We start from the raw sequence: 229,584 nt of genomic DNA on the forward strand, positions 1-229,584 counted from the left end.
GGTCGCGGCGTCGCGGGCGGCGCGCGCGCCCGCCGCCGACCCGCAGGCCATGCCCCGGCCGTGATCGCCGTCGCCGGCCTGGGCGTCGATGCGGCCCAGTTCGGCCTCGGCCCCGTCCAGCGTCGCGGCCAGCAGGCTCAGCGCCTCGGCCACCGCCTGCCCGGCGGCGCGCGATGCGGCGGTGGATGGTGCCCAGATGGCGGCCTGGTCGGCGGCTTCCTCGATTTTCGGGGCCGGCGTGGTCGGGATGATGGTCCCGCGCGTCAGGGCGGCACTGTCGCATGGGGCGGTCCACAGGGGTTCCAGCGTGTCGTCCAGCCAGGTCAGCGACAGCGAGCACCCTTCCATGTCCAGGCTGGTGATGAATTCGCCTACCTCGGGGCGGATCGCGTCCAGGCCGGCGTTGCGCAGTCCGGCCGCGACGGACGTCCACAGCACGAACAGTTCCTCCTGCTTGGTGCCGCCCAGCCCGTTCAGCACCGCCGCGACATGCGTGCCCGCGCCGGCCGGCATGTCGTCCAGCAGACGGCCGACCAGCAGGGTCGCCAGGTCGCCGGCCCGCAGGATCGCGACCTCGTCGATGCCGGGCTCGCCATGAATGCCCAGGCCCAGCGCCATATGCCCCGCCGGGACCGAGAACAGGGGCGCCTCGGCGCCCGGCAGGGTGCAGCCGCCGAACGCCACGCCGAACGAGCGCGTACGGTCGTTGGCGTGGCGGGCGATCCGCGCGACCTCGTCCAGCGGCCGGCCGCCTTCGGCCGCGGCCGCCGCCAGCTTCAGCACCAGCAGGTCGCCCGCGATGCCGCGCCGCCTGGCCGGTTCGCGCGCACTGGCGATGTCGTCGGTGATCGCCACGATGCGCGTGTCGATCCCTTCGCGGCGCAGCCGTTCGGCGGCGATGTTGAAATTCAGCACGTCGCCGGCATAATTGCCGAACATCAGCACCACGCCGCCGCCGCGATCCGCCCGCTTGCAGACATCGTAGACCGCCTTGGCTGACGGCGAGGCGAAGATGTCGCCGGCCACGGCGGCGTCGGCCAGGCCCGGCCCGACATAGCCGGCGAAGGCCGGGTAATGGCCGCTGCCGCCGCCGATGACCACGGCGACCTTGCCGGGGGGCGTGGCGGTGGCCCGCATCACCCCGCTGCGGATGCGCTGCACAAGGTGGGCGTGAACGTCGCAGAACCCGTCCAGCGCCGTCGCCGCGAAGCCGTCCGCCCCGTTATGGATATGCGTCATGTCGAGTGTACTCCTGGCGTTTGCCGTGATGCGTCTTCAGCGCGGCAGGATGCGGCGCAGGTATTCGCGGTTGGTGGCGCTGACGCTCAGCCCGTCGCCGCCGTAATGTTCGACCAGGAAGGCGCTGCGAAACCCGTGTTCCAGCGCCTTGCGGATCGCCGCGCGATAGCTGATGATGCCGAATTCCAGCGGCGCGGGCGCGGTGACGACCAGCCCGGTGGTCGCGTCCTCGGTGCGGAAGTAGTTCTTCACGTGCCAGTAGCGGGCAAAGGGCGCGACCTTCTCCATCATCGTCTGCCAGTGTTCGACCGGGCGGTGCAGCCGCACCAGATTGCCCAGGTCGGCGTTCAGCCCCACGTTCGGCAGGTCGATGTCGGTGACGAAGCGGACCGCGCTGTCGGCGGTGCCCAGATAGGTATCCTCGTACATCTCCAGCGACAGTTCGATGCCGGCGTCGGCGGCATGCCGCCCCAGTTCGCGCAGGCGATCGACCGCCAGGGCCCAGGTCGCGCGGTCGTCTGGGTCGCGGTAGCCATCGACCGTCCAGAACCACAGCGCGCGCTTCTGTTCCGGCGTCAGGGCCTGGAACAGCCCGAAGGACACCGCCCCCGCGCCGATTTCCGCCGCCACGTCGATCAGGCGGTGGGAATATTCCAGGTATTCCTCGCCATGTTGCGCGTCGATCACGCTGCGCCGCGCGGTCGAGATGGCGGGGATCGTCAGCCCGGCGTCGCGCACCACGCCCATGAATTCGTTCAGGCGGCTGCGGCCCAGATCGGCGATCCGCAACCAGGAATCGGTGGGATCGAGGTCCGTGAAGCCGGCGTCCGCGACATCGGCCAGGGTCGCGGCCCAGTGCTCGGCCGGCACATCCTGCACGCACCGCCCGTCGGGCAGGATGTTCGGATACTGGATCATCGCGGCCGCGATGGGCCAGTTATGGCGGTTCCAGGGTGCGGTTGCAGGCATCGGATGAGTCTCCTGTATGGGAAAGACGATTTCGGAAGCGGTCAGGGTGTGGCGATACGCGGGCCGACGGGCAGGGGCCGGGCATCGGCCGGGGCGCCGTCGGCGGGCGGAAGATCGGCCGCCGCGATCACCCGGCGCCCCCGGGCGGGCAGCAGCATCGCCAGCCCGATTCCCAGCAGGGCCGCGATGCCCAGCGCATGCAGGCCGGCGCTGGGGGAGAGGAAGATGCGGTCGGCCGCCGCCCGCAGGTTCGGGGCGACGAAACCGCCGAGATTGCCAAGCGAATTGATCACCGCGATCGAACCCGCGGCCGCGGTTCCGCCGAAGCGGTCGGTCGGAAAGGTCCAGAAGATGGCCTGGGCCGAGATGATGCCGGCGGCGGCGATGCACAGCATGACGATGGCGACCTGCGGCGGCGCATGGGCCGACACCACGATCCCGCCCGAAATGCACAGCAGGGTGACGATGAAGAAGGCGCGCGGCCGGTTGACGCGCGAGGCCAGGGGCGGCCAGAACGCGGTGAAGAACACGGCGCACAGCCACGGCAGGGCGGACACCAGGCTGACCTTCAGCCCGATCGCCACGCCCAGAAGCTGGCTGACCTGGTCGGGTAGGTAGAACGCGACGCCGTAGCTGCCGATCTGCATCAGGAAATAGATGGTGGTGAACAGCAGCAGCCACGGATCGCGCAGCGCATGCAGGAAGCTTGAAGCCCCCTCGGCCTCTTTCTGCCGGGTCTCGCGGGCCAGCACCGTCGACAGGGCCAGCTTTTCCTCGTCGTCCAGCCACGTGACATCGGCCGGCCGGTCGGGCAGCACGAACAGCGTGACGACGCCCACCGCCGAGGCCATCAGCCCTTCGATCAGGAACATCCATTGCCAGCCGGCCAGGCCGCCGATCCGGTCCATCCCCAGCAGCAGGCCCGACAGCGGCGTGCCCAGCACCAGCGCCAGCGCATAGCCGAAATAGAAACGGCCGATGACGCGCCCGCGCTCTTCCGGCGGGAACCAGTAGGTCAGATACAGGATCACGCCCGGAAAGAATCCGGCCTCGGCGATGCCCAGCACGAAGCGCAGCGCGACGAACGACGTGCCGCCCTGGACGAACATGGTGCAGGCGGCGACCAGCCCCCAGGTGACCATGATGCGCGCCATCCAGCGCCGCGCGCCGACGCGGTGAAGGATCAGGTTGCTGGGGACCTCGCACAGCGCATAGCCGACGAAGAAGATGCCAGCCCCCAGCGCGAAGGCGGCGGGCGACAGGCCGATGGCGCCGGCCAGCGCCTGCTTGGCCATGCCGACATTGGCGCGGTCCAGGAACGCCAGCATGTACATCAGGATCAGGAAGGGGACGAGGCGGCCACGCGCCTTGCGGATGGCGTTCTGCAACGGTGTCGGGGTCGGCGCGGCGGGCCGCGACGCGACGCCCGGCGTCCGGCCGGCCCCGAGGCCGGCCCTGGAGAGGGTGATGCTCATGTCGGACTGTCTCCGGCCCCGTGTGGGGCAAGACGGGTTGACCCCGTTCTGTGGTCGGAAAGCGTCAGGAGGCGCGGCGCAGGCCCGGTTGTTCGCCGCCCAGTTCGTCGTCGATATGGGCCTGGATGATGTCCTCGAACGCCGCCTCGGCGACGAAGCCCAGGGCCCGCGCGCGCGCCGGGTCGAAGGCCCGCGCCCAGCCGGTGACGATGCGCTGGATCAGCGGGTCGGGTTCGCGGCGGATCAGCGCCACTGCCCGTGGGCCGGCGATCTTGCGGAGGGCCTCGATCTGCTCGCCGACGGTGACCGACAGGCCGGGCATCGTCAGGTTCGGGCGGCCGCCCAGCGTGGCGGGGTCCAGCGTCGCCGCATGCAGGAAAAAGGACACGGCCGAACGCGGGCTGGTCATCCAGTGGCGCACGTCCTCGCCCACCGGCAGGATCGCCTCCTGCCCCACCAGCGGTTCGCGAATGATGTTCGAGAAGAAGCCGGACGCCGCCAGGTTGGGCTTGCCCGGCCGCACGCAGATGGTCGGCAGGCGCAGGCCGATCCCGTCCAGCAGGCCCCGGCGGGTGTAGTCCGCCAGCAGCAGTTCGCACATCGCCTTCTGCGTGCCGTAGCTGGTCTGCGGGGTCAGAAGATAATCGTCGCCGATCACATCGGGCATGTCGCCGCCGAACACCGCGTTCGTGGACGCGAAGATCACCCGTGGCCGGGCCCCGTCCGCCGCGTTCGGCCGCAGCGCGTCGAACAGCGCGCGCGTGCCGTCCAGATTGATGCGGTATCCCTTTTCCAGATTGGCCTCGGCATCGCCCGAGACGATGGCCGCCAGATGGAAGACCAGGTCGGGCCGCAATGCCGCCATGCGTGCGGCCTCGCCGGGCTGGCCCAGGTCGGCGACCAGGCAGTCGGTCCGGTCCTCCAGCCCCGGCGGGGTGGCGGGCAGGACGACGTCGGCCAGGGTCAGGCGGGTGATGCCGTGCGATCCGACGACGGGCGCCCGGCCGAGGGCTTCGGCCAGCTTGCGCCCGATCATGCCGGCCGCGCCAAGAATCAGCACATGCATAGGATACTTCCCCTGCCTGTCGGATCGTCGGGCCGCCGAAAGTCGGCTGTCGTATCCGCAGGCTTTGTTGTTGCTGTTGGGGGCATCCTTTCGTGGGGCGCGGGCAATTACAAATCGAGTTTTGGGAAGGCCCGATTACGAAATCCGATCACACGGGCTCTTCAGCCGCCCGTCCCCGCCGCGCCGGCACGCAGCAGGGCCATCATCCGGGTCAGTGCATTGCCTGCGGGGCGATTTCGCAAGGTCACCATCGCATAGGGGCGCAGGATGCGCGGCAGCCGCACCGGCAATTCGGCGATGGCGCCATGGCGGACGAAGAAGGCGCTGATCCTGTGCGGCAGAACCGCGATCAGCGACGTTTCCGCCAGCATGCAGATGGTGGCGGTTACCGACGCGGATTCCACCGGATGCGGCGGAAAGGACAGGCGTTCGACGGTGAATGCCGCGTCGATCGCTCGCCGCATCGGGCTGGTGCCCGGTTGCAGCAGCCAGCGTTCGCCCACCAGGTCCCGCAGGGCCAGATCATGGCGCGCCAGCAGCGGATGGTTCGGGCCCACGACGATCCGCAGGTCCTCGTCTTCCAGCGTTTCGACGTTCAAATCCTCGTTCTCGACAAGGCTGATCGGCCGCCCGACCATCAGGTCGATCCGGCCGTTCTGCAATTCCACCAGCAGCACGTCGCTGTTGTCCGTCGTCAGTGAAATCGACACCCGTGGGTTTTCGCCGATGATACGGCCGACCGCCGGGGCGACCAGATCGGGCATGGCCGCGACGACGGTGCCGATGCGCACCACGCCCGAGATTCCGGTCCGTAATTCGTCAATATCCTGCTGAAGCCGTCCGATGTCGCTCAGCATCAGGCGGGCGTGACGCGCCACCAGCGAACCGAAGGGAGTCGGCACCATTCCCTTGGGCCGGCGCTCGAACAGGGGCACGCCCAGCGTGTGCTCGATTTCCTGCAACAATTTCGTCGCCGTCGGCTGCGACATGTTCAGAAGTTCCGAGGTGCGGTGCAGGTTGCAGCTTTCCTCCAGGCTGAGAACAAGCGTCAGGTGGCGGAATTTCAGTCGCGTAAGCAGATGCCGCATCTGTCTTCTGTACCTCGCGGTCGGTAACCCACATTGTGAAACGCAACGACAGGACACAAAGAATCGTCATGCCCTGCCTAAGATCGAACGCCTCTTATGCATCTGTTCCGGTAGCGCGGCGTTGCGATCCGGGATGTGACATCATCCGCACCGTAACGCGAACGGGCGGTGTCGGATCCCCCGTAAGCCGGCGACACGTCCGGCAGGCAAGGAAGAACGGTCATGAAAAACCGCCCGCCTCCCGCCGCATATGCGCGGGATATTCACGATATTGTTTCGGACGATGCCGCGCCCCCGCCACCGGGAATGGGGGGCCGCACGCCCCGCGTCGCCCGGACCGGGCGCCTGGCGCTGGCCCTGCTGGTGGCCGGCGGCGCGCTGAATTACGTGGACCGGGCCACCCTGGCCGTGGCGAATCCGCTGATCCGTCACGATCTGGGCATTTCGGTCGCGGCGATGGGGGCGTTGCTGTCGGCCTTTCTGTGGGCCTATGCCCTGGCACAATTGCCCGCCGGCCTGCTGGTGGACCGACTGGGGCCGCGCCGGGTGCTGTCGGCGGGGCTGGCTGTGTGGTCTCTGGCGCAATGCCTGGGTGGGCTGGTGACCGGGTTCGGGGCGATGTTCGCCACGCGTCTGCTGCTGGGGGTGGGGGAATCGCCGCAATCCCCCGCCAGCGCACGGGTGGTGCGGGACTGGTTCGCCGTTCCGGCGCGCGGCACCGCGACGGGGATCTGGAATTCGGCCTCGACGCTGGGTTCGGCAATTTCGGTGCCGCTTCTGACGGTGCTGATGCTGTCGTTTGGTTGGCGCTGGATGTTCGGGATCATGGGGGTGGTGGGGCTGGTCTTCGCCGGACTGTTCTGGCTGCTGCATCGCGACCCGGCGGACATCGCCCTCACGGCAGACGAACGCGACTATCTGCGCGACGACAGGCATGGGGTCGGGCGCGGCCCGGTCAGCCTGCGCGAATGGCGCCGCCTGTTTGCGTTCCGGACCACCTGGGGCATGATGGCGGGGTATTTCGGCTGTATCTATGTGCTGTGGATCTATAACGCATGGCTGCCGGGTTACTTGGAGATGGACCGGCACATGAGCGTGGCGCGCACCGGATGGATCGCGGCCATTCCCTTCCTGTTCGGGATCGCGGGCAGCCTGTGCGGCGGCCGCCTGGTCGATGTGCTGGTCCGGCATGGCGTCTCGCCGGTCGGCAGCCGGAAATATCCGATGATTCTGGCCTTGCTGGGCACCGCCGGCGCCACCCTCCTGGCGGCCGAGGTCGCCAGCAACGCGATCGCCATCGGCTGCATCAGCGTGGCGATGTTCCTGCTGTATGTCTGCACCGCGACGGGCTGGGCGATGGCGCCCGTCGCGGCGCCCGGGCGGTGCACGGCGTCGATCGGGGCGATGCAGAATTGCGGCGGCTATATCGGGGGTGCCTTCGCCCCGGTCGTGACCGGCCTGCTGGGACAGGCCACCGGATCGTTCCGGACGGCGCTGTGGGCCGGGGCCGGCGTCGCCATCCTGGCCGCGCTGGCCTATGGCGTGCTGATCGGCGACCCGATCGACGAAGCCGCGCTGGCCAGCGAAACGCCAACCAGCGCCCCGTCTTCGCGTACGGGGGAGGACGGGACGGCATGGAACCCTGGGGTGCCCGCGCGTGAACCGTCGTGAGCCTGCATGGCAGGAAAGGAAGGATTTATCCGAACGACGCGGTGCATCCTTCGGGTTTCAGGATACGCATTGTCGATGCGGGGGATTTTTCGAGGAAGTGATCGGCCCGGGTCGGTCTCGCGACCAGGTTTCCCCCGCAGTTGGGGCATCGTCCACCCAACCTGTCCTCCCCACAGCTTGCGCAAAAAGTGCATTCGAAGGAGCAGATCAGCGCAGCCGTGTCCGAAGGGGGCAGGTCCCTGTCGCAACATTCGCAGTTCGGCCGCATCTCAAGCATCTCATCCCCCGCCATTTGCCGAGACTGACATTGACAGTTATCCAGATGTTCGTAAATGCTGGCGCGTGCCCGCTGGATGATATGGGAACGCCATGCTGGAGAAGGGACAAAAAAATGTCTCGCTACGCCCGGCGCTCGTCCAGGAAGCGAAGAGCCTGACGGAACTGTGTCTCCGTTCCAAAGCCGTGTGGGGATATGACGCGGCATTCCTGGATGCGTGCCGGAACGAGCTCGAGATTTCTCCTGACGATATTCTGTCCTCTCTGGTCTACGTGGCGGAAAATGACGGATCCGTCGTCGGTGTTGCGCGAGTGACGTTTCATGGAGAAACGGCGGAACTCGAAAAACTTTTTGTTGATCCCGCTTTTCGGAATCTGGGTGCGGGGCATGTCCTGTTCGCGTGGGCGGTCGTAACCGCGCGTGCGCACGGCGCACTGACCATGCACATTGAATCCGATCCGGGCGCGGCGGAGTTTTATCGGCGGATGGGGGCGCAGGACGCTGGCAAAGTCGCATCGGGGTCGATCCCGGGACGATTCATTCCATGCCTGAAGGTCGATTTGCGGAAGGAAATGACGCAAACGGCATGCCTCAGGGCGCGGTCCTGAAACCTGCCAAGGCATTCTTTGGAGTCCGGTCATGGATCGGGGTCCAGGGCCTCAGGGCCTGGTAGCTTCGGGCAACGCCCGGCGGTGTCGTGCTACGGCGACGGGGCGCTGCGTCCACGCCAGGGTTCGATCCAGCCCAGCCCCGCGCGCATCGTCCCACGGGGGCGGTATTCGCATCCGATCCAGCCCGCATAGCCGAGCGTATCCAGCAGGCGGAACAGGTACGGGTAGGCCAGTTCGCCGTCGTCGGGTTCGTGGCGATCGGGCACGCCGGCCGCCTGGATATGGCCGATGACCGGCATCAGTGCGCGGAGGCGGGTGGCGACGTCGCCCTGCATGATCTGGGCGTGATAGAGGTCGAACTGGACCTGGACATTCTCCGCGCCGATGGCGGTGCAGACCGCCGCGGCGTCTTCCTGGCGGGTCAGGAAATATCCTGGCATATCGCGGGTATTGATCGCTTCCAGCACGATCGTCACGCCGGCGTCGCGCGCCTGGCGGGCGGCGTGGGCGATGTTGTCCACATAGACGTCGCGATACCGGTCGCGCGTGTTCTCGTCGGGGCACAGGCCGGCCATCACATGCAGGCGCCGGTTGCCCAGCACGGCGGCATAGGCCAGTGCGGTCTCGATACTGCGGCGGAACGCGTCCTGCCGGCCCGGCAGGGCGGCCAGACCGCGTTCGCCTGCCGCCCAATCTCCCGGCGGGGCATTGAACAGCGCCATCACCAGATCGTTGTCGCGCAGGCGCGCCCGGATCTCGGACGCGGAATGGGCGTAAGGAAACAGGAACTCGACACCGCGAAACCCGTCCGCCGCCGCGGCAGCGAAACGGTCCAGAAAATCGCATTCGACGTAATTCATCGTCAGGTTGGCGGCAAAGGCGGGCATGGCGGGGGATATCCTTGCTGTCGGCACACGAAACGATCAGGGCCAGGTCACGCCGAAGGTCCGGCACAGATCCTCAACCTGCTCCGGCCCCAACGGGGCAGGGCGGGGAAGGGTCATCAGCCACAGGCGCGCGGTTTCCTCCAACTCCTCCAGCGCGTCCGCCGCCTGGGTGACGGTGGCCCCCCACATGACGGGACCCAGGCGTTCCAGCATCACGCCCCGGACATGGCGCGCGAGCGCGCCCACCTGCTCGGCCACCGTCGGCGCCCCCGGACGGTCGTAGGCGATCAGCGGAATCCGCCCGACCTTCATCACCTGGTAGGGCGTGATCGGCGGCAGGATCGCATCGGGCGTATGCACACCCGCCAGCGTCAGCGCCACCAGATGGGTGGAATGGGTGTGGACCACGCCATGGCAGTCGGGGCGGTTTTCATAGATCCGCCGGTGCAGCGACAGAGTCTTGGATGGGCGGTCGCCGGATATCCAGTCGCCATCGGACGAAATCCGCGCGATAGCGGCGGGATCGAGCCGCCCGAGGCAGGCGTCTGTCGGCGTGACCAGCCAGCCGTCTTCAAGGCGGACGCTGATATTGCCCGAACTGCCGACCGTATAGCCGCGCCGGTGCAGGTTCCACCCGATCAGGCAGATCTCCTCGCGCCGCATGCTCTCCACGCTCATCATTCCACTCCCGTCGCGCGTGCCGCGTCCGATCCTGCCAGTGCCGCCACGGCCTGGGCAAAGAAATCCGGCCCGCCGAAATTGCCCGATTTCAGCGCAAAGCCCATCTGGTCCCGCCCCAGGCTGACAGTGGCCGGCACCCCCGGCGCGATCGGCGCCCCGATCCGCAGCATTTCCATCCCCAGGGCCAGGACCACCGCGCCCGAGGTCTCGCCGCCCGCCACCACGAAATGCCGCACGCCCTGTTCGCGCAACCCCCGGGCCAGGTCGCCCATCGCGTGCTCGATCATCGTGCCGGCGGCCTGCACCCCCAGGCGGCGCTGCACCGCCGCGACCTCGTCGGCCGGGCCGGTGGCGTAGATCAGCGGCGTGCCGATGCTGCGGCGGGCGAAGGCCAGCGCGCGGGCCACCACCGGCTCGCCCGCCGCCAGCAGCATCGGGTCGATCCGGAAGGCCGGCCGTCCGTCCTCGATCCACTGGGCGACCTGCCGGTTGGTCATGTCGGACGCGCTGCCGGCCAGCACCGCGCAGCGGCCCGCGATGCGGGGCAGCGTGGTCGCGTCCTGCGCCGGCAGCAGGCCCTGCCGGCGGAAATTGGCGGGCAGGCCCATCGCCATGCCCGACCCGCCGGTCACCAGCGGGTGGTCGGCGCAGGCCTCGCCCAGCACCAGCAGGTCCTTTTCGTCCAGCGCGTCGGCGATGGCCATGCCGGCGCCCTCGGCCCGCAATTGCGCGAGGCGCGCACGCACGGCCCCGGCCCCTCGCGCCACCACCTGATGTGCGACCAGCCCCACCGTCGCATCGGTCTGGGCCTGCAATACCCGCACCAGGCTGGGGTCGCGCATCGGCGTCAGGGGGTGGTTGCGCATCCCGCTCTCGCTCAGCAGCACGTCCCCCACGAACAGATAGCCCTGGTAGACCGTGCGCTGATTGGCGGGAAAAGCCGGGCAGGCGATGGCCAGCGGCGTCCCGGTGGCCGCCATCAGGGCCTGGGTCACCGGGCCGATATTCCCCGCCGGCGTCGAATCGAAGGTCGAGCAGTATTTGAAGAAGGTCTGCCGGCATCCCCGGGCGTGCAGCCACGCCAGGGCGGCCAGCGACTGTTCGACGGCCTCCTGCGCCGGAACGGTCCGGGTCTTGAGCGCGACGACGATCGCATCGGTCGCGATGTCGGCCAGCTTCGCATCGTCCTGCACTCCAATGGTCTGCACCGTGCGCATTCCGCCCGCCACCAGCGTGCTGGCCAGGTCGGTCGCGCCGGTGAAATCGTCGGCGATGCAGCCCAGAAGAGGACGGTGAGCCTGCGTCATGACGCCATTCCCCCATTGTCGTTTCCGGCCGGGGGATGCGGGTCCGGCAGGGTGATTCCGGGAAAGATCTTGATGACGGCGGAATCGTCCTCGCGCCCCAGCCCGGCGGCGGCGGCCTGAAGGAACATCTGATGCGCGGCCGAGGCCAGAGGCAGGGGAAAGCACGCGGCCCGGGCGGTATCCAGCACCAGGCCCAGGTCCTTGACGAAGATATCGACCGCCGACAGCGGCGTGTAATCCCCGGCCAGAACATGGGCCATGCGGTTCTCGAACATCCAGGAATTGCCGGCGCTGTGGGTGATGATGTCGTACACCGTCTTCGGGTCGGCCCCTTCGCGCAGGCCCAGCGCCATGGCCTCGGCGGCGGCGGCGATATGCACCCCGGCCAGCAACTGGTTGATGACCTTGATCCGCGTGCCCAGCCCCACCCGGTCGCCCACGCGATAGACCCGGCCGGCGATCGCCGGCAGCACATCCTGCGCCCGGTCGTAGGCCTCGGGCGGGCCGGAGGTCATCAGCGTCATTTCGCCCGTCGCGGCCTTTGCCGCCCCGCCCGACATAGGGGCGTCCAGCAGCCAGACGCCCCCCGCGCGCAGCCGGGTTTCCAGCGCCTCGATCGCGGCGGGGGCGACGGTCGCGCAGGCGATGACCAGCCCGCCCGGCCGCATCGCCGCGAATGCGCCGTCGGGGCCGAACAGCACGGTGTCGGTCTGGGCCGCGTTCACCACCAGGACGATGATGATATTGCACGCCTCGGCCACGCCGGCGGGGGTGGTGCCGGCCACACCACCCTGGGTGGCGAAGGCCGCCAGCACCTCGGGCCGGATGTCGTAGGCATGCACGGCGTATCCGGCCCGCAACAGCGATTGCGCGACGCCCAGCCCCATGGCGCCCAGGCCGATGACCCCTATGGAGGGTTTCATGATGTGCTGTCCTTCCTGTTTCGCGATGGGCCTGTTTTGGCGACCGGCGTCTACATCGCGGCCTTGCTGCGATCCGTCATCAGGCTCAACGCCACCGCCGCGACGACCCCGCCGAAGACCAGGTACGCCGCCACCGCGTAGCCGCTGCCCGACCAGGCCAGCAGGGCGGCGGCGACCAGCGGTGCCGGGCCGCCGGCCACCAGCGAGGACATCTGGTAGCCCAGCCCCGCGCCCGAATATCGGATATTCACTGGAAATTGCTCGGAAATCAGGGACGCCTGTGCCCCGTACTGCAACGCATGCGGCAGCAGCGACAGCGCGATGGCGACGAAGATCAGCGTGGTGTTGCCGGAATTCAGGACCCGGAAATAGGGAAAGGCCATCAGCACCAGCACGGCGCAGCCGATATAATACATCCGGCGCCGGCCGATGCGATCGGCAGCCACGGCGCAGACCGGTAGCAGGATCATGTCGATCACCGCCGCGACCAGCGTCGCCGACAGCACGAAGGTGCGGGTGACATGGGCGGTGGTGGTCGCATAATCGAAGATGAAGGCAGTGAAGATATAAAACGGCATCTGCTCGGACATGCGCAGGAACGCGATCATGATGATTTCGCGCCAGTACCCGCGCAGCACCGTGCCCACCGGGCTGGCCTCGATCCGTTTTTCCTGCAAGGCCCGGGCGAATGACGGTGTTTCGCGGATCGACAACCGCACCAGCAGGCCGATGACGACCAGGACCCCGGACAGCAGGAACGGAATGCGCCATCCGCCCACCAGGAAATCGGGGCCAGTCAGCAGGCTGGCGCCCATCACCGCCGACGTGGATAGGATCAGCCCGATCGAGGTGCCGACCTGCGGCCATGCCCCGGCGGCTCCCCGCCGGTTCTGCTCGCCCCATTCCAGCGACATCAGCGCGGCCCCGCCCCATTCCCCGCCGACGCCGAAGCCCTGCACGACGCGCAGCGTCACCAGCAGCGCCGGCGCCCACAGGCCGATCCGGTCGTAGGACGGCAGGACGCCGATCAGGAAGGTCGCCAGGCCGCTGAGGGTCAGGGTGACGATCAGCGTCGTCTTGCGGCCCACCCGGTCGCCGAAATGCCCGAAGACCGCCGCCCCGATGGGACGGATGAGGAATGCGACGCCGAACGAGGCGAAGGACAGCATCAGCGATACCAGCCGGTTGTGACTGGGGAAGAACAGATGCGGAAACACCAGGGCCGCCGTGGCGCCGTAGATGTAATATTCGTACCATTCGATGGTGGTGCCGATCAGGCTGCCGATCGACGCCCGGCGGCGTTGCTGCCGGGCATCGGGTGCCTGCGCCATGCGCTGGGCCTCCGCGCCGGCATCGGAAAGGGGTGGGGCGCCGATGCCGGCGCCGCGTGACATCGTCAGATCGTTCATGTCCAGAGTCCTTCGACAATTTCTTGTACCGCGGAAGGCGGCTTGTTTTTTGTCTGTCGTCGGCGCAGGCAGTTCTATCGAATGGGGTCCAGGGTCTCAGGCCCTGGCGGGTTCGGGCAAAGCCCGGATCACTCCTGATCCTGGACAATCTCCCTCTTGGTGCGCACCAGCCGCGCCAGGCACCGGTCGCGCCACGCCTTGCGCGCGTCCAGGTCCGCGGCCGGCGTTCTGCCGCGCCGTGCCGCCTCGACGCGGGCGACCAGCGCTTCGCTCCAGGGGCGCGGATCGGCCTGTTCGCGCGCCAAATCGTAGTACATCGGGCCCAGCTTGCGGCAATAATCGGCGATTCCGCCCTGGGCGTTCAGGTCGATGGTCTCGAACGGACCCATGAAGAACCAGCGCAGCCCCAGCCCGTTCGACATCGCGGCATCCACGTCGTCGGGCGAGCAGATTCCGTCCTCGACCAGGCGAAACCCCTCGGCCAGCACGGCGCTTTGCAGGCGGTTGACCACGAAGCCGGGGATTTCGCGGCTGAGCTGGATGGGGACCTGGCCCACCGCCTGCATCAGGGCGTGGGTGCGCGCCACGACCGATGGATCGGTCCAGGGGGCGGGAATGATCTCGACCAGCGGGATCAGGTGCGGCGGGTTGATCGGGTGCGCCACGACGCAGCGCGCCCGGCCCGGGATCCCGGCCGTGAAGGCGGAGGCCGGCAGGCCCGAGGTGGAACTGGCGATCACCGCGTCGGGTCCGGCCGCCACGGCCAGGTCGCGATAGAGTTCCTGCTTCACCGCCAGGCGTTCGGGCGCGCTTTCCTGGATATAGTCGGCGTTGCGTACCGCCTCGGCCAGCGAGGGGGCGGGGCGCAGGCGCGCCAGAACGTCCTCGACACGTTCGGCATGCAGCAGATCCTGCCGGGCCAGCGTTTCCGCGGCATTGCGCGCCACATCCAGCGCGGTCTGCACGGCAGTGGGCGAGGGATCATACAGCGTGACGTCGAAGCCTGCCCGGCTGAAGACCAGGGCCCACGAGCCCCCGACCAGGCCGCAGCCGACAAGTGCGATGTTCTTCATGTGGTGCTTCCCCGAATCTGATGACCCGATAATGGCGCGACCATTCTTTTTGTTTTCGCAGATCCGATCCGATCGGATATACGATATGGAGAACGTTGCTGAGTTCAGAGGGGCCTGTCAAGAAATGTTTGCGAGACCGCCGCGACCCGATCCGTCTTCCTCGTTGGCCCCGCAGGGTGGACAGGATGCCGCGATCCTGCCGGCCGGCCCTGTGGCACGGCCCGTCCGCCTGGCCGGCGAGGTGTACGAAATTCTACTGAAACGGCTGATGGCTTTGGAAATCGAGCCGGGGGACCGCATCAGCGTCGATGCCCTGGTCCGCGAACTGGAGGTGTCGCAGACGCCGATCCGCGAGGCGCTGGGCCGGCTGGAAAGCCAGGGGCTGGTCGTCAAGGTGCATCTGTCGGGATACCGGGCGGCCCCGCAACTGACGCGCAAGCAGTTCGGCGACCTGGCGGAACTGCGCCTGCTGATCGAACCCGCCGCCGCCGCCAAGGCCGCCGTGCTGATGTCCGACGAGGAACGCGACGCGATCGCCACCATCGCCGACAGCATGGGCCAGCGCTTCAGCATGGATACACAGGTGGCCTACAACCGCTTCGCCGAGGAAGACACCCGTTTCCATGCCGCGATCGCGAAGGCCAGCCAGAACGAATTGTACCACGACATCCTGGTGCGGCAGGCCGTCCATGTGCGCCTGTTCCGTCTGCGGCTGTCGGCGCGGGTCACGACGGACGCGCTGGTGGAACACGCCCGCATCATCGACGCCTTCCACGCCCGCGACCCCGATGCCGTGGCGGCAGCGATGCGCACGCATCTGGAAAACGCCTACGCCCGCTTCGTGGGGATCTACGATTCCTGACAGGCCGGTGAAGGTACGGGCGCCGGTGGAGGTTTGCGGCGGGCGGTCAAGCCCAACCGGCGCCAAGGGTCTTCATGGACCGGATCCCGTTGTCAGGCGGGTGTCGGGCGGCGGCAGGTTCCGTCGGGCAGGGCACGGACGAAGCGCGTGAGTCGATCCAGGCCGGCGTCCCATGCACCGAGGCCCGAGGTGCCGCCGATATGACCGGAGGCGCCGGCATCGACCAGGGACGCCTGCCAGGCTGCCGCCAGATCCTCGGCCCGCGCGAACGCAAGCCAGTTGTCGTTCCGGCTTGCGACCAGGGTGGCCGGAAACGGCAGCGGCGTACGGGGCAGGGGATGGAAACCGTGAATCCGGTTGCGCTCGGGGGCCGTGGAGGTCTCGACATCCGCCGGGGCGACGAGGAAGGCCCCGGCGATGCCTCTTCCGCCTTGGCCCTGCGCCCAGCGCGCGACCAGGACGGCGCCCAGGCTGTGGGCGATGAACAGCACCGGACGCCGGCAGGTGCGTAGCGTCTTTTCCAGGCCCGTGACCCATGACTCATAGATGGGTTCCGCCCAGTCCTTCTGGATGACGCGGCGACTGGCCAGGGCAATCTGCCAGCGTGTCTGCCAATGGTCCGGGCCGGACCCGTGCAGGCCGGGAACGATGACGGTGTCATAGGGCGACAGCAGGTTGCGCAGGCGTTGTACCTTGGCGGGCGACAGGCGCGGGCTGTGTCCCACTGCCGTGGTGCCGGCATGGAGCTGTGCGGGCGGCATCCGGCGGTCGTATCGTGTGAAGCCGGGGGTGGACGCGCGTTCAGTCGGCATGCAGCAGTTCCTCCAGCTTCGCGAGTTGGATGCGCAGCCTCTCGATCTTCTGCGCGCGGCGATGGTCGGCATCGGCGGCGGCATCCTGCCGCGACGGGAAACAATCCCTGCCGATACGCAGGGCCTGGCTGCTGCCCTCGGGCGTGAACCATCCGTCCGTGCGCGGGTATCCCCTGATGCGCGTGATCCTGCGGGTCAGGGCGGTCTTCGACACCCACATATGGACCGGCTTGTCCGATATTTCGGACTGCGAGGCCCGTGTCGGCGTTTTGACCGTGGCGTCTCGCCATGTCCCTCGGGACAGGGGCCTGACGCTCCGGGGGGATGATACCGGATTGTCCATGTTCAGGGTCATGCGGCAGACCTTACATCATGGTCCTCGGCCCTTTCGGCGTCGGACAGCGCCTGCCATATCCGCAGGATGTCGCCGAAATCCTGCAGCCCGGAGGACGGGTAGGAGATGGTCATGCGGATCGTCCTGTCGGGGGCGATGACGAACACGCTCCGCGCGTTCAGGTGCGCGCCGGCGCGATATATCTCCGGATCGACCCCGGCATAGAGCGCACGCACATGGTCCGAGGGGGCGAGGACCAGCGGGATGATGGCGTCCACCCGAGGGGGCATGACGCCCGTGCCCTCGGTGTCCTGTCCATGGCCGCGCGACAGGCCCAGCAGGCGCGGCGTGCGGAACGCGCCGCCGCCCGGGGCCATCTCGGTCGCCGCGCGCAGCGTCGAGGGCCTGAAATCATCGGGGTGACTGATAAGCAGCCCCCATGACGCACCGAGCCACGCATGGAACACGATCGGCCCGGCGGTAGTCTCGGCCCGGAAATCCGGGGCTTTCTGTCCTGGAAAAAGTGGCATCGTCCTGGTGCCCTCTGCGCTGGGACGGTTGTGCGGTTCGCTGGGCTCAGTGCGGGCGACCGGGTTGCCGCACCAGGCGCAGATAGGGGCGCAGCGTCTTCCAGCCTTCGGGGAACAGCGTGCGGGCCTGCTCGTCGCTGACCGAAGGGGCGATGATGACGTCGTCGCCGTTGCGCCAGTTGGCCGGTGTCGTGACCTTGTGCCGGTCGGTCAGTTGCAGGCTGTCCAGAACCCGCAGGACCTCATCAAAATTGCGTCCGGCCGAAGGCGGGTAGGTCAGGGTCAGGCGAATTCTCTTGTCCGGATCGATGATGAACACCGTCCGCACGGTGACTTTCGCGTCGGCGGCCGGATGGATCATGTCATAGAGCGCAGCCACCCGCCCGTCGGCATCGGCGATCAGCGGAAAGTTGACTTGCGCGCCTTGCGTTTCCGCGATGTCCTGTTCCCATTCGCGATGGCTGCCGACAGGATCGACCGACAGGCCGATGACCTTGGTGTTCCGCTTCTCCCATTCGGGGGCCAGGCGCGCGACCGCGCCCAGTTCGGTGGTGCAGACCGGTGTGAAATCCTTGGGATGGCTGAACAGGATGCCCCATGACGATCCCAGCCATTCATGAAAGCGGATCGGCCCGGCGGTCGTCTCCTGCTCGAAATCCGGTGCCGTTTCCCCAAGATGGATCGACATCTGGGATCTCCTTGTATGGTGCGCCGCGATCATCCGTGGCTGGTGCATTAAATGCGACTTAAAATTGTGAGTCAATTAAACCACGTCAAAAAATAGGAAACACATGGCGCAGGAAGCGAGCGTGGCTTCAATCAGGGAGCGGAAGGGATGGGAAGTTCCCCTGCGTGATGCTATGGGCTGGCTGGGCTCCGGCAAAGGAACATCATTATAAGTTACTGATAATATTCATTAATATAGTACATTTTCCTCCTTCGGGTTGATTAATAACCGAAATATAAAATAAATAATTTTCACACGATAATTTATCGTTTTTTACGTTGACCCGTAGCGCCCGTGACGTATGATCGCCGCCACACCGCCGATTGTGGCAGGTGCCAAGGGAGGGGGACGGTGGCGATGCGAATGTGCAGCTTGCAGCGATGTAGCGCGACGCGTCAGTGCGTCCCCGACGCGCCGGAAGGCGCCCCCTGACATGCCGGCAGGCCGACTGCCGGCGGAAGCCGCCTGCGGGCGGGCTTTTCAAGGCAGAAGACCATGCTGAATTCAACGATCATCGAAATTGACGGAATCTTCCTCGGCGCCGCCATCCTTTTGGATGGTGTATCCGCCAGGCGATTCTATGCCACGCATGACAGCGTGCGCTCCCTCCACAATGAAACCCTGCCCGACCTGGCGTCACTGACGCGGCGGGTCGCGCAGCATTTTCGCCGCAGCCGCGCGTAATCGGCCGATGCCGTCGCGGCGTCCGGGCGCCGGGCGCATGCGATGTGGCCCAGACTTCTGATGAAAGTTCCAAAATGAGCATTTTTCGTCCGTTGTACGACCGCGTGGTCCTGCGGCGTATCTCGCCTGCCGAAAAGACGGCTGGTGGCATCATCATTCCCGACACCGCGCAGGAAAAGCCGGTCGAGGCCGTCGTTGTCGCCGTCGGTCCCGGCGCGCGTGACGCGCAGGGGCAGATTGTGCCGCTGGCCGTCCGGGAGGGCGATCGGGTCCTGTTCGGCAAATGGTCGGGTACCGAGGTCAGGGTCGCGGGGGAAGATCTTCTGATCGTCCGTGAATCGGACCTGTTCGGCGTCGTCGCCGCGGCCGCCTAAGCTTACCTCAATTCAGGGAATTCGGATCATGGCTGCCAAGGACGTAAAATTTTCCGGTGACGCGCGTGCGCGCCTTCTGCAGGGCATCGATATTCTGGCCGATGCCGTCAAGGTGACGCTTGGCCCCAAGGGGCGCAACGTCGTCATCGACAAGAGTTTCGGTGCGCCCCGCATCACGAAGGACGGTGTGACCGTCGCCAGGGAAATCGAACTGTCCGACAAGTTCGAGAATCTGGGCGCGCAGCTGCTGCGCGAGGTCGCGACGAAGACCAACGATCTGGCGGGCGACGGCACCACGACGGCCACCGTGCTGGGCCAGGCGATCGTGCGCGAGGGGCTGAAGGCCGTGGCCGCCGGGTTCAATCCGCTGGACGTCAAGCGCGGCATCGATCAGGCGACGGCGGCGGTCATCGCGGAATTGCAGGCCCGCACCCGGCCCATCGCGACGCAGGCGGAAACCGCGCAGGTCGCCACCATTTCGGCCAATGGCGAGGAGGAAATCGGGCGCATCATTTCCGAAGCGGTGCAGAGGGTCGGCAAGGACGGCGTGATCACCGTCGAGGAAGCGAAAGGGGTCGAGACGGAACTGGACGTCGTCGAAGGTCTGCAGTTCGACCGCGGATATATCTCGCCCTATTTCGTGACGAATACCGAAAAGCTGATCGCGGATCTGGAAAACCCTTATATCCTGATCCATGAAAAGAAGCTGTCGTCGTTGCAGCCACTGCTTCCGCTTCTGGAAAATGTCGTCAAATCGGGGCGTCCGCTGCTGATCATCGCCGAGGATGTCGATGGCGAGGCTCTGGCGACGCTGGTGGTCAACAAGCTGCGCGGCGGGCTGAAGATCGCCGCCGTCAAGGCGCCGGGCTTCGGCGACCGGCGCAAGGCCATCCTGGAAGACATCGCGATCCTGACCGGGGGCGAGGTGGTCAGCGAGGATCTGGGCACCAAGCTGGAAAACGTGACGCTGGCCCAGCTGGGCCAGGCGCGGCGGGTGGTGATCGACAAGGACAATACGACGGTGGTGGACGGCGAAGGCGGGGCGGAGGCCATCCAGGGCCGCATCGGCCAGATCCGCGCCCAGATCGCCGAAACGACATCGGACTACGACCGCGAAAAGCTGCAGGAGCGCCTTGCCAAGCTGGCGGGTGGCGTTGCGATCATCCGTGTCGGCGGGTCGACCGAGGTCGAGGTAAAGGAACGCAAGGACCGGGTGGACGACGCGCTGAACGCCACCCGGGCAGCGGTGGAGGAAGGCATCGTGCCCGGAGGCGGAACGGCGCTGGCCCGTGCAACCGCCGTCGTGGCGGGGCTGCATTTCCTCAATGACGACCAGCGTGTCGGTGGCGAGATCGTGCGCAAGGCCCTGCAGGCGCCGCTGCGGCAGATTGCGGTCAATGCCGGCGAGGACGGGGCGGTGATCGCCGGCAAGGTCCTGGACAATCCGGATTACAATCATGGGTTCGACGCGCAACTGGGTGAATACAAGGACCTGGTCGCGGCGGGCATCATCGACCCGACCAAGGTGGTCCGTACCGCATTGCAGGATGCGGCATCGGTTGCCAGCCTGCTGATCACGACCGAGGCGCTTGTCACGGAAAGGGCGGAGCCCAAGGCCCCCGCGCCGTCGGCCTCCGGGGGCGATCTGGGATATTGATGCCTGCAGGGTGCCACCCTTCGGGGTGGCATCGCCGCCTTTCAGGCAGCGTCCTGAGACTTGCCGCGAAAGAGCCGTTCGTCATGCTACCTTCGCGCATCCGGGGCGGTGTCCTTGCCTGATCGGGCAGAACCGGGCTGCCGCCGGCGGGCGTCAGTCCGCACCCGTCAGGGCGGCCAGGCGGGCGGCTTCGGCCAGATCGGCCGGGCTGTTGACGTTGAAGAACGGATCGACCGTCTGTTCGGGAAACGCCACGTCCCGCATGCCGATCGTCTCGGCGAAGGCCCGCACGCCGAATGCCGCGCGCGGGGCGTTCCCCCCCGTTGCCGCCAGCCGGTCACGCAGCGCCGTGCGCGCCGCGACCGGCCACAACGCGACCAGATGATGACGGCGCCCCCCCGACACCGCGACGGCGGGGGCAGGGGCCAGAGCCATCGGAAGGTCGCGGGGGATGAACGGCGTGTCGCCCGGCACGGTCAGCACCGCGTCGCAGTCCAGGCCGGCGGCCCAGTCCATGGCCGCCAGCACACCGGCCAGAGGCCCCGCACCCAGTGGACCGTCCGGCAGGACAGACAGGCCGAACGATTCGAACCGCACCGCATCGCCCCGGGTATTGATGGCCAGCGGCCGGCCATGCCCCCCCAGCCGGTCCAGCACACGACCCAGCAGGCTGCGCCCTGCGACCCGCAGCAGGGGCTTGTCCCCACCGCCCATCCGCCTTGCCTCGCCCCCGGCGAGAACCACGCCGGCCCATCGCATCGCCATTCCTCCCGCCAGATTGCGATGACACCGACCTTGCCATCATCACCGATCGAAGGCACCTGTACGCCCTGGTGACAAAAACGGGAAAGAGGCATGCACAGGCCCGCCATCATGGGAATCGCCGGGCGCAGCGGCGCGGGCAAGACGACGCTGATCGTCCGCCTGCTGCCCGAACTGCGGCGACGGGGCCTGCGGGTCTCGACGATCAAACACGCCCATCATGGGTTCGACATCGACCGCCCGGGCAAGGATTCCCATCGCCATCGGGCCGCCGGCGCGCACGAGGTCATGCTGGCGTCGGGCAATCGCTGGGCCTTGCTGCATGAACGCGAGGACGAACCGGAAGCCGCACTGCCCGACCTGATCGCGCGGATGGCCCCGGCCGACCTGATCCTGGTGGAAGGCTTTCGCGGCAGTCTGCCCGTCGCCCTCGAAATCCACCGGCTGGCGGCGGGTCAGGACCCGCTCTGGCCCGACAATCCGGCGATCGTCGCGGTCGCCACCGACGCGCGGCCCGATCAGCCGCCCCATCTGCCTACCAGCCTGACCGGGCTGGACCTGGCCGACATCCCCGCCATCGCCGATTTCGTCACGGCCCGTGCGCGGCCCTGCCCGACAGGTGTCTCATGACCGTCCCCGGCGATCCCGGCTGGTTTCCACTGGCCCTGCGGCTGCATGACGCGCGGGTGCTGGTCGTCGGCGGCGGCGGCATCGCGCTGAACAAGGTGCGGCTGCTGCTGGCGCACGGCGCGCGGATCGAAATCGTCGCAACCCATCTGGACGACACGCTGGAGCAGTGGCTGGCCGAGGGGCGGGTGGCACTGGCCGGCGCCGACGCGACCCCGGACCTGCTGCGCGCGCTGCTGCCCGGCTGTCGCCTGGTCTACGCGGCGACCGACGACCGCGCCCTGAACCGCGTCGTGGCGGCCCTGGCGCGCGGCATGAACATCCCGGTCTGCGCCGTCGACGACCCCGCGCCCTCGACCTTCATCACGCCGGCGCAGATCCATCGCGGGCCGGTGCGCATCGCCATTTCCACCGGCGGATCAGCCCCCGTGCTGGCCCGCCGCCTGCGCGAGCGGATCGAGGCCGTGATCCCCGCCGGACTGGACGGGTTGGCCCGCTTCCTGGAGGCCGAACGCGCGCGGGTCGTGGCGCGCTGCCCGGACATCGCCCGGCGGCGGCGAGTCTGGGAGGATTTCCTGGATGGCCCCGGTGCCACCGCCGCCGGATCCGGCGACACGGCCACCGCCCGGCAGGTCCTGGACCGGCTGCTGGACGGCGGAAAGACGGGCGGCGAGGTCTGGCTGGTGGGGGCCGGGCCGGGCGATCCGGATCTGCTGACCCTGCGGGCGCTGCATCTGATGCAGAACGCCGATTCGGTGTTGTACGACCAGTTGCTGCCGCCCGATGTGCTGGACCGGGTACGGCGCGACGCCGAACGGGTGTTCGTCGGCAAGCAGCGCAACCGCCACACCATGCCGCAGGCCGATATCAACGCCGAGATGATCCGTCGCGCCCGCGCGGGCGAGCGCGTGCTGCGCCTGAAGGGCGGCGATCCGTTCATCTTCGGCCGCGGCGGCGAGGAAATCGAGGCCCTGATGGGCGCCGGCATTCCTTTTCAGGTCGTGCCCGGCATCACCGCCGCCAGCGGCTGCGCCGCCTATGCCGGCATTCCGCTGACGCACCGGGATTGCGCGCAATCCTGCCTGTTCGTCACCGGCCATGCCCGGGCCGACGGCACGCTGGACCTGCCGTGGGACAGCATGGCGCGACGCGGGCAGACCGTTGCGATCTATATGGGTGTCACGGCGCTGCCGGCCTTGTGCGAGACGCTGATCCGGCACGGGCTGCCCGCCGGCTGGCCGGCGGCCGTGGTCGAACGCGGCACGCAGCCCGACCAGCGGGTGCTGACCGGCACCTTGGGCGACCTGTCCGACCTGGCACGCCGCAACGCTGTCACCAGCCCCGCGCTGGTCCTGGTGGGCGAGGTGGTGAACCATCGCGTCATTACCCCGCCACCGATGCTGGAGGACTGAGAGCTTGTTTGAAAATGCGCGCTGGCGGCGATCCGACGCGCGTTTTCTGCGCTCCGCTCTCGCTCGCCAACCCATATTTTCAAACAGGCTCCGAGCCCCCACTTCGCCATCGGTCGCGTCAATCCGGCAGGCTATCAGGCTTGAACGATACGTAAAATGCTATCAACGTTGAAATCAACGCGCTTATTTAGCATGTCGGGTGACATGAAATCACATTTGAAAATAATGTTTCCCGTGTATCTATTTGTTATGTAGTAATATCCAATCGCGGCAATGGAAATATGCAACTGCATTGCATCAATTCCCGGGCGGAAATCGCCTTCTCTTTCGCCGCGTTTCAGAAGATTTTCCAGGATACGCAAGCGATTTTGGCTGACACTCCGCAAAGTGGCCGATTTCTCCAAGTGTACACCACGATGCAGATTCTCACTGTTAACAAGAGTTATAAAATCCGGATTATTTAAATAATAATTCCACGTAAATTTGACAAAATGAACCAGGGCAGATTTGGGGGTAAGGTGGTCGAGAGCAAGTTTCTGCTCGGCCTCATAAAGGTCGCTGTAAGCGTCTTCCAGAATTCTGGTAAAAAGAGATTCTTTGTTTCCAAAATAATGATAAATCATTCTTTTGTTGGCATCGGCTTTCTCGGCAATAACATCGACACGCGCGCCGGCAAGGCCACTTGTCGCGAATTCGCGCTTGGCGGATGACAAAATGCGCTTCTGGGTCGCCTCGGCGTCTCGTTTGCGAGGAACATTTACCGGGTCGGTTTTGTCACCCGGATTTTCTTCCCGCTCTTTTTGTTCTTTCAGCACTCTGCATTCCTTTCGGGAATAAAATTCCGGCCACACTATCGTGGGATATCCCGCAATGAGTACCAAGGCTGATCGTTCCTTATAAAGTAATAAGATATTTACATAAACCCCCACTGCATCCCATCAGTTGCCCATCGCAAATGAACGGCTTCTTCCCGGCGCGCCTGCCCCATCAGGCGGCAACCTGCCTCGCGGGCTTGAGCAACGGCATCCTGCCCTCGGGCCGAAACAGGGCCGCGTCCATCACGCGCAGATCGGGCGCGACAAGAAGCCTCGTCTCGGCCCGGTCGAGAATCTGCGTCTGCAGGTCGATGCCGGGTGCGATTTCGGTGACCATAAGCCCGTCGGGCGTCAGCTTCATCACGCAGCGCTCGGTGACATACATCACCTGCTGGCCCTGTTCGACGGCGCGCCTGCCGGAAAACGAAACCTGTTCCAGTTGATCGACGATCTTCGCCACCTTTCCTTCCCGGTCGATGGACACCTTTCCGTCGATGACGCTCAGCTTGGCGCCGGCATTGAAATAGCCCGTGAAAATGATACGGCGCGCGCGCGACGTGATGTCGACAAAACCGCCCGATCCCGCGGTCACATGCGGCCGGGCCGAGAGTTTCGACACATTGACCGAGCCATTGCGATCGATCTGCAGGAACGACAGCAACGAGACATCGAACCCCCCTGCCTGAAAATAGGTGAACTGATGCGGTGAGGCGACGAATGCCTCGGCATTGGACGAACATCCGAACTTGAAGTCGAGCAGGGGAACACCGCCGACAGCGCCCTGTTCGATCACCCACGTCACGTCGCCGTGGCGCCCTTCTTCCAGCAGCACGCGCGGGACGGTCGCGCAGATGCCGAAGCCGATGTTGACCGCCCAGCCGGTCTGCAGTTCACAGGCGACGCGGCGCGCCATGACTTTTGCGATGTCGAACGGCGGCAGGTCGAAACTGTCGAGCGGCCGGAAGATCTCGCCGGAAATCGCCGGATCATGGGGGGTTGCCGTGGTCTGCAACTGGTCCGGCGCCTCGACCACGTAATCGACCAGGATGCCCGGCACCCGCACGTCATGCGGCTTGAGCGTGCCGGACTGGGCGACGCGCTTGACCTGCGCGATCACCATGCCGCCATTGTTGTGCGCCGCAAGAGCCAGTTCCATCGCACCCAGATAGGCGCCCTCATTTTCGAAACTCAGGTTGCCGCGTTCGTCGGCGGTGCTCGCACGGATGAGCGCGACGTCCGGGCGCAGCGCGCTGAAATACAGCCAGTCCTGGCCTTCGAACGCGATGCGGCGCACGATGGGTTTCTCGCGCGCCGCATCGTTCATCGCGCAGCCTTCCTGGTCCGGATCGACAAACGTGTCCACACCGACCTGTGTCATCACGCCGGGACGTTTGGCCGCGCCCTCGCGCAGAAGGTCGAAAATGATGCCGCTGGGCACGTTATAGGCCGCGACCTCGTTCCGCGCGATCATCTGGCGGATCACCGGCGGTTCGGCGCCCGATGGGCCGGACGGATAGGACCCCCCGATGATGGTCGAAATCAGGCCGGGTTGCGCCAGATGATCCACGCCCTTGGTGCCGAACATGTCGCCCGCCGCGATGGGGTGGATCATGGTGACGCCTTTCGGCGCGCCATGGGCCCGATACTGCTCGCCGATTGCCGCGAGCATGGCGTCGGGGCAACACAGTCCGCTGGACGAATTGACCGCGATGACGGCGCCATCCTTGATCAGCATTGCAACGTCGGCGGCGGGCTTGACTTTCGACATGGTGCTTCTCTCAATAAACCATCTGGTTAGATACATATCGGCCCGGGTTGACCGTCCGGGGCGCATCTGAAATCCGGTCTTTCCTATGCGTTGCCCCGGATCAGGTCGGCCGCGCGCTCGGCAATCATGATGGTCGGCGCGTTGGTATTGGAACCGATGAGCGAGGGCATGACCGAACTGTCGCAGATGCGTATGCCGTCCAGCCCGTGGATCCGCAGCTGCGAATCAACAACGGCCATGGGGTCCTTGCCCATCTTGCAGGTGCAGGTCGGGTGATAGGATGTCCGGCCGTATTGCCGGGCGTAATCCTCATAGGTCTTCATCGTCGGCTTGATCTCGTCAAAGAGATTGATCGACTTGATGTATTTCCGCAACGACGGCTGCCGGAAGATCTCTTCGCTGATCTTCACGCCCTCGGCCGAGACGCGGAGATCGTCGGGATCGGCCAGGAAATTGGGATCGACGATCGGCGCATCCCGGGGATCGGACGAACGCAACGTCACCGTGCCGCGCGACTTCGGCCGCAACGTGTAGCTGTTGAGCGTAATGCCCGACGTGCCCTTGGGCACCGAGACGACCCCCGCCTCCGCGCCGGCGCCGGCAAGGAAATGGAATTGCAGATCGGGACAGGGCGCATTGCGGTCGGCATACCAGAACGCGCCGGCTTCCACGACATTGGATGTCAACGGACCCGAGCCAAACAGGGCATATTGCAGCCCGGCCCACATCATCCACGGGTACCTGCTGTATCGGTTGTAGCTCTCGTGGCCTTTCAGTTCGGCCACGATGTCGACCCCGAAATGGTCCTGCAAATTCTGCCCGACACCCGGCAGGTCCTGCACCACGGGAACATTGTGGGCCTTCAGATGCGCGGCCGGCCCGATGCCCGACAGCATCAGCAGTTTCGGCGTGCCGATGGCGCCGGATGTGACGATGACCTCCTTGTCCGCGCGCGCCACCTGAATCTGGCCTTTCACCGCATAGACGACGCCCGCCGCGCGCCTGCCGTCGAACAGGATGCGCAGGACCTGCGCGCCGGTGATGACGTGCAGATTGGCGCGATGCAGCGCCGGACGCAGATACGCCACCGCCGCCGAGCAGCGCCGGTTGTTGCGGATCGTCAACTGGTAGATGCCCGCCCCTTCCTGTTTTGCGCCATTGAAGTCGGGATTATACGGGATGCCGTACTCCTGGCAGCTCCGCACGAAGGCGCGACTGAGGGGATTGGGCGAGGACAGGTTTGAAACGCCAAGCGGGCCGGTCGTTCCATGCCACTCGCCGGCCAGCATCATATTGCCTTCCGAGCGAATGAGATATTTCTGGATGTCCTTGAATGCCCAGCCGTCGGCGCCTTCTTCCACCCATCGGTCGTAGTCCGAAGGGTGGCCGCGGGTGAAGACCTCGGCATTGATCGACGACCCGCCGCCCAGAACCTTGGCCTGCACGTATGGAATTTCGCGATTGTTGGCATGCTTCTGCGGTGCGGTCACCAGCCCCCAGGTCAGGGGGCCGGTGGTCATTTTCGCAAAACCGATCGGGATATGGATCAAAGGGTTGGTGTCGCGTTTCCCCGCTTCGATCATGCATACGCGCGCAGAGGGATTTTCCGACAGAAGGGCTGCCAGGACGCAGCCGGCCGACCCTCCGCCGATGACGATATAGTCATAACTTTCGGTCATGATTCGATCCAGTGCGCGCGGGCGCCGATTTCCACATGGACGGCTTTGACCTGGGTATATTCCTCCACACCCATGATACCGGCCTCGCGCCCCCAGCCCGACTGCTTGAAGCCCCCGGCCGGCGTTTCCGGCCCGCCCGCCATGATGGTATTGACCCAGAACCGGCCGGCCCGCACACGCCGCGTGACGGTCAGGGCCTTGTTCAGGCTGCTGGTCCAGACCGAAGCGGCAAGCCCGTAGATCGTGTCATTGGCCAGCGCGATCGCCTCCTCGGTCGTGTCGAAATGGAAAGAGGACAGCACGGGGCCGAAGATTTCGTCGCGGGCGATCGCCATGGAGGGTGTCACGCCCGAGAACAGCGTCGGCTGGATGAACCGGCCGCGGCCGAGATCGAGCGCGCCCCCGCCTTGGACGACTTTCGCGCCCTCCTGCTTGCCCTTTTCGATATAGCCAAGAATTGTCTCGTTCTGCGCACTGGTCGTGACGGCGCCGATCTGCGTGCGCGGATCGAGCGGATCGCCCACGCGGATACGCGCCATTTTCTCGGCCAGGATCCTCTCGAATTCCGGAGCGACCGAGCGTTCGACGATCAGGCGGCTCGAAGAAACACAGCATTGCCCGGTATTGAAGTTGATGCCGAAGGCCGCCCCGTCGGCCGCATCATCCAGATTGGAATCGGCAAAGACGATGATGGGGTTCTTGCCCCCCAGTTCCAGCCCCAGCTTCTTCAGGTTGCTGGCCGCCGAAGCCTGCACGCAGGTGCGACCAACCGCGGTCGAGCCCGTGAACGACAGCATGTCGACGTCGGGATGTTCGGCCAACGCCTGCCCGATTACGCGGCCCACGCCGGTCACGACATTGTAAGCCCCGGCCGGCAGGCCTGCTTTTTCCAGAATATCCGCCAGAATCAGCGTGGTTGCGCTGGTCACCTCGGCCGGTTTGACCACCAGCGTGCAGCCCGACGCCAGGATGAACGGCACACGCTCGCACAGGATCAGGAAAGGGAAATTCCAGGGCGTGATCAGTCCCACGACGCCGATCGGCTCCCGCAGCACCATGCCGAACAGGCTGTCGCCCATGTTGTTGAAGCTGTCGCCGCGCAGCAGCCGCGCCGCGCCGGCCGCGACCTCGAAACAGGCGATGCAGTGATCGATTTCGCCCTTCGCCTGGCTGATGGGCTTGCCGTTTTCAAGAACCTCCCACAGGGCGATTTCGTCGCGGCGCTCGCGCAGCCCCTGGGCGGTGCGCAGCAACACGGCCGCGCGCTCGGCGCCGGGAATGCGGCTCCAGCGGCCATTCTCGAACGTGCGGCGGGCGGCGGCCACGGCGTCGTCCAGATCCTGCTTCGAGCAGCGTGCGGTGCGCGTCACCAGCCGGTCGTGGGCGGGCGACAGCCGTTCCTGCTGGTCGCCGGCCTGGCGCCACTGCCCGTCGACGTAAAAACCGAAATCGCGTGGGGTTTCGGGAAATGCGGTGCTTTGATCCAGTTCGGCCATAGATGGCTTCTCCAGTTTTGACGCCGTCGGTGTCCCGATGGCTGATGTGGACATCGACCGCTGGGCTGATGCGTCGGGCCGGGTATCCGGCCTGACCGAATAAGCGAATGATCGACCTTGCCGTTTCGGCAATTTCAAATGCTGTTGGCGCTACGGAAGAAATCGCGGTCCGCGCTGTGGAGCGAAAATGCGCGCATGACGTCCATATTCGCGAAGAACATGAAGGGCGTCGGCCTGCCCGTTGCCTGGGCCAGAACGCGGCAACAGCGTGTTCACATGAATCATAGGGTGACGTTCCGCTTGTTTATTGGTGATCCCGTCATTTTTCCGCAGGATCACATTTTATTTTTGAACGACCGTCTCCGGATGCACCAACCGGTTACTCAGTGATAGGCTCGACATCGACCACCTTAAAACTCACATTTCCGTGAGTTGTATCGGCCATGCCGCGCCGCCTTGGCGCGCCTGCCGTACGCCCGGTCACTGGACACCGATCTGTGATAATTGGCGAAAATACGGGAGATGTTGGAAATCGGCATTGCCTTTTTCCTTGATCGGGAGACGGAAGTTATATATGTAACCAGTTAGTGCATAAAAGAGCTGGAATGCCGGGATGTATTTGAACGAAATGCAGGCGCAGGTGCGCGAAACCGCGCAGGCTTTTGCCGATGAGGTTATCCGCCCCGCGGCCGAGGCGCTGGACCGGGAAGAGCGCTTTCCCTCCGAAATATATGACGAAATGGCCAAGGTCGGCCTGTTCGGTGTCGGCGTGCCGGAATCCCTGGGTGGGCCGGGCTTCGACACTCTCACCTATGCTGTCGTGATGGAGGAACTGTCGCGCGGCTATGCCAGTATCGCGGATCAGTGCGGACTGGTGGAACTGATCTCGACGCTTCTGGTGCGGCACGGCACCGAACGCCAGACCGGGATGCTGCCGGAAATCCTGGCGATGAAACGCAAGGTTGCCTACTGCATCACCGAGCCCGAGGCGGGCACCGACGTATCGGGCATCCGCACCACCGCCGAGAAGGATGGTGACGGCTGGGTGCTGAACGGCGGCAAGATCTGGATTCACAACGCGCCCGTGGCGGACACCGGCTTCGTCCTGGCGCGGACGGACAAGGCCGCCGGCAACCGCGGCATGTCCATCTTCATCGTGGACCTGCACGCGCAGGGTGTCGAACGTGGCCCCAAGGAACACAAGATGGGGCAGCGTGCCAGCCAGGTCGGCGGCCTGTCGTTCTCCGATGTCCGGCTTGGCCCTGATGCGTTGCTGGGCGAGGCCGGGCGCGGGTTTCACATGATGATGAGTGTGCTGGACAAGGGCCGTGTCGGTATCGCGGCGCTTGCGACCGGCATCGCGCAGGCGGGGCTGGAAGCCGCGGTGGAATATGCCGGCGTGCGCAAGCAGTTCGACAAGAAAATTTCCGAATTCCAAGGCGTGCAGTGGCTTCTGGCCGACATGGCGAAAGACATCGAGGCCGCGCGCCTGCTGGTGCATTCGGCGGCGGTCAAGATCGATCAGGGGCTGGATGCGACGAAGGCATGTTCCATGGCGAAATGCTTCGCCGGTGATATGGCGGTGGCGCGGACGTCCGATGCGGTGCAGGTGTTCGGTGGCTCGGGCTATATCCGTGGCTTCGAGGTCGAACGCCTCTATCGTGACGCCAAGATCACGCAGATCTATGAGGGCACCAATCAGATCCAGCGCATGATCATCGCGCGCGAGCTGATGAAGAAAGGTGCCCGCGCATGAGACAGGTTGCGCTGGTCACCGGCGCCTCGCGCGGGATCGGCCTGGCGGCGGCCGAGGCGCTGGCGCAGGACGGCTTTGCGATTGCCCTGAACGGTCTGTTTGACGACGCCGAGCTGCACGAAGCGGTTCGGCGCGTGAAGGCACACGGCGTGCCGGTCATGGCCGCACCATTCGATGTCAGCGACACAACCCTGGCCGCCGGATGGCTGGCGCGTATCGAGGAGACGCTTGGTCCGCTCACCACGCTGGTCAACAATGCCGGTGTGGGGGTGTTGCAGCGTGGCGACCTGCTGGACGTGACCGAAGAGAGCTGGGACCGCTGCCTGACGGTCAATGCCAAGGCCCTGTTCTTTCTCTCCCAGGCCTTTACCCGGCGTCTGCTGTCGCGCACGCGGCCCGAGACGCTTTTCCATTCCATCGTGAACGTCACCTCGTCGAACGCCCGGGCCGTGGCTGTCCAGCGTTCCGAATATTGTGCGTCCAAGGCGGCGGCGGCCATGGTGTCCATGGCGTTCGCCGTGCGGCTGGGGCCGGAAAATATCGCGGTCTACGACGTGCAGCCCGGGCTGATCGCCACCGACATGACCGCGCCTGTGATCGAGATGTATCGCAAGCGCGCGGCGGACGGGCTGACGCTCATGCCCCGTGTGGGCGAACCCGCGGACATGGGCGGCATCATCGCGACGCTTGCATCGGGGAAGCTTCCCTACACCACGGGCCAGGTGATCTCGGCGGATGCCGGACTGCTTGTCCCCCGATTCTGAGAATGACCATGAAAATCGCCCTTCCTGACGAAACGGGCCGGAAAAGTGATTACCGGCTTACCGGAAAGCCGTTGGTCCTGGCGAGCTTGCCGCCTCATCCGGCGCGCATCGTCTATTCCGCCGCCCATGTCGTTGCCGATCCTTTTTCGGCCGCGGCGCCCTCCGGCCAGCCGGCGATCGACTGGGAAAAGACCATGGCGTTCCGGCACTATCTCGCCGGCATGGGCCTGGGGATTGCCGAAGCGATGGATACCGCGCAGCGCGGCATGGGCCTCGACTGGTCCCGTTCGCTGGAACTGATCCGCCGCACCCGTTCGGAACTGCCGGACGCGCTGGTGGGCAACGGTTGCGGCACGGACCACCTCGACCTGTACCAGGTGTCCACCGTGGACGAGGTCATCCGGGGTTACATGCTGCAGGCCGAAGCGATCCAGGCCCTGGGCGGCCGGCTGATCCTGATGGCCAGCCGCGCGCTGGCCCGCGTGGCCAACGGTCCCGCCGACTACAAACGCGTCTACCGCGAGGTGCTGACGAACTGCGATCAGCCGGTCATCCTGCACTGGCTGGGCGAGATGTTCGATCCGATGCTGGAAGGCTACTGGGGTAGCCAGGATTTTGACGCGGCGCTGGAGACGGTCCTGTCCATCATCGGGGAAAACCGCAATCGCGTGGATGGGATCAAGATTTCCCTTCTCGACAAGGACAAGGAAATTCGCTTGCGGCGGCGCCTGCCCGCGGGCGTCCACATGTATACCGGCGACGACTTCAACTATCCCGAACTGATCCAGGGCGACGACCAGGGCTTCAGCCATGCGCTTCTGGGTATATTCGACCCGATCGCGGTGGCGGCGGTGACGGCGGTCAGGCAACTGGGCGAAGGCAATGTGGCGGGTTTCCGCGCAACGCTGGACCCGACCGTGCCCCTGGCGCGCCGCATTTTCCGGGCCCCGACCCAGTATTACAAGACCGGCGTCGTGTTCCTGGCGTGGCTGAACGGGTTTCAGGACCATTTTATTATGCTGAACGGCGCGCAATCGATGCGTCCGCTCCCCGATTTCGTCGAGATCTTCCGCCTTGCCGACGGGTGCGGCCTGCTGCGGGACCCGGAACTTGCCGTGACGCGTATGAAAACGCTTCTGGCGCTGTATGGCGCAAGTGATGCGTGATTTCCGCCATGACCACTCCGCGCTGGCGCTGAACACCGCCACGCTGGGGCACAATGTCGAGGGTGCGGGCGCCGGCTGGTCGCCGGAACGCGTCATCGACGCCTGTGCCGAACGCGGTATTGGCGGCATCGTCTTCTGGCGCCGGGAACTGGCGGGACGGGCCGCCGCCATCGGCGACCACGCCCGTCGATCCGGGGTGGAGGTCATCGGCCTGTGCCGTACCCCCTTCCTGGTCGGGCCGCTGGCCGAGCGGGACGCCACGGCCATCGCCGACGATTTCCGCCGTGCGATCGATCTGGCGGCCGAGGTCGGCGCGCCCGTGCTGACGATCGTCACCGGCGGCGTCGCCGCCGGGACCAAGGGCATGGGCGAGAGCCTGAAAATCGTCGCCGAGCGCGTTGCCCAGGCGGTGCCCTGGGCCCGCGAGGCCGGCGTGAAACTGGCCCTTGAGCCCCTGCACCCGGTTTACGGCGGAAACCGGTCCTGCCTCGTGACGACGCGGGAGGCGCTCGACCTGTGCGACGGGATCGATGACGAGGCGCTGGGCGTCGCCATCGACATCTACCACGTGTGGTGGGACGGCGATCTGTCGAGGCAGATCAGCCGTGCCGGGAGACGTATCCTTGGCTTTCATCTGTGCGACTGGCTGGCCGAAACCACCGACGTGCTTCTCGATCGCGGCATGATGGGGGACGGCGTCGCCGATATCAGGGCGATCCGTGCCGCCGTGGAAGCCGCAGGGTACCAGAGCTTCTGCGAAGTCGAGATTTTTTCCGCCAACACCTGGTGGAAGCGCGATCCGGCCGACGTCCTGGACGTGATGGTCGAACGGTTTCGCACTGTCTGCTGAACAATCAGGATCAGTCATGAAACTTCTTGTTCCTGTCAAACGTGTCGTTGATTACAACGTGAAAATACGGGTCAATCCCGACGGTAGCGGCGTTGAAACGTCCAATGTCAAGATGTCCATGAATCCGTTCGACGAAATCGCGCTCGAAGAAGCCGTGCGGATGAAGGAGAAGGGCGTGGCCAGCGAGATCGTCGCGGTCTCCATCGGTACGCAGCAGGCGAAGGAGACGCTGCGAACGGCGCTGGCCCTGGGCGCGGATCGCGCGATCCTGGTGGACGCCACGTCCGATCCGAAACAGGATATCGAGCCGCTGTCGGTGGCGAAGATCCTGGCGAAAATCGTAGCGGAGGAAAAGCCCGATCTTGTCATTGCCGGCAAGCAGGCCATCGACAACGACATGAACGCCACCGGGCAGATGCTTGCGGGCCTTCTGGGTTGGGGGCAGGCGACCTTTGCCTCGGCGATCGAGATATCGGGCGGCAGTGCGACGGTCACGCGCGAAATCGACGGTGGCCTGCAGATCCTCAAAGTGGCCCTGCCGGCCGTCATCACAACAGATCTGCGTCTGAACGAACCGCGCTATATCTCGCTTCCCAGCATCATGAAGGCGAAGAAAAAGCCGCTGGAAGAAAAGACCCTTGCCGATCTTGGCGTCGATCTGACACCGCGCCTGCGCATCGTCCATACCGACGAGCCGAAGCAGAGGAGTGCTGGTATGCGTGTCGGCTCGGTCGATGAACTGATCGACAAATTGAAGAATGAAGCGGGAGTTCTGTCATGACCGTCCTGTTGCTTGCCGAAATCAGCCAGGGCCACCTGGTGACCGATCATGTGGCGCGCGCGCTCTCCGCCGTATCGGCGCTGGGTGAGGTGGATGTACTGATTGCGACGGACCAAGGTGGCGCGGACGCGGCCGCGCAGGCGGCAAAGTTGCGGGGGGTCAGGAAGGTTCTGCTGTGCGAAGCGCCTTGTCTTGCGCACGGCCTGGCCGAACCGGTCGCGGCCCTGGTCAAGTCGGTTGCCGAAGGTTATTCGCACATCGTGGCCGCGGCCGCGACCTACGGCAAGAATATCCTGCCGCGCGTCGCCGCCCTTCTGGACGCGATGGTCATTTCCGACGTGACTGCCATAAAGGACGGCGAAACGTTCGAGCGTCCGGTCTATGCCGGGAATGCCGTGCAGCAGGTTGTTTCCAGCGACCCGCTCAAGATCTTCACCGTGCGGACCGCATCCTTCCAGCCGGCGCCCGAAGGCGGCAGCGCGCCCGTCGAACTGGTTTCGGCCCCTGCCGATCCGAACCTCTCGACCTGGGTGGAAGATCGTATCGTCGTGACGGAGCGGCCCGAGCTGACCTCGGCGAAGCGGGTGGTGTCCGGCGGCCGCGGGCTGGGGTCGAAGGAGAACTTCGATGCCATCGTCCGTCTGGCCGACAAGATCGGCGCCGCCGTCGGGGCAAGCCGCGCGGCCGTCGACCTGGGATACGCGCCGAACGACTGGCAGGTCGGTCAGACCGGTAAGATCGTGGCGCCCGAACTTTATGTGGCTGTCGGCATCTCGGGGGCGATCCAGCATCTGGCCGGCATGAAGGATTCGAAGATCATCGTCGCGATCAACAAGGACGAGGACGCACCCATCCTCAAGGTGGCCGACTACGCACTGGTGGGCGACCTGTTTGCGATCGTTCCAGAATTATCAAAAAAGCTTTAAAGTCCCGCCGTTGCGGTCGATGCCAGGTTCGGAGGGCTTGATTGGCACGCTGAATGACGGATACAAATCCGGCCCCACCGGATAAAGCGGTGTGACCGATATAATCGCTATGCTTGTCTAAAAAAAGAACGCCGGTCGGGTCTCCTGATCGGTCATAAAAGGATGACAAGTCATGAATCCCTGGGAAAAGCGCCGCTTCGGCCGGTGCGGGTTCGACGTTACCGCATTTGCATTCGGTACCGCACCCATCGGAAATTTTCTGCGCGAAATGGACGAACAGGTCGCGGCCGACATGATCGCGCGCGCCTGGAGCGCCGGTGTGCGTTTCTACGACACGGCGCCGATGTATGGCCATGGCCTTGCGGAACTTCGTCTTGGACAGGCCCTGCGATGGAAAAAGCGGGACGAGTTTGTGGTGGCTTCGAAGGTCGGTCGTGTATTGCATGCCGGACGACGGTCCGAGGTGGAGTTCGCACCGTGGTGCAATGCCGCGCCGAACCACATGACATTCGACTACAGCTATGACGGAACGATGCGGTCGTTCGAGGATTCGCTTCAGCGTCTGGCGCTGGAATATCTCGATATTGTCCTGATTCATGACATCGACCGTTTCACCCATGGCGACGCCCAGCCTGTCATGTTCGAAAACGCAATGGACGGCGCCTGGCGGGCGCTGGAGCGCCTTCGTTCGGAAGGTCTGGTCAAGGCCATCGGCGTGGGTGTCAACGAATGGGAGGTCTGCCACGAAGCGCTGAAACGCCGCGATTTCGACTGCTTCCTTCTGGCGGGCCGATATACCCTGCTGGAGCAGGATGCGTTGGATGAATTCCTGCCGTTGTGCGAGGAACGTGACACGGCGGTGATTGTCGGGGGCGGCTTCAATTCGGGCATTCTGGCAACCGGGGCGGTCGCAGGCGCCAAATATAATTATTCGCCGGCACCTGAAGAGATTTTACAAAAGGTCGCCCGGATCGACCAGGTCTGTCGCAAGCACGACGTGCCGCTGCCGGCGGCCGCACTGCAATTCGTCGTTGCCCATCCCGCCATTCCCGCGTTCTGCGCGGGAACAAGAACGGCGCAGCAACTGGAACAGAACCTCGACTGGTTCAGCCTGCCCATTCCTGCCGCCTTCTGGCAGGAGCTCAAGGCACGCGGTCTGCTGCGCGAAAGCGCCCCCACTCCGGATTGATCGCGTCCCGGGATGTCTGAGGACGTGTCTGGATACTCCGTGATTGGAGCGTGCAACAGGCGCATTCACGCGGGTGTGTGACCAAGACAATTGACCAGCCAGTGAGGCGTATGTAACCATCTGGAGAAATAAAAAGAGCGCCGGGTAGCGCGGACCACATGGGTCCCTCCACCCACAAAGAAGCGCCCTGGAGACAGACATGTCGTTCATAAAAAATTATATCGAGCAACAGATGCTCAACCGCCGCAAGCTGCTGCTTCTTTCGGCCTATGGGCTGTGCGGCGCGGCTTTCGGGGCCTCGGTGCGGCCGGGGCGCGCGGCACCGGCGTCGCGTGACATCAAGGTGGCGTGGAGTTACCGCGACCGGACGAACCCTTACTGGAACGGTATCGTCTCGGGCGGGGAGGCTTTTGTTGAAAGCCTTGGATGGTCCAGTGGCGACCTGATCAATCTGATCAATGGAGGATCCAGCGAGAAGTCGCTTTCGGACGTCAAGTCGCTTCTCTCACGCTATGGAAACAAGACTGCCCTGGCGATCGATCCCAATGACATGCCGAATTGCCGCCCGGTGGTCGAAGCGGTGAGTCAGGCGGGGGCCTATGTTTCGACCATCTGGAACAAGACCGACGACCTGCACCCATGGGATTTCGGCGATAATTACGTGTCGCATATGACATGGTCCGACGTCCAGCCGTCCGAGCAGACCGCCCGGGTCCTGTTCGACGCCATGGGGGGGAAAGGCGGAGTCGTTCACCTTGGTGGTATCGCCTCCAACAATCCGGCCATCGAACGTCTGAAGGGCCTTAAGAACGCGCTGAAGTCCTATCCGAATATCGAACTTCTGGCGGTGCAGGCGGCGGATTGGGATACGCAGAAGGCGAACCAGGTGATGTCCGGGTTCCTGACGCGCTACGGCGACGCGATCAAGGGCGTGCACTGCGCGAGCGACACCATGGCGTATGGTGTGATCGAGGCGCTGCGGGCGGAGGGCACCGAGAATATTCCGGTCGTATCCTACGACGGAAATGCCCAGGCGGTACAGATGGTGGCGCAGGGAAAGCTTTTGGCGACCGTTTTCACGAATCCGCATTGGGCTGGAGGTATTACGGCGTCGCTGGCCTATCACGCGGCGATTGGCAGTTTCAAGCCGTCGAAGGAACCGAAGGAACATCGGGAATTTTACGGGCCGGCCATGGTGGTCACCACCAAGGACGCGAAGGATTTCAAGGCCAAATACATTGATTCCAATCCGCAATATAATTGGAACGATTTCTGGGCCCTGGCGAAGGGTCCGATCCAATACGATACATAATTCTATTTTTGACGATTTATATTTAAAATTTTCCGCCGGAAGTTTTTTCACGTCCTTTGATGACGTGTGGAAAACGAGGAAAGACATGGTTCCTCATATTTCAGCCGAGACCATCAGGCGATGGGTCCCGTTGTTTGTTCTTCTTGGGCTCGTCTTGTTCTTTACCGCGCTGAACCCCCACTTCTTTTCGGTGCGCAACTTCGCACGCATCGCGATCTCGGCGACGCCGGCCTTGATGGTGGCGGTCGGGGTGACGTTCGTCATCCTGATGGGGTCCATCGATCTTTCGATGGAAGGCACGATCGCGGTCGCGGCCGTGATGTTCGCGCTGATCCTGAACAGGCTGGGCGGTTCGGTCGTGGGGGTGGGGGGCCTTGCCATTCCAGGCGCCCTGGTGGTGGGTGCGGCACTCGGCGCAATCAACGGACTGATCCACGTCAAGCTGAAGATTCCATCGTTCATGGCCAGCCTGTCGCTGGGATTCGTCGGCGTCGGCCTTTCGCTGCTGATCACGGGTGGTGATCGCATCCTCATCGATGATCCGGTGTTCCGTTCGCTGCTGACCGTGCGATTTGGCGGCTTTCCGCTGATGACCTACGTCGCGCTGTTCTGCCTTGTGGTGGCGTGGTTCATCCAGGCCAATACGACGATCGGCCGCAATTTCTATGCCATTGGGGGAGGGGAGGAACTGGCCCGCGGGTCGGGGTTGAATGTCGGGCGGCTTCGCATCATTGCGTTCGTCATCGCGGGGGTTTTCTATGCCCTGGGCGCGATTCTGGCCGTGGCGCGCCTGGGCATCGCCGAGACCGAGACGGGGCGGAACTTCATGTTCGTCTCCATCACTTCGGTCGTGGTGGGCGGCACGGCCCTGGCCGGCGGCTCGGGCGGCGTGTGGAACACGCTGATCGGCGTGCTGATCGTGAATGTCATCGGCAATGGAATGGTCGTGATCGGCCTGCCCGATTATTTCCAGGACGGCATGCTCGGGCTGCTGGTGATCTCCGCCGTCTATCTGTCGATGGACCGTCGTGCGTTCTCTTTCGTGAAGTAGGGCGTCATGTTTGAGCTGAAGAACGTCGAAAAGCGTTACCCGGGCGTACATGTCCTCAAAGGCGTCGATTTTCATATCAACGATGGTGAAATCGTCGGTTTGGTCGGCGAGAACGGCGCCGGCAAATCGACGCTCATGAAAATCATCTATGGCGCGGTCCAGCCCGATGCCGGCACCGTCCTGATCGACGGCAAACCGGTACATTTCCGTCATCCCCGCGACGCCATGCGGGCGGGGATCGGGATGGTGTATCAGGAGCAGTCCCTGATCCCGAACCTGACCGTCATGGAAAACATCTTCCTGGGGTTCGAGGCACCGTTCGTTCGCATGGGTGCCATCAACTGGCGGAAGATGGCAAAGGCCGCGCGCCACCAGTTGGGCAAGGTGAAGCTGGATATCGATCCCGCGACCATCACATCGCGACTGACGTTCGCGCAGCGCCAGCTGGTGGAACTGGCCAAGGTGCTGGCCCTGGAAGAGCGCGTGGAGGGCAAGCTGGTCATTCTGCTGGACGAGCCGACATCCGTCCTGTCGCGAAAGGAGATCGATCTTCTGTTCGATGTGGTCAGGGAATTGCGCCGGCGCGCGTCGTTTATCTTCGTTTCGCATCGGCTGGACGAGATCCTGACGCTGTCCGACCGCGTTTATGTTCTGAAGGATGGCGTCATCGTCGACGTCGTCAACGGCAAGGAGGCACGGGTCGAATCCATCCAGAAGAAGATGGTCGGGCGCGATATCAACGAAGAATATTATCGCGAAGATCGTCAGCTCGACTACCGGGACGACAAAATTCTGCTGGAACTCGATCGCGTCGTCTGCAAGGGGCGGCCGCACGAGATTTCGTTCAAGCTGCATGCGGGCGAGGTGCTGGCGCTGGTCGGTGTCGAAGGCGCCGGACGCGAAAAGATCCTGCGGTCTATTTTCGGGATGACCAGGCCCGAAAAAGGCAGCATCCGCGTCGAGGGCGAGCCGATGCGCGCATTCAGCGTATCGAACAGCGTCGCCCACGGCGTCGGCTATATTCCGCGCGAGCGCAAGATCGAAGGCATCGCCGGCGGGATGAACGTCTACGAAAACATGACCCTGTCGCAGCTGAAGGATTATTCGACGGGCGGCGTTCTCAAGCTGGGCGCGGAGCATGAACTTGCCCGCGACTGGATCAGAAAACTGTCCATCAAGGTGCCATCCGAGAACGCCGATTGCGGAAACCTTTCCGGCGGCAATCAGCAGAAAGTCGTCCTGGCCAAATGGCGAAGTAGTGGCTCCAGGATCATCATGCTCGACCATCCGACACGGGGCCTCGATATCGGCGCGAAGGAAGACGTCTACGACATGGTGCGCGAGATGTCGGAGAAGGGGGTGGGCGTCATTCTGATCGCGGATACTCTGGAAGAGGCGATTGGCCTCAGTCACACGATCGCTGTCGTCAAGGACGGGGAAATCAAACAATGGTTCAATTGTCAGCCCGGCTCAAAACCTTCTCCTTACGACCTCATTCGCTACATGGTCTGACAGGAAACGTAACGTTCACGGAGCGGATGCGCCGCCATTTTCCATGGATGACATTGCTGGCCGCCCTGCTTGTGGTCGGGATTACGGACATACGTTTCCTTCTGCCGGAAAACCTTGTCGGTCTGGCGTCGGATATCGTGCCCCTGTTCATCATGGCCGAGGGCATGACGCTGGTGATCTATATCGGCGGCATCGACCTGTCTTCCCAGTCGGTTGCCAATATGGCGACCGTTCTGACGACGCTGGAACTCCCGGTTCTGGGTGCCGGTTCGGGCGCGGTGGTGGCGCTTGCGGGGCTTGCGTTCGGCGCGGCTTCGGGGACGGTGACCACGCGCTGGAAGGTGCCCTCCTTCATCTCGACGCTGGCGGTTGGCGGTATTGCGCTGTCCGTGGCCCAGTTTGCGTCCGGCCAGCAGGCGCTGCACATGGATGCCGAGATGCGCCGTCATGCCTTCGGCTGGATGCTGGGCCGTACCGCGGGCGTGCCGCACGAACTGCTGATCGCGCTGGCCCTGGGTGCTATTGCCTGGTTCGTCCAGACGCGGATGACGGCGGGGCGGATTTTCAAGGCGATCGGAACGGCCGAGCCTGTGGCTGTCGCGTCGGGCGTCAGCGTGGGCCGCTACAAGATTCTGGCCTTCGCCCTGTCCGGCATGTTCGCGGCGATCGCCGGCGTGATGTTCTCGGTCAGGCTTTCCGGTGGATCGCCGACCCTGGCGGAGGGGTTCCTCCTGCCGGCGATCGTCGCCGTCCTGGTGGGCGGCACGCCGCTGACAGGGGGTGTTGGCGGGGTTCTGAACACGCTGATCGGCGCGTTGATCGTGGCGGTGGTGCGGGCTAGCATGCTCTACCTGAACATCCCGGCAACGGGTCAGCAGATTTTCTTCGGCTTTGTGCTGATCACCGCCATCGCGACTACGATCGACCGGTCGAAAATGCGCGTCGTCAAATAAAGGATGACGGAGGAAAAAATGGAAACGATGCGTGCCGCCGTTCTGGTCGCCCCCCATACGTTCGAACTCAGGGATGTACCGCTTCCTCAGGTCGGTGTCGACGATGTGCTTGTGAAAGTGGACCGGTGCGGCATCTGCGGCACCGACCTGCATATTTTCGAGGGAAATTACGCCGCCGACCGACTGCCGCTGATCCCCGGTCACGAGTTCACCGGGACGATCGCGCGCATGGGCGAGCATGTCGGCGGCTTGCGGGTGAGGCAACGGGTGGTCGCGGACATCAATGTCGGATGTGGTCACTGCTTTTATTGCCGCCGCAATGAGGTTCTCAATTGCAGCGCGGCATCGCAGATCGGCATTCACCGCAATGGCGCGTTCGCCGAATATGTTTCGGTCCCGGCCCGACAGATCGTCGAGGCACCGACCGACGTAGCCGCCGAGGTCCTGGCCCTTACCGAACCCGTGTCGTGTGTCGTGCGCGCCGCCCGCAAGATGCGGGCGAGTTTCGGGCAGTCCGTCGTGGTGCTCGGGGCCGGGCCGATCGGCAATCTGCACGTCCAGATGATGCGGTTGATCGGAGCCGCGCCGATCATTGTCGTCGAACTGTCGCCCGAGCGTGCGAAACTGGCGGCGGAGGTCGGGGCCGATGTGGTGGTGACCGATCCGGATCGGGCGCAGAAGATCGTGCGGGCACACACCGGTGGACGCGGCGCGGATATCGTCATCGAGAGTGTCGGCGTGCCCGCGCTGTACGCCAGGGCGTTCGAACTGATCCGGCCGGGCGGTCATGTGGCGGCGTTCGGCATTACCGGTCCGGGGGCCACCGTGTCCGTGGGGATCTGCGACATGATTCTGAAGGAAACGTCGATGGGCGGATCTGTGGCCGGCATGGGAGAGGACGTCCACGACGCGCTGACGCTGCTTGTGCATGATCGGTTTCATGTCACGCCATTCGTCAGCAACGTCGTGCCCCTGACGGACATCCAAAATGCATTCGCCACGATCAAGGCGCGTCCGGACGTACTCAAGGTCCAGGTCGCACCGGGGTAGCAACGCAGCAGAGTCCGCGCCCCAGGGCCACCGGCCTGGGAAACCGATCTGTTGATTTACGATCGGGGTCCAGGGCCTCAGGCCCTGGTGGGTTCGGGCAAGGCCCGATCTGTCCTTGCCAAATGTGTCATTGATTTCCCCGCTATCGGGGCGCCGGAAAACCGGCGCGGCTCAGAATTGCCGCGCCGTCTGTCCTTACGTCCTCGCCGGGCTTTTAATCCATGGGCACCCGGCTGCCGGCTCCTGCCCACGTTTTTGAAAAGAATTCTTTCCCGTTCCCGCCGAAACAGTTTTCGCAACCGGGGGGTCACGGGTCAGAATCTGTATGATGCACCAGGCCGTCAGATAAGCACTGCCACACACGACGAACAGGATATTGTAACCTGCGGTGATCCGGTCCAGATGTCGGTAATGGTCGAGCAGAACACCGACCCCAAGCGGAAACAGCATTCCGCCAATAGATCCCGCCATGCCGCCAATGCCCTGAACCGAGGCAATGATCTCCTTCGGAAAATGATCGGCCGGCAGGGAATAAATATTCACCGACCAACCCTGATGCGCCGCCGCTGCCAGACTTAACAGCGCGATCATCAGCCACATGGCATCGACATGTGCGGAAAATGCCAGAGGAACCACCAGCGCTGCCATCAGCAGCATGACCGCCCGCCGGGCATGTGCCACCTTCCAGCCTTTGCTGACCAGAAAGGACGACAACCAGCCCCCGCCGACGCTGCCCACTGAGGTCGACAGATAAACGGCCATCAGCGGCAGCCCGAGATGCTGCAGATTGAGGTGGTACCGATCGGAAAAATAGGACGGCAGCCAGAACAGAATGAAGAACCAGATCGGGTCCGTCATGAACTTTCCGATCGCAAACGCCCACGTCACCTTCATCTTGAGAAGATCGATCCAGCGCCCCTCAAACTCCGGCGTCGTGTCCGACTGCGTATCCTGGCGAATATAACGCAGTTCGTCAGCCGAAAGAGACGCCTTCTCTTCGGGAATGCGATAGCTGTAAAGCCAGACCGCCAGCCAGATGAACCCGGACAGGCCGGTGATGATGAACGTCGCCTGCCAGCCCCAGGTCACCGCCAGCCAGGGCACGGTCGCCGGCGCCATGATCGCCCCGATGCTGGTCCCGGCCGTTACGATGCCCACCGCCAGAGCCCGTTCCCGCGATGGAAACCATTCCGAAACGGCCTTCAGCGCCGAAGGAAAGTTGCCGGATTCACCAAACCCCAGAAGTCCGCGCATAGCCGCGAAGCTGACCGTCCCGCTCACGAAGGCATGCCCAATCGACGCGATGCTCCACACGGTCATGCATACGGCATAGCCGAGACGCGTCCCGACCTTGTCAATCAGCTTGCCAAAGGAAACGAACCCGACCACGTAACAGGCCTGAAAGACAATCACCAGGTAGCTGTAATCCCTTTCGGTCCAGCTGAATTTTGCTTCCAGAAGCGGCTTCAGAAGGCTGAGAACCTGACGATCCACATAGTTGATGGTCGTGGCGGCAAAAAGAAGACTGCAGATAAGCCAGCGTTGCTTTGCAACCATAACGTCCTCCGATTTTTTTTGTTTTCTGGAGACGCAACGACAATAAAAATGGACACAATCAGACATTCACCCCCATGTCACCTCGAAAGCGCGTCATGGGCATGGAAATATTTTTCATTCTTTGTTTTTGAATATGAAACTTTTTGAAAGTGGTCTGCGTGTAGGACAGCCCTGCCGGGAAGGTTCAGAACGACGGCAGTCGGTTGCCGGACCGGCTATCCTTCAATTCCCACAGCCGACCGATGGGGTGGCGGTCGGACGCGAAGACGAAGCGTGCCTGAATCGAGAGGTTCCGGCTGACATCCCCTGGACCCGCGCCGGATCCAGGGGAGCGCGATCGGGCCTTCTATCCGCCGTGACCGGCAAGGTTGATATACGGGATGCGGGACCTCTCGATTTCCTCGACGGCTTCCCCATAGCCGGCGTCGGCATAACGCATCACGCCAAGGCTGGTATCGTTCGTCAACGTCAGGCGCAGGCGTTCATCCGCTTCCGACGAGCCGTCGGCGATCGTCGTGACCCCGGCGCTGGTCATATAGCCGGCATAGCCGCCGCCGCCCGAGTGGATGGCGACCAGATCGGCCTGGGACGAACAGGCCAGCATGGCGTTGAGCAGCGGCCAGTCGGCGATGGCGTCCGACCCGTCCTTCAGATTCTCGGTCATGATGTTGGGGTGGGCCATGGCGCCGGCATCCAGATGGTCGCGGGTGAAGGCGACGGGGCCGGACAGAATCCCCTCGCGCACCATCCGGTTGACGTCCAGCCCTACCTTCGTCCGATCGCCATGCCCCAGCCAGGCGATGCGGGCGGGCATGCCCTCGATCGGGATATGTTGGCGTGCCAGCGTGATCCAGTTCACGACCGATGGATTGTCGGCGAACGTCTTCAGCAGGTATTCGTCGATCCGGCGCAGGTCGCGTTCGTCGTTGGACAGCGCGATCCAGCGGAATGGGCCGATACCGCGCGCGAACAGCGGGCGCAGATAGGCCTCGGTGAAGATCGGGATATCGAACGCATGCTCGATACCGGCCGTCTTGGCCTGGGTACGGATCAGGTTGCCGTTGTCGAATACGACCGATCCAGCGGCCCGGAAATCGAGCATCGCCTGCACATGGCGCGCGATCGAGGCCAGCGAGAGCCGGGACAGGGCCTCGGGGTCGCTCTGGCGCAGCGCCTTCACCTCGCCCAGGGACAGGCCAGTCGGCACGTAGCCATAGATCAGGTCATGGGCCGAGGTCTGGTCGGTGACGATGTCAGGGACGATACCCCGCGCCAGAATCTCGGGGAAGATGTCGGCCGCGTTGCCGCACAGGCCGATGGAGCTGGCGTTGCCGGCCGCGCGTGCGGCCTCGACCAGGCGCATGGCATCGTCCAGTGACGTGGCGTGATGCTGCAGGTAGCCGCTGTCGATGCGCCGGGCGATGCGGGCTTCATCCACTTCGACGCACAGGATGATGGCGCCGGCCAGCCGCCCGGCCAGGGGCTGGGCGCCACCCATGCCGCCCAGCCCGGAAGTCAGGATCAGACGACCGGTCAGGTCCCCGTCGAAATGCCGTTCAGCGATGCGGCGGAAGATCTCGTACGTGCCCTGGATGACGCCTTGCGAGCCGATATACTGCCAGTCGCCCGCCGTCAGCCCGCCCCAGCAGATCAGCCCCTTCTTTTCCAGCCGATAGAATTCCTCGGCCTTCGCCCACTGTCCGACCATGTTGCAATTGGCCATGATGACGACGGGCGCGCGTTCGTGCGTCTTCACCACGCCGATCGGCTTGCCCGACTGGACGATCAGCGTCTCGTCATCACCCATGGTGGTCAGGGCGTGGACGATGGCGTCATGGGACGGCCAGTCCCGGGCGGCCTTGCCCAGCGCGGCATAGACCACGAGATTGGCGGGATCCTCGCCGACCGAGAGGACGTTTTCCAGCAGGCGCAGCAGCCCTTCCTGCCGCCAGCCGCGACATCGCAGGTTGCTGCCCGAGGTGACGCCGAACCGTTGCTTCGTCATGGCTTAGCCTTTGTCGTTGATGCCGGCGAGGGCGTAGCTGGTCAGGTCAATGCCCAGGGCCCGTTCGACCGGCGGATAGACCGCCGGGTCGAGCACGCTGGAGGACAGCGGGAATTTGGTCTTCTCCACGTGCAGGACAAGGATTTCCATGCCCTCGACGATCTCGCCGACGCTGAGCGGATGGCCTTCGGTCGACAGCGTCGTGATGATGTCCGGGAACGAGGCGATCCGCGTCCCGCCCGCATCATCCACGGCCATGTATTCGTTCATCACATGCAGGGTCACGGCCCTGTCGCCGGTATCGACGGTGATGGTGCCGACATCGAAGGCTTCCGGCGTGTAGACCACCGATTTCCGCGAGACCTTTCCTTGCGCGATGATGGCGCCGTCCAATTCGCGGGCGATGGTGTCGATGACGGCGCTGCCCCCTTTCGGCCCGGCGGCGAGGACGGCCTCGCCCAGCGCAAGGGCCCGCGAGATCCCGCCCCAGGCGGCGTGCCGCTTGACGTAGGCGGCAGGCAGGGGATTGCGGCAGGAGGCGATGAACCCCCCGGACATGTCGGACGCGGTGCGCAGGATCGGCGAGACGCGCGCGGTCGCCCCCTTGGCGACGACTTCGAGATAGGCGCCTTTCGCGCGGTTGCCGCCCACGACGGCCTGGATCATGGTCTCGGGCGAGCCCGCCATGCCGATCGAACCCATGTCGCCTGTGGGGTGCGCGCGCATGTCGCCGACCGCGTCGATCACCTTGGTGCCCAGGATGGCGCCCGGCAGCCAGGCATTCAGCGTGCTCGACTTGCCGTTCTGGCCGATCATCAGCCCATGGATCGGGCGGCCCAGTTCCTTTTCCACCAGGCGGACGGCATTGACGTAATCGACGCCCAGCATCTGCCAGTCGGTCGTGCTGGCGGGCGCGCCGATCGCGGCGGCGGTGGCGATAATCGCGTCGTCGGCGATCTCCTCGGCGCCGACAAGCTCGGGCTGGCCCGCATTGACCGCCGCCGTGCCCAGCATGCGGCCATGCTCGACCCATCCCCCGCCGCCGCAGGCGAAGATGGAGCCGCCCGCGATGGCGGCCTCGACATCCTTTTCAATCAGTATCCGGCCCATGACTATTCTTCTTTCCTGTGCGGTTCGAGGTTCAGTCCGTGCGGTCGCGCATCAGCATCGCCTCGGCCAGGACCATGGTCCCGCGGGCGGCGTCTTCCGGCGCGCACCATTCTTCGGGGTCGTGGCTGCGCCCGTCGCGGCAGGGGACGAAGATCATCGCCATCGGCGCCAGACGCGCGACGAAGGCAGCGTCATGTCCCGCGCCGGAGACCATGTGGCGGGCGGTGAAACCCTGTTCCCGCGCCGCCACCGCGACCAGCGCGACCAATGCCGGGTCGCAGGGCGTCGGGTGCGTGTCGGACTGGATGGCGAAGCGGGCAAGCGCCGTATGGCTGGATCGGGCAGCATCCGCGCAGGCGGCGCGGATCGCAGCGATCAGGCCTTCGGCGACAGGGCGTTCGGAGACGCGGATATCGACGACCAGCCGGGCCGAACGCGGGACCACGTTGGAGGCACCGGGGGACAGGTCCAGCACGCCGCAGGTGGCGGTGACATGGCCCGCGCCGCACCGCGCGAGCGCGCTGGCCCGCTCGTGAACGAAACCGACGATCGCGGCGGCGGGAACGGCGGCGTCGCACCGGCGATCCATCGGCGTGGTGCCCGCATGGTCGGCGCGGCCCGAGAAGACGATTTCCAGCCGCGTCACGCCCGCGATGGCGTCCACCACGCCGATCTGCACCTGTTCCTGTTCCAGGACGATGCCCTGCTCGATATGCAGTTCGAAGAAGGCGCGGATATCGGCGCGGCGCGGGGTGTCCAGCCGGGCGGGCACGCCCCCCATACGGGCAATGGCATCGGCCAGACTCTCGCCCCAGGGCGCGCGCAGGGCGCGATGGTCCGCCGACAGCGCGCCGGTCATGGCGCGGCTGCCGATGCAGGACAGGCCGAAATCGCTGGGTTCCTCGGCCAGGAAATCAACGATCTCCAGGTCATGGCGCAGGTCGATCCCCGCATCACGAAAGGCCCGCGCGGCCTCGAGCGCGGCAAGGACACCCAGGATGCCGTCGAAGCGGCCCCCATCGGGCACGGTATCGGAATGCGAACCGCTCATCAGCGTGCCAAGGCCCGGAGATGTGCCCACGCGGCGGCCGATCAGGTTGCCGGCGTCGTCGATGCGGGGCGCCAGTCCGGCCGCGTGAAAACGCGCGGCAAGCCAGTCCCGGCCTTCGAGAAAGCGGGGCGAGAAGGACCGCCGTGTATAGGGACGACCGGGATCGGTCAGGGCGGCCAGGGAATCGATATCGGCCTGAAGCCGCTCGGTCCGGATATGAGTCCCGACGCTCATTGCCGGCCCGAGGGCCGGTCCGGGCAGATGAAGCGGCCTGTTCCAGGTTCGGCCGAAACGCTCTGTCCGTCGAAAATCTGTTGCCCCCGCAGCCAGGTCGCGGCGATGCGCCAGTCGAGCTCACGCCCGGCATAGGGGCTCCAGTCGGCGAAGGCGTGCCCGCTGGCGGTGGGATCGTACTGCCGGCTCTCCCGCCGGGCGATGGTGATGTCCGCGTCCCGTCCGGGAGAAAGACCCCCCTTGCCGGCGGTCAGGCGGAAGAGGCGGGCCGGGTTTTCCGCCAGCAGCCGGGCGGCATTGCTCAGGCACAGGTCGCGGCGCGACAGTTCGGTCAGCAGAAGGGGGTAAAGCACCTCCAGCCCCGGGGCACCGGACGCGTTCTTCAGCATCACCGGGTCGGACTTGCGGGACTGGGACCAGGACACGTGATCGGTCGAGACGATCGTGACGTTGCCGGCGGCCAGGTGCGCCCAGATCCCTTCGACCTCGGCCCGGGGACGGATCGGCGGGTTGATCTTGGCCCGGCCGCCCAGCCGCGCGACATCGTGTTCCTCGTCCAGCACCAGGTAATGGATGCAGGCCTCGACGGTCGTATCGAAGCCCTGGCGGCGGTAGGATTCGCACAGGGCATAGCCGCGCGCGACCGAGCAATGGACGACATGGGCCGAACAGCCGGTTCCGGCCGCGGTCTCGTAGATCTGCGCCATGGCCAGCGTTTCGGCCAGGGCCGGACGCGACAGGCCATGAGCGCGCCAGTCGGTGATGCCCGACCGGATGACGGCGTTGATCCGCGCACGGACCAGCTCGTCATCCTCGTTATGGACGCCCGCGATCAGTCCGGTGCGGGCGACGGCCTCGAAACAGGCGGCCAGCAGGTCGGGCGGAATGCGTGGGAAGCGGACGGGATCCGTGCCGAAGGTCGAGAATTTGAAGCCGCAGGCCCCGGCCCGGGCCATGTCGGGGATGTGAAGGGGACCGTCATCCGGCGCGATCGTGCCCCACAGCGCGAAATCGACGCGAGCCTGTTCGCCGGCCTCGCGCGCCTTCTGCCGCAGTTTGTCCGCCGTGCTGACGAGGAATCCGTCGTCATAGGGCATGTCGGCGATGGTGGTGACCCCGCCCGCGGCGGCGGCGCGCGTGCTCCAGAGGAAATCCTCCTGCCCCTTCTGCGAGCGGGAATGCACCTGCGCGTCGATGGCGCCGGGCAGGATCAGCGCGTCACCGTGATCCTCGACGCGGCGGGCGGCGGGGGCGGTTCCCTGGCCCAGGCGGCTGATGCGGCCGTCATCGACCGCGACCCAGCCCTCCTCCAGCACCGCGCTGGTGGTGACGACGCGTCCCTGGAACAGCAGGTCATGCATGGGCGCTCTCCTGAAACGATGGCGGCGGGGGAAAACGGAATTCGGCCGGCGGGTCGGCGGTGAAACGGGCGGCGAAGCGGTCCAGGACGGCTTCCGTCCGGTGCACGGCATCCGAAACCGCGCCGCTGTCATCCAGAAGCGGCACGTCGCATTGCAGTTCGGTCAGCAGGGTTCCGGGACCGTCCGTGGGCCTGGCGCCGGACAGATGAATGGCCTGGCGGCCGGCCATGGCTTCCAGCGCGATCAGGGGCGAGAGCAACGTCGTCTGCAGGCCCAGCGCCCGGGCGACAGACGGCAGGTAGCTGGCTTCGTCCTCGAAACCGTTGGCGACGGGGATCTGGTAGAGCGAGGCCGGGGTGGATTCACGCAGGATGGCGGTCGTCAGGTCGGCGGCCAGCTTGGTGGCGGCGCCGAAGGCGACCTGCCGCCCGGGATCGAGGGTCAGGTTGCGCGGCAGGCCCGACAGATCCTCGCGGCACAGGGCGAGGATGCGGCCCAGCGCGCTGCGGGCGTAATGGCACAGCGCAATCACCAGCGCCTGGGCGTCCACGGCAAGGGCCAGCGGCAGCGAGGCGCCCGACGTCATCGCCCGCCCGTCCAGCAGGACCGGATTGTCATCCGCATGCGCCAGGCTGTGGGCGAGCGTGGCCTCGACACGATCCAGCGCCACGACCAGCGCGCCCGCGATCTGCGGCATGCAGCGGAAACTCAGCGGATCCTGCAGATTGCGGCGCGGCGTCCAGTCGCCGGGGCGCGTCAGGCCCTGCAGGAAGCGGGCCACGCGGGATTCCGCCTCCATGCCGGTCTGGCGGGCGGTTTCCCACGGAATGCCGAAGGCGCCGAAGCCGGCGGCGCCCAGGACGAACACATGCAGCAGCAGCGGCAGGCGGGCGCGCAGGTCGGCCGTCACCAGCGCCACCCCCGCGACACCCAGCGCGTTGCTGGACAGCACGGACATGACGTCCTTGGGGCCGGGCACCATGGGCCGCAGCCCGGACCGGGCGAGAAGAGTGGCGGCGGGCAGCGGTGTGCCCCCGTCAGGACCGAAGGCCACGCCTTCGCCCAGCAACGACGCGCCGATATGGCTCATCAACCCGACATCCGCGCAGCCGATCGACCCGTATTCGGGGACGGCGGGCGTGATCCCGGCATTGAGCAGGGCCGCCAGCGATTCGGCCAGATGGATGCCGGCACCGGTATGGCCGGTCAGCAGCGTATTAAGACGAGTCGCCATGGCGGCGCGAACCAGTCGCCGCGGCAGCCAGGCACCTGTGCCAAGCAGGTGGGAGCGCAGCAGGCGCAGCGCGTATTTCGGCCGGTCGTCATCCGCGACACCGCTGTCCTTGAAGGCGCCGACCATGCTGGTGGTGCCGTAAATGCCGTCTCCCCGGCCCAACGCCTCGGAAAGTGCGTGTTCGCCCGCACGCATCCGCGCGATGCCGGCCCGTCCCAGCATGACCGGCGCGCCGTCGGCGATGGCGGTCAGACCGGTCAGCGGCAGTGTCGTGCCGGTAAGGGTGATGGGAGTCACGACAGCGTTCCGCCCCTGGTTGCTGGCGCCAGTGTTTCATCCCCGGGCATCCGTACCGATATGCTTTCTGGTGCAGGCGATATAGATTTTTCTGCACGCGACAGCGCATGGCCATGACGGAACGGGGGCGACAGCAATGCCGCCAGGGCGGGAAGGGCTGCCAGCGCCACATACAGCGCGGCGCTGGGCACGCCATGCCAGGCGGTTCCGAGGCTGGCGAGCAGCGCCGGGGCGAAACCACCGAAGACCGACACGGCGGCGTTGTACGAAAGGGCAATGCCCGTCGCCCGGACCGCGGCGGGAAACAGGCCGGCGATGCCGAGGGGCGCCGCACCGACGAACAGGGCCACCAGGCCGCACAGGCCTGCCGCGACCGCGATCATGGCGGCTGTGCCGGGATCGGATTTCAGCACGCCGAGGATCGGCCCGGGCAGGACGATCAGCAGCAGGGTCGCGGCGATGAGCAGACGCCGCACGCCGATCCGGTCCGCCACGGCGCCCGCCGTCAACGAGCCGGCGACGAGGGCGATGTTGCCGGCAAGAGAGGCGACATAACTGGCATGGACGGTGACGCCGCTGAAGCGCTGGGCATAGAGCGGCAGGTAGATGACCAGCGCGTAGGGCGCCGCCCCCCACAGCAGGGACAATCCCAGCGCCGCGGCGAGGCTGCCCCGATGATGGCGGGCCAGGGTGCGCAGGATAGGGGGGCGGGCGGCAGCGGGCGGCTTCGGCGCCGCGTCGTTGCGGCGCAGAACGATGCCGAGCGGGATGATGGCCAGGCCGATGGCGAACGGCACCCGCCAGCCCCAGTGCGCCAGTTGCGCATCGGTCAGCAGGGCGGTCAGGCTGGCCGCGACGGCCGCGCCGAGCATATTGGACAGCCCCATGGTCGCCTGAAGGAACGAGGCGGCGAAACCATGGCGCCCACGGCCGGCACGTTCGACCAGGAAGGCTGCGGCCCCCCCGATCTCGCCGCCCGCCGAGATCCCCTGCAGCAGCCTTGCGAGGCACAGGACGAGAATGGAGACGCGACCCGCCACGGCGTAGGGCGGGTCGAACAGGATCAGGGCGGTGCCGGCCCCCATCAGCAGGCAGGTCAGCATCAGCGCGGTGCCGCGCCCCCGCCGGTCGGCGAACTGCCCCAGAAGCAGGGCGCCGACGGGCCGGGCGACGGCGCCCAGGGCGAAGACCAGCAGGCTCTGGGCCAACTGCGACAGAGGGTCGCCCGGCGGCAGAAGCGCGCGGGCGATATAGGGCGCGAACAGGGCGTAGACCGAAAAATCGTACCATTCGAGCAGATTGCCGATACAGGCGGCAGCCACCTGCGTCTTTCCGGTCCGCTCCCCGGGCGCGCGCGATGTCATGACAGCCCGACGATCAGAAATCGGCGCTGACGGTGCCGAAGAACTGACGCGGCGCGCCCATCAGGAAGTAATTGAAGTCATTATTGACGAAATTGTTCCCCAGTTCGTTCGTCGTGGCGATGTAGGTCTTGTTGGTCAGATTGTAGATGTTGAAGCTGGCGGTCAGTCCCTTGAACGGGCCAACCTGCCCGAAATGATACCGCATGCCGAAATTCATCAGGAAATAGCCGGGCACATGCAGATCGTTGGTATAGGTCAGCTCGCGATGGGACAGGTAGGTCCCGTCCACATGCGTGTCGAAATTGCCGATACGGTAGGTGATGTTCCCCTTGTACATGAATTGCGGATAATTCGGCACCAGCTTGCCACGCGTCGGCTGGATGCCCGTCGCGGTCGCGACATTCTGGTCGTAGGTCGAATGGGCGTAGGAGAACGAGTTGTAGATCGACAATCCGTTGACCGGGCGCAGCGTCACGCTGGCTTCGGCGCCATTGGTCGTCACCCCGCCGACATTCTGCACGGCGGTGATCGGGTTGATGCCGGCACTGCTGGTGATGAGCTGCAGGCGGTTCGAGAAATTGATGCGGTACAGCGACGCCAGCGCGCTGATGAACGGCGAGGTGTAGCGATAGCCCCCTTCATAAACCCAGTCCGTCTCCGGCTTCAGCGTGTCCCGGGTCGCCTGGAAGTTGGCTTGCGAGGCCGTCCAGGGCGTGGCCGACACATTGGTGCCGTACCCGTCCAGCGGGAACGAACGCATATTGTGCGACACATCGAAGAACAGTTCATGATGCGGCAGGAAGCGCCAGTTGGCCGACACCTGCGGCAGGAACGCGTTCGAGGCCTCCAGGTGCCCCTGCGCGATCCCCGTACCGTTGATGGCAAGATCCTGCGTCGGAACAGAGTTGCCCGAATTCACGATCATGGATTTGAACCCCGCGTTGACGGTCAGGTTCTTCGTGATTTTGTAGGTGTCCTGAAGGTGGAAGACGAATGTCCTGGACGAGAAGGCTTCCTGCCAGGCCGTCGCGAAGACCTTGTCCGCCGGGAAGCCTGTCGTGGGGTTGCCCAGCGTGCCCTGGCCCAGCAGCGGCGCTTCCGAGAAATAGCGCCCTTCGGTGAAATTGCCGTATTCGTACCAGACGCCGGCATTGATCGCATGACGCGCGACCTTCCAGGTCAGGGCGGTCTGGAACCCGCCGCGCGCGATGCCGGGTGTCTGTATGCGCTGGGACAGCGGCGCGCCGTTGGGCGAGGGCATGTACGGCGTCGTCCAGGTGCTGTAGCCGTTGTCGCCGTGGGCGTAGAGCGTCGTCTTCCAGTTCAGGGACGAAGTCAGGTTTTCATCGAGTGTAAGCCCGCCCAGATAATCGACGCGGTTGGCGGTCCCGGCATAATAGGCGGCGTCGAACGGATCGTTCGTCTTCTGCAGGGCCGCCGGATAGGTCCCCCCCGCCGCGTTGTAGGCCGCCGTGTAATCCGGATAGTAGTTCGCCAGGTTGGGACCGACCGTATGCAGCCAGTTGCTGGTCATGTCCTGGTAGTCGAATTGCTGGATCGAACTCCAGTCAAAGAAGAGTTTCAGGGACGAGCCCCGCGCCAGCGGCTGGACGAACTTGGCGTTCACCTGGTCCGAATGGTCATAGCCGCCGCCTTTCCACAGATTGCCGTTCAGGCGGGCATAGGCGACGTAGAAGCGCGTGCCGCTGGCATTCAGATCGCCGCTTTCGAAACGTGCGTAGGTGCGCATGGTCGAATTGCTGCCGAAGGTCTGGCCGACCGTCCCGCCGCGCACATGGGACGGATCGAGGGACCGGATCTGGATGGCGCCGCCGAGATTGCTGGTCGAGGCAACGTCGATCGCGCCCGCGCCCTGCGAGACATCGACCCCGCCGACATCGTCCGAGATGATGGCGCGGGTGACGGCCAGGCCGTTGTAGTTGTTGAACTGCTGGTCGCCGAGGGGAATGTCGTCAAGTGTAAAGCCAAGCTGGGACTGGCTGAAACCACGCATGAACATCTGGCTGGAATATTCATAGGCGCCAAAGGGGTCGGCGGACTGATAGAACACGCCCGGAAGCTGGCTCAGAACCCTCAGCGGCGAGGTTCCCGGGACACTCTGCTGCATCATGGCGCGGGTGATGCCGGTCATCTGGCGGGTGGAGCCATGGCCGAAGACGGTGATCGCCTCATTGCCCTCGCCCGACGCCCGGGGGCGCGGCTTCGTCGTCTTCGCCGCCGCCGGGGCGGGAGACGCGGCGGTGGAGCCGGCGGCGGCGGGGCTGGCAGAAGCGGCATGAAGCTGGGGCGCGACCGCGAGGCTGCCGAACATGGTCGAAAGCGCGAGAATCCGTCGTGATGTCATCAGATTATTCCTTGTTGCGTCCCGTGCCGCCGGGGGCTGGGCGCGGGGAATGGTCGATTGGGGTGGCGGCATGCGGGGCAGCGTCTGCGGGACGCAGGCCGAACTGATAAATCGCGACGGTGCCGAGCCCGATGGCGCCGGCGACGAGCATGGACGGCGTAAAGCTGCCGAACCGGTCGGCCAGCAGCCCGGTGACCGCGGGGGCCAGCGCGCCGCCGAACGAGCCACCGGTATTCTGGATCGCCTGCAGGGTGGCGACGCGGTGTTCGGCCGCGATCACTGTGCCGAGCATCCAGCCGCAGCTCATGGCCAGCCCGCCGGCGAACAGGGCGACGGCCATGAAGACGATCGTGACGGCCAACCCCGTATGCAGCGTGGTCAGGGCCGTCGCGACGGCGGCCACCAGCATGGCGAGGACGAGCGGCGTGCGGCAGGCATTGAGCGGGGTCACGCCCCGGGCGGCAAGGTGGTCCGCGACGAAGCCGCCCAGCACGCTTCCCGCGAAGCCGCAGAACTGGGGCAGGGCCGAGAGCAGACCGGCCTGATCGATCGTCAGATGGCGCGACGCCTGAAGCCAGGCGGGCATCCATGTGGCATAGAGCCAGGTCAGATAGATCACCCCGGCGAATCCCGCCGTGACGATCCAGCTTGAACGTTGGCGAAGCAGATAGCCGAGATCTTGGCGCAGGGCCCGCGCGGTAACCGCCGCGACCGGCGCATCATATCCGGGCAGCGCGTCCCGGGCTTCGGCGGCAAGGGGCAGGTCCGTGGGGTCGCGGTAGAAACGGATCCAGACGAACGCCAGCACCAGACTGGCCGCGCCGATCGCGACCGACATGCCCCGCCAGCCCCACAGCATCATGATCGAGAGCAGCAGCGGCGGGGCAATGGCCGGGCCGAGCGCGGCCGAGCCGTTGAACAGGCCGATGGGCCGCCCCCGCTCCCGGGGCCGGAACCACCGCACGAGCGCGCGCGTGCCGGAGAGGAAGAGAGGCGTTTCGCCCAGGCCCAGCCCGATGCGCGCCAGGAACAGGCCCGGGATGCCATGCACCAGGCCGAAGGCCATCTGCGCGCAGGACCAGACGATCAGTCCTGCCCCCAGCAGGTGACGGCTGTCGAACCTGTCGGCCAGGAGGCCCATCGGGATCTGGCCGGCCAGATAGGCCCAGGCGAAGACCGACAGCAGCATGCCCATCTGCGTGTAGGACATGTGCATGTCGGCCATGACCGCCGTGCTGCTGATGGAAAGGGCGGCGCGATCGATATAGCTGACGCAGCCCGCCGCTATGAGCAGCAGGACCGTGATCCGGCGCCGGCGGCGCAGCGCGGCGGAAAGACCAGACACAAGGATGCTCATGCGACGGACTTCCGCCCCACGGAGGCACTTTCGACCTGGATTTCCGCCAGGCCGGCGCGCAGACGGTCGATGATGGCGAGATTGCGATGGTCCTCCTTCCAGATCAGCCGGGTCGTCATCCGGTAGCGATCCGGCAGCGGGACGGCATGGACGGCGTGGGACCGGAACGAACCGGCGGGCAGGATGGCACAGCACGTGCCGTCCTCGACCAGGCGCAGAATGAGGGACAGGGATTGCGTCTCGAAAATCGCGCTCGGGGCGATGCCTTCCTGATCGAGATAGCGGTCCGTAATCCGCCGCAGTCCGGTGCCCAGGGCGGGCACTGCCAGCAGGCACGAAGCAAGCACCATCTGCGGCGTCTGGTTTGCCCGCAGGCCATGCGAACGGCTGGAAACGAGGAAGATCGCGGATTTTTCCAGTTCGGCGCAATCGAGCCCGAGCGGAATGTCGATCAGGTCCGAAAGGCCGGCATCGAACCGCCCGTCCAGAAGCCCTTCCACCATCTGCGGCGCGGCGATGGTCGAAATCGTCAGCGGCGGCTGGTAACGGCGATGGCGCCAGAGCCGGACGAGATTGGCCAGCAGGACGGTGAGCGAACTGTCGCTGCTGGTCGGCATCATCGAGGCGAGTTTCAGGGTCCTGAATTCGCGGAAATAGCTGAAATTCTCATCACGCATGATCTGCCGGTAGGTCCGGTCCACCTGCTGGCAGCCCTGGCGCAGGGACTCGGCCTCGGCGGTCAGCGTGACGCCATGGGGACTGCGCAGGAAGAGCGTCCGGCCGAGAATCGTCTCCAGCTTGCGGATCTGGCGCGAGAGCGTGGGCTGGGTAAGGGAAAGACGCTGCGCAGCGGCGGCGATCCGCCCGGTTTCGCAGACGGACAGGAAATAGCCGATCATCCGCAGCGTCAGGCCCGAATCCAGCAGCGCGCGCAGCCGACGGGTCGGCAGCGGATGTGGCGTAGCCTCTTCCGGCGGGACGATGCTGGCCCGGCTGTCCTCCCCGATCAGCGCGAGGCTCCAGCCGAGGAGATGCAGGGCGGAACGGTAGAGACTCTCTCCATGCGCGGTCGTGATGGTCTTGCTGCCCCGACGAAGCGCCGAGCGTGACAGCAGCGAGGTCGCCATCGCCTGCTCCAGGGCGGAGACGCTGTGATTGAGGGTGGACGCGCTGACGCCAAGCGCCGAGGCCGCCGACGCCGCAGAGCCCTCGTTGATAAGGCTCGTAAAATAGATCAGAGCCGGAAGTTCCATTTCTACGGGGCCTCGGGAGAATACGGGAGAGCGATACGGTGCGATTCAGGGAAGAGGTGCGTGGAAATGTCTAAATGACCATCATGGTAGTTGATAACAAAAATAGCGACCTTCGATCGTATCGAAGCATCATCGCAATGATGCCGCAATTTTAAATATCCATCAGGCATACCCTATGCACAATAAAGCATAGCGCACGGGAGGGCAGTCCGTTTCCGGCCTGTGGCGGAACAGGGGCGACCGGCCACCGGTACCATCAGGAAGAAGTCGATCGGGACTTGAATTTTTCTCGCTCAGGCTTTCCGGGCGAAGGCCTGGAGTGCCGGCTGCGCCCGTCTGGCGTTCGGGAAAACCATCGGGCCTCGACCGGTCAGCACACGAACGGCTTCCAGGATTTCGACCGCCTGCCAAGACAGCGGAACGGCATGGGGTTTGCGCATCTTCACGCGCTCTTTCGGGATGCGCCAGATCGCACCGTCCAGTTCGTGCCACGACATTCCGTGAACCTCTCCCGGCCGTACGGCCGTCAGTGCGAGGAAGCGCATTGCCAGAGCGGTTATCGGGTGTGACGGGATGTCCTCGGCGGCCCTCAGCATGTCGCGCAGGGCGTCGATCTCGATTATTGCCGGCCGCCGACCCTTCTGCAGTGGGGCGAGCGCGCCCTTAATCACTTCGGCCGGATCGGATGTCGCCAAGCCGCTGGCGATCGCGTGGATAAATATTGCCGACAGGCGTTTCCTTGCCACCGAAGCGGTAATTCAAGCGCCATAGGCGCGAGCCATTCGGTTGAATTAAAAGGAAAAGTCCACAGAGTCAGGCAGCTTATAGGGCGTGTTCTGCGGCTTGGCGCGTCGTATCGCGGCGTCGCTTGGCACCGATACCCCCCAAAGTCCGGGCGCTACCCCCACCATATGCGTTACTGCCCGTATCTCGCTGTCATTTGGTGTCGTAACATATGACAGGAAAACCGCAGACTTCCGTGGAGGTGTGTCAATATTTGACGCTGGCGGTCATGAGTAATGGCGGAGAGAGTGGGATTCGAACCCACGGTACGCTATTAACGTACACACGCTTTCCAAGCGTGCGCCTTAAGCCGCTCGGCCATCTCTCCGGCGCAGGGGACGGGGCGGAGCCCGTCGTCTGGGCGCGGAACATAGCAACATTTGCCGCCCGCGCAAGGGGAGAATGCCGCGCTCGTTCCCGGCCGTCCCCGGCGGGTCAGTGGTCCATTTTCAGGGCGGCCAGGAAGGCGCTCTGCGGGATTTCCACCTTGCCGAACTGGCGCATGCGCTTCTTGCCTTCCTTCTGCTTTTCCAGAAGCTTGCGCTTGCGCGAGATGTCGCCACCATAGCATTTGGCGGTCACATCCTTGGACATGGCGCCGATCGTCTCACGCGCGATGACGCGGCTGCCGATCGCGGCCTGGATCGCGATCTTGAACAACTGCCGGGGGATCAGCTCCTTCAGCTTGGCGCAGATGGAACGTCCCCGGCTTTCGGCGGCGGCGCGATGGACGATGAAGGACAGGGCGTCGACCGGCTCCTGGTTCACCAGGATCGAGATCCGGACCAGGTCGCTCTCCTCATACCCGTCCATCTGGTAGTCGAAGCTGGCATAGCCCCGGGACACCGATTTCAGCCGGTCGTAGAAATCGAACACGACCTCGTTCAGCGGCAGGCGATAGACCGCCATCGCCCGGTTGCCGACGTAGGTCAGGTCTTTCTGGATGCCGCGCCGTTCGGTGCACAGGGTCAGGACCGCACCCAGGTAATCGTCCGGGACCATGATGGTCGCGGTGATCCAGGGTTCCTCGATCTTCTCGATCACCGATCCGTCGGGCATGTCGGCGGGGTTGTGCAGCTCCTCCATCCCGCCATTGGTGCGGTAGAGGCGATAGACCACCGACGGCGCGGTGGCGATCAGGTCCAGGTTGAATTCGCGGCTCAGCCGTTCCTGGATGATTTCCAGATGCAGCAGGCCCAGAAAGCCGCAGCGGAAGCCGAACCCCAGCGCGGCCGAGGTCTCGGCCTCATAGTGGAACGAGGCGTCGTTCAGCCGCAGCTTCGCCAGGCTGTCGCGCAATTTCTCGAAATCGTCGGCGTCGATCGGGTACAGGCCGCACCAGACGACCGGGATCGACGGCTTGAAGCCGGCCAGCGCCGTATCGGCAGGGTGGCGGTCGTCGGTGATCGTGTCGCCCACATTGCAGTCGGCGACCGTCTTGATCGCCGCGTTGATATAGCCCATCTCGCCCGGGCCCAGATCGTCCACCGGCACCATGCGCGGCGCGAAGACGCCGACCTGGTCGACGTGATAGACCGCGCCGTTCGACATCATGCGGATGCGCGAGCCCTTCTTCAGGCGGCCTTCCTTGACGCGGACCAGGATGATGACGCCCAGGTACGGGTCGTACCAGCTATCGACCAGCAGGGCCTGCAGCGGCTTGGTCTCGTCGCCCACCGGCGGCGGCAGGCGGGTGACCAGGGCCTCCAGCACGCCTTCGATGTTCAGGCCGGTCTTGGCCGAAATCTCGACCGCGTCGTCGGCGGGGATGCCGATCACTTCCTCGATCTGCGCCTTGACGCGCTCGGGCTCGGCGGCGGGCAGGTCGACCTTGTTCAGCACCGGCACGATTTCGTGGTTCGCATCGATGGCCTGGTAGACATTGGCCAGCGTCTGCGCCTCCACCCCCTGCGAGGCATCGACGACCAGCAGCGATCCCTCGCACGCGGCCAGAGACCGGCTGACCTCGTAGGCGAAATCGACATGGCCCGGCGTGTCCATCAGGTTCAGCACGTACGTCTTGCCGTCCTTGGCCGGGTAGGTCAGGCGGACCGTCTGGGCCTTGATGGTGATGCCGCGCTCGCGCTCCAGTTCCATATTGTCCAGGACCTGGTTCGTCATCTCGCGCGCCGTCAGCGCGCCGCAGGCCTGGATCAGCCGGTCGGCCAGCGTCGACTTGCCATGGTCGATATGGGCGATGATCGAGAAATTGCGGATCAGCGAAAGGGGCGTGTCGGTCATGGCGGAGACATAGGCCAAATTGCCGCGCAAGTCAGCGGGGATGATGCGAATTTCTCCGGCCCGGCCCGGCGGGGGGCGGGGCCGGTCTAGCTTCGGATGGCGAACAGATGGCCGATCGCGGCGGTGACCGCCATGGCCGTCACGCCCCAGAACGTCACGCGGATCGCGGCCGGGACGGGGCGCGCACCGCCTGCCCGCGCGCCCACGATGCCCAGGCCGCCCAGGGCGCACAGCGAGACGAGCGGAATGCTCCAGGCCACGGCCTGCGCCGGTGAGAACACCGCCGCCGCCACCGGCATGATAGCCCCCGAAGCGAACGCCCCTGCCGAGGCCAGGGCCGCCTGGATCGGACGTGCGGCTGTCGCGTCTGACAGGCCCAACTCGTCGCGGGAGTGAGCTTGCAAGGCGTCATGACGCATCAGGCTTTCAGCCACCTGACGGGCCAGGGGCGGCTCCAGCCCGCGTTCGACGTAGATCGCCGCCAGTTCTCCGACCTCGCTGGGCCAGTCGGTCGCCAGTTCCCGCTGCTCGCGCGACAGATCGGCGGCCTCGGAATCGGCCTGTGAACTGACCGAGACATATTCGCCGGCCGCCATCGACATCGCCCCGGCCACCAGGCCCGACAGGCCGGCGACCAGAACGCCGGCGGGGCCGCCCCGCGCGCTGGCGACGCCGATCATCAGGCTGGCGGTCGAGAGGATCCCGTCATTGGCGCCCAGGACGGCGGCCCGCAGCCATCCCAGCCGCTGGGTCGCGTGCTGTTCGCGATGTTTCGCCCCGCGATATTTCGGCAGGCCCGCCATGATCCAGTCCCCTCCACATTGCGTCACGCCGGTCAGGCTAGCGGGGTGGCGCGGGCCTGTCCGCCCCGCCTCGTGCATGGCAGCCGGGAGGCGGAAAGCGCGCGGTGCATGGGCGTCGTTCAGGCTCCTGTCAGGTTCCTGTGCCAGATCGCCTGCCCCGCATGGGCGGCGACGGATCTACAGGACGGCCATCGTGATCCGGTGCAGATGGTCTGTCCATCGGGCCGGGATGTCCATCCCGTCCTGCGCGCCGATCCCGCGCAGGGTCGGCCCGTCGTCGCCCCCGTCCCCCACGATGGCGCACAGGATCGCGTCCGGCCGGCGCAGGATGACCCGGTCGTGATGCCGGACCGCCGCGCCGGGCGAGACGACAAGGACCGCACCGGCGCGGAACACCGGGTCGAAGGCGTCGGTATCCACCATGACGGCATAGCAGTCGGAGTCGGCGGGGCCGGGACTGTCCCAGGCGTCCCAGTGCCGCCCGGCGGGCAGGCCGGCGGCATCGAACATCCCGTCCTGTTCCAGGTGCGACAGAGGGGACATCCGCAGACGCATCCGGGCGACGGGACGGCCGGCGCGATGCGGGGCGTGGCCTTCTTCGAGCAGGCGGCTGAAGGCCTCCAGCGTCGTGCCGGTGGCGTCCAGCGCCCGCGCCAGGCTTTCGGTGCCGGGCCAGCGCGGCCGGCCGGACGGCGTCATGCGCTTGGACGGGTTGAAGGCGGTGACGTCCAGCCCCGCCGCACGCGCCAGGCCCGACGGTGTCAGCCCCCGTTCCGCCGCCAGGGTGTCCAGCGCCTGCCACAGATCGTGGTGCCGGATCATCGGGGGTTCAGGATCTCGTCATCGTGGCGCGCCACGCCGGCGGCGGTGGCGTGATAGCGGCCCGCCTGGTCCCGTTCCACCAGCCCCATGCGTTCCAGCCGTTCCAGGCAGGGTTGGTCCTTCAGGCCGGGCGGGCGCCCCGCCGGGCCGCACAAGGTCAGGCGATGCAGCGCCGACCGGCAGCAGGTTTCCAGATAGGGTTGTGTCCACATCGGCCGAGGATCGACAATTCGGCGGCCGGTTGCAACGGGCGTATGTCCGGCGAGGCCCTAGGCCCCGACTCTTACGATTGGTTTCCAAAGGCGACCGCCTTTGGCGGGTGCGGGGCAGCGTCCTGCCGCTACGGGAAGGGCCTTATACGGTCTCGGTCCGGGTAGCCGCCGCGCGATTGGCCTTCTTCAGTTCGGCGGCGGCGTCGTCATAGACGAACGGCAGGCAGGCGAAGCGGCGCCCCCGCGTCACCGGGGCAACGGCGTGCAGCAGCCCGCAGGAGAAGATCAGCGCGCCGCCCGCCGGGGGGCAGAAGCCGGGGCCGCCGAATTCCGGAAAGGACAATTCGCCGCCCTCGAAATCGTCATTGAGGGTGATGGACACGGCGAAGCGCCGATGCGCCGCCGCCGCCACGGTGTTGTCGCGATGCGCGCCGAAGCAGCCGCGATCCGATGAATCGTAGCACGCCAGGATCAGCCGTTCCATCTGCGTGGCGTTGAACTGGAACACCTTATGGATCTCGGGGGCGACGCGGCGGATGATGCGGGCCTGCACCTGTCCGACCAGTGTGCGGTCCGCCAGCGTGCAGTCGCGCCGGCGCTTGAACCCCAGATCGGTCACCGGCACCGACTGGCCGGGCTGGCGTTCGGTGAAGATCGCCGATTGCCGGGTCTCCTGCGCGGTGTAATAGGCGATCAGCCGCTGGCAGAATTCCGGTTCGAATACGTCCGGCAGCATCAGGGCCGGGACGGGGATGTTGGGCGACCGGGTCGTAACCGGCGGGACGCGGCGCAGCAGGTCCATCACCTGCCGGGCAACGCCGGGGGCGTCGATCCAGGTCGCGCTGATCCGCAGCATCGGATCGAGGATGAACCAGCGTGGTGCGTCCCCGGGCGACAGGCCATACAGGTCCGTGGCCTTGCGGTCGCCGTCGCGGAAGAAGCGGATACCCGGCAGGGTTTCGTGCAGGCGGTCCTCGTCGGCGGGGTCGGTCGAGATTCCGAAGAAATGGCAATTCGCCCCATCCATGATGGCGCGGTCGCGCATCACGGCCTCCAGCGCCGCCGCGACGGCCGGCTCGGTCGAGGACGCGAAGAAGAACAGGACGATATACCGCCCCGCCGCCATATCGAAGCTGTAGGTCCCGAACGGCGTGGTGCACCGCTGGGTGAACCAGGGGGCCGGGTCTCCGACAAAGAGGGGCCGGGCGGATGACATGCTGGGGCCTCGTGACTGTATGGACCGGACGCGCGATTCGGGGCAGCGTAACACTTTCCCGGCCGGGTGAAACGGGAAGGGGATCGCCCACCCGGGTGGTCCCATGCAGGGGGTAGCATGCTGACGATCGACGATCCCGCCATCGTGGCGGAAGTAACCGCCATGTCCGACCGGTACGAAGCCGCATTGATGGCCAACGACCTGGACGAACTGGACGCGCTGTTCCGCGACGCGCCCGAGACGATCCGCTATGGGGTGGGCGAGGTGTTGTACGGGTTCGCCGAGATCGCGGCCTTTCGCAAGGGCCGCACCGGCGGTTCGCCCCAGCGGCGCGTCCTGCGGCGGGTCGTCACCGCGCTGGGGCATGATGTCGCGACGGTGAACCTGGAATTCCAGCGCGAAGGCGGCACGCGGATCGGACGGCAGAGCCAGACCTGGATCCGGACCGACGCCGGCTGGAAGATCTCCTGCGCCCATGTCTCGCTGATGGCCGACATCTCATAAGGTCCGTCCCCTGCTTCGTGGCGGCCCTGAAGGCCGCTCCAGCCTCTGTGGTTCAGGCTCCCGGTCATCTTGACAGTGCGGAATCCTTCTTCTCCATCCTGATTCCGCAACGTCTTCGAGGTTTCATCATGGGTGTGTTCCTTCGCCATGTCGCCGGCATGGCCACCGTTCTGGCTGCCGCCGCGCCGGCCGTGGCACGTCAGGCCCCGGCCGATATCGTCTTCACGAACGGCTATGTCTACAGCGTGGACAGCAAGGATCACGTGTTCCAGGCGCTGGCCGTTCGCGGGGGGCGCATCGTCTATATCGGGGATGACGGCGGGGCGGCGTCCTATGCGGGGCCGAAGACAAGGCGCATCGACCTTAAGGGGCACATGATGATGCCGGGCCTGGTCGACGGGCATATGCATCCGCTGGAAGGCGGACAGAATCTGATCGGCTGCTCGCTGGACTATCTGCCGCTGACGGTCGGCGGGTTCAGCGACCGCGTCCGCGCCTGCGCGGCCGATCCATCGTTCAGGAATACCAGTGGCGGGCTGGTGGTGCGCAACTGGTTTCAGGAGGCGATGAAGCCCGTCGGAACGCGCCTGACGAAGCAGGTGCTGGACGCGATCGACGCCACGCATCCGATCGTCGTGCGGTCGTCCTTCGGCCATTCGGCGCTGCTGAATTCGGCGGCGCTGCGCCTGGCCGGGATCACCGCCACCACGCAGGCCCCGCCGGGCGGCGAGATCGTGCATGACGCGGCGGGACAGCCCACCGGCATGCTGGAGGACGAGGCGCAGAACCTGATCGCGCCGGTGGATCCGCCCTCGACGCCGCAGGAGGACGTGCGGGCGGCGGCGGCGTCGCTGGCGGCGATGCGGGCGCAGGGCGTCACCGGCTTTCTCGACGCCTGGGCGCTGGACAAGGATCTGGCCGCCTATGCGGCGTTGCAGCGGCAGGGTGCCCTGACGGCCCGCGCCCATTTCGCCCCGCTGGTCGATCCTGCCCATGCCGCGGATATCGCGGGCAATGTCGGGCGACTGAAAGCAATCGCCGCGCGCTACGATCAGGGACCGATCGGCGTCGCGCCGTCGGTGACGGTGCGCAACGTCAAGCTGTTCATGGACGGGGTGATCACCGCGCCGGCGATGACGGGGGTGCTGCTGGCGCCCTATCGCGTCAATCGCGGCACGGCCGCCGCGCCGCGCTGGGAGCCCGGTCCGTCCTCGGGGCCGGCGCCGTATTTTCCGCCGGCGGTGCTGGGGCCGCTGCTGCAGGGGCTGGTGACGGCCGGGTTCGATCCGCACATGCACGCCGATGGCGATGGCGCGGTGCGGATTGCGCTGGATGGCGTGCAGGCGATGCGCGCGGCCTTGCCGCAGGCGGATGCCCGCCCCGCCATAGCCCATGACGAACTGGTCGACCCAGCCGATCGCCCCCGATTCAAGGCGCTGGGCGCCGTGCCCGTGCTGTCCTTCCAGTGGGAAAAGCAGGCCCCGGATACGGTCGAGGGGGCGCGGGATTACCTCGGCCCCGACCGCGTCCGCGATATCGAACCCGCGTCGTTGCTGGCACAGGCGGGCGCGCGGATCGCCTATGGCAGCGACTGGCCGGTCGACCCGCTGAACGAATGGTTCGCGCTGAAGGTCGGTGTCACGCGCACCAACGCGCCCGAGGCCGGGCCGCGCTATGCGCACCCGCTGGGTGACGAGCCCGGCCTGTCGCGCGCCGAGGTACTGCGCGCCATCACCATGAATTCGTCGTGGGAATTGCGCTCCGATACCCAGACCGGCTCGCTGGAACCCGGCAAGCTGGCGGACCTGATCGTCCTCGACCGCAACGTGATGCAGGTCCCGGCGAACGATATCGCGAACACCAAGGTGCTTGTGACCATGGTCGGGGGCCGGATCGTCTACAGCACGGGCGCGCTTGCGCCCAAGGCGAACGGCCCGGGCTGAACGGGGGTCAGCGACCGCGACCGCCGCGCCGGGTCCGGACGATTGTGCAGGCCAGCGCGGTCAGAAGGGCGGCGAGGCTGAGCTGGCCGATCCAAGCGATCAGCGTCCGGGTCACGTCGCCGTCCCCCATCGCGAGGACAAACCCGGTTCCGAGCAGCAGGAACCCCATTCCGCGCAGGACCCGCTGCCGCGTCGCGCCCAGCGGGGCGGCAAACAGTTCCGCCGCCTGGCGCGGCGTGCCGATGGCCAGCAGCGGCACGGCGACCAGTCCGATGAGCGCGAGGACGAGGGACATGTCAACGACCGTGTCGTCGTAAGAGGGACCGGGATGCGGCGGCGCCGAACCCGGCCGCCAGGGCGAGTGCGACGAACGTCACGCCCTGCGTGACGCGATCGTCCGGCACGCCGCCCGCAAGTGCGATGCCGAGGCAGGCCAGGGCGGACAGGCCCAGCAGTTCGCCCCAGGCGCGTGCGGGTGTGCGCAGCGCGCCGACGATCAGGACGATGGCCCATGTGATGAAGACCGACCGGACCTCCAAGGCCGATCGGCCCGCCATATCCGCCGGGATCAACCGGTTTGCCAGGAAGAAAGCGGCGAAGGCGGCGGGCGTGCCGGCGATGACGCCCACGTTCAGCCGTTCCACCAGCGCCGTCCCCACCCCGGGGTCGCGGTGGTGCCGCTTGATCGTCCACAGCCGCAATCCGCTGCCGATCAGGCCGGCCAGCATGATCCCCGAAAGGAAATACAGCCAGCGCGTCACGCGCGGCGCAAAATGGGCGACGTGAAGGCCGTAGAGAAAATTGAAGAGGCTCATGGCCGGCCGTCCTTCGACATGTTCGGCGAGGATCCGGCCGGTGACGCCGTCGAAGCTGAGCACATGATGGTCGACGCCGATCGCGCCCCCGCCGCCGGCGACCATGGTGACGACCGACGCGGCGTCGCCGGGGTTGAGGATGGTCACCGGCCCCAGGCCGGCCGGCCCGAAACGCCGTTCGGCCTCGCGCAGCATCGGCACGATCGGCGCGGGCGTTCCCGGGTGGCCGGTGGCGGGGCGATCGATCGCCGCCGGATTCAGCTCCTGCTGCACGGCCGACATATCGGAATGGTAGAGCGCTGCGGCGCCCCACGGCATCAGCAGGTTGGCCAGCGTGACCGCGCCGGTAAAGGCGATCATCAGATGAAACGGCAGGGCGACAACGCCGAGCATGTTATGGGCATCGAGCCAGCTGCGCTGGCCTTTGCCGGGCCTGAACGTGAAGAAATCGGCGAAGAAACGCCGATGCGCGACGATCCCGGTCAGCAGCCCCAGCACCAGGACCATCGCGGCCACCGCCGCCAGCAGGCGGCCCCACGGGTAGGACAGTTGCAGTTCGAAATGGAAGCGGTAGAAGAATTCGCCCCCCAATGTGTCGCGTATCGAGGCCGGGCTGCCGCTCCGCGGGTCGAGCGCGCGCTGCACGTACTCCCCGCCCTCGGCCCAGAGGGCCTTCGTATAGGGGGCGCGGTCGCTGGCGACGTCCAGATACCAGGCGGGCGAATGCGCGGCATGAACCGACAGCCACCGGATCGCGGCGTCGGTCGCGGTAACGGGGTCGGCGGTGCGGCCCAGTATTTCAGGCCGCATCCATGCGCCGATTTCCGGTCGAAAGACGCTGAGCGTGCCCGACAGCACGATCGCGAAGAGCAGCCAGCCCGTCACCAGGCCCGACCAGCCATGCAACCATGCCATCGCGGCTCGGAAGCCGGGCCTCATGGACGCCACCCCGCCAGCATCGCGGCCCCGCCCAGCAGAAGTGCGGCAAGGATGATGCCCATCCACGCACGGGTGGCGCTGCGGGCGTAAAAGCAGGCCATCACGATCGGCGGCCATACCAGCAGGCCCAGCATCGCGCCAGCGCTGGCGGCATCCGCCCTGGACATCGGCAACCCGTAGGCGGCGGCGACGGCCACCAGCGACGCCACGCCGTAGCCCCCGCCCGCACCCGCCGCAATCCGCGCGACGATGGCCAGGTGCCCGCGCGTCATGGGGTTATACCAATCCGCCTTATGGATGATGCGCCGGTGGCAAGCCTCGGGGCGCTACCCTGAAACCCGCCAAAGGGCATTGCCCTTTGGAAATCCGGTCGTTGGCCCATTACCAACTGAATCCGACCGACGCCTGGGCCGCACGACGTTCCCCGTACCAGCACCATTCGTCATACGGGGCATAGCCATAGCAGCTTGCGACATAGCGCTTGTTGAACAGGTTGCGCACGCTGGCCTGGACCTTCCAGCCCTTGAAGGCATGGCCGAGATTGGCAAGGTCGTAGCTCGCCGTGGCGTCGAACAGGGTGTAGCTGGGTACCGTGACGTCACCATAGGACGCCGTGCCGCCATAGGAACTGGCGACATGGCGCAGGCCGCCGCCGAAGCCCAGCCCCTTCAGCGGAGTCGACTGCATCGTGTAGAAGGCGAACAGCGATTCGCCGCCCTTGCCGACCTGGACCAGCGGCTTGTGGGTGGAAAGATCACGCACCTTCTGCGTGCTGACCGTGGCGACCACCGTCAGGCCCTTGTAGACATTGACATGCGCCTCGAACTCGAAACCGTCGGAACGGACCTTGCCGTTTTCGACGCTGTAGTTCGCGTTGGGCACCGCCGTCAGGACATTCGTCTGCTCGATATGGAAGCCCGCGGCGGTCAGCAGGATCGGCAGGCCGGGGATCTGGTATTTCACGCCCCCTTCAAGCTGCTTGCCCATCGTCGGGTCCGCCTGGCGCGTTGTGCGGCCGCCATTGTCGGACGTTATGCCGGATTGCGGCTGGAAGGAGGTCGAATAGCTGATGTACGGGGCAAGGCCGAAATTGAAATGGTACAGCCCCGAGGCCCGCCAGGTGATCTGTTCCGGGCTCTGGCTGGAGCTGCTGCCGCCGATGTAGTCCTGCTGATGGCTGCGGTACCAGTCGTTGCGCAGGCTTCCCGTCAGGTGGAAGTTCCTGATGTCGATCTGGTCCTGCGCGTACAGGCCGATCTGGTGCTGGTCGGTGATATAGTGGTTGGAAATCGCCGGCGGCGTGATCGTCTGGCCATAGACCGGCTGCAGGACGTTGATGGACGGCGCGGACCCGAACCCGTCGTACTCGGTTGCCCGGCTCTGCTGATAGTCGAAGCCCATCATGACGGAATGGTGCAGGATGCCGGTCGAAAAACGGCCGGTAAACTGGTTGTCGAATGCCAGGTTTTTCAGGCGTTCATTGGCATAGGCCGTGCCGCGGCTGAAATTGCCTAGGGCCTCCTGCTCGAAATCGCGGACATAATCGGCGTCCATATAGACGCCCTCGCTGTAGACGCTTTCATAGATGGTCTTTACGTCGTCGTACCGGCCGCGCGACGAGAAGGCCCAGTTGCTGTTGAACCTGTGATTGAAAATATACGTCGTCGCCCAATGCTTGCGGTTGAATTCCTCGAAATTGGGATCGCCGTCGTAGAAATCCTGCTTGATGCGACCGAAGGCGGCCCGTCGCAGGGACCCTGCCAGGGGGACCGATCCATAGGAGGCATTCTGCGGATCGTCCTGGTAATTGCCCAGCAGGGTCAGCGTCGTGTCGCCGTCGCCGCCGATCGTGACCGCCGGGCTGATGCTGTAGCGGCGGCTTTTGGTCTGGCTGAGCTGGCTGTGCGATCCGTTGACGGTGCCATAGAGCCGGTAGCGCACGAAGCCGTCGCGCGTCAGCGACCCCCCGACATCGCCGTCCACGCGATAGAGGTCGAAACTGCCGCCCGTCGCCGTCAGGCTTCCGTAGGATTGCGCGCTGGTCGGCAGCCTGCTGGACATCGCGACAAGGCCGCCCGGGCTGGATTGCCCGTACAGCGCCGAGGCCGGCCCCTTCAGCACCTCGATTCGGTCCAGCCGCGAGGTGTCGATCTGCGCCGTCGCGTAGCCGGTGGGGCTGTCCTGCAGCTTGAGGCCGTCGAGAAAGTTCGGAACCGTAAAGCCACGCAACGCGAACTGGTCGTACCGTGTCGCCGTGGAGCCGCGCTGATCCGGCGTAATCCCGGCCGTGTACCGCACCGCCTGGCTGAGGCTGAGAACCCCGCGCATGTCGAGTTCATGGCGATCGATGACCGTGATCGACTGGGCGGTGTCGATCAGGGGGGTGTCGCTCTTGGTTCCCGATGACGCCACGGCCGCGGATTTCCGCCCTTTGACGACGATGCTCTCGGCCTTGACCTTGGTCTTGATTGTTTTTGGGTCGGCGGTGGGTGGGGTTTCCGCCGCATGCGCCGTTCCGACGGCGACCAGAAAACCCGCCAAGGTGAGGGCGAGAGAGGGATGAAGACGTGCGGATTTCATACGATGGTTCCTTTGACGGCGCGACCATCTTACATATGCGAATGATTCGCAATATCGGAGTTGAGAATCGGGAGGCCTACGGGCCCACCGTTGAAATCGGACCTGGGGCGGCCCATGTGGGGGCCATGGTTCAGGCTGGCATATTTACTGGCGACGTCCTGCCTCCGATGGGGGCCGATGTCGCGCGCCGCTTGCTGCGTATAAAGCGCCTGGCGTGGGTGCTGGACGCGGCGTTTCGGGTGCCGGGCACGAAGTTTCGAGTCGGGCTGGACGCGCTGATTGGCCTGTTTCCCGGCGGGGGCAGCGCGCTGATGGGGCTGGTGTCGCTCTATATCGTCTGGGAGGCCTGGCGCATGGGCGTGTCGCGGGGCGTGCTGGCGCGCATGGTGGCCAATGTCGTCCTGGAAACGGCGGTCGACACCGTGCCGGTGGCGGGCGATATCTTCGACGCCGCCTTCAAGGCCAATCTGCGCAATGTCGCGCTGATCGAACGCGAACTGAACGGTCGCCGATAGGGGGCGCCGATAGGGGGCGCCGATAGGACGGTGGGGGATTCGCGTCGCGCGCCGCCCCGGCGTCAGGTGGTGGTCCGGTCGCGGCCGGGCTGGAAGCTGTTGAGGAAGACCCGCACCGCCAGCCGGGCGATGGCTTCGATATGCGCGGGGTCGGAATCGACGGGCAGTTGCAGGCGCTTGCGCCCGGTGATCCGTGTCTGGCACAGCGCGTAGAACAGTTCCGCCGCCAGAACCGGGTCGGGCACGTCCAGCACCCCTTCGCGCGTCCGTTCGGCCAGCCAGCCGGCGAAGATGTCGATCGCCTTCTGCGGGCCGTTCTGCCAGAACGTCTCGGCCAGATGCGGAAAGGCCGCGGCCTCGGACACGATGATCCGGTGCAACATCAGCGGCACCGGCGAGACGGTCAGGCGGATCATCGCCGTCGCGATCCCCACCAGGGTTTCCTCGGGCGTGCGTTTCTCGCCGATCGGCTCGAACAGGCGCGGCAGGTTCTGGCAGGCGCTCTGCTGCACGAAGGCCGAGAACAGGGTCGCCTTGCTGTCGAAGTAGTTATACAGCGTTCCCTTGGACACGCCAGCGTCGCGGGCGATCTGCGACATGCTGGCGCCCTCGTACCCATGGGCGGCGAAGATCCGGGCGGCGCCTTCCAGGATCTGCTGCCGCTTGGCGGCCGACGCCCCAGGCAGATCCGGCGCGGCGGGGGACGACGGGGCGGGTAACATGGCACAGGCTCCTGCGGTGGTTTCCCCGCCCGGGTGGATTGACCCGGTGAGGAAAGCCGATAGGGTAATGTTCTGACCGAACGGGTCGGTCAGTTTCGGTGAATAATGTCATAATGGACCCTGTCATGTCGATAGGGGCGATGACGGGGTCGAGGGCGACAGGGGGCCGGTTCTGGTGCGTAGGGGATATTCATGGCGGGCCGCCATCGTCGGGCTGTCGGTGGTCGCGACCGGATGCGCGGTAGGACCCGATTTCCGTAAACCCGCCCCATGGACGCCGCCGCACTGGGCGGGGCCGGGGGAATTGTCCGCCAGGGCCCCCAAGGGACCGGTGGCCAACGACATTATGGATGCGACCCCCGATCCGGCCTGGTGGGACGTGTTTCACGACGCCGAACTGTCCGCGCTGGAACGGCGTGTGGCGTCGGAAAACCTGTCGGTCGCCATCGCCACCGCCCGGTTGGCGCAAAGCCGATCGCAATTGCGCATCGCCGGGGCCGAACGCTATCCGGGCCTCAGCGCCGCCGGGTCGTACACCCGGTCGCAATACAGCACCAAGACGCTGCAGCGCATCGTCAGCGAGGTCGGCAAGTCCCAGAACCTGCAACTGAACGGCACCAACCTGTCCGACCTGTCGGGGCAGTTCACCATCCCGCTGCTGGACCAGTGGCGCGACAGCATCGACGCGACGTGGGAGGTCGATCTGTGGGGCCGCGTCCGTCGGCAGTACGAGGCCGCGTCGGCCGACCTCGACACTTCGGTCGAGGAACGGCGCGGCGTGCTGACCGCCCAGATGGCCGAGGTTGCGCGCGATTATGTCGCCCTGCGCGAGGCGCAGGCCCAACTGCACATCCTGATGGACAATCGTGACACCGCCGCCCACACGCTGGAGCTGAGCCAGCAGCGTAACAGCGCCGGCCTGGTGACCGAACTGGACGTGCAGAGCGCCCAGTCGCAACTGGAGGCCGTCAACGCGCGCATCCCGCAGATGGAGCAGCAGATCGCCCTGCAGGTGAATGCGTTGAGCCTGCTGCTGGGCGCGCCGCCGGCCGCCCTGGCGGGCGAATTGCTGAAGGATACCGACATTCCGCCGGTGCCGCCGCGCGTGCCCGTGGGCGTGCCCTCCGAACTGGCGCGCCGCCGCCCCGACATCCGCCAGGCGGAGGCGCAGCTGCACGCCGCCACCGCTCAGGTCGGCGAAGCCGTGGCCGAATTCTATCCCCGGGTGACCATCGACGCCGGCTTCGGGTTCCAGTCGCTGTCGTTCCGCGACCTGGGGTTCTGGAACGCGCGGGCCTGGAATGTCGGCCCGTCGATCAGCCTGCCGATCTTCCAGGGCGGGCGCCTGCGCGGACAGCTGGAACTGCGCAAGGCGGCTCAGCAGGAGGCCGCGATTTCCTATCGCCGCACGGTCCTGGGCGCCTGGCACGAGGTGGACAACGCCCTGACCGCCTATCGCGACGAACAGGCGCGCCGTGACAGCCTGGCACGCCAGGCCGCCGCCGACGGACGGTCGCTGGATCTGGCGCGCGATCAGTACCGTCACGGCATGGTGACCTTCCTGACCGTGCTGGATGCGGAACGGCGCGTCCTGGGGGCGCAGACCGACCTTACGGCCAGCACCGCCGCCCTGTCGACAGACCTGGTGCAGCTCTATGCCGCTTTGGGCGGCGGCTGGGAAACCGCCTTTCCCGACCCCGCCGCAGCACCCGCCCGGGTGGCGACGCTGCCGCAATCCACCGCGATTCGCGGGCCGGGCTGATGCTGGTCCGGGGTCGTTTCGATGCGAATCGCCCGGATTCGGGCGGATTGCGGCGATTTTAAGGTATCTTCGACTTGGCGGACAGCAGTCGGCAGCGTATAAGCCGCCCGTTTCGCGGCGGGCCCCTGTCCGGCGAAGTCTCGTCCGGGGGCGAAGTTCAAGGACGCGTATCATGATCACACTGCCCCCCGATTACCGCCCCTCGGAAGCTGAGGAATTCATGAATCCCCTTCAGGTGGAATATTTCCGCCAGAAGCTGCTGAAATGGCGGGCCGACCTGTTGAAAGAGGCGGACGAGACGCTGGCCAGCCTGTCCGAAGGCGGCATTCACGAGGCCGACATCACCGACCGCGCCAGTGTCGAGACCGACCGGGCGCTGGAACTGCGCACCCGCGACCGCGCCCGCAAGCTGATTTCCAAGATCAACCAGGCGCTTCTGCGGGTCGAGAACGGCACCTACGGCTATTGCGAGGAAACGGGCGAGCCGATCGGCCTGAAGCGGCTGGAGGCGCGTCCCATCGCCACCTTGTCGATCGAGGCCCAGGAACGGCATGAGCGGATGGAAAAGATCCACCGCGACGACTGATTCCCACCCGGGAGCGGGACATGCCGATTTCCAGAAGCAGGGGGCTTGCAACCTGCGGACAGAGACGGTAGGAAGCGCCCGTCCCCACGTTGCTGCTGTAGCTCAGTGGTAGAGCACTCCCTTGGTAAGGGAGAGGTCGACAGTTCAATCCTGTCCAGCAGCACCATGATTTCCTATATTTTGCCGATCGGCCGTCCGGCTTCATTCTGGTCCACGCGAATCAGGGAACACGGATAGCGCGTCCGCCGCACGCTTGAGTCATTGCGGACTGTGGTACCCATAGACGCGCTCGACCATCTCGAGGCTGTTGCCCAGGTATTTGGCCACCCACCATCCAGGCGGTGCATGTGTGTCGCAATGAATGCGGCGTCACTCCGGCCAAGCCGGTAGCCTTCATGCGCTTGGACGAGGCGCTATCATGGGGCCAGTTCCTCGACGGAACGCAAAGGCACCTGCGCAGGGTCGTGAACATGAGGCCGATCGTGCATCCGATTTCGCAGATGCATCAGTGATCATGGAACCAGATCGGCACGAAGGTTGGTGTCAGCAATCATACGGCAAAGGCCTGGCACCGAGTGGCTGTCGAGACGATCGCAAAAAACGCGCAACCTGAATTTTTCACTTCCAACATTTCCAATGTTTCCATATTTAAATCCTCATAATAAGGCGGCGTGCATCCTTCGGGGGCCACGCCGTTTTTTATTCCCGAAAATCAGGTCTGCCTATGTCCGTTCACGCCCTCGCCCGTCGCCAGATCTGGCAGAAGACTGCCGACGACAGCCGAAAGGCCCGCGACGAGAAGCGCAAGGCAGCGCATCAGCCTCGGCGTGACGTCGCATGGGAACGCGTCCGGCAGGAGCACCTGACGCGATATCCCCTCTGTCGCATGCCTGGCTGCCGGACGCCGGGCGATCACCCGGACGCGGACCACATCCTCGGCGCGCAGGAAGCACCCAACCGCCGCCTCGACCCGACGAACCTTCAGACGCTGTGTCTGTCCTGCCAGTCTGCCCGGTCCTGCCGGGATCACTTCTCGACCGTGCTGGGGCCGCGTCGCCCCTGAAATATTTGCTCTGGTCCCCAGGAAGAACGCGAAGACAACCAACAGCGCGGCGCTCATCCCCAAAAATCCGCTTCGATTCGCTCTGGTCCGGTCAGTCGGCTGCTCATTCGTCCCTGGCTGCCGAAGCGGTCTCGAACGGCGTGGCTTGAGCGCCTGAAAATCGCAGGTTTCTCAGGGCGACGGCCCTTGCAGCGCCCCTGCGGCCGCCTAATCTCCTGTCCACACCCCAGCCCAAGGAGGGCACCATGGACAGACGAAAGGGCCACACCTCTCCAAACCGCGGACATGGCAGGAAGGCCGAGACGGCGTCTGCGAAGACGAAGACGCAAGCGCATGCCGACATTGCCCAGGGCAAGGACCCGAAGGAACCTCCGGCTCCCGGGCAGCCGCCAAGGCATACGCCTGGCGCCACGAAGTGAGGCGAACGCTTCGAAGAAACCCGGCTACGCGCCGGGTTTTCTTTTGCCCAAATCCCATGACATCCGTGCCGGTTGGGCGTCCCCTGCCGTAGAGGGCCGTCGCAGAGGCGGAGGGTCCGTGTGGCTCTGTGGCATCAGCCTTTCTCTGACATTCTTTGTCATGAACGAATTGCTTGACGATTCGGTTTCGTCATGAGCAGATCGCAACTGCGATTTGTTCGCATTTGCGTTTTGTAATAAGAGGTTTCGAGGGAATGGGTGTCACTGGAAAATGGCGTGTCGCGCATGTTGTGACGCCCCGGCGTGGCCAGACATTAGGTGGTCTGGCCCTGGCCATGCTCGGAACCCAGGGGTTGACCGCCACCCCCGGCCTAGCGGCACCGGACAAGCTGTCGGACGACGAGAAGAAGAAGGCCCACCAGGACCGGCCGGCCCCCCGGCACGAGCATATCGAGGTCGTCGGTCTGTGGCATGAAGCCTCTCCCAAATTCACCGCCCCCCTGCTGGATACGCCCAAGAGCGTGTCGATCATCTCGCGCCAGTTGCTGACCCAGACCGGGTCGAACACGCTGGCCGATGCGTTGCGCAACGTGCCGGGTATCACGATGGGCGCGGGCGAGGGGGGCAATCCGGTCGGCGATCGGCCGTTCCTGCGGGGCTATGACGCGCAGTCGAGCACCTTCGTCGACGGGTTGCGCGATGTCGGCGCGCAATCGCGCGAGACGTTCAATGTGGAATCGGTCGAGGTCATCAAGGGCGATACCGGCGCCTTCGCCGGACGGGGCGGCGCCGGCGGGGCGATTTATATCAACAGCAAGATGCCAACCCTGAAGAACGCGATCGACGCCAGCCTCGGGTTCGGCAACGCCGACTACAAGCGGGGCACGTTCGACGGCAACTGGAGAGTCAGCCCGACCGGCGCGTTCCGCCTGAACCTGATGGGAGACGACCAGGGCGTGGCCGGACGCGGACCCACCCATTACCGCCGCTTCGGCGTGGCGCCGTCCCTGTCGTTCGGGTTGGGCACACCCAATCGCGTCACCGTGATGTATTATCACATGCAGAATGACGATCTGCCCGATGTCGGCATTCCCTACAACAATCCCACCTTCAATGCGCGGTCCGACGGCGCCGCGCGGGTGCTGGCGACGGGAAGCGGTGCGCCGGTGAAGGTGCCGTTCGATACCTGGTACGGGTTGAAAAACCGTGATGCCAACCAGGACGGCATCGACATGGGCACGTTGCGGCTGGAACATGATTTCAGCAGCAACCTGCATATCCGCAATACCACGCGCTATTCCGAGACCACCCAGAACGATCGGTGGACGATGCCGGACGACAGCCAGGGCAACATCTATTACGGTTATGTCTATCGTCGTCTGAACAGCCGCATTTCCACGCTGGACACGGCGACCAACCAGACCGATTTCTACGGGTCGTTCCACCTGCTGGGCTTCAAGAACCAGTTTGCCTCGGGCACCGAATTCACGCGCGAGCAGGGCAAGAACGATAACTACACCGCCACCGTGAACGGGCAGAACGTGACCTCGGGCACCGCTTTCACCCGGTGTGCGACGGCGCTGGCCTTTTCGTCCTTTACCTGCACCTCGCTGACCAATCCGAACCCGAACGATCTCTGGTCCGGCGACCTCAAGCATACAGGCAACCCGAACAGCACGCGCTTCGACACCAAGGCGGTGTATCTGTTCGACACGATTACGCTGCTGCGCCAGCTTCAGGCCAATTTCGGCGTGCGCTACGACAATGTGCAGAGTACCTACCGTTCGGCGGCGGGCGAATACGGGCGGGGCGACAATCTGTTCACCTACCAGGGTGGGCTGGTGTACAAGCCGCGAGACAACGGGTCGATCTATGCGTCCTACGCCACCTCGGCCATTCCGCCGGGCAATTCCGTGGGGCAGGGTTCGGACGACATCAGCCTCGGCGCGGACCGCACCGGCAATATCGGCAGCGTCCTGAAACCGGAACACGACCGCACGATCGAGGTCGGCACCAAATGGAACCTGCTGCATAACCGCATGCTGCTGACCGGTGCGCTGTTCCAGATCGACAGCACCAATTTCAAGATCACCACAGCGACGGGCGGCATCGCCAATGGCGGCACCAAGCGGGTCCGTGGCTTTGAAATCGGCCTGAACGGGCAGATCACCCGCGACTGGTCGATCAACGGCGGCTACACCTACCTGGACGCGCGGCTGCTCAATGCCGGCGGGGCCGGGGCCGCGGCCGGGCTGATGGACGGGCGGCGTGCGCCGAACACGCCGGAGAACAGCCTGGCGCTGTGGACGACCTATCGGATCGTCAAGCCGCTGACGGTGGCGGCGGGCGTGTATTACATGAGCAAGGTGTATGGCACGGATTCGCCCACTGCGCCGAAATTCGTGCCCAGCTACTGGCGCTTCGACTTCATGGCGAATTACAAATTCCGCCGTAACTACAGCCTGCAGCTCAACATGCAGAATCTGGCCAACATGCGGTATTTCACCCAGGCTTACACGACGCATTACGCCACGCAGGCACCCGGTCGGACCGCCTTCGTGACCCTGAACGCCCATTTCTGAATCTTCGCGCGGGACCTGGGGTGAAACCGGCATGCGGGGCGAGTGGCAGGGCAGTGTCGCGGATGGCGTCGAGGCGATCTGCGCCCTCGCGGGGGCGGGGCAGGCCGATGCGCAGCTGATGCTGGGGCAGATATTGCTCGACGGCCGGTTCCTGCCCCGTGACGAGGGGGCGGCGCTCGGCTGGTTTCTTGCCGCGGCCCGGCATGGTCATCCGATGGGACACAATATGGTCGGGCGCTGCTGCGAACTGGGGTGGGGCCTGGCGCCCGCCCCGGCCGAGGCGCTGCGCTGGTATCGCGCCGCCGCGTGCGCCGGTCTGGACTGGGGCATGTACAACTATGCGACGGGGCTGAGCCTGGGCTGGGACGGGCCGCCCGACCACGTCCGGGCGTTGGCGTGGTTCCGGCGGGCCGCAGCTCGTGGTCATTGCAAATCCTTCAACATCATCGGCGGGTTTTACGAAGACGGCTGGGCCGTGGCGCGCGACCTGGACCAGGCGAGGGCCTGGTACGTCCGGGCCGCCGAGGGCGGGGATTTCCGCGGGCATTTCAATTTCGGCCGCTTCCTGCTGGCGGAAGGCCGGCACGCCCAGGCGCGGCGTCATTTCGACATCGCACGCCGGACCGGCACGCCCGCATTCCGGGCTCAGATGGAACGATTCCTTGCGGAAAGTGAGGTCAGGTGATGCTGCTGCATATCCCCGAACTGTTGAGCCGTGACGAACTGGCCCATTGCCGCACCGTGCTGGCCCAGGCCGACTGGGGCGACGGGCGCGTCACCGCCGGTCCGCAATCGGCGCAGGCCAAGCACAATCTTCAGTTGCCGCTCAATCATCCGGACCATCGCGCGTTGGCCGATCTGGTCCTGGGTGCGCTGGCGCGCAACGCGCTGTTCACCAGTGCGGCCGTGCCGCATCGCACCGTACCGCCGCTGTTCAACCGGTATGATGTCGGCATGGAATTTGGCGCCCATGTCGACAATGCCATCCGCTACATCCCCGGCTCCGACGGGCTACGGATCAGGACCGACATATCCGCGACATTGTTCCTGACCGAGCCGGAGGAATATGACGGTGGCGAACTGCTGGTCCATGACGCAAGCGGCACGCAGGCCGTCAAGCTGCCGGCCGGCGACATGATCGTCTACGACACGACAGTGCTGCACAGCGTGGCGCCGGTGACGCGCGGCAGCCGCTGGGCGTCGTTCTTCTGGACCCAATCCCTGATCCGCGAAGGAAGCCTGCGCCGCATCCTGTTCGACCTCGACCGGACCATCATGGGCCTGCGGGCCCGGCTGCCGGATGACGATCCGGATATACTGGGCCTGGTCAATTGCTATCATAACCTCATGCGGCAATGGTGCACGCTGTGAAGCCTCTGTTCGAAAAAACCATGAAACAGGGCGGGTATTGCCCGAACCCGTTCCTAACCCCGATTGGAATGACCTGCATGATGTGCATGATGATGCGCGGGGACGCGTGATGCGGATCCTGCGCAAACTGCATCGCTGGATCGGGCTGGCCCTGGCGATTCCCTTCGCCCTTCAGGGCCTGACCGGGTTTCTGATGGTCGTGCTGCCGCAGGAGACATCGGGGCGGCCGCAGATTATCCAGTCCGGCCCCCCACTGCCGGCGAGCCAACTGGTCGAAGCCGCCCGTGCGGCGGCGCCCGCCGGGTCCAGCGCGCTGCGCTATGCGCCGTCGCAGGGCCCCCATGACCCGGCCAGCGTCGGGTTCGGCCGGGCGGGCGGGCGTCGGCCCGACCTCGATATCCTGGTCGATCCGTCGTCCGGCCATGTGGTCGGCACGCAGAAGCGCAGCACCCTCTACGGCTTCGCCATGCGGCTGCATACGGCGTTGCTGCTGCTGCCGGTCGGACGGGGGCCGATGGGGTGGGTCGGCGTCTTCCTGGTCGGGATGGCGGTCAGCGGCGTCGTGCTCTGGTGGCCGCGCAGCCATCTGTGGCAATCGGGATTATGGCGGCGCGGCCTGATGATTTCGCGCAAGGCGCGCGGGCTGAGGCTGTGGCGGGAAACACATCTGGCGGTGGGAGCGTGGACGTTCCTGTTTCTCGCCTTCATGGCCGGCAGCGGGGTGATGATCTGCTATCCGGACATGTTCCCTGGTGGCGGAGCGGGGCAGCGGCGCCCGCCGGGCGCGATGGCGGACGGGCAGCGCGACCACCGCCATGCGTCCGCCACGGATGCGGGACCGATGGAGGAGGACGGGCTGGACATGGCGCTGGCGACGATCCGCCAGGGCCGGCCGCAGGATACGATCAGCGACGTTCAGTTGGGAATGCCGCGAGGTCCCTTCACTGTGCGCGTCGTGCAGCCGGGATATGGCGCGAACCGGCCGACTACCCTTCGCGTCGACCGCCACACGGGTGCCATGACGGTGACGGCTGACCCGGGCACGCAAAGCGTGGGGCAGCGCCTGTATGTCTGGATTCGGATCCTGCATCAGAACCGGCTGGCCGCGACGTGGGCCGGCGACCTGTGGAGCGTGCTTATCGGGCTGAACGGCCTGGCGCTGTGCCTGTTTTCGGTGACGGGTGTTGCGATGTGGCTGTTGCGGCGGGCACGGACCAGAGCGTGACGCCGCGGCCCGGCCGTGCGCGGCGGGTCAGTTGCCGGTCGCGCGGTCCACGGCGCGTCCGGCCTTTTCGACAGGTCCCTTGGGGGGATCGACCGTGTCGCGGACCTTCTCGCCGAAGGTGCGGTGGTGTGTGCAGGCGGTCAACGGCGCGGCGGCGACCAGCAGCGCCAGGAAGGCGGCAAAAGCACGTGTCATGAATCATCCTTGAGGTTTTGGACGAAACGTGAGAACGCGGTGCCGGTTTCGTTGTTCTGTAACGGCGCCTTCTCAGCCGACGCCGCCTTGCGGCGGGGGCGGTACCGTTCGATGGGGCTGTCTGGCCGGCTTTTCCTTGGACGTCGGGGTGTTTTCAGGTGGAGGCCGGTGCTCGGGCGGTGGGCCGAGCATGTTCTGATGGCTGCAGCGCGACGGCGACATTTCGCTGGCGCAGTGCATCTGCGGCATGTCGCCCATCCGTTCGGCCGGTGTCCTGGTATGCGGATTTGCCGGGGGCGGCAGAGGGGGCGGGGTGGGCTGGGCCAGGGATATGGCGGGGTTGGCCAGTACGGCCAGTAATGCCAGCACGGCCTGTCTGGTCGCGTGTCGGGCGGAGCGTCCCATCGCATTCCTCCATCGAGGCGCCTGTGTGGGCAGCGAACGACTGGGCGCGTTGGGAGTTGCACTTTCCCCGGGGCGGGTGGGGACGCCTGTTGCCCCGCCCCGCCCCGGGACCCTTGCGGGACTACGCCGCGATCAGCCCGGCGTCGCCGGAACGGCGGGACATTTGGTGAATTTTCCCTTGGCGTCGCGGCATTTTTCCGGTTTCGGCTTGGGGCAGGTGACGAACTTGCCTTTGGCGTCCCGGCAGGGGGCGGCCGAGGCGGTGGCCGCTGCCCCCATCAGGGCGACGACGGACAGCGCGGACAGGAACAGACGGATACGCATGGCGGGAAGCTCCTTCGCGGATGCAGACGTGTCAGCATGCGCGCCGGCGCCCGTGTCCGGCAAGGGGCGGGCGCATTCTTCCGGGGAGGAAGCCGTGGAAAGGGGACCGATCGTGCGGTTGTGACCAATTGTGTCCCTGCGGCGTCTTGCCGCCCTGCCCGGGGCGCCCATCTGCAGGGGGTCGAGAAACCGCCTCGGGAATAAAGGGGGCATCCATGACCGATATTCTTGCACGCCGGCTGTCCACAACGCGTGGCCATTCGATCGGATACTGGTCCGTGATGATCGTGGGCATCGCGGGGATCATCGCGCTTTATGCCTGTGCGCTGATCTTCGGCGCGGCTTGGTAGCGCGTTATCCATGACCGGAGTCCAGGGCCTCGGGCCCTGATGGGTTCGGCCAAGCCCGACCTTAGGCTGGGGCTCGCCGCCACGGGTAATCTTGCCCGACAGAACGAATTTTAAAGCAGCCTTACATGTGCCGGGCGGCCCCGGGGGATGGGTCACCGCGGGCCTGGCGTGTCTCGTCGCCCAGCCAGCCGCCGGAGAAGCCGGCGCGCGCCAGGCCGGCGCGGATGTAGGGGTTCTTCTTCATCGTGGCCCAGACCAAGCCAGTGCGCCAGTTCTCGATCATCAGCAGGATCGGCCCCTGGTCGATGCCGAACTGTTCGGTATCGGCCCAGTAGGACGCGCCGGACGGAAAGCTGGGGTTGAAGGCGTCGACGAAGCCGTAGCGGTCGTAGATGCGCGAGCCGTAGCGGTCTTTCATTTCTTCCAGCGCCGGAAAGACGATTTCCGGAGCGAAGGCGATGGAGCCACCCGCCGCCGTCGGCGCGATGGTGCCGTCGTCCGAGACATAGTCGCGGCCGGCGCCGCGTGCGCTGTAGGCCTGGAAGCTGCGCGCGCGGCCATCGACCGTCAGCGTGACGATGCCGGGGCCGTTGCAGGCCGTCAGCCCCCAGACATTCGTGCCGTAATCGCGCCAGCCGCCGGGATTGGCCTGGGCGTAGGTGCGCTGGGCATAGGTGGCGCGGCGACTGTTCTCGAAATAATCGACGTCGTGCGCGCGGCTCCACGCATCGCGGATACCCCGGAAATCAACCCAGGAATGGCTGTACTGATGTCCGAACAAGGGTGCGAAATTCAGCAGCGTCTGACCCTGGAACGTGCCCCATTGCCGCGCATAGGTCGCGGTCCAGGCCTGCCAGGTGTCGGCCGGTACCGGATGGGTGGGCGAGGCCAGCGCCAGCAGGTAGATCAGCATCCCCTCGCTGTAGCCGTCCCAGTCATTGCGCAGGAACCCGCCGGCCGGGGTCCAGCCCATGTCCAGCAATGGCGCGTGGGCCCGCATCCAGGACCAGTCCACCCGACGGTACAGGGCGTCCGCCAGCCGCCGGATTGTGCGTTCGCGGGGGGTGTCGCGATCGTAATAGGATTGTGCGAACAGCACGCCGCCCAGCAGCAGGGTGGTGTCCACGCTGGACAGTTCCGACCAGCGGGCGAAGCGCGTGCCGCGTCGGGGGTCGAGAAAATGGTAGTAGAAGCCGTGATAGCCGGCGGCCCCGTCCTCGGCCGCGTTCTGCGGCGCGCGATACAGGAAGCGCAGGGTGGCCAGCGTGCGTGCCGCAGCCTGGTCCCGCGTGACGTAGCCGCGTTGCGCCCCGATGCCATAGGCGGTCAGGCCGAAGCCCACGGCGGCGATGCTGGCGAAATGGTCGGGCGAGGGATAATGGTCGGGGATCAGCCCGTTTCTGGGGTTCGCCGCATCCCAGAACCAGGTGAAGGTCCGTCGTTCCAGATCCTCGACGAAACGGAAATCCTCGGGACGCGGGGCGGGGGACGGCGCGATATCGGATGTCGCCCCGAGGGACGGCATGACGGGGGCCACGGCCGGGGGGCTGGTGGCGTGCGCCGCTTCGGCGTCCGGCGGCGCGGCCGGCGCCGCGACAATGGCCAGCAGCAGGGCGGCACCTGTCCGGCGGCGTGCGGCCCCGTTCCGCCCAACCTGCGCGGGGCGCGCGCGGAGTTCGTTGCTGGGGTCGATCGTCATGGGGTTCCGTCACATTCGCGTCATCTGGCACGGTCACTTAACCATTGCGATTCGGGATTTGCAAACCCCCGCGGGCGGCACATGACGAAGCCCCATGCCATCCGCGTCGCGGCGGGCTTTTCATTTGCGCGCAACCTGCCCACTCTGCGATCGTTGATCGACCATCGCATCATGGAGCCGCGGTCCGGATGAAACATCGTTTGAAGGCCGCCCTGACGGTTCTGGCGCTGGGGGGCATGGCGTCCCCGGCACTGGCGGCCCCCGGCGTTATTGTAGGCGGGACAGACGTTTTCGCCGGTCCGTCGCCGAACTATCCCGTGGTCGGGTCGCTGCCGCCGGGTACGCCGATTGATATTTTCGGGTGCGAGCCGGGATGGGGCTGGTGCGACATCGCCGACGGTCCCTATCGGGGATGGGCGCCGCAGGACCGGATTCAGGTCCTGTACAATGGCGGGGCGGGGCCGCTGGCAACCTATGGTCCCATGGTGGGCCTGCCCTTGGCCGGCTTCGTGTTCAGCAATTACTGGGGCGCGCATTATCGTGGCCGTCCGTGGTTTTCCGACCGTGATCGCTGGGGCGGTAGTGGTCGGGGCGGACCCGGACGGGACGGAGGGAACAGGCCGGGCCGGCCGCCGCCCTTCTATGGTCCCGATCACGGCGGTGGTGATCGCGAGGGCAGCCGTCCCGGGGGCGGGTTCAATGCCGGCGGCGGCCAGGGTGGAAGGGATCGCGGCTGGCATGGTGGCGGCCCCGGCGGAGGCGGTCATGGACCCGGCGGTGGTGGCCCCGGTGGCCCCGGCGGCGGCGAGCATGGGGGCGGGGGCCCCGGTGGTGGCGGCCATGGCGGTGGCGGGCATGGCGGAGGCGATCACGGCGGCCATTCGGGGTAGGGCGCATCGCCGTCCGGACGGGAACCTTGAGGCTGTCTGCCAGTTTTTTTGTGAGACCCGATGAGGGGAGGACTCGATCAATGAGTCACGCAGCTGGTATCATCGGTCATATCCTCGTCAGCGAGTGGATGGCCACAAGGGGCGAACGGACGCGCGTTCCCCCCGGCGCGCAGCGCCGGTTGCGCGGGGCATGGCCGATGCGCCGGACCGGCCTGCGGGCGCCGGCGTGGCCGGGCTATGTCGCGTCGGTCCGGCATGTATCCGCGGGCCTGTCGCGGCGGGTGGCCTTCCGCCGGCAGCGATAGACCCTTCGTCGGGGCTGGCGGCCTGGCCCATGCCGTCGCCCCGTTCGACCGTCGCGAGGTCGAGGACGCGGTCAATCGGCTTCGTGTGAATCAGAAATGCGTTGTGGCGGGCAAGCCTGTCGTCGCGAACACGGCGTGTGCCAGCATCATGATCAGGATTGCGCTGATCAGTACGGCGAAGATGCCGCCGAACATGCGGAAGGCACCCACGATCAGGCCGGCCAGCAGGATGACCAGCAGCGCGGTCTGCAATTCGCCGACGATGCCGACGCTGGCCAGGATATTCCGGGCGAACTGCTCGATCACCGTGATGGCCGCCACGATCAGGCCGAACAGGCCCAGCAGGAAACCGGTGACGATGGCGATGGCGTGGTCCATGCCAGGAATCCTTCGCGATGGGCAGGATACATATCGTAGCAGGACTGCCCCGCTGCGCGCCACCCGGTTGCGGCTCAGTCGCGGTGACCCTTGGGGCCCGCGGGCCTGTTCACCGGCGGACCATATCGATATCGGAATCAGTTGAACTGGTCGGATATCGGCTACAATATCCGATATGCCATCACGCCGATGCGCCGCCACAGGGAATACGCCCAGATCATGACCGACAAGACCGAGGACACCGCGACCGAGATGCGGGACGCGCGCTACGTCATGCATCAGCTGACCGATGCGCGCGCGAACCTGCAAAGCGGGTCGCTGATCATCGACCGGGGCGAGGGCATTCATGTCTACGACCTGGCCGGCAACCGCTATATCGAGGCGATGGCCGGCCTGTGGAGCGTCGGTCTGGGCTTCAGCGAGCCTCGTCTGATCGAGGCGGCGATGCGGCAGATGACGCGTCTGCCCTATTACCACACAAGGGGCACGGCCCCATGGTCGATCTGGCGGAAATGCTGGTCACGATGGCGCCTGTGCCGATGAGCAAGGCCTTCTTCACCAATTCGGGGTCCGAGGCGAACGATACCGTCATCAAGATGCTCTGGTACCGCGCCAACGCGCTGGGCCAGCCCCAACGCAAGAAGATCATCAGCCGCCACCGCGCCTATCACGGCATCACCGTCGCGTCGGGCAGCCTGACCGGGATCACGGCCAACCACACGTCGTTCGACCTGCCGCTGCCCGGCTTCCTGCATCTGACCACCCCCCATTACCGCCGCGAGGCGCGGCCCGGCGAAAGCGAGGAGGATTTCGCCACCCGCCTGGCGCAGGAACTGGAGGACATGATCCAGCGCGAAGGGTCGGAAACGATCGCGGCCTTCTATGGCGAGCCCGTGATGGGCGCCGGCGGGGTGATCGTGCCGCCCGCGACCTATTGGGAGAAGATCCAGGCGGTGCTGGCCCGCCATGACATTCTGCTGGTGGCGGATGAGGTGATCACCGGCTTCGGGCGCACCGGGCGCATGTTCGGGTGCGAGACGTACGGGATCAAGCCCGACATCATGGTGCTGTCCAAGCAGATCTCATCCTCCTACCTGCCGATTTCCGCCATTCTGCTGAACGAGAAGGTGTTCGAGCCGATCGCCGACCAGACCCATGCGATCGGCACGTTCGGCCATGGCTTCACCGGCGGCGGGCACCCGGTGGCCGCCGCCGTGGCGATCGAGACCATCCGCATCATCCGCGAACGCGACCTGGTGGCCCATGTCGCCGAGACCGGCGCGTGGATGCAGGACCGCCTGGCCAGCCTGGCCGATCATCCGCTGGTGGATGAAATCCGGGGCGTCGGGCTGGTGGCGGCGGTCGAACTGAGTGCGGCCAAGCTGTCGCCCGCCGTCCCCCTGGCGGCCGGGGCGCTGGGGAAGCGGGCGGCGCTGCATCTGCAGAATGGCGGGGTGATTTCCCGCGCCATGGGCGATGCGCTGGCCCTCTGCCCGCCGATGATCATCGACCGCGACGGGATCGACGCCATCGTCGCCGCCCTGCGCCACGCCCTGGATCGCTGCCTGGAGGAACTGGCCTGACGGCCGGCCTGCGGCACGCACCACGGCTGCAAGAATGCAAGAAGGAAGGTCGGGCTCCGCCCCAGCCCGGCAAGGGCCTCGGCCCTTGCCTCCCGTTCGTTTGTCCCAGTGATCGGGGTCCAGGGCCTCAGGCCCTGGTGGGTTCGGGCGAAGCCCGCCTGTGCTGCCCGTTGGTATTATGCCCCCCGGCGCATCATCAACGCGATGCTGCCCAGCACCACGGCCATGCCCGCCATTGCCAGCGCGGCCGGTCGTTCCCCCAGCACCATCCAGCCCAGCAGGACGCCGACGACCGGATTGACGTAGGCGAAGGTGGACGCCATTTCGGGCGAGAAGCTGCGCAGGACGACGATATAGGACGCCGGTGCGACGACCGAGCCGAAGATGACCAGGAAGGCGAAGGATGCGGCCTGCGTCGCCCCGACATGGGCGGGGACGGACCATCCGCCGGCCGAGGACGCGCCCCCCAGAATCAGCGCCGCCACCCCCATCTGGATGGCCGCCGTCCAACCGGGCCGCAGCCGGCCGGCCAGCCGGCGCTGCAGCACCGTGCCCAGCGCCCAGGTGACGGCCGCCAGTTGCAGCACCAGCACCACGACCACCGGATGGCGGGTGACGATGGCGCCCTGGCCCGACAGGGCCGGCGCCACCACCATGACCAGCCCGCCCAGCCCCAGCGGCAGCGCCGCCAGCACCCGGGGTGTCGGCCTGGCGCGGTTCAGCACGCAGTCGAGCAGCGTGCACCACAGGGGGATCGTCCCCATCGCCATGACGATGAAGCCGGAATGCGCATAGGGCGCGCAGGACGTCGCCAGCGCGTTGCCGCCCACCCACATCAGGATGCCCGTCAGCGCGCACAGGCCGGCCTCGCGCCAGCTCAGACGGCCCGGCCCGCCATGCCGCACGGCAGTGATGCAGGCCAGCAGCAGCGCGCCGCAGCCCTCGCGCAGCACCTGCAGATGCAGCGGCGAGAGCGGCGCCGGCCCGGACAGGCACAGTTTCACCGCCAGATAGGTGCTGCCCCAGATCAGGTAGATCGCCAGCAGATGTCCGTACGCGCCCATCGGGCCACGCGCGCGTGCCGGCCGGCCCGTTGCGGTTGCGGTCTGAAGGGTCAATGGTGGAGCCTCGGGGGCCATTTTCAGACGGACTCTCAGCGCGCGGCGACGATGCCGATTTCCACCGTGAACTGCGGCGCCGCCAGGCGCGATTCGACGCAGGCCCGGGCTGGCGTCGCCCCGGGGATTACCCAGGCGTCCCATATGGCGTTCATCTCGTCGAAATCCGTCATGTCGGCCAGCCAGATCGTGGCGGTCAGCAGCTTCGTCTTGTCGCTGCCGGCCTCGGCCAGCAGGGTGTCGATGCGGGCCAAGATGTCGGCCGTCTGGGCGGCGACGGGCTGGCCCGGCGCGTCCAGGGCGACCTGCCCCGCCAGATAGATCGTGTCGCCATGAATGACGGCCTGGCTCATTCTCGGGCCGGATTGGATGCGGGTGACGCTGGTCATTGCCGTGCTCTTTCGTGGGAAGGTGATGTCAGAGGCGGAACAGGCGCCCGGCGCCCGGACGCGGATCGGCGATGCCGGCCAGGCGCAGCATGTGCCAGGCCATCGCATGGTTGCTGGAGGTCACGGGAAGGCCGATCCGGCGTTCGATCCGCTCGACGGCCTCGGCCACCCGCAGGCTGGTGCAGGAGACGAACAGCGCGTCGACGGCGCCGGACCGGGCCATGCGCGCGGCCGCATCCTCGATATCCGCCACCGAGATCCGCGCGGCGTCGCGGTCGTCCACCCGGTCGAAGGTCGCCGTCGCCGCGATATGCACGCCCCGACCGGCGAAATATGCAGCGATGCGCCGGTTGATGTCGGGGCGATAGGGCGTCAGCAGGCCGATCCTACAGGCACCGAAGGCGGCGAACGCCGCCAGCGCGCCGGTGATCGGCGTGGTGCAGGCCACGCCGGGCCGGGCCTTGCGGAGTTCGGCGAACACCGCGTCCTCGCCCAGCACCATGGTGGCGGAGGTGCAGCCGAACGCCACGACGTCCAGCGGGCAGCCGGGCAGGAGTAGGGCCGCGCCATCGGTCAGGCGCGCGCCGATGGCCTGCAGGGTGGCGGGCGTGATGTCCGCGTCGTTGAACACCCGCGCCACGTAGAAGGCGACCCCCGGGAAGGTCGGCCCATCCAGCAGGAAGCGGAATTCATGTTCCAGCGTCTGGTCGGTGGCCAGCACCACGACGCCCAGCGCCGCCCGCGCTGCCAGGCCGCCATCCAGGGCCGAGTCCATGACCCCCAGGTCGAGGGGCGGTGCCTGTGTCATGGTGCATGCCCCGCCCGCGTGGCCAGCAATCCGTCCATGGGCAGGGCGGGCCGCCGGCCGGCGATCAGGTCCGCCGTGATGCGGGCCGAGCCATGCGACATCGTCCAGCCGATGTGGCCGTGACCGGTGTTGAGATACAGATTGCGGTATCGAGCCCGTCCGAACAGCGGAAGGTTCGTCGGCGTCATCGGGCGTAGCCCCGCCCACATCTGCGCCCGCGCATAGTCCGCGCCGTCCGGATACAGGTTGCGGACGACGTCCGTCATGAAGGTGAAGTCGGACGGTTTGTGGCTGACGTCATAGCCCGAGAACGCGGCCGTGGCGGTGACGCGGAGGCGGTCGCCGAACCGCGAGATCGCGACCAGATGATGTTCGTCGACCGATGCGATGGCGGGCGGATGGGCATGGCCGCCGATCGGGATGGTCAACGCGTAGCCCTTGATGGGATAGATCGGCAGGCGGATGCCGATCCGGCGCGCCAGGATGGGGCTGTATGACCCCAGCGCCAGCACATAGGCGTCGCCCGTGACGCGCCCGCCGCCGGTCCGGATGCCGGTCACGGCGCGCCCGTCGGTTTCGATGCCCGTGATCGTCGTCCGGGTCGCGATCTCGCCGCCGCGCGCGGCGACCAGGCCGGCCAGGGCGCGGGTGAACAGGGCCGGGTCGCCGGTCTCGTCGGTCGGGCAATGGATGGCGCCGACCACGCCCGGCGCCGCCCCCAGTACCGGGTCGAGCGCGGCGAGGCCCGTACGGTCCAGCACCCGCACGACCTGCCCGTCGGATTCCAGCAGGCGCATCTGCGCGATGCCGCGTTCCAGCGCCTGGGCGCTGCGATGGACATACAGGATGCCACGGTCGCTGCGGTCGTAGACGATGGTCTCGCGCCCCAGCACCTCGTGCAGCACCGATTGCGAATAGGCGGCCAGCCGATGCTTCAGCAGCGTGTTGCGCCGTGCCCTGTCTGCCGTGCACTGCGCGAGAAAGCGCAGCGACCAGGCATAGAGATGCGGATCGGCCGAAAAGCGGAACCGCAGCGCCTGGTCGCGCAGGAACAGCGATTTCAGCAGGGTCATCGGTGCGGCCGGCGACGACCAGACGAAGGAATGGCCGGGGGCGACCATGCCCGCATTGCCCCAACTGGTTTCGGCCGCCACCTCGGCGCACCGGTCCAGCACGACGACCTCATGCCCGTCCCGCTGCAACTGGTAGGCGGTGGTGACGCCCACGACGCCGCCGCCCAGGATGACGATCCTCATGCCACGGCCCGCGCGTAGATGCGCGCCAGCCCGTCGCGGACGCCGGCGCCGGCCTGGGCGGCGCTGTCGCCCAGATGGGCCAGCATCAGCGCCGCTGCCTCCTCGCCATCGCCCCGCGCCACCGCGTCGGCGATGGCGACATGGTCGGTCAGCGAGCGCAGCGTCCGCGCCGGCCGTTCCAGATTGATCTGCCGGACGAAGCGGATGCGCGCGTTTGCGTTTTCCAGGATGCGCACCCTTTCCACATTGCCGGCCAGCCGCGCCAGTTCCCGGTGGAAGGCCTCGTCACGCGCGATCAGCGTGTCGATGTCCAGCCCGTCCGCCGCCGCGACCAGGGACGCGGCGGCGGCTCGCAGGTCGGACAGGGCGCGGGCATCGCCCTGCCGGGCCGCGGCGCGGACCGATGCGGCCTCCAGGTCGCCCCGGACCTCGTACAGGGCCTCGATTTCCGAGATGCTGAGCTGGCGGCAGAAGAAGCCCTGGCCGGGGACGACCGTCAGCAGGCCCTCGCTGGCCAGCCGGTTCATCGCCTCGCGCACCGGGGCGCGGCTCATGCCCAACGTGCGGGACACCGTGCCCTCGTTCAACCGTTCGCCGGGCTTGAACGCGAAGCCGACCGCCATGCGGCGCAGGCTGTCATAGGCGCGTTCCACGCTGCTTTCGGACATGTGCCGTCCCGCCACCGTCTTCTGTCGACAGGACGGTATACCATTGCGTTTTCGTTGTGAATACGGATTCGGTTTTGCAATGGGTCGTGGAGGGGGCGATTGATTTCCGGTTGAAGCGTCCGCTACGATCCGGGACCGAATCGTCGCGGACCGGGCGTGTGCCGGCCGGACGGACAAGACCGTTCGGACAGGGGCCGCCATGACGCACGAGGCAGGACATCCGTCGGCTGAGACGGGGCGGGAACATCGCCGGTTCGTGCCGTCCGCCACCACCAACCTGCCGCGCTGGCCGGCCTCGGCCCCGGGGATCGATCCGCAGGGGCGGGGCTTTGTCCTTATGGGCCTGGGGCCGGCGGCGGCAGGGACGCTGGCCCGCTGGTCCGCCGATGTCACAGCGGCCGGCCATCCCTGCCGGCAGCGCCTTGATGCCTCTGCGCCGGCGGACGACGACGACATGCTGGCCTGGCTGGACGACGCCCTGGGCGCGGCGCGGGTAGGGTGGCGGTTGATGCTGGCCGGCCCGGCGGGCGATATCCTGATGCTGGCGGCCCGGGCGCGGGCGGCCGGCATGATCGAGGCCGAGATCCGCTGCCACGCCGTGGGCCAGGGGCCGGCCCGCCTGCAATGCGTCCATTGCAAGACCCTGTTCCGCGCGGCGGCCGGTCCAGGGTCGCACGTCGCCTGCCCCGGCTGTGGCCGCATGCTGGTCGTGCATCAGCACCTGTCGCGCCGGCTGGCGGCGCTGGTCGCCTTCAGCGTGGATGCCGAGGTGTCGGCGTGAGCGCGCCGGCCGGCGATCTGGCCCTGCGGGTGGAGCGGATCGTCGATGTGACGCCCTCGGTCCGAGGGTTCGTCCTGCGGCCGGCCGATGGCGGGGGGCTGCCGTCCTATGCGCCCGGCAGCCATCTGGTGGTGGCATGCGGCGACCGCCGCAACGCCTATTCCCTGACGGGGGAAGGTCATGCACCCGACAGCTACGCGATTTCGGTCCTGCACCGGCCCGACGGGCAGGGGGGATCGGCCTGGCTGCATGGGGTCCGTCCCGGGCAGGTCCTGCGGTGCGGCCGGCCGCGCGATGCGTTCGCGCCCGTGGCGACGGCGCGGCATCACCTGCTGATCGCAGGCGGCATCGGCATCACCCCGTTCCTGTCGCACCTGTGGGCCGCGCGGCGCTGGGGGCGTCGGGTCAGCGTGCTCTACGCCGTGGGTGCGGGGGCGCCGGTGCCCCATCACGCGGAACTGACGGCGTTGGCCGGGGACGGGCTGCGGATCCTGCGCGGGCGTGCCGCCATGCAGGCGGCGATGGATCAGGCCTTGCGGACGCAGGCCCTGGGCACGCACCTGTATGTCTGCGGCCCGGACGGATTGATGGATTCGGCGCTGGCTCTGGCGCGGGGGCATGGCTGGCCCGACGAACGCTGCCATGCCGAACGGTTCGGCGGGGTCGACGCCGCCGAGGGCGCGCCCTTTACCGTGCGGCTGCGCCGGACGGGCCGCGATATCGCGGTGGCCGCCGATGCCAGCCTGCTGGACGCGCTGGCGGCGGCGGGGGTGGAATGGCCCGCGATGTGCCGGCGCGGCGTGTGTGGCGAATGCCGTATGGACAACGCGGCAGGGACGATCCTGCATCGCGACCTGGTGCTGTCGCCGGCCGAACGCGCCGCACAGTCCTGCCTGATGCCCTGCGTGTCGCGGGCCGAGGGTGTCCTGAGCCTCGATCTGTAGGGAGCCCGTGAGGCATATGGTCCAGACGATGTCCGACCCCGTCCGCGCCGCATGCATCCGGCGCTTTCCCTGGCCGTTCACCGGCGACCGCTATGCCTACAGCGCCAATGTCGAGCCCGCGCCGGGGGCGCGCCGCACGCTCGTGGGGGAATGGGGACGCACGATCCTGGACCCGGACGAAACCTATGCGGCCGAGCTGGCGGAACGGCGCGACATCCTGGCGCGCGATCCGTCCCGCCATGTCGAACTGCCGCATATGCGGGCCGCCAGTTGGGACGCCTTGCTGTGGGGGCTGCGGGAACTGGCGGCCACCGACCCGGCCATGACGCTGGACCGCCAGGGCGACGGCCATGTGTGGACGAACCGGCGGCTGGGCACGCGCCAGGCGTTCCGCTACGGCGACGATGCGTCGCTGCCGATGGGACCGCTGATGTTCCTGGGGAGCCAGATCCAGGAGGACATCGTCCTGCTGGACCAGCGCGAGGACCGGTTGTGGGCGGATGCGGGGTGCGTCACCTTCGCCTCCAACTGGTCGATGGCCTTTACCGCCGGCATGTCGTTCATGGAGATCCACGGGCCGGTGCCGCGTGATTTCGCCGACGGTGCGATCCCGCGGGCCGAGCGCTTCCTGATACGGTTGCCGGCGGGGCAGGCCTATCGGCGGATAAACTGGACCTCGACCGCCGGGTACCGGCTGGATACCGCGCTGGACAGCTATGCCGACTGGGGCGCATCCCGCGCCCGCATGGCCGATTGCGACGATTTCGCCGATGTTTTCCATATGCGTGTCGAGGTGCAGCATCTGGTGCGCCTGCCCGAAAGCGGGGCGATCGTGTTCCTGATCCGCACCTATCTTCTGCCGCTGGCCGATATCCTGACGGTGCCGGGCTGGCGGACGCAGTTCGCGTCGGTGCTCACGCATCTGCCCGACGATATCATTCAGTACAAGGGACTGGCGACGCTGCGGCCGCGCCTGCTGGCGCATCTGGGTTGAGCGGGGGAAGTCCTATGTGCGCGAGGGCAACCCGAAGGGGAGTGTAAGGAAGGTCGGGCTTTGCCCGAGCCCACCAGGGCCTGAGGCCCTGGACCCCGATCATGGATAACAGATTGGTTCCAAAGGGCGCAGCCCTTGACCCGCCCAGGGGTCAAGCCCTTTGCAAACGCAGAACTTCATAACGAAGGGGATGCAAGGGCCGAGGCCCTTGCCGGGTTCGGGCAGCGCCCGACTTCCCTCTTACTGGTGGCCGGGCAGCCAGGTAGTCAGCGCCGTCCGGGCCCGCGTCGCGATATCGGCGTTCGCGGCGATCAGGTCGGCGGCCTTCTTCGCCTCGATGGTAGCGCCGGTGGTGGCCTTGGTGGACGGGTCGTCCAGCAGGGCCTGGGCGATGGCCGGGTTGACCGACTGGCCGGCGACCACGGCCAGCAGGGACGATTGCGACCAGGGGGCCAGATGCGCGCGGATCTGCTTCTGCGTCTGCGGGGCCTGCACCAGCGACCACACGTGGTCCGGATTGTCGCTGCCGGCGGCAATGGCTGCCAGCATGTGGACGATGCGGCCGTTCGGGATTGCGCCGCTATAGGCCAGGCGGACCGACTGCGCGACCAGCGCCGGATCTTGCGAGGCCGCCAGGGCGCGGAAGAAGCGCAGCTTCTGCTCGGTGTCGGTCGAACTGCGGACCAGGCCGGCCAGCGTGGCGTAGGTGGCCGGATCGGCATGACGGCCGACGATCCAGCTCACCGGATCCAGCAGGCTGGGCGCCAGCGTCGACGGCGTCTTGCGCCAGGCGGCGAAGCGCGCCTGGGCCTCGGCCACCACGGCCTGATCGTCGAACTGGCCCAGGGCGGCAATCAGCTCGGGACGCAGCAGCGTGTCCAGGAAGGATTCGCCGTCACGCGGCGTCCAGCCCAGCCGGGCCAATTGCGGCGCCAGCAGGGCGCGCGCGAAGGCCCGGAAGGCCGGACGCTGCGGGCTGCCGCGTTCCATCGTGTCCAGTTGCCGCAGGTGCGCAATCGTGTCCTGCCAGACAGCGATGCTGGTTTCCTTCTGGTCCGACAGGCCGGCAACCAGGTCCAGATAGGCCGCGAGCGGAGCCTGCCCGGCCTGGAACAGCGCGAACTGGTCGCCCAGCAGGTTGGCGCGGTCGGTCGCGTCCAAGTGGCTGAATGCCGTCCCCAGCGCCGCCAGAGACGTGGCGTCGTAAGCGGTGCGGTAATAGCCGTTTTCGCCCAGATTGGCCTTCAGCGCCTGGTTGCAGCCGGAAAAGGTCAGGGTCGCGGGCGTATCCGGCCGCAGGATGACGCGCTGCGCCGTCATGTTGGGACCACCGACGGTGACGGGGATGTTCCACCGCGCGGGCAGCGGGTGCGGGTCGTGGATGGTGAAGCGGCCCTCGGTCAGGGTCAGCACGGTTTTGCCGGCGTCGCACCGGCGCGCCACGTCGACCAGCGGAATGCCCGGCTGTTCGGTGAAGCTGCGCGCGACGGTGGCGACATCCTGGTGCGAGACCTGCGACAGCGCGGCCCAGAGGTCGGCGCTGGTGGTGTTGCCGTAGGCGTGGGCCTTCATGTAGGCGCGCATGCCGTTGCGAAACGTGTCGGCGCCCAGCCAGTCCTCGGTCATGCGGATGACCTGCTCGCCCTTCTGGTAGCTGATCCGGTCGAAGGCGGTATTGGCCTCGCTGACGTCGTGGATCACCAGCTGGATCGGGTGGGTGGTCGGATGGGCGTCCTGCGCCATCGCCTGTTCGCGGTCGGCATGCTGGCGCGGCCAGATCTGCCAGGTGGGGTTGAAATGATCGGTGGCCTTGGTCTCCATCCAGGTCGCGAACCCTTCATTGAGCCAGATATTGTCCCACCACCCCATCGTGACCAGATCGCCCGACCATTGGTGCGCCATTTCATGGGCCACCACCAGATACACCAGTTCGCGCGTGCTGGGCGCGCTGGTGCGGGGGTCGAACAGCAGATCGTCGTCGATGAAGGTGATGGCGCCCCAGTTTTCCATCGCTCCGGCCTCGTAATTTCCGGGAATGGCAAGAAGGTCCAGCTTCGGCAGCGGGTAGGACACGCCGAAATAGTCGTTGTAGTACGGCAGAATCGCGGACGCTGCCTGCAGGGCATAGGCGCCGTTCTGCTGCACGCCGGTGGGGGCGTACACATTGATCGGCGTCGCGCCGCCGGTGCCGCTGACGGCGGAGATGTCGCCGGCGACCAGGGCCAGCAGGTAGGTGGACATGCGTGGCGTGGTGCCGAAGACCACGCGCTTGGCATGACCACCCAGCGGCGTGGACGAGGTCACGGGCATGTTGCTGACGGGCACGTAGCTGTCGGGCAGGGTCGCGGTCAGTTGGAAGGTGGCCTTGAAGGCCGGCTCGTCCCAGCCGGGGAACATGCGGCGGGCGTCGGCGACCTCGAACTGCGTGACCAGCATCCGGTGGGTCTGGCCCGACGGGGTGCGGTAATCGTCGTAATAGATGCCGTTCGGCGTCGCCGGGATCGGGCCGCTGTACTCGATGACCAGCGTGTGGGGGCCGGCCGCGACCGCATGCGGCAGGGTCAGGGTGGCGGTCTGCGCCGCGTCGTCCTGGGTGATGGCGGCGGCAAGTCCGTCCAGCTTCGCCGACAGCAACTTCAACCCTGCCTGGTTCAGCGTGATGCTGGCGGTGGGTGCGGTAACGGTGACGTCGATGCTTTCATGCCCGCCCAGGGTCAGGCGCTTCATGTCGGTGGCGATGTCGATCCGGTATGCGCTGGGGACCACGGTCTTGGGCAACTGGCCGGGGGCGTGGGCGAAATCGAAGGGGGCTTCGCCATGCGCCGGGCCCGGCAGCAGGGCAACGCCCGCCAGCAGGAGGGTGGCGATGGTGGGTATATGCCGCATTGGGGGCAACTCCGGAACGATGGGTTCGGGATCCGCGGAAGGGCGGGAGTATGGTCCGATGATGACGGTCGGATAGCGCATGGCCGGCCCCGGCGTCTAAACCTGACAGGCGATGTATCCCTGATGGGGAGAAGGCGCTGCCCGGCCGCGCGCAGGCAGCCTGGCCTGGTGTGCCCGGTTGTCCCGGACATGAGTCCGGGAGAGCCGCAGGGCGGCTCTCCCGGTTGTGCAGGCGCGTATCAGAAGTGCGTGGACGTACGCAGGAAGTAGTAGCGTCCCATGTAGTCATAGACGCTGGTGTCGGTGTTCCAGTACTGCCCGATGGCGAAATACTGGGGAATCTTGCCGCCAACGTTGTTGATGCCGGCCGTCACGTCGAAGTGGTTGCCGTGATACATGATCATGATGTCGTGGTAGAACACCATGTTCGTGTGGTAAAAGCGCGTCGTTTCGGCGTTGTAGCTGGACTGCGGATAGTAATCCATGCCGTCGATGAAGCGCATCGTGTAGTTGAATGTCCAGCGCCCGTGCGTGAAGGCGGCGTTGGCATTGGCCTTCCAGCGCGGAATGGCGAAGGTGCCGGGGGACGTCGGGGTCTGCGGCGGTCCGTCGGTGCCCAGGAAGTTGATGTAGGGCTGGCCGGGCTCGTTCTGCGCCGTGTAGCCGATGATATCCGAGATATCAGCACCCAGGTTGATCGAGTTGAGCGGGTCGATGCGGTAGAGATAGCTGCCGTTGATATCCAGGCCGCTGGTGCGCAGGCCGCCCATGTTCATGGTGGTGTCGTTGAACGCGAGCAACTGGTGGCTGGCGTCACGCGCCGGGCTGCCCAGGTTGGAGCAGGTCGGACCTTTCAGGCCCGCGCTGTCGTAGCACGAATCCAGCAGATCCTGCGCCGGGAAGGTGCCGATCTGGTGGGTGATCGACGTGTGGTAGTAATCGACCGTGAAGGACAGGTTCGGGATGAAGTGCGGGTGGATGACGGTGCCGATCGTGTAGGTGCGCGAAATTTCCGGCTGCACCTTCGGATTGCCGCCGATCAACGCGCGGACCTGACCGGCACTGGTCTGGTTGATGCCGCCAGCGGGAACGCCCTGCGACATGCAGTTCGCCATGCGGGTCGCGTTGGCGCCGATCAGATCGCTCGAGCACGGGTCATACGCGCTCTGGAACGAAACCTGCTGGCCGGAATACAGGTCCGAGATCGTGGGCTGGCGGAACCCCGTGCCGTAATTGACGCGGAACGAGATGTCGTTGACCGGCGACCAGGTCAGGCCGCCCGACCAGTTGTACGTCTCGCCGAACGTATTGTAGTGCGAGAATCGGCCGGCGACGTTCGCGGCCAGGTTCTGCGCGCCCGGCAGGTCGCGCAACAGGGGAAGGCTGAGTTCGCCGTAGACTTCGGTGGCGTTATAGCCGCCGGAGGTCGGGTTCGAGACCGTGTTCAGCGCATACCCGTTCATGTTCAGCGGATCGGTCGTCGACCCGGCATCGAGGCTGCGATGCTCGACGCCGAACGCCATGCCCGCCGGCCCATAGGGCATGCGGAACAGATGGTTGTTGCGCAGCAGAAGCTGCACGTCGCGCATCTCGTTCGAGAACGATTCGCCGTTATTGTAGGTAATGAACTTGCGGGCCTGGTCGCTGATCCCCGAGTTCGTGTTGAACGGGTTGATCAGGGCGCAGCCGGCGGCGGAGGAGCAGACGGACGGGTCGTAGACGCCCTGGTCGAGCGAGCCGGGCAGGCCGGTCTGGCGGAAACCCAGCGCCTGTTCCAGCGCCACGCCGTTGACCGAGCCCGGCATGGACGACGTCTGCACGTCCTTTCCGAAGGAATAGTACAGATCCCACGTCCAGCCATTGCTGTGCGGAATGTCGCCGCGCGCGCCGACGGTGATCTGGTACTGGTCGTCCGCGTACTGCTGGTTGCGGTTGCCCAACCCGGCGGGCCGGCCATACCAGCCGACGTCCTGGCCGAAGGGGTTGCCGGGCAGGCCGGCCGGAATGATGACGGCGTCGGGCAGGTTCGCCGCCTCGGACGAGGGGTTGGCGATCGGGTCGCCGGACAGCTGCGCCAGCGTATCGGTGTGCGTCCAGGTCCCCAGCATATAGAGCTGCACATGGTCGGTCAGGTCGTAGCGACCGTTCGCCGTGATGCTTTCGAACTGGTTCTGGTCCGCCATCCAGGTGTCTTTGGCGTAGTCGTAACGATCCTGGGGGGTGAAGGGGCGATAGCTGCCGCCGGTACCGCCGTTCGTGTACAGCCCGCCGCCATCTGCCCCGGGGAACAGTGGATCGCCGCTCATGGAATAGAAGGCCCCGCCCGGGGTCAGGATCGAACCGCTCTGGGGAATCGCCTCGCCCGGTCCGGGCATGACGATGCCGCTGTGCTGGGCCCAGGGACGGTTCGTGGCCAGGGTCGGCGCCTGGTAGTTGTAGGTGCCGTTCAGGGTGATGTTGCCACGGTCGTGGTCGAAATTGAATCCGTGCGTGATCGACGCGGTAGCCTGCGGGCTGTCACCGTCATAACCGCTGATACCGCCGTTGAAGTTCACGGTGGTGCCCGAATAGTTCTTCTTCAGGATGATGTTCAGCACGCCCGACACGGCGTCGGCGCCGTAGAGCGAGGACGCCCCATCCTTCAGGAACACCACGCGATCGACCATTTCCATGGGGATGGCGTTGATGTTCGCGCAGCCGTTGGGGCCGCTGACGATGCGGCGTCCGTCAACCAGGACCAGCAGGCGGTCGACGCCCATCGAACGGAAGTCGGTGCACGAGGAACCGCCGCCGCCATTGACGTTGCTGCGATAGGTGCCGCCGAAACCCATGGACGGGATGTTGTGCAGCGCCATTTCGAGGTTCGTCGCCGACGAATTCTGCAATTGTTGCGCCGTGATCGTCGTGATCGGCGCAATTTCCGCAGTCGCCCGATTGGCGAGATGGGACCCGGTAACCTGGATCTCCTCGGTGCCGTTCGAGGTGTGGCTGGTGGTTGCGCCCTGCCGGTGGAGGGAGCTGAGCAGCGAGCCGGACGACGTGGCCGGCTGCGAGATCAACTGCGCATGCGCGGTGCCCGCGGCCATCGACCCGGCACCCAGTGCAAGAAGGCTGCAGAACGCGCGCAATCTTGTCTTTTCGGGAACCTTCAAAGTTCTCATTGCGAATCCTTATTGTTGAATTTCGCAAGGTTTTAATGAACGCGTGTTCGTCGTCGAGAAAAAACGTTACAGTCAGTTGCAGGTTGAGATGGTTTGATACAGGCTGTGGCAATTCGGCAACGTAGCTCGCTCGCGCTTTTTTTTGGATGGTTATGGTTTTCCCAAGGATTCCAAACGGATTTTTGCTATAACAAGACAACTCGTGAAAGCGAGGGGCGTTTGCGCATGCGTTTTATGATGCGTACATGCCACAGCTCTGGCGCACGTTCGACGTCGTGCGCGGCATCTTGCATTGTTATGATTATTTCTTGAAAAAAACAAACAGACGGGTGTTCTGCTCGAAAAGAGGAGGTTTCCTGGCGTGTCGTAAGTCTATGTTATGGAGTGAATTTATTTTTATAATTATCTCAGAATGATGGAGCATTTTTCATCATTCCGGGGGGGCAGCGCAAGGGGGCGTGGCAGTTTTTTTGAACGTTTGGTCAAAAAAATATGATATTTCAATGAAATTTAAGATAGGTTTTCATATATTTCTTAAAAAGACATGAATAGGTGATAAATGAAAATTCTGGATCGCCGCGTTCAGGAGAGCCCGGCCCGCGCGGGCCGGGCCGCGACGGCGTCCATATGTATTGAAATATAGAGAATGGGAACGTGCTGCCGTGCGGGCTACCGGGCTCAGTAGCCGCGTGACAGGTCGATCGCGTCCAGGACGGGCTGCCCGTCGCGGATGCGCAGGATATTGTCGGCGATCTGCGGGGTGGCCGAGGCCGGCAGCGCGACCGAGGCGACGTGGGGCGTGATCAGGACATTATCCAGACTCCAGAGCGGATCGCCCTCGGGCAGGGGTTCGTGCTGGAAGACATCCAGCACCGCCTGTCCGATTCGCCCTGCCCGCAGGGCCTCGACCAGCGCCGCTTGATCGACGATGGCACCGCGCGCGACATTGACGAACCCGGCCCCGTGGGGCAGCAGCGCCAGCCGTTCGGCATTCAGCAGGCCGATGGTCTGGGGCGTTTTCGGCAGCAGGCAGACCAGGATGTCGCAGCCCGACAGGAAATCCGCCAGGCCGTCCATGCCGGAATAGCACACGATATCCGGGTCCGATTTCGGGCTGCGCGACCATCCGCGCACCTGAAAGCCCTGTCGCGCACATTCCTTCGCCGCGCGCAGGCCCAGTTCGCCCAGGCCCATCACCCCCACCCGCGTCAGATCCAGCGGCCGGGGTTCGATGAAGGCCCAGCGTCCCTGCCGTTGCGCGGCCTCGAAGGCCGGGATGTCGCGCGCCAGGCGCAGCACCGCGAACAGGACGTAGCTGGCCATCATCCGCGCCATCAGCGGGTCGTGCAGGCGGGTGATGGCCACCCCCGGCGGCAGGTCGTCGCGTGCGACCAGCGCGTCGACCCCCGCACCCAGATTGACGATCAGCCGCAAATTGGGAAAGCGGTTGAAAAAGCCGCGCGGCGGGTTCCAGACCAGAGCGTACCGGACCAGTTCAGGGTCGAACTGGTCGTCGGCCAGCACGAAGGTCACGTCCGGCACCGCGGCGGTCAGGGCCGCGCGCCAGGGCTCTGGCGTGTCGACCGCGCTGTAGAAGACCATGGCGTCCGTCATGTGCACCCCCCCGGCATAACGATCCGGAAGTGTATCGGTATCCGATCCCGTATGAAAAGGCCGCTTTATCGTGATGTCGTCCGGGAGGGCCTCGTCGGAGGGCTATTCCATCTCGTCATCGTCGGAGGTCGCGATCGCCGTCACGCCAGGAATGTCCGACAGGTCGGCGATCAGGTGAGCGACACGCCGCCGGCCTGGGATGGGCCGCCCCGGATGCCGTCGCGTTCGACGCGGACATGGTCGATCGCAAAGCGCAGACGTGTGCACGTCACCAGGATCAGCCGCAATATGCCCTGCCCCTCGATATATGAGACGGCCAGGGTCGTGGTGGTCCGCCGCGCATGCGGCACGAAGCGCAGCAGCCGGGGAAAGACGAACATGATGATGAAATGGCCCAGCGTGGTGGCGACCGCCAGCGCCAGCAGGCCCGCGCCGCACGCCATGCCCAGGGCCGCCGTCAGCCAGACCGACGCCGCTGTGGTCAGGCCCCGCACGACGTTGCGCCGCATGAAGATGACGCCGCCGCCGATGAAGCCGATGCCAGAGGCCAACTGCGCCGGGACCCGCGACGGGTCCAGCACGACGCGGCCGCTGTCCAGGACGTTGGTGAACCCGTATTTCGAAACCAGCGTGAACAGCGCGGCGGCGACGCCGACCAGAGTATAGGTCCGCAATCCCGCGCTTTTCTAACGAATCTCGCGTTCCAGCCCGACCAGGCCGGACAGGGCGAACGCCAGCGCCAGTTCACCCAGTTGCAGCATCTCCTGTCCGGGCAGGTTGGATACGGCCATGATCCACGTCATCTCCCTCTTTATATCCTCCGATTGGTCCAGTTCCTCTACGTGCGGGGGAGAGGCGGGTTGGTCCCCGGGCACGGAGGGCTTCGTCTTCTCCCGGAACGACCGGCATTTCGCGGACACTGTCGAACTGTTTGTACCGCAGGACCACTTCGGCCAGAGCGACGACCCTGCCGAACTCGGCGCCCTGCTGCTGAAGCGCAAGGGTCTCTCTTTGCATGGGGAATTGATGTTCACGCGGCCGTTCGGCGCGGCGGACATCGCAAACCAGGGGCGGCGGTCCAAGGTTGGGGAAAATTAACCCCGACGTGCCGGGGAGTCCTTGTAACATTAAGACACAGAATTTTACTATCGGATATGGTCGGTGGTTCGGTGTCCGCCCCGGTCCCGGCTAGACGCCGCGGGCTGGAATCGCGGCAGGCCCGCGCCGGTCCGTCCAGCCCCGCCTCGCTGGCGGCGAGAGGTGGGATATGCTTGTGCTGTCTATGGATTTCGGGATCCGCAAGCTTCTTGCGCCAGGGGGATGGAGGGGCGGGTTTCGTGCGCGCGGCCGACCTTGCCGGCAGGGCCGGCGAGCAGCCCGAAAGCGGGCGTGGACCGGCGGCGGGACGGCAGGATCGTGTTACAGATCAAGGTGTAATGCGAAGCGGCCGCCGCCGGCTATGGCCAAGGAGCAGGGCATGGGGGGCGGATCTTGATTTTACTGTGGTTTTCCGAGATGGTGCGCTGCCAGCGTCACAGGAGGCTTTGAGGTTTTGGCGGTCCGGACCCGGGAAGCTGACCGGTTCATTATGGGCCGCGCCGCGTGACCTTCGGCGGGTCTTTCCAGACGGACATTCTGCACATCGAAGCGTGTCGGCCAGACGAGCGGCCGGGCACGAAGCCCTTTTGCACGGTATAGAGACACGGGATAGATTATGACGACTGAAGGCGGCATCCGTATCGCGATCGCGGGCGTAGGCAATTGTGCAAGCGCGCTGATACAGGGCATTCATTTTTATACCCCCGAACGGTGCCGCGAGGAGGTCGTCGGCCTGATGCACGAGGCGGTCGGCGGCTATCGTCCCTGCGACATCAAGGTGGTGGCGGCGTTCGACGTCGATGCCCGCAAGGTCGGCACGGATGTGCATCGTGCCATCTTCGCCCGTCCCAACTGCGTCGTCGTCTTCCAGAAGGACATTCCCGACGCCGGCGTGACCGTGCAGATGGGTCCGGTGCTGGACGGCGTGTCCGAGCATATGTCCGCCTATGACGAGGAGCGCAGCTTCGTGCCGTCCTCGGTGCCGGAGTTGACGAAGGCGCAGGTGGTGGACGAGCTGAAGCGCAGCGGGGCCGAGATCCTGCTGAACTACCTGCCCGTGGGGTCCGAGAAGGCCGCGCGTTTCTACGCCGAATGCGCGCTGGAGGCCGGGGTCGGCTTCATCAACAACATTCCCGTGTTCATTGCCAGCGACCCGGATTTCGCGGGGCGCTTCGCCGCCCGCAACCTGCCGATCATCGGTGACGACATCAAGTCGCAGCTGGGCGCGACCATCGTGCACCGCGTGCTGACCGACCTGTTTGCCAAGCGCGGGGTCAAGCTGCTGCGGACCTACCAGTTGAACACCGGCGGCAACACCGACTTCCTGAACATGAAGAATCAGGAACGCCTGGCGTCCAAGAAAACCTCGAAGACCGAGGCCGTGCAGGCGGTCGCCAAGACGCGGATGGAAAACACCACCATCCATGTCGGGCCCAGCGATTACGTGCCCTGGCAGAACGACAACAAGGTGGCGTTCATCCGCATGGAGGGCCAGCTGTATGGCGACGTGCCGATGGAACTCGAACTGCGCCTGTCGGTACAGGATTCGCCCAACTCCGCCGGTGTCGCCATCGACATGATTCGCTGCTGCAAGCTGGCGCTGGATCATGGCGTCGGCGGCGTGCTGGCGGGGCCCAGCGCCTATTTCTGCAAGCATCCGCCCGTCCAGTACACCGATGACGAGGCCTATGAAATGGTCGAGTCCTTCATCCACGGGCACGCGGCGGACGCCGTCCCCGTCTGATGAAATGCCTGATCGTTGCCGCGGGGCAGGGCAGCCGCCTGCGGGACAAGGGGCCGTTGAAGCCTCTGGTCCCGATCCGGGGGCGCCCCCTGATCGCGCATGTCATCGAGCGGGCACGGCGCGGCGGGATCGGCGAATTCGTCGTCGTCAACGGCTATCGCGGCGACGAACTGCAACGCGAGCTTGACGCGCTGGCGGCCGGCGAGGGCGTCGGGATCACCCATGTGCACAATCCGGCATGGGATCGCGCCAACGGCGTGTCCGTGCTGTGCGCCAAGCCGTACCTGGACGGACCGTTCCTGCTGACGATGTGCGACCATCTGCTGGACCCGCAGATCAACCATCTGATGGTGTCCACGCCGCATCGGCCGGACACTGTCACGCTGGGCGTCGATTTCGACATCGACCGCATGCTCAACGATCCGGACGATGTGACCCGTGTCAAATGCACCGACGGGCGCATCGAGCGGATCGGCAAGTCGATCGAGGATTATAACGCCTTCGACACCGGCATCTTCCTGTGCACGCCGATCATGTTCGACGCGCTGGAAAGCAGCCAGGCGGAAGGCGAGGACAGCATTTCCGGCGCCATGAACACGCTGGCGCGCTGGCGGCGGGCGCATGTGCTGGATATCGGCGACCGGCTGTGGATCGACGTCGACGATCCGATCGCCTACGACAAAGCCGACCGGCTGATGGCGCAGGGGCGCCTCTGACGCGCCCCGATCCGTCGGACGGGGACCTGCATGAAGCGAAGGTCCGGAATCGTGGACATTTCTGAGCCCGTCCGGCGAACGTCGGAGATCGAGGAGATTACCAATCTCCACGTCATTCATCCGATTTCGTCTTACCTGACGTTGCGTTTCGCCCGGCTGGGCATCACGCCCAATGCCGTATCGATCAGCGGGATGGCGTCGGGCATGCTGGCCGGCCTTGCCTACCACCAGTATCGCGACCCGCGCTGCGCCGTGGCCGGGTTCGTGCTGATGGTCGTCTGGCATGTGCTGGACGGCGCGGACGGGCAGTTGGCCCGCCTGACGAACAGCCAGTCGCATACGGGCAAGATCCTGGACGGGATCTGCGATTACGTCACCTTCATCGCGGTCTATTGCGGCCTGGCGCTGGCGCTGGCGCGTGACCACGGGACGTGGGTCTGGGCCGTGGTCGCCCTGGCCGGACTGTGCCACGCGGTGCAGTCCGCGGCGTACGAGATGCAGCGCCAGGAATATAATTTCTGGGGGTGGGGTCGTGGATCGTCCACCATTCCGAAGCTGGCGGTTTCGCGCCGAAGCGGCCCGGGGGACGTCCTATTCAGGGTCTATGCGCGGGTGCAGCATCTGACGGCACGTGGCGCGGTGGCGCTGCATCGCCGCCTGTCGGCCGCCCTGGCTGCCCATCCGGACCGCGCGGCGATGATTCGGCTGCGTTATCGCCAGAATTTCGCGCCGCTGGTGCGGCGCTGGTCGATCCTGTCGGCCAACTACCGCACGATCGGCATCTTCGTCTGCGTGTTGGCCCGGATGCCGTTGCTCTATTTCGGGATCGAGATCGTGGGGCTGAGCCTGATCCTGCTGGCCCTGATGCTGCGGCAGCGCGCGGGCGAGGCGGCGTTCGGCACCGAACTGGCGGCGCTGGAACAGCGGCCCGGCCCGGTTCCTACCCCCGCGTGTGTATGAACAGATAGGCGGCCGAAATCATCAGCAATGCCGCAGGCGTCAGCGCCGTCAGCGCCGGGTTCAGGTCGAACAGCACGCCCAGCCGGCTGGTGATTTCCTGCCCCAGCGAGAAGACGATGGCGATCGCCACCCCGACCGCCATCCGGTAGCCGATATTCTGCGATCGCGGCGGCCCGAACACGAACGGTGCGGCGCAGGCGATCAGCCCGATCATCGCGAACGGGATGCTGATTCGGGTCCAGAGTTCCTGCTCGTAACGCGTGGCTGGCTGATGCGACCGTTTCAACTGGCGGATATAGCGATAGAGCGCCACCGGCGGCACGCTTTCCGGCGGCAGGGTCAGGAAGTGGATCTGCTGCAATGTCAGGAACGAATGCCACGGCAGCGTGTCCAGACGATCGGTATGGAACAGCTCCGACGCGATGTCCTTGCGTGTCACGTCATGCAGCAGCCATGTCCCGTCCACCCCGATATCGGCGTTCCGGGCATGAATGGCCTGCCGCAGGCCGCCATCCGTGCCGAAGGCGTAGATGTCGATATCCTCGGGCATGGTGTCGTTGCGGAAGTTGCGGACGCTGAGGAATTCCTGATTGCCGCCATGCGCCCAGAACGCGTCGCCGTCCGCCGCCGTCTCCACGGACGACAGGGCGGCGGAACGCCTGGCTTGCGCCAGTTGCTGGGCGGGTGGAACCACGAACTGCGCGACCAGGAACAGCACGGCGACGATCGGCACGACCAGGCGCAGCGCGGCCCCTACGATCCTGGATTCGGACAGGCCGATGCTTTGCAGCGCCGTCAGTTCCGAATGTTTCGCCAGCCCGCCCAGGCCCAGCAGACAGGCCAGCAGTATCGAGATCGGCGTGACCTGCATGAACCGCGCCGGGACCTGCAGCAGGGTATAGATGAAGGCGTCGCCCACCCGGTAATGGCCCTGGCCGACGAACGCCATCTGGTCGACGAATTCCAGCAGGCTGAACAGTGCGACCAGCCCCGTCGCCACTAGCAGGAAGGCCCGCAGGGTGACGAGCTGGATATAGCGGTCGAACCGTTTCATGACGCGCCGGTGCCGGGGGTGGCCCGGATGCGCGCCGGCAGCCAGGTCCGGGGATGGGGAATGAAATCCCGCGCGACGACCAGGGTGACGACGGCCAGCATGGCCGGCGCCCACCAGATGCCGGGCACCGTTCCCACCATGCCATGCTGCACCCATGTCCGCGCCGAGGTATAGAGCAGGTAGTACACGAAGAAGATCAGGATCGCCGTCCCCAGCTTGCCGTAGCGGTTCTGGCGGGGCTTGCCCCGGCCCAGCGGCACCGCCAGCATGGCCAGCAGCAGGGTGGTCATGGCGGTGGACAGCCGCCACTGGATCTCGGCGACGTCCGCCGGTGCGTGCGAGCGGGCGATCCGCCAGGTGCTGGCGGCGACGGAACTGTATCCCAGCGGTTCGGTGTCGTGGCTGCTGGGGTCCTCGGTGACCTCGCGCACGTTCAGAACCTGGTCGTGCATGCCCGACTTGCGCGCGATGTTGTAGACATGGGCGTTCTTCAGGCGGACATCGACATCGGCATGCCGGCCTGCGCCCGCATCCATCAGCGGATAGGCCAGTTGCGCGTGGATAATCTGGGTATAATCGGCGTGCCGGACCTGCACGAAGACGTCCCGCGCCGGGCTGCCCGGTCCGCGGCGTTCCGCCAGGTAGATCACGCGCGCGCCGTGCCGGACGATATAGAACGTCCCGGCCTGCATCGCATCGACATCCAGCGACAGTTCCGCCTCCTGGGACAGTTCGTGCAACCGGTGATAGGCCCATGGCCTGACGACCAGCGACAGCACGGCCACCGTCAGTGCGACGCAGGCGCCCAGCGTCAGCACCGTCCGCATGATCATCGGCGGCGTCACCCGCAGCGCGTGCAGGGCGGTGAATTCGGAATTGCCGTACAGCGTGCCGAATGCCAGGACGATCGACAGGTACAGCGATACCGGGACCAGGACCTCCAGCCCGATCAGGACCTTCAGCGCCACCAGTTCCATGATGGTGTTGGTCGACAGCAGCCCGTTGACCGCATCCGACAGAAAGTCGGCGGCGCTGTAGCCGGCAAACAGGGCGATGCAGATGGCCAGCATGGCGGCCATCGGCTTGCCGATTTCGCGAAACAGATAATTCCGGATGATCAAGGCGGAATATGGTCCATTCGTGGACATGCGGTCCCATGCGCGGCCTGCGGACAGGGGCTGGGACCCGTCCATCCGGGCGCCGCGGCCATCACGGCACCCGCCCCATCCGGACGTGCGGGTACTATATTCAGCCCCTCCGCCACGGTCAAATGCTCAACCGTGGCCGGTCGCTGCCGGTGCCCGGTACCTATCGCCCGCAGGCCGGGACGGCTAATATCGCGTTCCCTGCTTCAATTTGCCTGTCCGAAGGCTTCAGCGCGGTATCCCATATGTCCGAGAGTTCCCTGTCCCGTCGCCTTGCTACCCTGCGTGACGGCGTGCGTTTCCTGTCGCGGGCGGTAGGGTCGCGCTATACGCCCCTGCTGGCCCAGGTCGTCGTCACCCGGCGTTGCAACCTGGCTTGCGGCTATTGCAATGAATATGACGATTTTTCCCCGCCGGTGCCGCTGGCGGACCTGCTGGCGCGGGTCGATCATCTGGCGTCGCTGGGGACCGCCTCGATCACCTTCACGGGGGGCGAGCCGCTGCTGCATCCGGACCTGGACAAGGTGATCCGGGCGGCGCGGCGCCACGGCATGATCGTGACCATGATCACCAACGGCTTTCGCCTGTCGCGCGGCTGGATCGAGCGGCTGAACGCCGCCGGACTGCAGGGCATGCAGATCAGCATCGACAATCTGAAACCCGACGAGATCTCGATGAAGAGCCTGTCGTCGGTGGAAAACCGCCTGGGGCTGCTGTCGAAGCATGCGCGCTTCAAGGTCAACGTGAATTCGGTGCTGGGCGTCAGCGGCGAGCGCACGCAGGATGTCATCACCGTGGCGGAAACGGCGGCCAGGTACGGCCTGCAGCATTCCGTGGGCGTGCTGCACGACCACCACGGGACGCTCAAGCCCCTCAGCGCGGCGCAGATGCAGGCCTACGACACGGTGACGAAGATCTCGCCGTCGGTGGTGCATACCCTGAATTACCGCCTGTTCCAGAAGAACCTGATGCATGGCCGGTCCAATGACTGGAAATGCCGCGCCGGCGCACGCTACCTCTACGTCACCGAGGACGGGGGCGTGCATTGGTGTTCGCAGCAGCGGGGCTACCCCGCCATCGCGCTGCTGGATTACACGCGCGAGGACATCAAGCGCGAATACCATACCGAAAAATCATGCAGCCCGACCTGCACGCTGAGCTGCGTGCATCAGGTCAGCCTGTTCGATCGCTATCGCGGACGGCAGAACATCCCCGACCCGACCGCCGCCCGGCACGCACTCGCCGCGGCGGCCGAATAAGGAGGTCGGGTTCCGTCCGAACGCGGCAGGGGCCGAGGCCCTTGCCTTTCCTATGTCCCCGACAGGTCGGGCGGCAGGACCAGCGACCCTGTGCGGGCCAGATGTGCCAGCCAGCGCCAGGACTGGCGCAGCCAGGCGCGGTACTGGGCGCGGCCCCATGCCTGGGGGGGGGCGGGCGGGGCCGCCAGCCGGTTCTGGATGGCGGCGGTGATGTGACGGGCGCGGGCGGCCCAGGTCAGATCGACGCTTTCGGCCAGCGCCGTCGCCGCCAGGCGCGCCGACAGGGCCGGGTCGGCGGTCAGGGCGGCCAGCCCGTCGATCAGCGCCCGGGGGGAATCCGGCGCGCACAGGAACGCGTTTTCGCCATGGCGCAGAACCTCGCGCACATCGGGGGTGTTGCCGGCCAGGATGGGGCGGCCCGACGCCATGTAGAAGAACAGCTTCAGCGGCAGGACCGTCGATCCGTAACGTGCCAGAGGCTGCAACGACGGCGGAATCAGCAGCACGTCGGCGGCATGGATATACCGGGTTAGCGTTTCCGGCGGCTGGAACGGCACGATCCGGACGTTGGGCACCGACCGGGCCATGTCCTCGATCGGGCCATGGCCGTACGACCCGACCAGCACGAACAGCAGGTCGGGCAGGGCCCTGGCGGCCTCGATCACCAGGGGCAGGCCCTTCTTGTGATTGACGCGGCCGGTATAGACCACGGTCCTGCGGTCGGGGGGGATGCCGACGGCGCGCTTGGCGTCGTCCATCGCAACCGGGGCCTGCAGCCGGTCGGGTTCGAAGCCGTTGCGGATGCAGCGCAGCTTGTCCGCCGGAACGTCCAGATCCAGATACGTCCGCCGCGTATAGTCGGAATGGCAGATATTCAGCAGGAAGCGCGGGTTGCACATCAGGCGGTGCAGCCATCGCCGCAGGGGCGGAATCTGGTCGGGCCACGGGCGATAATGGTCGAACACCACCCGCTGGCCGAACAGGATCGCCATCCATGCGATCCACAGGTTGCGGGTATAGACGAAATCGGCCTGGCGGAACGCACGGCGCCAGACCAGGGTGAGGCCGCAGAACACGTGCCGCGCCAGCGCGGGCCGGACCGGCGCCCAGGCGCGCAACGGTGACAGGCCGGTCGTCCCGGCCAGCGTCGGGCATCCGGCCTTATCGCGCATGGGCACATGCAGCCATGCCTGCGACGCCTGCCGCCCCAGGTAGCGCGCGGTGGTCACGAAGACTTCGGCATCCGCCTCGGTGCTGGGCAGGGCATTTTCGAAGGCGAAGAGGATCTTCATCGTGGCGCCGGTGCCTGTGCGACGGGGGGCAGGGCCGCCGCCGGTCCGGACCCCGCGTGTCGTCATCATCGTCGCAATCCGCTTTCCGTCTCGGGTGGGCCGGGGGTGTGGCGGCATATGACCGGGAACGTCCCGTTCTGTCCAGAAGCGCGCCGATCTTGCGGTTCGGACGGGGGGCCGGGGTGACGACCGCATAACGGCGCAGGAAAATGGCGTTGGCGGCGGGGCCGCGGACGAAATCAGAACAATCCATGCAAACGCATCTGTTTTGGCAACCGCGTCGGTTTCACATTGTCATCGAACCTTCACGCACATGGTGCCCGGTGTCGCCTACCAGATGTGCAAATTTTAATCTTTCTCCAAGGGTTCGAATGTCGACCATGACCTGCCGCAATCGGATGCGCCGTGCTGCCTTGTGGGTGTTCTGCTCTCCGCTGGCCCTGGCGACGGCCCACGCCGCACCGGCTGGGGTGACGGTCGCCCCTCCAGCCCCGCACCGGGCGGCCCATCGCGCTCCGGCCGTCCGCCCCGGCCCGGCGGCGGAGCAGATCGTCGCGACCGCCCGCCATACCCGATCGGAACAGAGCGTCGGGCACCTGGAGATGCAGCGTATCCTGCCCGGCATCAGCCCGGTCAAGGCGCTGGAAATCCTGCCCGGCGTGGTCTTCAACAATGCCGATCCATGGGGCAACAACGAACAGAATTCGTCCCTGTTCATCCACGGCTTCAACCAGAACCAGCTGGGCTACACGCTGGATGGCGTGCCGCTGGGCGACCAGGCGTACGGCAATTTCAACGGCCTGTCGCCGCAACGCGCGGCCATCAGTGAAAATATCGGCGCGGCCTCGGTGGCCACCGGCGCCGGCGCGCTGGGCACGGCGTCCACCAGCAATCTGGGCGGTACGCTGCAATTCCTGACCCAGGATCCGTCCCATCGTGCCGGCGGTCAGTTGAGCCAGACCTTCGGCAGTTGGTCGACCTTCCGGACGTTCGCACGCATCGACACCGGCGATTTCGGCAACGGCAACGCGGCCTATGTGTCGTGGGCGCGGCAGGATGCGCGGGCGTGGGATTTCGCCGGCCATCAGGGCGGCAATCAGGTCAATGCGAAATTCGTGCATCAGGGCAACGCGGATAAGGTGACGGCGTTCTTCGACTGGTCGGACAAGGTCGAACCCAACGAAGACGGCATCGTGATGCCGAACGGCGCCGGTTTGTACAAACGCCCGTTCCTGTACCCGGATTTCAAGGCGGCGGAGACGTACCTGACCTCCGGCGCGTCGTCGGCGGCGGGCCTGAACTATCGCAATTACTATTCCGACGCCCAGCGCCAGGATTTTCTGTCCTATGTGTCCTGGGCGCACGATTTCGGCACCAACCTGCATTGGGACAACCAGATCTACTATCATCACGATCTGGGCGAAGGCATCGTGGCGGGGCCGATTTCGGCCGCCGGCCTGCCGGCGCTGTTTGCCGCCTATTTTCCCGGCCAGGATTTGCAATCGGTGTTCGGCGGCTCGGGCTATGCGACCCGGACCACGGAGTACTGGGACAATCGCGGGGGCATTTCGTCCACACTGCGCTATCATCTGGGGAATCATCATATCGAGTTGGGCGGGTGGTACGAACGCAACAACAATACGCAAGCCCGGCGGTGGTATCCCTTCTTTGCCGATGCCCCGTCCACGCCCTACGATCGGCAGCATGATCCGCTGATCCATCAATATACCAACTATTTCTATACCAACACCTGGGTCACGCATCTGCAGGATTCCTGGCAGGTTTCGCGGAATTTCAGCCTGTCCGCCGGCTTCAAGTCCGAACTGGTCTATACCAACGGCACCCTGCCGGTGGCGGGGCTGCCGGGCTCGCTGTCGCCCAAGACCGCCATAACGGTGCCCGGCGGCACCATCGCCGCCGTCCGGCCGTTCCTGCCGGCGTTCGGCGCGTTGTGGAACATCACGCCGCACGAACAATGGTTCGCGAATATTCAGGAAAACATGCGGTCGTTCCAGGATGCCGGATATGGCAACGCGACCCCCTGGGGGGTCACCAGCCAGCAGGCGTTCGAGGATTTCAAGCAGCATGGCAAGCCGGAGACGTCCTGGACGTACGAAACCGGTTTCCGGACGAACCGTCCGGTCAATCTCGGTCCGCTGACGAATATCAGCGGTCAGATCGAATATTATCACGTGCATTTCTCCAACCGCCTGCTGGCGGTCGCGACGACGCAGGTCCTGTCCTCGATCGTCGGCAGCGCCACCATTCTGACCAATGTGGGGTCGGTGACCACCGACGGCATGGATTTCTCGTTCACCACGCAGTTCGGGCGGCATTTTTCGTTCTATAACGCGCTGTCCTATAACAAGTCGGTCTATAACGACAATTACACCACGGGGTCGACGCTGGTGCATACCGCCGGGCGGAACGTGGCCGGCGTGCCCGACTGGACCGAGAAATTCGTGGCCTCGACGAACTGGGGCGATTTTTCCGCCCAGCTCATCGGCGATGTGATCGGCAAGCGCTACGCCACCTTCACCAACGATCTGTGGGCCTCGCCCTACGCGCTGTTCAGCGTCAATGCAGGATATGAGATCCGTGGCATTCCCCATATCAGGGGCCTGAAAATCCAGGGCAACATCACCAACCTGACCAATGAACGGGGGTGGTCCACCTTGAATATCAGTCAGGCTTCGGGACAATATACCGCTTTCCCGATCGCGCCGCGCATGTTCTTCCTGACGCTTGGCGCGACGTTCTAAGGATTGGTTGATGCTGACACGCAGGCATATTCTCGGGGCCGCCGGCGCGGCGGCGGCCTGGGGGGCGACCCCGGCGCGGGCCGCCGCGTCGCTGGCCCCCCGGCCGCTGGTGTTCGGCCACCGCGGCGCGTCGGCGCTGCGGCCGGAACATACGCTGGCGTCCTATGCCAAGGCGATCGCCGACGGTGCCGATTATATCGAACCCGATCTGGTGCCGACCCGCGACGGGGTTCTGGTCGCGCGCCATGAAAGCGATATTACCGGCACCACCGACGTGGCCGACCGGCCCGAATTCGCCGCGCGCCGCCGCACGCTGGTCATCGACGGCGCGCGCAAGACCGGGTGGTTCACCACCGATTTCACGCTGGCGGAACTCAAGACCCTGCGGGCGCGCGAACGCCTGCCCGCCATCCGGCCCCAGAACACGCGCTATGACGGGCATTTCGATATCCCGACCTTCGAGGAGATCATTGATTTCGTCGCCGCCGAATCCGCGGCGCGCGGCCGGGTGGTCGGGCTGATTCCGGAAATCAAGAATTCGACCCATTTTCATACGCTGGGCCACACGCCGGAGGAGACGTTCCTGCGCGTGATCGCCGCGCATGACTACACGCGCTTCGCCCCGCTGGAGGTCCAGTCGTTCGAAACCACCAATTTGCGCATGCTGCGTGGCCGGGTCCAGGCGATCAACCCGCAGGCGCGGCTGATGCTGCTGATGGGCGAGCGGCAGGAGGTTCCGCCTGACCTGGCGGCGCGGGGCCAGCAGACACATTTCGGCGACCTGATGACCCCTGACGGGTTGCGTGAGGTCAGGACCTATGCCGATGTCATCGGGCCGTCCAATACCGATCTGATCCCCCGCGACGCCACCGGCGCGTGGCAGGCGCCCTCGACACTGGTTGACGACGCGCACCGGGCGGGCCTGCTGGTCCATTCCTATACCTGCCGGCCGGAGAATCACTTCCTGCCCCGGCAACTGCGCAATGACGCGGCGGAGAACGCCCGCAACCCGGCGGGCGCGATTGCCGAGATCAGGCGGTATCTCGATCTGGGCCTGGACGGATTCTTTACCGACGATCCGGCGATCGGTCGGCTGGCGGTCGACGGGGCGTAGGCCGGGAACCATTCGCCTCGCAGGGCGATAGGGGCTGGATAGCGGGGTCGTCCACGACGCCCCGCCGTTCCGGAGAACACGGCCATGGCTGATCTGACTTCCATCGAGATCCTGTCGCATCTGACCGCGCTGCGCGCGCAGGTTTCGGGCCTGCATTCGGCCCTGATCGCCCGACCCGACCACACGCCCCCCGCGACCGAAACGCTCAGCGTCAGTCTGGGGGAACCCGTGCTGGACCTAGTCGATTCCTGGCGGACCCGGCAGTTGGACGTACCCACCCGCTCGGTGGCGGTGGAACGCATGGTCGAGGCTTTCCTGGATCTGGACGCCTGGACCCGCGACCGGGAAGAGGATTTGCCCTGACCCGCACGCGGCGGGCGGTGCCCGCTGGTCGGCGTCCTGACCGCCGGGCGGTTTCGGACTTTGAGGGCACGGGCACGTCGCAACAACGCGTGGGTCCATCGGCCGCACGGCAGGGCGGCCTGCCTGTTCACGTTGAAGGGCCTACCCGGGCGGCAAGATATTGACCTTGCCCGGTTTCACGATGGACCATGCGGCGCGGTACGAACTGCGCCGCATCATTTACGTCATTCCGTTTCACCCATCATCGAGCAGACCGCACGCCGGGTCATGGCGCTGCGCGCGCGTCGCGTCGGAAAAATCACCGGTAGTGCAAAAAATTCCGGCCTTGCGCGACGGCAGCAGAGGCCGCGTGCGCACAGGCCTCTGCCCCAGAAGCGGTTTTACCATCTATGGGCGGTCACGATCAGCAATAAGTAAATATACAATTAATATATTCTTCCTTATTGTTGATTTCACGAGATAAACAACGGCGATATTCTGGTTTAATCGTTTGACTCCGGGTGTTGTTTGTATTTTTCTATCAATGCAGCGACCCCAGAGAGGAAGAAGTCCATGACGGCTTTGGTCAGCATTAACGCCGGTACCGCGACCGTATACAGCTCGGGTGATCTGTCCGGCGTGATCGGGCTCAGCGCGGTCAGCGCCATTGTCGTCACAAAAACTGCCGACACGCCGGCCGGGGATCCTGTCGTCGTCAATCTGACCAATCTCACCGGCATCAACGCGCTGTCGTCGGTTACTGTCGAAAACGGCGCCACGGCACAGGTTGGTGGTGGCCTGATCGGGGTGGGCGCCGCCACCAACCTGACCGTGGACGGCGGTATCCTGGAAATCGAGGGCAGTGCGATCGGCGCGGGGGCCCTCAATACCATCACCGTCGGACCCGCCGGAGGGGAGATCAAGGTCGATCCCACGGGACTGTCTCTGGGGGTCCTGAATATTCCAGTTGATTTCGTGGATGCGAGCGGAAATCCGACCACCACGATTCCCCCCAATTTCGAGATGGATTTCCCCCCCACCGTTAACCTGCTCGGTCAGACCGTCACGCTGACGAGTATTGCCGCGTCATATGACGTGGCGTCCAATACCACCACCATCGGCGATGGCGTCAGCCTGCTCGGAATTCTGGGCGTGGGACGGACCATTACGTTGCAGGGCGATCCGTTCGATCTGGCGGGAACCGGAACGGCTCATAAGGATATTTTTGGGAACATAACAAGTTATTCGAAGAGTTTTACCAAATCTGACGGCGCCAACGGCATTATTACCTGCTTCCTGCCCGGCACACTGGTGAGTACGCCCGACGGGACATGCGCCGTCGAGCACATGCGGGTCGGTGATGCGGTTCTGGCCCATGTCGACGGGCGGGATGTCGTTCGGACGATTGTCTGGGTCGGCACGCAGCGTGTGACGGCGCATGATCGGGACGATTATCCGGTGCGCATTCGCAAGGACGCTTTCGCCGACGGGGCGCCGTTCATGGATCTGCTGGTGACGCCGGAGCATTGCCTGTATGTCGACGGCCGGCTGGTCCCGGCCCGCATGCTGGTCAACGGGCGCTCGATCACTGCCGAGACCTCCATGGGCAGTTTCGATGTCTACCACATCGAGACGGAGGAGCATTCCATCGTCACGGCCAACGGCATGCTGACCGAAAGCTATCTGGACACCGGCAACCGCCGGTCCTTCCGTCCCGTCCAGGATGGCAGCGTGGTTGTCGGCCTGTTTGGCCCGCGCAAGACATGGGAGCATGATGCCGCGGCCCCGCTCTGCGTCGCGCGCGAAACGGTGGAGCCGCTGTTCCGCCGGATCGAGGACCGTGCGGTCGCCTTGGGCCTTTCCTCCGTGACAGGCGTGCCGGAGACGACGCAGGAGGCCGGGCTGCACCTGGTGACGGAAACCGGCCGGATCATCCGCCAGACGCGCGAGGCCAATGGCCATGCCGTGTTCATGATCCCGCCCGAGGTCGGGCACGTCCACCTCGTCTCGCGCACCAGCAGGCCGTCGGACGTCGTGGGGCCGTTCCTCGACGACCGTCGGGAACTGGGGGTATTGGTGGGAGAGGTCATGTTGTTCGACGCCGATATCACCCGCCGGATCGACGCCCATCTGACGACCGGCGATCTTGCCGGATGGGACGTGCGGGAAAGCGCGCCCTGCCGCTGGACGAACGGCAATGCGCTTCTGCCGCTGGGTGCGCGCCGGCCCAGCACCATCGGACTGCTGGCGGTGAATATCCTGGCGGCTGGTCCATATCTCGTTCGGGGCGGCGAGGGACTGCCCACGCCGGCTGACCGTCGGGCTGACAGGCGCTAGGGGGGCGGCCTGCTGAACGGGGCCGGTTTCCGAAAACCGCTTCGGGCATGCATCATTTCATTCTCCAGCCTGGCCAGATCTGGATGCCCGCCGGCTCTGGCGCCCGGTCGCGGGTCGTCGTCGATGTGCTGCGCGACGGCGTGTTGTATCGCGAGCAGGGAGACGGACCGGGTGCGGGCCTGTCGCGGGTCGGCAAGGGCGGCTTCCGACAATGGATCAGGCGGACCGAGGCCCGGTTGCAGGGCATCGATCCGGATACCGGCCGGAAGGCCTCGCCCAGCGCCGAACTGGGCAAGCGCATCCGCATCTTGCGGAAAATCGCGGGACTCAGTCAGCAGCAATTGGCCGATGGGCTGGGCCTGTCGCGTTCGGCCATCGCGTTCTGGGAAACCGGGCGCGAGGGCGGTATCCAGAAACATCTTGCCGTGTTGGCGCGGATCCTGGGCGTGGAGGCCGAGGCGCTGCTGACAGGCATGGCCGATGAAAAGATCCCCGTCACTCTGTCGCCGGACGAGAACGACCTTGTGATGCTCTATCGCAGGCTCGACCCGGCGGGAAAGATCAACGCACAGAAATGGATCGAACGTCAGACCCGGAACGCGGCCCTTCCCGCCGAATCCGGAGACACGTCATAACCGGCCGATGTCGCGTGTGCCTTGTCCCCGACATGGAACAGGATGGATCCGGCATCGTCGGAGAGAGCAGGGTGGATTCGGAAAATTGCACGATTGCCGACCTTGAGGCACGCCTGACCACTGTCGAGCGGACGCTGGATGAAATCGTCGCTTCCCTCGAACAACACAATCCCAAAAACGTGGAGCGGCGGGTCAGGCTTCTTGCCGCCATTGTCGGCGGCATGGCCGGCAGCCTGCGCACCCTGACGTCGCGGGTCGATGCGACGCGGACACCCGGGCATGGCGCCGGACAGGCAGGTCGCGTTCAGGGCGAAGGGCGGAGTGGGTAGAATGGAGCGCACCCCTACGGAACAAAGGTGCGCGGTCCCGTGGATCGTCTGTCGTCATCGGGGCAGGCATGGTTCCCGCACTCGCCAGTCTTCAGGGCCCTGTTCGACCAGGCGGACAAGATCGGGCGGGATGGGTTCATCGGCCACCGCGTCGAACAGCATATGGAGTTCTCGCCGCAGCCAGAGATCGAACGGCACATCGTCATCCTGCGTGTGCCGATGATGTGTGATTTGCATGTCTCCACCGGTCAATGGGTTAAGATGGATTGACGATGCTGTATGAACGAGTTGTGTCCGCAAAGGTTGACATGCGCGGCTGACAAGGTTCTGTGACGGCGGTCCGGCAAGGCAGATCGTGTTTTGCCCGAACCCCGATCATGGATCAACAGACTGGCTTCCAAAGGCGGCTGTCTTTGGCGGGTTTCAGGACAGCGCCCTGAGGCATGCCCCCGAAGAGTCATTCATAGCCTGGACGGGCATAAGATTGGACCGAGGGGAAACCAGCGCGGCGACCATTCCCGGACATGGCACGATGGTCCGACGTGCCGCGGCGGATTACGCCCCGGGCGTGCTGCGCGCCATGCCGCGCAGGCGGCTACCGGCGTGGGGGTTGGCGTAATGAAACAGGGCAGTTGCCCGGGTCTTGTCATGATCGCACGGTTCGTTTGCGTGAACCGAGCGATAGCCCCAGAAGAAATAGACGTTCCCCGGCAGCATGCGCACCCGGGTGGGGCGCAGATATCCCGAGTGGATCAGCCGCTTCAGCGCGACCTGCGTCAATCTGTTGTCGAGCAGGATCTTGTCGAGCAGATTGAGGAAATAGCTCGACCTGATCCCGCGCGTATTGGGCAGCATGATCAGGTCGCCGCGCTTGCCGTCCTTCGGCATGATGACCGGGACGAGTGCGGTGATGACGTAGGAATCGTAATGAAAGAGAAAGGCGTGCTGTTCGCCGGTCTTTCCGGAAAGGCACCGCAGGACCTGGTAGAAAGGCACCGTCGGCGGGGCCTTTCCGGTGCCTTTCCGATAGATCGTCTGGCAGGCCTGCATGAATTCGGGTGACAGGCCCAGGGTATCGAGGAAAGTCCCTCTGACACTCTCGCGACCGGCGAATGCGATATACTCGCCGCCGGCGGCCGCGACCTTATGTTCGATGAAGGTCCGCAGCGCGGACAGATCGTCGGCGTGGATGCAATCGGTTGCGACGCCGAACCCTTGCCGGTTCATGTCATCGGCAATGCGGGCCAGCATGTCGTCCGGCAGCGATGGAAAGGCGACCCTGGCTTCGGCCGCCGTGACAAGATCGATATGCGCGTGTACGTCCCGGGGGGGCGAAACGTTTGGCGACGCGATGCTGGGCAATGTCAGCGGTGTATCGTCTCCTGTTATTTCGGAGAACTCCTTGTTCATATTACTAACTCCCGGTGGCGGGTCATTTAGATTTTTGGTATGGAAGATTGTTAAGTAAAATTCGGGAATCTCGGCAGGATATTTTGCGAGCCCGAAGAAAAATCACGCCCATTAAAGTGTCTGAACCAAATAAAATTAGGATAATATTGGTTTCATAAAATAAATTTTATAATATAAATATATGTTAATGATAAATGGCAGATTCAAAAAAGAGCAAGACAAAACATGTCGGCCCGTCACGCGATCACTTCGTGTTGATAGGAGTACCGTCGGGGCCTGCGCCCCCTGCATTCCGGTCGGTGGATGCCCACTGTCAGGGGGTGCCGCATGTATGCGATCGGGGAAAAGGGGCCCATGATGGCCGATACATCCTTCCGTGGCGGGGGTCGCCTTGACGGTTTCGCCGGCCTGGTCGCGGCATTGCGCGATCAGGGCGAGCCGCTGCCGGGTCTGGACCACGCCGAGGCGTTCGGTGCGGCGTTCGATCGCTTCGGCGATGCCCGGGTGGTGCTGCTGGGCGAGGCGACGCATGGCACGTCGGAATTCTATCGGGCGCGCGCCGCCATTACGCGCCGGCTGATCGAACATCATGGCTTTACCGTCGTCGCGGTCGAGGCCGACTGGCCCGACGGCGCGCGGATCGACGATTATGTCCGGCATCGGGCGCCCCGGCCGTGGCGTGGGCCGGCGTTCTCCCGTTTTCCGACCTGGATGTGGCGTAACGAGGACGTGGCTGCCTTAGTGCATTGGCTGCATCGCCACAACGAAACCCGCGCGGAGGCCGAGCGCGTGTCGTTTCACGGGCTCGATCTGTACAGCCTGGGGGAATCAATCCACGCTGTACTGGCCTATCTGGACCATGTCGATCCTGACGCGGGGGCGTCCGCCCGGCGGCGCTATGCCCGCCTGACGCCGTGGCAGGACGATCCGGCCCGCTATGGACGGGCGGTGGCGGGGCAGGGACAGGACAGTTGCGAGGACGCGGTCGTGGCGCAACTGCGCGACCTGCTGGTCCATCGCCTGCGCTACCTGCACCGCGATGGCGAAGCCTGGTTCGATGCCGTGCAGAATGCGCGCATCGTCCGTGCCGCCGAACTGTATTACCGGATCATGTATCGCGGCGCGACCGAAAGCTGGAACCTGCGGGACCGGCACATGTTCGGCACCATCCAGGCGCTGCTGGCCCATCGGGGCGATGCGGCGAAGGCGGTGATCTGGGCGCATAATTCGCATGTCGGCAACGCGGCCGCGACCGCGATGGGATGGGAGGGCCAGTTCAACATCGGCGAACTCTGCCGCATGGCCCATGGCGACGAGGCCGTCCTGATCGGCTTCGGCACCGACCGCGGCACCGTCGCGGCTGCCAGCGACTGGGACGGAGACATGGAAGTGAAGACCGTGCGCCCGGCGCGGTTCGACAGCTATGAACATGCTTTCGCCCGCGCGGGCCATCCCACGAGCCTGACGGATTGGCGGGACAGCCGGGCGGCGCTGAGGGCGCATCTGCGCGGGCCGCTGCGCGAACGGGCGATCGGCGTGATCTATCGCCCCGAAACCGAACTGGCGAGCCATTATTTCGAGGCGTCGCTGGCCGAGCAGTTCGATGCCTGGGTCTGGTTCGAGGAAACGCGGGCCGTCATGCCGCTGGGGCATGCGCCTGCCCACGGTGCCCCTGAAACCTGGCCCTTCGGCCTGTGACCCGGTACAGGACCCATGACGATGTCCGACCGTCGAGAGCCGTTTCGCGACAGGGAGGAGGCGGGGCGCGCGCTGGCCGCTGTCCTTCTGCCGTATGCCGCGTCCCATCCCCTGGTGCTGGCGTTGCCGCGGGGCGGCGTTCCGGTGGCGTTCGAGGTCGCGCGGGCGCTCGATACCGACATGGACCTGCTGTTCGTGCGCAAGATCGGTATGCCGGGGCATGAGGAATACGGCCTGGGGGCGGTCGTGGACGGCGCCGCGCCGCGCATCGTCCTGGATCGGGTGCGGGTTGGGGAATTCGGGGTCGGAACCTCCACCATCCGGGAGATCGTGCAGCGCCAGCTTGGCGAGATCGCACGCCAGCGACGGCTGTATCTGAAGGGACGGCCGCCGCTGCCGGTAGCGGGGCGGGTCGTCATTGTCGTCGATGACGGGATTGCGACGGGGGGTACCATGCGGGCGGCGTTGCAGGCCGTGCGCGGGGCGCAGCCCGCGCGCCTGATCCTGGCGGTGCCGGTGGCGCCACCCGACAGTATCGCGGACCTTGCCGCCGAATGCGACGAGGTCGTCTGTCTGATGCGACCGAACCCGCTTTATGCCGTCGGCGCCTATTATCGCGATTTTGCGCAGGTCGAGGATCAGGAGGTGATCCGCCTGGTCGCCCAGGCGGAACGCCCAGTCCCTGGCGACCGGAGGGCAGGGTAGGGCGTCGGCCCGTATGGACCAGGCGGGCCGGGCGGCCACACGGCCCCCCGGCCCCGTGGGCATGGCATCAGTGACCGCTGCCGTGGCCGTGCCGGCCGTGGGTATGGCCGGCTTGCGCCGCCTTGTCGCGATCCTGCATGGGGGTGGCGGGTATATCTCCGGCCGTGGCGCCCGCATGGCTGTGCCGCCCGCCCTGCTGTGCGGGGGACGCCGCCTTTTCCCGATCCTGGGCGAATTTGCCGGGATGATGTCGCGCCTTGCCCGCACCATGGCCGCGCTCGGCCATGCGGTCGATCAGATCATCGGAAAAATCAAGAAAAAAACGAGTCATGATCGAAATCCTTCTCCGTTCCGGGGCGCGTTCCGCCCAAGTATGGGGAGAATTGAGAGCGTACGTCGAATTTCAATACGCGGAGTGGGATTCCTGATGCGTGGGGGTATGAAAAAAATTGTGAAAATGAAAGATATAACAATTAACGATCATAATTATCCGTTTGAAACGGCGGGTTGTCGGGGCGGTCGATCTATGGGTGGGAAATTTCCAGATTTCGTATTTCACGTGTTCGTCAAAAGGCCTTTACTTCCTGCCATCTCGGGATGACCTTCCCCTTCAGGGCACGCAGCATGCCCTGGTTGTCGCAACGGAAGCCGTCAGGCATTCCGGCCAGACAGGAGGACAGACCATGGGACTCTTTACACGGGACATCCATTCGATGAACGACCTGTTCATCCATCAGCTGAAGGACATCCTTTATGCTGAAAAGAGAATCGTGAACACGCTGCCGGCGATGATCGACAAGGCGTCGTCGATGGATCTCAAGACGGGGCTGCGCGACCATCTCGACCAGACACGCACGCATATCGCGCGGCTGGAGCAGGTGTTCCAGATGCACGGTATAGCGCCCTCGACCGTCAAATGTCCGGCGATCGACGGCATCCTCGACGAAGCCGACGATATATCGGGCGAGGTCGACGACAAGAGCGTTCTCGACGCGGCAATCGTCTCGTCCGCCCAGGCGGTCGAGCATTACGAGATTACGCGGTATGGCACGCTGGTCGCCTGGGCGAAGGAACTCGGCCGTCCGGACTGCGCGGCCATCCTCCACGAAACGCTGGAGGAAGAGAAGGATGCCGACAGGAAATTGTCGACCATTTCCGAGGAACGGCTGACCCATATGGCCGCCTGACGCGATCGGCGAACGGCGCCTGCCCGGCATGGTCCGGGTGGGCGCCGTCGTCGTTTTCAGGGGGCGGTGCATGGGGCCCGTTCGATCGGGCACGGCGCCGCCAAGGGCCGAGGCCCGTGCCGGGTTCGGGCCGAACCCGGCTTTTTCACCGAACCTTACTGTTGGGGCGGCATGGTGGTTCGCGGCTGGACCGTCGTGCCGGGCACGGTGTTCGTGCCCGGGATGGTGTGGCGCGCGCGCCGCTTCGCCTGTTCGGAGGACAGCGGCTGTTTCTGGGTGCCCGGCGATGCCGGTGTGGGGGAAACCTGTTCGCGTTTCTGGTTGGACCAGGTCGGCAGTTTTTCCGACGGCGGAACGCTCTCCCGATTTGGCCCGGCAGGAGATGACGGGGCAGATGGCGTGTGGGTTAAGGGGGATGTATTGGCGGGCTGCGCGGATGCAGTCGCGCCTCCTGCGACGAGGCCCGCCAGGACCAGGATCGCGACGGGGTGGAAACGGGCCATTGCGGCTCTCCTCTATCCGGAAGGCGGTCCGGTCGGGAGTGGCCGGGCGACACCTGCCTCATGACCCGAACCGGATGCGGATATCTTGGTTCCGGACGAACGATGAGGGTCACACATGCGTGACGGCAGGGCCGGTGTGATGCCCCCCGCAGGGCAACCCGTTCCATCGCGTCACGTTATTCCCCGATGATGGGGCACCAGGTGCGGGCTCCGGCCCGCCAGCCCGACCGAACCGGAGAACCATTCATGACCGCGAAAACACCGGATCATGGCCGCACGCGCGCCAGCATCGGAACAGAAAACATCCAGCGTGGCGCGGGCGGCGAAACCCACCAGGGGGCCGGCGGCGACGTTCCGGTCCTGACCACCCAGCAGGGCACGCCGGTCGCGGACGACCAGAATTCGCTGAAGGCGGGCGCGCGCGGGCCGACTCTTCTGGAAGATTTCCATTTCCGGGAAAAGATTTTCCATTTCGACCATGAGCGTATTCCCGAGCGCGTGGTCCATGCGCGGGGGTATGGCGCGCATGGATTCTTCGAACTGACGGATTCGCTTTCGGACGTGACGCGCGCCGATGTCCTGCAACGGCCTGGCGAGCGGGTGCCGGCCTTCGTGCGGTTTTCCACCGTCGCCGGCAGCAAGGGATCGTTCGACCTGGCGCGCGATGTGCGTGGGTTCGCGGTCAAATTGTACACGAAGGAGGGAAACTGGGATATCGTCGGCAACAATATCCCGGTCTTCTTCATCCAGGACGCCATCAAATTTCCCGATGTCATACATTCGGTGAAGCCGGAGCCCGACCGGGACTTTCCGCAGGCGCAATCCGCGCACGACAATTTCTGGGATTTCATCTCGCTGTCGCCGGAAAGCGTCAACATGGCGCTGTGGGTCATGTCGGATCGCGCGCTGCCCCGGTCGTTCCGCTTCATGGAGGGGTTTGGCGTCCATACGTTCCGCCTGGTCAACGCGGCCGGGCACTCGCGTTTCGTCAAGTTCCACTGGAAGCCGAAGATGGGCCTGCAATCGGTGGTCTGGAACGAGGCGGTCAAGATCAATGGCGCGGATCCGGATTTTCATCGCCGTGACCTGTGGAACGCGATCAGGAGCGGGAATTTCCCGGAATGGGAGCTGGGCGTCCAGCTGTTCGACGACGATTTTGCCGACAGTTTCGATTTCGACGTGCTCGACGCCACCAAGCTGATCCCCGAGGAACTGGTCCCGGTGCGCCCTGTGGGGCGCCTGGTGCTGGACCGCATGGTCGATAATTTCTTTGCCGAGACCGAACAGGTTGCGTTCTGCACCCAGAATATCGTGCCGGGCGTGGACTTCACCAATGATCCGCTGTTGCAGGGGCGGAATTTTTCCTACCTCGATACCCAGATCAAGCGCCTGGGCAGCCCGAATTTCACGCATATCCCGATCAACGCGCCGAAATGCCCGTTCCATAATTTCCAGCAGGACGGACACATGGCGATGCACAATCCGAAGGGCCGGGCGAATTACGAACCCAATTCCTGGGGCGGCGCGCAGGGCGGCCCGCGTGAGGATGCCGCCAAGGGGTTCACGACCTTTCCGGCGCAGGAGGACGGTGCAAAGACGCGCATGCGGTCCGAACTGTTCGGCGATCACTACAGTCAGGCTCGGCAGTTCTACCTGAGCCAGACGACGACCGAGCAGGTCCATATCCAGCAGGCCTTCACCTTCGAATTGAGCAAGGTCGAGACCCTGGCCATCCGTCAGCGCATGGTGGGTCATCTTATTCATGTGGACCACGACCTGGCCACCGCGGTCGCGCAGGGGCTGGGCCTGGACAGCCTGCCGGATGCCCCGGCCCCGGCGCGACCGGTGCTGGACGGCCTGCCCCCATCGCCCGCGTTGAGCATCCTGAAGAACGGGCCGGCCGATTTCGCCGGCCGCAAGTTCGGTGTGCTGGTGACGGACGGCGTCGACGCGGCCCTGCTGGACGCGGTCACGACGGCGGCGAAAGACGAAGGGGCGGATGTGGAACTGGTCGCGCCACAGGTGGGCGGCGTGACGACCAGCGCCGGCGTGCAGATCCCCGCGGGACAGAAGATCAAGGGTGCCCCGTCGGTGCTGTATGATGCGGTGGTCCTTCTGCCCTCCGCCGAAGGGACAACGGTGCTGTGCGAGGAAGCGACGGCGCGCGATTTCGTCGCCGATGCCTTCGCCCATGCGAAATTCATCGGCTATGCCGCTACCGCCGTGCCGCTGATGAAGCGGTCGGGCATCCGGACGCAGGACATGGACGGCGGGATTCTGCCGCTGGCGAAGGCCGGCGATGTCGCGGCCTTCGTCGCGGCCTGCCGGGCGCTGCGGTTCTGGGAACGCGAAAGCCGGGTTCACGCGGTCTGACCCGCGGTGCGCCCGCAATCGGAGAGGAGCATGTGTCATGCCACGCGGAGACAAATCGTCCTATACCGACAAGCAGAAGCGGCAGGCGGCCCATATAGAGGCCGGCTATGAACAGCGCGGCGTAGGGGAGCAGGAGGCTGAGCGCCGGGCCTGGGCCACGGTGAACAAGGAAACCGGCGGCGGCAAGAAAAGCGGGTCGGGGCGCGGGCATCCGGTGTCGCACGCGCCGTCGCGCAAGGGCGGCGCGCTGGGCGGCGCGGCCGCGGCCGCCCGACGCAAGAAGGCAGGCTAGGACAGGAGCGGCCGCCAGGCTTGGGCGGCCACCCCGGCTGGGACGGCATGCAGCCCGAGCGCCATGCCTGTTCCCGCACGGTGCCGATGGCCGGCGCCGTCGCATCGCCCCGCACCGATCCGGCCGGATAGACGGGGCCGGCCGCCTGCCCGCTACGGCGAAAACCCCAAAATCGAGTACGGTCCACAGCAGGAGCGTGCCGAACGGCACGACGTCATGCGACACGCCGGTCGCCAGAGCGGCGAGCCACCCGGACGTGGCAGGGATGTGACGCCCTGCGCAAACGCCGGATCGTCGAACGCACCATCGCTTGATTCGGGCCCCTGCAGACACCCATGACGTGTCGGTGGGGGCAGAGAAAATGTCCGCGCTCGAAGTGGTGGCTTCGGGGGTTGAGTGCCGGACGGTGCTGAAACCCTGCCCGGCTAAGATGACCTCACGCCTGCCGGGCAAAGGCAAGAATCTCTCCGTTTCCGTTGCGCTGCCAATCCGGAAAGAGGTGGTCACCGCATGGCTGATCTTCGGCGGTGACATGCTTGCGGCGGGTCGCGCATCTGCCCCCCATAACATTTTGCTTGTTTCCAAACGTAACGATTTGTGTTTAGAAGCGCGAATGACAACTATTCGCAATATCGCCCGCAAGGCTGGCCGTTCCGCCCACGGCTCCCTCCTTCTGGCTTCCGGTATCGCAGCACTCGGCCTGGGTAGTGCGCACGCGGCACCCGCCACGCCTGGATCACCCCCGCCGGTCACCCGCCAGCCGCACGCATCCGCGCCTCCACGGAAACCCTCGCAGAAGATAAAGGGCGCTGAAAAGCACGACATGCACGCGCCCGAAGTCCTGTACGTGGTCGGCGAACGCAATTCCTATGCCGCCCCCGACAGTGGAATGGGCGACAAAAGGCCCACCGCCTTTCTGCAGCAGACGCAGACCACCCATGTCATTACCCATCAGACCCTCGCCGATTTCGACCCGCAGACGATGGAGGACATGGCGAAGTACGTCCCCGGCGTTGCCATCGGCAACGACTTCGGCGGCACGCAGGACGCGCTCATCAAACGCGGCTTCGGCGCCAACGATGACGGCTCCATCCTGCGCGACGGCATCCGCATGCCCATCGGCCGCAACTACCAGGGCGCCACCGCGGAAAGAGTCGAGATCCTGAAAGGACCTGCTTCGCTGTTCTATGGCATGCAGGAACCCGGCGGCGTCATCAATGTCATCACGAAGGCCCCCAACCACCGCCGCTGGGACGGCGGGTTCGGCACGCAATGGAGTTCCCTGGGCGGTGGCAATGGCCATTTCGACGTGTCGGGCCCTGCCTCCCGGGACATCGCGTTTCGCCTGATCGGCGAATTCCGCAACGAGAATTATTGGCGGAATTTCGGCGCCAACCGCCAGACCCTCGTCGCCCCCACGCTGGATTGGAAACATGGCCGGTGGGACGCCTCCATTTCCTACGAATTCGCCAAATACGACAATACTCTTGATCGCGGCGCGATCTTCGTCGGGAACAACCCCATCTCCGGCCCGCAGAAGCGCCTTGACGAGTCATGGACCGCCTCCTTCGGCGACCGCCACCTCCTGGCGTCGCAGATCAATTTCCGCATGACGCCCCATGACCGTTTCCGCCTCTCCGGCGGCTACAACCACGATGACTACCACGACCGCCAGGCCGACCCGTCCAGCTACGACCCCGTCACCGGCATCCTCACCCGCCGCTACCGCTCGAATGGCGGCACCATCCGCGCCAATGGCAACATAGCGCTCGATTACATCGCCACACATGATTTATGGGGTATGCGTCACGAGATCACGGCAGGGGTCGATTACGAAAACAGGCGACAGGATCAGGGACTCTTCTACCAGTCTTCCAATGTCGGCGGCTTCCTACCATCGGACCCGGTCTATGGTCTGCTCCAGCCGGTGGGCAAGGTCAACGCGGCCAGCAGCAACCTGCAGCAGAATATCGACAGCGTCTCAGGCTATGTGAAGGATAATATCCATCTCACCCGGCAGGTTACCCTCAGCGGCGGCGTGCGCTATCAGTGGTTTCACATCCGCTACGGCAGCGGCATCCCCTTCGACCTGACAACGAACGCAGGCTACACCAAGCCGCTGCCCTTCGCCGCGATCGTCTGGCAACCGCTCAAGACGGTCTCGTTCTATGGCGACTATTCGCAGTCGTTCGGGGCCAATCTGCTGTCGGCCGGCACCGTTCTGCAGGGCGGCTACAAACCCACCACGGGGCGTGAGTTCGAGGTCGGCGCCCGCTACGACAACGGATGGCTCACCGGCGATCTCGCCCTGTACAATATTCACAAGAAGAACGTCCTGCAAAGTGCGGGACTTGACGAAAACGGCAACAATATCCAGCGCCTGACGGGTCTGGCAGGGTCGAAAGGGCTCGAATTCAGCCTGACCGGCAATCTCTCCCGGCACTGGAGCACGATCGTCGCATACGCCTGGACTGACGCCCGCACCCTGCGCGATACGCCCGAGGATCAGGGAAAGCAGCTCATCGGCGTGCCGAAGAACTCCGGCAGTATATATGTGACCTGGCATGGAACACTGCCGTGGAAGGACACAGGAATGCGGGCAGGTGGCGGCGTGCACCTGGTGGGAACACGTTCCGCCACCCTCACGAACAGCTTTCAGGTTCCCGGCTACGGAACCCTCGACGCATTCGCATCATGGAGCTTCCCCCATCTTCTGGGCCGGCGCGTCAACCTTCAGGTGAATGCGGTCAACTTGCTCAACCAGGGCTATATTGTCGCCCCTACCGGCTCCGCCTACCGCAACAGCTGGGGGCAGGGCCGCACGATCAATGTCGCTACCAGCGTCGTGTTCTGAGGCCCCTTCATAGGCATGGGGCCGCGAAAAATCTCGTGCCTTCACACTGCTTGTCGCGGCGCTGCATTATCGCGGCGAAGCGACGGATGACGAAGAACGAGGTGGCGGTTCTCTCATATCGGGTTGCGACGGGCCCATCGTGTCCGCTGCCTTATGGTGGGCGCGGGGGTTTGCGCTATTGAAAAAGCCCCTGCGGAGGATCTCACCATGCTTCTGGCTCGGCGTGAAAAACTGCTGTCAAACGTCGCATCTCGGCCGTTCTGACGAGGTCCGACTATCGCCGAAATCTTGGGGCGCAGGTTCTCGTCGATGTCTTGCCGTGCCCATATCCGACAGGGTCTGGTAAAAGACCCAGTTTTTTAGATTTATTCATTTTCTTGTGGTTCATGATCGGACAATAGCACGACGGTGAAAACCGGAAAGCTGATGCGCGCCATGAAACCGGAGACCTGTCCCGGAGCAGGCGAGAGCAAGGCCATCTGACAGCCCAATTGCGTTACGATATTATGCGCAATCGACAGTCCCAACCCACTCCCTTCGGTGGAAGATGCTCCCCTGATAAAGGGCTCGGCAAGCCGGTCCAGCACGGCTGCCGGAATCGTCTCGCAGGCATTGACGATTTCCACCTGACCGTTCGCCATGATGCTGACCTTGATGTCCGTGTTGGTGACACCATGATTGATGGCGTTTTCAATGAGGTTTCTGAACAATATACCGCAGGTATCGACGTCTCCCTGGATGTGGAGATGGTCCAGGCAGCCGCTGTCAACGATCAGGCGGCGGTCGGGCGGTATGATGTCCCGAAATTCGTCAACCAGAACAAGAATGATCTCGATAAGATCGAATTGTATCCTTCGCAGGGATACGCCCGAGGTCGCACGCGAGAGCTGCAGCAACTTTTCCGTCGTCCGCGAGATCCGCCGCGTCTGTCCTACTACGGATTCCAGCCGGGCTGCATAGCCGGATTCCCGCAAATCTTCATGCAGAACCTGGGCCTGTGCCATCAGGGCGGCAATGGGGTTGCGCAGTTCGTGGGCTGCGTTGGTCGCGAACATGCGTTCGGTGGAGAGGGCCTTTCTCAGCCGGTCCAGCAGGGAATTGACCGCCTTGTGAATGGGCGCGGCTTCGTCGGGAAGATGCAGCGACGGAATCGGTTCGAGATTGGCCCCGCCCCGGCTGCCGATTTCCTTTTGAAGATCGACCAGGGGGCGCAAGGCGCGACGCACGGTCCAGCGTACCAGCAGCCATATGGCCGGCATGATGAGGATCATCGGCAAGACCGAAATCATGATCGCACGGCGTATGGCCTCCTGGCGATGAAAGGCGGGCTCGGCCACCAGGATGTAATGCGTCCGCTTGGCCGACAGGGTGACGAAGACCCGGAAATGCGGCCGATCGAAAAATCCCGGCGTAAGGGGCGCGACCAGCAAGGCCGGTGGCGCGTTTTGCGAGCGCAGGACGATATGGCCCGCCAGATCCGTGATCTGATATGCCAGCGCGTCGCGATCCAGCCCCGGTGGCAGGGCTACGCCACCCTGTACCTGATCCTGACGGAACTGCATCGATACGACAAAGCCGAGCCGTTCGGAGACCTCCTGCAACGAGTCGTCGAGCCGTTCCGTCACTTCGTGGCGCGTGAAGGCCGCGACCGAGACGCTCAGCAGCACCAGGCAGCCGAACACGATCGCCACGACACCGGCGACGATATGCGAGGCCAGGCTCCAGCTTTTCATGATTGGCCGCTCCCGGCGAGGCGGTATCCGCGTCCTCGTACCGTATGGATCAGGCCGGGGCCGGTTTTCTTGCGAACACGACTGATGAAGACCTCGATCGCATTGCTTTCGATTTCCTCGCCGAATCCATAAAGCGCCTCCTCCATCCTCTCCCGCGAACAGATGGCGCCCGGCCGGCGGGCCAGCAGCTCGATCACCGCCCACTCCCGCGCCGTCAGTTCGATCTCGTTATCGTCGCGGCGCAGGGACTGGCGGGACAGATCGATCTCCACGGCGCCGATCCGCACGCAAGGCCCCGGAAGCGGCGCGTAACGTCGCGCGACCGCCTCGATCCGCGCGATCAGCTCCCCAAGGTCGAAGGGCTTGACGACGTAATCGTCGGCGCCTTCCGAAAGCCCGGCGATACGATCACTGATCTGGTCCTGCGCTGTCATGATCAGGATCGCCATCGTGGAACCGGACCGGCGGACGGCTTTCAGAAGCTGCCGCCCGCTTCCGTCGGGCAAACCCAGATCGAGCAGGAGAATGTCGTAGATCGCGACCTCCAGCGCCGCCTGCGCCTCCTCGAGCGTCGTGAACCAGTCGGCCGCGTGGCCGACCTGGCGGACGCGGTCGCGCACGGCGGAGCCGAGCAAGGGCTCATCCTCGACAATGAGCACTCTCATGATGCGTTCCCCGTCATGACATGGCTACGGGCACCGTGTCGTCCTCGCCGCGCGTTCTGGTGAAGCGGGCGTAGAGCGAGGGCAGCACAAGCAGCGTCAGCAGCGTCGAGGAAACCAGGCCGCCGATGACGACCGTCGCCAGCGGACGCTCGACCTCGGCCCCCGCGCTGGTGGAGAACGCCATGGGAAAAAAACCCAGGCTGGCGACCAGCGCGGTCGCGATAACCGGCCGGAACCGGTCCTCTACCGCGCTGAACGCCGCCTGCGCCGCGGTCAGTCCGGTGCGCCGCCGCTCCTGGGTGTAGCTGATGAGAACGACGCCGTTCAGGATCGCGACCCCGAACAGGGCGATGAAGCCGATGCCGGCCGAGATGCTGAATGGCAGGCCGCGCAACACCAGCGCGAAGATGCCGCCCGTTGCCGCGATCGGCAGGTTGACGAACACCAGCAACGCCAGCAGCGGCGAGCCGAGCGCCATGACCAGCAGGCCGAAGATCAGGGCCAGCGCGATCGGCACCACGATGTCCAGCCGCTGCATCGCCGATTGCAGATTGCGGAATTGCCCTTCCCAGGTCATGCGATAGCCGGGCGGCAGACGCACGTCGCGTGCCACCGCCGCCTGTGCCGCCGCGACATACGACCCGAGATCGCGGCCGCGTACATTCGCCTGCACGATCATACGGCGCTGGATGCGATCACGGCTGATGCGCGGCGGCCCGTCCTCGATCGTGACGCGCGCGACCTGCGACAGCAGCACCATGCCCGCGCTGTCTCCGCGGCGGACGCGAAGTCCGGCAATGCGGTCGCGGCTGCCCACCTGGTCGGGCTCGAAGCGTATCTGTGTGCCGATCAGGGCATTATTGACCACGACCGGGCGACCGATATGGCCCCCCACCGCCTCGACCGTGTCGAGTATGTCCTGCATGTTCACGCCCAGTCGGCCCGCGGCTTCGCGGTCCACATCGACGTGCAGGAACGGGATCGTGCCGTCGCCCTGCGCGGCGACGTCGGCGGCGCCCGGAATGCTGTTCAGGACCGCCGTCACCTTGTCGCCCAGCCTGGAGAGCACATCCAGATCGTCACCGTAGATCGAGACGGCGATCTGCGTCCGCACCCCCGACAGCAGGTCGTCCATGCGCATCTGCACCGGCTGGCTCCACGAAAACAGGGCATCCGGCACCTGGGCGCGTAGGGCGGCGTTCATCGCGGCCACCAGTCCCTCCTGCGTGCGCGCGGTCTTCCACTGGTCGGGATCCTTCAGGAAAACGAACGTATCGGTCTCGTTGATTCCCATCGGATCGGTCGGAATGGCCGACGTGCCGGTGTTGCTGACGACCGTCAGCACGTCGGGAAAGCCTTTCAGAATGCGTTCCGCCCGGTTCACCGACCGCAGCGACGTCGCCAGCGACGCGCTGGGCAGGCGCGTCGATGTGACGACCAGCGCGCCTTCCTGAAGCTGCGGGATGAATTCGCCGCCCAGGCGCGTCGCCAGGAAGGCGGAGACCAGAAAAATACCGATCGTGGCGCCGAAGACGGGCCAGGAATGGGCTTCGCACCATGATACCGCCGGGCGATGGAAGCGGCGCAGGAACGCGACCGGCCGTGTCTCGTCGTGCGGGACAGAGCGGCGCAGGGCGAGGGCCGCGATCACCGGCACGCACAGCAGGCTGTAGGCAAGCGAGGCAAGCAGCGCCATGATAACGGTCTGGGCCATCGGCCTGAACATCTTGCCCTCGATCCCCTCCAACGTCAGGATCGGCAGATAGACCATGACGATGACCAGAATCGCGAAGCTCACCGGCCGGATCACCTGACGGACGGACGTCACCACCAGCGTGCGCAGATCCGTATCCGGGTCGGCAAGCCGGTGCGTCATCACGTTCTCGACCACCACGAGGGAACTGTCGACGATCATCCCGAAATCGATGGCCCCCAGACTGAGCAGATTGGCCGAGATGCCGAATGCGCGCATCCCCATCATCGCGCAGATCAGAGCGAACGGAATCACCGAGGCGATGACCAGAGACGCGCGCCAGTCGCCGATGACGATGACGAGAACCAGGATCACCAGTCCGGCCCCGATGACCAGGTTTTCCTTTACGGTGGCGATCGTCTTGTGCGTCAGCGTGGCGCGGCTGTAGTACGGATCAAGCGTCACGCCGGCCGGCAAGGCCCGCCTGATGGACGGCAACGCCGCCTCGATCGCGGCGATCGTCTTTTCCGAACTGGCGCCCATCTCCATCAGCACGACGCCGTTGACGATTTCCCCCCGCCCGTCGCGCGTCACCGCCCCCAGCCGTGTGCGTGGGCCCAGGGCGACCTGCCCCAGATCGCGCAACCGGATCACCGTACCATTCGGCCCCGACTTGACCGCAATGGCGCCGAAATCGGCCAGGTCGCGCACCAGCCCGCGCCCGACCACGACCACCTGCTCGGCGTAATGCGCTATCCAGGCCCCGCCCGAGGCGGCGTTGTTGGCGTCCACCGCGCGGAACACGTCGCCGGCCGAAAGACCGTATGTGTTCAGGCGCCTCTCGTCGAGACGGACCTCGAATGTCTCCTCGGCGCCACCATTGACGTTGACGTCCACCACCCCCGGCACCAGCTTGATCTGCGGCACCACGATCCAGGTCATGATGCGGTTGAGTTCCATCGCGTCGAAGCCCCGGCCCGCGATCTCGAACTGCATGATCTCGCCCAGGCCGGTCGCCAGCGGTCCCATGTTCACCGACAGGCCCGCGACGGGGATGGCGGCCCGTGCCAGGGCCATGCGCTCGCCGACGCGCGTCCGGTCGAGGTTGATGTCCGTATCGTCCGCAAACTGCACATAGACGACCGAGACCCCCGAGCGGGACACCGAGCGCAGATCGACCATTCCGGGGATACCCGCCATGCTGGCCTCGACCGGAAAGGTGATGAGCTTCTCGACCTCCTCGGTCGCAAGCCCCGGGGCCACGACGGAAACCAGCACCTGCCTGGGCGAGATGTCGGGCACCGATTCCACGGGCAGGCCGGTCACGGTCGCGATGCCCAGCGTCACGACCGCGAACAGCACACCCAGAACCGCGTAACGGTTTTGCTGCAGCAGGGACAGAAACCGCTCCATGTCAGTCCCCGCCGCCCATCGCAGCCAGCAGCATCACGGATTTCAGCGCGAAACCGCCATGCGACACCACCCTGTCGCCCTCCCTGAGCCCGGAGACGATCAGGGTCTCGTCGTCGCTGCCCAGGCCGGTGCGGACAGTAACCGGTCGGAAGCTCTCCTTGCCGGTGCGGAGGAACACCATGTCCCGCCCGTCGACACGTTGCACCGCCTCGGTGGGTACCATCAGGCCGGACGCGCTTTCGGTCGTGGCGAGATGGGCATCGAGCAGTACGCCGGGACGCAGGGCCCCGTCCGGGTTGCCGACGGTCGCAATCACCCGCACCAGCCCGGTTGCGGGGTTGGCGGCGCCATCTATCGTGTCGATGCGCGTCACCGGCATGGATGTCTGCGGGCTTCCGTCTTCTGCCGGCAGGACGGCGGTCACGCTTGCGCCCGGCGCGAGCCGCCTTGCATCGTCCGGTGTCACCTCGGAGACCAGCCAGACCTGAGAGAGATCGGCGACCGTCACCAGATCCTGGCCCGAAACGATGTCGTCATCCACCGCCGCCGCGACCGTCAGCACAGTGCCTGCCAAGGGCGAGATAAGGCTGGATATCTCGCCCTGTCCGCCGCGTTCGGTGGTCGAGTTGAATTCTTCGGCGAAACGATGATTCAGGGTATCCACGTCGGCCTGACGCGACCTCACCAGGTCCGTGGCCTGCTGAAGAACGGAAAGACGCCGCCTTGTTTCCCCCGCCGACACGGTGCTGCCGGACAGGAGCAGCGCCCGCTCGTAGCTGGCGGCGGCTTCGCTGCGCGCCGCGATCGCCTGGGCCAGGGCCGCCCGCATCTGCACCGCCTGGAGGCGGGCAACGTGCAACGAATGATCCTGATAGTCGATCAGACGATCGCCGCACGCGACGTGACTGCCGGGCATCACCGCGATGACGCGGACCTTGCCGGAGCCGGCCGGGCGCACATGCACCACGCGGCGCCCGTCCGCCTCGACATGGGCCAGCGCCGTCAGCGTCCGCGAGACCGTTCCCCGGCGGACCGGCACGACGGTCAGATCCTCGCTGGCCTGCACGTCGGCCGCAAGAGTCACAACCGGTTCCTCCGCCCCCAGGGCGGCATGCGCGCGGACAAGCTGCAGGGCCAGGAGGACTGGCGGAAGCCAGGACATGCGCATGGAGGTCATGGAACGAATCCTGTCGCGATCATGGCGCGCACGATCGCGGTGTGCCACGCGACTTCGGCCTGGTTGAACGTCAGAAGGGCGGCATACGCACTCTGTCGGGCCCGCAGCGCCTCGACCAGCGGCGTCTCCTGTAGACGCCAGGAGCGCTCCATCTCGTTCGCGCGCCTGTTCAGGGCGCCGGCTGCAAGACGTGCGTTGCCCAGGGCCTGGGCTGCTGCGTCCACGCGCGCGCGCACCTGCGCCAGTTCGAGGCGGACCATGCGTCGCGCCTGGCGCTCCTCGCTGTCGGCGGCGGCAACCTTGTTGCGCGCGTCGGCCATGATCGGGACATTGCGCGCCTCGCTTGGCAACGGGATGGTGACATTCACGCCAACGCGGTTGTCCCAGGGGCTTCCATACTGTTTTTCGTGAATGGCCCCGATGCCCACCTCGGGGTTCGGCATGAAGGACGCGCGCGCCAGTTTCAGCCCTTCCTCGGCGGCCATGACCGCCCGATGCGCCGCCCTGACCCGGGGGTCGTTGTCCTCGACCAGCTGGGGCGTTCCGATTCGGGTCCGCCCCAGAAAACGATCGTCGTAGAGCATGATATCCGGCAGGCCGGGGCGGCCAAGCAACTCGGCGAGGAGCGAGGTCGCCGTGATGCGCTGCTCGCGGGCATTTTCGACTTCCGTCCGCGCGTTGGCCAGGTCGGCGGCGGCCGCGTCGCGATCGGTCACGGCCGCTTCTCCCGCATGCACGGCACCGCGCACGCCGCTTTCGATCCGCTGCATCGCGCCAAGCAGGGACCGCGCGATCGCCTCGCGCCGCTCGGCCACCAGTTCCGCCGCCGTGGCGTCAAGGATCCGGACCGCCACCGCCATATGCTCGACATTCAGGCGCTCCTGCACCGTCACGGCCTCGGCCTGGGCGACGCGAACGGTCGCGCTCCCTTGTCCGGGAAGCCAGAGAGGAACCGAAACGCCGCCCTGATACGTCGTATAGCCTTCGTTGCTGCCCAGAGCATGATCGTCGAAATATTGCCCGTTGACTGTAGGGCCACCGGGAAACCACGATTTCGCCGCATCGGCCCGGGCATCGGCTGAACTTCGGTTAACCAGGAGGGCAGAGCGCCCAGGATCGATCGCCCATGCCGCGCTGACCGCCTCGTGAAATGTAAGGGATTCCGCCTGCGCCGGAACGCGCTGCCACAGAAGCAGCGCGAAAAGGCCCAAGGCCGCGACCAGACGAGGCGTCAGCCACGCCGGGATCCGTTCCTGCCGCATGACGTCACTGGCCCGCTGGCGTGGGCGTCAGATCGGGCAACGAATCAAGCCAGAGTTTTTGGGACAGGGCGTGGATGTCGGCCGTCAGCGCGTCCGGTCCCAGACGACCTGTCAGGTCTGACAGCGTCTCGCGTTCCGACGCCACCAGCCTTCCATGCTGAGACAGCGTCATCGAGATGTAGCCATTGGTCCTGGAACGCACGACATGGACACGAAGATACGGCAACGCCCGGTGGTGTTGCGGAACAACGAGGGCCTCTCCGCTCGCCGACCGACATGACAGCCCGGTGCGCACGACCCGCCTGTATTCGGAGGCCGGATAGTCGGAAGAAGAAACGAAGGCTGCGAGATTCACTTCGCCTATGTCGGTACAAATGACTTCCGGGGCTTCAGCCGAAACGTGACTGCAGCCGGACAAGCCGGAAAGCAGCAGAAAAAGCACGGGCAAGGAAAGGCCAAGGTCTCGAAACATCGCGGCGTCCAGGATTCGGTGCGTCCACCATACCTGGCCGACGTCACGTGTCGCCGGTTTTGCCACATAATCCTGACACCAGCCTGAACGGCAGGCAGCATGGCCCGGCCGGGCCGCGTTCAAGCTACTTGCCGAGGCGCCGTGCGCTCGATGATGAGGGCCACGCCCTCAGCCGGGGCGGCCGAACAGGCGGCGGAGTTCCGTCTTCGCGCGGTCCAGGGTCTGCAGCCGCGCCTGGGACAGATGCCGGCCCGCGCGGTTGGTGTAGAACACCAGCATCGACATCGCCGAACGGAAGGGGGTGGATTTGCGCCGCGTGCTGGCCTCGGCCGAGCGCTTCAGGGACTCCGCGATCTGGCGCGGGTCGTCGCTGGCAAAGACGCCGGGTTCCAGGTCCAGCGCGTCGCTGTGCCGCGTGACGTCGGCCGACCATCGCCGGCGCCGCGCGGGGGGCGTTTTTCGGGCGGTCATGGGGGAAAGGTCCTCGCGCCGGGGCCGGTTCAGGCCGGGTGCGCCGCCGCCACGCCGGAGAACAGCGTGACGATGGCCGGGCAGAAAAGCTTCAGGTCGCCCGGATTGCGCGAGGTGACCAGCGTGCCGTCAGTCACGACCGATTCGTCGACCCAGTGCGCGCCGGCGTTGGTCAGGTCGGCGCGCAGCGACCGCCACGAGGTCATGACATGGCCGTTCACGCCGCCGGCGTCGATCAGGGTCCACGGGCCATGGCAAATCGCGGCGATGGGCTTGCCGGCCTGCACGAATTCCCGCACGAACCGCACCGCGTCGTCATCCATCCGCAGATGGTCGGGGCTGGTCGTGCCGCCGGGCAGGACCAGGCCGTCGAATTCCGCCGCCTCCGCCTCTGCGACGGGCAGGTCAACGTCGTACCGTCTGGTCGGCGTGACATCGGATTTCATAGCCTGGATCTGGCCGGAATGCAGTGCCACCAGCACCGTGCGCGCGCCCGCGTCGCGCAGGGCCTTGACGGGTTCGGTCAGTTCCACCTCCTCGACGCCGTCGGTGGCGAGGATCGCGATCGTCCTGCCATCCAGCGCGCCCATGAGGGTGCCTTCGAGGCTGCCTTCGGCCTGACCGGCCATGTTCGCCTGGTGTCGTGTGGGGAAGGGCACAAGGCGGTCGTCGCCCTGATCGGTCAGGCGGCTGGGAAATTCGCCCAGATTATCCTGCAGAAAGGCGTCTTCCACCCCCTCCGGCTCGTCGGACGGGCGCATCTGTCCGGCCCCGGCGCTGTCCGTCATGCCGACCAGGGCACGGGCGGCCTCCAGATAGGCGGCATCGCCGCCGTCGGGGCATCCGTCCTCCTGCCACAGCAGCCGGGCCTTCGCGCGGATGCGGGCGTCGCGGAGGGGTGAAAAATCGAGGGGATTGTCGGTCATCGTTCGTTCTCCGTCTGCTGGCATGCCAGGGGGGAGTGCGGGTGATTTTACCAGGGAGGGGCGTGCGCGCTGGCCCCTGCGCGGCCGATGCCGGCCGGCGTGCGCGGTCTGGCGGCCGGCATGCGATCGCGGCCCTGTCTGGGGGCAGCGCGGGGGATGCGGGCCCGTTCCCTCACATGAAAGCGAGGACGCGCCAGCACCAAGCTCAGGGCATCAGGCGCGTCAGGGGAATGCACAGCGTGATGACCAGGCCGGCCGGCAGCCATTCGCGGTGCACCTGTCCCTGCAGCGCACCCTGGACGGTGGCCCGTTCCAGCCGGCTGCCGAATCCGTTCTCGGACGTGGGTGGCGCGACCCGGGGGCCACCGATTTCGGTCCAGGTCAGTTCCATCATGTCGCCTGTCCGGGCGATAGCAACGCTCAGCCGTCCGTCCGGGCAGGACAGCGCACCGTATTTCGCGGCATTGGTCGTGAATTCATGCAGCAGCAGGGCAAGCGAGGTCAGCATGGTGCCGGGCAGCACGATATCCGGCCCCGAGATGGCAAGGCGACTGCCTTCGGTGTTGTCCAGCGGGGCCACGATCGCCGCAAGCAGCGTATGCAGCGACGTTTCCGACGGAGCGGGCATGGCCTGGGACAAGTCCGGCATGGTCAGCTCGTGGGCGCGTGCCAGGGCCATGACGCGCTGGGACAATACCGCGGCAAAATCGTCCACGTCGTCAGCCGACCGGGCACTGAGCGCGATCAGGCCGTTGACCAGCGCGAACAGGTTTTTCACCCGGTGGTTCATTTCATGCAGCAGCAGGTCGCGCCGCGCCTCGGCGCGCTTGCGGTCGCTGATGTCGCGGGCGACCTTCGAGGCGCCGACGATGCGTCCGGCCCGGTCGCGAACCGGCGAGACCGTCAGCGAAATGTCGATCAGGGTGCCGTCCTTGCAGCGGCGTATGGTTTCGTAATGATCGACCACCTCGCCCGCCCGGATGCGGGCCAGGATGACCGCATCCTCGCGCAACCGGCTTTCGGGGATCAGCATGGTGATGGGGTGGCCGACCGTTTCGGAGGCGGTATACCCGAATATGCGCTCGGCCCCCGCGTTCCAGCTGAGGATGATCCCGTCCAGTGTCTTGCTGAAAATGGCGTCGTCGGAACTGGCGACGACCGCGGCCAGCCAGGCGCTGGTCGTATGAAATGGCGGCTCCGGGAGTGGGGTTTCGGCGGCGGGGGGCGCGTCACGGTCAGGCTGTCGCGTCTGGTCGGCGGAAGATGGCAACGGGCCGGATGTCGGCATCGAATCGGTGTTTCCCCTGGCTGGCCGATGTCGTCGGCTGACCAGGGGATCATGGCATCGTCCGGTGCGCGGCAGAAGCGAAAAAGCAGGGCGCCCGCGGCAGGCGTACTATGCCGGTAATCCATAAAGCCCCAGGGCCTGATCGAGTATCGGATTGCGGATGTCCGAAATCGCCCGCAGGACGCCGTCGCGCCGGCAATCGGACCGTTCGATGGCGCGTCGGATTTCCTCCGCGATCGCGGTGTCGTCGCCGCAGGCCACCAGGGCCGCCCTGTCCAGCCGGATGATGAACCGCCGCGCATGCGGGACGTCCTGGAGGTCTCGCGCATAATAGACGACCCTGACGTGATGCGTCGCCTCGACGGTGACCTGTTCCGATTCATCGACGGCCTGAGCGGTGGATTGCGCGTGGCCGGGGGCGGGCATCGCCAGCATCGGGGCCACGCCCAGGACGGCCGCAAGGGCAAGCCTCGGGCAGATTCGTTCGTGGCGCATCGCACGCGCCGTACGGAACACTGTCGTCATGGCGTATCCTCCATCATTGAATGCTGGGAGGTCATCATTCGCCCGGATCTTTGTAGTCCAGAAAACGAAAAAAATCAAGAAAGCGCCGGCCTCGGACCATGGCGCCGGCGCATGGATGCCCTGGTCAGCGTCCCGGAATCCGCCGTGCACTCAGTCGCACAGTCCGAACCCGGTCGCCTGCAGATGAAGGTGGCCGGCATGCAGGCCGTTATAATCGGGGGACAGCACCACGCCGAAGATGGCACAGGCGCCGTCGCGGACGCGGTGCAGGAAGACGATGCGCGGGTCCGGTCCATGGGGGGCCGCGTGCCATGCGCTGACCGGGATTTCCCGCCCGTCATCCAGCACGAAGGCTGAAACATCGATCGCGTCAGCGGTGGCGTGGCTGCTGATTGCGCCGGGGCGGTCGCGGATATCGCGGCAGGCGAAACTGCCGGCCTGGCGGATGCCGCGCAGGCCCATGCCGAACACCGCGCGGGCCGCCGGTTCCGCCACATCGGTCTGGAACATCGACCATCGGACCGCCAGACGGCAGGACGCCAGGAAACCGGCGGGCACGGAGGGCGCCGGGCCACCATCGACCCGTGTGCCATCCGTCACCGGGCAGGCCGCCGTTCCCCCCACCGGGACGGAGCGAAGGCGCAGCGCCGACGTTGCCAGCGCCGCCCGGCACATTGTCTGGTCCGACGACAGCACCCGCAGCTTGACCGGCGTCATGAAGGTGCGCGGCCCCCCCAGATCCAGCGGCCGGGTCGGGTCGTAGGCGGGCGGCAGCCAGGCCCGATGGGTCGCGATCGCCACGCCGGCGGCGACAATCAGGGCCGACAGAACGATCCGGCCAACCATTCGGCGTGATGGCATGAAGGCACCCTCGGGCAACGATGCGTCGCGGAATCCTGGCCGTCCCGTGGAAAAACGCAACTTTCGTCGCGCCATATCCGTTCGAAACACAGACCCGGCGACCGGTGACCGTACAATGCCGGCCGAAAATCCCGGGCCGTGCCGGCGCTGTTTCATGCTTCGCCGACGACGGGAAATCGGACAGGAAAGGAACACGACATGATCAATGCGGACGAAGTGCGGCCCGGCATGGCCGTCGTCGGGTCCGACGGTGTTCAGGTGGGCGTCGTCCAGACAGTGGAAGGCAAGGCCCGCCTGCAATTGACGAGCGCCGACGGCGCCTATCATTTCCTGCCGCTCAGCGACGTGATGCGGATCGCCGGACAGTCGATCGTCCTGGGCCGACATGCCGCCGACGCGATCGGATCGTTCGACGAGGACATTCCGGCTGGCGAGGACACCACCTGATCATAGCGGGACGTCCTCCTCCGACGGGGGAACGATCGGGGGGGGCGAAGCGTATCGATTCCACACCGCCCGCCGGCCGGCGGGCGGTGTGGCGCGCCCGCGACAGGTCCAGCGGGGCCTGTCCGCCCATCCCGGGCGCCCATGCCTGACAGGTTCGTGACCGTTCCATAGCCCGCACGGCCGTGACGGCCGATGCGGTGCCTGGCGTTGCGAACCGCGCAGAGGAGGATTCATGAGCGAGAATAACGGCACATCCCGTCGTGGCATCATGCAGGGAGCAGTGGCCGGCATGGCGGCTGTCGCGGCGCCCGCATTCGGCCAGGACCGTGTGACGCAGGCCGCGCCGCCGGTCGACCCGCGCGGCCTGTACCCGCACGCCCCGTTCAAGGCCCAGCCGCAGCCCTGGCCGGGCCTGGCGTCGCGCATGGTACCGCGTCCCGACCATGGCGAGCGCAGCTATCGCGGCAGCGGACGTCTGGCCGGGCGCAAGGCGCTGATTACGGGTGGCGATTCCGGCCTGGGCCGTGCCGCCGCCATTGCCTATGCGCGCGAGGGCGCGGATGTCGCCATCAATTACCTGCCGCAGGAAGAAAGCGACGCGCACGAGGTCGCCGGCCTGATCCGCGCGGCCGGGCGCAAGGTCGTGAGCCTGCCAGGGGATATCCGCAGCGAGACGTTCTGCGCGTCTCTGGTCGACCGCGCGGCGACGGAACTCGGCGGGCTGGATATCTTCGTCAACTGCGCGGGGCGCCAGCATACGCACGATGATATTCTCGATGTCAGCACAGAGGATTTCGACTGGACCCTGAAGACCAACCTCTATGCGCTGTTCTGGCTGACCAAGGCGGCGATCGCGCATATGAAGCCAGGGTCGGCCATGATCTTCACCGCGTCGACCAATGCCTATAATCCTTCGGTCAATATCCTCGATTATTCCATAACCAAGGCAGGGATCGCGAATTACGCCAAGGGCCTGGCGAAGCAGCTGATCGCGAAGGGCATCCGGGTCAACGCCATCGCCCCCGGCCCCTTCTGGACGCCGTTGCAGGTCAGCGGTGGACAGACCATGGAGAACGTGGAGAAATTCGGCGAGGATGTCCCCATGGGACGGCCGGGCCAGCCCGCCGAACTGGCACCGGTCTATGTGCAGCTGGCGTCGACCGAAGCAAGCTACATCACCGGGCAGGTGGTCGGCGTGACGGGCGGCGTGGGCGTGCCGTAGCGCGCGGCCACTGGCTCCCGAGGCGGTTTATCGGGCGTATCCCGGCGTCCGTGCCGGTCGTGCGTGATGCGCGTCGGCAGGGGCAGAGGCGTTCCGATGGTTGTTTCCGGGGCCGGTGGTGGTGTGGTTGCTGTCGCGGATATAGGCGCTGAGTTCGTGGGTCACATGCTCGGCTTCTTCCAGACGGGCCTTGACGATGTCGCCGATGCTGACCAGGCCGATGACGGCGCCGTCGTCGATGACCGGCAAATGGCGGGTGCGGCGTTCGGTCATCCGGCGGCCGATTTCCATGATGCTTTCGTCCAGGGTGGCGGTCGGCACGTCGCGCGCCATGATGTCGCGCGCGACCAGCCGGCCGAAATGCGTGCCGTGGGTGGACAGGGCCGTGACCAGGGTGCGCTCCGACACCAGTCCGGCCAGTCGTCCGGCCATGTTCATGACCGGAACCGCGCCGATGCGATGGCGTACCATCGCATCGGCGATCTGTCCCACCGGCATGTCCTCGCGGACGGTGAATACGTGATGACCCTTGTGGTCGAGCACCTGAAGAACGGTTGCGGTCATGGCGGCAGCCTCCCGCATCGCGTGCGCGCCGACGATTGCGATGCCTCGTGAATATAATACCAGTCCGCGTCACGAATGACTCGTCGGGGCCACGCCTCGCCAAAGGCCGGACTGGGTACACCGGCCTGATCGGGGTCCAGGGCCTCAGGTCCTGGTGGGTTCGGGCAAAGCCCGAACTGCCCCAACTGCATCATTGCTTTCGGCAGTTGGCATAAAGAAAAAATGGGACAGGACGGGGCTACCGCAAGAGGCGTGGCCTCGGCGGCGGGGCGCCGGCGTACAGAATGTCGTGAGAGCGCGCGGCGGTTTCCCCACCCGGCGCCGCGGGCAGGAACAGCCCCGTGGTGCGCTGGACCAGGGGCCCGGGGAACAGGCCGACCAGCAGGGTCGCCAGCGCCAGTGCCCCCAGCAGGACGGTCGTCCCCGGCAGGGTCGCCCCGGCCGGGGCGGCGGCTTCGGGGGCGGGCGTCATCATGACCCGGGCGACGTTCAGGTAGTAGCACAATCCGATGATGCTGCTGACGATCAGCGCGGTCAGAAGCACCATCCGGTGGGCCGACATGCCGGCCGCCACGATATAGGCCTTGGCGAAGAAGCCGACGGCCGGGGGAATGCCCGCCAGCGACGCCAGCATGACCGACAGGGCCAGCGCCACGGCGGGCCGGCGGTGAAACATGCCGCGCCACGATGCCAGGTCCGGATGATCCGGCACCGCGCCCAGGGCGGCGAACGCGCCCAGGGTGGCCGCCGCATAGGCCGCCAGGTAGAACGCGGCGCTGCCCGCGCCGAACGGCCCCGCCGACAGCAGCGCCACCAGCAGATAGCCGATATGGGCGATGGACGAGCCCGCGAGCAGGCGCTTCAGGTTGGTCTGGCCGAACGCCAGCAGATTGCCGCCGACCATGCTCAGCACCGCGACCACCGCCAGGTCCTGGGCGGGCAGGGCCGTGCCGGTCAGGTCGGTCATCGCGAAATAGCGGGCCAGGGCCACGAACAGCGCGATCTTCGAGACCACGGCGATGAAGGCCGCGACCGGTATCGGCGCGCCGTCCAGCACATCCGCCAGCCACAGGTGGAAGGGGGCGGCCGACAGCTTGAAGAACAGGCCCGTCAGCACCAGCAGCGTCGCCGCCGTGGCCAGCGCCGGTTCGGCCGGGTTGGCCGCCAGCGGGGCGGTGAAGCGCAGGTCGCCGGTTTCGGCATAGGCCAGGGCCAGGCCGAACAGCAGGATCGCCGAGGAGGTGCCGGCCAGCACCAGATATTTCATCGCGGCCTCGAGGGCGTCGGGCAGGCGGGGGCGATAGGCGATCAGTCCCAGCAGCGACAGGCTGAGGATTTCCAGGCCCACGAAGAACGCGACGGCATTGGCGCTGCCGGCGACGACGATCGCGCCCAGCGTGCCCAGCAGCAACAGCAGATGGGCCTCGTCCGCGCGTTCGCCGGCCATGCGTCGCCAGGACATCGCCAGGATGCCGCCCGACGACAGCAGGATCAGCCCGGCGCCATAGGCGAACCAGGCATCGGCCGCAAACAGCCGCGCCATGTCGGCGGCCTGCGGCGGCGGGGGGGACCACAGGCCGGCGAAGGCGAGGCCGAGAGTGGCCGCCGCGATGAGCGCCGCGGCCACCGTCCCGGCCCCGGTTTCGCTGCCGGCCCCGCCCGGACCCGACCGGCGACAGGCGATGGCCAGCAGCAGGATCAGGATGCCCGCCGCCAGGACCAGCACCGGCATCGGCACCTCGGCCAGGGCGGGGGGCAGGGCGGCGGCCATCAGGGTGGCGATCATGGGCGCGGCCCCCAGGGTAGGGCGGAATGGGGCAGGGGCGCGGGCAGCGACAGGTCGAGCACCGGCTGCGGATACAGGCCCAGCACCAGCAGCAGCGCCATCGCGGCCCCCAGCACCGCCATGTGCCGCACCCCGAAATCCGGCAGGGCGGGCCAGCCGTCGCCGGGTGGGGGGCCGAGGAAGGCGCGGCCGACCATCGTCAGCGCATAGAGCGCCGACAGCACCAGTCCCGCCGCCCCCAGGATCGCGATCGGCGGGCTGATGCGCCAGGTGGCCAGCAGCACCAGGAATTCGCCGACGAAATTGCCCAGCCCCGGCAGGCCCAGCGATGCGATGGCGAAGACCAGACCGACCGAGGACAGATGCGGCAGCGCCGGCCACAACCCGCCCATGCGGCGCATGTCGCGGGTGTGCAGCCGGTCCTGCAACGCGCCGGCGATGACGAACAGGGCCCCGGTGCTCAGCCCGTGGGCCACCATCTGTACCACCGCCCCGGTCATGCCCAGCGGCGAGGCCGAGAACACGCCCAGCAGGACGAAGCCCAGGTGGCTGACGCTGCTGTAGGCGATCAGCCGCTTGATGTCGTCCTGCACCAGCGACAGCCACGCCCCATACAGGATGCCCAGTGCGCCCAGCGCCAGGGCCACCGGCGCGAAGCGTGCCGCCGCGTCGGGAAACAGCAGCACGACGAAGCGGATCAGCCCGTATCCCCCGGTTTTGAGCAGCACCCCCGCCAGCAGCACGCTGGCGGCCGTCGGGGCCTGGGTGTGGGTGTCGGGCAGCCAGACATGCAGCGGCACCACCGGCAGCTTCACTGCGAAGGCGACGAAGAAACCCAGCATCAGCCCCATCGCCAGCACGGGCGACAGATGGGTGGTGGCCAGGGCGAAATAATCGAAGGTCAGGATGCCGGTCTGGTGCTGGTGCACGAACACCAGGCCCAGGATCGACAGCAGCATCAGCAGCCCGCTGCCCTGCGTGAACAGGAAGAATTTGAAGGCGGCGCGGGTCCTGTCCTCGTGCCCCCAGACGGTGATCAGCACATACAGCGGCACCAGCATCAGTTCCCAGAAGAAGAAGAACAGGAACAGGTCGGTGGCGATGAACACGCCGTCGACGCCGGCGATGGTCGCCAGCAGCAGGGCATGGAACGTGCCGGGCGTGTCCGCAATATCGCGCGACGCCAGCAGGACGCAGGGAAAGGACAGCACGACCGTCAGCCACAGCAGCACCAGGCTCAGCCCGTCCATGTCGCAGCGCAAGGTGATGCCCAGTGCGGGAATCCACGGGGCGGAGACATGCGCCAGCCACGGCCCGCCCCCCGCCGGCACGGCCCAGGTGATGTAGGCCAGCAGGGCGGCCAGCAGCACCAGGGTCGCGACCGCGACGGGCCAGGGCGCGCGCGGCGAGGCCCGGCCGGTCAGCCAGGCCACGGCGGCGCCCAGCAACGGCAGCAGCACCAGGCCATACAGCGTCATCATGGCCGCACCGCCAGGCACAGCGCGGCGACCGTCCCGGCGGCGATCCAGCCGGCATAGCGCCGGACCCGCCCGTCCTGCATGCGGCCCAGCAGCCGCGCCCCCCATCGCGTTGCTGCGGCCAGCAGGTCGGGCACGCGGTCGAACAGGTCGCGGCGGTTCAGCCACCCCAATGCCAGGAACGGCCGGACCAGCAGCAGCCCGTAGATGGCGTCGAACCCCCAGCCGGCACGCGCCCCGCGCGCCAGCCCATCATCAGCGGGGGCGATGGCCCCGGCACGTGGACGCCACAGCCCCCAAGCCACGGCGATGCCCGCCAGCGGCGCCAGCGCTCCGGCCAGCAGCAATCCGGCGCCCCCTTCAGCATCCTCGGCCGTCGGGGGGCCGAGCACGGGTGCCAGCAGGCGGAACAGCAGGTGCACGGGCGCGATGGCATTGGGCATCTCGATCAGCCCGCCGGTCAGCGCCAGCACCGACAGTCCGGCCAGCGGGATGGCCATCGACGCCTCGGTCCGGCCCGTGGGCGCGGTGCGGACCGGCCCCAGGAACACGATGAGGAGACAGCGCGAGATATAGAGCGCGGTCAGGAAGGCCCCCAGCAGCGCCCCCGCCCACAGCAGGGGGGCGGCGTGCCACGCCTGCTGCAATATCGCTTCCTTGCTGTAGAACCCGGCGGTGACCAGCGGCAGGCCGGCCAGCGCCGCCGCCCCGGCCGCGAACGCGGCGAACACGCCCGGCATCGCGCGACCCAGCCCACCCATGCGGAAGATGTCCTGCTGGTGATGCACGCGCAAAATGACCGCGCCCGCCGCCATGAACAGCAGCGCCTTGAAGATGGCGTGCGTCACCAGATGGAAGATCGCCGCCCCCCATGCGCCGGTGCCCAGGGCGAGGAACATGTAGCCCAACTGGCTGATCGTCGAAAAAGCCAGGATGCGCTTGATGTCGGTCTGCGCCAGCGCGCTGCCGGCCGCCAGCAGCAGCGTCACCAGCCCCAGCACGGCGGTGGCGGCCATCACCGTCGGCGCGGCCAGGAACAGCGGGTGAAGCCGCGCGATCAGGTAGACCCCGGCGGTGACCATGGTCGCGGCGTGGATCAGCGCCGACACCGGCGTGGGGCCGGCCATGGCGTCCGGCAGCCAGACCTGGAACGGCACCTGCGCCGATTTGGCCAGCGCGCCGCCCAGCAGCAGGGCGGCGGCGGCCTCGGCCACCGGGCCGCCGCCGAGGTGGCCAGGTTGCAGCAGTGTCGCGATATCCAGCCCGCCGATCCGGGTGGCCAGCAGCAGCAGGCCGCACAGCAGCGCCGCGTCGCCGATGCGCGTGACGATGAAGGCCTTGCGTGCGGCCGCACCGTTCGCGGCCTCGGCATACCAGAAGCCGATCAGCAGGTAGGAACACAGCCCTACCCCTTCCCAGCCGATATACAGGCACAGCAGGTCGGACGACAGCACCAGTACCAGCATCGCGGCGACGAACAGCGTCATGCAGGCGAAGAAGCGCGCCACGTCCGGATCGCCGCGCATGTAGCCGCAGGCATAGAGATGAATCAGGAATCCCACCCCGGTCACCACCAGCATCATCACCAGCGACAGCGGGTCGAGCGTGAAGGCGATGCGGGCGTCGAAGCCGCCGACGCGCATCCAGTGCCACAGCACGACGTCCAGCCGGTAGGTGGGCGGCGGCGCCGACAGGAAGAGCACGGCCAGCCACAGGGTCAGCGCCGCCGCCAGCCCCACGGCGCCTGCGGCCAGCACCCGGGCCGCTGGGGGCGGCATGCGCCCGGCCGACAGCAGCAGGATCGTGGCGGCCGCCAGCGGGCACAGGACGATCAGCGGCGGCAGCAGGGCAAGCATGATCCCTTATCCCTTCAGGCGATTGCCGGTATCGGCGTCCAGCGTCGGGCGGCCGGCGGCATGCAGGCGCAGCAAGATCGCCAGCCCCACGGCGGCCTCGGCGGCGGCCAGCGCCAGGATCATCATGAACATGACCTGACCATCGGCGGCGTGCCAGCGCATGCCGGCGGCGACGAAGGCCAGGGCGGCGGCGTTGAGCATGATTTCGATCGACATCAGCATGAACAGCAGGTTGCGCCGTACCAGCACGCCCAGCAGGCCCAGCGCGAACAGCATGCTGGCCAGCAGCAGGGCCTGGGCCGGGGTGGCGGTCATGGCGCGTCCTCGTCGCGTATATGCCGGCCGATGCGAAAGGCGCTGACCAGGCCGGCCAGCAGCAGGAACGACGCCAGTTCCACCATCAGGACATAAGGCCCGTACAGCGCCAGTCCGACCTGCCGCGTGTCGATGACGGCGATCCGCCCGCCGCCGGGGGCGGCCATCACCAGGGCATCGGCCAGCGCCGCCAGCAGCAGCGCGGCCAGCAGCCCCGGCCCGATCCAGATGCGCGGCGCGATCCAGGTGTTTTCGCGCAGGCTGTCCGGCCGGCCGAGATTGAGCATCATGACCACGAACACGAACAGCACCATGATGGCGCCGGCATAGACGATGACCTCCAGAATCGCGGCGAACGGCGCGCCCAGCACGTCGAAGACGCAGGCCAGCGCCAGCAGCGCCACCACCAGGTACAGCAGCGCGTGGATCGCGACCGCGCGCGTCACCACCATGAACGTGGCCCAGACCGCCACCAGGGCCGACAGCAGGAAGGGCAGGTTGGCGGTCATGGCAGCAGGCTGCGCACATCGACGGGCGGCTGCTCGCGTTCGGCCTCACCCTTGTCCTTGCCGGGGATTTCCACGCCCGAGACGCGATAGAAGCTGTAGTCGGGATATTTCCCGGTACCGCTGATCAGCAGGTCTTCCTTTTCATAGACCAGGTTCGGGCGGACATATTCGCTCATCTCGAAATCCGGGGTCAGCTGGATGGCGTAGGTCGGGCAGGCTTCCTCGCAGAATCCGCAGAAGATGCAGCGGGAAAAATTGATCCGGAAATATTCCGGATACCAGCGTCCGTCCTGTTCGGCCTTCTGCAGGCTGATGCAATCCACCGGGCAGGCCACCGCGCACAGGTTGCACGCCACACAGCGTTCCAGTCCGTCGGGATCGCGCGACAGGATGATCCGCCCGCGATAGCGGGGCGGCAGGGCGGGTCTGGTTTCCGGATAGCCCACGGTGACGCGCCGATGGCCCATATGCAGGAACGTCAGCCACAGGGTACGCAGAATTCCGAACATGGCACGTCCCCCCTCAGCCCGGCGCGCGCAGCAGCAGCACCGCGCCCGTCGCGACGATGTTGAGCAGCGACAGCGGCAGCAGAATTTTCCACCCCAGCGCCATCAGCTGGTCGTAGCGCGGACGCGGCAGGGCGGCCCGCAACAGGATGAACAGGCAGACCAGCGCGCCGGTCTTGGCGGCGAACCACAGGGCCGGCGGCAGCACCGGCCCCTGCCAGCCGCCCAGGTACAACGTCGTCACCAGGGCCGAGACCAGGACGATGCCGGCATATTCGCTCAGGAAGAACATCCCGAACTTCATGCCTGAGTATTCGGTGTGGAAGCCCGCGCCCAGTTCGTTCTCGCCTTCCGGCAGATCGAAGGGCAGTCGGTGGGTTTCCGCGATTCCGGCCATCAGGAACACCACGAAGCCCAGGCATTGCGGGATGACGAACCACAGGCCCGCTTGCGCCTGCACGATGTCGCGCAAGCTGAAAGAGCCCGTCGTCATGACGACGCCCAATGTCGACAGGCCCATGAACACTTCGTAGCTGATCATCTGCGCTGCCGCCCGCATGCCGCCCAGCAGCGCGTACTTGCTGTTCGACGCCCAGCCCGCCAGCACCACGGAATAGACCCCCAGCCCCATGGTGGCGAACACGAACAGCAGGCCGACATTCAGGTCGCCGGCGATGCTCCACAACGCGGTGACGGGAATGACCCCGAAGGCCAGCAGGACCGTCATCATGCCGATGGCCGGCGCCAGGACGAAGACCGGCCGGTCGGCGAATGGGGGAATCCAGTCCTGCTTGAACAGGATCTTGATCCCGTCGGCCACCGCCTGGAACAGGCCGCCCGGCCCGACGCGGTTGGGGCCGTAGCGGTCCTGCCACAGGCCCAGCAGCCGGCGCTCCACCCATGTCAGCATCGTCGCCAGCCCCAGCAGCACGACCAGCGTGGCGGCGATGACGACCAGGGGCGGGGGCGTCATGGCGCATCTCCCCCGTCAGGCTGGACGATCGCCCAGGCGGGGGCGGTGAAGGCGCGCAGGGCCATGTGCGGCGGGCACAAGGCGATGCCCGGCGGCAGGGCCGGGTCGCGGATGACGGGCAGGACCACCGACTGGCCATCCAGGCGCAATGCGATCGTGGGCGCGGTGCCACTGTCATCGGCGATGCGCAGCGCGGCGGCTTCGACGCGGGCGGCGACGGGGGGCGACAGGCTGCTGAGTTCCTCGGTCCCGAACAGGCGGGGTTCGGGCAGCAGCAGGATTTCCCCCGCGCGGGGGGCGAAGGGGGCGGGGATGGCGGTGGCGTAGGCGGGGCGGGGGCGCGGGGTTCCGTCCCCGTCCAGCAGGCGCACGCCCGCGTCGCCGCCGCGCATCGGGCCGCCGATCTCCTGCTGGAAGCGGTTCAGGGACTGGACCGAATTCCAGCCCGGCGCCTGGTAATAGGGGACCAGGGCGCCAGGGGTGGCGGGGCCGTACGCGCCCTCCATCGTCGGCGCCAGCGGCGTGTCCGGCGCCGCCGGGGGCGGGCGGTCGCGGACGCTGATATTGGCCCGCACGGCGGTGCGGCCGCTGATGCGCGGCGGTTCGCTGCGGAGGCGCGCGCCGTCCAGGCGATAGGCGGCATCGGGCGCGGCCCGGCCGATCGGGGCCAGGGACGGGGTCGCGGCCGCGATGGCGGCGATGATATCGTCCAGATCCTGCCAGTCGGGGGCCTTCCCGGGGTCTGCCGCCTGGGCCAGGTCGCGCGCCCAGCGCCAGCCGGCCTGCAGGGGCAGGTCGGGGAACAGAACCTGCAGGAAGCGTTGTGCGCGCCCTTCGGTGCTGACCAGGGTGCCGCCGCACTCGGCGAAGGTGGCCGACGGCAGGATCAGGTCGGCCCGGGCGGACAGCGGGGTCGCGGTATGGTCGATGACCACCAGATGCGGCACGGCGGCCAGCAGGGCGTCCAGCGCCGCCGGGTCCAGCCGGCGGCTGAGGTCGTTTTCCATCACCACCAGCGTGCCGATCCCGCCGTCCCGCGCCAGCGCGCGCACGGCGTCCAGCGACAGCCCGTCCATCAGCGCCAGCCCCATGCTGTCGCAGTCCGGCAGGACCAGCGACAGCGCGGCGTCGACGCCATGCGCCGCCAGGGCGGTGGCGATGGCGGCCGCCGCCTGCGGCAGCGCCGCCGTGCCGTACTGGGTGCCGGCCACGATCAGCGGGCGGGCGGCGGCGCGCAGGGTCGCCGCGATGTCGGCGGCCAGCCGGGCCGCGTCTTCCGGCAGGTCGGCGACCTCGGGGGCCGTGGGGTCGAGGCTGTGCGCGATGGCGAAGCCCAGGCGGGCGATGTCGTCCGGCGCGGCGCGAGAGGTGGCGCGCGCGATCGGGTCCAGATCGGTCGGGCCGGGGGTGGCGATGAACAGCGGCGAGCGCGCCTCCGACCCCAGGGTGCGGACGGCGGCGTCCATCCAGCGCGGGATGCGCGCGGCATCGGCGATATCGAAGGTGGCCTGCCGCACCGCTTGCCGCAGCGCCAGGCCGGCGCGGGGGGCGGTGACGGTGACGTTCTCGCCCAGGATCAGCACGGCGTCGGCCGATTCCATCTCATGCAGGGTGGGGTTGCGCGCGGGAGTGGTGCGCAGCAGGTCGGCGACCAGACGGGTAAGCCCGTGCTCCGGCTCGGCCATGCCGGTCGAAAACCGCGCCGGCCCGGCCAGGGTACGCAGCGCGAAATTCGATTCCAGCGATGCGCGGGTCGATCCGATGCCCACCACCGGCCCGTCCTGCGCCATCATCTGGAAGCGGCGCAGGGCGTCCTGCACCGGCACCGGTGTCGGGCGGCCGTCGATCCGGGCCAGGGGGGCGCGCAGGCGGGACGGCGCCGCGATGAAGCCATGGCCGAAGCGCCCCCGGTCGCACAGAAAATACCGGTTGACCGCGTCGTGGTAGCGGTTGAGCACCCGTCGCGTGGTGTCCTGCCGCGCATTGACGATGGTGTTGCAGCCCACGGCGCAATGCGTGCAGACCGAAGGCGCGCCCCGCAGGTCCCATTTGCGGCTGTAGACCGCCGAGAACGGCTTGTCGGTGAACACCCCGGTCGGGCAGATTTCCACCAGATTGCCGCTGAAGCCGTTTTCCAGCGCGCCGTCGGCATGGCGGCCGAAATAGACGTCGTTATGGGTGGCGAAGGCCGCCAGATCTTCACCGCCCGCATAGTCGCGATAGAACCGTACGCAGCGATAGCAGGCGATGCAGCGGTTCATCTCGTGATTGACGAAGGGGCCGAGATCCTGGTTGCGATGGGTGCGCTTGGTGAAGCGATAGCGGCGGACGGCGTGGCCGGTCATCACCGTCATGTCCTGGAGGTGGCATTCGCCGCCTTCCGCGCAGACCGGGCAGTCGTGCGGGTGATTGGTCATCAGCCATTCCACGACGCTGGCGCGGAATTCGCGGGCTTCGGCATCGTCGATGGAGAGGATCGCGCCGTCGGTCACCGGCGTCATGCAGGCCATGACGATGCGGCCGGTGCGGTCGTCGGGGCCGCTGTATTGCCGCACGGCGCATTGCCGGCACGCGCCGACCGACCCCAGTTCGGGATGCCAGCAGAAATAGGGCAGGTCGGCCCCGGCCTCGAGGCACGCCTGAAGCAGGTTTTCGCCCGGCCGGGCGGGGAAGGGGCGGCCGTCGATATGGATCGTCGCCATCGCCCGGCGTCCCCCTATGCGGCCTGGCGCAGCGGGCAGCCGCGCTGGTGGATGTGGGCCTCGAAGTCCGCGCGGAACAGGCGCAGCCCGCTGGCCAGCGGCGCCATCGCACCCGGCGCATGCGCGCAGAAGGTGCGGCCCATCGGCCCCAGCAGGCGGGCATGGTCGGCCAGGCGGTCCAGGTCCTCGGCCTCGCCGGTGCCGTCCTCGATCGCCGCCAGCAGCCGTTCGACCCACGGCAGCCCGTCGCGGCAGGGCGTGCACCAGCCACAGGATTCCTGGGCGAAGAAATGTTCCAGATTCTGCAGCATGCCGATCGGGCAGGTCCGATCGTCCAGCAGGATGGCCTGGCCGGTGCCCAGCCGGCTGCCGGCCTTTTCCACCGCGCCGTACTCCATCGCCACGTCGAGTTGCCCGGCGTCGAGGAAGGCGGTGGATGCCCCGCCCGGCAGCAGCGCGCGCAGCGCGTAGCCGTCGCGCATGCCGCCGGCATGCTGTTCGATGATCTCGCGCAGGGGGGTGCCCATCGGCAGTTCCCAGGTCCCGGGCCGGCGGACGCGCCCGCTGACGCCATACAGCTTGGTCCCGCCATCGGGGCCGAGGCCCAGCGCGCGGAACCACTCCGCGCCGTTGGCGACGATATGCGGCACGTTGCACAGGGTTTCGACATTGTTGACGACGCTGGGCGCGCCCCACAGGCCGCCGACCTGCGGGAAGGGCGGCTTGCTGCGCGGCTGCGCGCGCTTGCCTTCCAGCGCGGTCAGCAGCGCCGTTTCCTCGCCGCAGATATAGCGCCCGCCGCTGGAATGGACATGGATGTCGAACCCGAAGCCGGACCCCAGGATGTCCGCGCCCAGCCATCCGGTGGCGCGCGCGTCGGCGATGGCGCGGGTCAGGCGCTCCAGCGCCAGATGGTATTCGCCGCGCAGGAAGATCACCCCGTGGCCGGCCTGGATGGCGTAGCCCGCGACGATCATGCCCTCGATCAGTTGCAGCGGATTGCCTTCCATCAGCAGCCGGTCCTTGAAGGTGCCGGGCTCCATCTCGTCGGCGTTGGCGATCAGGTATTTGCGGCGGGTGGCGGCCGGCTCCTTGGGCACGAAGCTCCATTTCTGGCCGGTCCCGAACCCCGCCCCGCCGCGTCCGCGCAGGGTCGAACGCGTCACGACGTCGATGACCGCATCCGGCGTCATGTCCCGCAGGGCCGCGCGCACTGCCCGCCAGCCGCCCGACCGGCCGTATGCGGCGCAGTCGGGCGGCCCGGCGGCGGGGTCGATCATGGCGGTCAGCGGCCGTTCGGTCATGTGGGCGGTCCCCGTGATGTGTCCGCGACCAGGGTGTCCGCGATCCGGTCGATCCCCGCTTCATCAAGGTCGCCATGCAGCGTTCGGTCGACCAGCATGGCGGGGGCGTGGTCGCAATGGCCCAGGCAGACGATGGGCAGCAGCGTGACCGCCCCGTCCGCCGTCGTCTGGCCCGGCCGGATGCCCAGCCGGTCGCACAGGCGCGCGCACAGGGCGTCGCGCCCCATGATCCAGCACGACACGCTGTCGCACATCAGGATGACGTGGCGGCCGACCGGCCGGCGGAAGACGAGGTTGAAGAAGGTGGCGACCCCGTCGAGGTCGGCCGGCGACAGGCCCAGCAGTCCGGCGACGTCGGCCAGATGCGCGTCGCTGACCCAGCCCAGGCGCGCCTGCACCGCCATCAGGGCGGGGACGGCCGCCATGCGCGGATGGTCCTCGGCCGCCGCCATGGCCGCGATGTCGGCCCGCAGGTCCGGCGGCAGGGGGGCGTCAGCGGTCGACATCGGCCATCACGAAATCAATGCTGCCGATGATGGCGATCAGGTCCGCGATCATGGTGCCCCGGCTGATCAGTGGGATCATCTGCAGATGCGGGAAGGACGGCGTGCGGATGCGGGTGCGGTAGGACATCGTCCCGCCGTCGCTGACCAGATGGTAGCTGTTCAGTCCCTTGGTGGCCTCGACGCAGGCGCGGGCCTCGCCCGCCGGAATGACCGGCCCCCAGCTGACGTTCAGGAAATGATGGATCAGCGTTTCGATGTCATGCATCGTCCGCGCGCGGGGCGGCGGCGTGGTCAGCGGATGGTCGGCCTTGATGGGGCCGGCCGGCATGTTGTCCACGCACTGGCGGATGATGCGCAGGCTCTGGCGGATTTCGGCGATATGCACGACGACGCGGTCGTGGCAATCGCCGTTCGCGGCGGTCGGGATATCGAATTCCAGCTGGTCGTAGCAGGCATAGGGCGCCTGGCGGCGATAATCCCATTCCAGCCCGCAGGCGCGCAGGCCGGGGCCGGTCACGCCCCATTCCACGGCCTCGCGCACCGTATAGGCGCCCACGCCCCTGGTGCGCGCGCGAAAGATGCCGTTGCGCATCACCATCTTGTCGTATTCGTCCAGGCGGCGGGGCAGGTAGTCCAGAAAGGCGCGGACCAGCCCGTCCCAGCCCCGGGGCAGATCCATCGCCACGCCGCCGATGCGAAACCACGCGGGATGCATGCGAAAGCCGCAGATGGCCTCGATGATCTCGAACACCCGTTCGCGGTCGCTGAACATGTAGAACACGGGCGACAATTGCCCGACATCCTGCGTCATGGTGCCGTAGAACACCAGATGGCTGGCAATGCGGAACAGTTCGGCCAGCATCACGCGGATCATCTGCGCGCGGTCGGGCACGCTTATGCCGGCCAGTTTTTCCACCGCCATGACATAGGGAAAATTGTTCATCACCCCGCCCAGGTAATCGACGCGGTCGGTATAGGGGATGAAGCTGTGCCAGGACTGGCGTTCGCCCATTTTCTCGGCGCCGCGATGGTGGAAGCCGATATCGGGCACGGCGTCCACGATCCGTTCGCCGTCCAGTTGCAGGACGATTCGGAATACGCCATGCACGCTGGGGTGGTTGGGGCCGAGATTGAGGAACATGAAGTCGCTGTGCGCGGAATGCCGTTTCATGCCCCATTGGGCGGGGTCGAAGCGCAGGGCCTCCTGCTCGGCGAATTCCTGGTCTTCGGTCAGGCTGTAGGGCGGCATCTCGGTGGCGCGGGCATAATGGTCCTTGCGCAGCGGATGGCCGGTCCAGGTCGGCGGCGTCAGGATGCGCCGCAGGAACGGGTGCCCGTCGAACACGATGCCGAACAGGTCCCAGACTTCGCGCTCGTACCAGTTCGCGTTCGGCCACAGGTCACTGATCGTGGGGGCATGCGGGCTGTCGGCCCCCAGCGGCACCTTCAGGCGCAGCTCGTCGCCCGGCCCGGCAAACGACAACAGGTGATAGACCAGCGTGAACGCGCTGGGTGGCTGGTCCGCCCGATGCGTGCGCTGCCGTTCGTCGATCGCGGTCAGGTCGAACAGCATGCGCAGGTCAGCCTCCGGCTGCCGCAGCCGCGCCATTGCCCCGTGCAGGTTTTCCCGGGCGATCCAGACGGTCGGCACCTCGTCGCGCGTGCGCTCGACGGCCAGCACGATGGGGGGAACGGCGTTGGATATCTGCGCCAGCATCGTGGCGTCGCGCGCGTCGGCGGGGCGGGGCGGGGCGGCGACGCTCATCGGCCCGGGCGCTCAGATCGTGTCGGGCGTGCGCAGGTCGCGCGCCGCCCGTCGTGCGTCGCGCTTCATGTCGCGCAGGCTGGGCGGGGTCACGCGCTCGATCCCCTGCGGGCCGATCATCCAGCTTAATGGCCGGCGCTGGGTGGCGATGGAGTGTTGCAGCAGCATCAGCCCTTCCAGCAGCGCGTCGGGCCGGGGGGGGCAGCCGGGGACGTAGACATCGACCGGCAGGAAGCTGTCGACGCCCTGCACCACGCTGTAGATATCGTACATTCCGCCGGAATTGGCGCACGAGCCCATCGAGATGACCCAGCGCGGTTCCAGCATCTGGTCGTACAGATATTTGATGATCGGGGCCATCTTCACGAAGACGGTGCCGGAGATCACGATCAGGTCGGCTTCGCGCGGGGTGGCGCGCAGTACCTCGGACCCGAAGCGGGCGATGTCGTATTTGCTGGTAAAGGCCGTCGCCATTTCGACATAGCAGCAGGACAGGCCGAAATTGAATGGCCAGATCGAATTCTTCTGTCCCCAGGATACGAAATCCTGAAGTCGCCCCATGACCAGGTTGCGGCGTATGGTTTCGGTCACGCTCCGGGGCGCGCCGCCCGTCTCCGGGCCGCCCGCTGCCGGTGGCCCTCCTGCTGGTGTCATGGTCCAGCGCATGCCCTATCCCCTGTCCGGCCGTACGCGGGGCGTCGGACCCCAATCCAGCCCGCCGCCGCGCCACAGATAGGCCAGCGCCGCCGCCAGGAAGAAAATGAAGACGACGATCGCGCCGTATCCGCGCCATCCGGCCTCGGTCGCGACCGGAGCCCAGGAAAACAGGAAAACCGATTCCACGTCGAAGATGACGAAGAACATCGCGATCAGGTAGTATTGTATTGGCAGGCGCAACTGCGCCGAACCCACGGGAAGGATGCCGGATTCGAACGGCAGGTTCATGGACCGCCCCCGCGCCGGGCCGACGCGCCGCGTGCCCGTCATGGCCGACAGGGCCAGGATGAGGACGAGAAGGCCTGCGATCGCTGCCGCGTAGGCCGTCAGGGGATGCAGAGACAGGAAGTCCGACAAGGCCATCACCCCCGTGTCATCGTGACCGAGATTGCGGGACAGGCTGTGAGTGTCGCGTGGGACGACAACGTGGCCCCCCGGCAAAAGTTCGGGGCCGGGGGACAGGGTTTTTAAGGAATGGACGAGCCGGCGCGATCACCACATCCAGCGGCCGACGTGCTCCTTCAGCTCATGGTCGGGCACCTTGACCAGATCCTTGTCCAGCACGCCGATGACCCGGCAGCCGACCGCGGGGGCCAGGTTCTGGGTAATGATGGCGCTGGTCCGTGCGGGCGCCACGACCACCAGCGCGTCGTCCATCGTCTGGCGCGCATTGATCTGCGCCGCCACCAGTCGGGCGAATTTCTGCTTTTCCAGGGTGTGCAGGTCGTGGCGGGGGGCCAGGGCGTGGTGGGCGATGGCATCGCTGTGGAAACTGGCGCCCGGGGCGTCGTCGCCCAGATCGGATGATTGCTTGTGCGCCGCCGCCGAGTCGAACGATGCGATGCTGTGCAGGGCGCGATTGTGGTCCGCCTGCACGAAACGCGCGTGTTCGCCATCGGCGATGACGAAAAGAATATTCTGTTTCCTGAGCATGATGTCGTGTCCGCCGCAATCCGAGGAAATGAACAACGCCAGGCGTGCCCGCCCGTTTTACATCGGCATCGTGGTACCCGTCATCGGTTCGACGAAGACCAGGTGATCGATAACGGATTCGACGCCTTTCACGTTTTCCGCCGCCACGCGGGCCGCCGTCCGCAATCGGGAATCGAAGATCGCGCCGCTGAGTTCCACCACCCCGTTATGGACCTGGACGTTGATGAAACTAGGGCCGGCCCAGCGTGGCTCGTTGCGGTATTCTTCAAGGATGGCGGCCCGGATGCTGTCGTCGTCGGCCGTGCTTTCCTGCGGCGTCAGGGCCTGGAGCAATGCGCGCAGGATATCGGCACGCGACAGGATGCCCACCAGCCGTGCGCCGTCGAGCACCGGCAGCCGCTTGACGTGATGATGGATCATCTTGTCCACGGCGTCCTCGATGGGGGATGTGGCGGCGATGGCGATCGGCTCGGCTGTCATCACGTCGCCGACCTTGCGCCCATGGGTGCGGACATAATCCGCCGCCGCCCGTCCGGGGGATCGCAGCAACGTCCCCAGCCACGACCGCATGCCCTCGGTGCCCAGTTCGCTGCGGCGCAGCAGGTCGCCTTCGGTCAGGATGCCGACCAGTTGCCCCTGCGACGTCACGACCGGCACGCCGCTCATCTTGTTGGACAACATCAGACGTGCGGCTTTTTCGATGGTTTCGAACGGATCAATCGCAATGGCCGGCGACGTCATGATGTCCTTGACCTGCATGACACGCGCCCTTTCCCGTGGTGTGGAACGGACATGCGTCCCGGCGGGCAGGGGCGCAATCCTGCTCGTGGATTCGTGATCCTGCGGCAGGGGCATAAGGGCGGTTTCGCGGGTGGAGGCGATTCCGCTATAGATCGGCGACATCTTTTTTCGAGGGTGTCGTGATCATACAGGCCTGTATCAACGGCGCCCGCCCGGCGGGCTTTCACCCCGCCCTGCCTCTCACCGCCGTGGATATGGCGCGCGACGGCGCGGCCTGTCTTTCGGCCGGCGCTGCCGAACTCCATATCCATCCACGTGTCACGCCCGACAGGGAAGGGCTTGCCGCCGTCGATGAAACTGTCCTTGCGGTTCGCAAAGCCTGTCCCGGCACGCTTCTGGGTGTGTCCACCGGGGTATGGATCGAGGGCGACGAACACCAGACGCGTGCCCGCATCGCGGCGTGGACGCATCCCCCCGACTATGCGTCCGTCAATCTCTCGGAATCCGATGCGCCGGCCATCATGGACCTGCTTCGGCAGCGGCATATAGGGATCGAGGCCGGCCTGGCGACGGCCGCGGATGCCGAGCGGTTCGTCAAGCTCCGTAACCACGACGGCGTGCTGCGCGTTCTCGTGGAAGTCGAGGAGCAGGAACTCCCTTCCGCCCGGCTCATTGTAGAGGAGATTGCGGCTGTCCTGGAGAAGTACGGCATACGGCGGCCAATCCTTCTGCATGGCGTCGACGCAACCGTGTGGCCCCTTCTGGACCTTGCGCGTCGTCGTCGCTGGTCGACACGCATCGGCTTCGAAGACGGCAAGTTTCTGAAGGACGGAAGCCTCGCGCGGGACAATCCGCACCTTGTTTCCGAAGCCGCCCGGCACCTTCGCCCCGCGTGCGCGAACTGACGCTGACCCAGGGAGCGGGGCGGACAGGTTGCAAAGGACAGGATCGATCAAGAAAGGGGGCGGCTATGACCGACCTGATCGACGATACGGTGCGCCACCGCTTCGAGCTTCATGCCGAGGGCGGGGTAGCGTTCGTGGCCTACACTGTGGAGGGCGGGCGGCTGGTGCTGGGCCACACCTCGGTTCCACCCGCGCTGGAGGGGCGCGGCATCGGATCGGCGCTGGTGCGCGCTGTCCTTGATGAAGCGCGGGGACGGGGGATGCGGGTGGTGTCGCGCTGTTCGTTCATTACGGCCTATATCCGCCGCCATCCCGATTATGCCGATCTGCTGGTACGAGGCGCCTGAGGATCTGTCCCGGAATCGGGGGGCGGTGTTCGCCCTGTCGCCAGCGGACGTTCGGGCAGGAACAGGATGGCGACCAGCGACAGGGCGATGACCGCGGCGCCCACCAGGAAGGTCGTGGCGATGGCGTGGCGGTAGAGCGCGATCATCGCGGCAGGATCCTGCCCGGAACCCACGCTGGGCGGTACGCTCCAGGCCAGGATGACGCCGGCCCCGGCGACGCCGGCCAGTCCGCCCAGCGACCGGAAGAAGGCCAATGTCGCGGTGCCGACGCCGCGATGGGCGACGGGCAGGGCATTCTGCACGGCGATGGTCATGTTCGGCGTGATCAGCCCGAGGCCGAGGCCCAGAGCCATCATCGCCGGTTCGATCACGCCCAGCCCGCGCGCGGTGGCGCTGGCCCAGCCAAGGATGGCGAAGGCCGCCAGCGCCAGGGTCAGGCCGCCGATCTGCGCCGGCTTGTAGCGGCCCGAGCGCAGCAGCACCCGCCCGTTGATCACCGACGAGACCACGACCCCGATCATCAGCGGTCCGGTCAGGAAGCCGGAATGCGACGGGCTGACCCCCATGACCCGCTGGAAGAACAGCGGAAAGAACAGGCCCGCCCCCATCAGCCCCATGAACGCCAACGCCAGAACCAGGCTGGCCACGACGAACAGCCGGTCGTGGAACAGGCCCGGCGGCAGGACCGGCTCCGGCACGCGCCGGATATGCCGGACGAACAGGAACAGCAGCAGCAGAGCCGCCGCCGCCAGGCCTGCGGTCGGCAGGGACGCCCATGGCCATTCCACCCCTCCCAGGGTCAGGACCAGCAGGAAGGCGGTGGTGGCCGCGCTCATCAGCAGCGCGCCGGGATAATCGATCCGGCGCGCGCGGACCGGATGGTGAAACCGTCGCAACGCCCGCGTGATGACCAGCAGGGCGGCCGTGCCAATCGGCAGGTTGAGGTAGAAGATCCAGTGCCACGACAGCAGGTCGGTGACGACCCCGCCCGCGATCGGTCCCAGGATGCTGCACAGGGCGAACACGGACGCCACCATGCCCTGCCGCCGGCCGCGCCGGGCGACGGGCACCAGGTCGCCGATGATGATCTGGGTGAGGGGCATCAACCCCCCCGCCCCCAGGCCCTGGATCGCGCGGAACAGGATCATCTGAGGCAGGCTGTGCGCTGCGCCGCATAGGACCGAACCCAGCAGGAAGGCCAGCACGGATCCGGTCAGGACCGGCTTGCGCCCGTACTGGTCGGCCAGCTTGCCATAGAGCGGCATGACGCTGGTCGACGCCAGCACATAGGCCGACACGATCCAGGACATGTGGGTGACGCCGCCCAGATCGCCGACGATGCGGGGCAGGGCGGTGGCCACGATGCTCTGGTCCAGCGCGCCCAGCGCCAGGACGATCATCAGGCCGCGCACCACCGCGCGGATTTCCGCCCGTGTCGGGGCGTCCGGATCGGTCGGGGTGTCGTCGGGCGCGGCGTCGCCGGGCTGGGGGGACGTGGCCGTCATTGGCCGATCTCGGCCAGCGGCCCGATGGCCGCGCGGACCGCCTGGCGCGCGTCCGGCGACAGGCGCGCCAATGCGCCGGCCAGCCAGTCGGTGCGGCGCCGGCGCAGGGCGGTGATGACTGCCTGCCCCTGCGGGGTGACGGCAAGGCCGGTCCGCCGCCGGTCGTGGGGCGAGGGCGCGCGGTCCAGCAATCCCGCGGTGACCAGGGATTTGACATGTGCGCTGATCGTAGGGCCGCGCAAATTCTCGCGGCGCGCCAGTTCGGCGACACCGATCCCCGGTTCGTCCATGATGACGGTCAGCAGCAGGGTCTGCAGGGGGGAAATGCCGGCTTCGCCGTCCTCGCGCCGCAGCCGGCGATAGAGGCGGTGCAGGGTCGGGCGCAGGGTTTCGGCCAGGTCGGCGGCATCGTCCTGGGGGGCGGTGCCGGGGGAGAGGGTTGGGAACGGCATGGTCGAAGGACCCGTGGCTGATTAGGTAGAAAACCTATCTATGTACATTGTTGGCGGCTGTGCAATATTGATGCGTGCAATTCCGGGCGCAGGTCTGTAGCATGATGCGCGGCTGGACTTTTTGGCCTCGGCAGGATCGCACACAAGCCGCTCGGCGAAGTTCTGGTCTCTCCATTTTGAAAAGTCTCGATGCCACGCATGTTCGCGTGGAAGCCCGAATATCAGGAGACCTGCGATGGCGACAGGTACCGTAAAGTGGTTCAACTCGGAGAAGGGGTACGGCTTCATCCAGCCGGCCGACGGCTCCAGCGATGTGTTCGTGCATATCAGCGCGGTCGAGCAGGCCGGGCTGCGCAGCCTGAACGAGGGACAGAGCGTCAGCTACGAGCTGGAGAAGGGCCGTAACGGCAAGACCTCCGCCGTGGGTCTGAAGGCGGAGTAAGTCCCGGGCCCGGCCGGACGGGGCAACCGGTCCGGCCGGGCCAGGCGATCGTCCCGGTGACGGCGACGAATCCGGAAATGGCGGCGTTCCCCCTGGGGGCGCCGCCATTTTTGATTCCATGTGCCGTCGTCGGGGCGTCGGGCCGGCCGCTCCCCCTTTCAAACGGGGTTCGAGAGCAGGCGATAGACGGTTCCTGTCACCCAGCGGGCCAGCAGGCCGATGGACAGGAACAGGATTCCCACCAAGGTCACGGGCTCCAGATAACGATAATGGAGATCCCCGAACGTGTTGGCCTCTCCCATCATGTCCATGATGGTGATCGAGGACAGGATCGGCGTTTCCTTCAGCAACGCGATCAGATAATTGCCCATGACCGGAAATGACGGTTTGAGCGCCTGGGGCAGGACGATATGAACCCAGGTCTGGGTCCGCGTCAGGTTGCAGGCCCGCGCGGCTTCCCATTGCAAGGGGGGGACGCCGGCGATCCCGGCGCGATAGACTTGCGACAGGTACGCCGCGTAATGCACGCCCAGGCCGAAGATTCCGCAGCCGAGTGCGGGCAGGGTCACGTCGAGATAGGGCAGCACGTAATAGAGAAAGAACAACTGCACCAGCAGCGGTGTGCCGCGGATGAAATGTTCCGACCCGCGCACCAGCGTCCGGACCGTTCGCGACGGGATCATTTCGGCCAGAACGATCAGCAGGCCCAGGACTGCCGCCAATGCAAAGGACAGGACCGTCGCGACGATGGTTATCCACAGTCCGCGTGCCAGGACCGGCAGGGCAAGCAGGGCGTAATGGCTGTCCCAGCTCATGACGGCCTGTTCCCCGAGGGGAGGGCATAGGCCCGTTCGGCACGGCGTACGCCGTGCAGGATCAGAAGATACAGCATGAAATAGAGCAGCAGGGTTACGATGAACGGCATGATCGTCTGGCCGGTGCGGATACGGAATTGCTGGGCCTGGAACGTGATGTCGGAGAGAGAGATCAGCGAGACGATAGCCGTCGCCTTCAGCAGTTCCACGGCATTGTTGCCGAAGACGGGAATCATGCGTGGCACGGCCTGCGGCAGGATGATGTAGCGTAGCGATTGCCAGCGCGTCAGATTCAGGGCGGTGCTGGCCTCGGCCTGGTCCCGTCCCACTGCCCCGACGGCACTGCGGACGATTTCCGCACCGTAGGCGCCGACATTCAGGCCCAGCGCCACGATGCCTGACACCATCGGCGACAGCAGGATGCCGAAGGCCGGCAGCGCATAATAGAGCCAGAAGATCTGCACGAAGACCGAGGTTCCGCGGAACAGTTCGATATAGCCGATGCTGATGGCGCGCACCGCCCGCCGTTCCGACACGCGGCCAAGACCGAACAGGAAGGCGCAGGCCAGAGCCAGGGCGCATCCGCCCATCGTCAGCCAGGCTGTAATCGCCAGCCCCCGCCCCATCGAGACCGCCAGGTCGATCAGGGTCGCGGTCATGGTCTTGGCCCTGCCGTCGGTTGCGGTGCGGCGCACAAATCCGCCCGCGTGCGATGCAGGCTCAGCGCGGGGTCGAACCCATATCGCGTCAGGAGACGGGCATAGTCACCGTTGGCCTGCAGGGCGGCAAGCGCACGGTCGTAGGCATCGCGCAGGTCGGTTGCGTCACGCGAAAAGGCGGCCCCCGCGCACATGACCGGCGTACCGTCCGCCGGGATCAGGTCGAACCTCCTGGTACCCCACAGATCCAGCAGATGGCGGCCGGACATCGCCGGCAGCGAATAGATCTGGATGCGGCCGGTCTCCAGCATGATCATGCCGCTGGGGCCATCGGGGACGGGCACGATCCGCGCGGGCGGGACCCCCGCCGTCAGGGCCAGCCGTTCCTCGCTGCCACCGGCGGGCACGCCGATCAGCAGGTTCGGGTCGGCGGCGACATCGCGGTAGGATCGTGGGCCGGGGCGTCCCTTGTGCTGCATGATCAGAGCCTCGCGGTCGCACAGGTCGGGCTGGGAATAGGCGACGGCCATGCACCGGCCGGGCGTCATGAACATGCCGGAATCGATCAGGTCGCTGCGTCCGGCCATCAAGCCCGGAATCATGGCCCCGTAGCTGGATACCACCCCCCGCACGTCGTCAATCCCCATGCGCCGGAAGACGGCGCGCACCAGGTCGGGACCTGCCCCGCCAATGCTGCCATCGGCCCGGATGACGGCCCAGGGGGGTTCGTTCGACATCGCCAGGCGTGCGAAACCTCGCTGGCGCAGGGTCGTCAGGCCCCGTCCCGATTGCGATCCAGACGGCGATCCTGCCATTGATCCCACGTCGTCGGCGCGGGCCGCCGGGGCGCCGACGATCAGCGTCGCCAGGGCCAGCCCTGCCAGCAGTGCCCGATGCGGGCGTTCCCGGTTCAGGCGCGGCATGGTCATTCCCCCTGGCTCGACAGGCGCAGGAAGGCCTGGGTCCGCGGGTCGCGGGGGGTGTCGAAGACGGCGTCGGGCGGCCCGTCCTCGACGATGCGGCCATGGTCGAAAAACAGCACGCGATCGGCGAAATTGCGGGCGAACGACATTTCATGGGTCACCAGCAGCATGGTCATGTCCGTTGTGCGGGCGACCGCGTGCAGGACCTGCAGGACCTCGTTGACGCGCAGCGGGTCGAGGGCCGAGGTCGGTTCGTCGAACAGCATGACGCGCGGCTGCAGCGCCAGCGCCCGCGCGATGGCCACCCGCTGTTTCTGACCGCCCGACAGGCGGTCGGGATAGTGCGCGGCCTTGTCGGCCAGGCCCATCAGGTCCAGAAGCTCCATCGCCTTGCGCCGGGCCTCGGGTTCCGATGCGACGCGATTGAGGATCTGCGGCAGCACGATGTTCCGCTCCACCGTCAGATGTGGAAACAGGCCGAAATGCTGGAAGACCATGCCGACCTGCGCGCGGATGGGCCGCAGGCGGCGTTCGGCGACGTATGCGGGGCCGGTCGCAGTCTCGTCGAACAACCGCGCGCCGCCGATTTCGACCTGACCGGAATCGATGGATTCCAACGTCATCAGGATACGCAGGATCGTTGTCTTGCCCGATCCCGACGGCCCGATCAGGGCCACCTTCTGCCCGGCGGGAATATCGAGGGACAGATTGTCCAGAATACGGGACGATCCATACGATTTCGACAGGCCGGCGATCCGGATCAGGGGCTGCATCGAGGGGGCCCCGAAATCACGCCGGAACGCCGATGACGGCCACGCAGTCTCCGGGCTTGACCAGCCCGGGGAAATGCCGCGCGATCAGGATGCCGTCGCGACGCGCGCGCAGTTCGACGGGCGCGGCCCCGGTGCGGTCCATGGTATGGATCCGCGCCAGCACCTGGCCGGCGGCCACAGCGGCTTGCAGGTCGACGCAGGGTTCCAGCAGGCCGGCCTGTTCGGCGAACAGGAAGCTGTCGTCGCCGGGCATGTCCAGCCATTGCGTCGGCGCAGCCTCGACCGGGCCGGGAACGATGCCGGCATGGCGCAGGACGTTCAGGACGCCGCGCCGGGCGATCGACACCGTTCGGGCGCTGGACGTGCCGCCGCCGCCCAGTTCGGTGGTAACGAAGATCTTGCCCATCTCCTCGGCCGCGCTGTCGTACATGCCGCGGGCGTCGATCTCCACCATCCGCAGGGCGTACGGGGCGCCGAAGGCCGCGACGGCGGCGAAGCTCCGCTCTTCCTGCGCCTTGTCCGGCAGGACGTGCGCCGCCGCGAACGGAATGAAATCCAGCGTCCGGCCGCCGGAATGGAAATCCAGGACGATGTCGGCCATCGGCAGCAGCGTGCGCTGGAAATAATCGGCGATCTTCTCGGTCACCGTTCCGTCCGGGCGGCCGGGGAAGGTCCGGTTCATGTTGCCCCGGTCGATCGGCGAGGTTCGGGTCGCGGCCTGAAAAGCCGGATAGTTCATGGCAGGGACGATGATGACGCGCCCGCGCACATGTTCGGCCGCCAGGGTCCGCGCCAGGTCGAACAGGACGATCGGGCCCTCATATTCGTCGCCATGATTGCCGCCCGTCAGCAGGGCCGTCGGGCCATCGCCGTTACGGACGACCGTCAGAGGAATCATGATCGACCCCCAGGCGGAATCGTCACGGCTGTAAGGCAGGCGCAGGAAACCATGATGGACGCCGTCGCGGTCGAAGGGAACGGTGGATGCGATCGGGGAGGGCAGGCGCGTATCGGTCATCGTCGGATCAGTTCTTGATGAAAAGCTTGCGGGGGACGTCGGCCAGGCATTCATGGCCGGTATCGGTGATCAGGATACTTTCGGTCGTCTCGAACCCCATCGTGTCCAGCCACAGGCCGGTCATGAAATGGAAGGTCATGCCCGGGCGCAGCTCGGTCCGGTCGCCGGGGCGCAGGCTCATGGTCCGCTCGCCCCAGTCGGGGGGATAGGACAGGCCGATCGGATAGCCCGTCCGGTTGTCCTTGGTGATGCCGTATCGTTTGAGGACGCGGAAGAAGGCGTTCGCGATATTTTCGCAGGTGTTGCCCGGCCGTGCGGCGGCAAGTCCTTCTTCCATGCCCTCCAGCGTCGCTTTCTCGGCGTCGAGAAAGGCCTGCGTCGGCTTGCCCAGAAAGACCGTGCGTGACAACGGGCAGTGATAACGGCGATAGCATCCCGCGATTTCGAAGAATGTTCCCTCGCCGTCGCGCATCGGACGGTCGTCCCAGGTCAGGTGCGGCGCCGATGCGTCTTCCCCCGACGGCAGCAGCGGAACGATGGCCGGATAATCGCCACCATGGCCGCCGGCGCCGCGCAGGCCGGAATCATAGATTTCGGCCACCAGGTCGCATTTGCGCATCCCGGGTTCGATCTTTTCGAAGATGCGCTGATGCATGGCCTCCACGATCCGGGCCGCACGGCGCATATACTCGATTTCCTGCGGGCTCTTGATCGCGCGCTGCCAGTTGACCAGCGCGGTGGCGTCGACGAAGCCGGCATTGGGCAGGCCGGCCTGCAGGGCCGCGTAGGCGGCGGCGGAAAACCAGTAATTGTCCATCTCGACGCCGATGGTCAGCTTGCCCCAGCCACGCTGCGCCAGGATTGTGGACAGGTAGCCCATCGGGTGTCGTTCGGTGGACTGGACGTAGATGTCGGGATAGCCGAGGATCGCGTCCTCACCGATCCATGCCGTACGGCGCGCGCCGTTCGCATCCTGCCCCCGGCCGAACCACAAGGGTGGCCCGTCGGGGGGAACGATGACGCATTGATGGACATAGAACGACCAGCCGTCATAGCCCGTCAGCCATGCCATGTTGGACGGATCGCTGACGATCAGAAGATCGATGCCGCGCGCGGCCATTGCGGTGCGCGTCTTGTGCAGCCGCGCCGCATATTCGCCGAGGGTGAAATTCAGTCTGCTCTCATCCATGGCCTGTCTTCCCGTAGTGTCCTGCCAGCGTATCAATCGTGTCGCCTCCGCGAGGCATGTCAACCAGGCGGAGACGCGTGGGATCAGAATCGTGCGCGGATCGTCCCGAAGAACTGCCGTGGCGCGCCGATCATGAAGGACTGGTAATCCCCCATGAACGGGTTTCCGTTCTCACCCATCGTGCTGATGTAAGAAGCGTTGAAAAGATTATAGACATTGAATTCAAGCGACAGATTCTGGAAAATTCCGTGCTTGCCGAACTGGTATTTGGCGCCCAGGTTCGCGACCCAGTACCCGGGGACCGAGGTGTCGTTCATATAGCTGAAATAACGACGGCCGATATAGTTGACGTCGAAATGGGCGGATGCCGGGCCGTAGGTGTAATCGGCGCTCGCCTTGTACATGAAGCTCGGGTAGTTCACCACGTTCTTGCCGGCGAGGTCGTAGGTTACGCCGCCCGTGGTGATATTCGATCCGTATGTAGAGTGGTTGTAGCTGACGCTGTTGTAGATCGAAAGATTGCGGATCGGGCGGATCGTCAGGCCGGCATCGACGCCGTTCATCGTGACGGATCCCACATCCACCATGGTCGAAACCGGATTGATGATCGACGCCGAGGCCAGGGATTGCAGACGATTCGAGAAGTCGACACGGTAAAGATTGAGCGATGCACTGATCAGTTGCGAATTGTAACGATATCCCAGTTCATACGCCCAGTCGGATTCGGGCTTGATGGTCTTCTGCAGTTGCTGGAACGTCGCCTGGTTGGTCACACCCCAGGCCTGTCCCATCTGATAGCCGCCCTGGGCGTAGGAACGCCGGTTTTCCGAGATGTCGAAATACAGTTCATGTCCGGGCAGGAATTCCCAGTTTGCGCTGATATGCGGCAGGAAGGCCGCCGCGGTCGTCAGCGATCCGGACGGCAGGACGGCCTGGCCGGTATAGGCCGCGTCGTTGTAGGTGGCGCCCCCACGGGTCGTCACCAGCATCGACCGGAAGCCGGCATGCAGCGACAGGTTGGGCAGGATATGATAGGTGTCCTGGAGGTGGTACTGGAAGGTGTTCGTGTTGTACGTGGTGCCCCACAATTCGCCGATCGGGTTCCTGAAGCTGCTGAGCGACAGCGGGTTCAGTGGCGCACCCTGACCCAGAAGCGGCTCCTCATACGCGAAATAATTCATGGAATACTGGTTGTTTTCATACCAGATTCCGGATTCGATCGTGTTGTGTGCGATGTCGTAGGTCAGGCCGGTCGTGAAACCGTAACGGGCCAGCGATCCTTCATGTTCCTGATATCGCAGCGGCGCGCCGTTCGGCGAGGACGCAAACGGACTGGCATATCCGCCCCATCCCAGGTTGGAATGGCCGTAGATCGTCGAATCCCAGGTCAGGCGATTGGTCAGGGCGATATGGGCGTTGAGGCCGCCCAGGTAATCGCGCGTGATGGCGCTTGAATCGTAGAACATCGCATCCAGCGGATCGTTCGTCAGTTGCTGGCCGTTCTGGTAGGTTCCCTGGGCCGCCAGATAGGCGCCCCGATAGTCCGGAAAGAAATTGTCCAGGCGCGGTCCCAGCGTATGAAGATAGTTCAGCGACAGGTCCTGGTAGCTGAGATACTGCTGGTCATCCCAATCGAAGAAGGCGGAAATGCGGCTGTTGTCGCCCAGGGGCTGCACCAGCTTGGCGTTGACCTTCTGGTCGAACAGCGGCCCATGTCCCTTCCATTTGTCGCTGTCGCTGCGTGCGTAGGACACATAGAATTTTGTGCCCGACGGCGTCAGCTTGCCGCTGTTCGCCCGGATGAAGGTACGAAACGCGTCGTTGCTGCCGAATGTCTGGCTGACGTCGAACTGGCGCCGGTCGGTCGGATCCATCGAAAAGAACTGGATGGCGCCGCCCAGATTGTTCGTGCTGGGCGTATCGACCGAGCCCGCGCCCTGCGAGACGCTCATGCGACCGATATTGTCGGGAATGATGGCCGCGTTGATGCCCAGGCCATTGTAATTTCGGTATGTCAGTTCGCCCAGAGGAATACCGTCCAGCGTGAAGCCGAGTTGGTTCTGATAGAAGCCCCGGACATAGAGCTGGGTCCCCCAGCTGTCCTGTCCCATCGGGTCTGCGGCGGTCAGCAGGACGCCGGGCTGCTGGGCGATGACCTTCAGCGGGTTGGTTCCGGGAACGAATTTTGCGATCTCCGCCGCGGTGACGACCTGCTCCGGCCCGTGGGAGACGTGGCGCCCGACGATACCGACCTCCTCGTCCGAGGCTTTCGCCAGGGCGGAGCGACGCGACGCGGGGGAAGCGGCGTGGACCAACCGGTGAGGCGTGCCGGCCGCGTGGACGACAGGGCCGGCCGCCCGTCCTTCCAGGCTCCATGCCGAGACGAACAGGGTGGTGCAGATCATGTGGTAGGCCAGGCCCCCTCGTTTCATGGGCGATATCCTTCTATCAGAAGCGTCAATAATGGGTGGGGCGTGCCGGGGGCGCGCGCGGCTCGCCGCGCGGCGCGCATCACACGGAATGGGCGAAGTTGCGCAGGCCGTTACTTTGTCTGTCTGGTCGACGACATGAGGATCTAACCGTGAATGATGGCTCTGTATCGGCCGTTTGCGACTTCGACGGCTGTCCACTCCCGGAGTGTTGCGAGCACGTCATCATAACGAAATCAGAATAACGGCGAGGAAGCGCAGGAAATAACTATTATATGTCAATTTAATAATTAAATTATGCGCGTATGGCGGAGATTGCGCATGAAATATGTGACATTGGGGGGTGATGCAACCGTTCCTACACGGGCTGCTCCTGGTCGGGCAGGACGATCGGCATGGCGAAGCCGGCCTTGACGCGGTCCATCACGACAAGGGTCTTGAACCCCTTGATGTCAGGATTTTCGTAGAAGAAACGGCGGGTGAACTGTTCGTAATCCTCCATGTCGCAGGCGGTGACATAGAGGACGAAATCGGTTTCGCCTGTTACGTAAAATCCACTGACGACTTCCGGCGTATTGCGGATTGCCTTCTTGAATCGGTCGACGATGTCCGAGCGCTCGCGCTCCAGCGTGACCAGTACCATCATCTGGATCGGGCGCCCCACCGCGCGGGCCGAGACGATCGAGACATCCGATTCGATGATACCGGTGCTGCGCAGCCGCTTCAGGCGCCGCTGGCATGCGGTGGCCGACAGTCCGACCATGTCGCCGATGACCTCGGACGTCAGGCGATTGTTCTTCTGCACGATTTCCAGGATGCGTGCATCGATATGATCATATTGCATGATTCTGTCCTTATGGCGCAGGAATTATGTGAGGTTGAAGATAAAATAGAGGAAAATCACCGACGTATTGATTCATAAAGACGAAAAACGGATAGGCTTCGCCACTATGATCATTCTGTTGGCGATCCGGCAAGGGCCGGGACGTCGTTTCGACAGGGCACGGAGGTCTGGGTGATCGGTCTTGCGCGAGAGCGTCTGCGACATGTCGGAAGGCATGATTTCATCGCGGGGGCGTCCTATATCGACGGAATCTGGAAAGACGGCATGCGCCGGGCCGAACTCTGCGATCCGGCGACCGGGGAAGTGATTGCGTCCGTCGGCCAATGCGACGTTTCCGACATGGCGCGCGCGATAGATGCGGCGGACGCCGCGTTCGGGGTGTGGCGCACGGTGCTTCCGGCGGTGCGGGGCGACCTGCTGCGCGGATGGGCTGCCCTGATACGTGAAAATATCGAAGATCTGGCAACGATCGTGACGTGCGAGCAGGGTAAGCCGCTCGCGGAATCCCGCGGCGAGATTATGTACGCCGCGGGGTTTGTCGACTGGTTCGCCGCCGAGGGCGAGCGAGCGTACGGCGAGACGATTCCCTCTCACAAGGTGGCCAGCCAGTTGAGCGTGCGCCTGCAGCCCGTCGGCATCGTAGCCGTGGTGACGCCGTGGAATTTTCCCAGCGCCATGATCACGCGCAAGGCGGCGGCTGCCCTGGCGGCGGGATGCCCGGTGATCGTGAAGCCGGCGTGCGAAACGCCATTGTCGGCTCTGGCGCTGGCGCGACTGGCGCAGCAGGCCGGATTGCCGGCCGGGCTGTTTCAGGTGGTCTGCGGCGCGCCCGCGCCGCTGGTCGGGCAGCTTGTGGACGATACGCGTGTGCGCGCGCTGTCCTTCACGGGTTCCACCGCGATCGGCCGTCTGCTGCTGGAAGGGGCGGCGCGGACGGTCAAGCGGGTGTCGATGGAACTGGGCGGGCATGCGCCATTCATCGTTTTTGACGATTCGGACGTGGATTTCGCGGTCCGGGGGGGTATGGCGGCCAAATTCGCGACGTCGGGCCAGGATTGTCTGGCTGCGAACAGGATCTATGTCCAGCGCGGTGTTTACGACGCGTTCGTCACGGGCATGGGCCGCGCAGTCGCCGCCCTGCGTGTTGGTCATGGCCTGACCGAAGGAACGGACATCGGGCCGATGACAACCCGGTCGGTGGTTGAAAAATGCCTGGGCCAGATCGACGACGCGACAAGGCGGGGCGCGCGCCTGATCGTCGGCGATCAGGCCGCGCGTCCCACCCCGCGCTTCGTCATGCCGACGCTGCTGGCGGACGTGACGGACGACATGCTGATTGCGCGTGAAGAAACGTTCGGACCGGTGGCGGCGATCCTGCCCTTCGACACGGAGGACGAGGTCATTGCCCGCGCAAATCGGAGCGAAAGCGGGCTTGCGGCTTATGTCTATACGGACGGACTGCGGCGCGCGACACGCGTGTCCGATCGTCTGGAATACGGAATGGTTGGCGTCAACACGGCATCCTTCACAGGATCGCCTATTCCGTTCGGTGGCTGGAAACAGTCGGGCCTGGGGCGCGAGGGATCCCGTCATGGCCTGACCGAATTCCTGGAACCCAAATATGTCTGCCTCGGCGATCTGGCAGCGTAAGCGAGAGAGAACATGACAGATATTGCGAACATCTCGACCCTTGACCGTGCAAGCGTGCTGCACCCGTTTACCCAGCTCAAGGATTTCGCATCCGGCAAGGCAGGCGATCCGACCATCGTCACCGGCGGCAAAGGCGTGCGGATCCAGGACGCGACCGGGCGGGAACTGATCGACGGGTTTGCCGGCCTGTACTGCGTCAATATCGGCTATGGCCGCACCGAGGTCGCCGACGCTATTTCGCGGCAGGCGCACCAGCTGGCCTATTATCATACCTATGCCGCCCACACGACCGATGAACTGGCGATTCTGGCCGACCGGCTGGTCCGCATGGCTCCTGGCAAGGCCAGCAAGGTCTTTTTCGGGATGTCTGGCTCCGATGCCAACGAGACCCAGGCGAAACTGGTCTGGTACTATAACAACCTGCGCGGGCTGCCGAAGAAGAAGAAGATCATTTCCCGCCAGCGCGGCTATCATGGCTGCTCGGTCTTCTCGGGCTCGCTGACGGGCATGAGTTTCTATCACGACCACATGGACCTGCCGTACGGCGGCGTCCTGCATACCGGATCGCCGCATTATTACTGGAATGCCGAGACGGGCGAGGATGAAGAAGCCTTTTCCCGTCGTCGCGCGGCCGAACTGAACGCCCTGATCGAGCGCGAGGGGCCGGAGACGGTGGGCGCCTTCATTGCCGAACCGGTTCTGGGTACCGGTGGCATCACTCCGCCACCCGCCGGCTACTGGCGCGAGATCCAGGCCGTCCTGCGTCGCCATGACGTTCTGCTGATCGCCGACGAGGTGATTTGCGGTTTCGGGCGGACGGGCGCGCCGTTCGGGTCCCATCTTTACGGGATGGAACCCGACCTGGTGACGGTGGCCAAGGGGTTGACGTCGGGCTACGTTCCGCTGTCAGGCGCGATCGTCAGCGAAAAGGTATTCAAGGTGATGGAGGACGGTGCCGACCGCGTGGGATCGTTCTCACATGGCTATACCTATTCCGGCCATCCCATCGCAGCCGCGGCGGCGAACGCTGTTCTGGATATCTGCGAAAAGGAAAACCTGACCGAACACGCCCGAACGACCGGCGCCTATCTGCAACGGCAGATGGCGGCTGCGTTTTCGCAGCTCGATATCGTGGGCGAGGTTCGGGGCGTGGGCATGATGAGTGCCCTGGAATTCGTGGCCGACCGGAGCACGAAGGCCCGCTTCGACCCGTCGCTGAAGGTGGCGGCGCGGATTTCGCAGGCCGCGCGCGATCGCGGGCTGATCGCCCGGGCCATGCCGCATGGCGACATCCTGGGCTTTGCGCCGCCGCTGGTGATGACCGAAGCCGAGGTCGACGACATGATCGCGATCGCGTCCGCCGCCGTCCGGCAGGTGATGGACGAGCTGGCGCGCGGCTGACAATGGGCCCGGTGATGGGGAAAGGAGTGAAGGCGATGCATCATCCCGCGCTTATCGACGTAATCGCGGCGTGTGCGCGCCTGCGTGGCCACGTGGTCCGGACCCCATTGCCGCCGTCGCCCACGTTGCACAAATCGTGCGGGCACGAGGTTCTGCTGAAGCTCGAAAGCCGCCAGACGACGGGCAGCTTCAAGCTGCGCGGCGCCACGAACGCGGTTCTGATGCTGGACCCTGGCGCCGCCACGCGCGGGGTTATCGCCGCCTCGACCGGCAATCATGCCCGGGCACTGGCGTATGCCGCGCGTGCACAGGGCCTGCGCTGCGTCGTCTGCATGTCGGAACTGGTGCCGGCGAACAAGGTGGATGCGGTGCGGGCGCTGGGGGCTGACGTGCGGATCGTCGGGCAGTCGCAGGACGATGCACAGCACGAGGTCGACCGTCTGGTGGTCCAGGACGGACTGTCACCCGTGCCGCCCTTCGACGATGCGCGGGTGATCGCCGGGCAGGGCACGATCGCGGTCGAAATCCTCGAGGCCCGGCCCGATACGGCGACACTGGTCGTGCCGCTGTCGGGCGGTGGTCTTGCCGGTGGGATCGCGATGGCGGCGAAGGCGTTGCAGCCGTCGATTCGCGTGGTCGGGGTCAGCATGACGCGCGGTGCGGCAATGCATGCCAGCCTGGCGGCCGGCGGGCCCGTCGAGGTACGCGAACTGCCGACCCTGGCGGATTCTCTGGGCGGGGGGATCGGCCTGGCCAACCGCCATACATTCGAGCTGGTCCGCGCAGGCCTGGACGAGGTCGTACTGCTGTCCGAAGCAGAAATCGCCGATGGCATCCGGCACGCGTACCTGCACGAGCAGGAAATCGTCGAGGGGGCGGGTGCCGTCGGCATTGCCGCCGTCCTGGCTGGCCGGGTCCGGTCGGCCGGCCCGATTGCGATCGTGGTCTCGGGCCGGAATATCGACATGACCCGGCATCTGCGGATCGTCACCGATGAAACGTCCAGGGACGAATATCCCGGGGCGGATGGAATCCTGTCATGAAAATCCTGAAGGAAGCCGATCTGCGTCATCTGATGGCGCTGGATCTGGACGTTGTGAACACGATCGAGGGGGCGTTCCTTGCGCTGGCCACGCTGCCGGTCGCCATGCCCGACATCCTGCGCCTGGATATAGCTGACCGGGGTGAGGTGGATGTGAAGACCGCCTATGTCCCCGGCATCGAGAGTTTCGCGATCAAGATCAGCCCCGGTTTCTTCGGTAATCCGGCGCTGGGCCTGCCCAGTCTCAATGGCTTGATGGTGCTGTTGAGCGCCCGCACGGGTCTGACCGAGGCCCTGTTGCTGGATAACGGATACCTGACCGACCTGCGTACCGCCGCGGCCGGCGGTGTGGCGGCACGGTGGTTGTCCCGGCCGGACTCCCGTATTGCCGCCATTTATGGCGCAGGCGTGCAGGCCCGCCTGCAGCTTCAGGCCCTGACCCTGGTCCGCCCGATCGAGTGCGCGCGGATCTGGGCGCGGCGTCCCGAACAGGCGCAGGAGACTGCCGCATGGTGCGCGACGCGGTTTGGCATTCCGGTCGTCGCCGTCGACGATCCGGCTGTGGCGGCGGAGGGGGCGGATATTCTGGTCACCACGACGCCGGCCACCCAGCCGGTGCTGCGGCGCGACTGGCTGCAGCCCGGCCAGCATGTGACGGCGATGGGGTCGGACGCCGAGCACAAGAACGAACTTGATCCGCGCATCGTCGCGGATGCCGCCCCCTATGTCGCGGATACTCTCGCGCAGACCCGGCGTCTGGGGGAATTGCGCCGCGCGCTGGCGGACGGCCTGGTGCCTGCCGATCGGCCCCTGCATGAACTGGGCGCCATCATTGCGGGACACCAGCCGGGGCGTGTGGAGGCTGGGGCGATCACGGTCGCTGACCTGACCGGCACGGGCATCCAGGACACCGCCATCGCCACCCTGGCCTATCGCCGCGCCGTCACCGCAGGCCCCTGAGGGACGATGGAACCGGGCGAATATCAGGCGCCGCCCGGATCAGGTATTTTCCGCCTGGGGGTCCTCGATCCGGGCGCCGCCGTTTGAGGCGCCCCGCCGCCAATATCCCGCCGCACGAATCTGGCGGCGGTCCAGGGCCTCGTCGGCCATCAGGTAGGCCCGCAGGCGGCGGGCGGTCTCGATCTCGGCCCCGATCCAGACATGGACGTCGCGCGTGGGTAGGGATACCCCGCGCAGCGCGTCGTCCATTACTCGTGACAGGCCGGCGGGGGTGCCGTTGCGATGCAGCCAGACGATGGTGGCGTCGGCCGCGCTGGGCAGGCGGCGCTCCTCCTGGCTGTCGGCCACCTCGATCAGGGCGGTGACGCGGGTGCCGGGCGGCAGTTCTTCCAGCCGCCGCGCGATGGCGGGCAGGGCGGTTTCGTCGCCGATCAGCAGATAAGATGCGTAATCGTCGGGAATCAGGACCGACCCGCGCGGGCCGCCGACGCCCAGCCATTGCCCCGGCCGGGCCTGCGCCGCCCAGGATGTCGCCGGGCCGTCGCCGTGCAGGACGAATTCGATGCTCAGTTCGCCCGTCGTGGGGTCGAAACGCCGGGGCGTATAATCGCGGCTGATGGGCGGCGGCCCGTCGTCCGCGCCGCCCGCACCGGGCAGGATGGGCTGGTCCGACCCGGCCGGGGGGAAGAACAGTTTCACATGATCGTCCGCCGCCGCGCTGGTGAAGCCAGCCAGGGCCGTGCCGGTGAAGATGATGCGGCGCATGCGCGGCGACAATTGCTCGACGCGCGCGACCTGGACGGGGCGCAGATGCAGGGGGTGGCGCACGCGCACCGGCGTGCGAAAGAGAAGGTTCATGGCGGGCGGCCTTTGCCAGGGCGGGACGGGAGGGATCAGCCGGCGCCGCCGGCGATCTCGGTGGCGGCGCGGGCCAGGATCTGCGCGATGCGGCGGGCCTCGTCAGGCGAGCAGCCGCGCTTGCGCATCAGGGCACGTTTCAGGGTGTGGCGGGCCTGATGCAGTTCGTCGGCGGCCTGGGGGTCGTCCGCGTCGACGCCCGCGAACGCCTCGCGCACCTCGGCCATGCGGCCGCCGATCCGTGCCAGCGTATCGAGGATGGCATCGGCCTGCGCGCGGTAGGCCTCCAGGTGGGCACGCCCAGCCTCGGTCAGGGTGTAGAGCTTGCGGTTGCCGTCCTGCGTCACGGCGGCGTAGCCGATCTCGTCCAGGTAGGTCAGGGCCGGATAGATCATGCCGGGGCTGGGCGTATAGAAGCCGCCGGACCGTTCCTCCAGCAGGCGGATCATCTCGTAGCCATGGGCGGGACGTTCCGCCAGCAGGGCCAGAAGAACCAGTTGGAGGTCTTCCGAGCCGAGCTTGCGTCCGGTGGGGAAATCGCCGCCGCCGAATCCTCGGCCGAAGCTGTCGCCGAAGCCGCGGCCGAAACCGTGGCGTCCGCCGCGGCGGCCGATGGCGTGCAGGATGGAATGAAAGCGATGGGGGGGGATATGATCTCTAAACATGTCTTACGATATACATATCGAAAGATATAATTCAAGATAAATCTAACGACTGAAATCCGAGCTGTCCCCTTGGCGTCCGGCGCGGCGGCTGGGATGATCGGTGGCCGATTTTGGCCGGCGGCGCCGATTGAGGTAATGCTGACGCCGACATGGCGTGCGATCCTGGGGGCAAGGGAGCGCCGTGACCGTCTCACGGGACGGTCCGCCACGGCGCCCGGCGTTTTTTCGGGGCTTCGGCCCCGGACATGAGGGATAACAGAGGTCCGATGACAGCGTTTCTGGCCCGGCGTCACGTTCTGGCAGCGGTAGCGGGGGGAGCGATGGCGACCCTGCCGCCCGGGGGCCGCGCCGCGCGCGCCGCCGGCATCGATGACTGGAATTTCTACCGGCGGCACTTCGTTTCGGCCGACGGGCGGGTGATCGATAACGGCAACGGCAATGTCTCCCATACCGAGGGGCAGGGATATGGCATGCTGTTCGCGCAGGCGTTCGACGATCGTGAAACGTTCGACAGCCTGTTTCACTGGACGGAAAGGACGTTGCGTCGCCGGGACGATGCGCTGCACGCCTGGCATTACCTGCCCGATGCGCCGAACCATGTGCCGGAAAGCGAGAACGCGACGGACGGCGACCTGCTGATCGCGCTGGCCCTGACCCTGGCCGGCGACCGCTGGGGACGGCAGGACCTGACCGATGCCGCCTGTGCGATCTATGCCGCGTTGCGGCAGAAAGTCGTGGTTCAGGTGGGGGCCTACAGCGTGCTGCTGCCGGGCCTGTACGGGTTTACCTTCCCCACCCATGTCGTGTTGAACCCGTCTTATTACATTATGCCGTCCTTGCTGGCGGGGGCGCTGCTGGACGATGCCGGCGTGTGGATGCGGGTGGTGCGCGACGGGCGGCGCCTGCTGCATCAGGGGCGATTCGGGCGGTGGAACCTGCCGCCGGATTGGCTGTCGCTGCCCAGGGTCGGCGGCGTGCCGGGAATCGCGCAGCCATGGCCGCCCCGTTTTTCCTACGATGCCATCCGCGTGCCGCTGTACCTGCAATGGGCGGGGATGCTGGACGCGCCGATGCGGGCATCGCTGCGGCGATATTGGGGGGCATGGGGCAGCACGGCCGGCCTGCCGGCCTGGGTCGATCTGAAGACCGGCGAACACGCGCCCTATGGCGCCCCGCCCGGCTTCCACGCGCTGGGCGTCACCTGCGGCCTGGCGGACCCGTCGGACTTTCCGGCGATGGAGGCGAACACCAACTATTATTCCGCCTCGCTGACATTGCTGTCGCGGCTGGTGCAGGACGGGCTGGCCGCCGGCGTCATGCGCGCGGCGGCGTCAGGGGGATGATCGACGTGCGAAACGGCCACCGATTACCGATCTCCGGCTCTTGCAGTCGGCTGGTTAGACGTTGAAAAAAAATTTGCTATCCGTTTACCTTGGTCCCGGATCATCTTAACTTGGCCCTGGATCTTCATGGATTGCTAAGCAGCTTTAATGCGGCGAGGATGAAGATATCCGGGTGATATCGGGACGGGTGGCGCCGGCCGGTCAATCCGTGAAGAAGGGCTGGTGTCCAGCCTGATGCGGCTATAGCGGTTGTCGGGTCGTGATGCCGGTTCTCGATAGATGGTGTTTCAGGGGTGCCTCTATGGCAAACGATACCGACGCCGATTTCCCGTTGTTGAATGCCGCGTTGCCGTCGTCGGCGCCGAGCGGCATGAACGATGCCGGTGGCACAGACGTCTCGGGCTTGCGGGTTGCGGTGGGCGAGCCGCTGTTTCCCTATCGCGCCTTCGACAATCTCGACCGGATTTACCCCAAATCCCTTGCGTCGTCGGCCGTGCCCGCTGACCCTTCGCCTGTGCTGGCGGGGTTGGGCGGCATCGAGCCGCCGCCCGCGCCGGGCGATGGCGGCGGGTTGTCGGGCCTGGCCGCCGCGGCGGCCCCGGGGTCTTCCTTCCCGGCGTCGGCTCCTTCCGATGCGGCGCATGGTCCTGGTGGCCTTGCCGGCCTGCCCTCCGGCGTCGTGCCCCCGGCCCCGGCGGCCCCGCCCCCGACGGCGGAGCGTGCGTCCGTCCGATCGTCCGATCTCGCGCGCGGCACCACCCTGGTGGAGATGTTCGCGGTCCTGCGCCGGGCGACCCCGCCTGCCGGGCCGTCGGATACCAGCCTTCGGGATATTTTCCGCTGATCGCGCCGGTACTGTCCTACCATCGCGGCATGGGGCCTGGGACAATGACGGACGCGGCGGCGAAGGGTCCTCGATGCCGTTGATCTGTTGCGTCTCTCCCAAGGGTGGCGTGGGCAAGAGTACGATGGCGGCGAATCTGGCAGCGGGGCTGGCGCTGGACCCGATGCTGCGCGTCGTCGCCGTCGATCTGGACCCCCAGAACATGCTGCGTCTGCACCTCGGCGTGTCGCTGCATCACGGGCGGGGCTTCACCCATGTGCTGGATCAGCCCCATTTATGGCATCAGGTGGGGCAGCGCACGGTCGACGGGGTGACGGTGCTGCCGTACGGCACGATGGACATGGGGGCATCGGTGAACATATCGGCCCGGCTGGAACAGGCCCCCGCCCTGCTGGCCGAGCCGCTGCGGATTCTGGCCGCCGATCCCGCGGCGATGGTGGTTGTCGACACCGAACCCGGCCCATCGACCGCCTTGCGGGCGATCCTGCCGCATGTGGATGTGCTGCTGACGGTGCTGGCGGCCGATGCGGCCTCGGCTGCCCTGTTCCCGGATATCGAATCCGGACGGGCGTACGGCCATGGGCTGTCGGCGGCGCAGTATTTCGTCATCAACCAGTTCGATCCCATGACGCGCCTGGGGCCGCGCATCGCCCGCGGCCTGGCCGCCCAGATGGGGCCGCGCCTGCTGGGGATGGTGCATCGCGACGAATACGTGCCCGAGGCGCTGGCGGCGCAGCAGAGTGTCGCCGCCTATGCCCCGCGCGCGCAGGCCAGTCACGACATCGCCGACATCTGCCGGAAACTGCTGATGGCGCTGGGGCGGCGATGATGGCGAAGGCGACGACGCGCCGGCCCTCCGGCCTTCCCGGCAGCCGCCTGGCGGCCTGGCTGAGCCGCCCCTTCGCTCGCCTGTCCGAGGGGCGGCACGGGCCGAAATTCCTGGCGGCCTGCGGGCTGCTGGGGTCGGCGACGGCGCTGATGGCGTCGCTGGCGCTGCTGTCCGACGACCAGCAACTGGTGGTGGCGGTGGCGGGCATCGTGCTGTTCTTCGTCGTCGACCGCCGGGAGGGCGGCGAGGCGACCCTGTTCCTCAAGATCCTGTCGCTGGTCGTGTCGTTCCGCTATGTCGCCTGGCGCCTGACCGAGACGGTGGAATGGCGATCCGCGCCGCAGGCGTTTCTGAGCACCGGCCTGCTGCTGGCCGAGGGCTACGCCCTGATGATGCTGGTGCTGAGTTATTTCCAGACGCTGCATCCGCTGGAGCGCAAGCCGGTGCCTCTGCCCGACGACGTGTCGGCCTGGCCCAGCGTGGATGTCTATGTCCCGACCTATAACGAGGATCTGGATATCGTGCGCGGAACGGTGCTGGCGTGCATGAGCATGGACTGGCCCGCCGACCGGCTGAACGTCTATATCCTCGACGACGGCCATCGCGACGAATTCCTGGAATTCGCGCAGGCGTGCGGCGCGGGCTATATTTCGCGTCCCAACAATGCCCACGCCAAGGCGGGCAACCTGAACCATGCCCTGGCGATCACCCGGGGCGAGTACATCGCCATCTTCGATTGCGATCATATTCCGACCCGCGCCTTCCTGCAGACCACGATGGGCTGGTTCCTGGTCGATCCCGGCGTGGGGCTGGTGCAGACGCCGCATCATTTCTATTCCTCCGACCCGTTCCAGCGGAACCTGTCGGAAGGGCGCAACGTCCCGCCCGAAAGCAACGTATTCTACGGTCTGGTCCAGGACGGCAGCGACTTCTGGAACGCTTCCTTCTTCTGCGGTTCGTGCGCGGTGCTGCGGCGTCGGGCGCTGGACCAGGTGGGCGGGATCGCCACCGAGACCGTGACCGAAGACAGCCACACCGCGCTGAAGATGCAGCGCCTGGGGTGGTCCACCGCCTATCTGCGGATGCCGCTGGCGGCCGGGTTGGCAACCGAGCGGCTGATCCTGCATATCGGCCAGCGCATCCGCTGGGCGCGCGGCATGATCCAGATCCTGCGCGTGGACAACCCGCTGCTGGGACGCGGCCTGACAGTGCCGCAGCGGCTGTGCTACTTCTCGGCCATGGCCGGGTTCCTGTTCGCCATCCCGCGGCTGGTGTTCCTGAGCGCGCCGGTGTCGTACCTGCTGTTCAACCAGACCCTGATCGCGGCCTCGCCCCTTGCGCTGCTGGCCTATGCCGTGCCCCATTTCTTTCACTGCATCGCCACCTCGTCGCGCGTGCAGAGGAACTGGCGCTATTCGTTCTGGAGCGAGATCTACGAGACCGTGCTGGCGCTGTTTCTGGTGCGGATCACGATCGTGACCCTGCTGATGCCCCGGCTGGGGAAATTCAACGTGACGGACAAGGGCGGCATCCTCGATCGTTCGTATACCGACTGGCGGGCAATCTATCCCAACATCGTTTTCCTGGGCGTGCTGGCCAGCGGGGCCGGCTGGGGGCTGTGGCGCCTGCTGGCGCAGCACAACGACCGGCTGACCATCAATGCGCTGTGGACGAATCTGGCCTGGATCAGCGTCAGCATGCTGATCGTGCTGGTGGCCATCACCGTGGGGCACGAAACACGGCAGGTCCGGCGCGACGCGCGGATCAACGCCACGCTGCCGGTGACCCTGCGTACCGCTGACGGCCGCCTGTGCCGGGGCACGACCATCGACGTGTCGCGCGGCGGATGCCGCGTGCAACTGGACCTGGCGGAGGGCGAGACCTTCGTTGCCGGCGGCACGGTGCATATGTTGCTGGAACCGTACGACCCGCCGGTCAGTGCCCGCGCGCTGGCCCTGCGTGACGGCGTGGTGAACCTGCAATGGACTCCGGCCACTATCCAGGATGAGGCTCGTTTGATTCGTTTCGTATTCGGTCGCGCCGATGCATGGGTCTCGTGGGGGGACTATCCGCCCGATCGTCCGCTGCGCAGCCTGTGGATGATCGTCGCCAGCCTGCGCAGCCTGGCGATTCGCGGCGACCGTCCGGCCAGCGCCAGCCGCGACGCCCATGCGACCAGGGCCGCGCGCCGCGCACGGCAGAGCGTCAGCGGCGATCGCCGCCGCCCCGTCACGGTGGAACCCCGCAAGACCGGCGCCCCCCTGATGCTGGCCGGAATGGTGGCGCTGTCGTCCGCGCTGCTGTTCCCGGGCGTGGTGCGGGCGGAGACAAGCCAGGCCGCCGCCCCGATGCTCGCGCCGGCCGATCCAGCGGCGCCGCTGCCCGCGCCGGTCCCATCGGGACTGCCCCCCTCCACCGGTGCGCCGGTCGGGGGAGATGACGCCGTGCTGTTGCCCGATCGTGCCGGCCCGCCGCAGGGCGGCGACGCCGTGCCGTCCGCGCCGCCGGGTGGCCTGTCCGCGGACGCACCGGCCAGCGATTTGCCTGGCACCTCCACCCGCACGCGCACGCTGCGTGAGTTCGGTACCGCGCAATCCCTGCGGATGACGCCCTTCGCGGCCATCCAGGGCGTGAATTTCGGCATTCCCGGCAGCCAGGTCGTCACCGCCGCGCGCCTGACCCTGACCGGCGCGATATCACCGGCCCTGCTGCCGTCGGCCAGCAGCGTGACCGTCCGGGTGAACGACCAGTATATCGGCACAATTTCCGCCGATCGCGACCATCCGACCTTCGGGCCGATGACGTTCCAGATCAATCCGGTGTTCTTCCTCGGGCGGAACACCATCAATTTCACCTTCGCCGGACAGGAGGACGCGGTCGGAACGGGGGGGCAGGGATGCAGCAACCCGTACAGCGGCATGTTGTGGGCCGAGGTGTCGGGCCAGTCGACGCTGACGCTGACCACCGCCCCCCTGCCGCCCCGGCGGATCCTGTCGCAATTGCCGGCCCCCTTCCTCGACCCCACGGTCGCCGAACCCGCGGTGGTGCCATTCGTGCTGCCTGCGGGGGCGGAGGCCGCGACGTTGAAGCCGGCGGCGGTCGTGGCGTCGTGGTTCGGCCGGCTGGCGGATTTCCACCGGGTCGGCTTCCCGGTGTCCGAGACCGCGCCGGCTGCGGGCAATGCGGTAGCCGTGGGCGTACTGTCGCGCCTGCCGGCCGCAATCACGAAGGGGGTGGCGGTCAACGGGCCGACATTGGCGGAAATCGCCAATCCGAACGATCCATTCGGCACCATCCTGCTGGTGACCGGCCGCACCCCGGACGAGGTGGCCGCCGCCGCCCGCACCCTGGTGTTCATGCCCGAATCCCTGGCCAGCGCGTCCAGCCAGACGGTCGTGCCCGTCAGCGTGCCGGCGCGTCGGCCCTATGATGCCCCGGCCTTCATTCCGACCGACCGGGTGGTCCGCTTCGGGGAGCTGGTCAGCATCGGCACGCTTCAGGGCTATGGCTACGTGCCCGGCACGCTGGCGGTGCCGTTCCGCATTTCACCGGACCTGTATACCTGGCGTGGCCGACCCTTCATTGCCGATTTCCGTATCCATACCCCGCTGGCCAGCAATTTCGACCGGCAGCAATCGCGGGTGGATGTCAGCCTGAACGGGCTGTACCTGCATAGTTATGCCTGGCGTCCGTCACAGAAACTGCCGGGTTGGATCGCGCAATATCTGCCGCTCGATTCGGCGTTGGAGGCCGACCGGCTGTCGCTGCCCTCATGGGGCGTCTACGGCCAGAACGAATTGCAGTTCTATTTCGATGGCCGCCCGATGGTCCGGCGGGATTGCAGCGTGGCGGCACAGGACATGGCCGTCAGCATCGATCCGGAATCGACCCTCGATTTCCGTCGCGCCCATCATTTCACCACCCTGCCCAACCTCGCCTATTTCGCGAACAGCGGCTTTCCGTTCACGCGCATGGCGGATCTGTCGGACACGGTCGTCGTCCTGCCGGACCAGCCCGGGCCGGCGGTGGCGACGGCGTTCCTGGACCTGATGGGGGTGCTGGGCTCCTATACCTGGTTTCCGGCGGAACGGGTGACGATCGAGGGCGCCAGCAGGATCGGCGCCGTCGCCGACCGCGATCTGCTGGTCATGGGCATGGTGCAGAACAGCGGCCCGATCGCCACGCTGCTGGACCAGACCCCTTACCGGATCGAGAACGGACGCCTGCGCGTGGCCGAGCGCAGTATCCTGAACGGCATCCGCTATGCCTTTGCCGACGGGGCCGCGGACGCATTGCGGACGGTAACGGTGAATGGCTCGCTGGGGCTGGAATCGGGCGGCGCGCTGATCGGCGCGCGCTCGCCGTTCGCGGTGCATCGGTCGATGGTGATGATGCTGGCGGGTACACCGCAGGGGCTGGACGAACTGGTCCATGCCCTGCAGGTTCCCACGCGGCAGCGCGGCATTCAGGGTGATCTGACGGTCATCAACGGCGACAAGATCGTGGCCTCGCGCAACGGGCCGACCTACACGGTCGGAACGCTGCCCTGGTGGCTGTGGTTCGACTGGTTCCTGCGTGGCCATCCGGTTCGCGTGACGGCATTTGCAGCACTGGGCGCCCTGGTCGCCGGCCTGGCGCTGCACAAGGAGATGTCGCGGCGGGCGGCGCGGCGCAAGGCCTATGTCGACCCGCGTGACGCGCCTGGCCCCGGCAACGGGGATGGACGCGCGCGGTGACGAGGGCGCTGGCCGGAACCGGAATCGGATTGCTGCTGCTGGGTGCGTCACCGCTGGCGCTGTCGCCCGGCGCCCGTGCCCAGGTTGCGGGCCCGGTCGCCGATCAGGCGGGCGCCGCGCCGAACCCGAATACCGGGCTGGTCGCGATCCTGGTCGAACGGGCGCGCTATTGGTACGATCACGGCCAGATGGACCACGCACAGCAGGCGCTGGCGCAGGCGCGGCAGATCGCGCCGGGCGATACGCGGGTCCTGGCGCTGTCGGGCGAATGGGCGTTGCATGCTGGCGACCTGGAGGGTGCGCGCAAGGTGGCGCGGTCTCTGACCGCCATCGCGCCCACGGCGCCCGAGACCCTGCGGCTGAACCAGGTGCTGCAGGTGCAGTCCGTGCCGGATGCCAGCATCGCGCAGGTTCGCCAACTGGCGCGGGAGGGCCATACGGGCGCCGCCGCCGCCGGATACCGCAAGTTGTTTCCCGATGGGCCGCCGTCGCAATACGCGGTGGAATATTACGAAACCCTGGCCGGTGCGATAGGCTATCGCGAGGAGGGACGCGCGGGGCTGAAGAAACTGGTCCAGGCCGATCGCAACAACATGGCCGCGCAGATCGCCTATGCCCAGGTACTGACCTGGCGTGCGCAGACCCGGGCGGACGGCCTTGCGCGCCTGCAGCAGATGGCGGCGCTGCCGGACCTGCGTCCCCAGGACCGTGACGCGATCCGCCAGGCCTGGCGCGCCGCGCTGAACTGGTTGCAAGAAGCACCGGAAAGCGTACCGTATTTCGACGCCTGGCTGGCCTTGAACCCGGGCGATACCGATGTCCAGACCCTGCGGACCAAGGCGCAGGGGGCGCTGTCCGAACAGGCGGTTCTGGAGCGCACGCAGGGCTATCAGGCACTGGATGCCGGCGATATCGAAGGGGCCGGGGCGCATTTTGCCGCCGCGCTGACCCATGCGCCCAATGACGGCATTTCGCTGGGCGGGCTGGGGCTGGTCCGCGTGCGGCAGGGCCGGACGCAGGAGGCGCGCGACCTTCTGGAAAGGGCCGTGCAGGCCGACCCCGAGAACGCGTCCCAGTGGCGCACGGCCCTGAACGGGGCGAAGGTTGCGCAGGCGTATTCCCAGGTCCGAACCTTGCAGGAGCGGGGGCATCTGGACGAGGCGCTGCGTCTGGCCGACGAGATGCTGGCGCTGGACCCGTCACAGACCGGGTTACTGGCGATGAAGGCGGATATCGCGCGCCAGCAGGGTCATCAGGCCGGCGCCGAGGATTTGTACCGGCAGGTCCTGCGCAAGGAGCCGAACAATCAGACCGCGTTGCAGGGCCTGTATCACCTTCTGGTGGGTTCGGGGCGGGAGCAGGAGGCGGCGCCGCTGATGGATCGCCTGCGCCGGCTCTCGCCGGCATTCGAGCGGCAGATGCAGGCAAGCGACCTGGTGGCGCGGGCCGAACGCACGACGAACCTGGATGAAAAGATCTCGCTGTTGCGGCAGGGGCTGGAGGCGCAGGGCAGCGATCCGTGGGTTCGGCTGCATCTGGCGCAGGCACTGGTGCAGGCCGGCAACCGCGACGAGGCCCGTGACGTGATGGCCCCGCTGCTGGCGGACGATCGGCACCCAAGTACCGCCGCATTGCAGGCCAGTATCTATTTCGCCAATCAGAACAATGACATGCGTACGGTGCGGCAGCTGCTGGCGCGCCTGCCGCGGGCGGGCATGACGGCCGATATCCGCCGTGTCGCCGATCGGGCGCAGGACCAGGAACTGGTCGAGAACGCGCCCGTCGATCTGCCGGAGGCCCGGCTGTATTACCTGCAGATCGCCCGCAAGGGGCATGACCCGGACGGCGCGCGGGGGCAGTTGATCGCCAATGCGATGATCGACCGGCACGATCCGGCCGGTGCGGCGCTGGTATTGCAGGTGTTTCTCGACACCGCGCCGTCGCCGTCGGTGTCGCAGCGCCTGGCCTATGCCGGGGCGTTCCTGCGCATGCAGCAACCGCAAAAGGTCCGCGACCTGCTGGGGAGCATCGGTGAGGCCAGGCTGGACGACCAGCAGGAGCAGATCCGTCGCGACCTGCAGACCGGCGTGGCCATCATGACGTCGGACCGTCTGAACGCGCAGGGCCGGCAGGCCGATGCCTACGATGTGCTGCAGCCCGCGCTGTCGGCCAGCCAGCCCAGCCCGGCGGCCCGCCTTGCGCTGGCGCGGCTGTACCAGTCCAGTTCCCGGCCCGGGATGGCGCTGTCGATCAGCAAGGCGGTGGTGGCGCACGACCCGACCGACCTGGACGCGCGCCTGTCGGTCGTGCGGCTGGCGCTGCAGACCGACGATCCGGACGAGGCCGACAACCAACTGCGCGAGATGACCGAACAGGCCCCGGCCGACCCGCGCACCTGGCTGGCCTCGGCCGCCATCCACAGGGCCGGCGGCAACTGGGTCGCCAGTCTGGATGATCTGTCGCGCGCCCGCGCGCTGCGCCGCCAGCAGATCGGCGCCGATCGGGCCGGGGATGGTGTCGAGGGACCGACCGACAACCCGTTCCGCGCGTCCGCACCGGGCGTGCATGCCGCCCAGCCGGGCGAGCAGGACCCCATCCTGGCCATCATCGACAACGACGTGACCAGCACGGCGCGGGAATTCGCCCCGTTCGTGGATGTCCGCCCGGTATTTCTGGGACGGTCCGGCGTCGGGTCGAGCAAGCTGACCGAAGGCGATTTGGCGATGACCGGTTCCTTTGCCGTCGGGTTGGGCCGCGTGTCGCTGGGCATCACGCCGACGGTCCTTGCGTCGGGCACCGACAGCACGGCCGATACCACGACGGGCAGCGCGGTCGGCGTCGCCACCGACGCCGCCTATGCGTGGAATTGGGTAAAAGCCGATGTCGGGTCGTCCCCGCTGGGTTTCCGTGTCGCGAATGTGCTGGGCGGGGTGGAACTGAGCCCGCAGGTGTCGAACCGGCTGCGCCTGCGGGTCACGGCCGAACGCCGCGCGGTGACCGACAGCATCCTGGCCTATGGCGGGATGCGCGATGCGTCGTCCGGCAAGAGCTGGGGCGGGGTCGTGCGCAATCGCGCCCATGGGCAGGTGGAATATGGCGACGAGATGATGTCGTTCTATGCCGGGGGCGGATTTTCCTACCTGCAGGGCAGCCGCACGCAGGATAATGAGGAATACGAGGCCGGAGCCGGGGGCAGCGTCTCGGTCTTCCATGACGCGGTGCATGAAGTGCATCTGGGCATTGACTTGGACTGGTTCAAATATAACAATAATCAGTACCTGTTCACTTTGGGTCATGGCGGATATTTCTCGCCGCAATCTTATTTCGCGCTTCTCGTGCCGGTGCGGTACGCGGGGCATCAGGGCAACTGGAACTGGCAGATCGGCGGATCGGCGGGTTACCAGTCCTATTCCCAGCGTGCGGCTCAGGCCGGTCTTACGACCGAGGAGGATCCGGCGTATCTGGCGCGCCCGCGGTCGGCGTCAGGTGTAGTGGGCAGCGTGGATGCGCTGCTGTCCTACCAGGTCACGCCGACGCTGCGCGTGGGCGGCAATTTCATCTACCAGAAAGCCGGGCCGTGGAGCGAGACGACGGCCGGCCTGTCCGTCCATTACGATTTCATGGGTATGCCCTGACATGTCTGCTGACCTGACGCTTTTCCTGCGTGAATTCGCCCGCTCGTTCGACGAACAGGCGGGCGCGCAGGCGCGGGACCGTTTCCTGCGGGCGGTCGGCGCGCGCATGGCCGAGCGACTGACGCTGCCGCCCTGTGCGACGATCGAGGCGATGGAGCACGAGATGAACGCCCTGCTGGCGCTGATCGGCTGGGGACAGGTCAGCCTGTCGCTGGACCGGGGGCGACACGTCCTGCAGATCCGCCATGCCGGCCTGCCCACGCTGGGCGGTCTGGGCGCCCCTGCGGGATACTGGCTGGCCGCATGCCTTGCAGGGGTGTACGAAACATGGATCGGCTGGCAGCCGGATGCGGCGGGCGGGTGCGCGATTACCTGGCGGCCGGACCAGCCGCGCGAGGGTAACGTGTTCATCATGGAATACGGAAGCGTCTGACGTTTCCAGTCTGGAAAAGGAATAAGGACGGAATGCACCCGTTACTGGTCGGTCTGACCGTACTGCTGATTGGCGATAGCCACATCACGTTCAAGAACTCGCTGCTGGCGACGCTGCCCGACGAACTGGCGCGGCAGGGGGCCAAGGTCGTCACCTACGGCCTGTGTTCGTCGAAGCCCGAGGATTGGGTGGATGAAAAGCCTGCGAATGCATGCGGCTACACGATGCGCGTCGGGGTTGAACCGATCAAGCTGTTCATGGGCAAGGACCAGGCCCCGCCGAACATGACGGCGCTGGTGGCCCAATGGCATCCCAACGCGGTGATCGCGGTGTTCGGCGACACGATCGCCGGATACGGGCAGAAGGCCCTGCCCCGCGAATGGATCGACGAGCAGGTGCGCGCCCTGGTGGGCCAGATCGGGTCCGCGAACTGCATCTGGGTGGGGCCGACCTGGGGGCAGTTCAACCCGCGTTACGGCAAGACCGACCAGCGTGCGACCGAAGCGGCGGCCTTCCTGAAGCAGGACGTGGCGCCCTGCCATTACATTGATTCGACCACCATGTTCCAGCCGGGCAAGGTCGAGACCGAGGACGGCGTCCATCTGACCGCCGAGTTTTACCATACCTGGGGCACCGACCTGTCGAAGGCGATCATTCCCCTGCTGGCGCAGAAGCAATAGCGGCATGGGCGGGCTTTGGGTCAGGTACCCCAGCCCGCCCCATATGGCGGCCAATGGTTTCCAGCGCCCGTGTCAGGTCGGGCAGCCGCGCGCGGCCCAGGCAGAGGCGGATGCCGGTCATGGGGGCGTCCGGCGCGACACTGACCACCCCGGGCGCGGTCACCGCGATGCCCTCGGCCGCGGCCGCTTCGGCCAGTCGTTCCGCATCGGGACGGGCCATCGGCAGCCAGACATGGAACCCGTCGTAACGCGGATAGGTCATGGCCGGGCCCAGCAGTGAGGCCGCCAGGTCGCGCCGCCGCGCGGCTTCCGTCCGGATGGCGGCACGCACTGCCAGCGCCGTGCCGTCCAGCATCCATTGCGCCATCACGGCATAGGACAGCGGCGCGATCATCAGCGACGTGGTCAGCAGCACGGATTCGGCCGCGTCCAGATGGGCGGGCGGCACCACCAGCGCCCCGATCCGCAGGCCGGGGCTGAGCGTCTTCGACAGGCTGTTGACATAGAATGTGCGCTCGGGCGCCAGCATGGCCAGCGGCGGCAGCGGCTGGGGATCGGCGTCGGGTTCGGTGCAGGCATAGACGTCGTCCTCGATGATCGCGACATCGTGGCGGCGGCACAGCGCCACGATGTCGCGGCGGCGGCCGGCGTCCATGGTGGCCGTCGTCGGATTATGCATCGTGGGCGTGACGTACAGCGCCATGGGTGCCTCCCGGCGGCCCGCCAGCACGCGGTCCAGGGCGTCGGGCCGCATGCCCTGTGCGTCCATTTCCACCCCCGCGACCGCACGGCCGGTCTGCCGCGCCAGGGTGAGCGCGCCGGGATAGGCGCAGGCTTCCGTCACGATGGTGCCTCCAGGCGGGCTGGCGACCGCCATCGCGACCGCCAGTGCCTGCTGCGCGCCGTTCGTCAGCAGCAGCCGGTCGGGGGCGGCATCCATCCCCAGCCCGGACAGCCAGCGCGCCATCATCCGGCGATGTTCGTCATGCCCGGCCACGGGGGGATAGATGTTGAACAGGTCCGGGTCGATGCTGCGCGAGATCCGCGCCAGCGTCCTGGCCAGCGCGCGTTCGCTGATCATCGCGGGCGGCATGTTCACCGACAGGTCGATCACCGGTCCCTGCCGGCCCGGCAGGGCGGCGACGAAGGTGCCGCGCCCCCGCACGCTGCGTACCAGGCCGCGCCGTTCCAGCATGCCGTACGCCTTCGTCACCGTGCCGACGCCGATGCCGATCCTCCAGGCCAGGTCGCGATGCGCCGGCAGGCGGGCGCCGGTCGGCAGCCGTGCGGACAGGATGTCGTCGGCCAGGGCCGTCGCCAGCCGTTCGGACGGCGCGGCCGGGCCGTCGGCCAGCCGGGGCTGCCAGGGGGATTGAAGGCGCATGATGCCGCGAACCCCAAAAGTGTCACGTCACACTATTTGGATATGTGACAAGTGTCACGTGACCTATCCTGCTCCGATACTGGTGACATCCGGGCGGAGAGAGTGCGGAACGACATGAAATTCAATTTTCCCCTGCTAGCTCTGACGGTCGGCGCGTTCGGCATCGGCACGACGGAATTCGCCCCGATGGGCCTGCTGCCCGTGGTGGCCGCGCATTTCCACGTCGCTATTCCCACGGCGGGCCTGCTGATCAGTTCCTATGCGTTCGGCGTCATGGGCGGCGCGCCGCTGATGACCATCGGCGCGCGGCACCTGCCCCGCAACCGGGTACTAATCGGGCTGATGGCGATCTTTACGCTGGGCAACCTGATGTCCGCCCTGGCGCCGGATTTCGCGGTGCTGGTGGCATCGCGGATGGTGACGGCGCTGGCGCATGGCGCGTTTTTCGGCGTCGGTTCCATCGTGGCGGCAGCCCTTGTCGCGCCGGACCGGCGGGCCAGCGCGGTGGCGACCATGTTCATGGGCCTGACCCTGGCCGCCATCGTCGGGTCGCCGCTGAGCACCTGGATCGGCCAGGTCGTCGGCTGGCGGCAGGCCTTTGCCGGCATCGCGCTGCTGGGGCTGGTGGCGATGGTGGCGCTGTGGCGGGCGCTGCCGAAGATGCCCGCCGAGACACCGGCCGAAATCCGCAGCGAATTCGGCGTTCTGGTCCGTCCGCAGGTGCTGCGCGCCCTGCTGACCACTGTGCTGGGGGCCGGGGCGATGTTCACCTTGCTGACCTATATCGCCCCCGTCCTGCAACAGGGAATCGGCGCCACTCCGGGCATGGTGACCGCGATGCTGGTATTGATCGGCGTCGGTTTCACGGTCGGAAACGGACTGGGCGGGCGGTTCGCGGACCGGTCGCTGCGGGGCACGCTGCTGTGTGCGCTGGGGCTTCTGGCGGGGCTGATGCTGGTACTGCCGCTGGCCATGACCCATGTGCTGGCGGCGGTGGTCGCGATCTTCCTGTGGGGCATGGCGGCATTCGCCATCGTGTCACCGGTGCAGATGCAGGTGATGACCACGGCGTCCGAAGCCCCGAACCTGGCAGCGTCGGTCAATATCGGCGCCTTCAACCTGGGCAACGCGCTGGGCGCGCTGGTGGGCGGCGCCGTGATCGGCGCGGGGCTGGATTATGCCTGGGTGTCCGTCGCGGGGGCCGCCGTGGCGCTGGGCGGATTCCTGGTCGTGCTGCCGGGCCGGCAAGACGTGCGCCAGCCGGCGATGGAGGAGGCGGAAGCCGACGCCCTGCCGGCCAACTGAAACCCCGGCTCCCGCCTGTCTCCTTCCATGGGGTCAGGACGTGCAGGAGCGTCCTTATCTGCTGGTCGGCATCGCGGTTACGCCCCGGTGTCCGGTCAGCGCTTGCCCTTGCGCCGCTTTTCCTTTGATGCGGCCTGCGACGGGGCGGAGGTGCCGCCGCGCGCGCGGTCCAGGACGAAGCGCGCGTAATCGTCCATGTCGCCGTCGAACGGCGCCACCGTATTGTCGGCGGCAAGCCACAGCCGGTCCGCCACCAGTTCCATCAGCGACCGGTCGTGGGTGATCAGGATCACCGCGCCCTCGTAATCATTCAGCGCGTCCAGCAGGGCGCGACGGCTGTCGATGTCCAGGTGGTTGGTCGGTTCGTCCAAGATCAGCAGGTGCGGGGCGGCCATCGCCACCATGTTCAGCAGCAGCCGCGCGCGTTCGCCGCCCGACAGGGCCTCGACCGTGGTGCCCTGTTTCTCGAAATGGATGCCGAACTGCGCCAGGCGCGAGCGATGGGACTGGTCGCTGTCGGTCGGGCGGGCGGCGCGGATGATGTCCAGCGGCGTATCGGACGGGTTCAGGGCCTCGATCTGGTGCTGGTGGAACCAGCCGACTTCCATCCGCCCCGATCGCGTCACCCGTCCGGACCGCGCGGCCAGCGCGCCGGCGGCCATCTTGGCGAAGGTCGATTTGCCGGCGCCGTTCACCCCCAGCAACCCGATCCGGTCGTCGACGTCCAGCCGCAGGTCCAGCCCCGCCAGGACCGGCGCGTCGTCGCCATAGCCGATCTCGACCCCTTCCAGCCGCATCAGCGGCGGGGCCAGCGGGCGCGGCGGCGAGGGCAGGATGAAGGGGGAAACACGGGCCTCGATCGTGGTGGCGACGGGCTCCAGCTTGGCCAGGCGCTTCATGCGGCTTTGCGCCTGCGCGGCCTTGCTGGCCTTGGCCTTGAAGCGATCGACGAAGGATTGCAGGTGGGCGCGCTCGGCCTCCTGCTTGGCGCGGGTGGCGCTTTGCAGGCGGATCTTCTCGGCGCGCTGGTGCTCGAACGAATCATAACCGCCGGTGTACAGTTCCAGCTTGCCTTCGGTGACGTGCAGGGTGAAATCGACCGAATTGTTCAGCAGTTCCCGGTCGTGGCTGATGATCAGCGCGGAATGCGGGTAGCGCGCCAGCCGGGCCTCGAGCCACAATGCGCCTTCCAGGTCCAGATAGTTCGTCGGCTCGTCCAGCAGCAGCAGGTCGGGCTGCGAAAACAGGGCGGCGGCCAGCGCCACGCGCATCCGCCATCCGCCCGAGAATTCGGCCATCGGCCGGTCGAGGTCGGCGGTGGAGAAGCCAAGCCCGTTCAGGATTTCGGCCGCGCGGGCGGGCGCGCTGTCGGCGTCGATCTCGATCAGCCGCGACCAGATGTCGCCCATGCGTTCGGGTTCGGCGGTCTCCAGTTCCGCCATCAGCGCCGCGCGTTCGGTGTCGGCGGCCAGGATCGTATCGATCACGCTGATGGGCGTGGCGGGATGTTCCTGGTCCACGGCGGCGACCCGGGCGGCCTTGGGGATGGCGATCTCGCCGGAATCCGGTTGCAACTCGCCCATGATCAGCTTGAACAGGGTCGATTTGCCGACCCCGTTGCGGCCGACCAGGCTGACCTTCGACGGGTTCGGCAAGGTCACCGACGCACGGTCGAAGAAGCGCCGCCCCCAGGCGTTGAAGACGAGAGAGTCGATCTGAAGCATGAGGCAGGCCACACCGTTCGGGACAAGGAGGACGAGACAGGGCAGGGCGCGTTGCCATGCCCCGCGGGTCTGATGCCCCGGAATTCTAGGGTCTGGAAGTTCTGGGGTCGGGGTGTTCTAGGGGATGGTCACGGGATTGGCGAGGCGCTTTCTATGGAATGCGCCTCGGTGCCGGCCGTTCGATAGTCAGCGCCTCTCGGCGGAATTGACGAGTTTTGAGGTTTTCTCCTGAAAAGGGGACGTCGGGCGAAGGGTCTCCGGCTCGCCGATATGGAACTCCCCGACCAGCCGGGCCAGCACGGCTGCCTCCTTGTTCAGGGAATGAGAGGCCGCGCTCGACTGTTCGGACATCGCGGCATTCTGCTGGGTCACGCGATCCATCTGGGTCATGGTGGTATTGACCTGGGTCAGCCCTGTTGCCTGGTCTCGCGCCGCCAATGAAATCCTGGAGATAAATTCGCTGAGCCGCCCGACCTGGCTGACAATCCGGCCGAGCGCGGTGCCCGTTTCGCCCACCAGCTTCACGCCGCGATTGATCTGCTCGCCGGATGTGGAGATCAGGGCCTTTATCTGCCTGGAGGCCTCCGACGACCGTTCGGACAGCGCCCGCACCTCGGTCGCGACGATGGCAAAGCTTCGGCCGGCGTTGCCCGCCCGGGCGGCCTCTACCGCCGCGTTCACCGCCAGAAGATTGGTCTGGAACGCGATTTCATCAATCAGCCCCAGAATATGCCGGATTTCACTGACGGCGTCCTTTATTCCGGCCATTGCCGCGACAGTTTCCTTCACCACCACGCCCGAATGCTCGGCATCGGCCGAGGCGCTGCTGACGAGCGTATCAGCCGCGCTTGCCCCCTCGGCGGTCTTCCGAACGGTGGTCGTGATCTGATTCAGGGCGGCGGTGGTTTCTTCCAGGCTGGCTGCCTGCTGTTCGGTCCGGCGGGACAGGTCCTCCGAGGCCACGGCGATCTGGGATGAACCGGCGGTCACGCTCCGTGCCGAAAACGCAATGGATGTTACGACCTCCTGCAGCTTGTCCATCGCGGCATTGAAGTCTTCACGAAGCACCTCGTATTCGGGCGCGAAGCGTTCACGCAGGCGAAACAGCAGGTCGCCCCCGGCCAGACGCTCCAGCCCATTGCCCAGTTCCGTGACGACTTTCCTCAATTCGGCGGCTCGGGCGGCTTGCGCGGCCTGGGCTTCGCTGCGCAGCGCCTCGGCCTGGCGGCGGCTCTCGGCGGCGGCCTCTTCGTTCTGCCGGCTCGTGGCCAGGGCAAGACGGAAACCGTCCAGCGCGATCGCGATGGTGCCGGTTTCGTCGCCTCGGCCCTGACCCATGACGGGGCGGGCGTAATCGCCCCGACCGAGCGCCTCGACCGAGCCCAGCAGGGATTCCATCGGGCGGCGGACCAGCACGACGACCATGACATAGAGCGTGCCCAGGACAAGCAGCACCGTGACGATCCCGCCCAGGATCATCATCCTGACGTCCTGCCAGACCGGCGTCGCGAAGACGTCTTCGGGGATATCCACGATGATGGCCCACGTCGTCTTGAGATCCGGTATGGCGAACGGATAGATCACCCGTTCGATGGTTCCGCCGTGGATTTCGTGCAGGGTGCGGGGCCGGCCATCGGCGAGGGCGGCGGCGAGTTCCTTGGCACCCTCTCCCGCGTAGGCCGTCATCAGAAGATGCGCATCCGGATTGGTCACCCATGTGCTGTTGCGGGAAACCAGCATGACACGCCCGCTGCCGAACGGCCGCATGGTCCCCAGCATGTGGGAAAGCCGGTCGAGGGGCGCGTCGATGCCGGTGACGCCGATCGCCTTGCCGCCGAATTTCACCGGATAGGCGAACGAAACCATCTCGACGCTGCTGCCCTCATCGACATAGGGCTCGGTAATGATGCCCTTGCCCAGGGACATCGGGAGTGTGTACCACGACTGCGAGTAATGGGCGGGCAATGCCGAGAATTCGAGCGTGCCGTTGCTTTGTCGCAGCCAGTAGGGATTGAAGATCCCGGATGTGTTGTTTCCTGGCGCCTTCGGGTCGCTCGTCCCGTCAAAGCCCAGCGGGGCCTCTTCCATCCACGAGCCATAGAGATCGGGAAACCGGCGTTCGTTCATCCGCAGCATGGCCACGACGAGAGCGCGGTCATGCAGCCCGGCCTCATGCGCGGCCTCCACTGCGCCGCTCATCAGATTTGCCGCCGAATTCTGCTCGGCCAGTTTTGTCGCGACTTCATTGGCGGCGATCTGTGCCTCGGCCTGCGCCTGAGCATAGACGAAGCGTTCGACGCGTGTCTTGGTGCTCCAGGCCAGCAACGCGATCGCGCAGCAAAGAATGACGGCGAATGCGGCCCCGGCAGTGCCTATCAACTTCTTGGAAAGGGATACAAAAAACCGTCTCTGCGGGGCAGGCGTCATGTAGCTGGCTTCTCTTTGTCATGCGAAGAGTTTTAAGGATTCATTTCTGGATAATTCATTTTTGTAAGTCAATGCGTCGGCGCAAAGACCAGTCCTGTCCTGTCCCGCCCATCCGGCCCCCGGACCGCGTCCTGATGCCGGGCATCCATTCACGGGGAATGACCGCACAAAACAGTGAGGTAATGGGGTAACGTTGCCGGCGATTCATGACGGGTCGCGTCGGCCGGTCCGCATGCGCTTCTGATCGGAAGGCGCCGCGACACGCGATTCACCGGTCGGATGAACGATCGGCGGCAGAGGCGCGTTGTCTGGCCTCCAGAAGCCGGACAGGTCGGAGAGGGCACGATGACAGAGCCGCGAAGCGGGCCGCCAAAAGGAGGCGGAGCGTCCGGACCCGCGTCCCTGTTCGATCCGGGGACAATGCTGCGCATGGCGGGGATCGGCGTTGTCATGACGGGCGTGGTGGCCGCCTTCGCCTGGAGCGCCGGGTGGCTGTCGCCGCATCGGCTGACGCAGGCGCGCATGATGGAGGCCCTGGCGGCGGTGGACGGCGTTCATCCCGGCTTCCGGCGCAACCACGCCAAGGGGGTGTGTGTCGCCGGCTGGTTCGAGAGCCGCGGCCAGGCCATGCCGTTGTCCAAGGCGGCCGTGTTCCGGCCCGGGCGCTCGATGGTGGTCGGGCGCTTCGCGCTGGCGGGCGGCATGCCGTTCCAGGCCGATGCTCCGGCCAAGGTGCGCAGCATGGCGTTGCGCATCACGCCCCCGGACGGGGCGGAATGGCGCATGGGGATCAACGACATTCCGGTCTTCGTCGCGCGGACGGCGCGGGAATTCCGCGACCTGCTGCTGGCCACCCGTCCCGACCCCGCGACGGGCAAGCCCGACCCGGCGCGGGTGGGGCCGTTCCTGGCCGGACATCCGGAGGTCGCGCGTGCGCTGGCGCTGGTGGGCGCGCGTCCGGTTTCCTCGGGCTTTGGCGACGATACCTATCGCAGTCTCGATACCTTCCACTTCATCAATGCGGATGGCGTCTCCACCCCGGTACGCTGGAACATGGTGCCGTTGCAGCAGGTGGTACCCGCCGGCGCCGGGACCGGCCAGGATTATCTGTTCGACGATCTGCTCACCGCTTTGGGCCGGCATCCGCTGTCCTGGCGTCTGATGGTGACGATCGGCGCACCGTCCGACCCGACGGCCGATCCGACCCTGCCCTGGCCCGCCGATCGCCGGCAGGTCGAAGCCGGAACCCTGACCCTGGACGTCGCCGAGAGCGAGGATGGCGGGCCCTGCACCGGCATCACCTACGACCCGCTGGTGCTGCCGCCCGGCATCGTGCCATCGGATGACCCGATCCCTGCCGCGCGATCGGCGGCCTATATGCGCTCGTTCACCCTGCGCGCGGGTGAGGTCAAGCTGCCCAGCGCCATCACCCCCGCAATGATCGCGGCGAAGGACAGGCCATGACCCCCGTTGTCCGCTTTTCCGCCCTGGCGCGGGTGCTGCACTGGCTGATGGCGGCGATGATCCTGGGCATGCTGTTCGTCGGCGTGTTCATGGCCGCAACCGAGGGGCCGGCCTATGCCACGCTGGTTGCCCTGCATCGCCCCATGGGCATCGCGATTTTGCTGCTGGCCGGTGTACGGCTGGCCAACCGCCTGCTGGTGCCCCCGCCGCCGCTGCCGGCCGGCATGCCCCTGGTCCAGAAGATCGCCGCCATCGGGTCGCACATCATCCTCTACGCGCTGATGTTCGCCATGCCGCTGGTCGGCTGGGGGATGCTGTCGGCGGGGGCCTATCCGGTCGTGCTGTGGGGGCCGGTGCGGCTGCCGCCGATCCTGCCGCACGATCCGGTGCTGTTCGCGGCACTGCGCCACCTGCACAGTTGGCTGGCCTTTACCCTGTTCGGCGTGATCGTCGTCCATCTGGGCGCGGCGCTGCTGCATGGACTGATCCTGCGCGACGGGGTTTTCCCGGCGATGGCGTCCTGGCGGCGCCGCCGGCGGGATATCGCGTGAGATGCCGGTGTGATCGGGGGACGAGGCCGCCGTGATTGCCCATTTTTCCGATCATGCCGCCAACGAACGGACATTCCTGGCGTGGATCCGCACCGCGCTGGCCGTCATGGCGTTCGGTTTCCTTGTCGAACGGTTCGACCTGTTCCTCCAGGTCGCGGCGGCGTCGCTGGGTGGTCATCGCGTCTCGATCGGCCGGCACCTGTTCGCCGATTTCGTCGGCCTGCTGCTGGTGCTGCTGGGCGGCGCGATGATGGTGGTCGCGACCCAGCGGTACCGCCGGATGCGGCGCGGGATCGAGGCGCAGGACATGCAGGCGGACAGCGGCGGCCGGACCGATCTGGTCCTGATCGGGATTCTGCTGCTGCTGGGCGGCGCGCTGTTTATCTACCTGGCCTATAACGTCCTGGTGTCGCCGTAAGGGCAGGTCGGGACTGTGTTCTGCCGACCATGCCGTTGCGAAATGGGATTGAAAGAAAAATTAAAACATGGTTGCGCGTCGACAAACTGCCCTATGGTGCCCGCATGGCTGGGTGTCGCGTCGCACATGCCTGCCTGACGGGGACGGGGAGGCAAAACGCTGGCGCGCGGCGGTCGGTCGATGAGGCATGCGGGGCAGGTGGCGGGACCGGCGCCGGGATCGGGGATGTGGCGCTCCATCTGTCTGCTGGTTGGCCTGCTGGCCTTCTCGTACGCTCCCGGGGCGCGTGCCGTCTCGCTGAACCTGCTGATTTGGGAGTGGGACCTCGATCCCGGCGTGGCAAAGGCCTGGGCCGACACGAGCGGGACCGAACTGAACCAGATCATCTTCGACAATGGGGAGCGGCGCGATCTGCTGATTGCCACTGCCGACGCGCCCATCGACATGGCGGTCATCGACAGCGGCCATATCGACGCCCTGGGCCAACGCGGGCTGCTGGTCGATCAGGGCAATTATCCCCTGCCCCCCGAGGCGCAGAGCGAGGCGCGGTGGCGGTCGATGTGCGGCCGGTACGGCGTTCCCTACATCTGGGGCGGCACCGGCATCGTCTATCGTACCGACCGAGTGACCACGCCGCCCGCTTCGTGGGCCGACCTGTTGCGCCCCGCCCCCGCCCTGGCCGGCCATATCGCGATGACCGACGACGAGGAGGAGATCCTGGCCGCCGCCCTGGGGTTTCTGGGCCGGCCGATGTACACCGGCGATACCGAGGACCTGAAGCAGGCGTTCGCGGTCCTGAAGGCGCAGGTTCCGGCCGTGCTGACCTACAGCCTGTCCGTCACCGCGCAGCAGGAGAAAAGCTTTCACGACAGGATCTTCATGGGCCTCGCCAATTCGGGCGATCAGCGAACCCTGAACATGACCAGCGACGGGGCGCGGCCATGGCGCTTCGTGACCCCCCGGGACGGCGCCATGCTGTGGGTCGACTGTCTGGCCGTCCTGAGCCGGTCCCGGCAGCCGGAACTGGCGGAGCGCTTCGTCGCCTTCCTCGCCCGTCCGGACAATGCCGCCCGGAACGCCATCTTCCTGCAGCAGCCGACAACGAACCTGCATGCCGCCGCCCTGCTGCCGCAGGCAATGCGCGACGACCCGCAGATCTATCCGCCCGCGGGGATTCCGGTCACGTACCGCAAGCCCGTGCCGACCGACAGCCTGCCGCTCCGTCGCCGGATCCTGAGCGCCCTGGCCGTCATCCATGACGCTCAATAAACGCGCGTTTTCCCTGATTTTTCCGATCGTCCTGCTGGGATACGTCCTGGCGGGGGGACTGGCCTATTACGGCTACCGGGCGGCGGTGATCGGTCTGCAGAAGGCGCGGTTGGACCAGGAGGTCTTCCAGCTCAAATCCTCCTACGCCGATTATCTGTCCCTCGGGTCGCGGCTGTTGTACGTAGTGCGCAACAGCAACGCCTTCCTGCTGTTCCTCAACGAGACCGACGAGACGTACCGGACGCGCGCGCTGGCCGTCGGCATCCAGGACAGTCTCCAGTCCCTGGACCCGCGGGACGATACGTTCGTGTCGTGCAGCATCTTTCAACCCGACGGCCGATTGGTATTCCACTCGGACAATGGCCAGGATCCGTTCAGCACGGCGGGCGAGCGGCAGCGGGCCTTCGCGCGCGCGGTGATCGCGGACGAGGCGCCGACGCGCTCGGCCCTGATCGTCGAGAATGACGGCCTGTCCTATCTGCTGATGTCCAGCCTGGTGCAGGCGCGAACCGCCCGCCAGCCCGTCCTGTCGCAGCGAGAGCAGGCGGTGCTGCTGCAGATCGCGATCCGCCCGGTTCATTTCCAGGCTCTCCGGACCGGGCTGGAGGCCGAGTACAGGACCCGGATCGAAACGTCCGCGACGCCCCTGGCGCCGAACGGCGAATTGTCGGCCGTCGTCCGCCTGGCGCCGGACCTGTATGCCCGCCTGACGCCGCCCGGTTCCTACCTGAACGGCCGGTTCCGCAAGATCGCCATCATCTCCGCCGCCATGAGCCTGAGCCTGAGCGTGGCGTCGATCGGGGTGCTGATGGTGCTGGTGCGCCGTTTCGTCACCGGCCCGGTCGAAGAACTGGATCGGCAGGTGAGCGGCATCATGACGCAGCAGCGCGAGACCATCGACGTGCCCGGCACTGGCGAAGTCGGGCGGTTGGCGGCGAATGTCAGGCGCCTGCACTGGGAACTGGACCAGGCGCTGAAGCGGACACAGCGCCTCTATGAGACGGATCCGGTGACCGGGATCGGCAACCGGATCTATTTCAATGAAATGATGGAGCGCTTTTTCCACGAGGAAAAGACCACCGGGCAGCCGGTCACCATGCTGTTCATCGACCTCGATAATTTCAAGATGGTCAACGACGAGTACGGTCATCGTGCCGGCGACGCGCTGCTGGAGGCCGTGGCCCATGCGCTGGTCCTGGCCCTGAACGAGACCGCCCGCGCCTGCGATGCGGCGCCCGGCATCGCTGCCCGGTTCGCGGGGGACGAATTCGCTGTCCTGGTGCAGGCGGGGCCGCGAACCGCCTATGTGCAGGATCTGGTCCGCTCCATCCTCGCGCTGTTCCAGGGGGGATTCAGCGTCGACGGGAGCCGCTATCCGGTCACCGCCAGCATCGGCGTGGCCTCGGCGCCCGAAGACGCCACCACGACGATGCTGCTGCTGTCCTGCGCGGACCATGCCATGTACCACGCCAAGGGCAGCGGCCGGAACACCGTCGCCTTCCATGGCGACCTGCCCGCCTTCGCCTGGACCGGAAAGTCTCCCCGGAACCGGTAGGTTCAGGCGGGAAGGGTCCGGACCAGGAGAGCGACCACGCCTTCCAGCAGGGATTGATCGGCGGGCGAGAAGCGGTTTTTGACCGGGCTGTCGATATCCAGCACCCCCACCAGGGTTTCCCCCGCCACGATGGGCACCACGATTTCGGACTCGGACGCCGCGTCGCAGGCAATATGGCCCGGGAACAGATGCACGTCGGGAACCACGATCGTGCGGCGCTGCGCCGCGGCGGTGCCGCAGACGCCCCGGCCCATGGCGATGCGGGTGCAGGCGATCCGCCCCTGGAACGGACCCAGCACCAGTTGCCCGTCCCGCAGGAAATAGAAGCCGGCCCAGTTGAGGGTGGGCAGCGCCTCGAACAGCAGGGCCGCGATGTTGGCGGTGTTGGCGATCAGGTCCGCCTCGTCCCGCACGACCGCCTCGACGGCGGACAGCAGGTCGGCGGGCGTGACCCGGTCGGGCGAGGCGGGAGGGTGGCTCACGGGCGGGTTCCTTTCGGGCGCAGGGGGGAAGACGGGCGACACGGGGTTCAGGCGCCGGGAAGGGGATGCGCCACCAGGTGCTGGCGGTCCCATTTCCGCGCCAGCGGCAGCAGCAGCGCGAACAGCACGGTGATGCCTCCCGCCGCCTCGGCCAGGCGCAGGAACAGGCCGGCATACAACCCCGCCCCCGCCATGGCGCCGGACGCGGCGGCGTTTCCGCCCGCCGCCGCCAGGTTGGCCATCATGCTGCCGACATACATGGCGACACCTACCGCCAGGAAATACGACCCCATCATGAAGGCGCTGACGGGCGCGGGCACATAACGGGCGATGACCGCCAGCCCCAGCCCGCCGACCAGCAATTCGCCCAGCGACAGCGTGCCGTACGCCAGGACCATCACCCAGGGCGTCACCCGCCCCGCGCCGCCGGCCAGCGCCGCCAGCCACCAGATGATGAAGGCCACGGTCACCAGGCCGAACCCCACGGTGAATTTTTGCGCGATCGACAGGTCGCGCCCGGACTGCGCCAGGCGGTGATAGAGCAAGGCCAGCACCGGGCTGGCCAGCATGATCCAGATGGGGTTGAGGGCCTGGAACTGCCCGGCGGACATGCTGAACAGCGTCACGCCGCCCAGCGTGAACGCGCCGCGTACGGCGCGCAGGGCGAACAGGGTCAGCGACGTCGCCATCTGCTGGTAGAAGACGAAATAGGACATGCCCTGGAGGGATAGCAGGTACGCCAGGCGCAGGCCCGGCCGGTCGGTGGGCGCGGCGCGGAGATACATCATCGTCCAGCACAACAGGACAAGTGCGGCGGCCGCCCAGACGGCGTCCCGTGCCAGGGGGCCATGCTGCAACAGCAGGCTCAACCCCCCGATCGCGGCGGCGATCCCCAGCAGGACCGCCCCGTACCGCGCCATCGGAACCGGCCTGAAATCGGGCACCGAGCCGACGGACGCCAGATGCGCCCGGCGCAACGCGTAGAAGCACAGGCCCAGGAAGACCCCGGCCGCGCACGCCCCGAACGCCGCCGCGGGCCCGAACCGGTCCTGCAACCATGGCGTCAGAAGCGTCGAGACCGTGGAGCCGACATTGACCGCCATGTAGTACAGCGTGAATGCCGCATCCAGTTCGGCGTCGTCGCCGTGATAGATCCGGCGGACCAGATTGGCGGCATTGGGCTTGAACAGCCCGTTCGCGGTCGCGATGATCGCCATGGCGAAGGTCAGCAACTCGTGCCGCGTCGTGGCCAGCGCCAGCAGCGCGTAGCCGCCGGTCAGCGTCATCGCGCCCAGCAGCATCGCGCGGCGCGAGCCCAGGACCCTGTCGCCCAGCCATCCGCCCAGCGCGGGCAGGGCGTAGGTCATCGCGGCGAACGCCCCCATCAGCAGGTTGGCCTGGGTGTCCTCGACGCCGAGATGCTGCACCATGAACAGCAGCAGGACGGCCTGCATGCCGTAATAGCCGAACCGTTCCCACAATTCGATGGCCAGGACGACCGCGAAGGACGCGCGGCGGGAGGTGTGTCGCGACGACGGGGACGTTGAAAGAGCCATGAAGATCCTCAGGACAGGGGTCCCGCATGCCTAATGGGCGCGGGGTGTCTGTGCAATCTTCGGTGCGGGATGCCGGGCTCGTCGGTCAGATGCGGCTATCGGGACGGATGCCCGTACGGGGCGAGAGATGGAGGATATAGGTCGGGTTTCCCATCGGGCCGCCCGGGCCGGTGGCGACGGTGCGGACCCTATGGCTCAGTTCGATTTCGTCGTGATGTTCCAGCGCGACCGAAAAGACATGCTGCCGCCACGACAGCGCGGCCTCGAACTGGGACGCCTCCCGCCCGTAGCGCAGGCTCATGCCGTCCTGCCGGATGATCTGGCCGCCGGCCAGGGCCAGCATCGCGATACCGGCGGCCACCGTCGCGGCATGGCCGATATGGCGGAACAGATGGTCGTGCAGGCGCGGCAGGATGTGGCGCATCAGCACCGACGACAGGATTGCCGCCATCGCCACCGCCAGCCCGACGGTCATCGCCCGGGGCGTTAACAGCCCGAAGCCGGCGTACAGGCCCAGCTTCATCAGGTGCAGCAGGATCTCGTTCGCGGCCCGGGTCGCGACGATTTCCTCCTTGCGCAGGCCCAGGCGGCGATAGAACCCGTTGAAGACCAGCCCCACCGCCCCGGTGAAGCCGGACAGGAACCCGGCCGCCGCCCCCGTTGCGACCAGTCGGGCCAGCCGCATGGGCTGGTGGGAAACCGGTGCCGGCGCGCGGAACAGAAGCGGCAGGTTGCCCATCAGGAACAGGCCCAGCAGCACATCCAGATAGGCCGGATTCATGCGGCTCAGCCCCCAGGCGCCCAGCGCTGCGAAGGGCAGGGCGGCGGGGGCGAAACGCCAGACCACCGCCCAGCGGATGGAGCGACGGAACGTGGCGATGCGGGCCAGCGAACTGGCCGCCGTGCCGATCGACAGGGCGGCGGGTACCTGCGCCCCCGGCACGACCAGCCCCAGCAGCGGCATCAGGATCAGTCCCGCGCCGCCGCCCGATACGGTACTGAGGCCGAAGGCGAAAACCGAAGCGGCAAGGATCAGGCACCAGATGAGCATGCATCACTTCCGTAGCCGGGCGCATGTCGCGGGGGCGACGGTGGACCGTTGACGCCATGATGGGGCCCGGTCCTGCGGAAAGCAGGTTAAAACCTCCCAATCTGCCGCACCCGCCCTTTCGTGGGGGGCGGGTGCCTTCTATCGTCGGCGTCACTGTCATGGGCCATGGGCCGTCGGGCCGGCCCCTAATGGAAGGGAGAACCCGGATCGTGTCGGGTGTGAGATCATGACGGGCATCGGTGCAACGACCCGCCTGCTGCTGGTCGAGGACGATCCCGATACCGCCGCCTATGTCCGCGACGGCCTGGCGCATGAGGGGATCGCCGTCACGATCGCCGACAACGGGACCGATGGCCTGTCCATGGCCCTCGGCCGGGAATGGGATGTGATCGTGCTGGACCGGATGCTGCCGGGCATGGACGGCCTGTCCATCCTGACCCGCCTGCGCGAAGCCGGCAGCCGCGCTCCGATCATCTTCCTGACGACGATGGATGGGGTCAGCAGTCGCGTCGGCGGATTGCGCGGCGGGGCCGACGATTATCTGGTCAAGCCGTTCGCCGTGCGGGAACTGGCGGCGCGCATCGCCGTCCTGCTGCGCCGGGTCGGCCCGATGCGGCATGTGACCGCCCTGCGGGTGGCGGGGATCGTGCTCGATCTTCTGAGGCGGGAGGTCACCCGCGATGGCGAGAAGATCCTGCTTCAACCGCAGGAAGTAAAAATTCTCGAATATTTCATGCGAAATCCCGAGACGATCCTTTCGCGCCAGATGTTGCTGCATTATGCGTGGAACGTGGATTTCCCCGTCCGCACGAATATCGTCGAAACCCATATCAGCCGCCTGCGCGACAAGCTGGGGCATGACGGCCGGCAATTGATCCAGACCATCCGGGGCGCGGGCTATGTCATGAGGGACAGCGATCTTGGCAGCATTCCCACCGGCTAGGGGGCGGGCCGCCGCGATCGCCAGGGTCGTTTCCAGTCTCTCGTTCCGGATCGTCATTCTGTTCGCGGGTTTCCTGATGCTGTCGGGCATGCTGGTCATCCTGCTGTCGGGCCTGCACAGTCAGCGCTCGCTGCAAGGCCAGATCCGCCACGCCGTCACCGCCGAACGGGCGGAGGTCCTGTCGGCGGCCGGGAGGCAGGATATCGGGCACATGCTGCCCGTGATCCGGAACCTGGTCCGGAACGAACCCGCTTTCTTCTATCTGCTGCAAGATGCCTCCGGCGCGATCCTGGCCGGCAACATGCTGCATCTTCGTCCGGTGTCCGGCGGCCGCTGGCTGTCCTGGGCGCACCGGCTGCCCTTTGGGGCGAACGACATCCCGGTCTATGGCGAAGGGGTCGTGCTGGCGGATGGCGGCTATTTCTTCGTGGGCATCGATGCCTCCCCGCTGCGCCGGCTGCGGCACGATATCCGGGCGATCATGATCTGGAGCCTGTGTGGCTTCTGCGTCCTGGGCATCGGCGGCGGCCTGATCCTGAGCGCCGTGATCCTGCGGCGGATCGAAACGATCAGCGTGACCGCCCGCCGGATCATGAGCGGCGATATCTCGCAGCGGATTCCCTATCAGGGGACGGACGACGAGTTCGACCATCTCGCCCACAGCCTGAATGCGATGCTTGAACAGAACGAAAGGCTGATCGCCAGCCTGCGGCAGGTGTCCAACGATATCGCGCACGACATGCGCCGTCCGCTGTCGCACCTGCGCCAGCGGCTGGAGACCGCGTCCCTTGCCGAGCATACGTCCGACGGCTTTCGCGCGGCGATCGACGATGCGGTCGTCGAGCTCGATCTGGCGCTGGAGATCTTTTCCTCGCTTCTGCGCCTGTCACGGATCGAGGGCGGGATCGCGACCGACACGATGGTGCCGGTCGCCCTCGACACCCTGACGGCGCAGGTCGCCGAACTCTATCGCCCGGCGGCCGAGGACCGGCATCAGGCCCTGATCGTCGGGCCGGTGTCCGGGACGGTCGACGGCGATCCGGTGCTGCTGATGCAGATGCTGTCCAACCTGGTGGAAAATGCCATCAACCACACGCCAAACGGCAGCCGGATCACCATTGACGGCGGGGTGGATGGCGACCGGGTGACGCTGGTCGTGGCCGATAACGGGGCCGGCATTCCCGCCGACAGCCGCGAACGGGTCTTCCACCGTTTCGTACGCCTCGACCGCAGCCGCTCGGTGCCCGGCAGCGGCCTGGGGTTGAGCCTGGTCCGCGCGATCGCGCGCCTGCATGGCGGAACGATCACCCTGTCGGACAACCGGCCCGGTTTGCGCTGTACGGTCGTTCTGCCGCATATCGCCTTATCCGAGACCCTGCCCGGGGGGATGCGGAACCCGCCAGGGAACAGCCAGGAAGCATGATGTGAGCACCTCTGAACGACCGGAATCGCGCCCTCTGGCTGTCGTGACCGGGGCGACCGGTGGAATCGGGCGCGAAATCGTCGCCCTGCTGGTGGGGGCCGGCTATCGCGTGACGATCCTGGCGCGCGGGGAAGCCACATCGCCGGGTGTTTCACCCGGCGGCCCCGCGTGGGGCGCGCATGTCGCGACCGTAGCTTGCGATCTGACCCGGATGGAGTCCATCGCCCAGGCGGCGGCCGACATCGTGGCGGCCGGCGAGCCGGTCATGCTGCTGATTCATTGCGCGGGGGTCATCAGCCCGGGCCAGGGTGATGGCCTGTGCGGCGACGGCGTGGCGCGGCAGATCGCCGTGAACCTGACGGCCCCGATCCTGCTGACCTCCCGCCTGCTGGAAAGCATGCCGCGCGGCGGTCATGTCGTGTTCGTCAATTCCATGGCCGGCGCGATGCCCCTGCAAGGCAGCGGGGTCTATGCCGCGACCAAGTTCGGGCTGCGCGGCTATGCCCTGTCGCTGGCGCTGGATTTGCGCCCGCGCGGCATCCGCGTGTCGTCCGTCTTCCCCGGGGCGGTCGACACGCCGATGCTGCGGCGGGAAATGGCGGAAGGCGGGTCCGTCCTCAATTTCGTCAGCCAGCCTGCCGCCCCTGCCGATGTGGCGCGGCGCATCGTCGCGGTCTGCCGCCGGCCCCGGCGCGAGGTGTTCCTGCCCCCGCTGGACGGCCTGTTCGCCAATCTCTGCCTGCTGCTGCCCGGCGTGCTGCGTCTGTCCCTGCCGCTGCTGACTTTCAGCGGCCGCCGGGGCTATCGCCGCTTTCAGAAGCGCTGCGGACCTGTGAAATAGGGTGGCCGAAGGCCCTGGCGCTGCCGGTTCGGCTTCGGTCTGGAAGCAAACAATCACGCAGATGGATCAGGTCGGACGGGACTCGCCAACATCATACACGCGCAAGTTGCGATCTCGGATACCGAGGGATGGCCAGGCCGCCCGCCATTCCTTGATGTGCCGCGACGCAAAGTGCCGATCAAGTGCAGACTGATCCGTCCATAACTCTTTGACGTGGATCAGCCCCGGATCGAAAACGTCCTCGGCGTAGCCATATTCAACGCAACCTTCTTCGGCCCGACTTGCTTCCGCCATAAGCCTCATAACGGGACGGGCGGCCACCAGATTTTGTGCGGGAAGACGAACTGTTCCGAGGATAAGCAGCATAGGCCAAGCATAGAGGCCGCCCTCATAAATGGAAGGTGGCTGTCGGCTTTCAGGAAATGACCAGCACGTGCCGAGGCTTGGATTGGGCGACTGATGGTGCACTTGGGTCGTAACTCGCCGTATTTGCAAAGCGTATAATCGCCCGCCAAAGGGCATAGCCCTTTGGAAAATAAGAACTTCATAAAACGAATGGGATGCCAGAGCCGAGGCCCTTGCCGGGTTCGGGCGCGGCCCGACCTTTTGCCCTGGCGCGGGTTTCCGCTTTCCTTCCGCTTATTTGTTCTCTATATGTTCCAATCCCGGAGGGGGAAATGACGAGAACGGACCGAACCGACATGCTGGCCCGTCTGCGCGGGCAGATCGCCCGGATGGAGCGGCATACTTCCCGCCTTGCGCCCGACGCCGGGTGGGACGCCGGTCCGATACCCTGGGGGCTGGCGGTGCCCGAGATCGACCGGCATCTGCAAGGCGGCCTGCCGCGCGGCGCGGCGCATGAGGTCATCGGCCAGGGTGGGGACATGGCGCTGGCGGTCCTGCCGGCGCGGTTCGTCGCCCATGTCCTGGGGGTGGGCGGCGGCCCCGTGGTCTGGATCGGGGCCGGCCTGTTCGACCTGCATGCGGACGGGCTGGTCCGCGCCGGAGTCGATCCCGGTCGTCTGCTGTGCGTCACGGCGGGGCGGGACGACGTCCTGGCGGTCTGCGAGGATTCGGTGCGGGCCTGCGGCGTTGCGGCAGTGGTGGCGGAACTGGAGGGCGCGCTGTCGCTGACGGCGTCGCGCCGCCTGCAACTGGCGGCCGAGGGCTCGGGCGCCACCTGTTTCCTGATCCGCCGGTCGCGGCGGCCGAACGATCGCACCCTGTTCCAGCCGACCGCCAGCGCCACCCGCTGGCGCATCGCCGCCCTGCCGTCGCCCGCCCCCATCGCGGGGTCTCCCGGAATGCGGGGCGTAGGCGCGGCGCGTTGGTCGATGGATCTGCTGCGGTATCGGGGCGGGCGGCCCGGCTCATGGATCGTGGAGGTGGGGGATGCGCCGGATCGTCTCGTTATGGCTGCCGTTCCTGCCGGTCGAGCGGCTGCGGCGACGGCATGCCCTGTCGCCGGACCGGCCGCTTGTCACGCGGTCGCATGACGGGCGCCGGCAGGTGATCGCCGCCGCCGACCCGGCGGCCCGCGCCCAGGGGGTCGTGCCCGGCCAGCCCCTGGCGCAGGCGCAGGCGCTGGTCCCCGACCTGCAGGTGCTGGAGGCGCAACCGGATCGGGATGCCGCCGATCTGGCGCGGCTGGCCGGCAGGTGCCTGTGGATGTCGCCGCTGACCGCGCCCGACGGGGTGGACGGGATCTGGATCGACGCGTCCGGCTGCGCGCACCTGCATGGGGGCGAGCATGCGATGCTGGGCCGGTTGCTGGACGACCTGGGGCGACTGGGCCTGTCCGGCCGGGTGGCGATCGCCGACACGCCGGGGGCGGCCCATGCCCTGGCCCGGCACGGTCGGTCGCGCCGGACGGTGCTGCCGGCGGGCGCACCGGAGACGATGTTCGATTCCCTGCCGGTCGAAGCCCTGCGGATTGCGGGCGACACGGCCGACATGTTGCACCGGCTGGGCCTGGGGCGGATCGGCGCGGTGCGCGCCGCACCCCGCGCGCCGCTGGCCCGCCGGTTCGGGCCGTTGCTGCTGACGCGGCTGGACCAGATGCTGGGGCGGGTGGCGGAACCGATCCGGCCGGTCCTGGCGCCGGACATCGTCCAGGCCCGGCGCGGCTTTGTCGAACCGATTTCCACGCCCGACGCCTTTCGCATGGTGATCGACGCCTTGGTCGCCGAGGTCTGTGCGGCGCTGCATCGGCGGGGCGAGGGCGCGCGGCGGCTGGATCTGGTCTTCGAACGGGTGGACGGGACGACGCGGTCGGTCCGGGTGGGCACGGCGCGGGCGGTGCACAATCCGGCGCATCTGGGCCGCCTGCTGGCGGAACGGATCGAAAGCGTGGAACCGGGTTTCGGGGTCGAGGCGATGCGACTGGCCGTCACGGCGGCCGAACGATGCGGGCCGGTCCAGGATGACGGCGCCCGGATGGGGAGCGGTCACAGAGGGGACGATGCGGACCTGTCGGTGCTGGTCGATCGTCTGGTCAACCGCCTGGGGCCGGAGCGGGTCTTTCGCCTGACCCCCGTGGCGACCCATGTGCCCGAACGCCGCCAGCGCCGCATGCCGGCCGACCGTGCCGGCGCGGGCGGGATCTGGTCGGCCGACTGGCCGCGTCCCATCCGCCTGCTGCCGGCGCCGGAACCGGTGCGGGTGACGGCCCTGCTGCCCGATCATCCGCCGCATGCCTTCACCTGGCGCCGGTCGCGGCACGAGGTCGCGCGGGCCGACGGGCCGGAACGGATCCTGGGCGAGTGGTGGCGGCCCGCAACCGACGCCGACAACGACCGGGTGCGCGAGTACTGGATCGTCGAGGACCGCGATGGCCGGCGCTTCTGGCTGTTCCGCCGGGGAGACGGGCAGCATGCCTGGTCGGGCGATCAGGGCTGGTTCCTGCATGGCTTTTTCTGAAAGCCCGTTTGAGCACGCCTGCTACGGGGACCGGCCGTGACAGGCTATGTCGAATTGCAGGCGATCACGAACTACGCGTTCCTGCGCGGGGCCAGCCATCCCGAGGAACTGTTTGCCCGGGCGAAGACGTTGGGATACGCGGCGCTGGGCATTGTGGACCATAACAGCGTGGCCGGCATCGTGCAGGCGTGGACGGCTGCCGAAAAACATGGGGTGCGGCTGGTCGTGGGATGCCGGCTGGACCTGGTGGATGGGCCGTCGCTGCTGGCCTATCCGACCGATCGCGCCGCGTGGGGACGCCTGTGCCGCCTGCTGACCGAGGCGAAGCGGGAACGCGACGATCGGGATCCGGGCCTGCGGCGCGCGGATCTGGTCCAGGGAAGCGACGGGCTGATCCTGGTCCTGCTGCCCGACCAGCCGGACGATGCCCTGGCGCGGGACCTGGCGTGGCTGCACGGCCTCTGCGGCGCCGAGACGACCAACCGGGGCTACATGGCCCTGACCCTGCGCCGACGGCCCGGCGATGCCGTGCGGCTGCATCGCCTGGTGGACATGGCGCGGGCGGCCGGCGTGTCCGACGTGGTGATGGGCGATGTGCTGTACCATGTGCCCGAACGGTCGGTGTTGCAGGATGTCCTGACCTGCATCCGTGTGGGCTGCACGGTCGATCTGCTGGGCGGCCGGCGCGAACCCTATGCCGACCAGCACCTGAAATCGCCGGCCGAGATGGCGCGGCTGTATGCCGATCATCCCGCAGCACTGGCCCGCACGGCCGAGATCGCGGCGCGCTGCGGGTTCTCGCCGGCCGATCTGCGCTACCAATATCCGGCGGAAAGCGACGATCCGGCCGAGGCCCCGCAGGACCGGCTGGACCGTCTGGCCCGTGCCGCCCTGCGCGACCGCTATCCCGCCGGCGTGCCGGACGGGGTGCGGGCGCAGGTGGAATACGAACTGGACCTGATCCGCCGGCTGGAATACGCGCCTTATTTCCTGACGGTGCACACCATTGTCCGCCAGGCGCGCGCGCAGGGCATCGTCTGCCAGGGGCGGGGATCGGCCGCCAATTCGGCCGTCTGCTATGTGCTGCGCATTACCGAGATCGACCCCGCGACGTCGAACCTGCTGTTCGAACGCTTCCTGTCGGCCGAACGGCGGGAACCGCCCGATATCGACGTCGATTTCGAAAGCGACCGGCGCGAGGAGGTCATCCAGTGGATCTACCGGCGGTATGGCCGCGACCGCGCGGCGCTGTGCGCCACCGTCATGCGCTATCGCGCGCGCGGCGCGCTGCGCGACGTGGGCAAGGTGATGGGCCTGCCCGCCGATGTCACCGGCCTGCTGTCGACGCATCTGGGCGGCATGTCCTTCGACGAGGGCGCGTTTCATGACCGGGCGCGGGAACTCGGCCTCAACCTGCAGGATCGCCGCCTGCTGCTGACCCTGCAACTGGCGGGCGAACTGATCGGCTTTCCCCGCCAGTTGGGCACCCATCCGGGCGGGTTCGTGCTGACCCGCGACCGGCTGGACGATCTGGTGCCCATCCAGCCGGCGGCGATGGAAGACCGGCAGATCATCGTCTGGGACAAGGACGATATCGACGCGTTGCGCTTCATGAAGGTCGATGTGCTGGGCCTGGGCATGCTGGGCTGCATGCGCCGCGCGTTCGACCTGCTGGAGGACCATCACGGTTTGCGCCTGAGCCTGGCCGGCATTCCCCATGATGACGCGCCCACCTATGCGATGATCCGCCGCGCCGACACCATCGGCACCTTCCAGATCGAAAGCCGGGCGCAGATGGCCATGCTGCCGCGCCTCAGGCCTCGGGAATTCTACGATCTGGTGGTGCAGGTCGCCATCGTGCGCCCCGGCCCGATCCAGGGGGACATGGTCCACCCCTACCTGCTGCGGCGCGAGGGGAAGGAGAAAGTGGACTACCCGACCCCGGAGATGGAGAAGATCCTGAAAAAGACGTTGGGTGTCCCGCTGTTCCAGGAACAGGCGATGCAGATCGCCATTGACTGCGCCGGCTTCACCCCCGGCGAGGCCGACGAACTGCGCCGCGCCATGGGCACCTTCCGGGGCGAGGGCACGGTGTCCTATTTCCGCGAGCGGCTGATTGCCGGCATGACGGCGCGGCATTATCCGGCGGAGTTCGCCGAACGTATCTTTCGTCAACTGGAAGGATTCGGATCGTACGGCTTTCCGGAAAGCCATGCGGCGTCCTTCGCCCTGGTCGCCTATGCCTCATCGTGGGTGAAATGCCATTATCCGGACGTGTTCTGCGCGGCCCTGCTGAACAGCCAGCCGATGGGCTTCTACCGCCCGGCGCAGATCGTGCGCGACGCGCGGGCGCATGGCGTGTGCATCCGTCCGGTCTGCGTCAATGCGTCGCGCTGGGAGTGTACGCTGGAACGACGGGAAGGCGCGGCGGGGCTGGCCGTGCGCCTGGGCCTGCGGATGGTCAAGGGCCTGTCCAATCGGGACGCGGCCGATCTGGTAGCCCACCGCATGCCGCCGTACGAGAGCCTCGACGATGTGTGGCGTCGCGCGGGCCTGCGGCCCGATGCGCTGGAATGCCTGGCCCAGGCCGACGCCTTCCAGGCCCTGGGCCGGGATCGGCGCGCCGCCCTGTGGGATATCAGGGGGCTGGCGGACACACCCCTGCCGCTGTTCGCGGCGGCGGACAAGGGCCGCAACCGTCCGCTGCCCGAATTCGTCGAGCCCGATGTCTGGCTGGCGCCGATGACCGAGGGGCAGGACGTCGTCGAGGATTATCACGCCACCGGCCTGACCCTGCGCCGCCATCCCGTCGCGTTCCTGCGCGATGCGTTGCAGGCGCGCGGCATGGTGGCCTGCGCCGACCTGCGCCGGCTGCGCGACGGATGCCGCGTCGTCGTGGCCGGGCTGGTGCTGATGCGCCAGCGGCCCGGCACCGCACGGGGCGTGATGTTCATGACGATCGAGGACGAAACCGCGATGGCCAACCTGATCCTGTGGCAGGATCGCATCGCCGCGCAACGCCAGCTTGTGCTGTCGGCCCGCCTGGTGGCCTGCCACGGCAAGCTGCAACGCGAAGGGGAGGTGACGCATGTGGTCACCGACCGGTTGGAAGATCTGACGGCGCTGCTGCGCGACATTGGCCGGACGGATCTGAGGTCGGGTACGCCGCTGGTCATCGCGTCGCGGGATTTCCGGTAGATCGTCGCCCGGCAAGCGTCGATCACGCCCCGTTCCATGATTCGAAATCGCAACAGTCGTTATCGAAATAGAACTTGCTTTTGCAGCCCGCGACAACGAATGATTTCGATATCAAAAAAGCACAGGTGTCAAAATAAATCTGTAGGATTATTTTGTCTGTTTCCGAATGAGGAAGAAATGGATTCAGTAGAAATCCTCGATAAAATAGTATCGTTCAATACGCGAAGTTCACTTTCCAACCTCGACCTTATGGCTTTCATCCGTGAGTACGCCATGGCCAACAAGGCGCAGGTGGAAACGTTGCGTCATCCGACCGAGGGCAAGGAAGCCCTGCGGATCGTGATCGGCGATGTCGAGGCCGGGGGCGGCATCGCCTTCGCCGGACATGTCGATACCGTTCCGGCGGAAGGGCAGGCATGGACGTCCGACCCGTTCCGGCTTGGACGGATCGGACAGCGCCTTCAGGGGCGGGGGGCGGTGGACATGAAGGGTTTCGTCGCCTGCTGCCTGGCCGCGATTCCTGAAATAATAAAACAGAATTTAGATTTTCCGGTTCATATCCTTCTGACCTACGACGAGGAGGTGAACGCCGAGAGCGCCCATCTGCTGATGAAGGACATGGCGGCGCGCAATTGCCTGCCGGATGTCTGCATCGTCGGGGAACCGACCGGCATGGACGTGGTCATGGCGCAGAAGAGCAAGCTGGTCGCCACCGTCACCATCAGCGGCCGGTCCGGACATTCCAGCGATCCCGATGGCGGCGTGAACGCGATCAGCGCCGCGTGCCGCGTCGTCTGCTGGCTGGACGACCAGGCAGAGCGGTTGCGGACGGCGGAACGTCGCGACGAGGATTTCTCGCCGCCCTTCTCGACGATCAATGTCGGACGCATCAACGGGGGAACCTCGGTCAATATCATCCCCGACCGTGCGGTGTTCGAGGTCGAATGGCGGGGCATTCCAGGCGACGACCTGCATGCCCGCCTGCGGGACATGCAGCATTTCATCGAAGCCGACCTTATTCCGGGCACCCGCCGCAACGGCCGGGAATGCGGCGTCGATGTCAGGATCGAGGGCTGGTACCCGACGCTGCAGAATGACGACAATCAGGATCTGGCGGCCTGGATATGCCGCACGATCGGAACGGCCGCGCGCGGCGGCGTCAGCTACGCGACCGAGGCCGGTGTCTACCAGGGATGCGGTGTCCCGACCGTCATCTGCGGACCGGGAAACATCGCCCAGGCGCACAGGCCCGACGAATGGATCGACATCGACCAGTTGCGAAAATGCGAGAGATCCATTCTGGATATTTGCATGGGATTTGAAAAATCCGGTGTGGACGGGCGACGGACTTCGTGACGAAGCGACAGGAGCGGCGGCATGCTGTGCGAGAAAAGAACCTATCGCGTAACGACTGGGGGCGCGCAGGATTTCCTGGCCTTGTACCGGGCCGAGGGATATCCGATCATCAGTCGCTACGCCACCCTGGTCGGGTGCTGGACGCATGAGAGCGGCGTCCTGAATTCGATTCTCTTCATATGGTCCTACGAGAGCTACCACCACCGCGAACAGCAGCGCGCGAAGCTGGCTGCCGACCCCGCGTGGCAGGCCTTCAACAGGAAGATCGTCGGACATATCACTTTCCAGGAAAGTATTTTTTTGAAATCCGTCGATCTCTCATGATCCGGCGGTGCGGTGGAGGACGAGGCTCATGAAGATATCCAAGGCACAATGTTCCGTTATGGGTTCCGTCATGGTGGCGGCGCACCTGGCCGGGTCCACGGCCCTGGCGCAGGGAACCGTCGGCATTGCACCCGCCCCTGCCGCCCGCAAGCCGACGACCGGCCCGGCGCATGTCTTTCCCGCGCGTGCGATGCCCGCCCGCGGAACACCGGTCCGGTCCCGGGGCGAGGACATTGTCGTCAATGCCGGCATCAATAACACGCTGGGCATCACCAACACCACGCCAGGCGGCGGCCTGATGCCGCCGCAGACCGCGGCACGATCGCAAAGCGGGCTGACCCGTGATTATATCGCGCGGCAGAGCCCGACCTCGAACACCACCGCGCTATTGGCCAACCTGCCGGGCGTCGTCTCCACCAGTACCGACCCGCTGGGGGCGTCCAGCGACAATATCTCGATCCGCGGCCTGAACCAGACCGAGATCGGCGTGGTCTATGAAGGGGTCGCCCTGAATGACTCGCTGACCTACATTCCCTATACCGAAAACGCGGTCGATACCGAAAACCTGCAATCGGTCACCCTGTCCCAGGGGGCGCCGGACATCACCGCGCCGTTGTATGGCGATGTCGGCGGCCTGATCACCATGAAGCTGCGCGACCCGGCGGAGCATATGGGCGGCCTGGTCAATCTCAGCTACGGGTCCAAGGCGTTGCAGCGCGAATTCGGCCGCCTGGACAGCGGCTATATCGGGCATACGGGCGTGAAGGGTTTCGTCTCGTTCTCATCCGCCACGATGGATCAGTGGCGCGGCATGGGCACGCAGTCGAAAATGCATGTCGACGCCAAGGCGACCAAGGAATGGGGACGCGACAACAGCGTTTCGGCCATCTTCTCCTACGACAACAACGATACCAATCGCTATCGTCCAGCGACATTGCAGCAATGGAAGGAATTCGGACCTTCCTTCAATTATGACGGGAAATATAGCCCGGGCGATGTCAATTACTATAAATTCTATACCTATGATCGACGGACATACATGGTCATGGCGCCGGTGCATCTGCGCCTCAGCAAGGAACTGAGCCTGGACGCGACGCCGTCCTATCTGCATTACCTGGAATATTACGGCGCGGGCACGACGTTCAGCAACACCAACAGCTATTTCGGGTCGCAGCCGGCGGGCAACCTCAACCTGCCTTATACCACAAACGGCATTGCGACGGCGAAATACGTCAATCCGGTGCCGCAGCGCACGGGAACGCTGTCCACGGTCCTGACATGGACCCATGGCGCCAATACGTTCCGCATCGGGGACGTCTATTCCTACATGTCGATGGAAGAGCCGATCCTCTACACCTTGGCCGACTATCAGGGGCGCATCCCCAACCAGTGGGGCGCCTATCCGGTCAAGCTGCCGGATGGCCAGACCTACAAGACACTGGACCTGAATATCTGGCAGCAGATGAATGCGGTCTATTTCGACGATACGCTGAAGCTGCTGAACGACAGGCTGACGATCAATGCGGGGTTCAAGGAGATGATGCTGTCGCGTCACCTGACGAACGCGATCCCTGGTGCGAACTACAAGACCGGGGGCAGCTACGCGCAGCCGCTGCCGCAATTTTCGGTCAGCTACATGATGACGCCGAAGGACCAGATCTTCATCAACGCCACCACGGCCTATCGCGCGCCGCAATCGCTGCAAGCCTACGCGCAGATGTTCTCGACGGCCAAGCCGGGGCCGACGACCGTCGTCAACCGCCTGAAGGGCGAATATTCGATCGGCGAGGAAATCGGCTATCGCCATCACGGTCTGGTCAATGTGGCCCTGGCGCTGTTCAACTACAACATGGTCAATTACCAGGTTCAGTCGACCACTTTCATCGACCAGGTGCCGATCCCCACGGTGCTGGACGCGGGCGGAAAGACGATTCGCGGCGCCCAGGTCGAACTGGGGCTGCGGCCGTGGCATCATTTCAGCCCTTATGTGTCGGCCCAGTATCTGCATGCGACGATGGACAGTGACTACAAAACCGGCGGCGATGTGCTGCCGACCGCGGGCAAGATCGCGATCCAGAGCCCGAAATTCACCACCGCGGTGGGGCTGACATATGACGATGGCGCCCTGTTCGGGAATTTTACCTTCAATTACGTCAGTTCGCAGTACTCGACGTTCATGGACGACCAGAAGATTCCGGCCTACGAGACGGCGAATATCTCCATGGGATACCGTTTCGGAAGCATCGGATTTGCAAAACATCCTCAACTTCAGCTTAATTTCATGAATATCGGCGCCAATAACTGGCTGTCCGGCCTCTACAGCGTCGGCAGCAACGCCAAGCCGACCATGGGGCGGCATGGCCAGGTGATCCAGGCGTCGGGGCCGCTTTATACCATCGGGGGCGGATTTGCCGCGGTGGCCTCGGTCACGACCGGTTTCTGAACGGACGGATCCGGGTGTACGGTGCGGCACGGATCCGTGCGCCACGATGGGGGATGATATGAACGTTGCTGGCAATCCGTTCGGCGGCCCCGGATGAAACCGGCGCCTTTCGCCTATCACCGGGCGCAGTCCCTGGACCATCTGTTGCGCCTGAAGGCGGACCTGCGCGGTGACGGCGTCATCCTGGCGGGCGGCCAAAGCCTGGTGCCGATGCTCAACCTGCGTCTGTCGCGGCCGGGAAACCTGATCGATATCAATGATCTGGTTGAACTGGACCATGTCCATGCGCGCGATGGCATGTTGCGGATCGGGGCGATGGTGCGTCATCATCGCATCGCCACCCATCCGTTGGTCCGGCGGCACCATCCGCTGGTGGCGGGCATGGCGTCCATGATCGGCTATCACGCCATCCGCCAGCGCGGGACCATCGGCGGCAGCCTGACGCTGGCGGACCCGTCCGCCCATTTTCCGCTGGCCGCGATGCTGTGCGACGCGACGCTGGTGCTGCGCTCGACGCGGGGCGAGCGGAGCGTCCCCTATCGCGCATTGTATCTGTCGCCACTCAACTGCGCGCTGGAGGACGACGAGATCGTGCGGTCGGTGCTGTTTCCGATTCCGCCGCCCGGATGCCGGATGGAGGCCGAGATATTTCACCTCAATCATGGCGGGTTCCCGCTGGCGGCCTGCGCCGTGGCGCTGACGGCGGACGCGCGGGGCGGGGTGGCGACCCTCACGCTGGTCATTGCGGCGGGCGGGCTGCGTCCGGTCGTGCTGGATCGCGAACTGGACGGGTTCCTGGGGGCTGGACCGGATGCCGGGCTGCCGGCGGCGATTGCCGGGCATGTCGCCGCTATCCTGCCGCTGGAGGATACGGCCAAGGCGCCGGCGGCCTATCTGTCGGCGGTCGTGCGGCGTTGTGCGACGCTGTGCGTCACCCGCGCGCTGGCGCCCCGGGCAGGAGAACCCGCATGAAGACCCGTGTCACACTTACGGTCAACGGACAGGTGCACGACGTGGAGATCGCGCCGCATTACCTGCTGTCGGACGTGCTGCGCGATGTCGTGGGGCTGACCGCCACGCATGTCGGCTGCGAACAGGGCGTGTGCGGCGCCTGCACCGTTCTGGTGGACGACCGGCCGGCGCGCGCCTGCCTGACCTTCGCGATCCAGATGGAGGGGCATGAGATTACGACATTGGAAGGCCTGCGCGACGATCCGGTGACGCAGGCGCTGCAGCAGGCGTTTCATGAACGGCACGCCCTGCAATGCGGATTCTGCACGCCCGGCTTCCTGGTCACGCTGTCGGCCTGGCTGAAAGAGGCGACCGACCCCACGCCCGCCGCCGTGCGGGACCTGCTGACGGGGAATCTGTGCCGGTGCACCGGTTATCAGAACATCGTCGAGGCCGTGCTGTCGGTCGCCGCGACGGAATGCGGACGATGACCCGCGATATCCCCGACGGCTATGTCGGACGTCCGATGCTGCGGCGGGAAGATGGGCGCCTGTTGCAGGGCCGGGGACGATATGTTGATGACATTCGCATGCCCGGTGTGCGCCACGCCGCGTTTGTCCGCTCCCCCCACGCCCATGCGCGGATCGTGTCGATCGACGTCCGGGCGGCGCTGGAACTGGCGGGCGTGCATGCGGTCGTGACCGGCGCCGACCTAGTGGGGGAGGTCGCGGATGCGGTCGTCAGCCCGCCCATCCCCGGACTGGTGCCGACGCGATTCGAGGTGCTGCCGACGCGGAAGATCCGCTTTCAGGGGGATCTGGTAGCCTGCGTCATCGCGGACGACCGATATCTGGCGGAGGAGGCGGCCGAGCGCGTCGAGGTCGAGTACGAAATCCTGCCGGCCGTTACTGACATGTTCGTGGCGCTGGCCGACGATGCGCCGAAGGTGGACGATCGCCTGGCGTCCAACCGTGTGGTCCATCGCGTCCATACCCATGGCCGGCCTGACGACCAGGAGCGCGACGCGGCGTTCGTCGTCGAGACCGAATTCCACCAGCAGCGCCAGTCGCACGTGCCGCTCGAAACCCGGGGCTGCATCGCCAGTTGGGACCAGGGGCGGGAACATCTGACCCTGGTGACGGGGTCGCAGGTGCCCCATCCGTTGCGCACGCAACTGGTCCGGCGGATGGGTCTGCGGGATGGACAGGTCACGGTCGAATCCCCCGATGTCGGGGGCAGTTTCGGCCAGAAGATCGCCTTGTACCGCGAGGAACTGATTATCTGCGCCCTGGCGCGCAGGCTGGGCACCCCGATACGCTGGAACGAAGACCGGCTGGAAAACCTCCAGGCCTCCTGCCACGCGCGGGAACAATGGTGCCGCACCCGGATCATGGCCGACGCCGACGGGCGCATCCTGGCGCTGACGCTGGATATCGTCGAGGATTTCGGGGCCTATTGTTTCTATCCCGCCAATTACATCGCCGAGGTGGTGGGCATCATCCTGACGGGACAGTACCGGGTCGATCATTATCGCTATGACCTGACGGTGGCGCTGACGAACAAATGCGGTGTCGGGCCGATGCGCGCGCCGATGGCGATCGCAAGCTGGGTGATGGACGGCACGCTGGACGCGCTGGCGCGCGAAAGCGGGCTGGACCCGATCGAGATCCGGCGGCGCAACATGCTGTCCGCAGCACAACTGCCCTATGACATGCCGGGCGGAGAAACGCTGCTGGACGTCAATATAGACGAGACGATGGAAGCCGCGCTGGAGCATATCGGCCATGCCCGTCTCCGGGCGGATGCGGATACGCTTCATGGCTGCGGCATCTGCAACGTCGTGGAATCCACGACCTATGGATCACGGTTCTACAAGAATTCCGGCATTGGCGGATCGGGGCATGAGGCCGCGCGGATCATCGTGGAACCGGACGGGACGGTGACGGGCTCGGTCGGGTTGGCGGCGTCGGGCCATGGCTATGAAACCGCGTTCGCGCAGGTCGTGGGGGATGGGCTGGGGGTTTCGCCCGACGGGGTGGCGATCCGGCTGGGCCATACCGACGCGGCGCCCTACGGCATGGGCAGCCGGGGGGGACGCGGCGGCACGGCGGGTGGCGGCGCCTTGTACGAATGCGCGCGGATGGGACAGGAACATCTGTTGCACATCGCGGCGCATATGCTGGGCCTGAATACGGCGCGGAACCTGCGGATGATCGACGGGAGGGTGGAAAAGCTGGTCGACGGCGCCTGGCGGCATGCGGGCGTCGGAATCGCCGACATTGCGCGCCTGGCCTATTTCGATCCGCTGGCCCTTCCGGAAGGGACCCGTCCGGGCCTGGAGTTCTACCGCACGTTCGATCCGCCCCCGATGACGTTTTCCAATTCGACCCATGCATGCCGGGTCGTCATCGACCGTCATACCGGACAGCTCACGATCACCGATTACGTGGTGGTGGAGAATTGCGGCGCGGTCATCAACCCGCTGATCGTGCGCGGACAGCAGATCGGCGCGGTGGCCATGGGCATCAGCGGGACGGTGCTGGAAAACATGGTGTACGACGCGGCGGGGCAGAATCTGTCCAGCACGCTGGGCGACTATGCGATCGCCACCGCCTGCGACATTCCGATGATCCGCATTCACGAAAAGGCGACACCTGGATCACGCACGCCGCTGGGCCTGAAAGGCATGGCGGAAGGCGGGGTGATGGGGGCCATCGGCGCCGTCGCCAACGCCGTCAACGATGCCCTGGCGCCGCTGGGCGTCAGGGCCAGCCGACTGCCGCTCAGCCCGGTCTATCTGCATGGGCTGATCCACGGCCATGCCATATCACAGCACTGAGGATACTGGAAAAATGATATCCGAAACGCCCCGGATCGGCTTTATCGGCCTGGGACAGATGGGGTTGCCGATCGCCGGACGGCTGATGGACGGCGCGGTTGCGATGGCGGTGCACACACGCACGCGCGCCGGCGCGGGTCCTCTCCTGGATCGTGGCGCGTCCTGGGCCGACGGCCCCGCGGGCATCGCATCGGCATCCGACATCGTCTTCACGATGCTCGGCTACCCCGAGGATGTCGAGGCGATCTATCTCGGCCCCGACGGATTGCTTGCCCATGCGCGGCCGGGACAGATCTTCCTGGACCTTACGACCTCCAGCCCCGACCTTGCCGGACGTATCGCCGCGGTCGGGGCGCAACGCGGCGTGGCGATCCTCGATGCACCGGTTTCCGGTGGCGTGCCGGGGGCGCGGGCGGGCATGTTGTCGGTCATGGTGGGCGGCGATGTCGCCGCGTTCGACGCAATGCGGGGCCTGCTGTCGCGTATCGGCAGCACGATCGCGCGCTTCGGCGGTCCGGGTGCTGGCCAGCAGGCCAAGATCTGCAACCAGATTGTCATTGCCGGCACGATGATGGGTGTGTGCGAAGGCCTGTCCGTGGCCGCGCGCGCCGGGCTGGACATGGCATGCGTCCTGGACACCCTGGGCGGCGGCGCGGCCGGGGGCTTCCTGCTGAAACATATGGGGCCTCGGATCGTCGCGGGCGATTATGTCGCCGATTTCTATGTTCGGCATTTCGTCAAGGATCTGGGCCTGGCCTTGGCCGAGGCCGACAAGCTGGGCATGGATCTGCCGGCCACGGCCCTGGCACGGGGCCTGTACCGCCGTCTGGCGGCGCAGGGCGCGGAGGGGTTGGGAACCCAGGCGCTGGCGCGGCTGTACCAGCCCGCCGAAGGAGAGAAAGCATGAATCTGCAAGGGCAGTTCGATGTCCCCGCATCCATGGATGCGGTATGGGCCGGGTTGAACGATCCATCCGTGCTGCTGAAGAGCATTCCGGGATGCACGCTCTTCGAATCCACGGGGCCTGACGAGTACGCGGTGGCGGTCGAAGCCAGGGTCGGGCCGATCTTCGCGCGTTTTGGCGGCAAGATCGAGATCAGGGATATCGTGCCGGGCCGGGGCTATGTCATCTCCGGCCGGGGGCAGGGCGGGGCCGCGGGTTTCGCCCGGGGCGAGACCCGGGTCGAACTGACCCCGAAAGGGGAGCAGACGACACTGACTTACGAAAGCAATTTCGAAATCGGCGGCAAGATGGCGGTTGTGGGTGGCCGCATCATCAACGGCGTCGCCAGCGAGAAGATCGATGCGTTCTTCGCCGCCTTCTCGCGCCAGGTCGCCGGGGGCGATGCGGCCGAGGAGGAAAGCGTTACCGCCGCCGCGCCGCGGGGCGTTGCGCTGCCGGGTAACGCAATGGCCGCAACCGGGATCAGTCTCGTTGCGCTCGTGATGTCCGTCCTGGCGCTGGTCGTGTCGTTCAGGCGCCGGAATTGAGGCGTACCACCTGTTCCCGGAGGCGTGTCGCCCCCGGGGACAGGGATTCCAGATTATCCTTCATGAAATTGATCAGCCGCCGCATCGTCACGGACATCGTGCGCTGCGACCGCACGAACAGGTGAACCGAGGCCTGTTCGCACAGATGGCTTTCGATCGGAATCGCGACCAGGCGGCCCTGGTCGATCTCGGCCCGGACCGCGAAGCGCGGCATGAAGGTGATGCCACGCCCGGACATGACGAAGGTCTTCAGAAGTCGGAAGGAATTGGATTCCATCTCGGGAAAGATGTGGATGCCGTGATTCAGCTCTATATTCTTCAGCAGTTTCCTGATCCCATGACTGGATGTCGGCAACGCCAGCTTGCGGCCCACGATGTCGTCGATCGTCAGGCGGTGGGTGCTGTCGGTGATGTCGCGCGACGACAGGATGGCGAACAGGGGTTTATGGGTGCTGACGATCGAACTGACCCCGTTGAAATCCTCCATGTTGTAGGACAGGCCGATATCCGACGTGCCGTCGATCACCGCCTGCCTGATTTCGTCCGTGCTTCCAACCGTGATGCGGACGCGCGTGTCGGGATGAAGGTCCGAGAAGGGCATCATGACGGTTTCCATCAGATCCTCGACGAAACCGTCGCCGCAATGGATGCTGATCTGATTGACGCGGTGGGCCTTGCGGTTCGACAGGTAATCGACGATTTTCTGCGTTTCGTCGATCTGCTGGCGGGCATATTCCGCGATGGCCAGTCCGGCTTCGGTCGGAATGATCCCGCGCGGCAGGCGCTCGAACAGCGGCACCCCATAGCGGATTTCCACGTCGGAGATCCTGCGACTGATCAGCGAGGCCGGAAGGCCGAGCGCACGGGCGGCTTCCCGGACCGATCCGTGACGGATAACCTCGGTCATGCACAGCAGAAACCGGGCATCCAGGCCACGATCCAATCTGTTCCTATCCATGTGAGGTCTTGAAATCCCTGGGTTTCAGTCCTTACGGAATCGAAGAAACCTAGCAGGTTCGTCCGTCACCCACCAGAACGCATTATGCAACGATTGTTCCATCGGCCCGTGTTGCCCTGCGTGAAACGACAGTTGCCGAATCCAATCTTGATTGCGATCGGACGAATGGGTCTAGCTGGCGCGGGCAGGATGGATCGCATCGCATGTTGCATTTCGAACGGCCGGTCCGGACCGGTCTTTCCGACCTTTTCCGGATCGGCATCGGGCCGTCAAGCTCACATACGGTGGGCCCCATGATCGCCGCCGCGCGTTTCGTGAAGGAATTGCCTTGTGATTTCATTCCTGCGGGGATACGGGTCCGGCTTATGGGGTCGCTTGCCCTGACCGGACAGGGACACGCGACGGGCCGCGCGGTGCTGTTGGGGCTGATGGGCCATCTTCCGGATACCGTCGATCCGGATTGCGTACCCCAACTGTGCGCGCACGTGGCGGAAACGCATGAACTCGGGCTGCCGGGCGGACATCGGATACCTTTCGATCCCCGGATTGATATCGTGGCCGATCTCGATGGGGAATGCCCGCTTCATCCCAACACGCTGGTGTTCGAGGCCTGGGGCGACTGCAGGACGATCCGCCGGACCTATTGCTCGATCGGTGGCGGCACGGTGATCGAAGCTGGCCAGCCTGCCGCCGGTGCGCCGGCGGCCGTGCCTTATCCCTTCGGGACAGCGACGGCGCTTCTTGAGATGGGGCATCGGCACGGCCTGACGATCGCCCAGATCCAGATGGCGAATGAATGCGCCGACGCCAGTCCGGCCGCGATACAGCAGGTGCTGGACACGATCTGGACGACCATGAAGGCATGCGTCGCGCGTGGCCTGACGTCGCAGGAGATCGAATTGCCGGGCGGCCTGCGTGTGCGCAGGCGCGCGGCGCAGCTTCATGCGCGGCTGGTCCAGCGATCTCTGCCGAATGTACCCGATGGCCTGGGCGGCATGGAATGGATCAATCTCTATGCCCTGTCGGTCAGCGAGGAAAATGCCGCTGGGGGCCGGGTGGTCACCGCGCCGACGAACGGAGCGGCAGGCATCGTGCCCGCCGTTCTGCATTATTATCAACATTTCGTGCCCGATGCCTCGGACGCGGGAGTCGGGGTATTTCTTCTGACGGCGGCGGCCATCGGCACGATTATCAAAACCAATGCCTCGATTTCCGGGGCCGAGGTGGGGTGCCAGGGAGAGGTCGGATCGGCGTGCGCCATGGCGGCGGCGGGGTTCGCGGCAGTATTGGGCGGCAGTAACGCGCAGATCGAGAACGCGGCCGAAATCGCGCTGGAACATCATCTGGGCCTGACCTGCGACCCGGTCGCGGGCCTGGTGCAGATTCCCTGCATCGAACGCAACGCCCTGGCGGCGGTAAAGGCGGTCAATGCCGCGCGGCTGGCACTCTGCGGCGATGGCGCGCACCGTGTTTCGTTGGACGATGCCATCCGCACGATGCGCGACACTGGCCGAGACATGATGAGCAAATACAAGGAAACGTCGCTGGGCGGATTGGCGGTGAATGTCACCGCATGCTGATGGTTGGGTCGGCAGGTCCGAGGGATCAGCCTGGCGGAAGGTCGTCCTTGAGCCGTCTGTCAAATCGGGCATGGCTTTTGGTGGTCAGCCCGCCCCGGGATCGTCCGATGGCTTGCCCCCCTTTTACGGGGGGGCGCCGTGCTGATGCGCCCGGGCGACGGTGGCGTCGACCATCATGTATTCATTACGCGCGTCGCCTACCCGGCCCACACGACGATTGCCGCGCCGACCTTCTGCAGAACGGCTTCCTGCTGCGCCTGGCCCAGGCCGGGCGCGTCGTAGTAGCAGGCCATCATCAGGGGCGATCGTCCGGCGCGCCGGACGATCGCATAGTCATTGCACGAGTCGTTGCCCGTGCCGGTCTTGTCCCCGGCGATCCAGTCTGGCGGAAATGCGGCGCGCAGGCGGGCCGAACCGGTCCGGCAGGCGACCATCCAGCCTTCGAGCATGGTGCGGGACCGGGGGCTGAGGGCGTGTCCCAGCAAAATTGTCCGGGCGGTTTCCACGATCGCGCGGGGCGTGGTGGTATCGAGATCGCCCGATTTGCGGCTGGCCGCCACTTCATAGCGATCGGACCGCGTCGTCCCGTCGCCCAGCGTTCGCATATAAGCGGTCAACGCCTGCGGTCCGCCGACCCGCGCCAGCAACAGGTTCGCAGCACCGTTGTCGCTGTACAGCACAATGGCCGCGCAGAGCGTCCCGACGGGTAGGGCGCCCTTCGCTACATGGGCCGCGGAGACCGGGGAGTGGCCGACGATATCCTTTTCGCCATAGGGGACGAGAGCCGACAGGCTGTCGCGGCCCGCATCGACACGGGACAATATCAGGGCGGCAAGCACGCCCTTGAAGGTGCTGCACATGAGAAAACGCTCGTCGGCACGATGGGCCAGAGACCGCCCCGAACCGGTATCGACGGCCCATACCCCAAGCCTGCCGCCATGTCGCCGCTCGATGGCCGCCACGGTGTCGCCCGTGATGTCATGCGCATGCGCGGTCCTGGCCGCGATCAGGGCGGGAACGCACAGGCCGAAGCTGCGACGTGTAAGTGTAGAGCGCATGTTTTTCAAAACTGCCTTTAGGTGATGGGGAGAGGCCGAAGCAAAAACATCGGAAATCGGACAGGAAGATCATGGTCGTTTTATGGTTGCGGTCGGCACAATCGGTCTTGCCGACAGGCTGAAGGAGCCCTGATGGTAAGGACAGCCTTCATGACGCCATAATCTTCGGCCCGGATATGTTTCGACCGAATATTGAATCCGAAAGCCGTCCGACGATGCCGCATGTCCTGTCAGGAACCGACCGCCCTCCAGGACGAAATCCCGGCATCGACCTGATCCGGGGCGTATCGATCGTCCTGGTCGTGGTCCATCATATGGCGCTGCGGATTCCCTTGCCGAAGACCGGACTGGCCACCGTCTTTCCCCGGCAGCTGCTCATGGCGCTCGGGTTCAGTGGCTACGAGGCGGTCTTCGTATTCTTCGTCATCTCCGGCTTTCTCATTACAGAAAATGCGATTCGGCGTTGGGGATCGGTCGCGCGGATCGATCTGCGTGCGTTCTATGGGCGGAGGTT

Annotated in this window: 201 protein-coding genes, 2 tRNA genes and 4 pseudogenes (1 of these 207 only partly in view); 95 read left to right on the forward strand and 112 right to left on the reverse strand. The window is 66.2% G+C overall.

What is annotated here, in order from left to right; genetic code table 11:
* The 5 genes from HLH34_RS02165 to HLH34_RS02185 form a co-directional block, all read right to left on the reverse strand.
* Window positions 1–1,239: dihydroxyacetone kinase family protein (locus HLH34_RS02165; protein WP_183117978.1), on the reverse strand; the 1,239-nt coding region annotated here is incomplete at its 3' end.
* Between the two features lie 36 nt (window positions 1,240–1,275).
* Entirely contained in the window at window positions 1,276–2,208 is a 933-nt protein-coding gene (locus HLH34_RS02170; protein WP_183117979.1) for a sugar phosphate isomerase/epimerase family protein, read from the reverse strand.
* Between the two features lie 41 nt (window positions 2,209–2,249).
* Window positions 2,250–3,683 (reverse strand): MFS transporter, encoded by a 1,434-nt coding sequence (locus HLH34_RS02175; RefSeq protein ID WP_183117980.1) that lies wholly within the window; start codon window positions 3,681–3,683, stop codon window positions 2,250–2,252.
* A gap of 64 nt (window positions 3,684–3,747) precedes the next feature.
* Window positions 3,748–4,749 carry a D-erythronate dehydrogenase gene (gene denD, locus HLH34_RS02180; protein ID WP_183117981.1) on the reverse strand — a complete coding sequence of 334 codons (1,002 nt, stop codon included), beginning with the start codon at window positions 4,747–4,749 and terminating at the stop codon, window positions 3,748–3,750.
* A gap of 161 nt (window positions 4,750–4,910) precedes the next feature.
* Window positions 4,911–5,837 carry a LysR family transcriptional regulator gene (locus tag HLH34_RS02185; protein ID WP_183117982.1) on the reverse strand — a complete coding sequence of 309 codons (927 nt, stop codon included), beginning with the start codon at window positions 5,835–5,837 and terminating at the stop codon, window positions 4,911–4,913.
* A gap of 222 nt (window positions 5,838–6,059) precedes the next feature.
* Between HLH34_RS02185 and HLH34_RS02190 the strand changes: the two genes are divergently transcribed.
* Window positions 6,060–7,508, forward strand: coding sequence for an MFS transporter (locus HLH34_RS02190; RefSeq protein WP_220792006.1), 1,449 nt, complete (start codon window positions 6,060–6,062; stop codon window positions 7,506–7,508).
* 25 nt (window positions 7,509–7,533) lie between these two features.
* Here the strand turns inward: HLH34_RS02190 and HLH34_RS19730 are convergent, their stop codons facing one another.
* The gene (locus HLH34_RS19730) at window positions 7,534–7,992 is read right to left on the reverse strand and encodes a DUF1272 domain-containing protein (RefSeq protein WP_342354495.1); all 459 of its coding nucleotides are present in this window, start codon (window positions 7,990–7,992) and stop codon (window positions 7,534–7,536) included.
* On the opposite strand from HLH34_RS19730, the gene HLH34_RS02200 reads away from it, so the two are divergent.
* Window positions 7,878–8,393: a GNAT family N-acetyltransferase gene (locus HLH34_RS02200; RefSeq protein WP_183117984.1), complete on the forward strand. Its 516-nt coding sequence runs from the start codon at window positions 7,878–7,880 to the stop codon at window positions 8,391–8,393. The genes HLH34_RS19730 and HLH34_RS02200 overlap by 115 nt on opposite strands.
* 92 nt (window positions 8,394–8,485) lie before the next feature.
* Here the strand turns inward: HLH34_RS02200 and otnI are convergent, their stop codons facing one another.
* The 6 genes from otnI to HLH34_RS02230 all read right to left on the reverse strand — a co-directional run bounded on the left by otnI (window position 8,486) and on the right by HLH34_RS02230 (window position 14,676).
* Window positions 8,486–9,283 carry a 2-oxo-tetronate isomerase gene (gene otnI / locus HLH34_RS02205; RefSeq protein WP_183117985.1) on the reverse strand — a complete coding sequence of 266 codons (798 nt, stop codon included), beginning with the start codon at window positions 9,281–9,283 and terminating at the stop codon, window positions 8,486–8,488.
* 36 nt (window positions 9,284–9,319) lie between these two features.
* Complete coding sequence (gene otnC / locus HLH34_RS02210) at window positions 9,320–9,961, reverse strand: 3-oxo-tetronate 4-phosphate decarboxylase (RefSeq protein ID WP_183118288.1); 642 nt, start codon at window positions 9,959–9,961, stop codon at window positions 9,320–9,322.
* Window positions 9,961–11,271, reverse strand: coding sequence for a 3-oxo-tetronate kinase (gene otnK / locus HLH34_RS02215; protein ID WP_183117986.1), 1,311 nt, complete (start codon window positions 11,269–11,271; stop codon window positions 9,961–9,963). The genes otnC and otnK overlap by 1 nt, the downstream gene beginning before the upstream one ends.
* Window positions 11,268–12,350 carry an L-threonate dehydrogenase gene (ltnD, locus tag HLH34_RS02220; RefSeq protein ID WP_264784361.1) on the reverse strand — a complete coding sequence of 361 codons (1,083 nt, stop codon included), beginning with the start codon at window positions 12,348–12,350 and terminating at the stop codon, window positions 11,268–11,270. Before ltnD ends, otnK begins: the two co-directional genes overlap by 4 nt.
* Window positions 12,245–13,603, reverse strand: coding sequence for an MFS transporter (locus HLH34_RS02225; RefSeq protein WP_183117988.1), 1,359 nt, complete (start codon window positions 13,601–13,603; stop codon window positions 12,245–12,247). Before HLH34_RS02225 ends, ltnD begins: the two co-directional genes overlap by 106 nt.
* A 128-nt stretch (window positions 13,604–13,731) precedes the next feature.
* Entirely contained in the window at window positions 13,732–14,676 is a 945-nt protein-coding gene (locus tag HLH34_RS02230) for a 3-hydroxyacyl-CoA dehydrogenase (RefSeq protein WP_183117989.1), read from the reverse strand.
* Window positions 14,677–14,800: 124 nt separating this feature from the next.
* On the opposite strand from HLH34_RS02230, the gene HLH34_RS02235 reads away from it, so the two are divergent.
* Window positions 14,801–15,538, forward strand: coding sequence for a GntR family transcriptional regulator (locus tag HLH34_RS02235; RefSeq protein ID WP_183117990.1), 738 nt, complete (start codon window positions 14,801–14,803; stop codon window positions 15,536–15,538).
* Window positions 15,539–15,630: 92 nt separating this feature from the next.
* Here HLH34_RS02235 and HLH34_RS02240 read toward each other — a convergent pair whose 3' ends face one another.
* From HLH34_RS02240 to HLH34_RS02255, 4 genes are all read right to left on the reverse strand, one after another.
* Window positions 15,631–16,350: an RBBP9/YdeN family alpha/beta hydrolase gene (locus HLH34_RS02240; protein ID WP_240162021.1), complete on the reverse strand. Its 720-nt coding sequence runs from the start codon at window positions 16,348–16,350 to the stop codon at window positions 15,631–15,633.
* Window positions 16,340–16,570 carry a hypothetical protein gene (locus HLH34_RS02245; RefSeq protein WP_220792007.1) on the reverse strand — a complete coding sequence of 77 codons (231 nt, stop codon included), beginning with the start codon at window positions 16,568–16,570 and terminating at the stop codon, window positions 16,340–16,342. Before HLH34_RS02245 ends, HLH34_RS02240 begins: the two co-directional genes overlap by 11 nt.
* Window positions 16,571–16,701: 131 nt before the next feature.
* On the reverse strand, window positions 16,702–17,214 hold the full coding sequence (locus tag HLH34_RS02250) for a thioredoxin domain-containing protein (protein ID WP_183117992.1): 513 nt from the start codon (window positions 17,212–17,214) through the stop codon (window positions 16,702–16,704).
* A 46-nt stretch (window positions 17,215–17,260) separates the two neighbouring features.
* Entirely contained in the window at window positions 17,261–17,902 is a 642-nt protein-coding gene (locus HLH34_RS02255) for a peroxiredoxin (protein WP_183117993.1), read from the reverse strand.
* Window positions 17,903–18,436: 534 nt separating this feature from the next.
* Between HLH34_RS02255 and HLH34_RS02260 the strand changes: the two genes are divergently transcribed.
* The 3 genes from HLH34_RS02260 (at window position 18,437) to groL (ending at window position 20,656) form a co-directional block, all read left to right on the forward strand.
* On the forward strand, window positions 18,437–18,625 hold the full coding sequence (locus HLH34_RS02260; RefSeq protein ID WP_183117994.1) for a hypothetical protein: 189 nt from the start codon (window positions 18,437–18,439) through the stop codon (window positions 18,623–18,625).
* A gap of 74 nt (window positions 18,626–18,699) precedes the next feature.
* Entirely contained in the window at window positions 18,700–18,999 is a 300-nt protein-coding gene (locus HLH34_RS02265; protein WP_220792008.1) for a co-chaperone GroES, read from the forward strand.
* Window positions 19,000–19,027: 28 nt separating this feature from the next.
* Complete coding sequence (gene groL, locus HLH34_RS02270) at window positions 19,028–20,656, forward strand: chaperonin GroEL (protein ID WP_183117995.1); 1,629 nt, start codon at window positions 19,028–19,030, stop codon at window positions 20,654–20,656.
* A gap of 153 nt (window positions 20,657–20,809) precedes the next feature.
* On the opposite strand, the gene mobA is transcribed toward groL, so the two are convergent.
* On the reverse strand, window positions 20,810–21,415 hold the full coding sequence (gene mobA / locus HLH34_RS02275) for a molybdenum cofactor guanylyltransferase (protein ID WP_183117996.1): 606 nt from the start codon (window positions 21,413–21,415) through the stop codon (window positions 20,810–20,812).
* 96 nt (window positions 21,416–21,511) lie between these two features.
* On the opposite strand from mobA, the gene mobB reads away from it, so the two are divergent.
* Both mobB and cysG read left to right on the forward strand, forming a co-directional pair.
* Entirely contained in the window at window positions 21,512–22,048 is a 537-nt protein-coding gene (mobB, locus tag HLH34_RS02280; RefSeq protein ID WP_183117997.1) for a molybdopterin-guanine dinucleotide biosynthesis protein B, read from the forward strand.
* Window positions 22,045–23,457: a siroheme synthase CysG gene (gene cysG / locus HLH34_RS02285; protein WP_183117998.1), complete on the forward strand. Its 1,413-nt coding sequence runs from the start codon at window positions 22,045–22,047 to the stop codon at window positions 23,455–23,457. Before mobB ends, cysG begins: the two co-directional genes overlap by 4 nt.
* A 134-nt stretch (window positions 23,458–23,591) precedes the next feature.
* On the opposite strand, the gene HLH34_RS02290 is transcribed toward cysG, so the two are convergent.
* The 4 genes from HLH34_RS02290 to HLH34_RS02305 all read right to left on the reverse strand — a co-directional run bounded on the left by HLH34_RS02290 (window position 23,592) and on the right by HLH34_RS02305 (window position 29,215).
* On the reverse strand, window positions 23,592–24,269 hold the full coding sequence (locus HLH34_RS02290) for a TetR/AcrR family transcriptional regulator (protein ID WP_183118291.1): 678 nt from the start codon (window positions 24,267–24,269) through the stop codon (window positions 23,592–23,594).
* 175 nt (window positions 24,270–24,444) lie between these two features.
* Window positions 24,445–26,040, reverse strand: coding sequence for an acyl CoA:acetate/3-ketoacid CoA transferase (locus HLH34_RS02295; RefSeq protein WP_183117999.1), 1,596 nt, complete (start codon window positions 26,038–26,040; stop codon window positions 24,445–24,447).
* 83 nt (window positions 26,041–26,123) lie between these two features.
* On the reverse strand, window positions 26,124–27,719 hold the full coding sequence (locus HLH34_RS02300; RefSeq protein WP_183118000.1) for a GMC family oxidoreductase: 1,596 nt from the start codon (window positions 27,717–27,719) through the stop codon (window positions 26,124–26,126).
* Window positions 27,716–29,215 (reverse strand): aldehyde dehydrogenase family protein, encoded by a 1,500-nt coding sequence (locus HLH34_RS02305; protein WP_183118001.1) that lies wholly within the window; start codon window positions 29,213–29,215, stop codon window positions 27,716–27,718. Before HLH34_RS02305 ends, HLH34_RS02300 begins: the two co-directional genes overlap by 4 nt.
* 613 nt (window positions 29,216–29,828) lie before the next feature.
* On the opposite strand from HLH34_RS02305, the gene HLH34_RS02310 reads away from it, so the two are divergent.
* The 12 genes from HLH34_RS02310 to HLH34_RS02365 all read left to right on the forward strand — a co-directional run bounded on the left by HLH34_RS02310 (window position 29,829) and on the right by HLH34_RS02365 (window position 42,525).
* Window positions 29,829–30,971, forward strand: coding sequence for an acyl-CoA dehydrogenase family protein (locus tag HLH34_RS02310; RefSeq protein WP_183118002.1), 1,143 nt, complete (start codon window positions 29,829–29,831; stop codon window positions 30,969–30,971).
* Window positions 30,968–31,735 carry a 3-ketoacyl-ACP reductase gene (locus HLH34_RS02315; protein ID WP_183118003.1) on the forward strand — a complete coding sequence of 256 codons (768 nt, stop codon included), beginning with the start codon at window positions 30,968–30,970 and terminating at the stop codon, window positions 31,733–31,735. Before HLH34_RS02310 ends, HLH34_RS02315 begins: the two co-directional genes overlap by 4 nt.
* A 2-nt stretch (window positions 31,736–31,737) precedes the next feature.
* Entirely contained in the window at window positions 31,738–32,901 is a 1,164-nt protein-coding gene (locus HLH34_RS02320) for a dihydrodipicolinate synthase family protein (protein WP_220792009.1), read from the forward strand.
* Entirely contained in the window at window positions 32,894–33,751 is an 858-nt protein-coding gene (locus HLH34_RS02325) for a sugar phosphate isomerase/epimerase family protein (protein WP_183118005.1), read from the forward strand. Before HLH34_RS02320 ends, HLH34_RS02325 begins: the two co-directional genes overlap by 8 nt.
* 16 nt (window positions 33,752–33,767) lie before the next feature.
* Window positions 33,768–34,532: an electron transfer flavoprotein subunit beta/FixA family protein gene (locus HLH34_RS02330; protein WP_183118006.1), complete on the forward strand. Its 765-nt coding sequence runs from the start codon at window positions 33,768–33,770 to the stop codon at window positions 34,530–34,532.
* The gene (locus tag HLH34_RS02335; RefSeq protein ID WP_183118007.1) at window positions 34,529–35,458 is read left to right on the forward strand and encodes an electron transfer flavoprotein subunit alpha/FixB family protein; all 930 of its coding nucleotides are present in this window, start codon (window positions 34,529–34,531) and stop codon (window positions 35,456–35,458) included. Before HLH34_RS02330 ends, HLH34_RS02335 begins: the two co-directional genes overlap by 4 nt.
* Window positions 35,459–35,630: 172 nt before the next feature.
* The gene (locus HLH34_RS02340) at window positions 35,631–36,647 is read left to right on the forward strand and encodes an aldo/keto reductase (RefSeq protein ID WP_183118008.1); all 1,017 of its coding nucleotides are present in this window, start codon (window positions 35,631–35,633) and stop codon (window positions 36,645–36,647) included.
* A 199-nt stretch (window positions 36,648–36,846) separates the two neighbouring features.
* Entirely contained in the window at window positions 36,847–37,959 is a 1,113-nt protein-coding gene (locus tag HLH34_RS02345) for a sugar ABC transporter substrate-binding protein (RefSeq protein ID WP_183118009.1), read from the forward strand.
* A 130-nt stretch (window positions 37,960–38,089) separates the two neighbouring features.
* On the forward strand, window positions 38,090–39,010 hold the full coding sequence (locus HLH34_RS02350; protein ID WP_204738392.1) for an ABC transporter permease: 921 nt from the start codon (window positions 38,090–38,092) through the stop codon (window positions 39,008–39,010).
* A gap of 6 nt (window positions 39,011–39,016) precedes the next feature.
* Window positions 39,017–40,522: a sugar ABC transporter ATP-binding protein gene (locus tag HLH34_RS02355; protein WP_183118011.1), complete on the forward strand. Its 1,506-nt coding sequence runs from the start codon at window positions 39,017–39,019 to the stop codon at window positions 40,520–40,522.
* Window positions 40,523–40,548: 26 nt separating this feature from the next.
* Entirely contained in the window at window positions 40,549–41,475 is a 927-nt protein-coding gene (locus tag HLH34_RS02360) for an ABC transporter permease (RefSeq protein ID WP_220792010.1), read from the forward strand.
* A gap of 27 nt (window positions 41,476–41,502) precedes the next feature.
* Window positions 41,503–42,525, forward strand: coding sequence for a zinc-dependent alcohol dehydrogenase (locus HLH34_RS02365; protein WP_220792011.1), 1,023 nt, complete (start codon window positions 41,503–41,505; stop codon window positions 42,523–42,525).
* 195 nt (window positions 42,526–42,720) lie between these two features.
* Here HLH34_RS02365 and HLH34_RS02370 read toward each other — a convergent pair whose 3' ends face one another.
* The 17 genes from HLH34_RS02370 to HLH34_RS02450 form a co-directional block, all read right to left on the reverse strand.
* Complete coding sequence (locus HLH34_RS02370; protein ID WP_183118014.1) at window positions 42,721–44,082, reverse strand: MFS transporter; 1,362 nt, start codon at window positions 44,080–44,082, stop codon at window positions 42,721–42,723.
* A gap of 346 nt (window positions 44,083–44,428) precedes the next feature.
* Complete coding sequence (locus HLH34_RS02375) at window positions 44,429–46,087, reverse strand: urocanate hydratase (RefSeq protein WP_183118015.1); 1,659 nt, start codon at window positions 46,085–46,087, stop codon at window positions 44,429–44,431.
* Between the two features lie 3 nt (window positions 46,088–46,090).
* The gene (locus HLH34_RS02380; protein WP_183118016.1) at window positions 46,091–47,197 is read right to left on the reverse strand and encodes a DUF917 domain-containing protein; all 1,107 of its coding nucleotides are present in this window, start codon (window positions 47,195–47,197) and stop codon (window positions 46,091–46,093) included.
* A gap of 31 nt (window positions 47,198–47,228) precedes the next feature.
* Window positions 47,229–48,482: a Zn-dependent hydrolase gene (locus tag HLH34_RS02385; protein WP_183118017.1), complete on the reverse strand. Its 1,254-nt coding sequence runs from the start codon at window positions 48,480–48,482 to the stop codon at window positions 47,229–47,231.
* Window positions 48,479–49,843 carry a dihydroorotase gene (locus tag HLH34_RS02390; RefSeq protein ID WP_183118018.1) on the reverse strand — a complete coding sequence of 455 codons (1,365 nt, stop codon included), beginning with the start codon at window positions 49,841–49,843 and terminating at the stop codon, window positions 48,479–48,481. Before HLH34_RS02390 ends, HLH34_RS02385 begins: the two co-directional genes overlap by 4 nt.
* A complete protein-coding gene (locus HLH34_RS02395; RefSeq protein ID WP_183118019.1) occupies window positions 49,836–51,374 on the reverse strand; it encodes an aromatic amino acid lyase in 1,539 nt (512 codons plus the stop codon). Before HLH34_RS02395 ends, HLH34_RS02390 begins: the two co-directional genes overlap by 8 nt.
* The gene (locus HLH34_RS02400) at window positions 51,371–52,696 is read right to left on the reverse strand and encodes an MFS transporter (protein ID WP_183118020.1); all 1,326 of its coding nucleotides are present in this window, start codon (window positions 52,694–52,696) and stop codon (window positions 51,371–51,373) included. Before HLH34_RS02400 ends, HLH34_RS02395 begins: the two co-directional genes overlap by 4 nt.
* 55 nt (window positions 52,697–52,751) lie before the next feature.
* Window positions 52,752–55,103 (reverse strand): TonB-dependent receptor, encoded by a 2,352-nt coding sequence (locus tag HLH34_RS02405; protein WP_183118021.1) that lies wholly within the window; start codon window positions 55,101–55,103, stop codon window positions 52,752–52,754.
* 4 nt (window positions 55,104–55,107) lie between these two features.
* The gene (locus tag HLH34_RS02410) at window positions 55,108–56,460 is read right to left on the reverse strand and encodes an MFS transporter (RefSeq protein WP_183118022.1); all 1,353 of its coding nucleotides are present in this window, start codon (window positions 56,458–56,460) and stop codon (window positions 55,108–55,110) included.
* Complete coding sequence (locus HLH34_RS02415; protein WP_183118023.1) at window positions 56,457–57,713, reverse strand: LysR family transcriptional regulator; 1,257 nt, start codon at window positions 57,711–57,713, stop codon at window positions 56,457–56,459. The genes HLH34_RS02410 and HLH34_RS02415 overlap by 4 nt, the downstream gene beginning before the upstream one ends.
* A 293-nt stretch (window positions 57,714–58,006) precedes the next feature.
* Entirely contained in the window at window positions 58,007–58,408 is a 402-nt protein-coding gene (locus tag HLH34_RS02420; protein WP_244959572.1) for a tyrosine-type recombinase/integrase, read from the reverse strand.
* Window positions 58,409–58,733: 325 nt separating this feature from the next.
* Window positions 58,734–58,824, reverse strand: a tRNA-Ser gene (locus HLH34_RS02425).
* A 107-nt stretch (window positions 58,825–58,931) separates the two neighbouring features.
* Window positions 58,932–60,737, reverse strand: coding sequence for a translation elongation factor 4 (gene lepA / locus HLH34_RS02430; RefSeq protein WP_183118024.1), 1,806 nt, complete (start codon window positions 60,735–60,737; stop codon window positions 58,932–58,934).
* An 86-nt stretch (window positions 60,738–60,823) separates the two neighbouring features.
* The gene (locus tag HLH34_RS02435; RefSeq protein WP_183118025.1) at window positions 60,824–61,540 is read right to left on the reverse strand and encodes a VIT1/CCC1 transporter family protein; all 717 of its coding nucleotides are present in this window, start codon (window positions 61,538–61,540) and stop codon (window positions 60,824–60,826) included.
* A 177-nt stretch (window positions 61,541–61,717) separates the two neighbouring features.
* A complete protein-coding gene (locus HLH34_RS02440) occupies window positions 61,718–62,362 on the reverse strand; it encodes a helix-turn-helix transcriptional regulator (RefSeq protein ID WP_183118026.1) in 645 nt (214 codons plus the stop codon).
* Entirely contained in the window at window positions 62,359–62,574 is a 216-nt protein-coding gene (locus HLH34_RS02445) for a hypothetical protein (RefSeq protein ID WP_183118027.1), read from the reverse strand. Before HLH34_RS02445 ends, HLH34_RS02440 begins: the two co-directional genes overlap by 4 nt.
* A 142-nt stretch (window positions 62,575–62,716) precedes the next feature.
* Window positions 62,717–63,790 carry a redoxin domain-containing protein gene (locus tag HLH34_RS02450; RefSeq protein WP_183118028.1) on the reverse strand — a complete coding sequence of 358 codons (1,074 nt, stop codon included), beginning with the start codon at window positions 63,788–63,790 and terminating at the stop codon, window positions 62,717–62,719.
* Window positions 63,791–63,907: 117 nt separating this feature from the next.
* Between HLH34_RS02450 and hpxZ the strand changes: the two genes are divergently transcribed.
* Window positions 63,908–64,294 (forward strand): oxalurate catabolism protein HpxZ, encoded by a 387-nt coding sequence (gene hpxZ, locus HLH34_RS02455; protein WP_183118029.1) that lies wholly within the window; start codon window positions 63,908–63,910, stop codon window positions 64,292–64,294.
* Window positions 64,295–64,422: 128 nt separating this feature from the next.
* Window positions 64,423–66,237, forward strand: a complete 1,815-nt coding sequence (locus HLH34_RS02460; protein WP_183118030.1) for an amidohydrolase — start codon at window positions 64,423–64,425, stop codon at window positions 66,235–66,237.
* Between the two features lie 7 nt (window positions 66,238–66,244).
* On the opposite strand, the gene HLH34_RS02465 is transcribed toward HLH34_RS02460, so the two are convergent.
* From HLH34_RS02465 to HLH34_RS02480, 4 genes are all read right to left on the reverse strand, one after another.
* A complete protein-coding gene (locus tag HLH34_RS02465; RefSeq protein WP_183118031.1) occupies window positions 66,245–66,532 on the reverse strand; it encodes a DUF3325 family protein in 288 nt (95 codons plus the stop codon).
* 1 nt (window position 66,533) lies between these two features.
* A complete protein-coding gene (locus HLH34_RS02470) occupies window positions 66,534–67,967 on the reverse strand; it encodes a PepSY-associated TM helix domain-containing protein (RefSeq protein WP_183118032.1) in 1,434 nt (477 codons plus the stop codon).
* Window positions 67,968–67,987: 20 nt separating this feature from the next.
* Window positions 67,988–68,263 carry a DUF3649 domain-containing protein gene (locus HLH34_RS02475; RefSeq protein ID WP_183118033.1) on the reverse strand — a complete coding sequence of 92 codons (276 nt, stop codon included), beginning with the start codon at window positions 68,261–68,263 and terminating at the stop codon, window positions 67,988–67,990.
* 109 nt (window positions 68,264–68,372) lie between these two features.
* Window positions 68,373–70,571 carry a TonB-dependent siderophore receptor gene (locus HLH34_RS02480; RefSeq protein WP_183118034.1) on the reverse strand — a complete coding sequence of 733 codons (2,199 nt, stop codon included), beginning with the start codon at window positions 70,569–70,571 and terminating at the stop codon, window positions 68,373–68,375.
* Between the two features lie 125 nt (window positions 70,572–70,696).
* On the opposite strand from HLH34_RS02480, the gene HLH34_RS02485 reads away from it, so the two are divergent.
* Window positions 70,697–71,086: a DUF4112 domain-containing protein gene (locus HLH34_RS02485; protein ID WP_183118035.1), complete on the forward strand. Its 390-nt coding sequence runs from the start codon at window positions 70,697–70,699 to the stop codon at window positions 71,084–71,086.
* Window positions 71,087–71,148: 62 nt separating this feature from the next.
* Here HLH34_RS02485 and HLH34_RS02490 read toward each other — a convergent pair whose 3' ends face one another.
* Window positions 71,149–71,808 (reverse strand): TetR/AcrR family transcriptional regulator, encoded by a 660-nt coding sequence (locus HLH34_RS02490; RefSeq protein WP_183118036.1) that lies wholly within the window; start codon window positions 71,806–71,808, stop codon window positions 71,149–71,151.
* Window positions 71,809–71,983: 175 nt separating this feature from the next.
* Between HLH34_RS02490 and HLH34_RS02495 the strand changes: the two genes are divergently transcribed.
* From HLH34_RS02495 to HLH34_RS02505, 3 genes are all read left to right on the forward strand, one after another.
* Window positions 71,984–73,570 carry an efflux transporter outer membrane subunit gene (locus HLH34_RS02495; protein ID WP_183118037.1) on the forward strand — a complete coding sequence of 529 codons (1,587 nt, stop codon included), beginning with the start codon at window positions 71,984–71,986 and terminating at the stop codon, window positions 73,568–73,570.
* Window positions 73,571–73,742: 172 nt separating this feature from the next.
* Window positions 73,743–74,156, forward strand: coding sequence for an RNA polymerase-binding protein DksA (gene dksA / locus HLH34_RS02500; protein WP_182959455.1), 414 nt, complete (start codon window positions 73,743–73,745; stop codon window positions 74,154–74,156).
* 91 nt (window positions 74,157–74,247) lie between these two features.
* A tRNA-Thr gene (locus tag HLH34_RS02505) sits at window positions 74,248–74,322 on the forward strand.
* Between the two features lie 546 nt (window positions 74,323–74,868).
* Here the strand turns inward: HLH34_RS02505 and HLH34_RS02510 are convergent.
* Window positions 74,869–75,276 carry a hypothetical protein gene (locus tag HLH34_RS02510; protein WP_183118038.1) on the reverse strand — a complete coding sequence of 136 codons (408 nt, stop codon included), beginning with the start codon at window positions 75,274–75,276 and terminating at the stop codon, window positions 74,869–74,871.
* A gap of 697 nt (window positions 75,277–75,973) precedes the next feature.
* Between HLH34_RS02510 and HLH34_RS02515 the strand changes: the two genes are divergently transcribed.
* The 4 genes from HLH34_RS02515 to HLH34_RS02530 all read left to right on the forward strand — a co-directional run bounded on the left by HLH34_RS02515 (window position 75,974) and on the right by HLH34_RS02530 (window position 80,816).
* Entirely contained in the window at window positions 75,974–78,220 is a 2,247-nt protein-coding gene (locus tag HLH34_RS02515) for a TonB-dependent receptor (protein ID WP_244959573.1), read from the forward strand.
* Window positions 78,221–78,251: 31 nt separating this feature from the next.
* On the forward strand, window positions 78,252–78,905 hold the full coding sequence (locus HLH34_RS02520; RefSeq protein ID WP_183118040.1) for a tetratricopeptide repeat protein: 654 nt from the start codon (window positions 78,252–78,254) through the stop codon (window positions 78,903–78,905).
* Entirely contained in the window at window positions 78,905–79,591 is a 687-nt protein-coding gene (locus HLH34_RS02525; RefSeq protein WP_183118041.1) for a Fe2+-dependent dioxygenase, read from the forward strand. Before HLH34_RS02520 ends, HLH34_RS02525 begins: the two co-directional genes overlap by 1 nt.
* 109 nt (window positions 79,592–79,700) lie before the next feature.
* Window positions 79,701–80,816, forward strand: a complete 1,116-nt coding sequence (locus tag HLH34_RS02530; RefSeq protein ID WP_183118042.1) for a PepSY-associated TM helix domain-containing protein — start codon at window positions 79,701–79,703, stop codon at window positions 80,814–80,816.
* A gap of 27 nt (window positions 80,817–80,843) precedes the next feature.
* Here HLH34_RS02530 and HLH34_RS02535 read toward each other — a convergent pair whose 3' ends face one another.
* Complete coding sequence (locus HLH34_RS02535) at window positions 80,844–81,011, reverse strand: hypothetical protein (RefSeq protein ID WP_183118043.1); 168 nt, start codon at window positions 81,009–81,011, stop codon at window positions 80,844–80,846.
* A gap of 537 nt (window positions 81,012–81,548) precedes the next feature.
* On the reverse strand, window positions 81,549–81,740 hold the full coding sequence (locus HLH34_RS02540) for a hypothetical protein (protein ID WP_183118044.1): 192 nt from the start codon (window positions 81,738–81,740) through the stop codon (window positions 81,549–81,551).
* 215 nt (window positions 81,741–81,955) lie between these two features.
* Between HLH34_RS02540 and HLH34_RS19575 the strand changes: the two genes are divergently transcribed.
* A complete protein-coding gene (locus HLH34_RS19575) occupies window positions 81,956–82,090 on the forward strand; it encodes a hypothetical protein (RefSeq protein WP_264784359.1) in 135 nt (44 codons plus the stop codon).
* 121 nt (window positions 82,091–82,211) lie between these two features.
* Here the strand turns inward: HLH34_RS19575 and HLH34_RS02545 are convergent, their stop codons facing one another.
* Entirely contained in the window at window positions 82,212–83,615 is a 1,404-nt protein-coding gene (locus HLH34_RS02545) for a glucoamylase family protein (protein WP_220792023.1), read from the reverse strand.
* A gap of 362 nt (window positions 83,616–83,977) precedes the next feature.
* Here HLH34_RS02545 and HLH34_RS19580 point away from each other — a divergent pair, with 362 nt between their 5' ends.
* Both HLH34_RS19580 and HLH34_RS02555 read left to right on the forward strand, forming a co-directional pair.
* The gene (locus tag HLH34_RS19580) at window positions 83,978–84,679 is read left to right on the forward strand and encodes an SH3 domain-containing protein (RefSeq protein WP_183118046.1); all 702 of its coding nucleotides are present in this window, start codon (window positions 83,978–83,980) and stop codon (window positions 84,677–84,679) included.
* Window positions 84,680–84,759: 80 nt separating this feature from the next.
* Window positions 84,760–84,984: a hypothetical protein gene (locus HLH34_RS02555; RefSeq protein ID WP_183118047.1), complete on the forward strand. Its 225-nt coding sequence runs from the start codon at window positions 84,760–84,762 to the stop codon at window positions 84,982–84,984.
* A 90-nt stretch (window positions 84,985–85,074) separates the two neighbouring features.
* On the opposite strand, the gene HLH34_RS02560 is transcribed toward HLH34_RS02555, so the two are convergent.
* On the reverse strand, window positions 85,075–85,362 hold the full coding sequence (locus tag HLH34_RS02560; protein ID WP_183118048.1) for a hypothetical protein: 288 nt from the start codon (window positions 85,360–85,362) through the stop codon (window positions 85,075–85,077).
* A gap of 141 nt (window positions 85,363–85,503) precedes the next feature.
* On the opposite strand from HLH34_RS02560, the gene HLH34_RS19735 reads away from it, so the two are divergent.
* Together HLH34_RS19735 and HLH34_RS02565 are read left to right on the forward strand one after the other, a co-directional pair.
* A complete protein-coding gene (locus HLH34_RS19735; RefSeq protein WP_306417752.1) occupies window positions 85,504–85,905 on the forward strand; it encodes an aminotransferase class III-fold pyridoxal phosphate-dependent enzyme in 402 nt (133 codons plus the stop codon).
* The gene (locus HLH34_RS02565) at window positions 85,857–86,945 is read left to right on the forward strand and encodes an aminotransferase (RefSeq protein ID WP_306417753.1); all 1,089 of its coding nucleotides are present in this window, start codon (window positions 85,857–85,859) and stop codon (window positions 86,943–86,945) included. The genes HLH34_RS19735 and HLH34_RS02565 overlap by 49 nt, the downstream gene beginning before the upstream one ends.
* Before the next feature lie 176 nt (window positions 86,946–87,121).
* On the opposite strand, the gene HLH34_RS02570 is transcribed toward HLH34_RS02565, so the two are convergent.
* Genes HLH34_RS02570 through HLH34_RS02590 form a run of 5 tightly spaced genes read right to left on the reverse strand, consistent with a single transcriptional unit; the run spans window position 87,122 to window position 91,184 of the window.
* Entirely contained in the window at window positions 87,122–88,063 is a 942-nt protein-coding gene (locus tag HLH34_RS02570) for a DMT family transporter (RefSeq protein ID WP_183118049.1), read from the reverse strand.
* 35 nt (window positions 88,064–88,098) lie between these two features.
* Window positions 88,099–88,452 carry a RidA family protein gene (locus HLH34_RS02575; RefSeq protein WP_183118050.1) on the reverse strand — a complete coding sequence of 118 codons (354 nt, stop codon included), beginning with the start codon at window positions 88,450–88,452 and terminating at the stop codon, window positions 88,099–88,101.
* Between the two features lie 28 nt (window positions 88,453–88,480).
* On the reverse strand, window positions 88,481–89,260 hold the full coding sequence (locus HLH34_RS02580) for a maleate cis-trans isomerase family protein (RefSeq protein ID WP_183118051.1): 780 nt from the start codon (window positions 89,258–89,260) through the stop codon (window positions 88,481–88,483).
* A complete protein-coding gene (locus HLH34_RS02585; RefSeq protein WP_183118052.1) occupies window positions 89,257–90,516 on the reverse strand; it encodes a D-amino acid dehydrogenase in 1,260 nt (419 codons plus the stop codon). Before HLH34_RS02585 ends, HLH34_RS02580 begins: the two co-directional genes overlap by 4 nt.
* Window positions 90,513–91,184 (reverse strand): GntR family transcriptional regulator, encoded by a 672-nt coding sequence (locus HLH34_RS02590; RefSeq protein ID WP_183118053.1) that lies wholly within the window; start codon window positions 91,182–91,184, stop codon window positions 90,513–90,515. Before HLH34_RS02590 ends, HLH34_RS02585 begins: the two co-directional genes overlap by 4 nt.
* Before the next feature lie 199 nt (window positions 91,185–91,383).
* Between HLH34_RS02590 and HLH34_RS19125 the strand changes: the two genes are divergently transcribed.
* The 3 genes from HLH34_RS19125 to HLH34_RS02600 are packed head-to-tail and all read left to right on the forward strand — an operon-like array spanning window position 91,384 to window position 93,903.
* Window positions 91,384–91,965, forward strand: a complete 582-nt coding sequence (locus HLH34_RS19125; protein ID WP_220792013.1) for a dimethylamine monooxygenase subunit DmmA family protein — start codon at window positions 91,384–91,386, stop codon at window positions 91,963–91,965.
* Window positions 91,962–92,909 carry a PDR/VanB family oxidoreductase gene (locus HLH34_RS19740; RefSeq protein ID WP_220792014.1) on the forward strand — a complete coding sequence of 316 codons (948 nt, stop codon included), beginning with the start codon at window positions 91,962–91,964 and terminating at the stop codon, window positions 92,907–92,909. The genes HLH34_RS19125 and HLH34_RS19740 overlap by 4 nt, the downstream gene beginning before the upstream one ends.
* Before the next feature lie 16 nt (window positions 92,910–92,925).
* Window positions 92,926–93,903: a heme-dependent oxidative N-demethylase family protein gene (locus tag HLH34_RS02600; RefSeq protein ID WP_204737479.1), complete on the forward strand. Its 978-nt coding sequence runs from the start codon at window positions 92,926–92,928 to the stop codon at window positions 93,901–93,903.
* A 240-nt stretch (window positions 93,904–94,143) separates the two neighbouring features.
* Here HLH34_RS02600 and HLH34_RS02605 read toward each other — a convergent pair whose 3' ends face one another.
* The 4 genes and pseudogenes from HLH34_RS02605 to HLH34_RS02620 form a co-directional block, all read right to left on the reverse strand.
* Window positions 94,144–96,789, reverse strand: a complete 2,646-nt coding sequence (locus tag HLH34_RS02605) for a M1 family metallopeptidase (RefSeq protein ID WP_183118056.1) — start codon at window positions 96,787–96,789, stop codon at window positions 94,144–94,146.
* A 239-nt stretch (window positions 96,790–97,028) separates the two neighbouring features.
* Window positions 97,029–99,950 (reverse strand): TonB-dependent receptor plug domain-containing protein, encoded by a 2,922-nt coding sequence (locus HLH34_RS02610; protein WP_183118057.1) that lies wholly within the window; start codon window positions 99,948–99,950, stop codon window positions 97,029–97,031.
* Between the two features lie 678 nt (window positions 99,951–100,628).
* Window positions 100,629–101,564, reverse strand: coding sequence for a 2-hydroxyacid dehydrogenase (locus HLH34_RS02615; RefSeq protein ID WP_183118058.1), 936 nt, complete (start codon window positions 101,562–101,564; stop codon window positions 100,629–100,631).
* Window positions 101,565–101,666: 102 nt separating this feature from the next.
* Window positions 101,667–102,355 (reverse strand): annotated as a pseudogene (locus tag HLH34_RS02620) (MgtC/SapB family protein).
* Window positions 102,356–102,434: 79 nt separating this feature from the next.
* Between HLH34_RS02620 and HLH34_RS02625 the strand changes: the two are divergent.
* The 4 genes and pseudogenes from HLH34_RS02625 to HLH34_RS02640 form a co-directional block, all read left to right on the forward strand.
* A pseudogene (locus HLH34_RS02625) lies at window positions 102,435–102,635 on the forward strand (zinc-binding alcohol dehydrogenase family protein); the annotation flags it as partial.
* 643 nt (window positions 102,636–103,278) lie between these two features.
* Window positions 103,279–104,406 (forward strand): inositol-3-phosphate synthase, encoded by a 1,128-nt coding sequence (locus HLH34_RS02630; protein ID WP_183118059.1) that lies wholly within the window; start codon window positions 103,279–103,281, stop codon window positions 104,404–104,406.
* Window positions 104,406–105,122, forward strand: coding sequence for a phosphocholine cytidylyltransferase family protein (locus HLH34_RS02635; RefSeq protein ID WP_183118060.1), 717 nt, complete (start codon window positions 104,406–104,408; stop codon window positions 105,120–105,122). The genes HLH34_RS02630 and HLH34_RS02635 overlap by 1 nt, the downstream gene beginning before the upstream one ends.
* Window positions 105,123–105,173: 51 nt before the next feature.
* Window positions 105,174–106,082 carry a CDP-alcohol phosphatidyltransferase family protein gene (locus HLH34_RS02640; RefSeq protein ID WP_264784363.1) on the forward strand — a complete coding sequence of 303 codons (909 nt, stop codon included), beginning with the start codon at window positions 105,174–105,176 and terminating at the stop codon, window positions 106,080–106,082.
* On the opposite strand, the gene lptG is transcribed toward HLH34_RS02640, so the two are convergent.
* Together lptG and lptF are read right to left on the reverse strand one after the other, a co-directional pair.
* A complete protein-coding gene (gene lptG / locus HLH34_RS02645) occupies window positions 106,063–107,136 on the reverse strand; it encodes an LPS export ABC transporter permease LptG (RefSeq protein WP_183118062.1) in 1,074 nt (357 codons plus the stop codon). The genes HLH34_RS02640 and lptG overlap by 20 nt on opposite strands.
* Window positions 107,133–108,257, reverse strand: a complete 1,125-nt coding sequence (gene lptF, locus HLH34_RS02650) for an LPS export ABC transporter permease LptF (protein WP_183118063.1) — start codon at window positions 108,255–108,257, stop codon at window positions 107,133–107,135. The genes lptG and lptF overlap by 4 nt, the downstream gene beginning before the upstream one ends.
* Window positions 108,258–108,526: 269 nt before the next feature.
* Between lptF and HLH34_RS02655 the strand changes: the two genes are divergently transcribed.
* A complete protein-coding gene (locus tag HLH34_RS02655) occupies window positions 108,527–109,540 on the forward strand; it encodes a radical SAM protein (RefSeq protein ID WP_183118064.1) in 1,014 nt (337 codons plus the stop codon).
* Between the two features lie 50 nt (window positions 109,541–109,590).
* On the opposite strand, the gene HLH34_RS02660 is transcribed toward HLH34_RS02655, so the two are convergent.
* Window positions 109,591–110,901, reverse strand: coding sequence for a glycosyltransferase family 4 protein (locus tag HLH34_RS02660; protein WP_244959574.1), 1,311 nt, complete (start codon window positions 110,899–110,901; stop codon window positions 109,591–109,593).
* A 311-nt stretch (window positions 110,902–111,212) separates the two neighbouring features.
* On the opposite strand from HLH34_RS02660, the gene HLH34_RS02665 reads away from it, so the two are divergent.
* From HLH34_RS02665 to HLH34_RS02695, 7 genes are all read left to right on the forward strand, one after another.
* On the forward strand, window positions 111,213–113,594 hold the full coding sequence (locus tag HLH34_RS02665) for a TonB-dependent receptor (RefSeq protein WP_183118065.1): 2,382 nt from the start codon (window positions 111,213–111,215) through the stop codon (window positions 113,592–113,594).
* Between the two features lie 10 nt (window positions 113,595–113,604).
* Window positions 113,605–114,708 carry a glycerophosphodiester phosphodiesterase family protein gene (locus HLH34_RS02670; RefSeq protein ID WP_183118066.1) on the forward strand — a complete coding sequence of 368 codons (1,104 nt, stop codon included), beginning with the start codon at window positions 113,605–113,607 and terminating at the stop codon, window positions 114,706–114,708.
* A gap of 84 nt (window positions 114,709–114,792) precedes the next feature.
* A complete protein-coding gene (locus HLH34_RS02675) occupies window positions 114,793–115,071 on the forward strand; it encodes a hypothetical protein (protein ID WP_183118067.1) in 279 nt (92 codons plus the stop codon).
* A gap of 552 nt (window positions 115,072–115,623) precedes the next feature.
* Entirely contained in the window at window positions 115,624–117,387 is a 1,764-nt protein-coding gene (locus HLH34_RS02680) for a Hint domain-containing protein (RefSeq protein ID WP_220792015.1), read from the forward strand.
* Between the two features lie 83 nt (window positions 117,388–117,470).
* Window positions 117,471–118,022, forward strand: coding sequence for a helix-turn-helix domain-containing protein (locus tag HLH34_RS02685; RefSeq protein ID WP_183118068.1), 552 nt, complete (start codon window positions 117,471–117,473; stop codon window positions 118,020–118,022).
* A gap of 71 nt (window positions 118,023–118,093) precedes the next feature.
* Complete coding sequence (locus tag HLH34_RS02690) at window positions 118,094–118,351, forward strand: hypothetical protein (protein ID WP_183118069.1); 258 nt, start codon at window positions 118,094–118,096, stop codon at window positions 118,349–118,351.
* A gap of 39 nt (window positions 118,352–118,390) precedes the next feature.
* On the forward strand, window positions 118,391–118,621 hold the full coding sequence (locus tag HLH34_RS02695) for a hypothetical protein (protein ID WP_183118070.1): 231 nt from the start codon (window positions 118,391–118,393) through the stop codon (window positions 118,619–118,621).
* Window positions 118,622–118,906: 285 nt separating this feature from the next.
* Here the strand turns inward: HLH34_RS02695 and HLH34_RS02700 are convergent, their stop codons facing one another.
* On the reverse strand, window positions 118,907–119,761 hold the full coding sequence (locus tag HLH34_RS02700; protein WP_244959575.1) for a hypothetical protein: 855 nt from the start codon (window positions 119,759–119,761) through the stop codon (window positions 118,907–118,909).
* A gap of 354 nt (window positions 119,762–120,115) precedes the next feature.
* On the opposite strand from HLH34_RS02700, the gene HLH34_RS02705 reads away from it, so the two are divergent.
* The 4 genes from HLH34_RS02705 (at window position 120,116) to HLH34_RS02720 (ending at window position 123,351) form a co-directional block, all read left to right on the forward strand.
* Window positions 120,116–121,459 (forward strand): erythromycin esterase family protein, encoded by a 1,344-nt coding sequence (locus tag HLH34_RS02705; protein WP_204737488.1) that lies wholly within the window; start codon window positions 120,116–120,118, stop codon window positions 121,457–121,459.
* 21 nt (window positions 121,460–121,480) lie between these two features.
* Complete coding sequence (locus HLH34_RS02710; protein ID WP_183118071.1) at window positions 121,481–122,164, forward strand: phosphoribosyltransferase; 684 nt, start codon at window positions 121,481–121,483, stop codon at window positions 122,162–122,164.
* 61 nt (window positions 122,165–122,225) lie between these two features.
* Complete coding sequence (locus tag HLH34_RS02715) at window positions 122,226–122,765, forward strand: hypothetical protein (protein ID WP_183118072.1); 540 nt, start codon at window positions 122,226–122,228, stop codon at window positions 122,763–122,765.
* Window positions 122,766–122,847: 82 nt separating this feature from the next.
* Complete coding sequence (locus HLH34_RS02720; RefSeq protein WP_183118073.1) at window positions 122,848–123,351, forward strand: YciE/YciF ferroxidase family protein; 504 nt, start codon at window positions 122,848–122,850, stop codon at window positions 123,349–123,351.
* A 155-nt stretch (window positions 123,352–123,506) separates the two neighbouring features.
* Here the strand turns inward: HLH34_RS02720 and HLH34_RS02725 are convergent, their stop codons facing one another.
* Entirely contained in the window at window positions 123,507–123,854 is a 348-nt protein-coding gene (locus HLH34_RS02725) for a hypothetical protein (RefSeq protein WP_183118074.1), read from the reverse strand.
* 246 nt (window positions 123,855–124,100) lie between these two features.
* Here HLH34_RS02725 and HLH34_RS02730 point away from each other — a divergent pair, with 246 nt between their 5' ends.
* The 3 genes from HLH34_RS02730 (at window position 124,101) to HLH34_RS02740 (ending at window position 129,373) form a co-directional block, all read left to right on the forward strand.
* Complete coding sequence (locus HLH34_RS02730; protein WP_183118075.1) at window positions 124,101–126,227, forward strand: catalase; 2,127 nt, start codon at window positions 124,101–124,103, stop codon at window positions 126,225–126,227.
* A gap of 37 nt (window positions 126,228–126,264) precedes the next feature.
* Window positions 126,265–126,519: a plasmid stabilization protein gene (locus tag HLH34_RS02735; protein WP_183118076.1), complete on the forward strand. Its 255-nt coding sequence runs from the start codon at window positions 126,265–126,267 to the stop codon at window positions 126,517–126,519.
* A 361-nt stretch (window positions 126,520–126,880) separates the two neighbouring features.
* Window positions 126,881–129,373 carry a TonB-dependent receptor gene (locus HLH34_RS02740; RefSeq protein ID WP_244959576.1) on the forward strand — a complete coding sequence of 831 codons (2,493 nt, stop codon included), beginning with the start codon at window positions 126,881–126,883 and terminating at the stop codon, window positions 129,371–129,373.
* 365 nt (window positions 129,374–129,738) lie between these two features.
* Here HLH34_RS02740 and HLH34_RS02745 read toward each other — a convergent pair whose 3' ends face one another.
* From HLH34_RS02745 to HLH34_RS02795, 12 genes and pseudogenes are all read right to left on the reverse strand, one after another.
* Window positions 129,739–131,106: a sensor histidine kinase gene (locus tag HLH34_RS02745; RefSeq protein WP_183118077.1), complete on the reverse strand. Its 1,368-nt coding sequence runs from the start codon at window positions 131,104–131,106 to the stop codon at window positions 129,739–129,741.
* Complete coding sequence (locus tag HLH34_RS02750) at window positions 131,103–131,771, reverse strand: response regulator transcription factor (RefSeq protein WP_183118078.1); 669 nt, start codon at window positions 131,769–131,771, stop codon at window positions 131,103–131,105. The genes HLH34_RS02745 and HLH34_RS02750 overlap by 4 nt, the downstream gene beginning before the upstream one ends.
* Window positions 131,772–131,784: 13 nt before the next feature.
* Window positions 131,785–134,877, reverse strand: coding sequence for an efflux RND transporter permease subunit (locus HLH34_RS02755; protein WP_183118079.1), 3,093 nt, complete (start codon window positions 134,875–134,877; stop codon window positions 131,785–131,787).
* A gap of 1 nt (window position 134,878) precedes the next feature.
* Window positions 134,879–136,054, reverse strand: a complete 1,176-nt coding sequence (locus HLH34_RS02760) for an efflux RND transporter periplasmic adaptor subunit (protein ID WP_244959577.1) — start codon at window positions 136,052–136,054, stop codon at window positions 134,879–134,881.
* Complete coding sequence (locus tag HLH34_RS02765; RefSeq protein WP_183118080.1) at window positions 136,051–137,316, reverse strand: TolC family protein; 1,266 nt, start codon at window positions 137,314–137,316, stop codon at window positions 136,051–136,053. Before HLH34_RS02765 ends, HLH34_RS02760 begins: the two co-directional genes overlap by 4 nt.
* Before the next feature lie 4 nt (window positions 137,317–137,320).
* Window positions 137,321–137,911: a hypothetical protein gene (locus HLH34_RS02770; RefSeq protein ID WP_220792016.1), complete on the reverse strand. Its 591-nt coding sequence runs from the start codon at window positions 137,909–137,911 to the stop codon at window positions 137,321–137,323.
* A 45-nt stretch (window positions 137,912–137,956) separates the two neighbouring features.
* A complete protein-coding gene (locus HLH34_RS02775) occupies window positions 137,957–138,259 on the reverse strand; it encodes a DUF3175 domain-containing protein (protein WP_183118082.1) in 303 nt (100 codons plus the stop codon).
* A gap of 29 nt (window positions 138,260–138,288) precedes the next feature.
* A complete protein-coding gene (locus HLH34_RS19310; protein ID WP_244959612.1) occupies window positions 138,289–138,849 on the reverse strand; it encodes a type 1 glutamine amidotransferase domain-containing protein in 561 nt (186 codons plus the stop codon).
* A gap of 213 nt (window positions 138,850–139,062) precedes the next feature.
* A pseudogene (locus HLH34_RS19585) lies at window positions 139,063–139,209 on the reverse strand (DUF2934 domain-containing protein); the annotation flags it as partial.
* Window positions 139,210–139,390: 181 nt separating this feature from the next.
* The gene (locus HLH34_RS02785; protein WP_183118084.1) at window positions 139,391–140,473 is read right to left on the reverse strand and encodes a PAS domain S-box protein; all 1,083 of its coding nucleotides are present in this window, start codon (window positions 140,471–140,473) and stop codon (window positions 139,391–139,393) included.
* A 108-nt stretch (window positions 140,474–140,581) separates the two neighbouring features.
* Window positions 140,582–140,998: a UrcA family protein gene (locus tag HLH34_RS02790; protein WP_183118085.1), complete on the reverse strand. Its 417-nt coding sequence runs from the start codon at window positions 140,996–140,998 to the stop codon at window positions 140,582–140,584.
* Window positions 140,999–141,148: 150 nt separating this feature from the next.
* The gene (locus tag HLH34_RS02795; RefSeq protein WP_183118086.1) at window positions 141,149–141,859 is read right to left on the reverse strand and encodes an extensin-like domain-containing protein; all 711 of its coding nucleotides are present in this window, start codon (window positions 141,857–141,859) and stop codon (window positions 141,149–141,151) included.
* 198 nt (window positions 141,860–142,057) lie between these two features.
* Here HLH34_RS02795 and HLH34_RS02800 point away from each other — a divergent pair, with 198 nt between their 5' ends.
* Both HLH34_RS02800 and HLH34_RS02805 read left to right on the forward strand, forming a co-directional pair.
* Window positions 142,058–142,306 (forward strand): DUF2171 domain-containing protein, encoded by a 249-nt coding sequence (locus HLH34_RS02800; RefSeq protein ID WP_183118087.1) that lies wholly within the window; start codon window positions 142,058–142,060, stop codon window positions 142,304–142,306.
* Window positions 142,307–142,538: 232 nt separating this feature from the next.
* Window positions 142,539–143,528: an SDR family oxidoreductase gene (locus HLH34_RS02805; RefSeq protein WP_183118088.1), complete on the forward strand. Its 990-nt coding sequence runs from the start codon at window positions 142,539–142,541 to the stop codon at window positions 143,526–143,528.
* Window positions 143,529–143,555: 27 nt separating this feature from the next.
* On the opposite strand, the gene HLH34_RS02810 is transcribed toward HLH34_RS02805, so the two are convergent.
* The 16 genes from HLH34_RS02810 to HLH34_RS02885 all read right to left on the reverse strand — a co-directional run bounded on the left by HLH34_RS02810 (window position 143,556) and on the right by HLH34_RS02885 (window position 160,201).
* Window positions 143,556–144,092 (reverse strand): CBS domain-containing protein, encoded by a 537-nt coding sequence (locus HLH34_RS02810; RefSeq protein WP_183118089.1) that lies wholly within the window; start codon window positions 144,090–144,092, stop codon window positions 143,556–143,558.
* Window positions 144,093–144,330: 238 nt separating this feature from the next.
* The gene (locus HLH34_RS02815) at window positions 144,331–145,878 is read right to left on the reverse strand and encodes an NADH-quinone oxidoreductase subunit N (protein WP_244959578.1); all 1,548 of its coding nucleotides are present in this window, start codon (window positions 145,876–145,878) and stop codon (window positions 144,331–144,333) included.
* Window positions 145,875–147,359, reverse strand: coding sequence for a complex I subunit 4 family protein (locus HLH34_RS02820; RefSeq protein WP_183118090.1), 1,485 nt, complete (start codon window positions 147,357–147,359; stop codon window positions 145,875–145,877). The genes HLH34_RS02815 and HLH34_RS02820 overlap by 4 nt, the downstream gene beginning before the upstream one ends.
* On the reverse strand, window positions 147,356–149,212 hold the full coding sequence (nuoL, locus tag HLH34_RS02825; RefSeq protein WP_183118091.1) for an NADH-quinone oxidoreductase subunit L: 1,857 nt from the start codon (window positions 149,210–149,212) through the stop codon (window positions 147,356–147,358). The genes HLH34_RS02820 and nuoL overlap by 4 nt, the downstream gene beginning before the upstream one ends.
* A 6-nt stretch (window positions 149,213–149,218) precedes the next feature.
* The gene (gene nuoK, locus HLH34_RS02830; RefSeq protein ID WP_183118092.1) at window positions 149,219–149,527 is read right to left on the reverse strand and encodes an NADH-quinone oxidoreductase subunit NuoK; all 309 of its coding nucleotides are present in this window, start codon (window positions 149,525–149,527) and stop codon (window positions 149,219–149,221) included.
* Entirely contained in the window at window positions 149,524–150,036 is a 513-nt protein-coding gene (gene nuoJ / locus HLH34_RS02835) for an NADH-quinone oxidoreductase subunit J (protein ID WP_183118093.1), read from the reverse strand. Before nuoJ ends, nuoK begins: the two co-directional genes overlap by 4 nt.
* Window positions 150,033–150,545 (reverse strand): NADH-quinone oxidoreductase subunit NuoI, encoded by a 513-nt coding sequence (nuoI, locus tag HLH34_RS02840; RefSeq protein WP_183118094.1) that lies wholly within the window; start codon window positions 150,543–150,545, stop codon window positions 150,033–150,035. Before nuoI ends, nuoJ begins: the two co-directional genes overlap by 4 nt.
* A 13-nt stretch (window positions 150,546–150,558) precedes the next feature.
* The gene (nuoH, locus tag HLH34_RS02845) at window positions 150,559–151,515 is read right to left on the reverse strand and encodes an NADH-quinone oxidoreductase subunit NuoH (RefSeq protein ID WP_183118095.1); all 957 of its coding nucleotides are present in this window, start codon (window positions 151,513–151,515) and stop codon (window positions 150,559–150,561) included.
* Window positions 151,512–154,217 carry an NADH-quinone oxidoreductase subunit NuoG gene (gene nuoG / locus HLH34_RS02850; RefSeq protein WP_183118096.1) on the reverse strand — a complete coding sequence of 902 codons (2,706 nt, stop codon included), beginning with the start codon at window positions 154,215–154,217 and terminating at the stop codon, window positions 151,512–151,514. Before nuoG ends, nuoH begins: the two co-directional genes overlap by 4 nt.
* A gap of 14 nt (window positions 154,218–154,231) precedes the next feature.
* Window positions 154,232–155,521: an NADH-quinone oxidoreductase subunit NuoF gene (gene nuoF / locus HLH34_RS02855; RefSeq protein ID WP_183118097.1), complete on the reverse strand. Its 1,290-nt coding sequence runs from the start codon at window positions 155,519–155,521 to the stop codon at window positions 154,232–154,234.
* Window positions 155,518–156,027, reverse strand: a complete 510-nt coding sequence (gene nuoE / locus HLH34_RS02860; protein WP_183118098.1) for an NADH-quinone oxidoreductase subunit NuoE — start codon at window positions 156,025–156,027, stop codon at window positions 155,518–155,520. Before nuoE ends, nuoF begins: the two co-directional genes overlap by 4 nt.
* On the reverse strand, window positions 156,014–157,792 hold the full coding sequence (gene nuoC / locus HLH34_RS02865) for an NADH-quinone oxidoreductase subunit C/D (RefSeq protein ID WP_183118099.1): 1,779 nt from the start codon (window positions 157,790–157,792) through the stop codon (window positions 156,014–156,016). The genes nuoE and nuoC overlap by 14 nt, the downstream gene beginning before the upstream one ends.
* 12 nt (window positions 157,793–157,804) lie before the next feature.
* Entirely contained in the window at window positions 157,805–158,458 is a 654-nt protein-coding gene (locus tag HLH34_RS02870) for an NADH-quinone oxidoreductase subunit B (RefSeq protein WP_373318551.1), read from the reverse strand.
* A gap of 3 nt (window positions 158,459–158,461) precedes the next feature.
* Window positions 158,462–158,872: an NADH-quinone oxidoreductase subunit A gene (locus HLH34_RS02875; protein ID WP_183118101.1), complete on the reverse strand. Its 411-nt coding sequence runs from the start codon at window positions 158,870–158,872 to the stop codon at window positions 158,462–158,464.
* Window positions 158,873–159,001: 129 nt separating this feature from the next.
* Window positions 159,002–159,442 (reverse strand): host attachment protein, encoded by a 441-nt coding sequence (locus HLH34_RS02880; protein ID WP_183118102.1) that lies wholly within the window; start codon window positions 159,440–159,442, stop codon window positions 159,002–159,004.
* 57 nt (window positions 159,443–159,499) lie between these two features.
* Window positions 159,500–160,201 carry a CBS domain-containing protein gene (locus tag HLH34_RS02885; RefSeq protein WP_183118103.1) on the reverse strand — a complete coding sequence of 234 codons (702 nt, stop codon included), beginning with the start codon at window positions 160,199–160,201 and terminating at the stop codon, window positions 159,500–159,502.
* A gap of 161 nt (window positions 160,202–160,362) precedes the next feature.
* Between HLH34_RS02885 and HLH34_RS02890 the strand changes: the two genes are divergently transcribed.
* Window positions 160,363–161,088 (forward strand): 3-keto-5-aminohexanoate cleavage protein, encoded by a 726-nt coding sequence (locus HLH34_RS02890; protein ID WP_183118104.1) that lies wholly within the window; start codon window positions 160,363–160,365, stop codon window positions 161,086–161,088.
* 65 nt (window positions 161,089–161,153) lie between these two features.
* Window positions 161,154–161,435, forward strand: coding sequence for a GNAT family N-acetyltransferase (locus HLH34_RS02895; protein ID WP_183118105.1), 282 nt, complete (start codon window positions 161,154–161,156; stop codon window positions 161,433–161,435).
* Here the strand turns inward: HLH34_RS02895 and HLH34_RS02900 are convergent.
* Both HLH34_RS02900 and HLH34_RS02905 read right to left on the reverse strand, forming a co-directional pair.
* Window positions 161,405–162,940 (reverse strand): MDR family MFS transporter, encoded by a 1,536-nt coding sequence (locus HLH34_RS02900; RefSeq protein ID WP_183118106.1) that lies wholly within the window; start codon window positions 162,938–162,940, stop codon window positions 161,405–161,407. The two genes, HLH34_RS02895 and HLH34_RS02900, sit on opposite strands and share 31 nt — an antisense overlap.
* Window positions 162,937–163,392, reverse strand: a complete 456-nt coding sequence (locus HLH34_RS02905) for a MarR family winged helix-turn-helix transcriptional regulator (RefSeq protein ID WP_183118107.1) — start codon at window positions 163,390–163,392, stop codon at window positions 162,937–162,939. Before HLH34_RS02905 ends, HLH34_RS02900 begins: the two co-directional genes overlap by 4 nt.
* 235 nt (window positions 163,393–163,627) lie before the next feature.
* Here HLH34_RS02905 and HLH34_RS02910 point away from each other — a divergent pair, with 235 nt between their 5' ends.
* Complete coding sequence (locus HLH34_RS02910) at window positions 163,628–163,834, forward strand: cold-shock protein (RefSeq protein ID WP_183118108.1); 207 nt, start codon at window positions 163,628–163,630, stop codon at window positions 163,832–163,834.
* A 158-nt stretch (window positions 163,835–163,992) separates the two neighbouring features.
* Here HLH34_RS02910 and ehuD read toward each other — a convergent pair whose 3' ends face one another.
* The 8 genes from ehuD to HLH34_RS02950 form a co-directional block, all read right to left on the reverse strand.
* A complete protein-coding gene (gene ehuD, locus HLH34_RS02915) occupies window positions 163,993–164,649 on the reverse strand; it encodes an ectoine/hydroxyectoine ABC transporter permease subunit EhuD (protein WP_183118109.1) in 657 nt (218 codons plus the stop codon).
* Window positions 164,646–165,308: an ectoine/hydroxyectoine ABC transporter permease subunit EhuC gene (ehuC, locus tag HLH34_RS02920; protein WP_183118110.1), complete on the reverse strand. Its 663-nt coding sequence runs from the start codon at window positions 165,306–165,308 to the stop codon at window positions 164,646–164,648. The genes ehuD and ehuC overlap by 4 nt, the downstream gene beginning before the upstream one ends.
* Complete coding sequence (gene ehuB, locus HLH34_RS02925; RefSeq protein WP_183118111.1) at window positions 165,305–166,231, reverse strand: ectoine/hydroxyectoine ABC transporter substrate-binding protein EhuB; 927 nt, start codon at window positions 166,229–166,231, stop codon at window positions 165,305–165,307. Before ehuB ends, ehuC begins: the two co-directional genes overlap by 4 nt.
* Window positions 166,232–166,233: 2 nt before the next feature.
* On the reverse strand, window positions 166,234–167,004 hold the full coding sequence (locus HLH34_RS02930; protein WP_280527467.1) for an amino acid ABC transporter ATP-binding protein: 771 nt from the start codon (window positions 167,002–167,004) through the stop codon (window positions 166,234–166,236).
* A gap of 16 nt (window positions 167,005–167,020) precedes the next feature.
* Entirely contained in the window at window positions 167,021–168,022 is a 1,002-nt protein-coding gene (gene doeB, locus HLH34_RS02935) for a N(2)-acetyl-L-2,4-diaminobutanoate deacetylase DoeB (protein ID WP_183118112.1), read from the reverse strand.
* A 7-nt stretch (window positions 168,023–168,029) separates the two neighbouring features.
* Complete coding sequence (gene doeA, locus HLH34_RS02940) at window positions 168,030–169,211, reverse strand: ectoine hydrolase DoeA (RefSeq protein ID WP_183118113.1); 1,182 nt, start codon at window positions 169,209–169,211, stop codon at window positions 168,030–168,032.
* An 83-nt stretch (window positions 169,212–169,294) separates the two neighbouring features.
* Window positions 169,295–171,643, reverse strand: a complete 2,349-nt coding sequence (locus HLH34_RS02945; RefSeq protein WP_240161625.1) for a TonB-dependent receptor domain-containing protein — start codon at window positions 171,641–171,643, stop codon at window positions 169,295–169,297.
* Window positions 171,644–171,998: 355 nt separating this feature from the next.
* Window positions 171,999–172,484: an Lrp/AsnC family transcriptional regulator gene (locus HLH34_RS02950; RefSeq protein ID WP_183118114.1), complete on the reverse strand. Its 486-nt coding sequence runs from the start codon at window positions 172,482–172,484 to the stop codon at window positions 171,999–172,001.
* Window positions 172,485–172,655: 171 nt separating this feature from the next.
* Between HLH34_RS02950 and HLH34_RS02955 the strand changes: the two genes are divergently transcribed.
* From HLH34_RS02955 to eutC, 4 genes are read left to right on the forward strand one after another with little or no spacing between them, the layout of a single operon-like run.
* On the forward strand, window positions 172,656–174,134 hold the full coding sequence (locus HLH34_RS02955) for an NAD-dependent succinate-semialdehyde dehydrogenase (protein WP_183118115.1): 1,479 nt from the start codon (window positions 172,656–172,658) through the stop codon (window positions 174,132–174,134).
* A gap of 12 nt (window positions 174,135–174,146) precedes the next feature.
* A complete protein-coding gene (locus HLH34_RS02960; protein ID WP_183118116.1) occupies window positions 174,147–175,535 on the forward strand; it encodes an aminotransferase in 1,389 nt (462 codons plus the stop codon).
* A 35-nt stretch (window positions 175,536–175,570) separates the two neighbouring features.
* Complete coding sequence (eutB, locus tag HLH34_RS02965; protein WP_183118117.1) at window positions 175,571–176,578, forward strand: hydroxyectoine utilization dehydratase EutB; 1,008 nt, start codon at window positions 175,571–175,573, stop codon at window positions 176,576–176,578.
* Complete coding sequence (eutC, locus tag HLH34_RS02970) at window positions 176,575–177,537, forward strand: ectoine utilization protein EutC (protein WP_183118118.1); 963 nt, start codon at window positions 176,575–176,577, stop codon at window positions 177,535–177,537. Before eutB ends, eutC begins: the two co-directional genes overlap by 4 nt.
* A gap of 39 nt (window positions 177,538–177,576) precedes the next feature.
* Here the strand turns inward: eutC and HLH34_RS02975 are convergent, their stop codons facing one another.
* A complete protein-coding gene (locus HLH34_RS02975; RefSeq protein WP_183118119.1) occupies window positions 177,577–178,395 on the reverse strand; it encodes a siderophore-interacting protein in 819 nt (272 codons plus the stop codon).
* A gap of 35 nt (window positions 178,396–178,430) precedes the next feature.
* Window positions 178,431–179,060: a PadR family transcriptional regulator gene (locus HLH34_RS02980; protein WP_183118120.1), complete on the reverse strand. Its 630-nt coding sequence runs from the start codon at window positions 179,058–179,060 to the stop codon at window positions 178,431–178,433.
* Between the two features lie 266 nt (window positions 179,061–179,326).
* Between HLH34_RS02980 and HLH34_RS02985 the strand changes: the two genes are divergently transcribed.
* The 7 genes from HLH34_RS02985 to HLH34_RS03015 all read left to right on the forward strand — a co-directional run bounded on the left by HLH34_RS02985 (window position 179,327) and on the right by HLH34_RS03015 (window position 191,560).
* Window positions 179,327–180,403 carry a glycosyl hydrolase family 8 gene (locus HLH34_RS02985; RefSeq protein ID WP_183118121.1) on the forward strand — a complete coding sequence of 359 codons (1,077 nt, stop codon included), beginning with the start codon at window positions 179,327–179,329 and terminating at the stop codon, window positions 180,401–180,403.
* A 301-nt stretch (window positions 180,404–180,704) separates the two neighbouring features.
* Entirely contained in the window at window positions 180,705–181,247 is a 543-nt protein-coding gene (locus HLH34_RS02990) for a hypothetical protein (RefSeq protein ID WP_183118122.1), read from the forward strand.
* Window positions 181,248–181,320: 73 nt separating this feature from the next.
* Entirely contained in the window at window positions 181,321–182,076 is a 756-nt protein-coding gene (gene bcsQ / locus HLH34_RS02995) for a cellulose biosynthesis protein BcsQ (protein WP_183118123.1), read from the forward strand.
* Window positions 182,073–186,812 (forward strand): UDP-forming cellulose synthase catalytic subunit, encoded by a 4,740-nt coding sequence (gene bcsA / locus HLH34_RS03000; protein WP_183118124.1) that lies wholly within the window; start codon window positions 182,073–182,075, stop codon window positions 186,810–186,812. The genes bcsQ and bcsA overlap by 4 nt, the downstream gene beginning before the upstream one ends.
* Window positions 186,809–190,447, forward strand: coding sequence for a cellulose synthase subunit BcsC-related outer membrane protein (locus HLH34_RS03005; RefSeq protein ID WP_183118125.1), 3,639 nt, complete (start codon window positions 186,809–186,811; stop codon window positions 190,445–190,447). Before bcsA ends, HLH34_RS03005 begins: the two co-directional genes overlap by 4 nt.
* A 1-nt stretch (window position 190,448) precedes the next feature.
* Window positions 190,449–190,880, forward strand: coding sequence for a cellulose biosynthesis protein BcsD (gene bcsD / locus HLH34_RS03010; protein ID WP_183118126.1), 432 nt, complete (start codon window positions 190,449–190,451; stop codon window positions 190,878–190,880).
* 32 nt (window positions 190,881–190,912) lie between these two features.
* Window positions 190,913–191,560: an SGNH/GDSL hydrolase family protein gene (locus HLH34_RS03015; RefSeq protein WP_183118127.1), complete on the forward strand. Its 648-nt coding sequence runs from the start codon at window positions 190,913–190,915 to the stop codon at window positions 191,558–191,560.
* Here HLH34_RS03015 and HLH34_RS03020 read toward each other — a convergent pair.
* Window positions 191,532–192,944 (reverse strand): aminotransferase-like domain-containing protein, encoded by a 1,413-nt coding sequence (locus tag HLH34_RS03020; RefSeq protein ID WP_183118128.1) that lies wholly within the window; start codon window positions 192,942–192,944, stop codon window positions 191,532–191,534. The genes HLH34_RS03015 and HLH34_RS03020 overlap by 29 nt on opposite strands.
* Window positions 192,945–193,058: 114 nt before the next feature.
* Here HLH34_RS03020 and HLH34_RS03025 point away from each other — a divergent pair, with 114 nt between their 5' ends.
* Window positions 193,059–194,249: an MFS transporter gene (locus tag HLH34_RS03025; protein WP_183118129.1), complete on the forward strand. Its 1,191-nt coding sequence runs from the start codon at window positions 193,059–193,061 to the stop codon at window positions 194,247–194,249.
* A gap of 95 nt (window positions 194,250–194,344) precedes the next feature.
* Here the strand turns inward: HLH34_RS03025 and HLH34_RS03030 are convergent, their stop codons facing one another.
* Window positions 194,345–195,973 (reverse strand): ABC-F family ATP-binding cassette domain-containing protein, encoded by a 1,629-nt coding sequence (locus tag HLH34_RS03030; protein ID WP_183118130.1) that lies wholly within the window; start codon window positions 195,971–195,973, stop codon window positions 194,345–194,347.
* A gap of 186 nt (window positions 195,974–196,159) precedes the next feature.
* Window positions 196,160–198,400: a methyl-accepting chemotaxis protein gene (locus HLH34_RS03035; protein ID WP_183118131.1), complete on the reverse strand. Its 2,241-nt coding sequence runs from the start codon at window positions 198,398–198,400 to the stop codon at window positions 196,160–196,162.
* 429 nt (window positions 198,401–198,829) lie between these two features.
* Between HLH34_RS03035 and HLH34_RS03040 the strand changes: the two genes are divergently transcribed.
* From HLH34_RS03040 to HLH34_RS03060, 5 genes are all read left to right on the forward strand, one after another.
* The gene (locus HLH34_RS03040) at window positions 198,830–199,864 is read left to right on the forward strand and encodes a catalase family peroxidase (RefSeq protein WP_244959579.1); all 1,035 of its coding nucleotides are present in this window, start codon (window positions 198,830–198,832) and stop codon (window positions 199,862–199,864) included.
* A complete protein-coding gene (locus HLH34_RS03045) occupies window positions 199,861–200,415 on the forward strand; it encodes a cytochrome b (protein WP_183118133.1) in 555 nt (184 codons plus the stop codon). Before HLH34_RS03040 ends, HLH34_RS03045 begins: the two co-directional genes overlap by 4 nt.
* A gap of 31 nt (window positions 200,416–200,446) precedes the next feature.
* Window positions 200,447–200,833: a YidH family protein gene (locus HLH34_RS03050; RefSeq protein ID WP_183118134.1), complete on the forward strand. Its 387-nt coding sequence runs from the start codon at window positions 200,447–200,449 to the stop codon at window positions 200,831–200,833.
* Window positions 200,834–201,058: 225 nt separating this feature from the next.
* Window positions 201,059–202,102 (forward strand): polyamine ABC transporter substrate-binding protein, encoded by a 1,044-nt coding sequence (locus HLH34_RS03055; RefSeq protein ID WP_244959581.1) that lies wholly within the window; start codon window positions 201,059–201,061, stop codon window positions 202,100–202,102.
* On the forward strand, window positions 202,089–203,657 hold the full coding sequence (locus HLH34_RS03060) for a diguanylate cyclase (protein WP_183118136.1): 1,569 nt from the start codon (window positions 202,089–202,091) through the stop codon (window positions 203,655–203,657). The genes HLH34_RS03055 and HLH34_RS03060 overlap by 14 nt, the downstream gene beginning before the upstream one ends.
* Before the next feature lie 2 nt (window positions 203,658–203,659).
* Here HLH34_RS03060 and HLH34_RS03065 read toward each other — a convergent pair whose 3' ends face one another.
* The 3 genes from HLH34_RS03065 to HLH34_RS03075 form a co-directional block, all read right to left on the reverse strand.
* Complete coding sequence (locus HLH34_RS03065; protein WP_264784138.1) at window positions 203,660–204,139, reverse strand: GAF domain-containing protein; 480 nt, start codon at window positions 204,137–204,139, stop codon at window positions 203,660–203,662.
* A 47-nt stretch (window positions 204,140–204,186) separates the two neighbouring features.
* A complete protein-coding gene (locus tag HLH34_RS03070) occupies window positions 204,187–205,695 on the reverse strand; it encodes a peptide MFS transporter (RefSeq protein ID WP_183118138.1) in 1,509 nt (502 codons plus the stop codon).
* An 85-nt stretch (window positions 205,696–205,780) separates the two neighbouring features.
* Complete coding sequence (locus HLH34_RS03075; protein WP_183118139.1) at window positions 205,781–206,746, reverse strand: sulfite exporter TauE/SafE family protein; 966 nt, start codon at window positions 206,744–206,746, stop codon at window positions 205,781–205,783.
* A gap of 226 nt (window positions 206,747–206,972) precedes the next feature.
* Here HLH34_RS03075 and HLH34_RS03080 point away from each other — a divergent pair, with 226 nt between their 5' ends.
* The 3 genes from HLH34_RS03080 to HLH34_RS03090 are packed head-to-tail and all read left to right on the forward strand — an operon-like array spanning window position 206,973 to window position 209,953.
* Entirely contained in the window at window positions 206,973–207,689 is a 717-nt protein-coding gene (locus HLH34_RS03080) for a response regulator transcription factor (RefSeq protein WP_183118140.1), read from the forward strand.
* Window positions 207,667–209,112 (forward strand): sensor histidine kinase, encoded by a 1,446-nt coding sequence (locus tag HLH34_RS03085; RefSeq protein ID WP_244959583.1) that lies wholly within the window; start codon window positions 207,667–207,669, stop codon window positions 209,110–209,112. The genes HLH34_RS03080 and HLH34_RS03085 overlap by 23 nt, the downstream gene beginning before the upstream one ends.
* Window position 209,113: 1 nt before the next feature.
* Complete coding sequence (locus tag HLH34_RS03090) at window positions 209,114–209,953, forward strand: SDR family NAD(P)-dependent oxidoreductase (protein ID WP_183118316.1); 840 nt, start codon at window positions 209,114–209,116, stop codon at window positions 209,951–209,953.
* Window positions 209,954–210,019: 66 nt separating this feature from the next.
* On the opposite strand, the gene HLH34_RS03095 is transcribed toward HLH34_RS03090, so the two are convergent.
* Window positions 210,020–210,319, reverse strand: a complete 300-nt coding sequence (locus tag HLH34_RS03095) for a putative quinol monooxygenase (RefSeq protein WP_183118141.1) — start codon at window positions 210,317–210,319, stop codon at window positions 210,020–210,022.
* A gap of 311 nt (window positions 210,320–210,630) precedes the next feature.
* Here HLH34_RS03095 and HLH34_RS03100 point away from each other — a divergent pair, with 311 nt between their 5' ends.
* The 11 genes from HLH34_RS03100 to HLH34_RS03150 all read left to right on the forward strand — a co-directional run bounded on the left by HLH34_RS03100 (window position 210,631) and on the right by HLH34_RS03150 (window position 225,474).
* On the forward strand, window positions 210,631–211,449 hold the full coding sequence (locus HLH34_RS03100) for an ImuA family protein (protein WP_220792017.1): 819 nt from the start codon (window positions 210,631–210,633) through the stop codon (window positions 211,447–211,449).
* On the forward strand, window positions 211,346–212,872 hold the full coding sequence (locus tag HLH34_RS03105; RefSeq protein WP_183118143.1) for a Y-family DNA polymerase: 1,527 nt from the start codon (window positions 211,346–211,348) through the stop codon (window positions 212,870–212,872). Before HLH34_RS03100 ends, HLH34_RS03105 begins: the two co-directional genes overlap by 104 nt.
* Window positions 212,873–212,908: 36 nt before the next feature.
* The gene (locus HLH34_RS03110) at window positions 212,909–216,070 is read left to right on the forward strand and encodes an error-prone DNA polymerase (protein WP_183118144.1); all 3,162 of its coding nucleotides are present in this window, start codon (window positions 212,909–212,911) and stop codon (window positions 216,068–216,070) included.
* A 177-nt stretch (window positions 216,071–216,247) separates the two neighbouring features.
* Window positions 216,248–217,426: an acetylornithine deacetylase gene (argE, locus tag HLH34_RS03115; RefSeq protein ID WP_183118145.1), complete on the forward strand. Its 1,179-nt coding sequence runs from the start codon at window positions 216,248–216,250 to the stop codon at window positions 217,424–217,426.
* Window positions 217,427–217,447: 21 nt separating this feature from the next.
* On the forward strand, window positions 217,448–217,750 hold the full coding sequence (locus HLH34_RS03120) for an NIPSNAP family protein (RefSeq protein ID WP_183118146.1): 303 nt from the start codon (window positions 217,448–217,450) through the stop codon (window positions 217,748–217,750).
* A gap of 28 nt (window positions 217,751–217,778) precedes the next feature.
* A complete protein-coding gene (locus tag HLH34_RS03125; protein WP_183118147.1) occupies window positions 217,779–220,193 on the forward strand; it encodes a TonB-dependent receptor in 2,415 nt (804 codons plus the stop codon).
* Between the two features lie 93 nt (window positions 220,194–220,286).
* Window positions 220,287–221,165 (forward strand): FAD binding domain-containing protein, encoded by an 879-nt coding sequence (locus HLH34_RS03130; protein WP_183118148.1) that lies wholly within the window; start codon window positions 220,287–220,289, stop codon window positions 221,163–221,165.
* A complete protein-coding gene (locus tag HLH34_RS03135; protein ID WP_183118149.1) occupies window positions 221,162–221,635 on the forward strand; it encodes a (2Fe-2S)-binding protein in 474 nt (157 codons plus the stop codon). The genes HLH34_RS03130 and HLH34_RS03135 overlap by 4 nt, the downstream gene beginning before the upstream one ends.
* Window positions 221,632–223,983, forward strand: coding sequence for a xanthine dehydrogenase family protein molybdopterin-binding subunit (locus HLH34_RS03140; RefSeq protein WP_183118150.1), 2,352 nt, complete (start codon window positions 221,632–221,634; stop codon window positions 223,981–223,983). The genes HLH34_RS03135 and HLH34_RS03140 overlap by 4 nt, the downstream gene beginning before the upstream one ends.
* A 13-nt stretch (window positions 223,984–223,996) precedes the next feature.
* Entirely contained in the window at window positions 223,997–224,890 is an 894-nt protein-coding gene (locus HLH34_RS03145; protein ID WP_183118151.1) for an NAD(P)-dependent oxidoreductase, read from the forward strand.
* Window positions 224,887–225,474 carry a CoxG family protein gene (locus tag HLH34_RS03150; RefSeq protein ID WP_183118152.1) on the forward strand — a complete coding sequence of 196 codons (588 nt, stop codon included), beginning with the start codon at window positions 224,887–224,889 and terminating at the stop codon, window positions 225,472–225,474. Before HLH34_RS03145 ends, HLH34_RS03150 begins: the two co-directional genes overlap by 4 nt.
* On the opposite strand, the gene HLH34_RS03155 is transcribed toward HLH34_RS03150, so the two are convergent.
* The gene (locus HLH34_RS03155; RefSeq protein ID WP_183118153.1) at window positions 225,458–226,381 is read right to left on the reverse strand and encodes a LysR family transcriptional regulator; all 924 of its coding nucleotides are present in this window, start codon (window positions 226,379–226,381) and stop codon (window positions 225,458–225,460) included. The genes HLH34_RS03150 and HLH34_RS03155 overlap by 17 nt on opposite strands.
* Before the next feature lie 254 nt (window positions 226,382–226,635).
* Here HLH34_RS03155 and HLH34_RS03160 point away from each other — a divergent pair, with 254 nt between their 5' ends.
* Window positions 226,636–228,012 carry an L-serine ammonia-lyase gene (locus HLH34_RS03160; RefSeq protein ID WP_183118154.1) on the forward strand — a complete coding sequence of 459 codons (1,377 nt, stop codon included), beginning with the start codon at window positions 226,636–226,638 and terminating at the stop codon, window positions 228,010–228,012.
* A 58-nt stretch (window positions 228,013–228,070) separates the two neighbouring features.
* Here HLH34_RS03160 and HLH34_RS19315 read toward each other — a convergent pair.
* Window positions 228,071–228,207 (reverse strand): annotated as a pseudogene (locus HLH34_RS19315) (IS5/IS1182 family transposase); the annotation flags it as partial.
* 2 nt (window positions 228,208–228,209) lie between these two features.
* On the reverse strand, window positions 228,210–229,070 hold the full coding sequence (gene bla / locus HLH34_RS03165) for a class A beta-lactamase (RefSeq protein WP_183118155.1): 861 nt from the start codon (window positions 229,068–229,070) through the stop codon (window positions 228,210–228,212).
* Between the two features lie 215 nt (window positions 229,071–229,285).
* On the opposite strand from bla, the gene HLH34_RS03170 reads away from it, so the two are divergent.
* Window positions 229,286–229,584, forward strand: the 5' end (the start) of a protein-coding gene (locus HLH34_RS03170; protein WP_183118156.1) for an acyltransferase family protein. 859 nt of this gene lie beyond the right edge of the window; only the first 299 of its 1,158 coding nucleotides appear in the window; its start codon is at window positions 229,286–229,288; the stop codon falls past the right edge of the window.

It is taken from the genome of Gluconacetobacter azotocaptans (assembly GCF_014174355.1).
GTDB lineage: Bacteria > Pseudomonadota > Alphaproteobacteria > Acetobacterales > Acetobacteraceae > Gluconacetobacter > Gluconacetobacter azotocaptans.

Excerpts from the sequence above, each read along its gene's own strand:
- HLH34_RS02380 (WP_183118016.1), bottom strand. The coding sequence starts at position 47,197 with ATGGGCCGGATACTGATTGAAAAGGATGTCGAGGCCGCCATCGCGGGC.
- HLH34_RS02805 (WP_183118088.1), top strand. The coding sequence starts at position 142,539 with ATGAGCGAGAATAACGGCACATCCCGTCGTGGCATCATGCAGGGAGCA.
- bla (WP_183118155.1), bottom strand. The coding sequence starts at position 229,070 with ATGCGCTCTACACTTACACGTCGCAGCTTCGGCCTGTGCGTTCCCGCC.
- HLH34_RS02655 (WP_183118064.1), top strand. The coding sequence starts at position 108,527 with ATGTCCGAGAGTTCCCTGTCCCGTCGCCTTGCTACCCTGCGTGACGGC.
- nuoL (WP_183118091.1), bottom strand. The coding sequence starts at position 149,212 with ATGCTTGCCCTGCTGCCGCCGCTGATCGTCCTGTGCCCGCTGGCGGCC.
- HLH34_RS02250 (WP_183117992.1), bottom strand. The coding sequence starts at position 17,214 with ATGCCACTTTTTCCAGGACAGAAAGCCCCGGATTTCCGGGCCGAGACT.
- lptG (WP_183118062.1), bottom strand. The coding sequence starts at position 107,136 with ATGAAACGGTTCGACCGCTATATCCAGCTCGTCACCCTGCGGGCCTTC.
- HLH34_RS03135 (WP_183118149.1), top strand. The coding sequence starts at position 221,162 with ATGAAGACCCGTGTCACACTTACGGTCAACGGACAGGTGCACGACGTG.
- doeB (WP_183118112.1), bottom strand. The coding sequence starts at position 168,022 with ATGACCGATACGCGCCTGCCCTCCCCGATCGCATCCACCGTTCCCTTC.
- HLH34_RS02335 (WP_183118007.1), top strand. The coding sequence starts at position 34,529 with ATGACCGTCCTGTTGCTTGCCGAAATCAGCCAGGGCCACCTGGTGACC.
- bcsA (WP_183118124.1), top strand. The coding sequence starts at position 182,073 with ATGATGGCGAAGGCGACGACGCGCCGGCCCTCCGGCCTTCCCGGCAGC.
- HLH34_RS03140 (WP_183118150.1), top strand. The coding sequence starts at position 221,632 with ATGACCCGCGATATCCCCGACGGCTATGTCGGACGTCCGATGCTGCGG.
- argE (WP_183118145.1), top strand. The coding sequence starts at position 216,248 with ATGGATTCAGTAGAAATCCTCGATAAAATAGTATCGTTCAATACGCGA.
- HLH34_RS02740 (WP_244959576.1), top strand. The coding sequence starts at position 126,881 with ATGTCCGCGCTCGAAGTGGTGGCTTCGGGGGTTGAGTGCCGGACGGTG.
- HLH34_RS02385 (WP_183118017.1), bottom strand. The coding sequence starts at position 48,482 with ATGAGCGTCGGGACTCATATCCGGACCGAGCGGCTTCAGGCCGATATC.
- nuoI (WP_183118094.1), bottom strand. The coding sequence starts at position 150,545 with ATGTTCGGAATTCTGCGTACCCTGTGGCTGACGTTCCTGCATATGGGC.
- HLH34_RS02930 (WP_280527467.1), bottom strand. The coding sequence starts at position 167,004 with ATGCAGCCCCTGATCCGGATCGCCGGCCTGTCGAAATCGTATGGATCG.
- HLH34_RS02725 (WP_183118074.1), bottom strand. The coding sequence starts at position 123,854 with ATGGCCCGTTTCCACCCCGTCGCGATCCTGGTCCTGGCGGGCCTCGTC.
- HLH34_RS03125 (WP_183118147.1), top strand. The coding sequence starts at position 217,779 with ATGAAGATATCCAAGGCACAATGTTCCGTTATGGGTTCCGTCATGGTG.
- HLH34_RS03040 (WP_244959579.1), top strand. The coding sequence starts at position 198,830 with ATGGCGGGGATCGGCGTTGTCATGACGGGCGTGGTGGCCGCCTTCGCC.
- HLH34_RS02245 (WP_220792007.1), bottom strand. The coding sequence starts at position 16,570 with ATGTGGGTGTCGAAGACCGCCCTGACCCGCAGGATCACGCGCATCAGG.
- HLH34_RS02315 (WP_183118003.1), top strand. The coding sequence starts at position 30,968 with ATGAGACAGGTTGCGCTGGTCACCGGCGCCTCGCGCGGGATCGGCCTG.
- HLH34_RS02880 (WP_183118102.1), bottom strand. The coding sequence starts at position 159,442 with ATGCTCAGGAAACAGAATATTCTTTTCGTCATCGCCGATGGCGAACAC.
- HLH34_RS02600 (WP_204737479.1), top strand. The coding sequence starts at position 92,926 with ATGGTCCAGACGATGTCCGACCCCGTCCGCGCCGCATGCATCCGGCGC.
- cysG (WP_183117998.1), top strand. The coding sequence starts at position 22,045 with ATGACCGTCCCCGGCGATCCCGGCTGGTTTCCACTGGCCCTGCGGCTG.
- HLH34_RS02310 (WP_183118002.1), top strand. The coding sequence starts at position 29,829 with ATGTATTTGAACGAAATGCAGGCGCAGGTGCGCGAAACCGCGCAGGCT.
- HLH34_RS02610 (WP_183118057.1), bottom strand. The coding sequence starts at position 99,950 with ATGAGAACTTTGAAGGTTCCCGAAAAGACAAGATTGCGCGCGTTCTGC.
- HLH34_RS02445 (WP_183118027.1), bottom strand. The coding sequence starts at position 62,574 with ATGTGGACACAACCCTATCTGGAAACCTGCTGCCGGTCGGCGCTGCAT.
- HLH34_RS19575 (WP_264784359.1), top strand. The coding sequence starts at position 81,956 with ATGACCGATATTCTTGCACGCCGGCTGTCCACAACGCGTGGCCATTCG.
- HLH34_RS02325 (WP_183118005.1), top strand. The coding sequence starts at position 32,894 with ATGCGTGATTTCCGCCATGACCACTCCGCGCTGGCGCTGAACACCGCC.
- HLH34_RS02990 (WP_183118122.1), top strand. The coding sequence starts at position 180,705 with ATGGCAAACGATACCGACGCCGATTTCCCGTTGTTGAATGCCGCGTTG.
- HLH34_RS02515 (WP_244959573.1), top strand. The coding sequence starts at position 75,974 with ATGCTCGGAACCCAGGGGTTGACCGCCACCCCCGGCCTAGCGGCACCG.
- HLH34_RS02560 (WP_183118048.1), bottom strand. The coding sequence starts at position 85,362 with ATGGACCACGCCATCGCCATCGTCACCGGTTTCCTGCTGGGCCTGTTC.
- HLH34_RS03145 (WP_183118151.1), top strand. The coding sequence starts at position 223,997 with ATGATATCCGAAACGCCCCGGATCGGCTTTATCGGCCTGGGACAGATG.
- HLH34_RS02260 (WP_183117994.1), top strand. The coding sequence starts at position 18,437 with ATGCTGAATTCAACGATCATCGAAATTGACGGAATCTTCCTCGGCGCC.
- HLH34_RS02535 (WP_183118043.1), bottom strand. The coding sequence starts at position 81,011 with ATGACACGTGCTTTTGCCGCCTTCCTGGCGCTGCTGGTCGCCGCCGCG.
- HLH34_RS02510 (WP_183118038.1), bottom strand. The coding sequence starts at position 75,276 with ATGAGCGCCGCGCTGTTGGTTGTCTTCGCGTTCTTCCTGGGGACCAGA.
- otnC (WP_183118288.1), bottom strand. The coding sequence starts at position 9,961 with ATGAGCGTGGAGAGCATGCGGCGCGAGGAGATCTGCCTGATCGGGTGG.
- HLH34_RS02705 (WP_204737488.1), top strand. The coding sequence starts at position 120,116 with ATGATGGCCGATACATCCTTCCGTGGCGGGGGTCGCCTTGACGGTTTC.
- HLH34_RS02525 (WP_183118041.1), top strand. The coding sequence starts at position 78,905 with ATGCTGCTGCATATCCCCGAACTGTTGAGCCGTGACGAACTGGCCCAT.
- HLH34_RS02685 (WP_183118068.1), top strand. The coding sequence starts at position 117,471 with ATGCCCGCCGGCTCTGGCGCCCGGTCGCGGGTCGTCGTCGATGTGCTG.
- HLH34_RS02605 (WP_183118056.1), bottom strand. The coding sequence starts at position 96,789 with ATGCGGCATATACCCACCATCGCCACCCTCCTGCTGGCGGGCGTTGCC.
- HLH34_RS02735 (WP_183118076.1), top strand. The coding sequence starts at position 126,265 with ATGCCACGCGGAGACAAATCGTCCTATACCGACAAGCAGAAGCGGCAG.
- HLH34_RS02440 (WP_183118026.1), bottom strand. The coding sequence starts at position 62,362 with ATGATCCGGCACCACGATCTGTGGCAGGCGCTGGACACCCTGGCGGCG.
- HLH34_RS02665 (WP_183118065.1), top strand. The coding sequence starts at position 111,213 with ATGACCTGCCGCAATCGGATGCGCCGTGCTGCCTTGTGGGTGTTCTGC.
- lepA (WP_183118024.1), bottom strand. The coding sequence starts at position 60,737 with ATGACCGACACGCCCCTTTCGCTGATCCGCAATTTCTCGATCATCGCC.
- HLH34_RS02175 (WP_183117980.1), bottom strand. The coding sequence starts at position 3,683 with ATGAGCATCACCCTCTCCAGGGCCGGCCTCGGGGCCGGCCGGACGCCG.
- HLH34_RS02520 (WP_183118040.1), top strand. The coding sequence starts at position 78,252 with ATGCGGGGCGAGTGGCAGGGCAGTGTCGCGGATGGCGTCGAGGCGATC.
- HLH34_RS02370 (WP_183118014.1), bottom strand. The coding sequence starts at position 44,082 with ATGGTTGCAAAGCAACGCTGGCTTATCTGCAGTCTTCTTTTTGCCGCC.
- HLH34_RS03055 (WP_244959581.1), top strand. The coding sequence starts at position 201,059 with ATGTGGCGCTCCATCTGTCTGCTGGTTGGCCTGCTGGCCTTCTCGTAC.
- HLH34_RS02475 (WP_183118033.1), bottom strand. The coding sequence starts at position 68,263 with ATGACGCGCGGGCACCTGGCCATCGTCGCGCGGATTGCGGCGGGTGCG.
- HLH34_RS02465 (WP_183118031.1), bottom strand. The coding sequence starts at position 66,532 with ATGTCCCTCGTCCTCGCGCTCATCGGACTGGTCGCCGTGCCGCTGCTG.
- HLH34_RS02590 (WP_183118053.1), bottom strand. The coding sequence starts at position 91,184 with ATGTCCGAAAGCAGCGTGGAACGCGCCTATGACAGCCTGCGCCGCATG.
- HLH34_RS02750 (WP_183118078.1), bottom strand. The coding sequence starts at position 131,771 with ATGAGAGTGCTCATTGTCGAGGATGAGCCCTTGCTCGGCTCCGCCGTG.
- HLH34_RS19580 (WP_183118046.1), top strand. The coding sequence starts at position 83,978 with ATGAAACATCGTTTGAAGGCCGCCCTGACGGTTCTGGCGCTGGGGGGC.
- nuoC (WP_183118099.1), bottom strand. The coding sequence starts at position 157,792 with ATGAGCGTCGCCGCCCCGCCCCGCCCCGCCGACGCGCGCGACGCCACG.
- nuoG (WP_183118096.1), bottom strand. The coding sequence starts at position 154,217 with ATGGCGACGATCCATATCGACGGCCGCCCCTTCCCCGCCCGGCCGGGC.
- HLH34_RS02615 (WP_183118058.1), bottom strand. The coding sequence starts at position 101,564 with ATGACGGACGCCATGGTCTTCTACAGCGCGGTCGACACGCCAGAGCCC.
- HLH34_RS02715 (WP_183118072.1), top strand. The coding sequence starts at position 122,226 with ATGGCATCAGTGACCGCTGCCGTGGCCGTGCCGGCCGTGGGTATGGCC.
- otnI (WP_183117985.1), bottom strand. The coding sequence starts at position 9,283 with ATGCCCGCCTTTGCCGCCAACCTGACGATGAATTACGTCGAATGCGAT.
- HLH34_RS03030 (WP_183118130.1), bottom strand. The coding sequence starts at position 195,973 with ATGCTTCAGATCGACTCTCTCGTCTTCAACGCCTGGGGGCGGCGCTTC.
- HLH34_RS02470 (WP_183118032.1), bottom strand. The coding sequence starts at position 67,967 with ATGGCATGGTTGCATGGCTGGTCGGGCCTGGTGACGGGCTGGCTGCTC.
- HLH34_RS03060 (WP_183118136.1), top strand. The coding sequence starts at position 202,089 with ATGACGCTCAATAAACGCGCGTTTTCCCTGATTTTTCCGATCGTCCTG.
- HLH34_RS03035 (WP_183118131.1), bottom strand. The coding sequence starts at position 198,400 with ATGACGCCTGCCCCGCAGAGACGGTTTTTTGTATCCCTTTCCAAGAAG.
- HLH34_RS02555 (WP_183118047.1), top strand. The coding sequence starts at position 84,760 with ATGAGTCACGCAGCTGGTATCATCGGTCATATCCTCGTCAGCGAGTGG.
- HLH34_RS02790 (WP_183118085.1), bottom strand. The coding sequence starts at position 140,998 with ATGACGACAGTGTTCCGTACGGCGCGTGCGATGCGCCACGAACGAATC.
- HLH34_RS02185 (WP_183117982.1), bottom strand. The coding sequence starts at position 5,837 with ATGCGGCATCTGCTTACGCGACTGAAATTCCGCCACCTGACGCTTGTT.
- eutC (WP_183118118.1), top strand. The coding sequence starts at position 176,575 with ATGAAAATCCTGAAGGAAGCCGATCTGCGTCATCTGATGGCGCTGGAT.
- HLH34_RS02950 (WP_183118114.1), bottom strand. The coding sequence starts at position 172,484 with ATGCAATATGATCATATCGATGCACGCATCCTGGAAATCGTGCAGAAG.
- HLH34_RS02320 (WP_220792009.1), top strand. The coding sequence starts at position 31,738 with ATGACCATGAAAATCGCCCTTCCTGACGAAACGGGCCGGAAAAGTGAT.
- HLH34_RS19310 (WP_244959612.1), bottom strand. The coding sequence starts at position 138,849 with ATGGGCGCGCTGGATGGCAGGACGATCGCGATCCTCGCCACCGACGGC.
- HLH34_RS02265 (WP_220792008.1), top strand. The coding sequence starts at position 18,700 with ATGAGCATTTTTCGTCCGTTGTACGACCGCGTGGTCCTGCGGCGTATC.
- HLH34_RS02795 (WP_183118086.1), bottom strand. The coding sequence starts at position 141,859 with ATGCCATCACGCCGAATGGTTGGCCGGATCGTTCTGTCGGCCCTGATT.
- HLH34_RS02255 (WP_183117993.1), bottom strand. The coding sequence starts at position 17,902 with ATGTCGATCCATCTTGGGGAAACGGCACCGGATTTCGAGCAGGAGACG.
- HLH34_RS02200 (WP_183117984.1), top strand. The coding sequence starts at position 7,878 with ATGCTGGAGAAGGGACAAAAAAATGTCTCGCTACGCCCGGCGCTCGTC.
- HLH34_RS03150 (WP_183118152.1), top strand. The coding sequence starts at position 224,887 with ATGAATCTGCAAGGGCAGTTCGATGTCCCCGCATCCATGGATGCGGTA.
- HLH34_RS03100 (WP_220792017.1), top strand. The coding sequence starts at position 210,631 with ATGACGAGAACGGACCGAACCGACATGCTGGCCCGTCTGCGCGGGCAG.
- HLH34_RS02415 (WP_183118023.1), bottom strand. The coding sequence starts at position 57,713 with ATGGAACTTCCGGCTCTGATCTATTTTACGAGCCTTATCAACGAGGGC.
- ehuD (WP_183118109.1), bottom strand. The coding sequence starts at position 164,649 with ATGAGCTGGGACAGCCATTACGCCCTGCTTGCCCTGCCGGTCCTGGCA.
- HLH34_RS19125 (WP_220792013.1), top strand. The coding sequence starts at position 91,384 with ATGACGCACGAGGCAGGACATCCGTCGGCTGAGACGGGGCGGGAACAT.
- HLH34_RS03075 (WP_183118139.1), bottom strand. The coding sequence starts at position 206,746 with ATGCTCATCTGGTGCCTGATCCTTGCCGCTTCGGTTTTCGCCTTCGGC.
- HLH34_RS02300 (WP_183118000.1), bottom strand. The coding sequence starts at position 27,719 with ATGACCGAAAGTTATGACTATATCGTCATCGGCGGAGGGTCGGCCGGC.
- doeA (WP_183118113.1), bottom strand. The coding sequence starts at position 169,211 with ATGGATGAGAGCAGACTGAATTTCACCCTCGGCGAATATGCGGCGCGG.
- HLH34_RS19730 (WP_342354495.1), bottom strand. The coding sequence starts at position 7,992 with ATGCCGCGTCATATCCCCACACGGCTTTGGAACGGAGACACAGTTCCG.
- HLH34_RS02410 (WP_183118022.1), bottom strand. The coding sequence starts at position 56,460 with ATGAGCATCCTTGTGTCTGGTCTTTCCGCCGCGCTGCGCCGCCGGCGC.
- HLH34_RS02485 (WP_183118035.1), top strand. The coding sequence starts at position 70,697 with ATGGTTCAGGCTGGCATATTTACTGGCGACGTCCTGCCTCCGATGGGG.
- ehuB (WP_183118111.1), bottom strand. The coding sequence starts at position 166,231 with ATGCCGCGCCTGAACCGGGAACGCCCGCATCGGGCACTGCTGGCAGGG.
- HLH34_RS02565 (WP_306417753.1), top strand. The coding sequence starts at position 85,857 with ATGGTCGATCTGGCGGAAATGCTGGTCACGATGGCGCCTGTGCCGATG.
- bcsQ (WP_183118123.1), top strand. The coding sequence starts at position 181,321 with ATGCCGTTGATCTGTTGCGTCTCTCCCAAGGGTGGCGTGGGCAAGAGT.
- HLH34_RS02235 (WP_183117990.1), top strand. The coding sequence starts at position 14,801 with ATGTTTGCGAGACCGCCGCGACCCGATCCGTCTTCCTCGTTGGCCCCG.
- HLH34_RS02675 (WP_183118067.1), top strand. The coding sequence starts at position 114,793 with ATGGCTGATCTGACTTCCATCGAGATCCTGTCGCATCTGACCGCGCTG.
- HLH34_RS02755 (WP_183118079.1), bottom strand. The coding sequence starts at position 134,877 with ATGGAGCGGTTTCTGTCCCTGCTGCAGCAAAACCGTTACGCGGTTCTG.
- HLH34_RS02240 (WP_240162021.1), bottom strand. The coding sequence starts at position 16,350 with ATGCCGACTGAACGCGCGTCCACCCCCGGCTTCACACGATACGACCGC.
- HLH34_RS02435 (WP_183118025.1), bottom strand. The coding sequence starts at position 61,540 with ATGGCGGGCCTGCCGAAATATCGCGGGGCGAAACATCGCGAACAGCAC.
- HLH34_RS02815 (WP_244959578.1), bottom strand. The coding sequence starts at position 145,878 with ATGATCGCCACCCTGATGGCCGCCGCCCTGCCCCCCGCCCTGGCCGAG.
- HLH34_RS02225 (WP_183117988.1), bottom strand. The coding sequence starts at position 13,603 with ATGAACGATCTGACGATGTCACGCGGCGCCGGCATCGGCGCCCCACCC.
- mobB (WP_183117997.1), top strand. The coding sequence starts at position 21,512 with ATGCACAGGCCCGCCATCATGGGAATCGCCGGGCGCAGCGGCGCGGGC.
- HLH34_RS02635 (WP_183118060.1), top strand. The coding sequence starts at position 104,406 with ATGAAATGCCTGATCGTTGCCGCGGGGCAGGGCAGCCGCCTGCGGGAC.
- HLH34_RS02490 (WP_183118036.1), bottom strand. The coding sequence starts at position 71,808 with ATGTTACCCGCCCCGTCGTCCCCCGCCGCGCCGGATCTGCCTGGGGCG.
- HLH34_RS02895 (WP_183118105.1), top strand. The coding sequence starts at position 161,154 with ATGACCGACCTGATCGACGATACGGTGCGCCACCGCTTCGAGCTTCAT.
- HLH34_RS02480 (WP_183118034.1), bottom strand. The coding sequence starts at position 70,571 with ATGAAATCCGCACGTCTTCATCCCTCTCTCGCCCTCACCTTGGCGGGT.
- HLH34_RS03105 (WP_183118143.1), top strand. The coding sequence starts at position 211,346 with ATGCGCCGGATCGTCTCGTTATGGCTGCCGTTCCTGCCGGTCGAGCGG.
- HLH34_RS02530 (WP_183118042.1), top strand. The coding sequence starts at position 79,701 with ATGCGGATCCTGCGCAAACTGCATCGCTGGATCGGGCTGGCCCTGGCG.
- HLH34_RS02585 (WP_183118052.1), bottom strand. The coding sequence starts at position 90,516 with ATGAGGATCGTCATCCTGGGCGGCGGCGTCGTGGGCGTCACCACCGCC.
- HLH34_RS02390 (WP_183118018.1), bottom strand. The coding sequence starts at position 49,843 with ATGCATGACCTGCTGTTCCAGGGACGCGTCGTCACCACCAGCGCGGTG.
- HLH34_RS02355 (WP_183118011.1), top strand. The coding sequence starts at position 39,017 with ATGTTTGAGCTGAAGAACGTCGAAAAGCGTTACCCGGGCGTACATGTC.
- HLH34_RS02405 (WP_183118021.1), bottom strand. The coding sequence starts at position 55,103 with ATGACATCACGACGGATTCTCGCGCTTTCGACCATGTTCGGCAGCCTC.
- HLH34_RS02720 (WP_183118073.1), top strand. The coding sequence starts at position 122,848 with ATGGGACTCTTTACACGGGACATCCATTCGATGAACGACCTGTTCATC.
- HLH34_RS02680 (WP_220792015.1), top strand. The coding sequence starts at position 115,624 with ATGACGGCTTTGGTCAGCATTAACGCCGGTACCGCGACCGTATACAGC.
- HLH34_RS02540 (WP_183118044.1), bottom strand. The coding sequence starts at position 81,740 with ATGCGTATCCGTCTGTTCCTGTCCGCGCTGTCCGTCGTCGCCCTGATG.
- eutB (WP_183118117.1), top strand. The coding sequence starts at position 175,571 with ATGCATCATCCCGCGCTTATCGACGTAATCGCGGCGTGTGCGCGCCTG.
- HLH34_RS02975 (WP_183118119.1), bottom strand. The coding sequence starts at position 178,395 with ATGAACCTTCTCTTTCGCACGCCGGTGCGCGTGCGCCACCCCCTGCAT.
- HLH34_RS03025 (WP_183118129.1), top strand. The coding sequence starts at position 193,059 with ATGAAATTCAATTTTCCCCTGCTAGCTCTGACGGTCGGCGCGTTCGGC.
- HLH34_RS02985 (WP_183118121.1), top strand. The coding sequence starts at position 179,327 with ATGACAGCGTTTCTGGCCCGGCGTCACGTTCTGGCAGCGGTAGCGGGG.
- HLH34_RS02785 (WP_183118084.1), bottom strand. The coding sequence starts at position 140,473 with ATGCCGACATCCGGCCCGTTGCCATCTTCCGCCGACCAGACGCGACAG.
- HLH34_RS02295 (WP_183117999.1), bottom strand. The coding sequence starts at position 26,040 with ATGTCGAAAGTCAAGCCCGCCGCCGACGTTGCAATGCTGATCAAGGAT.
- HLH34_RS02700 (WP_244959575.1), bottom strand. The coding sequence starts at position 119,761 with ATGAACAAGGAGTTCTCCGAAATAACAGGAGACGATACACCGCTGACA.
- otnK (WP_183117986.1), bottom strand. The coding sequence starts at position 11,271 with ATGACGCAGGCTCACCGTCCTCTTCTGGGCTGCATCGCCGACGATTTC.
- mobA (WP_183117996.1), bottom strand. The coding sequence starts at position 21,415 with ATGCGATGGGCCGGCGTGGTTCTCGCCGGGGGCGAGGCAAGGCGGATG.
- HLH34_RS02730 (WP_183118075.1), top strand. The coding sequence starts at position 124,101 with ATGACCGCGAAAACACCGGATCATGGCCGCACGCGCGCCAGCATCGGA.
- HLH34_RS03045 (WP_183118133.1), top strand. The coding sequence starts at position 199,861 with ATGACCCCCGTTGTCCGCTTTTCCGCCCTGGCGCGGGTGCTGCACTGG.
- HLH34_RS02870 (WP_373318551.1), bottom strand. The coding sequence starts at position 158,458 with ATGCGCTGGACCATGACACCAGCAGGAGGGCCACCGGCAGCGGGCGGC.
- ehuC (WP_183118110.1), bottom strand. The coding sequence starts at position 165,308 with ATGACCGCGACCCTGATCGACCTGGCGGTCTCGATGGGGCGGGGGCTG.
- HLH34_RS02900 (WP_183118106.1), bottom strand. The coding sequence starts at position 162,940 with ATGACGGCCACGTCCCCCCAGCCCGGCGACGCCGCGCCCGACGACACC.
- HLH34_RS03070 (WP_183118138.1), bottom strand. The coding sequence starts at position 205,695 with ATGGCTCTTTCAACGTCCCCGTCGTCGCGACACACCTCCCGCCGCGCG.
- HLH34_RS03020 (WP_183118128.1), bottom strand. The coding sequence starts at position 192,944 with ATGCGCCTTCAATCCCCCTGGCAGCCCCGGCTGGCCGACGGCCCGGCC.
- HLH34_RS02670 (WP_183118066.1), top strand. The coding sequence starts at position 113,605 with ATGCTGACACGCAGGCATATTCTCGGGGCCGCCGGCGCGGCGGCGGCC.
- HLH34_RS02340 (WP_183118008.1), top strand. The coding sequence starts at position 35,631 with ATGAATCCCTGGGAAAAGCGCCGCTTCGGCCGGTGCGGGTTCGACGTT.
- HLH34_RS02230 (WP_183117989.1), bottom strand. The coding sequence starts at position 14,676 with ATGAAGAACATCGCACTTGTCGGCTGCGGCCTGGTCGGGGGCTCGTGG.
- HLH34_RS03080 (WP_183118140.1), top strand. The coding sequence starts at position 206,973 with ATGACGGGCATCGGTGCAACGACCCGCCTGCTGCTGGTCGAGGACGAT.
- HLH34_RS02450 (WP_183118028.1), bottom strand. The coding sequence starts at position 63,790 with ATGTCATCCGCCCGGCCCCTCTTTGTCGGAGACCCGGCCCCCTGGTTC.
- HLH34_RS03095 (WP_183118141.1), bottom strand. The coding sequence starts at position 210,319 with ATGCTGCTTATCCTCGGAACAGTTCGTCTTCCCGCACAAAATCTGGTG.
- HLH34_RS02775 (WP_183118082.1), bottom strand. The coding sequence starts at position 138,259 with ATGACCGCCCGAAAAACGCCCCCCGCGCGGCGCCGGCGATGGTCGGCC.
- HLH34_RS02545 (WP_220792023.1), bottom strand. The coding sequence starts at position 83,615 with ATGCCGTCCCTCGGGGCGACATCCGATATCGCGCCGTCCCCCGCCCCG.
- HLH34_RS02345 (WP_183118009.1), top strand. The coding sequence starts at position 36,847 with ATGTCGTTCATAAAAAATTATATCGAGCAACAGATGCTCAACCGCCGC.
- HLH34_RS03130 (WP_183118148.1), top strand. The coding sequence starts at position 220,287 with ATGAAACCGGCGCCTTTCGCCTATCACCGGGCGCAGTCCCTGGACCAT.
- groL (WP_183117995.1), top strand. The coding sequence starts at position 19,028 with ATGGCTGCCAAGGACGTAAAATTTTCCGGTGACGCGCGTGCGCGCCTT.
- HLH34_RS02190 (WP_220792006.1), top strand. The coding sequence starts at position 6,060 with ATGAAAAACCGCCCGCCTCCCGCCGCATATGCGCGGGATATTCACGAT.
- HLH34_RS03155 (WP_183118153.1), bottom strand. The coding sequence starts at position 226,381 with ATGACCGAGGTTATCCGTCACGGATCGGTCCGGGAAGCCGCCCGTGCG.
- denD (WP_183117981.1), bottom strand. The coding sequence starts at position 4,749 with ATGCATGTGCTGATTCTTGGCGCGGCCGGCATGATCGGGCGCAAGCTG.
- bcsD (WP_183118126.1), top strand. The coding sequence starts at position 190,449 with ATGTCTGCTGACCTGACGCTTTTCCTGCGTGAATTCGCCCGCTCGTTC.
- HLH34_RS02360 (WP_220792010.1), top strand. The coding sequence starts at position 40,549 with ATGCGCCGCCATTTTCCATGGATGACATTGCTGGCCGCCCTGCTTGTG.
- nuoK (WP_183118092.1), bottom strand. The coding sequence starts at position 149,527 with ATGACCGCCACCCCGGCCCAGGCCCTGCTGCTGGCCAGCATGCTGTTC.
- nuoH (WP_183118095.1), bottom strand. The coding sequence starts at position 151,515 with ATGACGCCCCCGCCCCTGGTCGTCATCGCCGCCACGCTGGTCGTGCTG.
- dksA (WP_182959455.1), top strand. The coding sequence starts at position 73,743 with ATGATCACACTGCCCCCCGATTACCGCCCCTCGGAAGCTGAGGAATTC.
- HLH34_RS02710 (WP_183118071.1), top strand. The coding sequence starts at position 121,481 with ATGTCCGACCGTCGAGAGCCGTTTCGCGACAGGGAGGAGGCGGGGCGC.
- HLH34_RS02765 (WP_183118080.1), bottom strand. The coding sequence starts at position 137,316 with ATGCGGCAGGAACGGATCCCGGCGTGGCTGACGCCTCGTCTGGTCGCG.
- HLH34_RS02580 (WP_183118051.1), bottom strand. The coding sequence starts at position 89,260 with ATGACACAGGCACCGCCCCTCGACCTGGGGGTCATGGACTCGGCCCTG.
- HLH34_RS02800 (WP_183118087.1), top strand. The coding sequence starts at position 142,058 with ATGATCAATGCGGACGAAGTGCGGCCCGGCATGGCCGTCGTCGGGTCC.
- HLH34_RS02760 (WP_244959577.1), bottom strand. The coding sequence starts at position 136,054 with ATGACCTCCATGCGCATGTCCTGGCTTCCGCCAGTCCTCCTGGCCCTG.
- HLH34_RS02630 (WP_183118059.1), top strand. The coding sequence starts at position 103,279 with ATGACGACTGAAGGCGGCATCCGTATCGCGATCGCGGGCGTAGGCAAT.
- HLH34_RS02660 (WP_244959574.1), bottom strand. The coding sequence starts at position 110,901 with ATGATGACGACACGCGGGGTCCGGACCGGCGGCGGCCCTGCCCCCCGT.
- HLH34_RS02905 (WP_183118107.1), bottom strand. The coding sequence starts at position 163,392 with ATGCCGTTCCCAACCCTCTCCCCCGGCACCGCCCCCCAGGACGATGCC.
- HLH34_RS02170 (WP_183117979.1), bottom strand. The coding sequence starts at position 2,208 with ATGCCTGCAACCGCACCCTGGAACCGCCATAACTGGCCCATCGCGGCC.
- HLH34_RS02810 (WP_183118089.1), bottom strand. The coding sequence starts at position 144,092 with ATGACCGCAACCGTTCTTCAGGTGCTCGACCACAAGGGTCATCACGTA.
- HLH34_RS02945 (WP_240161625.1), bottom strand. The coding sequence starts at position 171,643 with ATGAAACGAGGGGGCCTGGCCTACCACATGATCTGCACCACCCTGTTC.
- HLH34_RS02330 (WP_183118006.1), top strand. The coding sequence starts at position 33,768 with ATGAAACTTCTTGTTCCTGTCAAACGTGTCGTTGATTACAACGTGAAA.
- HLH34_RS02375 (WP_183118015.1), bottom strand. The coding sequence starts at position 46,087 with ATGACGAAGCAACGGTTCGGCGTCACCTCGGGCAGCAACCTGCGATGT.
- nuoF (WP_183118097.1), bottom strand. The coding sequence starts at position 155,521 with ATGACCGAACGGCCGCTGACCGCCATGATCGACCCCGCCGCCGGGCCG.
- HLH34_RS02980 (WP_183118120.1), bottom strand. The coding sequence starts at position 179,060 with ATGTTTAGAGATCATATCCCCCCCCATCGCTTTCATTCCATCCTGCAC.
- HLH34_RS02745 (WP_183118077.1), bottom strand. The coding sequence starts at position 131,106 with ATGAAAAGCTGGAGCCTGGCCTCGCATATCGTCGCCGGTGTCGTGGCG.
- HLH34_RS02575 (WP_183118050.1), bottom strand. The coding sequence starts at position 88,452 with ATGACCAGCGTCACCCGCATCCAATCCGGCCCGAGAATGAGCCAGGCC.
- HLH34_RS02910 (WP_183118108.1), top strand. The coding sequence starts at position 163,628 with ATGGCGACAGGTACCGTAAAGTGGTTCAACTCGGAGAAGGGGTACGGC.
- HLH34_RS02460 (WP_183118030.1), top strand. The coding sequence starts at position 64,423 with ATGGGTGTGTTCCTTCGCCATGTCGCCGGCATGGCCACCGTTCTGGCT.
- HLH34_RS02875 (WP_183118101.1), bottom strand. The coding sequence starts at position 158,872 with ATGGCCTTGTCGGACTTCCTGTCTCTGCATCCCCTGACGGCCTACGCG.
- HLH34_RS02885 (WP_183118103.1), bottom strand. The coding sequence starts at position 160,201 with ATGCAGGTCAAGGACATCATGACGTCGCCGGCCATTGCGATTGATCCG.
- nuoE (WP_183118098.1), bottom strand. The coding sequence starts at position 156,027 with ATGTCGACCGCTGACGCCCCCCTGCCGCCGGACCTGCGGGCCGACATC.
- HLH34_RS02305 (WP_183118001.1), bottom strand. The coding sequence starts at position 29,215 with ATGGCCGAACTGGATCAAAGCACCGCATTTCCCGAAACCCCACGCGAT.
- HLH34_RS02960 (WP_183118116.1), top strand. The coding sequence starts at position 174,147 with ATGACAGATATTGCGAACATCTCGACCCTTGACCGTGCAAGCGTGCTG.
- HLH34_RS03015 (WP_183118127.1), top strand. The coding sequence starts at position 190,913 with ATGCACCCGTTACTGGTCGGTCTGACCGTACTGCTGATTGGCGATAGC.
- HLH34_RS03120 (WP_183118146.1), top strand. The coding sequence starts at position 217,448 with ATGCTGTGCGAGAAAAGAACCTATCGCGTAACGACTGGGGGCGCGCAG.
- nuoJ (WP_183118093.1), bottom strand. The coding sequence starts at position 150,036 with ATGACCGCCAACCTGCCCTTCCTGCTGTCGGCCCTGGTGGCGGTCTGG.
- hpxZ (WP_183118029.1), top strand. The coding sequence starts at position 63,908 with ATGCTGACGATCGACGATCCCGCCATCGTGGCGGAAGTAACCGCCATG.
- HLH34_RS02365 (WP_220792011.1), top strand. The coding sequence starts at position 41,503 with ATGCGTGCCGCCGTTCTGGTCGCCCCCCATACGTTCGAACTCAGGGAT.
- HLH34_RS03160 (WP_183118154.1), top strand. The coding sequence starts at position 226,636 with ATGTTGCATTTCGAACGGCCGGTCCGGACCGGTCTTTCCGACCTTTTC.
- HLH34_RS02820 (WP_183118090.1), bottom strand. The coding sequence starts at position 147,359 with ATGATGACGCTGTATGGCCTGGTGCTGCTGCCGTTGCTGGGCGCCGCC.